Below are 226,063 nucleotides of genomic sequence, written 5' to 3' on the forward strand. Positions count from 1 at the left end.
CGAGCGCTCCTTCCACACGGGCTGGTTCATCGAGAACCTGCTCACCCAGGCCGTCATCATGCTGCTCCTGCGGCCGGTGGTCCCGGTCTCCCCGCCGTTGTGGCTGGCCACGGGCTCGCTCGCGGCGATCGGGCTGCTGCTGCCGCTCTCGCCCCTGGCCGGTCCCGTCGGCCTGACCGCCCTGCCCGTCACGAGCTGCCTGTGGCTGGTGCTCGTGGCCGTTCTGTACGGCGGGGCGCTGGCCGTCCTCAACCGCCGCAGAAGGTTGTAGAGTTGCGCAATGTAGCAACTGTCATGGCCGTCGAACCGCTGGGGCGAACGCATGCGCGCAGGGGAGCGTCAACGAGCCGCCGCACTCGTCGTGTGGGCGCTGGTGTGCATGCTCGACCTCTGCCTGTGGGCCTGGGTCGACTGAGCCGTGTTCCGTCAGGCGGGCTCGTCGCCACCCTCGAACGCCACGGCTGCCCCGTCAGCTCGGGTCTGCGCGGCCGTCGGCCGTGACCGCCTCGCGCGACAGCAGCAGCTGGTCGAGTTTGGCGTTCACCGCCGCCAGCTGCTGCCTCACCTCCGCCAGCTCGGCCTGGGTGCGGGCTTCGGCCGGGGACGGCTCGGCGTCGTTCATGGCGTTGACCACCACCGCGATGAACAGGTTCAGCGCCACGAAGGTGGACATCAGGATGTAGGCGATGAAGAAGACCCACGCCCACGGCTTGTGCTCCATGACCGCCTGGGCGACGTTGCCCCAGTCGTCGCCGGTCATGATCTGGAACAGGGTGAACAGCGAGCGGGGGAGTTCGTCGAACCGTTCGGGCATGATCTCGCCGAACAGCTTGGTCGCGATCACCCCGGCGATGTAGATCATCAGGACGAGCAGGCCGATGATGGAGGCCATCCCGGGCACCGCCGACAACAACGCGCTGACCACCCGGCGCATGCTGGGCACCGCCGAGACCAGGCGCAGCGCCCGCAGGATGCGAAGCGCCCGCAGCACCGAGGCCGGACCGGAAGCCGGGACGAGCGCGATCGCCACGATGACCGTGTCGAACCAGTTCCACGGGTCGGCGAAGAACGCGCGGCGGTAGGCGAACAGCCGGGCGGCGATCTCCACGGTGAAGACGGCCAGGGCGATCCGGTCGACGGCGTGCAGGAAGCCGCCGGCCCGGTCCATCAGGTAGGCGCTGGTCTCGCAGCCGATCGTGGCCGCGTTGAGCACGATGACGCCGATGACGGCCCGCTGGGTGAGCCGGTGCTCGAGCACGGCCCGCACGCGTTCTTGCCCGGACACCACTGGATCGCTCCTCACCGTGAAGATCACAAATCGCTGATCATGGTAGAGGCGACGGGAGGCTCCCACTGCGACCGAACCCGGCTGAGACGCGGATCACATCCGGCACTTACCCTCACCCATACGCGTTGACCTGGGAGAAGACGCCCCGGTCAGGTCCGGCCTGCCCGGGGTGGGTAACGTCCGGCTCAGGAAGCCGCAGCCGGCGCGCTGCGGCGGAGAACACGAAACGGGAAGGATCGGTGGTGGTGTCCGTGTCAGCGGACCCGAGCAGTAGCCCCAGCCCCAGGTACGGCCTTCGTCTGCGGGGTGCACAGCCGCGATGAGCGTCGCACTCGGCCTGGTGGCCATCGTCCTGCTCACCCTCGCCACCGGCTACTTCGTCGCCCAGGAGTTCGCCTACGTCAGCGCCGACCGGCTCGCCCTGTCCCAGCAGGCCGCCGCCGGCGACAAGAAGGCGGCCAAGGCGGTCAAGGTGATGGAACGGCTGTCGTTCATGTTGTCCGGCGCGCAGCTCGGCATCACCGTCACCGCGCTGATCGTGGGTTTCATCGCCAGGCCCGCGCTGGCCGAGCTGATCGCCCCCGCGCTGGAGGCGGCCGGCGTGCCGCAGGCGGCGATCGGCGGCATCGCGCTCGGCATCGGCTTCGCGCTGGCCACCGTGATCCAGATGGTGCTGGGCGAGCTCGCCCCCAAGAACCTGGCGCTGGCCCGCCCGGAGCCGCTGGCCCGCGCGCTGGCCGGCTCCACCCTGGTCTACCTGGCCATCGCCGGACCGGTGATCAAGCTGTTCGACACCGCCGCCAACAAACTGCTGCGCGCCGTCGGCATCGAGCCGGTCGAGGAACTGCACCACGGCGCCACCCTGGAGGAGCTGGGCCACCTCATCGGCGAGTCCGAGGCCCACGGCCACCTGCCCGGCAGCCACGCCGACGTGCTCGAACGGGCCCTGGCCTTCTCCGACCACACCGCCGCGGAAGTGATGGTGCCGCGCGTGGAGGTGGTCGCCGTGACCGGCGCGGCCACCGTGCCCGACCTGGACGAGCTCGTCGCCGCCCACGGCCACACCCACTACCCGGTGCTCGGCGCCACCCTGGACGAGGTGATCGGCGTGGTCAGCCTGGGCGACCTGGCCGCCGTCCCGGTCGAGCAGGCCGCCGCCACCCGTGTCGCCGACCTCGCCCACGACGTGCTGATCGTGCCCTTCTCGATCAACCTGCCGGACCTGGTCGCCCAGATGCACACGCGCGGCCAGGAAGTGGCCTGCGTGGTGGACGAGCACGGCGGCCTGGCCGGACTGGTCACCTGGGAGGACGTCGCCGAGGAGCTGGTCGGCGAGATCGCCGACGAGAACGACGCCGACCCGCCCCGGGCTGTGCGCCAGGGCGAGGCCTGGGAACTGGACGCCGCCCTGCGCATCGACGAGATCGCTCTGGAGACGGACCTGAACCTGCCCGACGAGGACGAGTACGACACCCTGGCCGGGCTCGTCCTGCACCGGCTGGGCCGCTTCGCCGTCCCGGGCGACGTCATCACCGCCGACCTGCCCGCCACCCTCGACCCCCGTGCCCCCACGCACGCCCGCATCGAGGTGCTGACGCTGGACCGGCACGTGCCCGACCGCGTGCGCCTGACCCCCTACCGTGACGAATCGCAGGAGCAGGCATGAACCTGTCCGTCGGGCTGCCGCTCACCCTGCTGCTGCTGATCGGCAACGGCTTCTTCGTCGCCGCCGAGTTCGCCCTGGTCGCCGCCAAGCGACACCGTCTGGAGAAGGCCGCCGCGCAGGGGAGCAAGGCCGCCTCCGCCGCCCTGTCGGGGATCAAGGAGCTGTCGCTCATGCTGGCCGGCGCGCAGCTCGGCATCACGCTGTGCTCGCTCGGGCTCGGCGTGGTGTCCGAACCGCTGATCGCCGGCACCCTCGCCCCGCTCTTCGGCGCCGTCGGCCTGCCCGAGACCGCCGCGCACGCGGTGGCGTTCGTCATCGCGCTGGCGGTCGTGACGTTCCTGCACATGGTGCTCGGCGAGATGGCGCCCAAGTCCTGGGCCATCGCCCACCCCGAGCGCTCGGCCACCCTGCTCGCGCTGCCGTTCCGCGGTTTCACCCTGCTGGTCCGCCCGCTGATCAGCGCGCTGAACGCCGTCACCAACGGCCTGCTGCGGCTGTTCCGCGTCCGTCCGGACGAGGCGGGCGCCAAGGCGCGCACCCCCGACCAGCTCCGGCACCTGGTGGCGGAGTCGCGCCGGCTCGGCCTGATCGAGCCCGACGACCACGTGGTGCTCAGCCAGGCGCTGCAGGCGCCGCAGTCGGGCATCACCGCGCTGATCACCCCGGCCGAGCGGATCGTCGGCGTCCCCGCCACCGCCGCCGCCCAGGACGTCATCGACGCCTGCAACCGGTCCGGGCGCACCCGGCTGATCGTGTGGTCCGGCGCCGAGCCGAGCGGGATCGTGCACCTGCGCGACGCCTACCTGGCCCGCCGGCGCGGCGCCGCCACCACCGCCGCCCAGCTCGCCTACCGGGTGCCGGACCTGCCCCGGGAGATCTCGGTCGCCGACGCGGTCGCCCGGCTGCGCGCCGCCCACAGCCAGATCGCCGTGATCCGCGACGGCGCCGGCGCGGTCGTCGGCCTCGTCACTTTGGACGACCTGCTCACCACCCTGCTGGTGCCCGCCTGACCACCTCGCGAAGGAAGGGCGTTTATTCGGTATATCGGATAAATTCCCATTGACGATGAATGCGCTTGGCTTCTCTCGCCGACGTTTCTTTGCCATTGCTTAACCTGTCGGTGTGTGCTCAAATTATGATTCGATTTACCCATTCCGGCCGGGATGTTAGGCGGCAGAATTGCGACATGGATAGACATGTCCCTTTCGGCGGCCGCAGGATCGACATTTCGCACAATCGACGGAGGAAGATCGCCATGTTCAAGAAACTGCTGCGTTTCCTTCCCGCCGGCCTGGCGGCCGGCTCGCTGCTGGCCGCCGTGGCCCTGCCCGCGCCGGCGTCGGCGTCGGCCTTCCTGGCCGGAAAGCGGCAAAATGTCGTCACCGTCCTCGGCTACAACAGCACCGACTGGAAATACCTCCAGGTGCCGCCCGGGGCCGACGCCCCGCGTTTCTACGAGCCGGACTTCGACGACAGCGACTGGTCGAGCGGACAAGAAGGATTCGGCACAACCAACCGGATCTGCTCGTGGAACAATTCCACCAACGTCAAGACGCCCTGGGCGGTGAACACCGACATCCTGGTACGCCACTGGGTGCACATCCCGCGCAATGCCCGGCTGGTCCGCATCCAGGGAACGATCGACAACGATGCGCGGGTCTACTTCAACGGCCGCCTCGTCCAGGCCGTCAGGAGCGGCGGCTGCGCCGCGGGCGCGATCAACGTCGTCCTGCCCGCCAGGCACCTGGAGCGCTGCAACCTCCTGGCCATCCGCGGCCATGACTACGGCGTCGGGACCTATCTGAACGTCGAGGTCAGCTACGTCAGGGCGACCCCCGCCGCCTGAACGCGCACCCCGGCACCGCCGCGAGCCCCCGGCCCCCTTGAACCGCGAGAGGGCCGGGGGCTCTCCGTGCGGACCGGCCTTCGCCGCGGCGCGGACCCGCCTGGCAGGCGCTGCTCCCGGCCGGGTGTTCAGGGACGGGCCCTTGAAACGACCTTCGACAAGGCGTGGAATCTGGAACTGGGAGGAGAGTGCGGCCCCGACCGGCCAGGTCTTTCCGCACTCGCCTCGCAGCGCTCGGCGTGGGCTTCGCCGCACGACAAGGCGACCCCCGCGCCGTGTCCCGTCAGCCCGCAGAAGCCCCCACCCGCACGGGAGGCCCCGCGTGACCCCCACACCCGTGGTTCTCGACAGCAGCGGACACCGCGTCTATGAGCAGGCCGACTCCCTACGAGCCGCCGGACCGGCCGTGCCCGTCCGGTTGCCCGGCGACCTCACCGCCTGGTCGGTGACCGACGGGGACGTCGTCAAGCACCTGCTGACGCATCCCCACGTCTCCAAGGACGCGCGTAAGTCCTGGCCCGGCTACCGCCCCTACGCGATCGGCTGGCTCACCGCCTGGGTCGATGTGAAGAGCATGTTCACCACCGACGACCCCGACCACCAGCGGTTGAAGAACCTGGTCGGCAAAGCGTTCACGCCCCGCCGCGTGGCGGCGATGCGGCAGCCGATCACTTCCGTCGTCACCACGCTGCTGGACGCCCTGGCCGCCGAGGCCCCGGAAGGCGTGCTGGACCTGCGGGCCCGCTACTCCTACAAGATCCCCACCCAGGTCATCTGCGACCTGTTCGGTGTGCCGCTGGACCAGCGGCCCGCCATGCTGGCCACCATCGACGCCGTGGTGGACACCAGCCTGTCAGCCGGGCAGGCGATCCACGTCCAGCAGGAGATGATCGCCTCGATGCTCCGTCTCATCGAGGCCAAACGGGCCCGGCCCGGCGACGACATGACCAGCCGGCTGATCGCCGCCAGGGACAGCGGACTCGATCAGCTCAGCGACGACGAGCTCGTCAGCACGCTGCTCCTGATGATCGGCGCGGGCAGCGAGACCACCGTGTCCCTGCTCGACCATGCCGTCATCGCCATGCTCAGCCACCCCCAGCAACTGGCTGTCGCCCGCCGCGACCCCGCACGCTGGGACGACGTCATCGAGGAGACCCTGCGCCGGCGCCCGCCCGTCATGCATCTGCCGATGCGCTACGCCACTGCCGACATCCCCCTGGACGGGCAGACCGTCATCCGAGCCGGCGACCTCATCCTCATCGGCTTCGGCGCCCACGGGCGTGATCCCGCCGTCAACGCCGATCCCGACCGCTTCGACATCGACCGGCACGACCGGGCGCACCTGGCCTTCGGCCACGGCATGCACTATTGCCTGGGCGCGCCGCTGGCCCGCCTGGAGGCGCGTATCGCTCTGCCCGCCCTGTTCGAGCGCTTTCCCGATCTGCGGCTGGCCACCGGCCCGCAGGATCTCCAGCCGCTACCCTCCTTCATCGGCACCGACGTGCTCCACCTGCCCGTGACGCTGACCTCCGGCACTTCACAAGCGGCACGATGAACGATGAGCTCCGCGCTGAGCTGCTGGAACGCATGAGGCGCGATCAGGAGGTGCGCCTGAGCCTGCCCAGGAGCGGTCCCGTGCCCGATGACCTGATGGAGCGATGGACGGCCGTGGACGCCGACAACACCGCCTGCGAACCTCGCCTATCTCGTGGACCGGGTCCGTGTCGGTGAGGGGCGGCCGCAGGTGTTCGGCACGCAGTACCACGCTCCTGACGGCGTTCTCCGGCCGCAGCCGATAGAAGATCGCGATCGGCTTGACGAGCGGCGAGCCGAGGTCGGGCTGGGGCCGCACGCCGACTACGACAGCTCCATGCGCCGGCAGTACGGGTGAGCCCGGCCCCAAGCCAGTGCGGCGTCCCTCAGTCGAAGGACGGTCGGACGCCCCGCTCGCGGCTGCGCTTGAGCTCGAAGAAGTCCTCCGTCCCGGCGACCAGGACCAGGCCGTCCCAGAGCCGGCCGGCTGCTTCGCCGCGCGGCGCCCGCCTGATCACCGGGCCGAACAGGGCCATGCCGCCGACGCGGAGAACGGGAGTGCCGACATCGAGCCCCACCTCGTCGAAGGCCTCATTGTGGGAGTCCCTGATGAGCTGATCCAGCTCGTCGCTGTCGGCGGACGCCGCCAACCCAGCGGGCAGGCCCACCTCTGTGAGGGCTTCGGTGATGACTGTGGGGTCGTCGCGACGTCTCTGGTTGTGGAACCGGGTGCCGATCGCGGTGTACAACGGGCCGAGAACGTCACGGCCGGCGTGTTCGGCGGCGGCCGCGCAGACCCGCACCGGCCCCCAGGCGTTCTCCATCTGCTTGCGGTAGTCCTCGCTCATCCCCTCGCCCTTGCGCTGGACGAGGTTCAGGTGGGCCAGAGACATGAGCCGCCAGTCGGCGTGCACCGGCCGTACCTTCTCCACCTCCAACAGCCAGCGCGAGGTGACCCACGCCCAAGGGCACAGCGGATCGAACCAGAACGGGACCTCGACGAGCTCCGACTCTTCCGTGATCGTCATGATGGCTTTCTTCCTCTCAGACCGATCTCGCACGCACCGCGACGGCGGTTCGCGCCAGGACAGCGCAGGGCGCGACCCTAACGCCGCTTCTTCGAGCGCTGGGGAGTGCCGCCCTTCGCGCGTTTCTGTTCGTACGCCTGATCGAGGGTCCAGATGTAGTACCACCTGCCCTCGCGGAGTGTCCGGACACTGTTCTGGCTGATCGCTTGGACCACGCTCCATATTCCACCGGTGGCGCCCAGGACTCCGAGCGCGGCGGTCAGAGCCGGACCGTAGACGGCGGTGAGGGTCGCTCCCGTCGTTCCGAGGACGGCGCCGGTCGCGGCAAGGGCTCTGGTCCGCTGGATCCTGGCCATTTCGGCCTGGCATTCCTGAATCTGCTCCCGGATCTCCAGGCCGATCCGAGTCAGGGCCACTTCGGACTGAACGGCGTCCTGGGCTTCGTCGAGCTGGAGGAACTTCCCGCGCAGGTAGGTGCGGAAACGGTCGTAGGAGCCGAACTCCTCGACAGTGATTCTGCTGAAGTCCCGAAGTCCGACGCCGTCGATGTAGGGCAGCTTGATCTCCAGGATCGGTCGGACGAGCCGGCTCTTGACGGGTTCTTCGCCTGACGCCTCGATCGCACGCCGCCCTCTGAGCAGGAAGTCGACGGCCCGAGCATCACGGATCGACCTGCTTCTTCGGACCGGGCGTCCCTTCTTCACCTGCTGGGTGCGGAGGCAGTAGTCGGGCAGGTACCAGGTCAGCCCGGCTTGCAGGAGGGGGCGGGCGTGGAGGATCCAGGTGCCGAGCTGCGCCAGGTCGAGCGTTCTGATGCCGAAGTAGTCCTCCCGCCAGTTCTCACGAGGCTCGCGGACGGCTGCCATGTGGAGCATCGATGCCGGCAGGTCGGGGGGCGTTCCGGGCGGGAGTCGCGGTTTGTTCCCTGAACGTCTCTCCGGGTCGTTCCAGTGGATTCCGGTCTGCCCGATTTCGTGATACGCCCCGCCCATGCCGTCATGAAGAAGGAGGGTGTCGGAGATGAGCGAGACACGCTTGGTGATGGCGGCGAGGTCGGTTCCTCTGAGGCCGAGGCTCACGTCGAACTCGTGCCTGGTGAGGGATCGTATGTCCCGCAAGGTTTCCGCGTCCCGGTCCCAGAAGTAGGCCGCGTACTTTTTGGCTACTTGTTCCGGTTGCTCATCTTTGCGCAGGCTGCGAAAGAAATTCTGCATATGTCCGGCGATGACCTGATTTTGGGTTGGGTGTCGTCCCCAAAGCCGCATTCGTCCATCATATGTCTTTCGATTTCCTGCCGTTCGAGAGTTGTGGGACGCGTCAGTCCATGTCCACGCCCGGCGGGCAGTCGACGGGCTCGGAGGTGCCGTCGGCGTGCTCGATCCGGCAGCCGTCATCCGCACCGCCGAACGGGCTGAGATGTCCGGAGGAGGCGGCGAAGATGGCCAGGCCGACGGCGGCGGCGATGAGCCCGATGACGATGCCGCCGTAAGCGCCCCCGACACCGGCGTCGCCGGCGGGCACGGCCTTCGTCGGGTCGTCCGGGTCGTAGAGGACGTCGGTCTCCCTGCCGATGCCCAGCTGCGACTCCGTCCAGGACTCGGCGGTCACCTCGCGCCCTTCCAGGGTGGTGAAGGTCAGCACCGGACGCCGGCTCGCCTTGAGATGCTCGCCGCGTCCGGTGAACGTGGTGGCCACGTCGGTGACCACGCCCGGCACTCGCCGCGCCCCGCGGACGAACCGCCTGCCGTGCACGATCCCCCTGACCGACACGAGCACGATCACGGCGCCGAACGCCACGAACAGTAAGGGCAGGTACTCGAAGACTTGCTCCACCGCGGTCCCCCTGGAATCGGCAACACTCGGACAACGATCGGCAGCGTTGCATGGTTCGCGGCCGGCGAAAGGCGAGAGCGGAGGCCATGGCCGGCACCGGCTAGGCAGGGGCGTGCGGGGCCCTGTCGTCAGTGGGAGTGTCGTCTCCGGCTGCGGCGGCTTCTCCGGTGAAGCGGCGCAGCTCCGGGCTGAGCGCGGCCACCGCGGCGGTCAGGACGAGCAGTCCGCCCAGCACGACGAGGGCCGCCGCGCCGCCCAGCGCCGCAGCCAGTGCCCCGCCGAGAACGGGCCCGAGGGGCTTGAGCGCCATCGCGCTCATGCTCAGGACCGCGCCCATCCGGCCGAGCATCGCCTCCGGCACCATGCGTGCGACCACGACGTTCATCACCACGTTCAGCGAGGGCGTGGACAAGGTGATGAACACCAACGGGATCATCGGCCACCACGCGCCCCAGGGCAGTGCCGTGGCCGCCAGCGCGGCGCCGAAGACCGTGACGACGGCCAGCAGGAGCCTTCCGGGAGGCAGGAGCCTGCTGAGGCGGCCCGACAGCAGGGCGCCGGTCAGCCCGCCGATTCCGAGACCGGCCAGGACCGTGCCGGTGACGCGCGCGTCGCCGCCGCGTTCGCCGACGAGCACGATCAGCGGGATGAGGAACGCCCCGCCGAGCAGGTTGAGGACCGTCACCGCCGCGGTGACCTCCCGCAGGCCGTGCCGCCGCCACAACCAGGTGAGGGCCTCGGCCGCTTCCCGGCGCATGCTGCGCCGGATCGGCCGCTGCTCCTCGCCGTCGTCCCGGGCGGAGGGGGGCGGCTCGTCCGCCGGGCGGCGGGGCACCTTGGCCAGAGCGTAGAAGAGCGTGGCGGCGACGAAGGTGGCGGTGTCGACGACGAAGGGCACTGCCCGCCCGAGGCCGTACAGCAGGCCGCCGAGTGGAGGGCCGATCAGTCCGGCCGCGTGGCTGCGGGCCTCCTCCTGCGCGTACGCGCTGTGCAGTTGGCCTGAGGGGACGATGCCGCGCAGCGCCGTGTCCTGGACGGGCCCGATGAACGCGACGCACAGCCCGTCCAGCACGGCCAGTGTGACGAACTGCCAGACCTGTACCCGACCGGTGATGATCAACACCGTCAGCAGCGCGGAGACCACCGCCTGCAGGCCCTGGGCCGTGATGAGCGTACGGCGGCGGTCCCACCGGTCCACCCAGACGCCGGCCGGCATCTGGACCGCCAGGAACGCGACGGTACGCGCTCCGGCGACGACGCCCGCCAGCCCGGGCGAGCCGGTGAGCGCCAGCACCAGAAGCGGCATGGCGAGCGCGGTGAGCTGCGATCCCAGCTCCGAGACCGCGCTGCCGAGCCACAGCAGCTGAAAACGCGCGTTTCTCCGCAGCGGGACGATGTCGGTCACGGCGCGTCTTCCTTGCAGGCGGGGGGCGGGTCAGGTCGGGCGGGACCCAGAGAAACTATCCATCAGGGATGAAGCTGTCCAAGCGGTCACCGGTGGGCGAGACCTTCGCGGGTGCGGCGAAGGAGCTCCAGGACACGGTGTTCGAGCTCGTGACCGGTGCCGAGCAAGCGGTTGCAGTGCAGGTGCACATGGCTGCGGCACACCACGGGGGAGGGGCGCGCGGACGGCAGGCTCCGGCGGCGGACGGCCAGCACGGACGTCAGGGCCCGGTCGAGTGGTGCCGGGACGGCCGAACCGGGATCGCCCAGGAGCCGGCGCAGCTCGCGGGAGCGCCGGCGATGGTCCCGGCCGCCGTCCGGTGAGGGGGAGACGGCGTCGCGGTAGAAGAGCGTGCGCTGCTCGACGTCCAGGCCGAGGCCGTCGAGCAGGTCGTCGACGCTGAGCGCGGCCACGGTGACCGGATCGTAGGGGAATCCGTGGCTTCTGGACAGGGCCAGCAGCTCGGCCACGGCCGGGCTGTCGGCGAGGAAGACGCCCTCGGCGGCCGGCATGTCGTCCAGGCCGCCGTACCGCTCGATCTCGCGTTCGTAGGTGTCGAAGGCGAAGGTCGCGCACGCGCCCGTGGAGATCAGGTCGGCCGCCCACGCGCAGACGTGGCGCATGAGCGGGCCGAGCAGCGTGGCGGGGTCGCCGTGGAAGCGGATGCGCAGGTGCGGGTCGGGATCGGCGTAACGCAGGAAGAACCAGCCGCCGGCCAGCCCCGCTCCGGTGACGAACTGCCCGAAGGGGCGCAGCGAGTCGACGATCAGCTCGTCCTGGAACCGGCGGGGGCCGTACAGCTTGAGGTAGAGCCAGTCGCTGCCGGGCGGGCGCAGGCGGGCGCCGGTAGGCACGGCGCCGGAGGTCCGGCGGCGTGGCGGGACGGTCCGTGGTGGTTCCCTCAGCGCGAGCGGCACCACCACCTCGCTGAGGTGGGCGCCCTCCGGGCCCGGCAGCCAGGCGTGATCCGGGTGGGGCAGGGCCTCCTGCAGCGTGACGGGACGTCCCGGCGGTTCGTCGCGCAGCAGTCCGGCCTGGTCGGGGTCGTCCAGGTCGAGCAGCAGCCGGTTGTCGCCCCCGGCCAGGTACACGTGGCGCGGGACGCCCTGCGCCCGCCGCCAGGCGGCCAGGCCGCCCGGCTCGCGCAGCGCCGCGGGATCGACCCGCCAGCGGGCCAGGGACAGGACGACGCGGCCCCGCTGGATCCGGGGCAGGAACGGAAGACCGGCGGCCGGCCCCCAGTCGAACGAGGTGAACACGCACCGGCCGTCGCGGGCGGCGTCCAGCAGGAAGCGGGCCGCCGGGGGCGCGTGCGACGGGTTGAGCATGTGGCACTGCGTGGCGACGACCTCCACGTCGCGGGCGGGCCACCGTACGGTGAACAGGCCGTCGCGCAGGCCCACGACCAGCTCGTCCACCGGTACGGCCCACTCCGGCGCGAGGCCGGTGGAAGGGCCGAGCCGGATCTCGTGGCGGTGCCCGCACCGGCGTACGGCGACGTTGCCGGAACGGGCCCGCTCCGGCGTGTAGACCACCTCGGCGAGGAGGCGGCCGGGCGCGTGCCGGGATTCGGCCTGCGCCGCCTCCGCCAGCGCGGTGGCCGCCGGGGGGCCGAGCAGGTCGGCGAAGCGTCCGAGGGTGCGCCCGGCCGCGTTCGCGCCCAGGTTCGGGCCCACGACGAGCAGGAAGTCGCCCTTGTCCACGGCCTCGGCGCCGGCGGCCGCCACCAGGACCGCGAGGTCGAGGGTCGGCGGGGCCGGCGCGGCCGCCGGGGTCCAGGTCTGGAGGCGTGCCAGCAGGTCGTCGTCGAGTTCGACGACGGTCACCCGGTCACGATAGGCGTTCACCGCCAGGTCGGTCAGCAGCCGGTGCCGGGCGGCCGGCGCGTGCACCGGCGCGTGCACCGGCGCGTGGACCGGCGCGTGGACCGGCGCGTGGACCGGGGCGTGGACCGGGTTGCCGCCGTCGGTGGGGCGGCCCAGCCCGAAGTCCGGGTCGACCAGCTCCAGCAGCGGGACCTCGCGGCCAGCGCCGTAGCGGCGCTCGAACGCCCGGCGGCAGGCGTCGAGGCGGGGCGGTCCCGCGGGGTGCGGGCTCAACCGGAGCAGCAGCTCGGCCGCGGCCGCCGCCTCCGTCCCGATCCGCCTGTTCAGGCCGGTCCCGGACAGCGGCAGCGCGAGGTCCGTCTGGAGGAGGTTGCGCGGGTCGGTGGGGGACACGATCGTGGTCATCCGGTCCAGCAGGCCCGGCCACGTGCGGGCCCGTTCGCCGAGCGGGCGGGCGTCCCACTCCCGCAGGGCCGCCCGCAACCCGGCGAGGTCGTCCGCGACGGGATGGCCGGCGAGCCGCTCCCGGACGTGGCCGAGGGGGTCGCGGGTGAGCGGCGGACGCAGGTCGTGGTGCAGGAACCCTTGCCGGAGCAGGTCCTCGATCAAGGCGTCCGCCTTCTCCGGCGTGGCGCCGGGCAGCGTGATCAGCGCATCGGCGAGCTCCGCACGCGAGACGGGCGCGCGGGCCAGGGCGAGCGCCCGCCGTACCGCCGAAGTGGCCCGTACGGACGCCGTGCCGCCCGCCGGGAACGCCCGCCCGGCGCGGACCAGCACGGCGGGGTCGGCCACCAGGCGCAGCCGGGCGCGCACCTCGGGATCGGCTTCGAGGCGCGCGACGAGGTCCGTGAGCCAGCCCAGGTCCGGACGGGTGCGGGTGCGCGGCTCCTGCTTGGCGAGGGCCAGGTCGGTGCAGTCTCCCCAGTCGGCCAGGGCGACGCCCGCGAAGAGGCCGAACGGGGTCGGCCGGGTGCTCATGCGGATGAGGTAGCGCAGCAGCTTGCGGCCGATGCGCCGAGCCTTGGGATGGCTGGGCGCCGTTCGCGCCAGAGCGGCGGCCAGATCGCCGCTCGCCACCTGGATGGCCGCCACCACCGCCGGCGCGCCGGGCAGCAGGCGGCCCGGCTCCGCCGGCTTGCCCGCTCGCACGGCGGCGTCCACCGGCAGCAGCGGGGCGCGCACCAGCGCCCAGTCCATCGGCGTGTACAGGCTCCGGGCAGCGCGGGTCATGACAGCAGGAAGAGCCGATCCCAGGCCGGTTCGACGTCCGTCGCCGCGGCCAGCAGCACCAGGACGACGCCCGCCGCGCCGTCCAGGACCCCGGCGCGGTCCACGGCGTTGCCCTGCGGCTCCAGGGAGGCGTACCCGAGCGGCCGTTCCGGCTGGTAGGCGGCCAGCAGCTCGTCCACGAGCCCGGCCGCCTCCCGGCGGAACAGGCCGGTGTCGCAGGTGAAGCGGAGCACGACGTGCAGCAGGCCGCTGACCCCGTGGCAGAACGTCGGCGACGGGATCGCGCGCCGCTCGGCCGGCCGGCGCAGGACGGCGTCCATCGACTCCAGCGCCAGCTCGCCCAGGAGGCCGTCGTCGAGCGCCTGGGCCGCCAGCCACAAGGCGCGGGCGACCCCGGGGGTCCCGTAGCACCACGCGCTCCGTGACGGGGCCGACCGGCCGGGCCGTCCGTCGCCGGTCAGCGGCACGAACGCGGGCCAGTCGTCCCCGGCACGGTGGGCGACCAGCCAGTCGGCGATGCGCCTGACGGCGTCCGCCTGGCCCGGCACCTCGACGCCCGCGCGCAGGGCAAGGGACAGCAGGGCGAGCGGCCCTGGGATGCCGTGCGCGAGACCGCAGTCCAGAGCGCCGTGCGGGTGCAGCCCGGACATCGTCTCGTCGCCCATCAGGCGGGCGGGCGTCATCCAGGCGGGCGGCTCCTGCTCCCGGGCGAGCGTCACCAGCCCGGCGAGGATCGCCGGGAGGATGTGGTGCGGGTCGTGCCGCAGCAGGTGGGCGCCCACGCCGCAGGCTCCGGAGATCAGGTCGAACGCGCTCACCGGGCCCGGCTCGCGGGTCTGGCCGAGCCGGGCGCCGATCGCCGCGGCTCGGGGCGCCAGGGCGTCGTCCAGCGCGGCGAGCATCCGCCGGTAGCGGGTCCCGTCCCGGCTCAGCGACACGGTGGCGAACGCCAGCCCGCTCAACCCGCCGAACAGGCCCGCCGGCGCCGCTTCCACGCCCGCCGCGGCCGCCGTGAGGAACTGGTGGCCCACCGCGTCCCAGCCTTCGCCGGGCCGGCACGCGTCCAGGTAGGCGCAGGTCAGCGCGAGGCCCGCGTCGCCGTCCGCCACAGCGTAGGGCCTGCGGGCCAGGGATCTGGGGAACCGGGTCTGTTCGACGGACGCGGCGAGCGCCGCCGCCACCCGGCCCGGGTCGGTCACCCGCGCGGCGACGTCGCGAGCGACGCGGAGGGCCGCCGCCTGCCGGTCGGGGCCGAGCGGGCTCTGCCAGGCGGCGTCGGTCCTCGGCGCCCCCGTGCCCAGCCGTCGTACGGGTGGCCCGGACGTGACGGCGCTCACCGGTTCTCACCGCACCCGGCGTCGCAGGTCACGCAGCTGGCGCAGTTGGTGGGGCTGACGCAGGTCTCGTAGCAGGATCCGCAGTTGGTCACGCAGGTCTCGCAGCTCGGCTGGCAGGTGCCCGGCGTCACGCAGTCCCCGCCCTCCGCCGCCGTCGGCTCCTCGCAGTCGTGCTCGCGGGTGTCGGTCAGGCCCGGGATGCACTGACCGCTCCCCGACCGGCCGATCCGCACGTCGAGGTCGAACTCGTCGAGGGAGCGGGCCGTACGGGTTCTGGTGAACTCCACCGTCGCGTCGCGGCGCAGGGTCACCTGGGTGGCCTCCTCGCCCCGGAACGGCTCCTCGTGGCGGGCGACCGTGTTCATGTCGATGACGTCGCCGGTGCGGAACTCCGCGTAGTAGTCGAGCCCGCGCGTGAAGTACAGCCGCCGGTGGCCAGGCCGGTCGCTGTCGCCGAGAAAGCCGGTCATGCGCAGGACCGCCGCCGGCGCCTGCGCCGGATCGGGCCGCAACTTCTCCACGATCGGGTCCTGTGGTCTGGCGGCACTCCCCGGTGCCTGCTCGTCCTCGTCGGGCATCGCCTGCGCTCCTTGACGTCCGCGGTTGCCGGGTCGCGGGGACGCGGCCCCGCGACCCCTTGATCAGCGCTCCAGCAGGGCGCCCAGGCGGCGGCCGGACTCCTCGACCATCGCCCGTACCTTCTCGGTGACGGTCTCCTCCGACCGGTCGGGCACGGGGCGCAGGAACGCGGCGGGCGGCACCGGGCCCAGCGCCCGCAGCACCAGGTCCCTCGTCCGCAGGAACGCCTCGGCGCTGTCGCGGAACGACGCTCCGGAGGATTCGAGCTCCGCGAGCGCCCTGTCCTGGCCCTGCAGTTCGTCCCGCTGGTCGCTCGGCTCGCCGGTCGCGGCCAGGACGGCGAGGCAACCGCTGATCTCCTGCCTCGCGGCGCTCCGCAGGGCGGCGGCGTCCTCGTCGGCGTCCTCGTCGGCGTGCCCGGCGTCCGGCCGGGACAGGGCCCGCCGGATCGTGTCCGCTTCACGCTCGTACAGGTCGAGCACGAGGTGCGCGTACGTGCCCGCCGGCGCGGGCGACGGGTCGAACGCCTCGTTGATCCCGCCCAGCCAGCGCAGGAAGAGCCGGCCGCCTGATCCGAGCTGTTCGGTGTGGTGGCCGAGACGGTGAAGGAGGTACTGGGCCCGGTCGAAGGACCGCCTCGCCTGCCGGGCGGGATCCGCGCCGGTGATCGGCCCGTACCGGTCGGCCAGTTCCGCGTGCCTGGCGGCCACGGTGGAGTGGAACAGCGCCAAGGTGGTGTAGACGTGGCTCACGGTGAGGGCACGATCGACCGGCCAGCCCGCGTCCGCCTGCGGCCTGGCCCGGTTCCAGTGGGGACGGATCAGCGGCGACTCCGCCGCGTCGTAGCCCTCCTCCAGCAGGGAGTGGGTGTGTTCGAGGTCGGTGAACTTGACGTGCATCGCCTCGTGCAGAAGATACTCGGCGGCCTGCCACGGGTCGCCCAGCACGGCGGCCGACAGGAAGATCACCCCCGGGATGCGAGGATGGGTGAGCGACGCGAACCCGGGCGACGCCGAGCCGGGCGATGTGATGCCGGGCGACGTGATGCCGGGCGACTCCCTGCCCGCGACGGCGACCAGGTGCACGTGGCTCAGCGCGCTCGGCGCCAGCACGGGGCAGAGCTCGTGCAGCAGCTCCGCGCCCCGCAGGAGCGTCTCGCGCACGCGGCCCTCGGGGCTCGTCAGGGTGAGCCCATGGAAGCTCGCGGAGAAGACGCGGCGGAAGAACTCTCCCAGCGGGTCCACCTCAACCCGGGGCTCGGACCACACCCAGGGCCGGCCGGCCTCGTGCAGCCGCACCAGGTCCGCCGCGCCCTCGGCCAGCGGCGGCACGGCCGCGCGAGGGCTCTGCGCCGCCGCGGTCTCCAGGACGGCGTCCAGCTCCTCCTCGGGCCAGGGCAGCTCACGGCCGCCGAGCACGGCGCTCAGCCAGGTGTCGGTCGCCACCCGGACCGCCGGGTCGCCCAGCACCTGGTGGTGCCGGTCGTCGGAGGCGTCCCGCTGTGCGGCGAGCAGCAGATGCGCGCCCTTGGAGTGCTCCTTGAGCAGGAGCAGGCGGTGACGGTAGTGCAGGCGGACGCGCTGACGGATGTAGTCGCAGTCGCCGAACGGGCGGTCGCCGGAGAGGATCTCCTCCATCTGCCGCCTTGCCTGAGTGGTGTGCACCGGAGGCCTCAGCGCGGGAGGCCGGAGTCGTACATGGCGGCGCAGTACAGGACAGGGCATCTGACCCTGGCTATGGCGGCGGATCCCTCGCTCTTGTCGCTCAACGCTCTCAGATCGTCCTCGGAGAGCTGGCTGTCGACGATCTCGCCCTCGGTGATGCGCAGGACCATCGGCCCCTTGATGCTCTGCCCCATTGGTACTCCCCTCATCGGGCTCATCGGCTCGATGCTGGTCCTGCTCGACGTCGGGCAAGCGAGAACCATCGGCTTCTTCAAGGTTCTTCCGTCCGGACGCCGGCGGTCACCTCGCCCCCGGGCCGGCGCCGCATCATCGGCCGTCAGCCGGCCGCCCTCGAGACGCCTGCGCGAACCGCACGGTGATGGACAGGCCCCCTTCGGGGCGGGCATCGGCGGTGAGGGTGGCGCGGTGCGCCCGGGTGACGGCGTCGACGATGGCGAGGCCGAGGCCGTGGCCGTCGTGGCGGCCGTGACGATCGGGCGCCAGTTTCTGGAAGGGGTGGAACAGGCGCTCGATCTGGTCGTCGGGGATGACCGGCCCGCTGTTGGCGACCGTGAGGGCCGCCTGCGTGCCGGACGTCTGAGTGGTGACCGTCACGTGCCCGTCCGGGTGGTTGTGGCGGACGGCGTTGTCGACGAGGTTGGCGACGAGGCTCTCGACCAGTCTCGGATCCCCGGCCGTCACCGCGGGCGTCAGGCGTTCGACGAGGTCGATGCCGCGTTCCGCGGCTCGGCGGCGGCGGGAGGCGAGCACTCCCTCGACGAGATGGGCCAGGTCGAGGGTGTCCCAGCGGGTGACGCCGCGCTCGCCGGTGGCCAGGGTGAGCAGTGCCTGGACGAGCCGCTCCTGGTCGCCGCCCAGAGCCAGGGCCTCCTGGCAGGCCGCGCGCAGGCTGTCGGCGTCGGCGTCGGGGTCGGCGACGGCGACTTCGAGGAGGGTGCGCAGGCCGGCCAGAGGGGTGCGCAGCTCGTGGGAGGCGTTGGCGACGAAGTGGCGTTGGCTGTCGAAGGAGGCTTGCAGGCGGGCGAACAGGTCGTCGAGGGTGTGGCCGAGCTCGGTCAGCTCGTCCATGGGCTCGCCGAGGTCGAGGCGCCGGTGGAGGCTTCCGGTGGACATGGTCCTGGCGGTGGCGGTGATGGCGCGAAGCGGGCGCAGGAACCGGCCGGAGACCAGCCAGCCGAGCGCCAGGGCGACGGGGATCAGCAGGATCAGGGCGACGGCGGATCCCGTGAGAAGTCGGGGCAGGCCGATCCCGGGCGCGGACTCGGTGATCACTTTCGCCGCGGGCCGGCCCACGGGGGTGGCCGCGTCGATGCCGGCGAGCGGGACGGCGACGAGCACGAGCACGAGCACCCCGGCGGCGTAGAAGCCCGCCGCGTAGGCGAGCGCGAGCCGCGTCTGCAGGGATCTCCTGGCGAGCGTCATGACGGTCCGATGCGGTAGCCGGCTTCGCGGACGGTCTCGATCACGGGCGGGTCGCCGAGCTTGGCCCGTAACCGGTGCATGGTGTGCTTGACGGCGCTGCTGAACGGGTCGGCGGCCTCGTCCCAGGCGCGTTCGAGCAGTTCCTCGGCGGAGACGACCAGGCCGGGTACGGCGAGCAGGCATTCGAGCAGGGCGAACTCCCTGGGGCTCAGCTCGAGGCGGCGCCCGGCCCGGAACGCGGTCCGGCGGGCCGGATCGAGGGTGACGTCCCCGCAGGCCAGGGTCGGCGGCAGCGGCGGGGTGGCGCGCCGGCCCAGGGCGCGGACGCGGGCGACCAGTTCGGCGAACGCGAACGGCTTGGGCAGGTAGTCGTCGGCGCCGAGGCTCAGCCCGTCGACGCGGTCCTCGATCGTGCCGGAGGCGGTGAGCATCAGGACGCGCGTCGCACAGCGGCTGCGGGCGAGCCGCCGGCAGATCTCGTCGCCGTGGACGCCGGGCAGGTCGCGGTCGAGGATCACCACGTCGTAGCGGGTGGCGGCCAGTCGATCGAGGGCGGCGGTGCCGTCGAGGACGACGTCGACGGCCATGCCCTCGCGGTGCAGCCCGGTTCCGACCGAGCGGGCGAGGACCTCGAAGTCCTCGACGACGAGCACCCTCACCGCTCCGCACCGCCGCTCGCCGCGCGAGGAGGGCGGACGTGACGGCCGGACCGGCCGCCGGGACGAGAAGCCATGAGGCAACGATGCCAGATCCCCGGTCGCAGCCAGGTCGCAGCCACGTCGCGGCGGCCGCGACCCGGCCGGAACCGGGCGCCGCGTACAACCGTCGCCATGAGTTCATTCATGCCTCACCGATCCGGCCGATCGGCCGGGCGCGACGGTTTCCCCCGGATGCTGCGCGAGGAGTGGGCCAGGTTCCGCTCCGGGCGGGGGCGGGTGCTCGCCGTGGCGGCCTCCGTGCTGGTGACCGTGTCGATCGGACTGCTGGTCGCCGGAGGCGCCCGCACCACCTGCGTGACGGGGACGGGCGAGGGCCCCTGTCCCGCGCCTCTGGTGGGCCCCGACGGCACGGCGGTGAAGGACAAGTACTTCTTCGTGCACCAGCCGCTCAAGGGGAACGGCAGCATCACCGCCCGCGTGTCGGACATGACCGGGCAGATCCGGCTGCCGGACGTCGTACCCGGGGTGCGCAACGTCCAGGAGGGGGTGGTGCCGTGGGCGAAGGCGGGCCTCCTGCTCAGGCCGAGCCTCAAGCAGGGCACGCCGTACGCCGCCGTCATGCTCACCGGGGGGCACGGCGTGCGGATGCAGCACGACTACGTCCACGACGTGGCCGGCGGCCCGCACAACGGCCCGCAGTGGCTGCGGCTGACCAGGTCGGGCGACACCGTCACCGGCCAGGAGTCGGACGACGGCAAGGCGTGGACCGAGGTCGACACGGTCCGGTTGGCCGGGTTGCCGGAGACGGTCGAGATCGGGCTGTTCGTCACCTCGCCAGGCGTCCTGTGGGACATGGCGAAGGCCTTCGCCCAGGCCACCGCCACCTTCGACCAGATCGAGCTGCAGGGGGCGGACGGTTCCTGGCGGCGCGACGACGTCGGCGTCTCCATGGAGTCGGACGGGAGGACTCCGCACCACCCGGGCGGGGTCGTCGAGTCCGGCGGGAAGCTCGTCGTGACCGGGGGAGGCGACATCGGGCCCGCCACGGTGGAGGGCGGTCTGCGCGCCGACCTCCTGCTGATCGGCGGGGCCGTGGGGCTGATTCCGATCTTCGTGGCGGCGGCCACGTTCCTCACCACCCGAAACCGGCCCGAACCAACGGGCCCCAGCCCGACCGAACACCCGCGCGTACCGGCCGGCAGCGGCCCGTCCGAACGCCCGCGCGAACCGGCCGGCAGCGGCCCGGTCGAACACCCGCGCGTACCGGCCGGCAGCGGCCCGATTGAACGCCTGCGCGAACCCGCCGGCAGCGGTCCGACGCCTGTGTCGCGTCCGGCGCGGCTGCTGGCGGCCAGGGCCGTGGTGGTCGGGGTGGTCGGGTTCGCGGCGGGGCTGGTGGCCGCGGGGGTCGTGATCATTGCCGGGCTGGCGATGCTGCGTGCCCATGAGAACCCGATCCAGCCGATCACCGTGGGCACCGAGCTGCGGATGATCGTCGGCCACGCGGCGCTGACCGCGGCCGCCGCCGTGCTGGCTCTCGGCCTGGCCGCGCTGGTCAGGCGGACCGTCGTCGCCGTCGGACTGGCGATCGTGCTGGTCGTCGTGCCGTACCTGCTGGCGACCGCGGGGCTGGCGCCGTGGCTGCTGACGATCACCCCGGCCGCCGGGTTCGCGATCACGCAGAGCATCCCGACGTTCGCGCATGTGGACGTGGACCCGTCACTGCTGGGGGGCTACTACCCGCTGCCGCCATGGGCGGGTTTGACCGTGACCTGTGGATATGCCGCCGTCGCCTTGGGGGTGGCGATCGCCGTGCACCGCAGACAAGTGCCGTTTGACGGCGAACTCCCGCACTCCCGCTGAGCCCGTGCCCGCCGTCGAGCGGGCACGGGCGGGTCCCCGGCCTCCGAGTCAGAACGTCAGCGCAGCCGTGATCGTGACGGCGCTGGAGGGGCACCGTCAGGCAGGGCTTCTCCACCACCCCGTCGATCACCGCCGCCGGCGGGACGGGCGACCTCAGGCTGACCGTCTCCGGTCTGCCCTCCGGCACGCAGGCGTTCCTGACCCCGCAGACCATCCGACAGGGCGCGACCAGCTCCGCCCTCGTCTTCACCGTCACCAGGTTCGGCTCCTGATCCGGACCCGACGGCAGAGGGCCCCGGCGACCCCGGGGCCCTCGGCCGTTGTGTCCGGCGTGCGTGGACAGTGCCGTTGTGTCCGGCGTGCGTGGACGGGCGCCGAGCCGGAGGCGGGGCACGATGGCGGATGCCAGGGCGAGGGGGTGGGATGGGATGATGGGCCGGTTATGACCGCCTCCCTGCCGTTCCGTCTCGCCCGTGCCGCGGCGTTCGCCGTGGTCTGCGTGGCGCTGGGCGTGCTGGCGCACCTGTTCGGCGGGGGATCGGTCACGGGGCCGGTGGTGGCCGGTGGGCTGCTGCTGGCGTTCGGGGGCGGGGTCGTGGCCTCGGCGCGTGAGCGCACGCTGGCGGTGATCCTGCCGTTGCTGGCGGGCATGCAGGTGGTGCTGCATGTGCTGTTCTCCCTCAGCCATGCCGCCGACGCCTACGCCGCGCTCGTCCACGGCCATTCGGGGCTGGTGCCCGGCGTCGGCATGCTCGTCACGCATGCCGGTGCCACCGGGCTGATCGCCCTGTGGCTGGCCCGGGGCGAGGCTGCTCTGTGGGGGCTGCTGCACCGCCTGGCGGCGCGGCTGTGCCGGGTCCTCCTGGCGCTCCTCCCACGTCCGCTGGGCGAGCCGGTCGTCGTGGTGACGGCGCCCGAGCCGGACCGGCTGCGCTCGGCGGTGCCGGCACACGCCGCGCCCACGCGCGGCCCGCCGTGCACGCAGGTGATCGCTTTCTCCGGCTGACCCCCGTGGCGCCGGAGCACGTCGTCATGCCCGGCTCCGTCCGGGTCCGCGTGGCCGCGGACGTCGCGGCCGCGTCGAGCGCCCCTGCCTGATCCGCCTGCGGCGCGGTGGGAGATCCCGCCGTGCGCCGAGGCCTGCCTGGAAAGGCCCACCATGCACTCTCTCCGTTCGCGTTCCCCGCTTCTTCCCGCCGCGGCGCTGGCCGTGGCCGTGCTCGTGTCCGGCTGCGGCGGCCAGGGCACGACCGCGTCGGCGTCGCCGGCCGCCGCCACCACCGCCGCCACCGCGCCTTCGCCCGCTCTGACCATCACCGACCCCTGGATCAAGACCGGCGGGAAGGGGATGACCGCCGCCTTCGGCACCCTGGTCAACAACACCGACGCGGAGCTGACGGTCGTCTCCGGCACCTCGCCGCTGTCTCCGAAGGTCGAGCTGCACGAAGTGGTGGACTCCGGGGGCAAGATGGTGATGCGCCCCAAGAAGGGCGGGTTCGTGGTCCCTGCTCGCGGTTCCCACCCGCTGGCCCCCGGTGGCGATCACATCATGCTGATGGGCGTCACCGGGAAGGTGGAGCCGGGAGCCGAGGTGCCCTTCACCCTGACCCTCGCCGACGGTTCCACCCTCCGGTTCACCGCGATCGGCAAGGACTTCGCCGGCGGCAAGGAGAACTACCAGCCCGGCGAGGGCAAGCACTGATGGACGCGCACACCGGCAGCAGGTCCCGCCTGACCCGGCGGGGCCTGCTGGCCTCGACCGCCGCCGCCGCGGCCGGCGCGCTCGCGACACAGGCCGCCTCGACGGGCCCTGCCGCGGCGCAGGCCCCTCCGACGGGCTCGGCGGTGGAGCCCTTCCACGGCCCGCACCAGGCCGGGATCGCCACCGTCCCGCAGGCCCACGCCGTCTTCGTCGGACTGGATCTGCGCGGCGGCGTCGGCCGGGAGGCGGTGGCCCGGATGATGCGGCTGCTGACCGACGACGCCCGCCGCCTGACCGCGGGCGGTCCGGCCCTGGCCGACACCGAACCGGAGCTGGCGGTGCTGCCCGCCCGGTTGACCGTCACCTTCGGGTTCGGGCCCGGCCTGTTCGACGCGGTGGGCCTGGCGGACGCGCGCCCGTCCTCGCTGAAGGCGTTGCCCCGCTTCTCCATCGACAGGCTGCAGCCCCGCTGGAACGGCGGCGACGTGCTGGTGCAGATCTGCGCCGACGACCCGCTGACCGTGGCCCACGCCCTCCGCATGATCATCAAGGACGCCCGCGCCTTCACCCGCGTCCGATGGGTCCAGCGCGGGTTCCGGCGGGCCGCCGGGGCGCAGGCGTCCGGGCTGACCCAGCACAACATCATGGGGCAGCTCGACGGGACCGCCAACGCCGTCCCCGGGAGCCCTGTCTTCGACCGGGTGGTGTGGGCCGGCGCGGACGCGCCCGCCTGGCTGCGCGGCGGCACCACGCTGGTGCTGCGCCGGATCCGGGTCGAACTGGAGACGTGGGACGCCGCCGACCGGGTCGCCAAGGAGTTCACGGTAGGACGCCGCCTGGACACCGGCGCCCCGCTGACCGGGACCGCCGAGCACGACCCGCCCGACTTCGCCGAGCTGACGCCCGTGGGGTTCCCGGTCATCTCCGAGTACGCCCACATCAGGCGGGCGCACAGCGCCGACCCGGCCAAGGGGATCTTCCGTCGCCCCTACAACTACGACGAAGGGCTCACGGCGGCCGGACACTCCGACAGCGGCCTGCTCTTCGCCTCCTACCAGGCCGACGTCGGCACGCAGTTCCTGCCCATGCAGCGCCGGCTGGCCGAGGCCGACCTGCTCAACGAGTGGACCACGCCGATCGGGTCGGCCGTGTTCGCCATCCCGCCGGGCTGCCCGCCCGGCGGCTGGATCGGGCAGGGACTGCTGGCATGACGCGAGGAGGCCCGCCGACCCGGCGGCGCCACCTCGGTGTCAGGTCAGCGGTCCTCCGGTGACAGGCGGCGCAGCAGGTACGTGTCCATGATCCAGCCCTTGCGCTCGCGGGCCTCGGCACGCAGTCGCCGGATGCGTTCACCGACCTCGGGCACCGGCCCCGACACCAGGATCTCGTCCGGCGTCCCGAGGTAGGCGCCCCAGTAGATGTGGAAGTCGTCGAGACCGGTGAAGGAGGTGTGGGCGTCGAGCATGACCACCACGTCGTCGGCGGTCGGGCCCTGCTCCGCCAGGCGGCGGCCGGTGGTCAGGTGCGTGGGCCGGCCGACCTGGGTCAGCCCGATGCGGTGGCGGGCGGTGAGGGCGGCCACGCTGCTGATCCCGGGGACGACCTCGACGTCGAAGGCGACGTTCCCGCGTCGCCGGATCTCGTCGAGGATGGCGAGCGTGCTGTCGTAGACGGCCGGGTCGCCCCACACCAGGAACGCGCCGGTCTCGCCGGCGCCCAGTTCGTCGCGGATGAGCGCTTCGCAGGCGAGCGAGCGGCGCGAGCGCCAGTCCTCGACGGCGGCGGTGTAGGCGGGGGTGGTGCGGTCGCGTTCCGGGTCGCGGGCCTCGGCGATCCGGTACGGCCTGCGGCCGTGCTCGGCGATCAGGTCGAGGCGGAGCTGGATCAACTCGTGCTTGATCTCGCCCTTGTCGACGATGAAGAACACGTCCGTGGCGGCGATGGCCTTGACCGCCTGCAGGGTGAGATGGTCCGGATCGCCGGCGCCGATCCCGATGACGAGAAGCCGTTTCACCCGCCAAAGTCTGCCAGATAGGCAGATATACGATATCCCTCGCACTTTGCCATAGAGGAGGATCGTGAACCTGGCCGAGCAGGGCGCCGCCTTCGCCGCTTCCCGTCAGCGGCGGGTCGCCGAGGAGATCCAGCTGACCCGGCGCGACGCGTGATCACGGTCGTCGGGATCGGCGCGGACGGCTGGGACGGCCTGCCCCCGGGCTCGCGCCGCGCGGTGGAGGCCGCCGACGTGCTCATGGGCAGCGTGCGGCAGCTCGACCTGGTGCCCGCGACGGCCGCCGAACGCGTGCCGTGGCCGTCGCCGCTGCTGCCCGTCCTGCCCGCGCTCATGGACCGGTACGCCGGCCGCGAGGTGTGCGTGCTGGCCAGCGGCGATCCGATGTTCCACGGCATCGGCTCGACCCTGGTCCGGCTGCTGGGCGCGGAGCGCGTCCTGGTGCTGCCGCACGTGTCGTCGTTGTCGCTGGCCTGCGCCCGGCTGGGCTGGCCGGCCGAGCGGGTGGACGTCGTCAGCCTGGTGGGCCGTCCGCCCGCGGCGCTGGCCGCCGCCCTCCAGCCGGGCCGCCGGGTCGTCGTGCTCGGCGCGGGGCCCGGCTCGCCCTCGATGGTCGCCGGGTTGCTCGTCCGGCACGGGTACGGGCCGAGCCCGATGACGGTGCTGTCGGACCTGGGCGGCCCGCACGAGTCCGCGCTGCGGGGGACGGCGGAGAGCTGGACGGAGGGCCAGGCGCCCGCGCTCCACGTGATCGCCGTCGAGTGCGTCCTCGCCGGGGACGCCGAGCCCCTGGCCAGGGTGCCGGGGCTGCCCGACGGCGCCTACGAGCACGACGGGCAGCTCACCAAGCGGGACGTCCGCGCCGTCAGCCTGTCCCGCCTGGCCCCGATGCCCGGCGAGCTGCTGTGGGACGTGGGCGCGGGGGCGGGCAGCATCGCCGTCGAGTGGATGCGCAGCCACCCCTCGTGCGCCGCCGTGGCGATCGAGAGCAGGGCCGACCGGGCCGCCGCCGTCCGGCGCAACGCCGAGCGGCTCGGCGTGCCGTCGATGCGCGTGGTCGAGGGCAAGGCCCCCGGGGCGCTGGACGGGCTGCCCGAGCCGGACGCGGTGTTCGTCGGCGGCGGCGCGACCGCCCCCGGCCTGCTGGAACGCTGCTGGACGGCGCTGCGCCCCGGCGGCCGGCTGGTGGTGAACGCCGTGACCCTGGAGTCCGAGGCCGTCCTCGCCCACTGGTACGGCAGGCTCGGGGGCGACCTGGTGCGCCTGAGCGTCCAGCGGGCCTCGCCGGTCGGCGGGTTCACCGGCTGGCGGGCGGCGATGCCGGTGACCGTGTGGTCGATCACAAGGAAGGATCAACGATGACGGAGGGGGACCGGCCGTGACCGTGTACTTCGTCGGAGCCGGTCCCGGCGCCGCCGACCTGATCACGCTGCGCGGCCTGCGGCGGCTGGAGGCGTCGCCGGTCTGCCTGTACGCCGGTTCGCTGGTGCCGCGCGAGCTGCTCGACGCCTGCCCGCCGGGGGCCAGGCTGGTGAACACGGCGGACCTGACGCTCGACGAGATCGTCGCCGAGCTGGCCGCCGCCCACCGCGACGGTCTCGACGTGACGCGGCTGCACTCGGGCGACCCGTCGGTGTTCAGCGCCGTGGCCGAGCAGATGCGCAGGCTGGACGCCCTGGGCGTGCCGTACGAGGTGGTGCCGGGGGTTCCGGCGTTCGCGGCGGCGGCGGCCGCGCTGGGCCGGGAGCTGACCGTGCCCGGCGTCGGCCAGACCGTCATCCTGACGCGCACCTCCGCCCGCGCCACCCCCATGCCGGACGGCGAGGACCTCGCGACGCTCGGCGCGAGCCGGGCCACGATGGTGCTGCACCTGGCCGTGCAGCGGATCGACGCGGTGGTGGCCGAGCTGCTGCCCTCCTACGGCCCGGACTGCCCGGTGGCCGTGGTGGCGCGGGCGAGCCGGGCCGACGAGGTGATCCTGCGCGGGACGCTGGCCGACATCGCCGGACAGGTCCACGACGCGGGCATCCGGCGGACGGCCGTGATCGTCGTGGGCCGGGTGTTGTCGGCGACGCAGTTCCCCGACAGCCATCTCTACAGCGAAGCCAGGGAGCGGGCGTGCGACGGGTCCTGATCCTCGGCGGCACCGCCGAGGCCCGCGCCCTGGCCGCCGAGCTGGCCGCCGACCCCGGGCTGCACGTGGTGTCCTCACTGGCGGGACGGGTGAACAACCCGCGGCTGCCCGTGGGCGAGGTGCGGGAAGGCGGGTTCGGCGGGCCGGCGGGCCTGGCCGCGTGGCTGCTGAAGGAGCGCATCGACGTGCTGGTCGACGCCACGCATCCGTTCGCGGAGCGGATGACCGCCTCGGGGGTCGCGGCCTCGTCGGCGACCGGGGTGCCGCTGCTGGTGCTGCGGCGTCCGGGATGGCGGGAGGGGCCGGGCGACGCGTGGCTGCGGGTCGGCTCCCTCCAGGCGGCGGCCGGGCTGCTGACCGCGAACCGGTGGGGCGCGGCCGGCCGGGAGACCCGGGTCTTCCTCACGACCGGGCGCCGCAGCCTGCCGGTGTTCGCGCCGCTGCCCGGCGTGTGGCTGCTGGCCAGGTCGGTGGACCCGCCGGAGGGGCCCGTGCCGGCGAACGTGCACGTCCTGCTGGACCGGGGGCCGTACACCGTCGAGGGCGAGCGCGCCCTGATCCGGGAGCACCGCCTGGACGTGCTGGTGACCAAGGACAGCGGCGGCGGCATGACCACGGCCAAGCTCGGCGCGGCCCGTGAGCTCGGCCTGCCGGTGATCATGGTGGACCGGCCGCCGCTGCCCGCGGGCGTCCGGGCGACGGACAGCGTGGCGGCGGCGGCAGCCTGGGTTCAGGGGTAGCGGCGCGGGGTGTAGACGACGCCGCCTTCGGTGGCCCGCGTCGTGGACGAGCCGATGATCAGCAGGCAGCGCATGTCCACCTGGCCCGGGTCCAGCTCGCCGAGCGTGGTGACCGTGACGCTCTCCTCCGGGCCGCCGACGTCGCGGCCGATCACCACGGGGGTGTCCGGCGCCCGGTGCTCCAGCAGCAGGTCCCGGGCGGCGGCGACCTGCCACGTACGGCTCCGCGAGGCCGGGTTGTAGATCGCCAGCACCAGGTCAGCCCGCGCGGCGGCGGACAGCCGGTCGGCCACCACCTCCCACGGCTTGAGCAGGTCGGACAGCGACAGCACGCAGTAGTCGTGCCCGAGCGGCGCGCCCGCCCTGGCCGCGACCGCCTGGGCGGCGGTCAGTCCCGGCACGACTCGCACCGGCACGTCCGGGAAGTCGGCGGCGGCTTCCAGCACGGCGCTGGCCATGGCGAACACGCCCGGGTCGCCGGACGACACGACCGCCACGCGGGCCCCGTCCCGGGCCAGCTCAAGGGCGTGCCTGGCGCGTTCGGCCTCCACCCGGTTGTCGGTGCGGTGCCGGCGCTGGCGCGCGTTCGGGGCCACCCGGTCCACGTACGGGCCGTAGCCGACGAGGTCGGTGGCCGCGGCCAGCGCCTCCTGCGCCTCCGGCGTCAGCCACGGCCGTCCCGCCGGGCCCAGGCCGACCACGACCACCTCGCCCCGCCCCTCGTCCACCGGGCGCTCGGGGACGAACGTGCGCTCGGCCGGGCTGGCCAGCAGCGCCAGCGAGAAGTACGGGACCCCGTCCGGGTCCACGTCCTTGAGCGGGGCGACCCGCTCGGCGCCCATGGTGGCCCGCTCGACGTACCAGGCGTCGTCGAGGCGGCCCGCCTCGGCCAGCGCGTCGCGCACCTTCCCGAACGTGCGGCCCAGCTTGAGCACGGCGGCCGAGTCGGTGTCGCGCAGCCGCTCGGCCAGCGCCTGCGCGGGCAGCGTGCCGGGCAGCACGGTCAGCACCTCGTCCCGCTCGACCAGCGGCCGGCCCAGCACGGCGGCGGCGGCGCTGACCGAGGTCACGCCGGGCACCACCTCGGTCGGGTAGCGGTGGGCGAGCCGCTTGTGCATGTGCATGTAGGAGCCGTAGAACAGCGGGTCGCCCTCGGCCAGCACGACCACGGTGCGGCCCGCGTCCAGGTGGGCGGCCAGGCGTTCGGCGCAGTCGGCGTAGAAGTCGTCGAGCGCCCCCTGGTAGCCGCCGGGGTGGTCGGTGGTCTCCGTGGTCAGCGGGTAGAGCAGCAGCTCCTCGATCTGGCCTTCGCGCATGTACGGCAGCGCGATCGAACGGGCGATGCTGCGGCCGTGCCGGGCGGCGTGGTAGGCGATCACGTCGGCCTCGCCGATCAGCCGGGCCGTCCTGACCGTGACCAGCTCGGGGTCGCCGGGGCCCAGGCCGACTCCGTACAGGCGTCCTGACATGGTCCTCACTCCGTCTCGTTCGCGATGGCGTTGATCGCGGCGGCCGTCATCGCACTGCCGCCGCGACGGCCGTGCACCACCAGGTACTCCAGGTCGCTGCCGGCCAGCGCCTGCTTGGACTCGGCCGCGCCGATGAAGCCGACCGGGATGCCGAGCACGGCCGCGGGGCGTCCCGCGCCCTCGGCCACCAGCTCCAGCAGCCGGAACAGCGCGGTCGGCGCGTTCCCGATGGCCACCACCGCCCCCTCCAGGCGGTCGCGCCACAGCTCCAGGGCCGCGGCGCTGCGGGTGGTGCCGAGGCGTTCGGCCAGCTCGGGGACGCGCGGATCGCCCAGCGTGCACAGCACCTCGTTGCCCGCGGGCAGCCTGCGCCGGGTCACGCCGGAGGCGACCATCATGGCGTCGCACAACACCGGCGCGCCGCCGCGCAGCGCCGCCCTGGCCCGCGCGACGACCCGCGGGGACCAGGCCAGGTCGGTCACGAGGTCGGTCATGCCGCACGCGTGGATCATGCGCACCGCCACCTGGGCGACCTCGGGGGGCAGGCCCGTGAGGTCGGTCTCGGCGCGGATGGTCGCGAACGAGCGCCGGTAGATCTCGGCGCCGTCGCGGATGTAGTCGCTCACTCCTGGCGTTCCTCGTATCCGTTGATGGTCGCGATCAGCTGGCGGACCGGGCCGCGCGGCAGGCCGCAGCGCCGCTCGCAACCGGCCCAGTGGACGGGTGTGGCGGGTGCGCGGCCGAGGCTCCGCACCCATTGGCGGGCGTCCGCCCGCACGTCGGCGAGCGCCTTCGCGCAGCCGGGACGGCCGGTGCAGGCGGTGACCCCGGCCCAGGGGGAGTCCGGGTCGGTGACGAGCCCGGCGGCGGCCAGCGTCCGCTCGATCCGGTCCGCCTCGCCGAGGGATTTCGGGGAGCCCGAGGAATCGGGGGAGCCGGGGGAGCCGGGGGAGCCGGGGGAGCCGGGGGAGAGGTCCGGCAGGACGACTGTTCGCCAGGGGGTCAGGCGCACTGGCCGCCCGAGGTCCGCGAGCGCTCTGGCCTGGGCGGACGTCAGACGGCCGAGCGGCACGAGCGCCTCGATCGCCACCCGGCCGTCCCGCTGCGCGATCCTGCCCGCGGACGGGCGGCGCGCGGGTGAGGGCGGGACGTTCGCGGCATCCGCGGCCTGCGGGGCGTCGGCGGTGTGGGGCGCCTGCGGGGCCTTCGGGGCGTCCAGTGCGTTCGGGGCGTTCGTTCGGGCTGGTCGGCCGTCGCGCAGGCGGGTGGCGATCGCGGCGGGGCCGTCCGGCAGGTCGCGGATGCGCCAGGCGCGCGGGCCGTCGGGGGACAGCTCGTCCAGGAACGCCTCGGCGGCGTCGATCATGAGCGGCACGGCCGCGTCCGGGGCGACGGTCAGCCCGGTGTCGGCGCCGGCGAGCAGCAGCCGCCCGGTCGCCACGTAGGTGACGTCCGCGCCGAGCCCGGCGACGTCCCGCGTGCCGTCGTCCAGGGCGAACAGGAACCGTCCCGGCAGCGCGGCCAGCCGGGGCCGCGCGCACAGCGCCCGGTCCAGGGCGTCCGCCATCGCCTGCACGTCCAGCAGCCCGTCAGGACCGCGCCCGCTCAGCGGCGAGGCCAGGATGTTGCGCACCCGCTCGTGCGCGGGCGACGGCAGCAGCCCGGCCGCCGCGATGCGCCCGGCGAAGACCTCGGGCGAGCGCAGCCCCCGCACCTGGACGTTCGCCCGCGACGTCAGCTCGATCACGCCCGCTCCCAGCTCGGCCGCGCACCCGGCGAGCACGCGGAGCTGCGCGGCCGACACCGCGCCGCCGGGCAGGCGCACGCGGGCGAGCGGGCCGTCGGCGGCCTCGTGCACCTGGAGCGCCCCCGGACAGGCATCGGGACGCGTACGTCCGGAAGATTCACCTACGGGCACGAAGGGATCGTAACGCCACTTCTGGGACGGGTCGCTCCTGCCGTAAGCTTCGGCGTAGACGATGGCAATGGGAGGAAGCCGGTGCGAATCCGGCGCGGTCCCGCCACTGTGACCGGGGAGCGAACCCCACCACGAGGCCACTGTCCGGCGACGGACGGGAAGGCCGGGGTGAGCGTCGATCCGGGAGCCAGGAGACTCCTGCCGTCGTGTCACCCGCGACCGGGGCGAGGACCCCGAGGGAGGAATGCGCCGTGCCTGGCGACAGCCGTACCGTTCTGCTGCTCTCCACCTCCGACACCGACCTGCTGAGCGCCCGCGCCTGCGGGGCGGGCTACCGTCTGGGCAATCCCGCCCGGCTGACCGCCGAGGACGTCCCCGGCCTGACGGAGGGCACCGACCTGGTCGTGGTGCGCCTGCTGGGCGGGCGGCGGGCCTGGCCGGAAGGGCTCGACGCGCTGCTGGCCGGGCCCCGCCCGGTGGTGGTGCTGGGCGGGGAGCAGGCGCCCGACGCCGAGCTGATGGAGCTGTCCACCGTCAGCGGCGGGGTGTGCGCCGAGGCGCACGCCTACCTGGCCCATGGCGGTCCGGCCAACCTGGCCGAGCTGCACGCGTTCCTGTCCGACACCGTCCTGCTGACCGGGCACGGGTTCGAGCCGCCCGTCCCGGCCCCCACCTGGGGACGGCTGGACCGCCCCGCCAGGACCACCGGCGGTCCCGTGGTGGGGGTGCTCTACTACCGGGCCCACCACGTGGCGGGCAACACCGCGTTCGTCGAGGCGTTGTGCGACGCCGTCGAGGACGCGGGCGGGCAGGCGCTGCCGGTCTTCTGCTCGTCCCTGCGCGCGGCCGAGCCGGAGCTGCTGGACACGCTGCGCGCGGCGGACGCCCTGGTCGTCACGGTGCTGGCGGCGGGCGGCTCCCGTCCGGCCACCGCGGGGGCGGGCGGCGACGACGAGGCCTGGGACGTCGGCGCGCTGGCCGAGCTCGACGTGCCGATCCTGCAGGGACTCTGCCTGACCACCACCCGCCAGGCCTGGGAGGAGAACGACGACGGGCTGTCGCCGCTGGACGCCGCCTCCCAGGTGGCGATCCCGGAGTTCGACGGGCGCATCATCACGGTGCCGTTCTCGTTCAAGGAGATCGACCCCGACGGGCTGACCGTCTACGTCGCCGACCCCGAGCGGGCCGCCCGGGTGGCGGGCATCGCGGTGCGCCACGGCCTGCTGCGGCACACCCCTCCCGCCGAACGGCGGCTGGTGGTGATGTTGTCGGCGTACCCGACCAAGCACTCCCGCGTCGGCAACGCGGTCGGGCTGGACACCCCGGCGAGCACCGTCCGGCTGCTGGCCCGTCTCGCCGAGGCGGGGTACGACCTGGGCGACGGCTTCCCCGGCGTGGCCGACCAGGACGGCGACGCGCTCGTCCACGCGCTGATCGCCGCCGGCGGCCAGGACCAGGACTGGCTGACCGAGGAGCACCTGGCGGGCAACCCGGTCCGCATCTCCGCCGCCTCCTACGAACAGTGGTACCGGACGCTGCCCGCGGCCCTGCGCGAGGAGATGGAGCGCCACTGGGGGCCGCCGCCCGGAGAGTTGTTCGTGCACGAGGGGGACGACGGGACCGACATCGTGCTGGCCGCGCTGAGGGCCGGGAACCTCGTGGTGATGGTGCAGCCGCCGCGCGGCTTCGGGGAGAACCCGATCGCCATCTACCACGACCCCGACCTGCCGCCCAGCCACCACTACCTGGCCGCCTACCGCTGGCTGTCGGCCGAGTTCGGCGCGCACGCGATGGTGCACGTCGGCAAGCACGGCAACCTGGAGTGGCTGCCCGGCAAGTCGGCGGGGATGTCGGCCGCGTGCGGCACCGACGCCGCCATCGGCGACCTGCCGCTGGTCTACCCCTTCCTGGTCAACGACCCGGGGGAGGGCACGCAGGCCAAGCGGCGCGCGCACGCCGTGCTGGTGGACCACCTGGTGCCGCCGATGGCCCGCGCCGACACCTACGGCGACATCGCCCGGCTGGAGCAGCTCCTGGACGAGCACGCCACGATCGCCGCCATGGACCCCGCCAAGCTGCCCGCGATCCGGGCGCAGATCTGGACGCTGATCCAGGCCGCCCGGCTCGACCACGACCTCGGGCTGGCCGACCGGCCGCACGACAGCGAGTTCGACGACCTCATCCTGCACGTGGACGGCTGGCTGTGCGAGGTGAAGGACGCGCAGATCCGCGACGGCCTGCACGTCCTCGGCCAGGCGCCCACCGGCCAGGTGCGGGTGGACCTGGTGCTGGCCATGCTGCGCGCCCGCCAGATGTGGGCCGGCCGGGAGACGCTGCCCGGCCTGCGCGAGGCGCTCGGCCTGGCCGAGGACGGCACGGCGGGGCTCGGCGACGTGGACCGCGCGGAGACGACCGCCCGCGCCCTGGTCGAGGCCATGGAGCAGCACGCCTGGGCCCCGGAGGCAGCCCCCGCCGTCGCCCGCGCGGTACTGGACGCGACACCCGGCCTCGCTCCCCCCGCATCGGACGGGACGCCCGATGCCGCTCCCACCGCATCGGACGGTACGCCCGGCCTCGCTCCCGCCGCGTCGGACGGTACGCCCGGTGTCGCTCCCGCCGCATCGGTGGGCCGTGTGGCCGAGGAACGGGTGGAGCTGGTGGCGCGGGTGCTGGCGTTCGCCGCCGCCGAGATGGTGCCGCGCCTGGCCCGCACCACCGACGAGCTGGACCACGTCCTGCACGCCCTGGACGGCGGCTACGTGCCCGCCGGCCCCAGCGGCTCCCCGCTGCGCGGCCTGGTCAACGTGCTGCCGACCGGCCGCAACTTCTACTCCGTGGACCCCCGGGCGGTGCCCAGCCGCCTGGCCTGGGAGACCGGCCATGCCATGGCGGAGTCGCTGCTGGAGCGCTACCGCGCCGACACCGGCGAGTGGCCGCGCTCGGTCGGGCTGTCGGTGTGGGGGACCAGCGCCATGCGCACGGCGGGCGACGACGTCGCCGAGGTGCTGGCCCTGCTCGGCGTCCGCCCCGAATGGGACGAGGCGTCGCGTCGCGTCATCCGCCTGGAGCCGATCCCGCTCGCCGAGCTGGGCCGCCCGCGCATCGACGTGACGGTCCGCATCAGCGGCTTCTTCCGCGACGCCTTCCCGCACGTGGTCGGCATGCTCGACGACGCCGTACGGCTGGTCGCGTCGCTGGCGGAGCCGGTCGAGGAGAACTACGTCCGCGCCCACGTGGCCGCGACCGGCGGCGACGAGCGGCTGGCCACCATGCGCGTCTTCGGCTCCGCGCCCGGCGCGTACGGGGCCGGGCTGCTGCCGCTCATCGACAGCCGCAACTGGCGCGACGACGCCGACCTGGCCGAGGTGTACGCCGTGTGGGGCGGCTACGCCTACGGCCGCGACCTCGACGGCGTCGCCGCCCGCCCCCAGATGGAGGACGCCTACCGCCGCATCGCCGTCGCCGCCAAGAACGTCGACACCCGCGAGCACGACATCGTCGACTCCGACGACTACTTCCAGTACCACGGCGGCATGATCGCCACCGTGCGGGCGCTCACCGGCAGGGCCCCGGCCGCCTATGTCGGCGACAGCACCCGCCCCGACGCCGTGCGCACCCGCACCCTGTCGGAGGAGACCTCACGGATCTTCCGCGCCAGGGTCGTCAACCCGCGCTGGCTGGCCGCCATGCGCCGCCACGGCTACAAGGGCGCCTTCGAGCTGGCCGCCACCGTCGACTACCTGTTCGGCTACGACGCCACCACCGGCGTGGTCGCCGACTGGATGTACGACAAGCTCACGGAGACGTACGTGCTCGACCCCGAGAACCAGGCGTTCATGGCCCGCTCGAACCCCTGGGCGCTGCACGGCATCGCCGAACGCCTCCTGGAGGCCGCCGAGCGCGGCATGTGGCAGCACCCCGACCCGGAGGTCCTGCGCGGCCTGCAGGAGGTCTACCTCAAGACCGAGGGCGACCTGGAGGACGACACCAGCCGCTGAGCCAGGCCGGGCGCGCCCGCCCAGTGAAGATGCAGGTAGGACGCGGTCACGCCGGGATCGCCGTACCCGTCGTGGCCGCCGTCCCAGCGGAACAGCGGCTCGCCCGCGTACGTGACGGCCGTCCGGTGGAACTCGTGCCCGCGCAGCCGCTCGCCCGTCCTGGTGAGCGGTGAGCGCCGCAGCGCGACGGCGTCCCGGTAGCCGAGCGTCAGCCGGGACGTCATCCGCGCCCGCCCCGGGACGCGCCCGCACATGCGCTGACCGTCCAGCTCGTCGCACAGGTACAGCAGCCCCGCGCACTCGGCGGCGATCGGGCCGGGGAAGGCGGCGACCTGCTGCCGCAGGGGCTCGTTGGCGGCCAGTTCGGCGGCGTACACCTCCGGGAAGCCGCCGCCGATCACGATCGCGCCGGTCCCGTCCGGCAGCCGCGTGTCGCGCGTCGGGTCGAAGACGGCCACCTCCGCCCCCGCCGCCCGCAACAGCTCGACCTGCTCGGCGTAGCCGAACGTGAACGCCGCCCCGCCGGCCACGGCCACCACCGGCCGCCCACGCGCAGCCCCCGCCACCTCCGGCCGGTCGCCCGCAGCCCCCGCCACCTCCGGCCGGTCGCCCGCAGCCCCCGCCACCTCCGGCCGGTCGCCCGCAACCCCCGCCACCTCCGGCTGGTCGCCCGCCACCTCCGCCACCTGCGGCCGGTCGCCCGTCGCGCCGGGCGCCGGCGGCGTCCAGGCGGGGCCGCCCAGCGGGGGAGCGGAGCGCGCCAGCCGCAGCAACGCGTCCAGGTCGCACGAACGCGCCACCAGCGCGGCCAGCCGGTCCACGGCGGCGACCGCCTCGGTCCGGCGCTCGGCGGCCGGCACCAGCCCCAGATGCCGGGAGGGGGTGGCCACGGCGTCGTCGCGGCGGATCGCCCCCAGCACCGGCACGCCCGCCGCCGCCAGCGCCGACCGGCACAACTCCTCGTGCCGGTCGGAGCCCACCCGGTTGAGCACCACCCCGCCCACCCGCACGTCCGGGTCGAAGGTGGCGAACCCGTGCACCACCGCCGCCACCGACCTGCTCTGCCGGGCCGCGTCCACGACCAGCACCACCGGCGCGTCCAGCAGCGTCGCGACGTGCGCGGTCGAGGCGAACCCGGTGTCCCCCCTGCCGTCGAACAGGCCCATCACGCCCTCGACCACCGCCACGTCGCACCCGGCCGCGCCGTGCAGGAACAGGGGTGCGACCAGTTCCTCCCCGACGAGCCACGGATCCAGGTTGCGGCCGGGACGGCCGGCGGCCAGCGCGTGATAGCCCGGGTCGATGTAGTCCGGCCCCACCTTGTGCGGCGAGACCCGCAGCCCGCGCGCCCGCAACGCCGCCATGAGCCCGGTGGCCACCGTCGTCTTGCCGCTGCCCGACGACGGCGCGGCGATCACCAGGCGCGGAACTACCACTCGATGCCCTTCTGCCCCTTCTGCCCGGCATCCATGGGGTGGCGTACCTTGCCCATCTCCGTCACCAGGTCGGCGACCTCGATCAGCCGTTCGGGCGCGTCCCTGCCGGTGATCACGACGTGCTGGCTGCCCGGCCGGTCCGTCAGCGTCTCCAGCACGTCGTCCAGGTCCAGCCACCCCCACTTCAGCGGGTACGTGAACTCGTCCAGCACGTAGAACCGGTACGTCTGCGCCGCCAGGTCGCGCTTGATCTGCTCCCAGCCCTCACGGGCGTCGGCCGCGTGGTCCTCCTCGGCGCCGGGACGCTGGATCCACGACCAGCCCTCGCCCATCTTGTGCCAGGTCACCGGGCCGCCCTCGCCCGTCTCGCCGAGCACCCTGAGCGCCCGTTCCTCGCCGATGCGCCACTTGGCCGACTTCACGAACTGGAACACCCCGACCGGCCAGCCCTGGTTCCAGGCCCGCAACGCCATCCCGAAGGCGGCCGTGGACTTGCCCTTGCCCGGCCCGGTGTGCACCATCAGCAGCGGACGGGTCCGGCGCTGGCGCGTGGTCAGGCCGTCGTCGGGCACGACAGCCGGTTTTCCCTGAGGCATCCTCAGACCGCCTTCCTGTGGTCACGGACGACCGAACCGAGATCGGCCAGAGAGTCGAGAGGCACGAGCCGCGCGCGCAGCCGGGCGGCCAGCCGGACGGCCAGGCCGAGCCGGACCGGCCCGCCCTCGCAGTCCACGACCACCGACGTCGTGCCGGCCAGCAGCGCGGCGGCCCTGTCCACGTCACCGCCGGCGGTGGCCCGTCCGTCGGTGACCAGCACCAGCAGCGGACGCCTGGCGGGGTCGCGCAGCCGTTCCACCCGCAGCACCTCCGCCGCGCGCACCAGCCCCGCCGCCAGCGGCGTGCGGCCTCCGGTGGGCAGGGAGCGCAGCCGGGCCGCGCCCGCCTCCACCGACGAGGTGGGCGGCAGCGCCACCTCCGCGCCGGCGCCCCGGAACGTGATCAGTCCCACCTTGTCCCGCCGCTGGTAGGCGTCGAGGAGCAGGCTGAGCACGGCCGTCTTGACCGCGGTCATCCGCCTGCGCGCCGCCATCGAGCCGCTCGCGTCCACCACGAAGAGCACGAGGTTGCCCTCCCTGCCTTCGCGCACCACCTCGCGCAGGTCGTCGCCGCGCAGCGCCAGCCCGGGGCCCCGGTGGCCGCGTTCCCGCTGGTGGGGCGCCGCCGCCAGCAGCGTCGCCGGCAGGTGGAGGTCGCGTACGGGGCCGTGCGGGCGGCGCGCGCCGGCGCTCCGGCCGCGCCGGGTCCGGGACCGCGACCGCCGGCCCACCGCCCCCTCGCCGACCCCCGGCACCTCCAGCAGCGGCACCCGGTACGGCGCCGCCACGCCCGCCACCTGCGAGGCCACGTGCGAGGCCGCCTGGGATGCCGCCTCGGAGGCCGCCTGCGTGGCCGCCTGGGGCGCCGACGCTCGGGAGGCCGTCGCGCCTGTGGCGGGTGCCGCGTCCGGAGCGGGGTCCCCGGCCATCGGCGGCGCGTCCGCACCGGCGGCCGCGGACCCCGGCGGGTCGGGGGCCGTCCGGCCGTCCGCCAGGGGTTCGCCGGCCGGATGGTCCGGCGTGCCCGGTCCGGTGCCGTCGCCCGGTGGCGGCGTCCCCCCGGGTCCGCCGGCACCGCCGGGCCCGGAGTCGCCGGGGCCGCCGTCGGGGCTGTCGTCCGGGGTGTCGTCGCCCGACGTGCGTTCCAGCAGCTCGTCGAGCAGCGCCTCGTCCAGCCCCGGGGCGTCGAACGGATCGCGCCGCCTGCGGTGCGGCAGCGACAGCCGGGCCGCGGCCCGCACGTCCTCGGTCGTCACCGTGTCGCGGCCCTGCCAGGCGGCGTGGGCGATCGCCGCGTTCGCCGTCACCAGGTCGGCGCGCAGGCCGTCCACCTCGAAGGCCGCGCACACCGTCGCGATCTGCCGCAGCCGGGCGTCCGGCAACCGCACGTCCGGGACCCGGGACCGCGCGGCGGCGATGCGGGCCGCCAGCGCCGCTTCCTCTGCCGCCCATCGACGCGCGAACGCCGCCGCGTCCGCCTCGAAGGCCAGCCGCCGCCGCACCACCTCGGCGCGCTCCCGCGGGTCGCGGGACGCCCTGACCTCGACCGTCAGCCCGAACCTGTCCAGAAGCTGCGGACGCAGCTCGCCCTCCTCCGGGTTCATGGTGCCCACCAGCAGGAACCGGGCGGCATGGCGCACCGACACCGACTCGCGCTCGACGTAGCACGTGCCCAGCGCGGCCGCGTCGAGCAGCAGGTCCACGAGGTGGTCGTGCAGGAGGTTCACCTCGTCCACGTACAGGACGCCGCGGTGGGCGGCCGCCAGCAGCCCCGGCTCGAACGCCTTCACCCCCTCCGTCAGCGCCCGCTCCACGTCGAGCGAGCCGGCCAGCCGGTCCTCCGACGCGCCGACCGGCAGCTCCACCAGGGCGGCCGGCCGTTCCACCCGCCCGGCGCCCGGCCCGTGCGGCCCGTCCGGGCACTCGGGGTCGGGGACGACGGGATCGCAGGCGAACCGGCACCCGGGCACCACGGCCACCGTCGGCAACTGGGCCGCCAGCGCCCGCACGATCGTTGACTTCGCCGTTCCCTTCTCGCCGCGTACGAGCACGCCGCCCACCCGGGGCGACACCGCGTTCAGCACCAGCGCCAGCTTCAGGTCGCCGAGCCCGACGACGGCGCTGAACGGATAGGTGACGATCAAGACTCAGCCTTCCGGTTGACGTGGACCACCCGCCAGCCGTCCCGCGCGACGGTCAGCTCGGTGGTGGACAGAGGGGCCAGGTCGAAACGGGCCGCGCGCAGCGGATCCAGCCCCAGGGCATGGCCGAGCGCCGCCCTGATGGCGCCCGCGTCGCAGACCACGACGGCCCGCGGCTCGTCCCGCACCGAGTCGAGCCAGCCCGCCACCCTGGCGGCGAGCGCGCTCAACGACTCACCGCCGTGCGGGGCGGCGTGCGGGTCGGCCAGCCAGCTCGCCAGCGCGTCCGGCTCCTCCAGCGCGACCCGCCCGTACGGCAGGCCCCGCCATCGGCCGCAGTCCGCCTCCGCCAGGGCGGGAACCTCGCGGGCCGCCAGCCCCATGGCGGCGGCCGTCTGCCGCGCGGCCCTGCCGGGAGCGGTCCATGCCGCCGGCGCCTCGACGGAACCCCACGCGGCGGCCCTGGTCAGGCTCGCCGCGTCGGCGTCCTCGTCGGCGGGAAAGCACCCGGCCCGCATCCCCGGCGTCGTGGCATGCCGGACGAACAGCACCTTGCTCAGCTCGGCGCCGCGACCAGCGGATGAGCCGCCGCGCGCCGTTCGGCCCGGTCGCTCGCCCAGCCGAACAGCACGCCGAACGCCGCCCAGAAGACGAGCTGCGTGCCGATCGAGGCGAGCCGGAACTCCCACAGCAGCGTGGCGGGGAACCCCTCGGGCACCTCATTGACCGCCGGCAACAACCACCACGCGGCGACGACGGGCACGAGGAACGCGACCGCCGCCGCCGTCCAGCGCGCCCACGGGCCGCCCTCGACGCGGCGGGCCGTCGCCACCGCGATCGCCGTCGCCGCCAGCCCGACGAGGATCATCACCACGTAGAGCAGCGTGCGGCTGTTGATGGCATCCGGATCGCCCACCGCAGGCGGGTTGGCCGGATACTTCACGAAAGGTACGAGGATGATCGCGGCGAACGCCGTGCCGGCCGCGGCCACCGCCAGCCGCCCGTCGGAACGCGGGCCGACCCGCCCGCGCAGCCCGGCGAACACCAGGGCGAACACCCCGCCCACGGCGAGCCCGTAGAGCCCGGTGGCCAGGAACAGCCCCGCCTTCTGCACGGGCCTGCTGACCACGGCGTCCTCGCCGTGACTGTGCCCGGTCGGTTCGGCGTGACCGTGCTCGGCCGCCTCGGCGTGGCCGTGCTCGGCCGTCCCGGCGTCCGGATCGGGCGCCCCGGCCTGGGCGGCGGCCTCCTCCAGGGCGATCGCGTGGTCCACGCGAGGTTCACCGAAGGCGAAGGCGAAGGCGCCCGCGATCAGCCCGGCCAGCAGCCCGATGAGCAGACCTCTGGCCAGGAAGGTGCGTACCATGCCCGGCCCTCAGTGGCAGGGCACGCCGAGCAGGTGACGCCCGTCGTGCATCAGCTCGTGCAGGAAGGTGCCGGTCTGGGAGATGGCGCCGTTGTCCATCAGAACCAGGTAGGCGACCAGCAGCAGCACGGGCACGGCCAGCAGCAGCCAAGGGCGCAGGCGGGGAAAGGGAATCGTCGACGGGGTGGACAGCCCGGTCATGTCAAGCCTCCTCAGGGGTCACGCGTCCCATATCACGAGGTCACGGCTGCCAAGCGACCTGGCTCCCGGGATCTGCGTCCCGGATACAGTGGCGCGTCCGCACCGGCATCTCACCGGATTTCCCTTGGACAACCGTGAAATCTACCGGAACGTATCCTTTCCTCACGTTCGCGTCAACAGGCGCCCGGTGACCCTCCGTCACCTGCCGCTACGCCACGTGCCTTTGTGAAAGGCCCAGAATTCTACCTCGCCGAGTGGACGGATTTAGCCTGCGTTGGCAATTCGACCGCATATCGACAGCCGCGTCGGGCATCGAGCGAAGGAGGAGGATCCGGTGCCATGAATGTTGCCCGCGACGTACGCGACCGCTATACGGATGCGTTCAACGCCCACGACATGAAGGCACTGCTCAGCACTTTCAGCCCGACCGGGGTGTCCATCAGCCCCGAAGGCGTTTCCCAGGGACACGCCGAGCTGGCCTCCTATCTGGAGGAGTTCTGGACGGCGTTCCCCGACGTCCGGGCCGTGATCACGGAGTCCTCCGAGGGCGAGGCCACGACCGTCGACGAGCTGCTCATGGTGGGAACTCACCGAGGGCCGTACGCCATGGCCGACGGTCAGGTGCTGACCGCGACGGGGCGTCCCCTTCGTTTGCGTTGCTGTTATGTCTGCACGGTGGAAGACGGGCTCATAACGAGTCTGCGCCTCTATTTCGATCAATTGGAGTTGCTCACCCAGCTCTCCGCCTCGGTGACTTTGCAGCGCCCTTGACGAATTGCCCGACGCGATCCCGCGCCCGCCCGTCCTGCACCTGACAGAGGTACCTTCAGCAGGGCTCTGGTTGATCTTCGCGGCCGGCCGCACGCTGGCCGCATGACGACCGAAACCCACGACATGACCGCTGCCGGCACGACCCGCGATGGGGGCCGCGCGGCTGGCTCGTCCTCATCACGTTGTGCGGCGCGACGTTGATGACCGGGCTGGACTACTCGATCATCACGGTGGCGCTGCCGGAGATCGGCAGGGACCTCGGCTTCTCCTCCGCCTCGGCGCTGCAGTGGGTGGCCACGGCCTGCCTGCTGCCGACGGCCGCGTTGATGCCCCTGTTCGGACGCGCGTCCGACATGGTGGGCAGGCGCCGGTTGTTCGTCATCGGCGTGGCGGCGTTCTCGGCGTTCTCGTTGCTGGCCGGGCTGGCGCCGACCCCGGGGCTGTTGGTGGCGGCCCGCGCGGGACAGGGCGTGGCCGCGGCCATGATCGGCCCGACCGCGCTGGCGCTGATGACCGGCACGTTCCCGGAAGGGCCGCAGCGCACCAGGGCGCTGGGCGTCAACGGCGCCCTGCTGTCGCTGGGCTTCGTCGTCGGGACGATCGGCGGCGGCCTCATCACCAGCGGCCTGAACTGGCGCTGGACGATGCTCATCCTGTTCGGCATCGGCGTCCTGATCATGGCGGGCGCGGTGACGGTGGTGCGGGAGACGGCCGTACGCGGCCGCGCCAGGCTCGACGCGCCCGGCGCGCTCCTGGCGAGCGGCGGCCTGTTCGCCCTGGTCTACGGCATCTCGACCGGCGGGTCGGCGGGCTGGGGCAGCCTGCCGACGCTGGCGACGCTGACGGCCGCGGTCCTGCTGCTGGGCGGGTTCCTGGCCGTCGAGGCGCGGCACGCGGCCCCGCTCGTACCGCTGCGGCTGCTGCGCCGCAGGACGGTCAAGTGGGGCATGACGGTCGGGCTGGTCACCTTCGGGATGTGCGGCGGCGCGACCCTGCTGCTCAGCATCCACATGCAGGACGTCCTGGGCTACACGCCGCTGCAGACCGGGCTCGGCTTCCTCGGGGAGGGCGTCGCGGCCCTGGTCGCGGGCGGCTTCGCGGCCAGGATGATCAGCACGCGCGGGACGGCGGCGACCATCGTCACCGGCCTGACCGTGCAGGCCGCCGGCACCGCCGCCATGGTGTTCCTGCCGGCCCAGGGCGGCCTGGTCCTGCTGCTGGCGACGTCGGCCACCATGGGGTTCGGGCACGTCCTGACGGTGGTGGCCGCCGTCACGACCATCACGTCCGGGCTGGACGAGGCCGACCAGGGCGTGGCGGGAAGCCTCGCCCAGATGCCCACCTTCGTCGGAGCCGTCGGCGTGGCGGGGCTCACCGCGATCGCCGCCGCCCGTACGGAAGCGCTCGCCTCCGCCGCCACCGAGGCGTCGGCCACCCTCGGCGGCCTGCACGCCGCCTTCCTGGTGGCCGGCGCCGTGGCGCTGACCGGCGCATTCGTCGGCGGGGCCCTGCTGCGCCGCCCCGCCCCGGCCGCGTGACGTGCTCCCGAGGCCCTACGGTGAGACGGCGGCGGCCAGCTCGGCCAGCCGCCGCAACCGTTCCTCCGACGGCGAACCCGCCTCGGCCTGGAAGACCGTCACACCCTGCCCTTCGTCGTCGGGCGTGCGCAGCAGCTCGGCGGTGAGGGTCATGACGCCCACCTCCGGATGCCGGTAGTCGCGCGAGATGGAGGCGCAGTTGCTCACCGGGTGCTCGGTCCACATCGAGCGGAACTCAGGACTGAGCGCCAGCAGCTCCTCGACCAGCGCGGTCAGCCCTTCGTCGGCGGGGAACCGGCTCAGGGAGCCCTCCAGGTAGGCGATGTCGTCGCGGGCCTTCTGCGTCCAGTCGACATACAGCCCGCGGGAGAACTCCAGCTCCAGGAAGTCGAGGCGGACGAAGTTCGGCTTCTCCGCCCCCTCGAAGGGCCAGTGCGGGGCGAGCAGCGCGTGCGCCGGACGGTTCCAGGCCAGGATGTCGCCCCGCCGGCCGACCGCGATCGCGGGCCGGTCGGTGAAGGCGTCGACCATCAGCCTGATGCCGGGACGCAGCTGCTCCGGCTTGGCCTTCGCCCCGGCGCGGGCGGCCCTGGCCAGCCGGTGCAGATGGGCCAGCTCGTCGTCGTCCAGCCGCAGGACGCGGGCCACGGCGTCCAGGACGTCGTCCGAGACGTTGGGGCTCTGCCCCTGCTCCAGGCGGGTGTAGTAGCCGACGCTGACTCCGGCCAGCGGCGCCAGCTCCTCCCTGCGCAGCCCCGCGACGCGCCGATGCCTGACCCCTGAGCTCAGGCCGACGTCCTCAGGCCGCAGCCGGGCCCGTCGAGACCGCAGGAACTCACCAAGCGCAGAAGCGGGATACATAGCACCAAGACTGCCAAACTCCCCACCCTTCCCTGCCGGGTGGGGTCAGACGGCGATCGGGGTTTCGTGTTCGGCGTCCTTCGGCGAGGTCCGCGGGCGGGGAAGGGCGAGGTAGGTGAGGGCCAGTCCGATCAGGCTCAGGGCCGCGCCCGCCAGGCCGGTCCACCGCAGGGCGCCGGCGGCGACGATCGTGCCGCCGATGACCGAGCCGGCTGCGGCCCCGAGGTTGAAGGCGCCGACGTTGGCGGAGACCGCCAGGTTCGGGGCGGCGCCCGCGTGGTGCAGGATCAGTCCCTGCAGCGGGGCGATGGTCGCGGTGGCGAGCAGGCCGAGCATCAGGACCGCGGCCACGGCGGCAGGCTGCCACACCACGGCGAACGGGACCAGCAGGAGCGTCCCCGCCAACCCGCCGAAGACCCCCCGTACGGTGGCGCTCACCGACTTGTCGGTCAGCCTGCCGGCAGTGAGGTTGCCGATGAAACTGCCCGCGCCGTAGGCGAGCAGCAGGCCGGAGACCGCCGCGGCGGAGAAGCCGGAGACGCGGGTCAGCAGCGGGGCGATGTAGGTGAACACCGTGGCGACCCCGGAGAAGCCCACCGCGGTGGTGGCGATGGCGAGCATGACCGGCCGGCGCGTCACCACGCGCAGCTCGTCACGCAGCCGCGTGGACGGCGCCTCCTGCCGGGGCAGGACGGCCGCCAGAAGCACGGTGCCCACCAGGGACAGGACGGTCAGCACGGCGAAGGGCGCCCGCCAACCGGCGCTCTCCCCGAGCAGCGCGCCCAGGGGCACGCCGAGGAGCGTGGCCACGGTGAAGCCGGAGGCCACGGTGGCGATGGCCGAGCCCGTCCGCTCGGCCGGGACCACCCGGGTCGCCGTCACCAGCGCCAGAGCCAGGAAGGCGGCGTGGCTGAGCGAGGACACCACGCGGCCCGCCAGCAGCAGGCCGAACGACGGCGCCGCCGCGCTGATCGCGCTGCCCACCGCGAACAGCAGCATCAGGCCCACGGCGAGCCCCTTGCGCGGCAGACGCGAGGTCAGCAGGGCCATGAGCGGCCCGCCGGCCACCACTCCGAGCGCATAGGCGGTCACGGCTTGCCCGGCGGTGCCCACGGAGACGTCGAGATCAGCTCCGACCTGGGGCAGCAACCCGGCGATCAGGTACTCCGAGGTGCCCACGACGAAGACGCTTGAGCACAATGCCGCGAGCGTCGCGAAACCCTTGTCCATCTTCATGGCGTAGACGCTAAAGTCTCACATCGATATGAGAGTCAAGGCGGGCGGGGTGATGACCGGCTCGCCGTCAGGAGGTCGTCGTGCGCATCGGTGAGCTGTCCCGGCGGACCGGCGTGGCCGTCCACCTGCTGCGCTACTACGGGGAACAGGGGCTGCTGCACCCGCAGCGGCGCCCCAGCGGCTACCGGGAGTACGTCGAGGAGGACGTCGCCGTCGTCCGCCGCATCCGCAGCCTGCTGGCCGCCGGCCTGAACACCTCGACGATCATGACGGTCCTGCCGTGCCTGCGGGACGCCGGCGACCGCCTCGTCCCCACCTGCCCGGACCTGCTCGCCGACCTCCACCAGGAGCGCGACCGCATCGCCCAGGCCATCAGCGACCTCCAGGCCTCCATGGACGCGCTCGACGACGTCATCGCCGCCGCCCCGGCCGACGTCACTCGCCGGGCCCTGGCCTCGCTCGGCGGCTGAATCCTCTGTCGTGCTGACACGGCACGGGGAAGATCGTGAGGATGTGGGCATGAGTTCATCACAGTCCTCCGCCGGCCGCGGGTCCGGGCCGGACACGACCTCAGGCGGGCCGGGGAATACCGCCGGTCCGCCGGACACGACCTCAGGCGGGCCGGGGGATACCGCCGGCGCAGCGTCCCACACCTCCGGGTCTGCCCCGGATCACCGCTACTTGCTGGACAACGCCCGGGCGGAGGCGGGCGAGCGGTTCACCTGGCTGGCCGAGCTGTTCGACGGCGTCACCCGGGGGCACTTCGACCGGCTCGGCCTGACGGCGGGCTGGCGTTGCTGGGAAGTCGGCGCGGGCGGCCCCGGCATTCCCGAGGCGCTCGCCGCGGCCGTCGGGCCGAGCGGTTACGTGCTGGCCACGGACATCGATCCCACCTGGCTGGACCCGCACGCCGGGTACGAGGTGCTCCGGCACGACGTCGTCGCCGACCCGCCGCCGCAGCCGGGCACGTTCGACCTGGTGCACGCCCGGCTCGTGCTCGTCCACGTGCCCGACCGGGCGCGGGCGCTGGCGACGATGGCGGCGGCGCTGCGTCCCGGTGGCCGGCTGCTGATCGAGGACGCCGACACCGAGCTGCAGCCGCTGGCCTGCCTCGACGAGGTCGGCCCGGCACAGCGGCGCGCCAACCGGCTGCGGCGCGCCGTCCGGGAGTTGCTGACCCGTCGCGGCGCCGACCTGCGCTACGGCCGTACGCTGCCGCGGGCGTTGCGGGCGGCCGGCCTGGTCGACGTCGCGGCGGCCGGTTGCTTCCCGGTCGGCGGGGTGGCCTGCGACCGGCTGGAGGCCGCGACGGTGCGCATGGTCCGCGCCGAGTTGCTCGCCGCCGGTCTGGCCGACGACGCCGAGATCGACGCGCACCTGGCCGCCGTCGACGCCGGCGAGCTCGACCTCACCCTCGCGCCGCTGATCTCGGCATGGGGACGCCGCCCGGAACAGCCCGGAGCGCCCGAACCGCGATGAGCCGTGGTGGGACTCGGCTCCCCGGTGGTCGTCAGGGACGGGAAGTTGCTGCGGAAGGCGCCGCGGGGGCCGCCGACCGGCCGGAGCCGGCGGGCCGTCAGCGGATCGCGCACAGGGCCCGGACGGCATTGAGAAATCGTTGAGCCGGGGGACGCACCATTCGCGTCATGAGCTACGTCGAGGTGGGATGCCGGGTTCTGCTGGTCACCGTCTTCGCGCTCGCACTGTGGGGCAAGATCTCCGGGCGTGAGCCGTGGGCGCGGTTCGTCAGGTCGGTCGGGGACATGACGCCGTGGCGCTCGAACGCCGTCCTGGTAGCGGTCGCGGTCGTCGTGGGGGAGGGCGCGGTGATCGTGCTGGTGGCGACGCCCCGCCGGTGGGCGGCGGTGCTGGGGTTCGCGCTGGCGGCGGCGCTGCTCGCCTCCTTCGCCGTCGCCACCGCCCTCGTCGTACGGCGGGGCGCGGCCGTACCGTGTCGCTGCTTCGGCGGCGACTCGCGGACGCCCATGGGGTGGACGCACGTCGTCCGCGACCTCGTCCTCATGGCGCCGGCCGTACTCGGTCTCGCGGCGTCGTCGTCCGCCGGGGTCGCCGACGTGGGGATGGCATTGATCGCGGGCGTCTCCGGCGCCGCCTTCGGCCTGCTGATCACCCGTACGGACGATAACCTCATCGACGCGTGGCCAAGGCGACCAGGAAAAGGGACCGGTGAAGTACGCAATGTGTGAGCCGAAGCACGAACAGCCGCTCACCGCCCTCGAAAAGGTCGATGCGCCAGGAGCGACGATTTCGATTCTGTCCCGCATCGATTACCGCATCGAAGACATCGGCCGACTTCTCGAAGAGGGACGCAAGGCTTACCGGCGGACACAGCCTGACGCAGGCCCGGAAGAAGTCCATGAGGCCGTACCGGACGTGCAGAGCGCCATTTACGAGATCATGCACGCGAACGGCGATCGAATCCCCTTCCCCTTCCCTTCCGGGGTGCCGATCGCGGGCGTCACCTGGTTTCTGGAAGTGGATGAGGCGTTGGGGAAAGACGTGCACAGTCCACCGGAGGAGCCGTTCGGGGTCGCCTGCAAAACGGAAGACGGCGAGCTCATTTATCAGCACCGCGACATTTATCACCTGACGGCAGAGGCGCTGGAGTCAGCGAGCGAGCCCGGCCTCCACCTCGGAGAGTGAGTCCGCCGCGCGCCGACCGCCTTTACGGCATGACCCCGGACGGTGACGGCGGCTACCGCCGAAGTTGCAGCCGGACAAGCCGCCGTACGGCGGTTGATAGACGAAAAATCTCTATTTTTCGCCGTATTTCACGAGCTCAGGGCCATTGATAGCGTCAGCCGCGCAACACGGAGCGATCCTGGAGGCCAGTGTGGTCATGCGATGGTTGTCAGCACTCATGCTGGTCTTCTCCGGGATCCTCGTGGTGGCGGGGGCGCCCCCGGCCGCCGCCGCGTCGGTTCAGCCGGGACCGGGCCAGTTCTACGGAGTCCGGGCCCGGGTGCTGAGCAACGTGTCGGTCGCGGCGGGGGCCACCACCACGGTCAAGGTGGCGGGGGTGGGCGCGGTGCCCGCGAGCGGGGTCGCGAGCGTCGCGGTGAACTTCGCGGCCAAGGGCGCGAGCGCGGCGGGCGGCCTCATCGTCTTCCCCTCCGACCTGGCCGCGGCGCCCGCGGTGACGGGCACCCGCTACCGGTCCGGCGTGTGGGACGACCAGCTCGTGACGGTCAAGCTCGGCCCGGACGGCGCGCTCAAGGTCAAGAACACCGGCACGGCCGCCGTCAACGTCTACGCCGACGTGCACGGGTACTACACCGCGACGGCCGCCGCGACGGCGGGAGCCCGGTACGTGCCGCTGGACACCGGCCGGGTCATCGGCAACCAGACCGTCGCGGCCAACTCGACCGCCACGTTCGCGGTGGCGGGGGTGGGCGGCGTGCCGGCCTCCGGGGTGGCGTACGTGGCGCTGACGTTCGCGGTGAAGAGCACCGGGTCCGGCAAGATGATCGCCTACCCGTCCGGCGGCACGCTGCCCGTCGGGTCGAACATCGACTACCGGCCCTCCTACTTCCAGTCGAACCTGGTCATCGCGGCCCTCGGCACGGACGGCAAGATCGCCGTCAACAACAACGGGGCCGCCGCGCTGACGGTGTACGCCGACGTGGCGGGCTACTTCGCGACCCCCGCCGCCACGGTCGCCTCCTCGGTCTTGGCGCCCGTCGCCCCGTCACGGACCCTCACCTCCGTGACGGTGGCGGCGGGCGCCTCGTACACGGTCGCCCCGCTGGGCAAGGGCGGTGTGCCGGCCTCCGGGGTGAGCGCGGTCGGCGTGAACATCACCGCCAAGGGCACGGCGAACGGCCTGCTGCGCGTCCACCCCACGGGCCAGTCGAGCATCCCGGGCGGCGGCTCGATCGCGTACCAGCCGAACGACTTCTGGTCGAGCCTGGTGCCGGTGAAGGTCGGCGCCGGCGGCACGTTCGTGATCCTGAACACCGGCACCGCGAGCGTGAGCGTGACCGTCGACACCTTCGACTACTACGCGTCGGCGTCCGTGCCGTCCGCCCCGGCCGGCGTGAGCGCGTCGGCGGGCGACGCGTCGGCGACCGTCTCCTGGCAGCGTCCCGCGGACGGCGGCGCGCCGATCACCGGGTACACGGTCACCGCCGCCCCCGGTGGCAGGGCCGCGACGGTCTCCGGCGACCTGCTGAAGGCCACGGTCACCGGCCTGGCCAACGGCACCGCGTACACCTTCACCGTGACCGCCGCCAACGCGGTGGGCAGTTCGGCGAAGTCGGCCGCGTCCGCGCCGGTGACGCCGGCCGGGGCGGTCACCCGTCCCTCGCCGCCGCTCGGGGTGTCCGCGACGCCGGGCGACCGTACGGCGAAGGTCACCTGGCGCGCGCCCGCCTCCGACGGCGGCTCGGCGATCACCGGGTACGTCGTGACGGCCTCACCCGGCGGCGCCACCGTGAACACGACGGACACGCAGGCCACGGTCACCGGCCTGACCAACGGCACCGCGTACACCTTCACCGTCACGGCGGCCAACGCGAGCGGGGTCTCCGACGCCTCCGCGCCCGCCGACCCGGTCACCCCCGGCGTCGCCGGCCGGCCCGGCCGCCCGTTCGTCACCGGCGTGTACGGCAGGGACGGCGCGGTACGCGTCACCTGGGCCCCGCCCGAGACCGGCGCCGCGGGCGTGACCGGCTACGTCGTGACGGCCTCACCCGGCGGCGCCACCGTGAACACGACGGACACGCAGGCCACGGTCACCGGCCTGACCAACGGCACCGACTACTCCTTCACCGTCACCGCGGTCGGCGCGGCGGGCGCGGGAGACCCGTCGCCGCCCTCGGACGCGGTGCGCCCGGCGCCCGCCGAGGTGCCCATGTCCCCGCCCGCGCTGCTGGTGACCCCCCTCGACCAGCGCGTGGACGTGCAGTGGGCGCCCGCGGTGGACGGCGGCTCGCCGATCACCGGGTACACGGTGACCGTCCAGCCCGGCGGCCGGACCGTCGACACGCCGCCCGACACGACGGTCGCCTCGGTGACCGGGCTGGCCAACGGCACCGCGTACACGGTCTCGGTCGTCGCCAGGAACGCGGTGGGCGCGAGCGTCCCGAGCACCGCGGCGGCGGTCACCCCGGCGGCGAGCCGGCCGCCCGGCGCGCCGACGCACCTGCGGGCCGGGCTCCCGGCCTCCGGCAGCGTCCAGGTCAGCTGGGACGCGCCCGCCGACGTCGGCACCGGCCCCGTCACCGGCTACACGGTGACGGCCAGCCCCGGCGGGAAGACCGCGACGGTCACCGCCACCACCGCCACGATCTCGGGGCTGGACCCCGCCACGGCCTACACCTTCACCGTGCGCGCCGCCAACGCCGCGGGCACCGGCACGGCCAGCGCCCCGACCGAGGCGATCACGCCGAAGCTCACGGTCAAGAGCGAGCCGCGGGTGTTGTCCCCGCAGGCGGCGGCCACGCTGCGGGCCGTACGGGGGCGGGTCCTGGAGTTCGAGAACCCGCCGGCGGAGGTCACCGGGCTCACCGCGGGCACGCTGCTCGTCATCGGCCAGACCGAACGCACCCCCGAAGGGTTCTTCGGCAAGGTGTCCGGCACCGCGCTGCAGAACGGGCGGTTCGTCGTCTCGACCACGGCCGCGTCGCTGAGCGACGCCTTCACCGACGCCAACTTCGCCACCGACGGCCGCGTGGACTCCGGCGACCAGGTGGAGTTCGTGCCGTCGGTGCCGGGGGCGCGGCTCGTCAAACCCGTCGAGAACACCAGTAACCGGGCGGCCGGGCCGCGGATCGGCCTGCGGGACGGGAACCTGGTCATCGAGTTCGAGGAGTCGTTCGAGCAGAAGGGCCGCTCGGTCACGAAGGTCGAGGGCTGGGCGGTGATCGACCAGGACACCAAGATGGGCGCCAGCACCGACTCCGCCGGCCGGGGCGTGGACATCAGCAACACCACGAAGATCAGCTCCGAGGTGCGGGTGAAGCAGGGCCTCGGGTTCGCCTTCGACAAGCGGGTGCACCTCGGGCACGTCAACGGGCCGTGCTTCTCGTTCATGGTGGGCAAGGTGCCGGTCGTGGTGTGCGTGCGCTTCTCGGTCGCGCTGTCGGTCGAGGCGTCCGCGACGGTCGGGCTGAGCTTCGCCGTCCACTGGGACAAGCAGTTCGGCACGCGCTGCCACACCGGCAAGAGCGGCACGTCCTGCACCCCGAACGACGGCGGCCCGGGCTTCTACAGCGACGGCGGCGTGGGGGCCTACGGCGACGGCACGGTCACCGCCGCCGTCTCCACCGACGTCGAGCTCCTGCTGTACGGCCTGGCGGGCCCCGCCCTGGTGGTGGACGTGCCGGGCGTGCAGCTCAAGGCCGACACCACGCAGAACCCGTGGTGGGAACTGCGGGTGCTGGCCCGGCTCGGGGCCGCCATCGACCTGGGCGCGATCGGCAAGGACTACTCGGTCTGGCGCAAGGACGACATCATCAGCTCGTTCTGGACGGTCACCCACGCCGCGGGCGCGTTCCAGGGCATCAAGGTCACCCCTCAGCTCGGCGGGGTGGGACCGGGCCAGAACTACCAGTTCAAGGTCAGCGTCTCCGGCTATCCCGACGACGTCGTCACCCAGTGGAAGCTGATCAGCGGCCCCGGCACGCTGACCGCGGACGGCCTGTACAACTCCGCGAAGGAGGGCGTGGCCGAGGTCGAGGTGACCAGCCCCGCGACCGGCGGGCACCCGCAGCTGCAGGCCCGCGGCGGGGTCGAGGTCGGCACCAAGTACGGCACACCCGGACCGCCCAAGCTCGACACCTACACCGCGCCGACGCTGCGCGGGGCCACCGTGAGCTGGTCGCCGCCCGCCGACACCGGCATGAGCGACATCTCCGGCTACGTGGTGACCGCGACGGCCGAGGACGGCAGCGGGACCGCGCGTGCGTTCGCCTATGGCGGCGACGCGACGCACCAGCTCGTCCAGGGGCTCACGCCCGGGGTGACGTACAGCGTCACCGTGATCGCGCAGAACGCCCAGGGCAGCGGCGAGCCGTCCGCGCCGCTGAAGCTGACGCCGACGGACGTGATCTTCCTCGGCCCGCCCTCCACGCTCGGCGCGGACCTCGCGGGCAGCACCGAGACGCAGGGCCGCCCCGACTCCTCCGGGACGGCCGGCGGCACCACCGGCGCCGCGGCCTCCGGCGACGGCCGCTACATCTTCTTCCTGACCAAGGCGCGCAGCAACCTCATGCCGGACGACCGGCGCGCGCCCTCCAGCACGGCGCCGTTCATCCTGCGCAAGGACACGCAGGGCGGCGGCACGCAGGTCGTGTCCATGGGCGCCGACGGCGTCACCCCGGTCACCGGCTTCGTCGGCGGCCCGCTGGCCGGCCGGAACGGCAACGTGGTCGCCTTCACCTCGCTGGAGTGGACCGGTGTGCTGACCCCGAGGTCGGTCGTGCACGACATCGCCGCCAGGACCTCCTGGACGCTGGAGGAGTACGGCTACGTCTCCGCCGTCAGCGACGACGGGCACGCGGTCGTGTACTGGAAGAAGCTGGACGTGCACTCGGCCACCTCCCGGTGGAACCTGTACCGGCAGGTCAAGGGCGGCGCGGCGCAGAAGCTGACCTCGTGCGACTCCCAGACCGACGGCGACTGCCCGACCTCGACGGGCGAGGGCGTCCTGTCCGGCGACGGCAACCGGGTGACCTGGTCCACCTACGACGCCACCGCCCAGAAGTACCGCACCTGGCTGTACGACGCCGCCGCCGGCGGCACGACGGAGATCTTCCCGGGCGCCGACGTCGGCGACCCGATCATCTCCGGCGACGGGCAGGTGGTGGCGCTGCGGTTCACCGCGCATCCGTCCCAGACCTCGTGCCTGATGGTCGCCAGGATCGGCGGCGCCACGCCGGGCGCGGGCAACTGCCTGGTCCCCGAGGACGTCAACGGTCACGGCAAGGCGCTGTTCCTCAGTCAGAAGGGCACCGCGCTGGCCTACGAGTACACCGACGACGACTCGGTGCGCAGCCTGCGCAGCTACCGGGGCGGCGTCACCCATCTGGCGGGCGGCGCGCCGGGGCAGTCGTGGCCGGTGACGGCGTTCATCACCGACGACGACCAGCGCCTCATCTACACCCTCGGCTACGACGGCGGCACGGCCACCGCCGACACCGTCGTCGCCCACGAGGTGCCGGGCGTGTGGTGGGACTTCACGACGGGCGGGATGCCCGGTGGCGCCCCGGCGCCCGCCGCCGCGTCCGACACGGCGTCCGACCGGCGCGCGCCGGCTCGCGATCTACGGGTGCGCATGCCCGACAAGCCGGTCACGCTCGGCTCGACGCGGCCACATCCGGACGTTTCCTCCTCCCGCGATTGACGCCGGCGGGGGATCGGAGAACTGTCGGCGACAGCTACTGGGCGCGGTCGGGCCAGACGGGGCCCTGGTCGGTCCAGACGACACCCTTGTTGCGGCACAGGCAGAAGGGGTGGCCGACGGGGTCGGTGTAGACGCGCCACCCGTAGCCGTTGGGCCCGATGAACTCCTGCCGCAGGGACGCGCCGAGGGCCAGGACGCGGCTCTGCTCGGCCTCGACGTCGTCGACTTCGAAGTCGAGGTGGAACTGCTTGGGGTGCTCGCTGTCGGGCCACTGCGGGGCGCGGTAGTGCTCCACCGGGTTGAAGGCCAGCTCGATCTCGCCGAACTGGATGCCGGCCCAGTTCTCGTGGCTGCCCTCCTTGACCGGGCGACCCGTCACCGCGGAGTAGAAGGCCGCCAGTTTCAGCGCATCCGGGCAGTCGATGATGAAGTCGGTGAGTCGCAGCATCCCGCGATCCTGCCACAAGATCCAGTACGTCGGCCGTGAAGCAGGGCGGCCGCAACAGTGTGAGCGCATCCGCTATCCGGAGGAAGAAACCAGGTTCACCGTATAGGTCACGCGCAGGTTGGCCGTGACATTCTGGTATATGGCTTCGTAGTCAAGCGTGATTGCCTGGAATCCGTCGATCTCGTCGTAGCGTACCTTGCGATTGTAGCTGCCTTGATATGGCTCCTCGTGGACCTGGCCGGTCACCACTATGTATTCCGTCAGGTCCCGATAGAAGATCAGCATTTGATTGACCGAGCTGGCCAGCCCGTAGTAAGAGACGTCGAGCCGTCTGGTCACGTTGTAAGTGAGGCTCTGGCCTGCCGGAACATATGTGGCGCCACTCGGGTGCATCGGCTCTTCGCGGTCCAGGCGCGAATATAGAACCTCATTCTGATAGATTTGCTCGTCGTCCACGGCGCGGACGGTTCTCACGCATATGGTGCCGGTCGGCGACACACCGAAAGGGCTTTTGTTCTGGATGGACGCCAATGTGACGTCGACCGTTTTGGTGGCCATGATCGGCTTCTACCCCTCGGCTCGACGTCTGCATCTGGGGCTGGCACGTCTTACCCAACTCATTAACGTCTGGATCGCCTCGGCATAGGCCCTCGCAAAAGGAGCTGCGGGGAGGAGGGCCTTCCCCGCCCGCCGCAAGGGTGCCGTCATGGAGAGGCCGGTGCCACCGTGCCGGACGTCAGGGCCGCCTGCACGATGCGGAGTGCTTCGGCCGCGTCGAGGCCGACGCTGGCGATCACGGCGGCGTAGTCGGCAGCCGCCCGGCGGGCCCGTTCCCGGCCCTCCTCGCCGGCGGCCGACACGAACGAGCCCGCCCGCCCGCGCGTCTCGATCAGCCCCGCCTCCTCCAGCTCCCGGTACGCCCGGCCGACCGTGTTGACGGCCAGGCCGAGGTCGGCCGCCAGGTGGCGGATGGTCGGCAGCCGGGCGCCCACGGCGAGCGTGCGGTTCTGGATCTGCCGGGCGAGCTGGGCCCGCAACTGCTCGAACGGCGGCACCGGCGAGCCCGCATCGATGACGATCATCGCAGGCCCACCGCGCGCCGCGCCGTGGCCGCGTACGACGGCGTCCTGACATGGACGGCGACCAGGGCGAGCACCCCCAGCACCAGGAAACCCACCGCGGCGGCGCTCCACCACCCGGGCGCGAACCCGGACAGCAGCACCACCGGCAGCGTCCACAACACGGGCGGCGCGTAGCTCTCGCGGGCGTCCTCGATCCGCATGACGACGTCGGCCGTCAGGGAGATCTCGTCCTCGGCCACGACGGGCCGGGCCAGCGTCTCGCGCAGTTGCAGGACGGCGACGAGGGCGACTCCGGTCACGGCGACCAGCAGCACCACGGCGGCGTACCGTGCGGTGCCCTCGGTGACGGCCAGCGCGCTCACCCCCAGCGCGAACGCGCAGGCGAAGGTGGCGCCCGCCACGACGGCGTAGGGCCGTCCGAGCAGGGCGGCCCAGCCGAGCCGCACCGGATGGGCCACCCGTCGCGGCAGCGTGGCCCCGGCGCGCCGGTCGACGCGCCGCACCCAGGCGTCCAGCAGGGTCTGGGTCAGCAGCAGCGCGACGATCGACCCGCTCAGCGCCAGCATCGGCGCCGGCCGGCCCGGCCCGGCGCCGCCGGAGGCTCCCGGCAGGGCGGCGACCTGCGCCAGGGAGGCCGCGATGATCAGCGCGGCCAGCAGGACGCTGCCCAGCAGCCGCACCCGCCGCCGCACCGCCAGGCGCGTGGCCAGCAACGGCGTCGGCGTGCCGTCGCCCAGGCCGTGCCGCCGCAGCCAGGTCTCGGCGGACCGGACGTCGGCCGGCGGCGGTCCGGCGTCGGACGTGGAAGCGTTCGTCATGCCTCCTCCTTTTGTCGCAAGCTTTGTAGCAATATGGTGCGTCATTCCTTGCGACAAAGTCAACGCCCGGGACGCTCGCCCTCGCGAGGACGCGCAGACCTGACGGACACGTTTGCGGCATTCGCCGGGACTGTTCGACAGGGCGGCCGTAGGGTGCGGTCATGGACTGGCAGACCTGGCATGACGAGTACGACCTTGACGACTCCGTCCTGGCGCGGCGGCTGCAGGTCGTCCAGGACCAGCTTCGGCCGGCACTGGACGCTCGCCCGCCTGGTCCGCTGAAGGTGATCAGCTTGTGCTCGGGGCAAGGCCGTGACCTTCTCGGCGTGATGGCCGATCATCCCCGTCGTGGCGACGTCCGGGCGCGCCTGGTCGAACTGGATCCAGGCAACGCCGCGATCGCCCGGGCCGCGGCCGCGGCCGCAGGGCTGGACCAGGTCGAGGTGGTGACGGCTGACGCCGCGCTCACCGACCACTACCAGGCCCTGGTGCCGGCCGACATCGTGCTGGCCTGCGGGATGTTCGGCAACATCACCGACGAGGACATCGAGCGCACGATCGGGTTCTGCCCACAGCTGTGCGCCACCGGCGCCACCGTCATCTGGACGCGGCACCGCCGCGCGCCGGACCGGGTTCCGCTGATCTGCGCCTGGTTCGAGGAGCGAGGATTCGACCGGACGTGGCTGTCCGACCCCCAGGCGGGTTTCGGCGTGGGGGTGCATCGCTACACGGGCCGGCCGCAGCCGCTGGCTCTCGGCGAGCGCATGTTCCACTTCGTCGGCTACGACGTCCTCGAGGACACCAGCCCGCAGGCTTGAACCCTGGCGCGACCGCCCGTGATCCGGCGCTGCGCGGGGTGCCGGCTACCCGGCGGAGACGGTGATGTCTCCGGAACCCGTGGTCAGTGACATCTTGCGCGGCGAGGAGCCGTCCTTCTTGACCGAGATGCCGGCGTCGCCGGAGGCCGTACTGGCCTTCACGTCGTAGGTCTCGTCGGGGACGGTGAGCACGACGTCGCCCGAACCGGCCGACAGCTCGACGCTCTCCGGCGCGACCGCGTACTTCAGGGTGATCTTGCCGGATCCCGCCTTGACCAGCAGCTTCTTGCCGCCCAGGCCGTCACCCTTGATGTCGCCGGAGCCGGCCTCCAGGTCCAGAGGGCCGGTGAGCGACCGCAGGGTGAGATCGCCCGAACCGGCGTCCAGGTCGACCGGCACCCCCTTGGGGACCTCCACCTGGTACTCGACCCCGCAGGTGCCCCACGACTTCGCGCAGTCGTAGGAGACGGACAGCGTGCCGCCCTCCACCTTGTGCGCGGCCCGCGGCTTGTCGTTGCTCCAGTAGAGCCTCTCGGTCACGCTGACATGGGCGGCGTCCGACTCGGTGACGGTCACGTTCCCGCTGCCGCTTCTGAGGTGAAGCCGCTGCACCTTCTCCTTGACCTGGTACGTGCTGGTCTCCTCGTTCTTCGGTTTGCCGATGGCGTCCAGGCCGCACCCGGTCAGGAGCACCGCGGAGGCCAGCAGGCCGCCCGCGATCGCAGTGATCTTCATGCCGTCCATCCTGTCCGGCCTCGCCGCGGCCTGCATCAGGGATGCCCCCGACAGGTCCCCGGGAGAACCCTCACCTCGGACGACCCTGTCCCTAGCGGGGGCGGAACGGGCATGGGATCTCAGGGGGTTTCCACGAAGCGCGCGCCCGGTCCGGGAGTGCGGCAGACGTCTTCCGGGGCGAGGTGGCGGTGCCCCGCGGCGCACTCCAGGACGATCTTGACCGGCTCGTCGCAGGAGCTCGCGTCATCGACGGGCCGGTGCCGGACGATGACGGACGGGCCCTGGGGGTCGGCGAGGTACGTGTCGCCCCATTCCAGGAGCGCCACGAGCGTGGGCCGCAACGCCCGGCCCTGCTCGGTGAGCTCGTAGGCGAAGCGCTGCCGGTCCCCGGGCTCCTGGTAGGGCACGCGGCGCATCACTCCCGCGGTCACCAGGGTCTCGAGCCGGGTGGCCAGGAGATTCTTGGCGATCCCGAGGCGGGAGTGGAACTCGCCGAACCGGCGCGCGCCGTCCAGCGCCTCACGGACGATCAGCAGCGACCAGCGTTCCCCCACCACCGAGAGGGCGCGCGCCACCGAGCAGTTCACCGGGTCGATTCGCCGCGTCTCCATGGGAGGAGTGTACCCATCTGGGTTTACAAGCTGTACTCAGCCCTCGTAGACTCCCGGCCTGAGTTGAAGAACTAAACTCACAGAGGAGATCGGCCATGCCCATGCTCGACGTGTACATCCCCGACGGAGCGCTCCAGCCGGACGCCGAGGCGGCCCTGCTGAACCGCATCACCGAGATCCTCATCCGCAACGAGGGATTCGACCCCGCCGACCCGGTGAGCCGTTCCGTCTCCTGGCTCTGGCTGCACCGGCCGGCCGGCGTCTACGTCGGCGGACAACCCGCGGACGCGCCTCGCTACAAGGTCGTCCCGTCCGTCCCCGAGGGCCAGCTCGACGAGCGGAAGCGCGCGAGCGTCATCGCCGAGGTCACCGAGGCCATCCTCGACGCGGAGAACGGCGCCTGGCCCCGTGACGCCGGCCGGATCTGGGTCTTCCCCACCGAGATCCCCGAGGGGCACTGGGGCGGCAGGGGCCAGGTCAGCCCGCTCGCGACGATCCTCGCCCGGCTCACCGGCGACGACACCGACCGGGCCCGTACGCTCGCGCGTGAGCGGATCGCCGCCACCCGAGCCGAACACGCCCGCCTGCCCTGATCGGCGGCGGACGACGGGGGATCGAGGCGGCCGACTTCGCGCCGCCCGGACCGGCATGCGAACGGCGCGTCACGTCACCACGGGGCGAAGGTTCTCCGACGCGACACCCGCTACGGGCGCGACGGTGAACCGGCCGGGCTCCGGTCGATCCAGGCCGGGTCCGCGACGAGGGCCTGGAGCTCGTTCACGAGCCGGGCGGAGTGGAACCCGTCGGCGGCGGCGTGGTGCACCTGGAGGGCGAGGGGGAGCAGGACCCGGCCGTCGCGCTCGGTGTACCGGCCGAGGGTGAAGATGGGGGCCAGGTGGTCCCAGTTGTCGCCGATGTTGAGGTTGAACCCGGTGAAGGACGCCCACGGCAGGCTCGACACGTCGAACGTGTTGGACGGCGGCGGCCCCTGCGGGAAGAACTCGGTGGCGCGGCCGTGCTCGGCGAGCAGGGGAGCGGCGACGTCGTGGAAGGCGGCGAAGTCGGGGTCGTAGGGCGCCCACACGCACGCGAACGTCTCGCGTTCGGGGTTGAAGACCGTGAAGGCCGGATGCACGACGGGCCAGACGGCCGGCTCGCCCGAGGCGGTGAGGCACATCCTGAACTCGTCGTGCCGGTTGACGACCGTGGCGATCGCCCACACCTGCGCGAGGTAGGACTTGCGCCGCGACCGGCCGAGCGCCGCCGTGAACGCGGTGACGTCGATCTCCACCGTGATCGAGTACGTGCACGGGACGGCCCGGCGGTAGTGCTCGAAGTGCTGCCGGCGCGGCCAGGCATCGGTGTCGATCGGGATGGGGGTGTCCATGCCCCCATCATCCCAACCGTCATCCGGCCGCCGGACCGGACGGAATGTCGGCCGCGACGGATACGGTCACCTGCCATGAACACCCAGTACGGCTGGTCCGCCCTCTTCGCGGCGAAGGGCCTGACCCCCCGGAGCCCCGACGGCCCGCCGCCCGCGCCGGGCAACGCCCTGCACCCTCCGGCCGGCGAGGCGGAGGTCAGCCGGCTCGAAGACCGGCTGGGCACGGCCCTGCCGCCGAGCTACCGGCAGTTCCTGCTGTTCGCCGACGGCTGGGGCGACGACGAGTCCGGCCATACCGTGTTGCCGGCCGCGCGGGTCGGCTGGTATCGCGACCTTGAGCCCGAGGCCGCCGGGCTGTGGCCGTCGCCCGGAGAACCGGTCTCCTACAGCGTTCCCGACGAGCTCTACTTCGTCTACGGGGCCGAGCAGGACTGTGTCAACCTGCGGGAGGAGTACGTACGCGACACCCTGCTGGTCGGCTACGGGGATGACGGCGAGTACCTGCTCAACCCGCACGTCAGGACCGCCGACGGCGAGTGGGAGGCCTGGTTCCTCGCGCCCTGGCTGGCGGGCGCCGACCGCCACCGGTCCTTCTGGGATCTGATGAGGACGCAGTAGCGTCCGTCCAGGGGCGCCGCCTTACCGCGGCGCGGGCGCGCCCGGCTCTCCGCGGACGGGCAGCAGGCGGGCCGGCAGGGCCGTGGCCAGCGCGGCGATCAGCGCGGCCGCCAGCATACGCTCCAGGATGATCATGTGGATGGGCCACGGCAGCGCCGTCCGCAGGGGCAGCCACACCAGCTCCAGCGCGAGGGCGTAGAGCACCGCCGCGGCCAGAGCCGTCAGCATGCCCTTCGCGACCGGCGACGTCCCGGACAGCGCGGCCACGCAGGCCGCCAGGGCGGCGCCCGCGGCGGCTCCGGTCGCGATGACGCTCGAGAACGGGCCGGAGCTGTGGAAGACATAGCCGTTGACCGTGCCCGACACCATCGCCGTGACCAGCGCCGCGGCGGCCGCGCAGCCCACCGCCAGGGGGACGCGGCCGGTGCGCCGGGGCGCGGGCGGGCGGCGTTCGCCGAGGGTGACCAAACGTATCGCCATCGGGATCAGCATGAGCAGGACGACCGCGAGCAGCAGCAGGACGCCCCCCGACAGGTGGAAGTCCAGCATGATCTGCGCGCTGATCAGGACCTGGGCCAGCGGGTCGGAGACGGCGGGATATCTCTGCACGTGGGCGATGATGATGTCGGCCTGGATGTCGTAGAACGCCCGCGCGACCAGCGTCACGACCACCGCGATCAGCAGCAGCGGCCCGAGCGCCGACCGCAGCCCGTGCACCCGCGGCGCCCACACCCGCGCCACCCACCGCACCCACACCCCCAGCAGCAGGCCCGCCACCGCCAGCACCACCAGCCCGGCGAGCTGCACCGACACGGGGAACGGCGCCAGCGCATGGTCCGTCATCCTGCTCGGGGCCAGCAGCCAGCCGCCCGCCAGCCCCACGGCCAGGCCCAGCGGCACGTGCACCGCGTCGCCGCGCGCCCCCACGGCCCGCAACGCCCGCAACCCCAGCGCGACGGCCAGCAGCAGGGCGAACACCTCCGCCGGCCACGGCAGCGTGTTGGTGCGTCCCTGCGCGGTCAGCGACGTGGCCGGATCCATGGTCAGGGAGAAACAGCCGCCCAGCGCCAGCGGGAAGACGAAGCCCTGGCGCACCAGCGGCTCCTCGTCCTCCAGCGCGGCCCGCCGGACGGCGAGATGCGGATGGGTGCGCACCCGCAGCGACACCGGCCACCGGCGCGGCGCCGGCGCCTGTTCGAACACGCGGCGCAGCGGCGCCGCGTCCCGCTCCCACGACAACACGCGGGCGTCGGCCATCAGCTCACGCGACTGCAGCACCACCGAACGGGTCAGCCACGACAACACCGCCAGCCCGGCGATCTGGGCGGCGAACAACCACGACAGCGCCGCGCGCGCCCCGAACGGCATCAGCTCCGACCGCAGGAACGGCGCCTGCCCCGACAACACCCCGTTCACGGCGGCGAGCAGACCCGGCACGAGGATCACCGCGGCGTAGGACCGCCACATCGCCAGTGTCACCGCCGTGATGGTCAGGTCCCTGTTGCGCACGTGCGCCAGCTCGTGCAGCACCACCGCACGGAACAGCGGCCGGTCGCGCTCGAACGACATCCAGGTGCCCCGGCTGATCACCACGTACCGGCGCCCGGCCCGGCCGAAGGCCAGCCCGGCCACCGCGGGGTCGAGCACGTCGAGCAGGAAGACGACCCGGCGGCCGCCGAGCACCTCCGCCGCCATCCGCCGCAGCTCCTCGCCCACCTCGCCGCCGACCGGACGCAGCCGCCGGCGGCGGATCCGCCAGGCCGGGCCGAACCAGTACTGCAGCTCGGTGAGCAGGACGAGCGTCGCGAAACAGAGCAACACGCCGAGCCGGAGATCCTGGTGGGCCCCGCGGCTCATCACCTCGCACGCGGGATCGTCCAGGCCCTTCAGCGCCGCGAGCTGGCACGCCTCCCTGACCTTCGCCGGGACCTCCGCCCCCTGCGCCGACAGCAGGTCGAAGATGCCCGGCCGGTAGATCGCGGTCGTCGCGAACGCCAGGCTGATCAGCAGGACGAACGCGGACGTGGTGGCCGACGGGAGACGGCCGCTCATGACGGGTTGCGGGCCAGCTCGCTCACCACCGCGTCGGCCAGCGCGTCGGCCTGCGCCTGCGACATGCCCATCCGGCGCGCCTTGTGGTAGGCGACCTTGCGGATCTCCGTCAGCCGGGCCGGCGGCAACGGCGGCGGGCCCGCCGGCTGGGCCTCGGGCAGCTCCCGCGGACGGCGGCGCAACCGGCCGATCAGCCGGCCCGTCCACGAGCCGACGTCCTTGCCCACGTCCGCGAGCACCGTGGTCACCACGCCGGAGACGATCGCCGTCACCAGCAGCTGGTCCACCCCCGGCAACCCGAAGCCGAGCGGATCCCGATGCGACCTCGGCCTGGTCCTGCCGCCGAGCGCGTCCCAGGTCTGGTCGAACAGCGGCAGTTCGGCGGGAGCGATCCTGGTCACGACCCGGCGGCTGAGATCCTTGGCGAACGCATCGGACACCTGGGCCTCCAACAGGAGAATTCCGTTGCCTGAAATATAGGCAGCCCCGAGGCCTGATGTCCTGGGATATCCACGGCCCGGCCCGTCTCGCGCCGCGTTTCCTCCGTGGCCCCGCCCGACGACTAGTCGCCGTGGAGGCCGTCGGGATCGCAGTAGTCGACCTCGTTCGTCGGCTTGAAGTCGGCCACGATGATCTCGCGCCGGAACGGGCCGCCGCGCTCCATCTCCTCGGCGGACGCCTCGAAGGTGAAGCGCTGCATGGGCCGCAGCAGCGTGCCGGCGATGACCACCGGCCTGCGCACCGAGTAGATGGCGGGGAACGGGCAGCAGTAGTAGCTCCCGAGCGGCTTGCCCGCCGCGTCGACGGCGTAGGCGATGGCGCCGTCCCGGAAGGCGGCGTCGATCTGCGCCTGGATGTGCAGCGTGGCGGCCGGGTCGGGGTCGTACTCCCACATCTCCTTGACGGCCTGCCGGGCCTTCGGGTCGGCCTGCCAGAAGTCCCGCCGCTGCGGGTCGGTCAGGCACCAGGGGTCGAGGTCGCGCAGGTTCGCCTCAAGGGACCGGTACGTCGCCGCGGGCCTGGCGGCGGCGCTCTGGTAGGTGGCGATGTGCCTGGGCATGGCGATGAGCTGGCCCACGTGGTAGTAGAGCTCCAGTGACCGCTGCAGCCGTTGCTCGATCGCCTCGTGCAGGCTCGGCTGCGGATCGGCCTTGAGCAGCCCCTCGGCGTAGTCGGCGGCGGTGGCGGCCTCGGCCACGAGCTGGCGCAGCCGCTGCAGGTCGGCCTGGTGGTCGTGGTCGTCGGCGACGGTCTGCTCGAACACGCCGAAGGCCACCTCCGCGTGCCGGCGGATCGCGCGGGTGGCGGCCAGCATGCCGTGCAGGTGGGGCAGCGGGCACGGGTCCGCCTCAGCCCATTCGGGCAGGTCGGCGGGCAGCTGGAGCTCTGTCTCGACCAGATAGCGGGGGTTGCCGGCCGCCTGCCGGGCACGCGACACCCAGCCTTCCACCTGGGCGAAGCAGGCGGCCACCTGCCGGCTGGTGACCGGCGGCACGTAGCCCGCGGTGCGCGGGTCGGCGCTGTAGTCGGAGTCGAGCAGCTGCTCGCCGATGGTCTGCAGCACGAACGCGTTCCAGGTGCACAGCAGCTGCCCGGAGGCGGACTGCGGGCCGTGCCAGAGGTTGACGCCGTCCTGGACCAGGCGTAAGCGCAGCTCCTCGGCACGCTCCAGCTCGGTGTAGACCAGGCCCCCCGCCCGCCGGTACGCCTCCAGTTCGTCCGCGCGCACCTCGCCCTTGTACGCCGCGACCATCCGCGTCATCAGCGTCGGCCGCGCCGGATCATTGGCCATCATGTACGTCCCCGTCCTCTTCCCCCGTGACAATTGGTGATCCGTACCCTAAGCCGCCATCCCCTCGGCGGGCCATCCGCGGCGAGCTCCGGAATCAGCCCGCGCGGCACGGAGGCGACGCCCTACGATCGGGGGATGGCCGTCCCCGAGCTGATCCGCATCGTGACGCGTTCCTCTCCCATGGCCCTCGCCCAGGTCGAGCGCGTACGGCGGGAGCTGGCCGACCGGCATCCCGGCATCCGCACCGAGGTCGTCCCGGTCACCACGTCCGGCGACCGGTGGCAGGGGGCCCTGTCGGCGCTGGGCGGCAAGGGCGCCTTCACCAAAGAGGTCGACGAGGCGCTCCTGGCCGGCCGGGCCGACCTGGCGGTCCACTGCATGAAGGACGTGCCCGCCGACCGTCCGCTGCCGGCCGGCACGGTGTTCGCGGCCTTCCTCAAGCGCGACGACCTGCGCGACGCGCTCGTCCACCCCGGCGGCCTGAAGCTGGACGCGCTGCCCGAGGGCACCCGGATCGGCACGTCGTCGGTGCGGCGCGTGGCCCAGCTCGCCGCCTCGCACCCGCAGCTGCGCTGCGTGCCGATGCGCGGCAACGCCAACCGGCGCCTGGAGAAGCTGGACGCGGGCGAGGCCGACGCGCTGCTGCTGGCGGTGGCCGGGCTGGAGCGCATCGGCCGGCCGGACCGCATCACCGAGGCGCTGTCGCTGGAGACGATGTGCCCGCCGATCGGCGCGGGCGTGCTGGCCCTGCAGTGCCGGGAGGACGACCCGGCGACCGTCGAGGCGGTCGCCGGGCTCGGGCATGCCGACACCTGGCGGGAGATCACGGCCGAGCGCATGCTGCTGCACGTGCTCCAGGGCCACTGCAACTCGCCCATCGCCGGGTACGCCCGCGCCGAGCGCGACGGCCGGTTGTCGTTGCGCGCCCGGGTCTTCTCTCCCGACGGCAAGCGCGTGCTCGACGCGCACGAGTGGGCCGGCCCACTCGACCCGGCGACGCTCGGCACCTCCGTCGCGGTCGCGCTGCTCCGCCAGGGCGCCCGGGAACTGATCGACGCCATCCCCCACTGACGGCGGGCCGCCTCACGTCGTGACGGCCGCCACCGCGTCCTTCTCGCCGAGGGGTTCGTCGCCGTGCAGCAGCCACTCCAGCGTGGCGGGGGTGGCGTCGAAGTGGCCGGCGTGTCCGGCGTCGGGCTGGACGGTGAGGGTGGCGGCGGGGATGCGGGCGGCTAGCCAGCGGGCGTGCGCGACCGGCACGACCCCGTCCAGTTCGCCGTGCCACAGCCGGACCGGGACGGTGATGGAGGCCGGGTCCACCCCCCAGGGGCTGCCGAACAGGGCGATGACGTCGTCGGCCCAGCCGCCGAGGCCGGGACGGACCGCCTCGGCGTAGGCGGCCGCCAACATGGCGCTGACCTCGGGACGCGTCAGGACGGCGGCCTCGAACGGCGGCAACTGCGGCGGCCCGGACGAGTCCGCCCTCAGGTGGGCGATCATGGCGTCGCGATCCTGGAGCGCGACGGCGGCGCTGCGCCGGTTGCCCTCCATCATGCCGGCCGTCCAGTCCAGCCCTTCGGCGTCGCGCGGGGCCGGCGCCGCCAGCGTGGCGACCCGGACCGCCCGGCCGGGGTGGCGGGCGGCGAACGCCAGCGCGTGCGGCCCGCCGCCGGAGACCCCGTAGACGGCGAACTCGTCGAGGCCGAGCGCGTCGGCCACGGCGGCGACGTCGTCCGCGCCGTCCACGACGCGCCGCCCCGGCAGCGGCGTCGAAGCGCCGAGGCCGGGGCGGTCGAAGGTGATCAGCCGGATGCCGAGCCTGGTGTACAAGGAGTCGTCGGGGTGGCGGGCCAGGCGTCCCACGGGGGTGCCGTGCAGGTAGAAGACGGGGGTCCCGTCGGGGACGCCCCACTGCTCCACGGCAAGGGTGCGGCCGTCTCGTGTGATCACTGTGTGCACTCCGCCACGCTAGCCAGGACGACACCTGTGCACCGTAGGTTTCATTTCCGGCGAAACAGACGCGGCTGCGTACCGGGCGGGCGGGCCTGGCGGAGACGGTGAGCTTCGTCGGAGTGTGACGCCGGGCGGTCAGGCTCGGCGGGCGCGGCACGCGAGGCGGCCGGCGACGGCGAGGACGAGGTCGCGCAGTTCGGCTGGACGCTCGATGACGAACGGGCGGTCAAGGGCGGCGAGCACGGCGGGCAGCCAGTCGAGCCGTTCGACCCGCAGCTCGACCCGCCACCAGCGCCCACCCGCCGGCCGGGGCTCCCCAGCGGCCTCCCCAGCGGCCTCCCCAGCGGGGTCGAGAGCGGGGTCGTCGGTGATCTCCTCCATGGTGGCGACGGCGGCGGGCAGGCGGGCGCGGATCTGCTCGGCCGTCCCGTGGATCCGCAGGGTCACCTCGTGCCGGTAGGACGCGGTGGCGAACCCCGACAGGACGCGCTGCGCCGGATCCGGGCCGGCCGGCGCCTCGAACGAGCCCGGCAGGGTCCGGGCGTCCGCGACGCGGTCGAGGCGGAAGGTCCGGTTCTCGCCGAGGCCGGGGTCCTCGCCGGTGACGTACCAGCGGCCCGCGTGGCTGACGATCCCGTACGGGTGCAGCGTGCGGTCACTGCGCCGGCCGGCGCGGTCGGCGTACCGGATCGAGACGGGCCGGCGGTGACGTACGGCGTCGGCGATCGTGAGCAGGACGGCGGCGTCCGGCCCGGCGGGCCCGCCGGGCGGGCCGGTGAAGGCGAGGGATTCCAGGAGCGCGTCGAGCCGGCGGACGAGCCGTTCGGGCAGCACCCGGCGGATCTTCGCGGCCGCCGTCACGCTCGCGGTGTCGCTTGCCGTGCCGCCGGCGGTGTCGCTCGTGATGTCGCTGGTGGGGTCGCCTGCGGCGCCGGCCGCGCGCCGGTTGGCGAGCAGGCCGAGCAGCACGGCCAGCGCCTCGTCGTCGTCGAGCATGAGCGGCGGCAGGCGGTAGCCGCGGGCGAGGCGGTAGCCGCCGTAGCGACCGCGCACCGACTCGACCGGCAGCCCGAGGTCGACGAGCTGACCGACGTACCGCCGCACGGTACGGCCGTCGACGCCGAGCCGGTCGGCCAGTTCGGCCATCGTCCGGACGCCGCCCGACTGCAACAACTCCAGGAGCGTGAGCACACGACCGGTGGGTGGCGACATGAGAACGAGCCTACGGCGAATAGTGGACCGAACCCGTCCAGTATCAGTCGTACCGTACGGGGTGCCAAGAGCTGCACGAACACCGGAGAAACGTCATGAACTTCGTCTCGATCCGCATCATCACCGGCGACGTCGCCCGCCTCGCCGCGTTCTACGAGCAGGCCACCGGGACGCCGGCGACCTGGTCCACCGAGGACTTCGCCGAGATCAGGACCGGCACCGCCACGCTGGCGATCGCCGGCACCCGCACCGTCCCGCTGTTCGCCCCGGGATCGTCCCGCCCGGCCGACAACCACAGCGTGATCGTCGAGTTCCTGGTGGACGACGTGGACCGCGTGTACGAGAACCTGGCCGGCCTCGTCACGGACTTCGTCAACGAGCCCACCACGATGCCCTGGGGCAACCGGTCGCTGCTGTTCCGCGACCCTGACGGCAACCTCGTCAACTTCTTCACCCCGGTCACCCCGGCCGCCGTGGCCAGATTCGCCCGGTGATCAGCAGGCCGGCAGGCGAGGTCAGGCGGCGGGGGTGCGGCGGCGGGACTGCCAGGCCAGGTGGGCGTCGCGGACCTTGGTCCACAGGGCCTCGCGCTCGGCGCCGTTGACGTCGTCGAGGCGCAGCCCGAACACCTCCTCCAGGGCCTCGAACCACTCCCGCCGGGTGGACAGCTCCCGTTCGGTCCTGCCGTCCGCGCCGATCCGGCGCAGCATGCAGCCCACCAGGCAGTCGGCGCCCGTCGCGTCGCGCCGCAGCACGACGGCGGCCCGCACCAGCCGGGACTCGGGCGAGGTGCACAGGTACGGATGCCACTCCACGAAGTCCCCGGGCTCGGCGGGCGCCCGCTCGACGTCCAGCCCGGCGATCGACCCGCGGGGGTCGTGGTCGAACCGCCAGCCGCCGAGCTCCACGTCCGAGGCGGACAGCCGGAACTCGAACGGCCCCTGCCGGTACGTCCCCGCCCGCAACGGCAGCGGCTCGTGCAGCCCGTCGCCGAGCCCGATGTCCACCAGCCAGTCCTGCCCGTCGAGGGCGACGGTGAGCGCGAGGTGCGGCGCGAACGACGCCGGCGAGGCGGACGCCCGGACAGCGGCCTGCACCCCGGCCCGATGCCAGGTGACGTCGTAGCCGAGCGCGGTCAGCAGCGTGGCGAACGCCCCGTTGAGCTGCACGCAGTAGCCGCCGCGCCCGCGCAGCACCCGCTCGACCGACTCGCGCGGGTCCACGGTGATCCGCCGGCCGAGCTGCACCTCCAACGTCTCGTACGGCACCCGCTCCACGTGCGCGCGGTGCAGGGCGCGCAGCGCCGGGAGCGACGGCTCGCCGGGGTCGCCGACGTCCAGCCGGTCGAGGTAGGCGTTCAGGTCACGGTCACGAGTTCGCCGCATGGGCCCTCCCTTCGGTCGCCGCGTCCATCGTGGTCCGCCGCGCGGCCGTCCCGCACCTCGCGGATTGCTCCTCAGGTGACGCTGCGAGGCGGGGATCGGACGGCGGGCGGCCGTACCGCGCAATCCACGAGATGCGGCGGCGCGCGGCCGCGACCGACGATGACCACGATGACGCTGCCCTGAGCGGTTCACCGGGAGGAGACGACCAGATGCGCAACCAGACTGTCGCACCGGAGCGGGTGAGCGCCCGATGGGAGGATCACCTGCCCGACCTGCTGGACAAGCTGGGATTGCCGGCCGAAGGGGCGATCCAGGTGGGCGCGCACCGGGGCCAGGAGGTGGAGGCGCTCACCAGGTGCGGTTTCCGCCGCCTGGTCATGATGGAGCCCAACGGCGACCACCTGCCCGCGCTGCGCGAGCAGCTCCGGCTGCACCACCTGGCCGCCGGGCTGCCCGAGCCCGAGCACGGCCACCCGGCCCGCGAGGTCGTGGCGGCGTGCGCCGGCCGGGAACGCGGCCAGGCCACCCTCAACGTCACCCCCTACGACAAGCAGTCCAGCATGCTGCCGCCGCTGCTGCCCATGGCCGTCGTCCGGCAGGACGTCGTCCCGGTGATCCCCGTCAGCGAGGTGCAGCACGGCTGCAACGTGCTGGTGGTGGACGCCCAGGGCGCCGAGCTGGAGGTGCTGGCCGGGACCGACCTGAGCCGGCTGCGGCTCGCCGTCGTCGAGGGCAGCGTGACGGCCCGCTACAGCGGCGGCTCGACCCTCGACAGCATCGCCGAGCACATGACGGCGCACGGCTGGCGCGAGGTGGCCGCCTGGCCGCACCTGCGTCCCGGCGTGGTGGACGTCGCCTGGCTGGCCCCCTGGCCCACCCCGTTCTGATGGACCGGCCGTCGGACGGGGGCCTGACGTGCGAGCGCCGCGGGGCGGTGGCCGTCCTGCGGCTCGACCGGCCCCGCGTGCGCAACGCGCTCGGGTCCGGGCTGGTCGCGGCGCTCGGCTGCGCGCTGGCCGAGCTGGACGACGACCCCGGGGTGCGCGCCGCCGTGCTGACGGGCGCGCCGCCGGGGTTCTGCGCGGGTTCGGACCTGAAGGAGCTGTCCGGGATGACGCGTGAGGGCATGGTGCGGCACGAGGCCGACACCGGGCGCGTGGCCAGGGCCGTCCAGCACCTCGGCATCCCCGTGGTGGCCGCCGTCGAGGGCTTCGCGCTCGGCGGCGGCTTCCTGCTGGCCACCGGCTGCGACGTGGTGGTCACCGCCGAGGACGCCCGCTGGCACCTGCCGGAGGTGCGGCTCGGCTGGGTGCCGCCCTGGGGCATCCAGAGCCTGGCCGCCCGGGTCGGGCCGGTCGCCGCGCGGCGGCTGGTCTGGGGCGACCGCCCGCTGACCGGCCGCGAGCTGCACGGGATCGGCGGCGCCGACGAGCTCACGGCGCCGGGCCAGGCCCTGGCGTGCGCGCTGGAGGTGGCGGCGGGGCTCGCCGCGCTGCCCCCGCACGCGGTCGCCTCCGCCAAGCGGGCGCTGGCCGACGCGGTGAGCGGGCCCGCCGAGACGCTCGACGCGCGTACGGCCTGGATGTTCGGCGCCGACTGCGCCTCCGCCGCGGCCCGCGAGAGCCTGGCCCGCTTCGGAGCCCGCCCATGACCGGCCAGGACCAGGACCAGGCCCCGGACCAGGTCCCGGCCCCGGCCCCGGACCAGGTCCCGGCCCCGGCCCCGGACCAGGTCCCGGACCAGGTCCCGGACCAGGTCCCGGATCAGGCCGCGGACCAGGCCCCGGAGCCGGCGGCGGCCGGCCGGACGGGCAAGGTGTGCGAGGCGGCCGAGGCCGTCGCGCTCATCGAGGACCACCAGGCCGTCGCCAGCACCGGCGTGATCGGCTGGCTGACCCCCGACGCGCTGCTGGCCGCGCTCGGCGAGCGCTTCGCCGCCACCGGCGCCCCCCGCGAGCTGACCTTCTACTTCCCCTGCGCCACCGGGGACGCCGTCGGCATCGGCGGCATGGACCACGTGGCCAGGAAGGGCCTGATGCGCCGCATCGTGTCCGCCTCGTTCATCAACCCCCGCCACCCGGTGACCGGCGCCCGCCCGGCCCTGACCGAGCTGATCCAGAACGACCTCGTCGAGGCGTACAGCTGGCCGATGGGCGCGGCCATGCACTGGCTGCGCGAGGTGGCCCGGCGCGGCCCCGGCTACCTGACCCGCGTCGGACTCGGCACGTACGCCGACCCCCGGCACGGCGGCGGCAGGTTCACCCGCCTGGCCCAGGAGGACCTGGTGGAGCTGGTCGAGCTGGGCGGCGAGGAGTACCTGTTCTACCCGTCCTGGCCGCTGCACGCCGGACTGGTCCGGGCGAGCGCCGCCGACCCCGACGGCAACCTGTCCTTCGAGGACCAGCCGCTGTTCTCCAGCGCGCTGGCCATCGCCCTCGCGGTGAAGGCGTGCGGCGGCACCGTGATCGCGCAGGTGTCGCGGATCGTGCCCGCCGGCTCGTCGCCCGCGCGGGAGATGCGCGTGCCCGGGGCGCTGGTCGACCGGGTCGTCGTGGTCCCGGACGCGCCCATGACCACCGGAGTACGGCACGACCCCGGCTATCTGCGGCACGTGCCCGACGCCGTCGCGCGGGTGCCGCGGCTGCCGTCCGGGCCGGACAAGGTGATCGCCCGCCGGGTCGCCAGGGAGGTCAGGCCGGGGGAGACCTCGATCTTCGGGTTCGGCGCCTCCTCCGACGCCGTCCTGGCCATGGCCGAGGACGGCCTGCTGGACGACGGCCGCCTGGACGAGCACCTGTTCACCACCGAGCACGGCTCGTTCGGCGGCATCGTGATGAGCGGCTGGCAGTTCTCGGCGAACTACTCGCCGCGGGCGCTGCTCGACGGGCCCTCGCAGTTCGACTTCATCGACGGCGGCGGCTGCCCGTTCGCCGCGCTCGCCTTCGCCCAGATCGACGCCGAGGGCAACGTGAACGTCAGCCGGTTCGGCGCGGCCAACCCCGGCGCCGGCGGGTTCGTGGACATCGCGCACAACGCCACGCGGCTGGTCTTCGCCGGCACGCTGACCACCGACGGCCTCCGGGTGAGCTGCGCCGACGGCGGGCTGCGGATCCTGGCCGAAGGGCGGGTGCGCAAGCTGGTGCCGCGGGCCGGGCACGTCACGTACCGGCTGGGCGAGGGCGTGCGGCGCGGGCAGTGGGCCCGCGTCGTCACCGAGCGGGCCGTCTTCGACGTCACCGCCGGCGGCCTGGAGCTCGTGGAGCTCGCGCCCGGGGTGGACCTGCACCGCGACGTGCTCGACCAGATCGGCTTCCCGGTCCGCGTCTCGCCGTCGCTCGCCCCCATGGACCCGGCCCTCTTCCGCCCCTGACCGTCGGCGGGTGCAAGGCCGGGCCGGGGCCGGGGGCAGGTGCCCGGCTGTGGGCCGCCGCCCCCTCCGGTTCACGCCGCCCGCCTCGCCCCGGCCGTCGCGCCGGTCGCCGTGCCGGCCGTCGCGCCGGTCGCCGCGCCGGTCGTCAGGGAGCGGACCTCCGCGGCCAGGTGGTCCATGGCCGCGTGCAGCAGCGCGTCCGACAGGTACGGCGCCGGCCCGAGCCGCAGGTGGTCGCCCCGGCTGTCGGCCTGCACCCCCCGCGCCGCCAGCCCCGCCCGCAGCCGCCCCGCGTACGGCGAGCGCAGCGCCAGGAACCCGCCGAACTCCTCGGGCGCGGCGTCCAGGTCCCGGCCGACCACGTGCGGGGGCGCGCCGATCTCGTCGAAGCGCGCCGCCAGCAGCCCGCGCTGCCGCAGCGACACCGCCCGCAGCACCTGCGGCGTCAGCCCCTGCGCGGCGAAGAAGTCGAACACCCGGGCCGCCCGGTAGTGGCTCACCGGATCGTAGGTCGCCCCCGCGAACCGGGCCGCCCCCGCCGGGTAGCCGACCCGGCCGCCCGCCCGCGGGTCCTCGGCCAGCTCGGCGAACTCCGCGTACCACCCGGTCACCACCGGCCGCAGCCGGTCGGCGTGCGCCGGCAGCCGCAGCACGCAGTTGCCCTCCCCGAGCTGCAGGTACTTGTACCCGCCCGCCACCACCCAGGCCGACTCCAGGCCCGCCGTCGAGAACGGCACCACGCCCAGCGCGTGGTAGGCGTCCACCAGCAGCTCGGCCCCCCGCAGGCGGCAGGCGGCGGCCAGCGCGTCCAGCTCCGGCACGATCCTGGCCGTCTCGAACAGCACCGCCGAGACCAGGACGGCGGCCGTGCGCCCGTCGGCCGCGTCCGCCAGCCGCGCGGCCAGCGTGCCCACCGGCTCCGGCGGGACGACGACCACCTCCACCCCCTCCTCGGCCAGGCGGGCGAGCTGGCGGCGCAGCGTGTGGAACTCGCCGCCGGAGGTGACCAGCCGGGGCCGGCCGCGCAGGTCCAGCGCCGACAGGAAGCGCAGCACCAGCTCGTGCGTGCTGGACCCGAGGGCCAGCTCGGCGTACGGGTCGCCGAGGAAGAGACGGAACCCCTCCCTGACCCGGTCGGCCTTCTTGAACGCGGCGGCCCACTTGTCGTCCACGTCCCGGGCGGCGTCGTCGAACGCCTCGATCTGCCCGGCCAGCGCCACGTCCGGCCAGGCCTGGTGGGAGTGGCCGGTGAGCAGCAGCCGGTCCGCCGCGCGGAAGGCCGAGTAGTGCGGCGCCAGGCGTCCCGAGATGTCGTTCATGCCATGCTCCTGACGGCCCACAGGTCGGGGAACGCCGGCGTCAGCGAGGCCCGCAGGTACGCCCCGCCGCTGGAGCCGCCGGTGCCCGGCCGGGCACCGATGGTGCGCTCGACCATCTTCAGGTGCCGGTACCGCCACTCCTGGAGGCATTCGTCCAGGTCCACCAGGCGCTCGCAGAGCTGGGCCGCGCCGGTGTCGTCCCGGTAGACCCGCAGCAGCAGGTCCTGCACCGGCTCCGACGGCTCCAGCGGCAGCCGTACGTCGCGGTGCAGCCGGTCCTGCGGCACCTCGTAGCCGCGCAGGTACAGGTACGTCAGCAGCGAGTCGTACAGCGTGGGCCTGGCCATCGCCGCCTCGATCCGGGCGCGGGCCGGGCTGCCCTCGGCCTGGCCGAGCAGCATGCGCTCGTCGCGCCGGCCCAGCACCGCCTCGATCTCGCGGAACTGCGCCGACTGGAAGCCGCTGCTGGTGCCCAGCTTGCCGCGGAAGGCGGCGAACTGGAACGGCGTCATCGTCTCCATGACGTCCATCTGGGAGACCGCCAGCCGCATCAGCTTCAAGGACCGGTGCAAAGTCCGCATGGCGTGCGCGGTGAATCCGCCGGCGAGTTCGAGTTGCAGCTCGGCGAATTCGTGCAGCAATTGTTTGAACCACAGCTCGTACACCTGGTGGACGATGATGAACAGGGTCTCGTCATGGCTCTCGGAAACCGGTCGCTGCGCCGTGAGGATCTCCTCCAGCGCCAGGTAGGACGAGTACGTCAGCACGGTGTCTTCTCTCATGGCCCCAACGATGCGCCCCCCGGGGGACGGGCGACAGGGCATTCCCGGGCAGCTACCTGCCCCGCCGGGACCGCTTCCTGCAATTCGCCGGAAACGCATTCCGGAAGATGTGGAAAAGGCCGTCCGGCGGCACGGGGAATTCAGCACGACACGAGATGCGGCCGCCCGCGGCCCCGCGTGACGATGGCGCCGAGGGGGTGCCGAGCCCCATCAGCGAGCGAACTGCGAGGAAACATGCCATGACCTCACCGGAGATCATCAAGAGGGGCGGCCCCGGCAAACGTGCCCCTCGGCTCGACGGGCTGCGCGGATATCTGGCACTGGGCGTGATCGTGGTGCACGTCGCCTTCGCCGCCGGCGTCATCGGCTTCTACGACAAACCGTCCGTCGGCATCTGGCCCGTGCTGATCCAGGGGCTCAACGTGCTGCTGCCGCCCTTCTTCGTGATGTCCGGCCTGCTGCTGTACCGGCCGTTCGCCAGGGCGACGATCGTCGGCACGCCGCGTCCTGAGCTCAAGGGCTACCTGATCAAGCGCATGCTGCGGATCCTGCCCGCGTACTGGCTGGTGGCCGTGGCGGCGCTGCTGCTGCTCAACCTCAAGAGCGTCGACGGCCTGTGGTACGTGCTCAGCCCCCTGCTGCTCATGCACTACTACGTGCCGGGCCCCGAGGCGGGCTACGCCGGGCTGGAGCCCACCTGGACCGTGCCCGCCGAGGTCACGTTCTACCTGGCGCTGCCCATCCTGGCCTGGATCTTCGACCGGTACGCCAGGAAGGCCGCCGACCCCGGCGCCAAGGCCCGCCGCCTGCTGGTCCCGCTGGGCGTCTTCGTGCTCGTCGGCCTGGCCTGGACGGCGTACACGCACCTGGAGTCGATGGGCCCCTTCCCGTACGAGTACTTCTGGGTGATCGGCTTCACCGGCTTCCTGGCCATCGGCATGGGCCTGGCGATCCTGTCGGCGTACGCGGAGGCCAAGGACACCACGCCCGCCTTCTACCGGCTGGTGGCCCGCCGTCCGCTGCTGTTCTGGCTGGGCGCGGCCGTCGTCTACGTGATCAACTGCATCCGGCCGTTCGGCAAGCCCGGCATGGCCGACTACGCCACCGTGCCCGAGGCGATGGCCGAGATGGTGCTGTTCCTGATCTTCGCGCTGCTGATCATCGCCCCGGTGGTGGTGCCCGGCGTGCACTCGAAGGTCATCGACGCCGTGCTCACCAACCGGCCGATGCGCTTCTTCGGCCGCATCTCCTACGGCGTCTACCTGTGGCACTTCATCCTGCAGTACCTCTGGTTGCAGAACGGCAGCGTCTTCGGCGCGCCGCCGGTGCCGATGCCGATGGTGATGGGCAAGTCCGGCTTCTGGGAGCTGCTGGCGGTCGTGCTCGTGGGCACGGTCGCGGTCGCGACGGTCAGCTACTACCTGGTCGAGCTGCCCGCGATGCGGCTGCGCGAACGCCTGGTGGCCCGGCGCGCCGAGGCCGAGCCACGCCGGGCGGCCGAGAGCCCGCGCGTCCCGGTCTAGGAGTGCTCAGAAGGGGTGCGGTCCGAAGCGCCCCCAGGCGACGAACGCGGCCAGCAGGAACAGGATCGCGTTGACGGCGATCGCGCCGGGCTCCTTGCGGCGGACGTGCACGAGCGCGGCCGGCACCATCACCACGGCCAGGCCGGCCGCGGCCAGCGGGGTCAGGAGGGGCGCGACGCCGGTGACCGCGGGCAGGATCAGCCCGAGCGCGCCGGCCAGCTCGGTGAGGCCGATGAGGCGGACGGCGCCGGCGGAGAAGTCCTCGGCCCAGGGCAGTCTGGGCTCCAGCTTCTCCTTGGGTTGCGTGGACTTGGTGAGTCCGGCGAGCCCGAACAGGAGGGCGAGCACGGCCTGCACGATCCACAGGGCGATGTTCATCACGGGTTCCTTCGCGAAAGCGGGGGTGGCCGGGGCGATGCGCCCCGGCGTGGCCGGTCGAGGGGTGAGGACGGTCCCGGGCCTTCAGGCCGGGGACGTCAGGAGCAGGTGACGGCGATCTTGCCGAGCGTGCCCGCGCGGAAGGCGGCGAACGCCTCGGGGGCCTGCTCCAGCCGGTAGGTGGCGGTGACCGGCACGCGAAGCGCGCCCGCCGCGACCCGGGTGGCCAGCTCGGTCAGGGTCCGCGGGTTCGGGTCGGCCATGACGGTGTGCACGGTGACCGCGCCACCCTGGACGGCGTCCTGGGTCAGGCCGAGGGTCGAGGCGAGCCGGCCGCCGTCGCGCAGCAGCCCCGCCAGCTCGGCGCCGTCGCCCGCCAGGTGCAGCACGGCGTCCACGCCCGCCGGGGCCAGCGCGCGGACCTGCGCGGCCAGGTCGCCGCCGTGGTCGACGAGCTCGACCTTGGCGTCGGTGAGCCCGGTGACGAAGTCGGCCTCGGCGCCGGGACGGGCGGTGGCGATCACCCGGGCGCCGCGGGCGGCGGCCAGCTGCACGGCCAGCGCGCCCACGCCGCCGGTGGCGCCGGAGATCAGCACCGTCTCACCGTCGGCCGGGGCGACGGCGTCGAGGCTGTCCAGCGCCGCGGTGCCGGCCAGACCCAGCGCGCCCGCCTCGGCGGCGGTCAGCCCCTGGGGGAGCGGGGCGATGCCGTAACCGGCGGACACGGTGACGTACTCGGCCATCGAGCCGGGGCCGAGGAACGGCTTCATCACCACGCCGAAGACCGGCTGCCCGACGGTGAAGCCCTCGGCGCCCTCGCCGAGCGCCTCGACGGTGCCGGCGAAGTCCTTGCCCACGACCAGCGGGAACCGGTGCTCCATCGCCTGCTGCAGATAGCCGGCGGCCACGGCCACGTCGAAGCCGTTGACCGAGGAGCCCGCGACCTTCACCAGCACCTCGCCGGGCGCCGGCCGCGGGACGGGCAGATCGGCCAGGGCCGGGTCGGCGGGGACGGAGTTCATCATGACAGCACGCATGAGCTGCACCTCTCAGAAAAGTGGAACGGGCTACCCGTTTCGTGCCGTCAGCGTAGCAAGAAAAACGGGTAGGTCGTTCCACTTGGGTAGGATGGGCGCATGGATCATCCCGCCGACACCTCAGGTGAGCAGCCCGGCCCGGGCTTTCGCGCCGATGCCTCCGGTGAGCAGCCCGGCCCGGGCCTTCGCGCCGACGCCGAGCGCAACCGCGAACGCATCGTGGCCACCGCCCGCCGCCTGTACGCCAGCCACGGCCTCGGCGTCTCCATGGCCTGCATCGCCCGTGCCGCCGGCGTCGGCAAGGCCACCCTGTCGCGCCGCTTCGCCACCCGCGAGGAGCTCATCAACGCCGTCTTCGCCGACCGCATGGACGCCTACGCCGCCGCCGTCGCCGAGGCGCTGGCCGACCCCGACCCCTGGCACGGCTTCGTCGGCTACGTCCGGTCCGTGTGCGCCATGCAGGCTGCCGACCGGGGCTTCGCTGACGTGCTGGCCATGACCTTCCCCGCGGCCAAGGCGCTGGAGAAGCGCCGGGCCGCGGCCTACCAGGGCTTCCTCGACCTCATCGAGCGCGCCAAGGCCACCGGCCGGCTGCGGGCGGACTTCACCGACCAGGACATGGTCATCCTGCTGATGGCCAACGCCGGTGTCATCGCCGCCACCGGGGACGCCGCCCCGGACACCTGGCGCCGCCTCGTCGGCCAGATGCTGCGCGCCTACGCCGCCCCCGGCGCCGACCTGCCCCCGCTGGAGCCGACCCCCGCGCCCACCGCCCTGTACCGGGCCATGGTCCGCCTCACCCGCCCCGCCGCCGGCCCCGGCGACGGCCGGGAGTGAGCACCGGGCGGCGACGGCCTGGAGTGAGCAGCCGGGCGGGGCCGCCTGGAGTGAGCAGCCGGCCGGGACGGGGGGCGGTGGCCGGGCCGTGGGGGCCGGTCCCGGCCGTCACGAGATCGGTCCGGCTAACCCGCCCGGGTCATGGTGGCCTCGTAGCCGCCGCCCGGCCACTCCCACCGGCCGCTGATGGTCCGGCCGTCCTCGCTGAAGGCGCCGGTGAACCCGGCAGGCGAGCCCTCCGCGCCGAACCAGATGTTGAGGTCGCGCCCGTCGAGCTTCCACACGTAGACGAAGTTGTTGCCGGTGCTGTCGAAGTAGTGCGAGCGCAGCGCGCCGCTCTCGGGGTCGTGGCCGATGTACTCCACGCCGGTCATCGTGCCGCCGCCGTGGCTCATCTCGACGCGCTGGACGAGGAAGAAGCCGCCGTCCATCCACTCGAAGACGAGCCGGCCGCCGGTCGCCTCGCCGGTGCCGAAGTCCTTGCCCGTCATCTCCCACGTGCCGACCAGCGGCTGCAGGGTCTGCAGCGAGGGGTCGGGGGTGGGGAGCTGGTTCTGCGGGTTGGCCGTCTCTGTCATGTTCCCTCCACGGGACAGGTCGATGCCCGGTACGCCGATCGCGTACCGGGCGGGGGTTGGCTCACTTGGCGCCGAAGAACGCCTTGACCCGGGACCAGCGGCCCCAGACGACCAGCGCCAGGACGACCAGCAGGACAGCCTCGATCACGGGGACGCCGCCCAGCACGATCGCGTTGGTGCCGGCCGCGCCGATCATCAGGCCGATCAGCGCCAGCGCGGCCACGCCGCTCAGCCGCGGGATCAGCAGCCCGATCGCGCCGGCGATCTCCAGCACGCCGACCACGTAGCGGAACCACTGGCCGGCGCCGATGTCCTCGAACATGGTGACCATGGTCGGGTCGCCGGCGAGCTTGAGCACGCCGCCCAGGCCGACCTGGAACGCCAGAAGGACCTGGGCGACCCAGAGGGCGATGTTGACGCCGCGGCCGGTGGACCGGCCGACGGCGGACGTGCTGTTCGTGGTGCTCATGCAGTCCTCCCTGAGGAACTAGTTGACGATCTCCATCTGGCCCATCATCCCGATGGCCGAGTGCTCCAACATGTGACAGTGGTAGACGTATCGCCCCAGGTAGTCGCCGAAGCTGGCCTGGAAGCGCACGGTCTCGCCCGGCTGGATGAGCACCGTGTCCTTCCATCCCGCCTCACCCGGCTGCGGCGGCGTGCCGTCGCGGTCCAGGATCCGGAACTGGGCGAGGTGGGTGTGGAAGTTGTGCGGGACGCCGAAGCCGGAGCCCCCGACGTTGGTGTCGGAGTTGGTGACCTCCCAGACCTCGCTGGTTCCCCGCTTGACCTGCATGTCCACCCGGTTGGCGTCGAACGCCCGATTGTTGATCAGGGCCTGGATGTTGACGGGGTCCAGGCTGAGGGTGAGCTGCCGGGTCTGCGTGGCCGCGGCCAGCGGGACCATCGCGCGCAACTGGCTGGGCACGCGGCTGCGGTCGAGGGCCCGCCGTACGACGTCGAAGCGGAGCACGGAGCCGCTCACGTCCTCCAGCGTGATCTGCGTGCCCAGCGGGAACGCGCCGAAGTCGATCACGACCTCGGCCCGCTCGCCCGAGGAGAGCACCAGCTTGGACGTCGGCACCGGCGCCGCCAGCAGCCCGCAGTCGGTGGCGATCTGCGTCATCTGGGCGCCGTTGCTCAGCGACAGCTCGAAGATCCGGTGCGTGGAGCCGTTGAGCAGGCGCAGCCGGTACTTGCGGGCCGCGACCTGGAAGTACGGCTGGGCCTTGCCGTTGGCGATCAGCGTCGGCCGGTTGTAGGGGTCGGCCGGGTCGAAGACGAGCCCGCCCTGGTCGTCGAAGAGCGCGTCGCGCAGCAGGATGGGCACGTCGTAGGCCCCGGACGGCAGGCCGAGCTGCTGCTCGTCGGCGCCCTCGACCAGGTAGAAGCCGTGCATGCCGCGGTAGACGTGCTCGGCCTCCATGTGGTGGGTGTGGTCGTGGTACCACAGGGTGGCGCCGGCCTGCGCGTTCGGGTAGTCGTAGGTCTTCGACTTGCCGTCGGCGATCAGGTCCATCGGGTACCCGTCGCTGGCCGCCGGCACGCGGCCGCCGTGCAGGTGCACGTTCGCCTCGTGGCCGAGCCGGTTGTCGAAGGTGACCAGCGCCCTGCGGCCCTGCCGGGCGCGGATGGTGGGGGCGGTGAACTGGCCGCCGTACGTCAGCACGGGCGTGCTCACGCCCGGCAGGATCTGGGTGGTCGACTGCTGGATGGACAGCCGGTAGAAGTCGATGCCCGGCAGGGTGGCCACGGGGGCCAGCACCGGGGGCACCGGCATCGCGACGCTGAAGGGCGCCGCGGTGGCGCCGGTGCGGACCGCGGGGACCCGGCCGCCGTGGTCGTGCATGCGCATCATGTGCTGCTGCTGCGCCTGCTGTTCCGGCTCGCCGAACAGCCCGCGGGACACCGGGGTGAGCGCGGCGCCTCCTGCCAGGCCACCGAGAACGATCAAGCGCCGTCGGCTTAACATACGGGAACTCCCATCGCCATGTCCGAGCGTGGCATCGCCCGCCGGCACGGTCTTCTTCTGAAGTGCTCACTTCACGGGCGGATGCCGTGGGAGCGGTGCCGCCGCCCGGAAGGCGGCGGTGGTTCAGCCCACGGACAGGCGGCGCGGGGTGCGCCCGTCCAGGCAGTCGGCGTTGTAGGCGTCGAGCAGGTCCTGAGCCCGCCGCGACGCCTCGGCGAAGCAGTCGTCGGGGTCGGCGCCGTCCAGCACCCGGGCCATGGCCTGCGTCATCAGGTCCTGGATCCCGGCGAAGTCCCCGAGCACCGCGCCCAGCGCGGCGGGGGAGCCGTCGGCCGCGCGCAGCTGGGCGGTCGCGGCCCGGTGCACCGGGTGCCGGGCGAACCAGCCCTCCTCCTCCAGCAGGCCGGCCGCGGCCCTGGTGACCGGCAGGAAACCGGCCTCCCGGTGCCACCGCGCCGCGTTGCCCGCGCTCAGCAGGTGCTGGACGAACGCCAGCGCGCCGTCCCGCCGCTCCGGCGGCAGCCCGTCGGTCAGCCAGAGCGCCTGGCCGGAGACCAGGTGCCCGGCGCGCGGCAGGCTCTCGTTGTGCGGCAGCGGGCTCGCCGTCACCTCGAACCCGGCCTCCCGCCCGCGCTCGGCGATCATGCCGGCCACCACCGAGGACGCGATCGTGAACGCCACCCGCCGCTCCAGGAACGCCCCCAGCGCCGGGCCCCAGTCACCGGGCTCGCCGGCGCGCAGGTAGTGGCCCTCGGCGTGCAGGCGCCGCCACCAGGCGACGTAGGCCAGCAGCTCCTTGGAGGCCAGGTCCACCCGTCCGGCGCGGCCGGCGCGGCCGTTGTCGTGGTCGGCCAGCAGGCCGCCCTGCCCGGCGACGGCCTGCTGGAACAGCCAGCCGTGGTTGGCCCAGGAGACGCCGTGCGGCGGGCCGCTGGGCAGCGCCCGTACGGCGGCGCAGGCGCGCTCCAGCTCCTCCCAGGTGCGCGGCGGCGTGTCGATCCCGGCCGCGCGGAGCAGGGTGGCGTTGCTGAGCAGCACCGCCGTGGTCGCCGTCGCGGGCGCGGCGACGAGCTCGCCGCGGTAGGTGTAGTGGCCGCGGACGGCCGGTTCTAGGTCGGCGAGCACGACCGGCTCGCCGAGGATCTCCGCGCGCCCCCCGACGGCGCGCTCGATCGGCGTGAACAGCGGTGCGCCGGAACGCGACCGGGTGTCCAGCGCGAGCCGGGTGGCCGTGGCGTAGTACTCCGCCAGGTCCGGCGGCTCGCCCCGGCCGGCCGCGGCGGCCACCGCGGCGGGCAGCTCGCGGAAGCCGTGCCCGGTGATCTCGATCCGGAGGTCCGGGTGCGCGGCCTCGAAGTCGGCGGCCATCCTCCTGATCGGGCCCAGGTAGTCCGGCAGGGGATGCTCGGCGATCCAGACGCTGATGACCGTTCTCATTCGCCTCATGATGAACGCGGCCACCCCGCCGCACATCTTGTGAAATGCGGTGTTTCGTGAGCTCAGACAGCAATTCAAAGGATGTGGGCCCCGCGACGTGAATGTGACCCTGACTGCGAGTCGCAGAGCGGCGAAACGGAGGAGCACGGTGATCAATACTCATGACGAGTTCGACGTTGTCGTGATCGGCGGAGGCCCTGGCGGCTCGGGTACGGCGGGACTGCTGGCCCAGCGCGGGCACCGGGTTCTGGTGCTGGAGCGGGAGAAGTTCCCGCGTTATCACATCGGCGAGTCGCTGATCACGGGGTCCATGCCCACGCTGGAGGAACTGGGCCTGAAGGACCGGCTGGACCAGATGGGGTTCGTCAAGAAGTACGGCGGCACCCTGTTGTGGGGCAGGAACCAGGGCACCTGGGACTTCCGCTTCGCCGAGGCGTCCAACTACGAGTACGCCTACCAGGTGCGCCGCGCCGATTTCGACGCCCTTCTGCTGGCCAGGGCCAGGGAGCTGGGCGCGACGGTGTTCGAGGAGGCCACGGTCAAGGACCTGGTGTTCGACGGCGACCGCGTCACCGGCGTCACGTACGCGGTGAAGGGCGACGACGAGCAGCGCACCGCCCGCTGCCGCCTGCTGATCGACGCCACCGGGCAGCAGCACCTGCTGGCCCGCCGCTTCGACCTCATCGAGTACCACGACGACCTGCGCAACATCGCCGTCTGGTCGTACTGGCAGGGGTGCAAGCGCTACGGCGGCACGCGCTTCGGCGACACCGTCACCGAGAACCGCCCCGCCGGCTGGTTCTGGTTCATCCCCCTGCACGACGGCACGGTGAGCGTCGGCTACGTCACCCCCATCGAGGAGTACAAGAAGTCCGGCAAGAGCCTGGAGGACCTGTACGCCTCGGAGCTGGCCGCCGCCGAGGAGGTGCGGGCCCTGACCGAGGGCGCCACCCGGGTCAGCGGCTTCCGCAGCATCCGCGACTGGTCCTACACCTGCACCCGTTTCCACGGCCCCGGCTGGGCCCTGGTGGGCGACGCGGCGGCCTTCATCGACCCGCTGCTGTCCACCGGCGTCGGCCTGGCGCTGCGCGGCGCCCACGGGCTGGCCGGCGCGGTGGACGAGATCCTCGCCGACCCGGCCTCGGAGGAGGCCGTGCTGGCCCGCTACGAGAAGGACTACCGCGAGTTCCTGAACTCCCTGCTGGACTTCGTGCGCTTCTTCTACGACCGCACCAGGCACAAGGAGGAGTACTGGGACAGGGCGCAGAAGACCCTCGACCCCAGCAAGCTCCGCCCCCGCAAGATCGACTTCGCCACGATGCTCTCGGGCGTCTCCGGCATCCACGCCATCTTCCACGACGACTGAGGAACCCGCTGATGTCGCCTACAACTGTGCACGGACACGTCGCCGAGCAGGCCAGGCGCACGCCCGACGCGGTCGCGGTGTCGGCGGGCCCGGTGCGGCTGACCTACCGGGAGCTCGACGAGCGGGCCAACCGCCTCGCCCACCGCCTGCGCGGGCTCGGCGCCGGCCCCGAGACGCCGGTCGCGGTGCTGATGGAGCGCTCGGCCGAGCTGGTCGTCACGCTCCTCGCGATCCTCAAGACGGGCGGCTGCTACCTGCCCGTCCACAGCGCCTACCCGGCCGACCGCCGGCAGTGGATCGTCGACTCCTCCGGGACGCCCGTCCTGGTCGCCGACCGGGCCAAGGCCGCCGCCGGCCTGCCGGCCGCCCCCGCGACCCTGCTGGCCGACGACGACCCCGCCACCGCCGCACAGCCGTCCACGGACCCTGACGCCGCCACCGGCCCCGACGACCTGGCCTACGTCATCTACACCTCGGGCTCGACCGGGCACCCCAAGGGCGTCGCGGTCACCCACTGGGACGTGCTCGGCCTGGCCCTCGACCCCTGCTGGGACACCGGCGCCCACGAGCGCGTCCTGATGGTCGCGCCGTACGCGTTCAACGTCTCGACGTACGAGCTGTGGGTGCCGCTGCTGCACGGCGGCACGATCGTCGTGGCGCCGCCCGGCGAGCCGGACCTCGACACCCTGCGCCGGCTGATCCGCGAGGAGCGCATCACCGGGCTGCACCTGACCGCCGGGCTGTTCCGGGTCGTGGCCGAGGAGGGCGCGGACTGCCTGGCCGGCGTCCGCGAGGTGCTGACCGGCGGCGACGTGATCGTGCCCGCCGCCGTCCGCCAGGTGCTGGCCGCCTGCCCGGGGACGACCGTGCGGGCCATGTACGGCGCGACCGAGGTCACCCTGTTCTCCACCCACGCCCCCCTGACCGCCGGGACCGAGCTGGGCACGACCGTGCCGGTCGGCGGCCCGATGCGGGACGTGCGGCTCTACGTGCTCGACGACCGCCTCAGCCCGGTCCCCGGCGACCTGGAGGGCGAGCTGTACATCGGGGGCAGGGGAGTGGCCCGGGGCTACTACGGCCGCCCCGACCTGACCGCCGAGCGCTTCGTCGCCGACCCGTTCGGCGGGCCCGGCGAGCGCATGTACCGCACCGGCGACCTGGTCCGGCGCAACGACGACGGGCAGATCGAGTTCATCGGGCGGGCCGGCGACCAGGTCAAGATCCTGGGCTTCCGGGTCGAGCTGGCCGAGGTGGAGGCCGTGCTGGCCGGCTATCCCGGGCTGGCGCACGTCGCCGTCGTGGCCGGGCAGTCGCGGCAGGGCGACAAACGCCTGGTCGCCTACGTCGTGCCGGCCGCCGAGGCCCCCGACCCCGCCGCGCTGCGCGCCCACGTGCGCGCCTCGCTGCCGGACTACATGGTGCCCACGGCGTTCGTCGTGCTGGACGCGCTGCCCCTGACCGCCAACGGCAAGGTGGACCGCGCGGCCCTGCCCGACCCCGACACCGAGCCCGGCTCGGCCTACCGCGCGCCGCAGAACCCCCGCCAGGAGGTCCTGTGCACCGTGTTCGCCGAGGTGTTCGGCGTCGAGCGGGTCGGCGTGGACGACAGCATCTTCGACCTGGACGTCCAGTCGCTGCTGGCGATGCGGCTGGTCAGCCGGATCCGCGCGGCGCTGGGCGTGAACCTGTCCATCGGCGACCTGTTCGACGCGGCGACCGTGGCCGGCCTGGACGAGTGGCTAGAGGCCGGCGCGCGCACCCAGTGAGAGGGACGAGATGAGCAACCCATTCGACGACCGGGACGCGGCCTTCCGCGTGCTGGTGAACCACGAGGGCCGGCACTGCCTGTGGCCCGCCTTCGCCGACGTGCCCGCGGGATGGGAGGTCGCCTTCGGCCCCGCCGTCCGCGACGCCTGCACCGAGTACGTCACCACCCACTGGACGGACCTGCGCCCGCGCGGTCTGGCCGCCCGGACGGACGCCGGATAGCCCATGACCACCACGACGATCTTCGACGACCTGCGCCTGGACCACATCGGCTTCTACGTCGGCGACCTGGACGGCGAGACCGAACGGCTGACCGGCTCCCTGGGCCTGACGGCCCACGCCACGGCCCGGGACGACCGGGCCCGCGCGGCCGCCCTGGGCGCGAACCGGATCAGGTTCGTGCTCACCCAGCCGCTGGCCGCCGACCACCCCGGCGCCGGCTACCTCGACCGGCACGGCGACGGCGTGTCCGACATCGCGCTGGGCGTGCCCGACGCCGCGGCCGCATACCACGAGGCGGTGCGGCGCGGCGCCCGTCCGGTCGCGGCCCCCGCCGGGCGCGACGGCTTCGTCACGGCCGCCGTCCACGGCTTCGGCGACGTGCTGCACACGTTCGTGCAGCGCCCGGCCGGGGCGGCGGAGCGGGCGCTGCCCGGCTTCCGCGACACCGGGCCGCGGCCGGCCGATTCCGCCCTCGGGCTGCAGAAGGTGGACCACCTGGCCGTGTGCGTCCCGGCCGGGGAGCTCGACGCCACCGTCGAGTGGTACCGGCGGGTGCTCGGCTTCGAGCTCACCTTCGCCGAGCGCATCGCCGTCGGCTCGCAGGCCATGACCACCAAGGTCGTCCGCAGCCGCGGCCGCGGCGAGGTGACGTTCACGCTGATCGAGCCGGACGTCACCAGGACGCCCGGCCACATCGACGAGTTCCTGCGCGACCACGGCGGCGCGGGCGTGCAGCACCTGGCGCTGGCCGCCGCCGACATCGTGGCCGCGGTGGAGGGCACCGCGGCCCGCGGGGTGGAGTTCCTGACCGCCCCCGACGTCTACTACAGCCTGCTGGCCGAACGGGTCCGGCCGGTGAAGTACCGGCTGGAGGACCTGGCCCGGCTCGACATCCTCGTCGACGAGGACCACGACGGGCAGCTCTACCAGATCTTCGCCCGCTCCACCCACCCCCGCGACACCTTCTTCTTCGAACTCATCGAGCGACTGGGCGCGCGCAGCTTCGGCAGCGGCAACATCAGCGCCCTCTACCGGGCCGTGGAGCTCCAGCGCAGCGGCCGACGCGATGCCCGCACGGAGGCGGCAGCATGACCATTTCCCCGCCGGCGATCCGGTACCCCCTGTCCTACACCCAGCACTTCCTGCGCCTGTTCGACCAGGGCGACGCCCAGGGGCCCTTCAGCGCCCGCTACAACATCGTCGTCGGCTGGCGCCTGCGCGGCCGCATCGACGTCGACACCCTCCAGCTCGCCATGGACGACGTCGCCGACCGGCACGACGCGCTCAACATGACGATCACCCGGGGGGAGGGGGAGGCGTACCAGGTGCGGCAGCCGTCCGCGCCGGCCCGGCTGCTGGTGGTCGACCTGCCGGCCGCCGCCCCCGAGGAGCGCGCGCTGCGGGCCGAGGAGCTGCTCACCGAGGTCGAGGCCGGCTCCTACAGCCTCCAGGAACTGCCGCACCTGCGCGCCATCCTCGGCCGGTTCGACGACGAGGACGCGGTGCTCGCGCTGATCGTGCACCACACCGCGGGCGACGGCTGGTCCATGCAGCTGCTCATCCGCGACATCGTCACCCGCTACGCCGAGCGCCGCGGCCACGCCGTGCCGCCGCTGCCCGAGCCCCGGCCCTACCACGAGTACGCCGGACGGCAGCAGGAGCAGGCCGGCAGCGCCGAGACCCAGGCCGCCCGCGACTTCTGGGCCGAGCGGCTGCGCGGGGCGCGCATGCTGGCCGTCCCCACCGACCACGCCAGGTCGGCCGGGCTGGCCAAGGTCTGCCCGGTCCACCGGTTCTCGCTGCCCAAGGACGTCTCCGCCCAGGTGATCGGCTACGCCAGGACGATGCGCAGCTCGCCGTTCATGGTGCTGCTGGCCGCCTACAACGTGCTGCTCAGCCGGATCACCGGGGCCACCGACCTGGTCGTCCCGGTGATCAGCTCCGGACGCGGGCAGCCGGAGTTCCAGGAGACCGTGGGCCCGTTCTTCAACTTCCTGCCGCTGCGCACCGGCCTGGACGGCTGCGCCACCTTCCGGCAGGTCGTCGAGCGCTCCCGCCGGACCTGCATGGACTCCTACGCCAACGAGATCCCGTTCCTGCAGATCGTGGCCGAGGCGCCCGAGCTGATGGCCGACGCCGCGCTGGAGAGCAAGGCGCTGTGCGCGCTCCAGGTCTGGCAGTTCGCCACCGGCATGGACGGCGAGCGCGTCGGCGACCTGGAGATCGCCGAGGTCCGCGAACGCCTGCTGGACCAGCCCAACGGCACCGACATCCCCGACGGCGCGCTGCTCACCTTCGACATCGCCCCCTCCGGCGAGGTCTTCGGCAACTTCGCCTACAACAGCAACCTGTTCACCGAGAGCACGATCGTGACGATGGTGGCCGACTTCGGCGAGATCCTGCGCGCCGGCCTGGCCGCCCCCGACTCGCCTCTGGAGTGATCGCCATGCGCGTGATGTTCACCGTCTTCCCCGCGACGGCGCACTTCCTGCCGATCGTGCCCTACGCCTGGGCGTTGCAGGCGGCCGGGCACCAGGTGGTGGTGGCGGCCCCGCCGGGCGTCGACACCGGGGTCTCGGTGCCCGACTTCCACCGGTCGGTGAACGCGGCCGGGCTGACCGCGGTCTCCTGCGGCGCGCCCGAGCCGCTGTCGGTGCACGACCGCGGCTACCCCGGGTTCGCCGATCTGATCCCGACGATCGAGGAGTCGGAGCGCCTGGTCGCCGCGCTCGGCATCACCGAGGCGGAACGCCCGCCCTGGGATGTCTTCTACCACTTCGCGCTGCTCACCATGCGCAACTACCATCCGCCGGAGCCGCGCCAGGACGTGCGGGCCGTCGTCGAGTTCGCCCGCGAGTGGCGGCCCGACCTCGTCCTGTGGGACCCGTGGTTCCCGTGCGGCGCGGTGGCGGCCCGGGTCTGCGGCGCCGCCCACGCCCGTACGCTGCTGGCCCCCGACTACACCGCCTGGGCCGCGGACAGGTTCGCCGGCAGCGGCGAGCGCAACCCCATGACCGGGGTGATCGGCCCGCTGGCCGACGCGTACGGCGTGACCGTCGACGACAACCTGCTGCTCGGCGACTGGACGGTGGACCCGTTCCCGCCCGGGATGAGCCTGCCCACCCCCGGCGTGCGCCGCCTGCCCGTCCGGTACGTCCCCTACACCGGGGCGAGCGTCGTGCCCGAGTGGCTGCGGCGGCCGCCGGAGCGGCCACGGGTGGCGATCTCGCTGGGCGTGTCGATGCGCACGTTCTTCAAGGGCGACTGGGGCCGCACCGCCAAGCTGATGGAGGCCGTGGACGGCCTGGACGCCGAGGTCGTCGCCACCCTGGACGCCAACCAGCTGCTCGACCTGGACCGCCCGCTGCCCGCCAACGTGCGCGTGTTCGACTACGTGCCGCTCGACCAGCTCCTGCCGACCTGCTCGGCGATCATCCACCACGGCTCGATCGGCACCTTCGCGGCCGCCTCGGCCATGAACGTCCCGCAGATCGTCTGCGACACCGACGAGCACAACCGGCTCGTCGGCACCCCCGTCGAGGGCGGCATCGACTGGCAGCTCCAGTGCCAGAAACAGCTCACCTCGACCCGGACCTCCCGGTACGTCACCACGCGCGGCGCCGGCGTGCGGATCAACCACCAGACGCAGTCCGCGGCCGAGATCCGCGACGAGCTGCTGCGCGTGCTGAAGGACCCCTCGTTCACCAAGGGCGCGGCCGCCATCCACCAGGACTGGCTGGCCACGCCGAGCCCGACCGACATCGTCGCGGAGCTGGAGCGGCTGACCGCCGCCGCCCGGTAGCCGTCGACCCCTCAGACAGGAGGCGGACAGTTGCGGATCCTGGTCACCGGCGGCGCCGGTTTCATCGGCTCGGAGTTCGTCAGAGCCACGTTGCGCGACTCGCCGGGCACGCGGGTCACCGTCCTGGACAAGCTCACCTATTCCGGCAACCTGGAGAACCTCGACCCGGTGGCCGGCCACCCGGGGCTGCGCTTCGTGCAGGGCGACACCGCCGACCCGCTCGTGGCCGACGAGGTGGTGGCCGGGCAGGACGCGATCGTGCACTTCGCCGCCGAGACGCACGTCGACCGGTCGATCGTCAGCGCGACCGGCTTCGTGCGCTCCAACGTGCTGGGCACCCAGACCCTGCTGGAGGCGGCCCTGCGGCACGGCGTCGGCCGTTTCGTGCACGTCTCCACCGACGAGGTGTACGGCTCCATCGCCGAGGGCTCGTGGACCGAGGAGACGCCGCTCGCGCCGAACGTGCCGTACGCGGCCTCCAAGGCCGGCTCGGACCTGCTCGCGCTGGCCTTCCACCGCACGCTCGGCCTGGACGTCGTGATCACCCGCTGCACCAACAACTACGGCCACTACCAGTTCCCCGAGAAGGTCATCCCGCTGTTCGTCACCAACCTGCTCGAAGGCCGCCGGGTGCCCCTGTACGGCGACGGCGGCAACCGGCGCGACTGGCTGCACGTCTCCGACCACTGCCGGGCCATCCGCATGGTCCTCGACCGCGGCCGGGCCGGCGAGGTCTACCACATCGGCGGCGGCAGCGAGCTGAGCAACCTGGAGCTGACCGCCCGCCTGCTGGAGGCGTGCGGGGCGGGCTGGGACATGGTCGAGCACGTCCCCGACCGGCCGGGGCACGACCTGCGCTACTCCCTCGACATCTCCAAGATCGAGCGGGAGCTGGGCTACGCGCCGTCGGTCGACTTCGAGACCGGGCTGGCCGCGACCGTCGCGTGGTACCGGGACAACCGGTCCTGGTGGGAACCGCTCAAGCACCGCGAGCTCGCCGTGGCCGCCCACTGAAGATCATGAGGAGAAGCCATGCAGGACATTGTCCGACGTCTTGACACGTGCCGGGTCTGCGGGCGCGACGACTGGCTGGAGGTCACCTCCTTCGGGTCCGTGCCGCTGGCCAACGGCTTCCTCGACCCCGCCGACCTCCCGGCCGAGGAGCCCGCCTACCCCGTGGACGTCATCGTGTGCCGCAACTGCCGGCTGATGGCCATCCGGCACGTGATCAGGCCCGACGTGCTGTTCCGGCACTACGTGTACGTCACCTCCGAGTCCGACCAGATGACCGCCCACATGCGGCGCATCGTCGGCTGGTGCACCCGCCGGGCCGGGCTCGCGCCCGGCGAGCTGGTCGTCGAGCTGGGCAGCAACGTCGGCCTGCAGCTCGCGCTCTTCCAGGAGCAGGGGCAGCGGGTCGTCGGCGTGGACCCGGCCGAGAACCTGGCCGAGATCGCCAACGCCCGCGGCGTACGCACGCTGCCCGAGTTCTTCGGCGCCGACCAGGGCCGCCGCATCCACGCCGAGCAGGGCGAGGCCAAGCTGGTGCTCGGCCGCCAGTGCTTCGCCCACATCGACGACGTGCACAACGTGCTGGACGGCGCCACCGCCGTGCTGGCCCCCGACGGGCTGGTCGCGATCGAGGTCCCGTACCTGCTGGACCTGCTGGAGGAGAACCAGTTCGACACGATCTACCACGAGCACCTGTCGTACTACTCGGTCACCACCCTCGCCCACCTGTTCGCCCGGCACGGCCTGCGCATCGTGGACGTCGAGCGGGCGGCCGTGCACGGCGGCTCGATCGTCGTCTTCGCCGCCAGGGAGGGCTCGGCCCACCCCACCCGGCCCTCGGTGAACCGGCTGCTGTCGCTGGAGCGGCAGAGCGGCCTCGACTCCGACGACGCCTACCTTGCCTTCGCCGAGCGCGCCCACCAGGTGATCAGGCAGATCGGCGACCTCGTGCGCGACCTGGCCGGCCGCGGCCTGACCGTCGCCGGGTACGGCGCGCCCTCCAAGGGCACCACCCTGCTGCAGTTCTGCGAGCTCGGCCCGGCCGAGGTGCGCTTCTGCAGCGACACCACCAGCCTCAAGCACGGCAGGCTGCTGCCCGGCACCCGCATCCCGTGCCGCTCGCCCGAGCAGGCCCGCGACCAGCAGCCCGACTACTACCTGCTGCTCGCCTGGAACTACGCCGACGAGATCATCTCCAAGGAGCAGGACTTCCTGCGCCGCGGCGGCAAGTTCATCATCCCCATCCCGCAGCCGAGGGTCGTGACGGCCGAGCCCGTCCCGGCGGTGGCCTGAAGGAGATCTGCATGGAATACGGATCCGACCACGCCGAGTACTACGACCGCGTCTTCCGCAGCCGCGGCAAGAGCTTCGAGGGCGAGGCCCGGGAGCTCGACCGGATCATCAGGGAACGGTCGCCGCAGGCGGCCTCGCTGCTCGACGTCGCCTGCGGCACCGGCGCGCACCTGGAGACCTTCGCCAAGCTCTTCGACCACGTCGAGGGGGTCGAGCTGTCGCCCGACATGCGGGAGGTCGCCGGACGGCGGCTGCCCGGCGTGCCGCTGCACGCCGGCGACATGCGCACCTTCGACCTCGGACGCACCTTCGACGCCGTGACCTGCATGGGCAACGCCGTCGGCGAGCTGGGCTCCTACGAGGAGCTGGTGGAGGCCGTCGGCCGCATGGCGGCCCACCTGGAGCCCGGCGGCGTCCTCGTCGTCGAGCCCTGGTACTTCCCGGAGAACTTCCTCGACGGGCACGTCGGCGGCCACACGCTGGTGGAGGAGGGGCTCGTCATCTCCCGCATGACGCACTCGCGCAGGGAGGGCGGCAAGAGCCGGCTGGAGGTGCGGTTCAGGGTCGCCGACGCCTCGGGCTTCAAGGAGTTCGCCGAGGTCCTCTACTCCAGCCTGTTCACCTGCGACCAGTACCTGGAGGCGTTCGCCAAGGCGGGCTGCCGGGCCGATTTCCGGCCCGCGTTCAAGCTGGCCGACGGCCGGCCCAACAGCCCCGGGCTGTTCGTCGGCGTGCGCGAGGAGGCCGGCGATGGCCTTCGGTGAGCCCCTCGTCGTCGGCCGACCCAACGCGGGGGAGCGGGCGCGCCTGCTGGAACGGCTCGGCGGCGTGCTCGACCGGCTCTGGCTGACCAACAACGGCCCGCTGGTGCGCGAGTTCGAGGCCCGTCTGGCCGACCTGACCGGCGCCCGGAACGCCGTGGCGACCTGCAACGCCACCACCGGCATCCAGATCGCGGCCAGGGCCGCCGGGCTGCGGCCGGGCGACGAGGTGATCGTCCCCTCCTTCACCTGGGTGGCCACCGCCCACGCGCTGGAGTGGATCGGCATCGTCCCGGTCTTCTGCGACTCCGACGAGATCACCGGCAACGCCGACCCCGACCACGTCGAGCGCTTGATCGGCCCGCGCACCCGCGGCATACTCGGCGTGCACGTCTTCGGCTACCCGTGCGACGTGGACGCCCTGGAGCGCCTGGCCCGCGAGCACGGGCTCGTCCTGCTGTTCGACGCGGCGCACGCGCTCGGCTGCACCTACCGGGGCAGGCCGATCGGCACGTCCGGGGACGCCGAGATCTTCAGCTTCCACGCCACCAAGTTCGTCAACAGCGTCGAGGGCGGCGCGATCGTCACCGACGACGACGACCTGGCCGCGCGCGTCAGGGAACTGCGCAACCAGGGCATCGACGCGGCCGGGCAGATCTCCGGGGCCGGCACGGTGGCCAGGATGAGCGAGTTCCACGCGGCCATGGGGCTGACCTCGCTGGAGGCCATCGACACGATCGTCGAGGCCAACCGGCGCAACCAGCGGGTCTACGAGGAACTGCTCGCCGGGCTGCCGGGCGTCGTGGTGCGCGGCCAGGCGCCCGGCGAACGGGCCAACTTCCAGTACCTGGTCATCGAGGTGGACGAGGCCGTCGCCGGCGTGTCGCGGGACGCGGTGCTGGCGGCGCTGCTGGAGGAGAACGTGCACGCGCGGCGCTACTTCTCCCCGATCTGCCACCAGGTCGAGCCGTACCGGTCGGACCCGGGCAGGCACTTCCCGCTGCCCCTGCCCCGCGCCGAGGGTCTGGCGGCGCGCGTCCTGTCCCTGCCGACCGGGCCCACGGTGGACGCGGGGCACATCGCCGGCATCTGCCGCGTGGTCCGGGAGACCGTCAGGGCGGCCGACCGCCGGCTGGTCGCCTGACCCGCGACGAGGGCGCTCCTCGACGGGGCGCCCTCGTCCGTCAGGCCGCCGGCACCGTGCCCTGGACGGCCTCGGGGACGGGGGTCACCCGGCGGCGCACGGCCAGGCCGAACAGGGCGACCAGCAGGCCGCACGCGCCCGCCAGCGCGAAGGGGGCCGCGGGCCGCCACAGGTCGTAGAGCCAGCCGCCGACGCCGGAGATGACGAAGATGCCGATCGCGCCGCAGAGCGTCTGGACGCCGAAGCTGGAGCCCCGGTAGCGGGCCGGCACCTGCTGGGCCAGCAGCGGGCCCGCCGTGGTGATGACGCCGATCTCGCCCAGCCCGACGGCCGCCGCCACCAGCATCATCCCCGGCCCGAGCGGGTCGCTGACCAGCAGCGTCGACAGGTACGCGGCCCCGGCCAGCGCCTGGGCCAGGATCACCACGTCCTGCCGCCGCATCCGGTCGCCGAGCCAGCCGAACAGCGGCGCGCCCACCACGATCACCATGTACGCGATGCCCACGATCGCGCCGCTCTTGGCCAGGGCCTCGGTGGCGGACATGCCGCGCACGGCCTTGGCATGGTCCACGATCCACAACGACAGGAAGCTCGCCACCAGCGCCAGGTCGGCCCTGGCCACGAAGGACGCCGCGTACGACAGCGCCACGCCGGGGTCGCGGGCCAGCCGCACGCCCTCGACGACCAGCCGCCCCAGCCCGGCCCGCTCACCGGCCTGCTGCCCGGCGGAGGGCCCGGCGGAGGGCCCGGCGGCCGGCTCGACGGACGTGGCCAGGCCGGGGGCCAGCGTGCCGCGCAGAGCCAGCGCGCCCAGCAGCACCAGCCCGGCGACCACCAGGAAGCCCACCTTGGCCGCCGTGGCCGGGGCCATGCCGCCGCCCTCCAGCATGTTCGGCAGGCGTACCAGCACCAGCACCGCGACCACCGCGCCGATGCCGCTGAACAGGCCGAGCCAGCCGTAGGCCTTGCCGCGCGCGCGGTCGCGCACGTAGTCGGCGGTGATCGCGGACATGGTGACGTTCAGCGCGGCGATCCCCAGGGCGAACACGACGCGCAGGGCGACCAGGACGGCGACGTTGCCCGCGAACGGGTAGAGCGCAGCGCCCAGGGCGCAAAGCAGCAGCCCCGCCACGGCGACCGGCCGCCGGCCGATCCGGTCGGCGAGCGCGCCGTACCAGGCCAGGCTCAGGATGAGCGCCGCCTCCGCGGCGACCTGGAGGTAGCCGGTCGTGCGGCCCAGGTCGTCGCCGGACAGCCCCAGCGCGTCGGTGAGCAGGTACGGCTGGGCGGCCGGCAGGAACGTGATGACCGCCGTGCCGAGGAGCCCGAGCCCCATGCATGCCCAGAGGTTGGTCCTGCTGATGCCCGCCGCGGGGTCGAGACCTAACATGGCAGAGATCATCCCAACGTCAGCCCTAGATCGTCTAGGTTTGGCACATGATGAGTGACCGAGTCCCGCCGGGCGTCAGCGCCGCGGTGCCCAACGTGGCGCGGATGTACGACTACTACCTCGGCGGGAAGGACAACTTCGCGTCCGACCGGGCCGCCGCGGAGAAGGTGCTGTCGATCATCCCCGAGATCAGGGGCGACGCCCGCAACAGCCGGGCCTTCCTGCAGCGCGCCGTGCGCCACCTGCGGCAGGCGGGCGTCGACCAGTTCCTCGACATCGGGTCGGGGCTGCCGACCGCGGGCCACGTGCACGAGGTGATCGACGGCGCCAAGATCGTCTACGTGGACAACGACTCGGTCGTGCTCACCCACTCCCGCGCCCTGCTCGGCCACTCGCCCGACGTCACCGTCCAGGAGGGCGACCTGCGGCGGCCGGAGGCCGTCATGGAACGGGCGGCGGAGGTGCTGGACTTCTCCCGGCCGATCGCGCTGCTGGTGGTCTCGCTGCTGCACTTCGTCACCGACGACGAGGACCCGGTGGGCGTCGTCCACCGCTACCGCGACCTGCTGCCCGCCGGCAGCCACATCGTGCTGACGCACGTCGCCCCCGACACCATGCCGAGCAAGGCCGACGACGTCAGCGCCGTCTACCGCAACGCGACCTCGCCGTTCACGGCCCGCAGGCGGTCGGTGTTCGCCTCCATGCTGGACGGCTTCGACCTCCTGGAGCCGGGCATCGTCAACACCCGCGAGTGGCGTCCCGACGCCGACACCGACCCGTCCCCGATCGACGGCGACTACCACTTGTGCGCGGTGGGCCGCAAGCGCTCCTGACCCGCGCGGCTCCGCTCCGGCCTGGCCCATCACCCTCCGGGTGGTGGGCCGTACGTGTGCCGGTCGCCACACCGTTTAGAACATGTGATCCAAAACTTGTGGGCTTCCGTCGCCGGTCGTGCTTACGATCTTGGTGTTCGCCGGCCGGGTCGTCCGGCCGGCCCTACCGGACGGAGAGATGTCCTTGAGGCGTGCAATGATCACGTCGGCCGCCGCGCTGAGCCTGCTGGCCCCCGTCGTCGTGGCCGGGCCCGCACGGGCGGCCACCGTCGCGACGGTCCCGCTGGCCACCGTCGTGGACAAGGCCAGGGAGGTGGCCGGGTTCTGGCTCGCCGACGACGCGGCCAACCTGCGGGCCGCCACGCCGTACACCGTGCCGGCCGCGGCGACGGGGGGCGAACGCCTGTCCAGCGGCGTCGTCCCGGACGGGCCCGCGGTCAGCATTCCGCCGATCGGGGCCGAGAACCCGCCGCCCGGCGACGAGGTCGTGACGTCCGGCAAGGTGTTCTTCATCGGCAGCGACGGCCTGCCCCACTGGTGCACCGGCACCTCGGTGCAGTCGGCCTACCGCAACCTGGTGGCCACCGCAGGCCACTGCGTGTTCGACATAGAGGCCCCGATGGGCGCGCTCGGCAAGTGGGTCTTCGTCCCGGCCTACTCCGACGGCGCCGCCCCCTACGGCCTGTACGTCGGCAAGCAGGGCGTCACCCACTACGACTTCGAGGACCTGCACGACTTCGACCGGGACTACGCCTTCGCCACCGTCCACAGCGGCGTCGTCCTGTCCGCCCCGGGCACGCTGACCACGGTCGGCCGCCTCGGCGACAACGTCGGCGGCCTCGGGATCGCGGCCAACCAGCCGCTCCCGCCCGCGGCCGACGTCTTCGGCCACCCCTCCGGGCCGCACCCCGACGGCTCGAGCCCGTACGGGGGCGGGAGCCTCGAACGCTCGACCGGGCCGACGTTCGCGGTGAAGCCCTCCGGCCTGCGGGTGGACCGGCCCGTCGGCGTGGACTCGCCGTTCACGGCCTCGCCCGGGGCGGCGTGGGTGACCGGCTACGACGCCGGGACCCGGGCCGGCTACCTGAACGGCCTGACGATCAGCGTCGCCGACACCGACGCCGACGGGCGGTACGACACCGGCGTCTCCCCGTACTTCGACACCGGGCTGTTCCAGGTCTACCGGGACGCGGCCAGCCGCTGGACCGGCTCCATCACCTACGTCTCCGGCTGACGGGAGCCGCCGGGCCGGCTGGTCGGGCGTCAGGAGCTCGCGGCCGGGACCGCGACGGCGTCCGGCAGGCCGTGGGCCTCGGCGGACAGGTCCTGCCAGTCGTCCCACATCTTGAGCCGGTCGGCGTACGCCTTCTGGACCATCGGGTAGAAGCCCTGGCCGAACAGCACGCGCAGGGGCGGGTTCTCGGCGTCGACGAGCTTGAGCAGGGCCCGGGCGGCGGCCTTGGGGTCGCCGGCCGGCTGCTTGCCCGTCATCGCGGCCAGGCGCCCGCGCAGGTCGTCGTAGGCCGGGTCCGGCGTGGCCAGGTGGCCGTTGGCGAGCGGGTCGGGGTTCTTGCCGTTCCGGGTGGCGAAGCCGCCGGGCTCGACGATGGTCACCTTGACGCCGAACTCGGCGACCTCGCCGGCGAGCGCCTCGTTCAGCCCTTCCAGGGCCCACTTGGAGGCGTGGTAGGCGCCGCCGAGGGGCACCGCGATGAGCCCGGCGGCCGAGGACAGCTGGATGATGTGGCCGCTGCCCTGGGCGCGCAGGTGGGGCAGGACGGCCTGGATCACCCACACCGCGCCGAACAGGTTGGTCTCCAGCTGGTCGCGCAGGTCCTGCTCGGTCAGCTCCTCGACCGCGCCGACCTGGGCGTAACCGGCGTTGTTGACGACGACGTCCAGGCGGCCGAAGTGGCCGACGGCCCGCCGCACCGCCTCGGCGACGGCGGCCCTGTCCGTGACGTCCACCGCCAGCGGGAGTATCGCCTCGCCGTGGGCGGCCACCAGGTCCTGGAGGTCGTCGGCGCGGCGCGCGGTGGCGGCCACCCTGTCGCCGCGGGAGAGCGCGGCCTCGACGAACTCGCGGCCCAGGCCGCGGGACGAACCGGTGACGAACCAGATCTTGCTCATGGTGACCTTCTGTCCTTCCGTTGCTGGGTGCCGGGCACGGGACATCGATTTCTCGGTTGTGCATTGATTGCACTCCCGTGCAGCGACTGCACATAGATATACTCAGCTCGCGAGTGGTCGTCAACACGGCCGCGCACCGAACAGACCGGCGGCCCAAAGGAGTGACAGACGGCATCATGACCAGTGACGATCCGGTCCGCGGCGGCGGACGAGAAGCGCAGCGCCGCCGCACCCGCAAGGCGATCATCGACGCGGCGATCCGGCTGAGCGCCGGGGGCGCCACCCCGTCCATCGACGAGGTGGCGGCCGCCGCCGACGTGTCCCGCCGCACGGTCTACACGTACTTCCCGACGCTGGACCACCTGCTGATCGACGCGACCGCGGGGGCGATCAACGATCCGCCGGTCGAGCAGGCGCTGGCCGACCCCGCGCTGGCCGGCGACCCCGCCGCCCGCGTCGACGCCCTCATCAGGACCCTGCTGGAGCACTCCCCGCAGTCGCTGCCCCTCGGGCGCCGGCTGATCCGCCTGACCGTCGACCCGCCGATGGGCGGCTCGCCAGGGGCGACCGGCCCGCGCCGCACCCAGCGGCGGGTGGGCTGGCTGGAGCAGGCCTGCGCGCCGCTGCGCGACACCCTGAGCGAGGAGGCGTTCCAGCGGCTGATCTCGGCGCTGACCGTCGTGGTCGGCTGGGAGGCGCAGATCGCCCTGCGTGACGTCCGCGGCCTGGACGCCGAGGCCGAACGGGAGACCGTCCGCTGGGCCGCGCGTGCCCTGGTGAACGCGGCCATCAGCGAGAACGGCCGCGGTCCCGGCGCGACCGCCTGAGCCCGCGCCGGCCGTCCCGGGGACGGCCGGCGCCGGGCCCTCGTCCTCCGCCTGGTGGCGGCCGTGCGAAGATCAGGCTCCCTTGTGTGTGCGGGTCATGGAGGCGACGCGGTGCTGAACGAGCGGGAGCGGACGCGAGGCGGCCGGACGGCGTTACGTCCGAGGCTGGTGGCGGCCGGCTGGGACTACCTCGTGATCGCCGCGTGGCTGACGGTGCTGGCCGGGGTGTTCGTCCCGCTGAGCCGCGCGGGAGCGGGGTTCGGCGGGCTCGGCGCCCTGGGCACCGACCTGCTGATCACCGCGCTGAGCGTGCTGCCCCTCGGGGCGTACCTGGTCATCGGGGAGGCGGGGCGGCGGCGGGCCACGTGGGGCAAGCGGCGGGCGGGGCTCGTCGTGGCACTGGCCGGCGGGGGGCGGCCCGGCGTGGCGCGGATCGCGGCGCGCGCCCTGGTGAAGCTGCTTCCGTGGCAGTGCGCGCACATGGCGGTCTCCCGGCTGGTCCGCGACCCGGACTCGGCGATCGCCATGCCGCTTCTCGTCGCGGCGTACGCCCTGGCCGGGGCCTCGGTCGTGCTGGTGCTGACCCGCCGCGACCGGGCCGCCCTGCACGACCTCGTGACGGCCACGCGGGTGGTGCCGTCGCCCTGATCACACCTCCGGCAGGGAGGGGTCGGGCCGCCAGGGGCTCGGCGCGGTGATGGACCAGCGTTCGTGGTCGCGCCAGGCGCCGTCGATGTAGAGGTAGTCCGGTGACAGCCCCTCGTACCGGAAGCCCAGGCGCCGGGCCAGGGCCAGGGACGCCTTGTTCGCCGGCTGGATGTTGGCCTCCAGGCGGTGGAGCCGCAGGTCGTCGAACGCGTGCCGCAGGGCGAGGGTCAGCCCGTCGGTCATGTAGCCGCGCCCGGCCGACGGGGCGAAGGCCGCGTAGCCGAGGGACGCTCCCTGGTAGCGGCCCCGGATGATCGAGTTGATGTTGACCATGCCCGCGGCGGCGCCGGTCTCCCGGACGCGGATCAGGAAGCCCAGGTTGCTGCCGTCGTCGAAGCGGCGCATCCAGGTCCGGAACTCCTCGGCGGTCGAGGGCAGTTGCATCCACGGCCCGTGCAGTTCGGCGCTGGCCCGGACGAGCGAGCAGAACTCGTCCTGGTCGGAGAGGGTGAGCGGGTGCAGCTCCACCCGTGACGGCATGTCGGACATGGGGCAACCTTAGGGCGTGCCGCGCGCGGCGTCGTCCCCGTCAGCTCGCCGTGGTGGTCCAGGAGCGGTGGGCCGTCTCGCGGATCTCCTCGTCGGCCGTCTGCTCCACCCGGGCCATCGCCGCGCGCAGGATGGGCGGCGTCATCAGCGAGGTGACGATCGCGACCAGCACCACCAGCGTGTACGCCTCGACGCTGAGGATGCCCAGCCGCAGGCCGACCATGGCCACCACGACCTCGATCACGCCGCGCGCGTTGAGCCCGGCGCCCAGGGCCAGCGCCTCCCAGCGGTTGAGCCGGCTCAACCGGGCGCCGGCGTACGCGCCGGCGAACTTGCCGACGATCGCGACGGCCAGCACCGCGAGCCCGGCCAGCAGCACCGGCGGGCGGGTCAGCGCGGTCAGGTCCATCCGCAGCCCGGCGGTGGCGAAGAAGACGGGGGCGAAGCCGGACAGCGTCACGGTGCGCAGCGGCGCCAGCCGGGCCGGGTCCACCCGTCCGGCGCCGCCGATGAGCATGCCCATCACGAACGCGCCGAAGACCGACTCCAGGCCGAGCGCGTGCGTCCCGGCCGAGGCCAGCGCGATCAGCATGATCGCCATGCCGACCGTCGGGCCCGCCTCCGGCGACCGGGCCGCCAGCCGCATCGCGCCGCGCACCAGCGGACGCCCGACGGTCAGGGCCGCCACGACGATGGCCACGAGGTAGGCCAGCGAGGTGAGCACGGTGCCGGTGCTGACCGCGTTGACGGCCATGGCGCTGACGATCGAGAGCATGAACCAGCCGAACGCGTCGTCGATCATCCCGGCGGTGAGCGTCAGCTGGCCGATGTTGCGGTGCAGCAGCCGCATGTCCATCAGCGTCTTGGCCAGCACGGGGATCGCGCTCACGCACATCGCCACGCCCATGAACAGCGCGAACACCGTCGCGTCGGTGCCGTCGGGCACGATCGTCCGGGGCAGCAGGAACCCGGTGGCGATGCCGAGCCCGAGCGGGATGACCAGGCCGCCCACGCTGATCCCGGCCGCGGTGGCCGCCCTCCGGCGCACCAGGTTCAGGTCCATATGGATGCCGGTCAGGCCGACCAGCAGCAGCACGCCGACCTGCCCGACGGCGTCCAGGAGGTGGAACTGGCCGGGGTCGGCGGGGAAGAGCCAGCGCTGGAGGCCCGGCGCGACGTGCGCCAGGATCGACGGCCCGAGCACGACGCCGGCGAACAGCTCGCCCACCACGGCGGGCAGCCGGAACCGGGCCGCCAGCGCCCCGAGCCCCAGGGCCAGGCCGAGCAGCACTCCGATCTGCAACAGGAACACGAGCATGCCGTGCGCGCCGATGGGGGCGATGGGCGTCTGCATGAATACCCCTGGAGGTCGATCCTGGTTTCCGAACCTGGATATTCAGCAAAGAACGCCCGGCGCGGGCGCCGCAACGGACCCGTTCACATGCGGCAATCTCCGAGAAAGCAGCCCATGAAGATCCGCAATCACGGAGAAACCGGCAGAGCTCAGCCGGCGGAGCTCAGCCGGTGGCGCGCGGGCCGAGCAGCACCGGCAGGGCGCGCACGCCGTTGTCCAGCAGCGAGGTGAGCCGGGGCAGGTCGTCCAGCGGCCCGGCGGCCCGGATGCCGGGGAACGTCGCGAACAGGGCCGGCAGCGCCACCTCGGCCTGCAGCCGGGCCAGCGGCGCGCCCAGGCAGAAGTGCGGCCCGTGCCCGAACGCCAGATGCGGCACGGCCGGCCTGGTCACGTCGAAGTCGTCGGCGTTCTCGCCGAACCGCTCGGGGTCGCGCCCGGCGGCGGAGAAGCAGGCCAGCACCGCCTCGCCCGCCCGCAGCCGGACGCCCTCGATCTCCAGGTCCTCCATGGCGTAGCGCATCGGGAAGTAGGCGTTGGGCGACTCCCAGCGCAGCGCCTCCTCCACCGCCGCGCTCCACGGCACGGCCCCCGAGCGCAGCAGTTCGAGCTGCTCGGGCCGTTCGAGCAGGGCGCGCACGGCGTGCGCGATGAGGTTGATCGTCGTGACGTGGCCGGCGATCAGCAGCACCTGCACGGTGTCCCGCAGCTCGGCGTCGTCCAGCCGGCCCTGGGCGTGCAGCGCGATCAGCTCGCTCGTCAGGTCCTCGCCGGGCGTGCCGCGCCGCACCTCGATGATCTCGCCGACCAGCTCGAACAGCGCCCTGCGCCCCTCCGGGCTGTCCGGCGGGCTCTGGTCGAGCTGCACCACCTCGTCGGTGAGCGCGCGCAGGCGCTCGCGGTGGGACTCGGGCACGCCCAGCATCTCGACGATGACGCGCAACGGCAGCGGGTAGGCGTACTCGGCGCGCAGGTCGACCGGCTCGCCCGGCGGCCGGGCCGCCAGGTCCTCCAGCAGGTCGCCGACGATGGAGGTGATCCACGGCTCCATCCGCTGCACCTGCCGCGCGCTGAACAGCTTGACCAGCGGGCCGCGCAGCCGCCGGTGGTCCTCGCCGTCGGCGTTGAGCATGGACGCGTCGGTGACGAGCCGCATCAGCGACGTGCCCTGCGGGGCCGCGGCGCGGGCCGCCGGGTCCCAGTACCGGATGTCGCGCGTCATCGCCGGGTGCGACAGCACCGCCTCCAGCGTCGCGTGGCTGGTGGCGGCCCAGGCCAGCACCCCCTCGACCCGTACCGGGACGAGCGGGCCGGCCCGGCGCAGCCGCTCGTCGCTGTCGTGCAGGTCGAGGGTGGCCGGGTCGAGGACGAACTCGGGTTCCATGGTCATCCTGTCTGTCTGGTGCGGTCGGGCGGTCATCGGCTCGACGTCGCCCCGCTGTAGCGGCGGGGGAGGACCATGACCGGGTTGTCGTCGAGGATCACGTCCGGCGGCCCGAAGCGTTCGGCCACCCGGCGGATCTCGGGGTCGTCGAGCAGCAGCAGCCGCCCGTCGAGGACGAGCGGCTCGTCGTCGGCGTACAGGGTGGGCCGGTCGACCTGGCAGTCGCAGTGGGCGAAACCGGGCGCGGTGGTGACGGCCACGCCGTCGGTGAGCGCGTCGAGCCCGCAGTAGAACGCGCCGGCGTGCTTCTCCCGCTCGAACTGGCTGCCGCCCGCCACCCGCACCTTCGGGTTCAGCCCGATCAGGGCGTGCCGCAGGTAGAAGCCGCCGGGGGAGAAGCGGCGCAGCCGGTCGGCGTCCGCCCCGCCCTCGATCTTCTGCACGACGTTGCCGGCCAGGTGGACGCTCAGCGGCTCCGCGGGCACGCCGGTCACCGTGCAGTCCTCGACGACGAGCACGCCCTCGGTGTCGGCGGGCCAGAAGTTGACGCCCCCGTACGGGAAGGGCCGCCACTGGCCGGGGCCCGGCGGCTCGGCGTCCGGCATGAGGGTCAGCCCGGACAGCGTCAGGTCCGTGCCGGCCGTCGAGGTGACCCGGATCCTGCTGGTCGCGGCCAGCTTCTCCAGCGTGCGGTGCGCCAGGGCGTAGAAGACCTCGTTGGGCAGGCGCGCGCCGGTGAGCAACGCGCCGGCCGTGGCGCTCATGTGCAGGGACGCGAACCTGACCGGCAGGGCGGCGATCTCGTCGAAGAACAGCGGCGCGGTGTGCACCTCGCCCCACCAGGTGCAGGCGATGACGACGTCGGACGCCCCGACGGCGGCCCGCTCGACGTGGTGCCCGGCCCCGCTGTCCCAGCCGCCCGGGCTGAACGGCGCCACCGACAGGATGTGCACGTCGGCGTCCCGGTAGGCCGCCGCGGCCGCGATGGCCTGGACGACCACCGGGTCGACGGTGTGCTCGGCCAGCACCAGCACCCGCTCGCCCGGCGCCACCCGCAGGTAGTGCACCAGGTTGCGGGCGCCGGGCATGAGCTCGACGATCGAGTACGGCGCGGCCGTCGGCTCGGCCGCGTAGCCGAAGGGCGCAGTGGCGTACGGATTCGTGGTCATCGTTGTCTCCCCCGGTGCCGGTCGTACCCGCTGCCGTGCCAACCCGCGGCAACGCCACGCCTCGATCACGGAAAGGATGCGGCGTCGGCGCGGGCGGCACGACTGCGGGCGCGGTGTCAGCGCGAGCGTCGCCGCGACCCGGCCGACAGCTCGATCGGGTCGAAGCCGAACGCGTCCGCCGGGTCGTGGCCCAGGTACAGGTCGCGGACCAGCTCGCCGGCAGCCGGGGCGTTGCACAGCCCGTGGCCGGAGAACCCGGTGGCGTACAGGAACGCCGGCGATCCGGGCAGCCGGCCGATGAAGGCCGACCGGTCGGGGCTGGCGTCCCTGGGGCCGCGCACCGCCGTCTCCAGCCCGGACAGGTCCAGGCCGGGGTAGGTGGTGGCGAGCTGCGCCCTGGCCTTGACGAACCAGGCGTCCCGGTCGGTGCCGGGATTGCCCATGCCGATCAGGACCCGGTCGCCGCGCCGGCGGATCAGCAGCCCGCTGGCGGCGTGCAGGGTGACCGGGATGTCCGGCACCTCGGGCAGCGGGCCGGTGGTGAGCAGCTCCTGCACCGCCGGGCCGGTCAGCGGCAGGTCCACGCCCGCCGCCGAGGCGATCCAGCCCGACCAGGCCCCGGCCGCGCACACGATCGCCTGCGCGGTGAGCGTGCCGTCCGCGGTCTCGACCCGCCCGGTGGCCGGATCGACGGCGGTGACCGGGCAGCCGGTGCGCAGCGAGGCCCCCGCCCGCGCCGCCCCCTCCGCGTACGCCTCCACGATGGCGGCCGTGTCGCTCACGAACGCCTGCGGCGACCACGCGGCCGCCAGCAGCGACGGCTCCTCGACCAGTGGGTTGAGCCGCCGGGCCTCCTCTGCGCCGATCAGCGACACGTCCACGCCCGCGGCCCGCTGCGCCGGCAGCTCGTCCTCGAACCTGTTCACCTGCTCCCGTTCGGTGAACAGCACGAGGTAGCCGACCTGCCGCATCGGCAGCTCCACGCCGGGCCAGCGCGGGAACGACTGGTACGCCGACAGGCTGCGCACCGCCATCGCGGAGCTGACCGGGTCGCCGGAGAAGTAGGCGCGCAGCACGTCCGCGGTGGCCCGCGAGGCGCCGGAGGCCAGGTCGTCGCGTTCCAGGACGACGGTCTCCACCCCCGCCTCGGCCAGGTGGGCCGCGATCGACAGGCCGATCACGCCGCCGCCGATGACCACCACCTCGGCCCGGTCGGCCTGGCTCATGCCGGCGCCACCGTCCCGCCCTCGAAGGGAGTCAGCATCGAGCCGGAGATCGGGGCCACCGAGCCGTCCGCGCGCAGGTGCTCGTCGACCTGCCACGGGAAGAGCTGGAGGTTCCAGGCGCCCAGGCAGTTGACGTACAGGGCCATGTGGCTCATGAGCGCGACGAAGTCCTCGCGGTCCTGGAGCTGGTCGGCGACCTCCAGGGCGCGCTCGGTGAACTGGTGCAGCTTGTTCAGCCCGCAGTAGCCGAGGAACTCGGCCGGGGTGGCGGCCATGATGCGCGCCATCTGCTGCAGGAACTCCAGCGGGAGCTGCTGCTGCTGGGCGGCCCTGACCAGGCCGGAGTAGCAGCAGTAGCCCAGCGGGCGGGTCTCGCCGTTGACGAACAGCATCGTGGTCAGCGTGGTGCCGAAGCTGCCCGCGCCCGAGGCGATCCGGCCCTCGTGCAGGTCGACCAGCTCCTGGGGCGGGTCGAGCCAGATGCGCTCGATCTCCTCGTGCAGCTCGGCGAGGAGCTGCTCGGCCTCGGCGTGCCGGGCCGTCGGGCGTCGCAGCCGGTGTCCGCCGCCGTCGCCGGCCCTGCGCACCTCGACGATCACGGGCTCGCCGCCGGAGTACACCGACTGCCACACCGCCTGCCCGGCCTCGGCGAGCGCGTCGAGGTCCTCCTCGCGGACGGTGCCGATGGGCGTGGCGGGCATGGGCTCGCTCAGCGGGCCGTACTTGATGCCGAGGTGCTGGAGGCGGGAGCAGAACACCGATCCGTCGGGCGCGATCCGCCGGTCGATCTTGTGGACGCCCGGCACGTGCAGCAACTCCGGCATCGGGGCCAGGTGGTAGAGATGGTGGCCCGCCACGAGGGCGTGGCCTTGCAGGCTGCGGTAGGGCAGGGTCCGCCACAACGCGTCGGCGAGGTCGCGGTTGCGTCCGTCAAGGTCTGCTGTGACCGATACGCCGATGGTGGGCCAGAGAATTTCGATCTGCCGCTCAGTGGCCGATTTGTTCATAACGCGGACAGTAACACAGCCGTTACGACACGTAATTGAGGGGGGCGGGCGGCACCCCGCAGGGGAATTATCCGAAAATGGGGCCCTAGGGGCGGCCGGTGCGCACGCCGGCGGAAGAAGTTTGGCGCCCCAGTCGCTTCCGACTGGGGCGATGCCCACATTAGGGCGTTTTGTCTGTTTTGTATAGGTTCTTTTACGCGAACGTGCGGGCCGCGCCTGGACGCGGCCCGCACGCGGATCGGCTCACCCGCCGTCAGCGGCCGATCAGAAGACGTTCACCCCGTAGGCGCTCAGCGCCTCGGTGACCGGCTGGAAGAACGTCGTCCCGCCGCTGGAGCAGTTGCCGCTGCCGCCGGAGGTCAGGCCGAGCGCGACGCCGCCGGAGAACAGCGCGCCGCCGCTGTCGCCGCCCTCGGCGCAGACGTTGGTCTTGATCATCTGGCGTACGGTGCCCTCGGCGTAGTTCACGGTGGCGTTGAGCGCCGTCACCGAGCCGCTGTGCACGTGCGTCGTGCTGCCGCTGCGCTGCACGGACTGGCCGACGTAGGCGTTGCCCGCGCTGGTGATGTCGCGCGAGCCGCTGTAGAGGTCCACGCCGCCCGGGTGGGCGATGCTGGTGTTGGTGTACTTGACGATCGCGTAGTCGTTGCCGGGGAAGCTGGACCCCGTGGTGTTGCCCAGGGTCGTGGTCTTCGCGGAGTTGGCGTACCACGTGGAGGCGATGTTGCCGCAGTGACCGGCGGTCAGGAAGTAGTAGGTCGAACCGCTGACCACGTTGAAGCCCAGCGAGCAGCGGTACTGGCCGCCGTAGATCGCGTCGCCGCCCTGGATGAAGAGGCTGAACCTGCCGGGCTCGTTCTCGACGCGCACCGCGGGCGTGGCCGCCTCGGCGCTCTGGCCCTGCGCCGCGGCCGCCTGGGTGTTGGCCTGCTGGACCGCGATCTGGACCTTGGTGCGCGCGCTGCTCGCGACGGTGCTGTCCACCCAGACGACGACCTGGTTGGAGGCCGGGTCGACGGCCCACGCGGTGCCGGGGACGGCGGCCGTGCGGTCGAGGAAGGACATGATGGCCTCGAGTGCGGGGCCGCTGCGGGACACGACCCGCGGCACGGCGCCCGAGGCGGTGATGGCCTCGGCGTCGGCCGGATCGGTGGTGGTGACCACCATCTTGCCCTGTGCCTGGTCGAAGTAGGAGCCGGCGGTGCGGGCGCCGAGCTGCCCCTCCAGCCTGGCCGCGGCGGCGGCCGGGTCGGCGGCGGGCTGGGCCGGCGCGGGCGATGCCTGGGCCGGTACGCCCGTGACCGCGCCGGTGAGGAGTCCGGCGGTGGCGACGATCAGTGCGGCGCGCCGGATCCGTAAGCCGTGGATGCTCACTGGAGCCTCCTGAGGGTGGGGTGACTTGCCCGCAAATATGAACAAAATCCCTAAGGAGGGCAAGGGGCTGTCATACTGATTTTTTGACCGGGAGTAATAGATCAAGGAAGGGGCGTCGCCGCTTCAGGTGCGCCGTTGACCTGGCCTTACGTCCCGGGGAATGAGATCGCATCGGCTCGAGCAGGACTCATGAAAAGTTCGACCCGGCAGTTTCGGCGATGTCAAGAAAGTTGTTTGTGCCGTGCAGGAACGTCTCGGCGAAGGCGTCCCGGCCCAGCACGGCGACGGCGGACGCGGTGATCCGCTCCACGTCGCCGCGTTCGGCGGCCGACTCGTGATCGCCGCGCAGCTCGGCCACGAACCCCAGCTCGGCGTGGACCAGGTGCGCGCCCGCGGGTGAGGAGGGATAGACGTCGCGCAGCCGGGCCAGGACGGACTCGGCGGCGTCGAGATCCCCGGACCGCCGCGCGCCCAGGGCCAGGCCCATCACCGCGTGCACCTCGCCGTAGAGGTGGCCCTGCCGCGCGGCCAGGTCCCGCGCGCGCTCGTGCAGGTCGCGGGCCGGCCCTGGCCCGGCCCGCTGCCCGCCGACGGCGGCCGGCGCGAGGGGGAACGGCTGCTCGACGCGGGTGCCGACCTGGTGTCGCTGGGACGCGCCTTCCTGGCAAACCCGACCTGCCCGACAGGCTGGCCGTCGGGGCCCCGCTGAACCTCGTCCGCATCGAGCACTGGTACGGCGGCGACCACACCGGCTACACCGACTACCCGGCCCTGCGCCGGCTTGTCTGGCCTGAGACCACCTGCTCGCACCGGCGGCGTGGCCGCGGCTCCCGGCCGCGGCCACGGCGCCTTTTCGCGTCTCCGACCTGCGGTGACATCCCCGATCTCGCTCCTCACGCGGCCTTCCGGACGGTTCTCCCCGGGTCCGGACGGCGGTCTTGACAGACGGTCTCTTTGCCTTCAAATTAGGCAAGGCTTACCTAACTTAACCATTCGGGGAGGACGTGCCGCAATGGACGGGATCGACGGCGGGATCGCCTTGGTGACCGGCGCGGCCCGCGGCATCGGGGCGGCCGTCTGCGCCGCCCTGGACGGGGCCGGAGCCGTGGTCGCCGCGGCCGACCTGCGACCAGTGACCGGCGGCCACGGGCGGCCGTACCGCGTGGACGTGCGCGACCCCCACGACGTCGAGCACGTCGTCGCGGCGGTCGAGCGGGACCTCGGCCCGATCGCGATCCTCGTCAACACCGCCGGCGTGCTGCTGCCCGGCGAGGTGGACGGCACCGGCGACGACCACTGGAGGCAGAGCTTCGCCGTCAACGCCGACGGCGTCTTCCACGTCTCGCGCGCCGTCGCCCGGCGCATGACGCCGCGGCGGCGGGGCGTGATCGTCACCGTCGGCTCCAACGCGGCCGGCGTGCCGCGCGTCGGCATGGCCGCCTACGCCGCCTCCAAGGCGGCGGCCCGGATGTTCACCCGCTGCCTCGGCCTGGAGGTCGCCAGGCACGGCATCAGGTGCAACGTCGTCTCACCCGGCTCCACCGACACCGCCATGCTGCGCGCCCTGTGGGACGGCGCCGACCCCGACGAGGCGCTGTCGGCCACCCTGCACGGCGACCCGGCCGCCTTCCGCGTCGGCATCCCGCTCGGCCGGGTGGCCGACCCGGCCGACGTGGCCGACGCGGTGCTGTTCCTGTGCTCGGAACGCGCCAGGCACATCACCATGCACGACCTCCTCGTGGACGGCGGCGCCACCCTCCGCGCCTGACCCGTCCCTCCTGCCCGCGGCCTCCCGACCCGGACGGCCCGGCGTCGGGCCTAACCAGATGGACCGACCGAGATTGGACCGATCGAGATTGGACCTCCCTTGCATCTGCTGACAACCGCGGCGGATCCGCTCGCGGGCTACGACCGCGCGGAGTCGGTGCTGTTCGCCTCCGCCCGCGGCACGCTGCTCACCCGCGGGGTGCGCGGCGTCGCCGCCGGCGACCTGGCCACGCTGGCCGGCAGGGTGGACGGCCCGGCAGCCGGGGCCATCGGCTTCGACGGCACGGCCCACCTGATCCTGCCCGAGTCCGAGACCTGGTCGCCGCCGCTGCCGCCGGGCGCCGCCCCCCTGGTCAGCGGCGGCTGGTGGAGCAGGCGGGTGCCCGAGCCGGCCGCGTACGCCGCCGCGGTGCGCCGGGCCCTGGCCGAGCTGGAGCGCGGCGGCCTGGCCAAGGTGGTGCTCGCCAGGACCGTGGAGCTGCGCTCGGACGAGCCGATCGACCTGCCGGGGCTGCTGCGTCCGCTGCTCGGGCACGGCTACTCCTTCGCCGCGCCGCTGCCCGGCGGCCGCACGCTCACCGGCGCCAGCCCCGAGCTGCTGGTCTCCCGGCACGGACGGGCCGTGGTCAGCAACCCGCTGGCCGGCTCGGCGGCCCGCTGCGCCGACCCCGCCGAGGACCGGCGCAGGGCCGCCGCGCTGACCGCCTCCGCCAAGGACCTGCGCGAGCACCGGCTGGTCGTGGAGGCCGTCGCCGACGCGCTCGCGCCGTACTGCGCGGGCCTGGAGGTGCCCGGCACGCCCGAGCTGACCTCCACCGAGACCATGTGGCACCTGTCCACCCGCGTCACCGGCACGCTGCGCGACCCCGACACCCGCGTGCTCGCGCTGGCCGCCGCGCTGCATCCGACGCCCGCCGTCTGCGGCACGCCCGAGGCGGGGGCGCGGCGGATGATCGAGGAGCTGGAGCCGTTCGACCGCGGCTTCTACGCCGGGCTGGCCGGCTGGACCGACGCCGCGGGCGACGGCGAGTGGGCCGTGGCGATCCGCTGCGCCGAGGTGGCCGAGCACACCCTGCGCCTGTACGCCGGCGCCGGCATCGTCACCGGCTCCGACCCCGAGGCCGAGCTGGCCGAGACCGCCGCCAAGTTCCGCACCATGCTGCGCGCCCTGGGGGTCTCCGATGCACTGGCCTGAGCAGGAGGCCGCGCGCTACCGGGCGGCCGGTTACTGGCGCGGCGAGACGTTCGGCGGCCTGCTGCGCGACCTGGCCGCCGCGCACGGCCCCCGCCCCGCCCTGATCTCGCCCACCGCCCGCTGGACCTTCCGCGACCTGGACGAGCGCGCCGACCGCCTGGCCGCCGGGCTGCGGGCGAGCGGCATCCGCCGCGGCGACCGCGTCGTGGTGCAGCTCCCCAACGTGCCCGAGTTCCACCAGGTGTGCTTCGCGCTGTTCCGGATCGGCGCCTGGCCGGTCTTCGCGCTGCCCGCCCACCGCTCGGCCGAGATCTCCTACTTCTGCTCCTTCACCGAGGCCGCCGCCTACATCTGCCCCGACGACGAGCACCGGGCCTTCGCCCCCGGCACGCCCGCGCACGTCCTCGGCGAGCTCCCCGAGGCCGACCCGGACGAGGACGGCCCGGACGAGGACGGCCCGGACGAGGACGGCCCGGACGAGGACGGCCCGGACGAGGACGGCCCGGACGGGGAAGATCCCGGCGGCCCGCACCGTCCCGCGCCCGGCGACGTCGCGTTCCTGCAGCTCTCCGGCGGCAGCACCGGCCTGCCCAAGCTCATCCCGCGCACCCACGACGACTACATCTACAGCTTCCGCGCCAGCGCCGAGATCTGCGCGCTGCGGCCGGACAGCGTCTACCTGTGCGCGCTGCCCGCCGCGCACAACTTCCCGATGAGCTCGCCCGGCGTGTTCGGGGCGCTGAGCGCCGGGGCCGCGTCCGTGCTGGCCCCCGATCCCAGCCCCGGCACCTGCTTCCCGCTCGTCGAGCGGGAGCGCGTCACGATCGCGGCCCTCGTCCCGCCGCTCGCCCTGGTCTGGCTGGACGCCGCCGCCACCACCGGCCACGACCTGTCCAGCCTGGAGGTGCTCCAGGTCGGCGGCGCCAAGTTCAGCCGGGAGGCGGCCAGACGCGTGCGGCCCGAGCTCGGCTGCACGCTCCAGCAGGTGTTCGGCATGGCCGAGGGCCTGGTCAACTACACCCGCCTGGACGACGACGAGGAGACCATCGTCACCACCCAGGGACGTCCCATCTCGCCCGACGACGAGATCCGCGTCCTGGACGACGACGGCCGCGACAGCGACCACGGCCACCTGCTGACCCGCGGCCCGTACACCATCCGCGGCTACTGGCGGGCCGAGGAGCACAACAGGACCGCCTTCACCGACGACGGCTTCTACCGCACCGGCGACATCGTCCGCCGCACCCCCACCGGCCACCTGATCGTCGAGGGACGCGCCAAGGACCAGATCAACCGGGGCGGCGAGAAGATCGCGGGCGAGGAGGTCGAGAATCACCTGCTGGCCCACCCGGCGGTCCACGACGCCAGCGTGGTCGCCGTGCCCGACCCCTACCTGGGGGAGCGGGCCTGCGCCTACGTCATCTGCCGCGGCGACCCGCCCAGCAGGGCCGAGCTGCGCGCGTTCCTGCGCGGGCGCGGCATCGCCGTCTTCAAGATCCCTGACCGGTTCGAGTTCGTCGACGCCTTCCCGCAGACCGCGGTCGGCAAGGTCAGCAAGCGCCACCTCCGCGAAAGGACATGACATGCCGATCCCCAGGATCGAACCGTACGCCATGCCGTCCGAGCTCCCGGCCAACCGGGTCGACTGGCGGCCCGATCCGCGCCGGGCCGTGCTGCTCGTGCACGACATGCAGAACTACTTCCTGCGCGCCTTCGCCCCCGGCAGCTCGCCGATGGTCGAGCTGATGGCCAACGTGCTGGCGCTGCGCGAGCGCTGCGCCGAGCTGGGCGTGCCCGTCGTCTACTCCGCCCAGCCCGGCGCCCAGAGCGCCGAGCAGCGCGGCCTGCTGCTGGACTTCTGGGGCGCCGGCATCGGCGCCGACCCGCGCGAGGCCGCGATCGCCGACGAGCTGACGCCCGGCGACGGCGACGTGCTGCTCACCAAGTGGCGCTACAGCGCCTACCAGCGCACCGGGCTCGCCGAGCTGATGGCCGGGCAGGGCCGCGACCAGCTCGTCATCTGCGGCGTGTACGCCCACATCGGCGTGCTGATGACCGCCTGCGAGGCGTTCATGCGGGACGTGCAGGCGTTCGTGGTCGCCGACGCCGTCGCCGACTTCTCCCGGCAGCACCACGAGATGGCCCTCACCTACGCCGCCGAGCGGTGCGCCGTCACCACCACGACCACGCGCGTCAGCCGCGCCCTGTCGGGGGCGGTGGCCGGTGTCTGAGGCCGAGGAGCGCCTGCGCGCCCAGATCGCCGGCCTGCTGTACGTCGAGCCCGCCGAGCTCGGCCCGCACGACGACCTGCTGGACGCCGGCCTGGACTCCATCAGGATGATGACGCTCATCGAGGCGTGGAGGCGGGAGGGCCGCGACATCGGCTTCCCCGACCTCGTGGACCGGCCCACCATCGCGGCCTGGGCGGAGCTGCTCACGTGACCGTGCAGACCAGGCCGCTCACGGGCGCCCAGGCCGGGATCTGGCTCGCCCAGCGCCTGGACCCCGAGAACCCCGTCTACAACGCCGCGGACCGCATCGACCTGCGCGGCCCGCTCGACCCCGCCCTCTTCGCGCGGGCGCTGGAACGCTGCCTGGCCGAGGCCGAGCCGCTGCGCCTGCGCTTCACCGCGGAACCCGCCCAGTACCTGCCGGACTACGACTCGCTGCGCGGCTGCCTCACCGTGCTGGACCTGCGCGGCGAGCCCGACCCCGAGGCCGCGGCCGACGCCTGGATGCGGGCCGACCTGGCCGCGCCCGTGGACGTCGTCACCGGCCCCCTGTCGCGGCACGCGCTGCTGCGCCTGGCCGGCGACCACCACGTCTGGTACCTGCGGGCCCACCACATCCTCATCGACGCCTACGCCCTGTCGATGCTGGTCGGCCGGACCGCCGACATCTACACGGCGCTGGCCGACGGGCTGGCGCCAGGGGCGGGGCCGTTCGGGTCGATGGCGGCGGTGCTGGCCGAGGAGGAGGCGTACCTGGCCTCGGAACGGCGGGCCGGCGACCGGGCGTACTGGCTGGAGCGGCTGGCCGGCGCCCCCGAGCCCGCCGGGCTCGCCGGGACGCCCGCGCTGCCGGCCCGCGAGGTCGTACGGCGCCGCGCCGCCCTGCCGCCCCTGCCCCGGTGGGACGACCTGGCCCGCGCCGCCCGCGCCACCTGGGCCGACGTCGCCGCCGCCGGCCTGGCCTGCTACGTCGGACGGCTCACCGGCAGCACCGACGTGCTGGTCGGGCTGCCGCTGATGAACCGCATCGGAGCCGCCGTCCGGGTGCCGTGCCTGACGGTCAACGTGCTGCCGGTCCGGCTGGACGTCCGGCCCGGCCGGACGGTCGGCGACCTGGTGGGCCAGGCCGCCCGCCGGATCGCCGAGGCCCGCCGCCACGGCCGCTACCGCATCGAGGACCTGCGCCGCGACCTGGGACTCGGCGGGACGTCACGGGCCCTGTTCGGCCCGCTGCTCAACATCAAGCCGTTCCCGGCGGAGACGAAGTTCGGCAACGCGACCGGCACCGTCACCAACCTGGCCGCCGGCCCGGTGGACGACCTGGCCGTGGCACTCCTGCCCGACGGCGACCGCCTCACCCTGGAACTCGACGGCAACGCCGCCCACTACGACCCGCCCGCCCTGGCCGCCCACACCCGGCGCCTGGCCGGCTTCCTCACCACCCTGACCGGCGCCTCCCCGGACACCCCCCTCGGCCGCCTCCCCCTCCTCACCGATGAGGACCGCGCGGCCCTCCCCACCTGGCCCGCCCCGCAGACCGGCCGCGCCACCGGACAGACCGACGGGCGGACGGACGGGCGGACCACCGAGCGGACCGAGAGGCGGACCGGCGGGCGGACAGTGGTGGACGCCTTCCTGGAACGGGTCCGGCTGACGCCCGCCGAGACGGCCCTGGTGTGCGACGGCGACAGGCTCACCTACGAGGAGCTGGGCGCCCGGGTGGACCGGCTGGCCCGGCGGCTGGCCGCCGGCGGCGCGGGCCGGGAGCGGGTCGTGGCCGTCGTTCTGCCGCGCTCGGCCGAGCTGGTGGTGGCGCTGCTGGCGGTGCTGCGCAGCGGCGCGGCCTTCCTGCCGGTGGACCCCTCCTACCCGGCGGAGCGGCGCGCCCTCATGCTGGCCGACGCCGCCCCGTCCGTGGTGCTCACCCCCGACTGGGCCGGGGACGCGCCCGGCACGCCGGACCCGCCGCCCCTCCCCGGGCCGGGCGACGCCGCGTACGTGATCTACACCTCCGGCTCCACCGGCCGGCCCAAGGGCGTCGTGGGCACCCACGGCGGGCTCGCCGCCCTCCTGGACTCCCACCGCGAGCGCCTGTTCCCGGACGGTGGTCGGCTGCGCGTCGCGCACACCGCGTCGTTCTCGTTCGACGCCTCCCTGGACCCGCTGCTGTGGATGATCGGCGGCCACGAGCTGCACCTGCTGGGCGAGGACCGCTACCGCGACCCGGAGGCCCTGACCGCCTACGTCCGCGAGCACGGCGTCGACTACCTGGACCTGACGCCGTCCCACCTGAAGGAGCTGCCCGGCCTGCTGGCCGAGCCGCCGCGCGTCGTCGTGGTCGGCGGCGAGGCCGTGCCCGGCCCGCTGTGGCGGACCCTGCGCGAGCGTACGTTCGCCGTCAACCACTACGGCCCCACCGAGGCCACCGTCGACGCCTACACCTGGCTCGGCGACGGCTCGGAAGGGCCCACCGCGGGCTCGTCGGCGCACGTGCTCGACGACGCGCTGCAACCGGCGCCGCCGGGCGCCGCCGGCGAGCTGTACCTGGCGGGGGAGGGGCTGGCCCGCGGCTACCTCGGGCGTCCCGACCTGACGGCCGAACGGTTCGTCGCCGGCCCCGGCGGGTCGCGGCTGTACCGGACGGGCGACCGCGCCCGCTGGGCCGCACCCGGACGGCTGGAGCTGCTGGGCCGGGCCGACGACCAGGTCAAGGTGCGCGGCGTGCGGATCGAGCCGGCCGAGGTGGAGGCGGTGCTGGAGGAGCACCCGTCGGTGGCCGCGGCCGCGGTCGCCGCCCACACCGGCCGCCTGGTCGCCTACATCGTCCCCACCCGGCCCGGCGACGCCGCGCCCGGCGACGGCATGCCTGGCGACGGAATGCCCGACGACGGCCTGCATGGCGATGAGCCGCCCGGTGGCGAGCCGCCCGGTGGCGACCTGCGGACCGGTGGGGAGGTGCTGCGGTTCGCCGCCGCGCGGCTGCCCGCCGGGATGACGCCCGCCCAGGTCGTCACCCTGGAGGCGCTGCCCCGCACGCCCAACGGCAAGCTCGACCGCGCCGCGCTCCCCGCCCCCGAGGCCGGGCCCGCCACCGGCCGGGCGCCCGCGAACGCCGCCGAGGAGAGCATGTGCGCCCTGTTCGCCGAGGTCCTGAACCTCCCGGCGGCGGGCCCCGAGGACGGCTTCTTCGACCTGGGCGGCCACTCGCTGCTGGCCGCCCGCCTCACCGTGCGGATCAGGGAGACCTTCGGCGCCGCCGTGCCGATCAGGGCCGTGTTCGACGCCCCCACCCCGGCCGGGCTCGCGGCCCGGCTCGGCGTCACCGCCGCCCCCCGGCCGCCCCTGCTCCCGTCCCTGAAGGGCGGGCCGCGGCCCGACCCGGTGCCGCTGTCGTCCGCGCAGGCCAGGCTCTGGTTCCTGTACCGGATGGAGGGGCCCGATCCGACGTACAACATCCCGCTGGCGCTGCGGCTCGGCGGCGACGTGGACCGCGCCGCCCTGCGGGCCGCGCTCGACGACGTCGTGGCCCGGCACGAGATCCTGCGCACGGTCTTCCCCGACCGCGACGGCGTCCCCTGCCAGCGGATCCTGGACCGGTACAGCGTCCCGATGCCCGTCTGGCAGCCGGCCGAGCCCGCCGCGGCCATGCGGCGGATCGCCCGCCGCGGCTTCGACCTGGCCGCCGAGCCGCCCTTCCGCGCCCACCTGCTGCGGCTCGGCCGCGACGAGCACGTGCTGATGCTCGTCCTGCACCACATCGCGGGCGACGGCTGGTCGGCGGGGCCGCTGGTCGGGGACCTGAGGGTGGCCTACGAGGCCCGCCGGAGCGGGCAGACGCCGGCGTTCGGGCCGCCGCCCGTCCAGTACGCCGACTACACCCTGTGGCAGCGCGACCTGCCACTGACCGGGCTGGAACACTGGCGGGCCACGCTGGCCGGCCTGCCCGACCGGCTCGACCTGCCCCTCGACCGGCCACGGCCCGCCGTGCTCGGCGGCGATGGCGGCACGGTCCCCGTGGCGTTCCCGCCCGCCCTCATGGCCGAGGTCGAGGCGCTCGCCCGCCGCGCCCGCGCCAGCGTCTTCATGGTGCTGCACGCCGCCCTCGCCGCCCTGCTCACCCGGCTCGGCGCGGGCACCGACATCCCGATCGGCACGCCCGTCGCGGGCCGCGGCCACAGCGCCCTGGACGGCAGCGTCGGCTTCTACGTCAACACCCTCGTGCTGCGCGCCGACACCTCGGGCGACCCGTCGTTCGCCGAGCTGCTGGACCGGGTCAAGGCCGCCGACCTGACCGCGTTCGACCACGCCGAGCTGCCCTTCGACCGGCTCGTCGAGGCGCTCAACCCGCCCAGGTCGCGCGACCGGCACCCGCTGTTCCAGGTCATGCTCGTCCACCAGGACGCCGCCGAGCCGCCCGGCGTCGAGGTCATCCACACCGGGACGGCGAAGTTCGACCTCACCCTGAACGTCGGCCCGTCCGGCGCCGGCTTCCTGGAGTACAACAGCGACCTGTTCGACCGGGCCACCGCCCGCGCCCTCGCCGGCCGGCTGACCCGGCTGCTGGAACAGGCCGTGGCCGACCCGGACCGGCCGCTCGGCGGGTACGACCTGCTCGACGCCGCCGAACGCCGCACCCTGATCGAGGAGTGGAACGGCGACCTGGTCAGCGAGCCCGGCGGCACCCTGCCCGGCCTGTTCGAGGCCCAGGCCCGCCGCACCCCGGACGCCGTCGCCGTGGACGCCTGGACCTACGCCGAGCTGAACGCGCGCGCCAACCGGCTGGCGCACCGGCTCATCGCCCACGGCGCGCGGCCCGGCGCCGTCGTCGCGCTGTCGCTGCCCCGCTCGCCCGACCTGGTGGCGGCGCTGCTCGCGGTGGTCAAGACGGGCGCGGCCTACCTGCCGCTCGACCCGTCCCACCCGGCCGCCAGGACCGACCACATGATCGCCGACGCCGGGCCGGTGTGCGTCGTGGACGCGTCCTGGCTGGGCGACCTCGGCGACTGGCCGGACCACGACCCGGAGCGCGACCTGCGTCCCGGCGACGCCGCGTACGTCATCTACACCAGCGGCTCCACCGGACGGCCCAAGGGCGTGGTCGTCACCCACCACAACGTCGTCCGGCTGCTGTCGGCCACCGACGCCTGGTTCGGGTTCGGCCCCGGCGACGTGTGGACGCTGTTCCACTCCTACGCCTTCGACTTCTCGGTGTGGGAGCTGTGGGGCGCCCTGCTGTACGGCGGCCGCCTGGTCGTGGTGCCGTACGAGACCAGCAGGTCCCCGGGCGACCTGCTCGCCCTGCTGGAACGCGAGCGCGTCACCGTGCTCAACCAGACGCCGTCGGCGTTCTACCAGCTCATCGCCGCCGACGACGGCCGCGACCTGGCCCTGCGGTACGTGATCTTCGGCGGCGAGGCGCTGGAGCCGGCCCGGCTGGCGTCCTGGCGGGCCCGCCGCCCGGACCTGCCGCGCCTGGTCAACATGTACGGCATCACCGAGACGACCGTGCACGTCACCCACCACGTGCTGCCGCCCGGCGAGCAGCACGGCAGTCCGATCGGGCGCGGCATCCCCGACCTGCGGGTCTACGTCCTGGACGACCGCCTGCGGCCGGTGCCGCCCGGCGTGGTCGGCGAGCTGTACGTCGCCGGGGACGGCCTGGCCCGCGGCTACCTCGGCCGGCCCGGCCTGACCGCCGAACGGTTCGTCGCCGACCCCTTCGGACGGCCCGGCACCCGCATGTACCGCTCCGGCGACCTGGCCAGGTGGCGCGCCGACAGCACGCTCGACTACGCGGGCCGCGCCGACCAGCAGGTCAAGGTGCGCGGCTTCCGCATCGAGCCGGGCGAGGTCGAGGCGGCCCTGCTGCGACACCCGTCGGTCGCCCAGGCCGCCGTGATCGTCCGCGAGGACCGGCCCGGCGACCAGCGCCTCACCGCCTACGTCGTCCCACCCGCCTCCGCCGGGACTGCCTCCGTCGGGACTGCCTCCGCTGGGACTGCCTCCGACAGGGCCGCCTCCGTCGGGACCGCCTCCGACAGGGCCGCCTCCGACAGGGCCGCCTCCGTCGGGACCGCCTCCGTCGGGACCGCCTCCGTCGGGACCGCCTCCGACGGGGGCGCCTCCGGAGGCGGCCACTCCGACACGGAGGTCGACGTGGGGGAGGTGCGGGCGTTCGTGGCGCGGGCGCTGCCCGGCTACATGGTGCCGGCCGCCGTCGTCCGGGTGCCCGCGCTGCCGCTCACCGTGAACGGCAAGCTCGACCGCGCCGCCCTGCCCGCCCCCGAGGTCCCCACCGGCGGCGGCCGGCTGCCGGACGGGCCGCGCGAGGAGGCGATGTGCGCGCTGTTCGCCGAGGTGCTCGGCCTGCCCCGGGTCGGCGTGGACGACGGCTTCTTCGACCTCGGCGGCCACTCGCTGCTCGCGGTCCGGCTGGTGGCCAGGGTCAAGGAGGTGTTCGGCGCCGAGGTGTCCGTCGGCGCGCTGTTCGAGGCGCCGACCGCCGCCGCGCTCACCGCCCTGGCGCAGGACGGCGCGCGCACCGACCCGCTGCGCACGCTGCTGCCGCTGCGCGAGTCCGGCTCCCGGCCGCCGCTGTTCTGCGTGCACCCGGCTGGCGGGCTGAGCTGGTGCTACGGCGGCCTCCTCCGGCACGTCCAGGACCGCCCGATCTACGGGCTGCAGGCCCGCCGCGACCACCTGCCCACCTCGCTGCGCCGCCTGGCCGCCGACTACGTGGCCCAGCTCAGGCTGGTGCGCCCGCGCGGGCCCTACCACCTGCTGGGCTGGTCCACCGGCGGGATCATCGCCCAGGAGATGGCGGTGCAGCTCCGGCTGGCCGGGCAGGAGGTCGCGCTGCTGGCCGTCCTGGACGCCTACCCCGCCGAGGGCATGCGCGACCTGCCGCCCTCGGACGAGGCCGAGGCGCTGGAGGCGCTGCTCACGATGGCCGGCTTCGCCCCCGACGCCGCCCTCACGCTGGAGCGGGTGGCGGAGATCCTGCGCCGCGAGTCCAGCCCGCTGGCCGGGCTGCCCGCCGGGACGCTGGCCGAGCTGAAGGACCTCTACCTCAACACCAACCGCCTCGTACGCGCCCTCGACACCCGCCGCTTCGACGGCGACGTGCTGTTCTTCCGCGCCACCGTCGACACGGTGGACGACACCCTGACCGCGGACGCCTGGCGCCCGCACGTCGGCGGCACGATCGAGACGCACGACGTGGCCTGCAGCCACAAGGACATGACCCAGCCGGGCCCGATCGCCGAGATCGCCGCGATCGTCGCCGCCCGCCTCGACCATCTCGACGGAATCGACCACCTCGACCACCTCGACCACCTCGACGGAATCGACCGGCCCGGCGGCCCCGGCCCCCTCGGCGCCGTCGCCAAGACCCAGGAGCACACCCCGTGAACCCCTTCGACGACCCGGACGGCCAGTTCCTCGTCCTGGCCAACGACGAGGACCAGCACTCCCTGTGGCCCTCCTTCGCCGCCGTCCCGGACGGCTGGTCGGTGCGCTTCGGGCCGGACGGCCGGGCCGCCTGCCTGGCCTACGTCCAGGCGTCCTGGACCGACCTGCGCCCCCGCAGCCTGCGCCGGTGAGGGGCCGCGTACTGGCCGCCTACGTCACGGCGATGTGCGTGAGCGGCCTGGACGCGACGATCGTCAATCCGGCGCTGTTCGCCATCGCCGCCGACCTGGGCGTGCCGCCCGCCGCGGCGAACGCCGTGGAGTCGGCGTTCCTGGCCAGCCTCGCGATCGCCATGCCGGTCGCCGGATGGTTGTGCGACCGGTACGGCGCGTCCCGCGTCTTCCTGGCCGCGCTCGCCGCGTTCACGGCGGCCTCCGGGCTGTGCGCGCTGTCGTGGGACCTGGGGGCGCTGGTGTGCTTCCGGGTGCTGCAGGGCGCGGCGGGCGGCGTGCTGACGCCCGCCGGGATGGCCATGTTGTTCGCCGCCTACGCCCCCGAGGAGCGCATGCGGCTGTCCCGGCACATCGTGGTGCCCACCGCGCTCGCGCCCGCGCTCGGCCCGGTGCTCGGCGGCCTGCTGGCCGACACGCTCTCGTGGCGCTGGGCGTTCCTGGTCAACCTGCCGCTCGGCGCGGCGGCCCTGCTCGCCGGCGCCGCCGCCCCACGGCCCGCCCCCGCCCCCGCCCCCGTCACGGGCGGCGGGACGGGCAGGGGCGGGGGCACGGGCGGCGGGACGGGCAGGGGCACCGGGACCGGCGGGGGCACGGGCAGGGGCGGGGGCCGGTTGGACGTGCGCGGCCTGCTGCTGGCCGGCGCCGGGTCCGGTCTGCTGATGTACGGGCTGAACCAGGCCGCCGCCGGCATGTCGCCGCTCGCCTGGGCGGCGCTGCCCGCCGGAGCCGCCCTGGTGTGGGCGCTGGCCAGGTCGGCGCGCGGCACCGAGCTGCCGCTGCTGGACCTCGGGCTGCTGGCCGACCGCGGTTTCCTGCGCGGCGCAACCACCGCCACGCTGTCGGCCGCCGGCCTGCTCGGCATGCTGTTCGCCTTCCCCGTGATGTACCAGGACGCGCTGGCGGCCACGGCCACCGACGCCGGTCTCGTCGTCTTCCCCGAGGCGCTGGGGCTCATGGCCGCCGGGTTCCTGGTGGACCGCGCCTGCGCCCGCTGGGGCGAGCGGCGGGTGGTGGCGGCCGGGCTGCTCGGCGGCGCGGCGCTGTTCGCGTTCCTCGCGCTGGCCGAGCCGGGGCCCTGGACGCTGCGGGCCGTCATGTTCGCGGTGGGCCTGGTGCTCGGGCAGGCCGTGACGGCGGTGCAGGTGTCGGCGTTCACGACGGTCGGGCCGCAGGTGATGGGCCGGGCCATGACCCTGTTCCAGTCGCTGCGCATGCTCGGCGGCGGCCTCGGCGTGGGCGTGTGCGCCGCGGCGGCGGCCCTGGCCGGGTACCGCGCCGCACTGCTGGCCGCGGCGGCGTTCCTGCTGGCCGCCTACGGAACCGCGACACTGCTCCGCCCCACCCCGGCCACCACGCGGGAGGCCGGGGCTACCGGGTGAGTGCCAGGTCGGCGGCCGTCAGGGCGAGCAGGGCGGCTGCCTGCGCCAGCGCGTGGTCGGCCGCCGGGGCCGCCGCGGCGGCCGCGAACGCCGGCTCGTGCGGCGCGGCCCCGCCCGCCCCGATGTCCAGCATGGGATGGACGGCCGGCACGACGTGCGACACGTTCCCCATGTCCGTCACCGCGAACGGCTCACGCTCCACCGGCGTCGGACGGCCCAGCGCGGCGGCGTTGGCCGCGTACAGACCGGCCAGCGCGGCGTCGTCGCGGAAGTCCAGGTAGTCGGGCTCCGGCCGGGTCAGGTGCAGTTCGCAGCCGGTCGCCGTCGCCGCGCCGCGGAAGCAGGACTCCACCCGCGCCCGCAGCTCGACCAGGTCCCGCGCGGCGGCGGCCCTGAGCTCGTAGGAGGCCGTGGACCTGGCCGGGATGACGTTGGGGGCCTCGCCCGCCGAGGTGACCACGCCGTGCACGCGCAGGTCACGCGGGAGCTGCTGGCGCAGCAGGCCGATCGCCACCTGGGCCAGTGTCACCGCGTCGGCCGCGTTGCGGCCCTCGTGCGGGGCGAGGGTGGCGTGCGCGGCCCGTCCGGTGTACTCGGCGTCCAGGGTGCCGAGGGCGAACGAGCGGAACCGGACGGTCTCGAACGGCCCCGGGTGCACCATCATGGCGGCGTCCACGCCGTCGAACACCCCCGCCTCCAGCAGCAGCGCCTTGCCGCCGCCGCGTTCCTCGGCCGGGGTGCCGACGACCCTCACGGTCAGCCCCAGCTCGTCGGCGAACGGGGCCAGCGCCAGGGCCGCGCCGGTCGAGGCGGCGGCGATCACGTTGTGGCCGCAGGCGTGGCCGAGGCCGGGCAGCGCGTCGTACTCGGCGCAGAAGGCCACGGTCAGCGGGCCGCCGCCGAGGGAGGCGGAGAAGGCCGTCGGCAGGCCGCCCGCGCCCGCCGTCACGTCGAAGCCGCCCGCTTCGAGCAGGCCCGCGGTCCAGGCGGCCGCCCGGTGCTCCTCGAACGCGGTCTCGGGATGGGCATGGATCCGGTGGCTGAGCGCGACCAGCTCGGGGGCGAGCGCCTCGGCGCGGCGGCGGATCGCGTCCCTGACGTTCACAGCCAGCCGGCCGCGAGGTCGGTGAGGCCGTCGGCCAGGCCGCCGAGCCAGCAGGCCGGGTCGTGGCCGCCGTTGTACTCGGTGTAGCTCACCTCGTACCCCTGGGCGGCCAGGGTGCGGGCGAAGCGGCGGTTCTCCTCCAGCAGCATCCACTCCAGCCGGCCGGCCTCGACGTGGAAGCGCACCGGCAGCCTCGGGACGGCGGCGTACCGCCGGGTCAGCCGTTCCGGATCCTCGTCGGGCCACCAGTACGACCCCGACTGCGACAGGACGTTGCCGAACCGTCCCGGCGCGAGGAGCGCGGCGTAGGACGCGGTCAGCCCGCCGAGGCTCTGCCCCGCGATCACGGTCAGCCCCGGATCGCCCGTCGCCCCGTACGTACGCCCGGCCCACGGCAGCAGGTCGTCGGCCAGGTAGCGGACGAACGGCTCGTGGCAGGCCAGCTCTCGCAGCCGGGTCGGCCGGTCCACCGAGTCGGGCATCAGCACGACGAGCGGCGGCAGGCGGCCCTCGTTCACCAGGTTGTCCAGGGTGGGCGCGACGCGCCCGGCCCACACCTCGCCGTCCAGCAGCACCACGACGGGAAGGGGACCGGCGGCCGGGCCAGGCGGCGTGTAGACCCACACCCGCCGCCCGCCCGACCGCGCCTGGCCGACCCGGCCGCGCGGCACGCCCGGCCGGCGCTCCCGGTACGGCTGTGGCGGCGCCTGCGGCAGCTCCAGCAGCGAGGACGCACGCCGGTCCGGCGGGCCGGGCACGGTGAGCGGGTTGCCCGGATCCGGCACGGCCGCGCGCATGACCTGGAGCCAGGAGTCCCGGTCCGTGCCCGGTAGCCGGTCGCAGGGCAGGATCTGGTAGCCGGCCCGCAGGTCGGCGTCGAGCTCGTAGGTCAGGTGAAGCAGGTCGCTGCCCGGACGGCGGGTCATGACATGTCGGCTGATGTCGCCCGCGTGCCGGTCGCGGTCGGTCATCGTGTTGATCAGCACGACCGCCTGCTCGCCGCGCGACCTCGGCCGCCACAGGAACGTCACCTTGCACCGGCCGGGCGTGCCGGCGGGCTCGACGATCGGGGTGGTCACGGGTGTCATGTCACGGCCTCCGGTCCGACAGCAGGGTCCACAGCAGGAAGGGGCCGCCCAGGATGCTGGTCACGACGCCCACGGGGATCTCGGCGCCGTCGGCGGCCACGCGGCCGGCCGTGTCGGCGATCACGACCAGCGCCGCGCCGGTGAGCGGCGCGCCGACCAGGGGCAGCCGGGCCGGTCCCGCCAGCCGGGCGGCGACGACGGGCGCGGCCAGGGCCACGAACGCGACCGGCCCCGCCACCCCTGCCGCCAGCCCGGCCAGCACGACGGCCAGCCCCAGCAGGGCGATCCTGGTCCGGCCTGGATCGACGCCGAGCCCGGCGCTGACGTCCTCGTCGAAGCGCAGCACGGCCACCCGGCGGGCCAGCGCGAGCGCGGCCGGGACCAGCACCGCCAGCCCGGCGGCCACGGGCAGGGCGACGGGGTAGCCGCGCCCGGCCAGGCTGCCCACGCTCCAGGAGTGCACGGCCGTGGCCGAGCCGAGCCCCTGCCAGGCCAGCAGCGACTGGGTGAGCGCGCCGGCCAGCGTGGTCAGCGCCAGCCCCGTCACGATGAACCGGTAACCCTGCCGGCCGACGCCGCCCGAGACGGCGAACACCGCCACGGCGGCGGCCAGCGCGCCCACGGGGCCGATCCACCAGTGGGCGAACAGCGTGCCCGAGGCGGACAGCGTCCCGGCGACCATGATGGCGATCACCGCGCCCTGGTTGATGCCCAGCATGTCGGGGGTGGCCAGCCGGTTGCGCGCCAGCGCCTGGGTCAGGCAGCCGGACAGCCCGAGCGCCGCCCCGGCCACCAGCCCCGCCACCACCCGCGGCAGCCTGATCTCCTGGACGAGCAGCACGTGCCCGCCCTCGCCCGCGCCCGCCAGGGCACTCAGCGCCTGCCCGGCCGTCATGCCCGACTGCCCGGCCGCGACCGCCGCCACGACGGCCACCGCGGTGACCGCCAGCAGCGCCGCCGCCGCCACGGACGACCGTACGGGCACCAGCACCGACCAGCCCCGCCCCCGCAGCACCCGCGCGCCGGAGGGCGACAACCCGCCCGCCCGCGCGGTCCTGCGGGCGGGCCACCGCGACGGCCGCGGCGCGCCGGACGGGACGAGGTCGCCGGGCCCGGCGGCCACCGCCCGCGACCGGGCCACCACGACCAGCACCGGCGCCCCCAGGACGGCGACCAGCAGCGCCACGGGCGCCTCGTACGGCCGCACGACCATCCGGGCCAGCACGTCGGCCCCCAGCAGCACCACCGCCCCGGCCAGCCCGGACAACACGATCCGCGACCCCACCCGCCCCCCGCCCAGGGACCTGGACAGGTAACCGGCCAGCAGGCCGAGGAAGCCGATCGGGCCGGCCACCGCGACCGCCGCGGCGCTGAGCAGCGTCACCGCCACCGTCACCCACAGCCGCGTGCGCCCCGGCCGGTGCCCGAGCGCGACGGCCAGGTCGTCGCCGAGCGCCAGCGCCGCCAGCGGCCGGGCCGCGACCGCCGCCATGACCAGCCCCGCCGCGACCGCCGGCGCGATCGCCAGCACCCGGTCCATGGGGATCCCGGCCAGCGAGCCGAGGATCCAGTACCGGTACTGGTCGAACGTCACCGGGTCGGCCACCAGCACGGCCGTGGTGATCCCGGTGAGCGTGGCCGACAGGGCGGCCCCGGCCAGCACCAGCTTCAGCGGCGAGAGCCGGGCCCCGATCGCGAGCACGACCCCGGTGGCCGGCAGCGCGCCGCCGAGCGCCCAGCCCAGGTATGCGCCGCCGGTCTGCGCGCCGGCGGTGACGATCCCGGTCACGACGCCGAGCGCGGCGCCCGCGTTCACGCCGAGCAGCCCGGTCTCGGCCAGCGGGTTGCGGGTGACCGACTGCAGCAGCATGCCCGAGACCCCGAGCGCGGCGCCGACGACGAGGGCGGCCAGCGTCCGGGGCAGCCGCAGCGTGTCCACCACCATGCGCAGGTGGCCGTCACCGCCGCCGCCGAGCAGGTAGTCGAGGACCTGTCCGGGGGCGACCCGGCCCGCGCCGGTGAGCATGGACGCCGCGCACAGGGCCAGCAGCGCGGCGGTGCCGAGTCCGAAGGCCCGGGCTTGCGTAAACATAAGGTAAGGCTAACCTAAAAAAGGTAAGGCTTTCCTAATTTCTCAGCCCGGGAGCTCGAATGGTCCCTCTCCGCAGGCTCGGCGGACTGCTCGTCGCCGCCGCCGCCGTCCTGACCGCCGTGGCGTGCGGCGCGTCCTCCGCACCCGCCGCGCCGGGCGCGTCCGCCGCCGCGCCGGCCGTCCGGGAGGTCAAGGACGCCACCGGCGCCCTGATCAAGGTGCCGGTCGAGCCCAAGCGCGTGGTCACCCTCACCCAGGAGGACCTGGACGCCGTCCTCGCCCTCGGCGTGACCCCGGTGGGCATCACCAACGGCCAGGGCATCGACACGCCGCCCGCCTACCTGGCCGACAAGGTCAAGGGCGTCCCGGTCGTCGGCAACCTGCTGCAGCCGGTCATCGACAAGGTCGTCGAGGCCCGGCCGGACCTCGTCCTCGCCGGCGACCTGCAGGACCAGCAGGTGCTCGACCAGCTCCGCAAGGTCACCCCGGCCACCGTGGTGACGATGGCCCCGACCGACGACTGGAAACTGTCCTTCATGGGCGTCGGCAACGCGCTCAACAAACTGGACGCCGCCAGGAAGGTCATGGCGGACTACGACGCCCGCGTCGCCGCGGCCAAGGCCAGGATCAAGCCGGCCGAGGTGAGCATCGTACGCTGGAACCCGCAGGGCCCGAGCTGGATGGAGAAGCGGCAGTTCGCCGGCTTCGTCGCCACCGACCTCGGCCTGACCCGTCCCGCCGCCCAGGACAAGGACGGCACCGCCCACTCCATGCCGCTCAGCCTGGAGGCGCTGTCGGACATCGACGGCGAATGGCTGTTCGTCTCCACGCTGACCGCCGACGGCGAGAAGACGCTGGAGGAGGTGCGGCGGACGCCCGCGTTCAAGGAACTGAAAGCGGTCAAGGCGGGGCACGTGGTGCCGGTGAACGGCTCGGTCTGGAGCACCCGCGGCGCCCCGCTGGCCGCCGGCGTCGTCCTCGACGACCTGGTCAAGGCCCTCAGCGCGGCCTGAACGAGCCCGGAAGGGGAATTTACCGGCCGCGGCGCGGGTTGGCGGGGATGATCGTCGGCACCTGATGAGGAGAACCCATGAACGACCACCCCGACGCCCCGGCCGTCCGACAGCTCCGGCTGGTCGTCGAGGCGGAGGACTACGAGGCGGCGCTGGCCTTCTACCGCGACGTGCTCGGCCTGCCCGAGGAGGCCGCCTACTCCTCCGGCGACGGCGCCCGCGTGGCCATCCTCGACGCGGGCCGGGCCACCCTGGAGATCGCCAACCCGGCCCAGAAGAAGATGATCGACGACGTCGAGGTGGGGCGGCAGGTGGCGCCCAAGCTCCGGGTCGCCTTCGAGGTGGACGACTCCCGTGCGACCACCGCCCGCCTGGTGGCGGCCGGCGCGGACGAGGTGGCCCCGCCCACGCTCACCCCCTGGCAGTCGCTCAACGCCCGCCTCGACGCGCCCGGCGGCCTGCACATCACCGTCTTCCAGGAGCTCGCCACCCCGGAGGAGCGCGAGAAGCTGGACGGCTTCGGCACCTCCTGACCGGCGCCTCCCAGGCTGCGGCTCATCGGGCTGCGGTTCATCGGGCTGCGGTTCATCGGGTGGTGGGGCGGGCGCGCACGTGCAGGCGCTCGCCCTGCGGGCCGAACAGGGCGAGCACCTCCGTGAGCTCGGGGCCGGGATTGGCGAACGCGTGCGGCACGCGGGTGTCGAACTCGGCCACCTCGCCCGCCGTCAGCACCACGTCGTGCTCGCCGAGCAGCAGGCGCAGCCGCCCGGACAGGACGTAGAGCCACTCGTAGCCCTCGTGGGCCCGCTGCTCGTACTCGCCGTGCGGCCAGCCCGGCGGGTAGATGTGCTTGTACGCCTGGATCCCGCCCGGGCGCCGGCTCAGCGGGATGTACGTCATGCCGTGCCGCGACACCGGCCGCAGGTGCACCCGCGGATCGCCGGTCGGGGGCACGTCGATCAGCTCGTCCAGCGGCACCTGGTGGGCGCGCGCCAGCGACAGCAGCAACTCCAGCGTGGGCCGGCGGCCGCCCGACTCCAGCCGCGACAGCGTGCTGACCGAGATGCCCGTGACCTCGGCGAGCTGGGTCAGCGTCACGCCCCGCCGCTGCCGCAACGCCCGCAGCCGCGGCCCCACCGCCCGCAGGACCTCGTCGAGATCCGGTGTCTCGTCCATGCGGCCCAGCTTGCCATTTCGGCAACGACATTTGTCAACCTGGCCGCGCGGGACGCACAGTGTGCCATCGGCACATCTCTGGAGGAACACGATGGACGACAAGTACGACGTTGTGGTCGTCGGCGGCGGAGCCGCCGGGCTCAGCGGCGCCCTGACCCTGAGCAGGGCCCGCCGCCGCGTGCTGGTGATCGACGAGGGCCGGCCGCGCAACGCGCCGGCCGACGGCGTGCACACCTACCTGGGCCGGGAGGGCACCCCGCCGCTCGACCTCTTGGCCGCCGGCCGCGAGGAGGTGACCGGGTACGGCGGCGAGCTCGTCACCGGCTCGGCCGTGGCCGCCGAACGCCTGGACGCCGGCGGTTTCCGCGTGCGGCTGGCCGACGGGTCCGCGGTCGTGGCGGACCGGCTGCTGGTCACCACGGGCCTGGTGGACGAGCTGCCCGACCTGCCCGGCGTGGCCGAACGGTGGGGCCGGGAGGTGCTGCACTGCCCGTACTGCCACGGGTGGGAGGTGCGCGACCAGCCGATCGGCGTGCTGGCCGCCGGCTCGATCGCCGCCCACCAGGCGCTGTTGTGGCGGCAGTGGAGCGACGACGTGACGCTCTTCACGCACACCGCCCCGCCGCTCGGCGAGGAGGACCGGGCCAGGCTGGCCGCGCGCGGCGTCACCGTCGTCGAAGGGCGGGTCGCCGGTCTGTCGCCGGACTCCGGCCCGCTCACCGGCGTCACCCTGGAGAACGGCGACGTCGTCCCGTGCCGGGCCCTCGTGGTCGCCCCGCGCTTCACCGCCCGCTCGGCCCTGCTGGCCGGGCTCGGCGTCGAGACGGCCGAGCAGCTCATGAACGGGCACGTCATGGGCGTGCACGTGCCCGCCGACCCGGCCGGCGCGACCGGCGTCCCCGGTGTGTGGGTGGCCGGGAACGTGGCCAACCTGGGCGAGAACGTCATCGGCGCCGCCGCCGCCGGGGTCAGGGCGGCCGCGGCGATCAACGCCGACCTGATCGAGGAGGAGACCCGCCGCGCGGTGGCGGCCGCCGCGGGCCCGCCGCTCTCCGGCGAACAGTTCTGGGACGGCCGCTACGGGCAGGCCGACCGGATCTGGAGCGGCAACCCCAACGCGCGCCTGGTCGAGGAGGTCGCCGACCTGGCACCTGGCACCGCGCTGGAACTGGGCTGCGGCGAGGGCGCCGACGCCGTGTGGCTGGCCCGCCGCGGCTGGCGGGTCACCGCCGCCGACATCTCCGGCGTGGCCCTGGCCCGCGCCGCCGCCCACGCCGCGGACGCGGGCGTGGCCGACCGCATCGAGTGGCAGCGCCACGACCTGGCCGAGTCCTTCCCCGAGGGCGAGTACGACCTGGTCACCGCGAGCTACCTGCACTCGCCCGCCGAACTGTCGCGCGAGAAGGTCCTGCGCGCCGCCGCCGCGGCCGTCGCGCCCGGCGGCCAGCTCCTGGTGCTCGGGCACGCCGGCCCCCCGCCGTGGGAGCCCGAGGCCCGCGTCGAGCTGCCCACCCCGCAGCAGGTGCTGGACGCTCTGGAGCTGGCCGAGGGGGAGTGGGAGGTGCTGCGGGCCGAGGAGTTCGACCGCGCCCAGACCGCCCCGGGCGGCACGCCGGCCGTCCGCGTCGACAACGTGCTGAGGATCCGGCGGCGCGGCTGATCCGGGCGCTCAGCGGCGGCGCTCGCGCAGGGCGACGGCCACGTTGATCACGGTGAGGGCGACCAGCATGACGATCGCGGCGATCAGCCCGTCCGGCCGACCCACCAGCGCGATCGTCCCGCCCACACCGAAGATCACCGAGAAGTAGGCCAGGCCCGCGGACATCCCCCGGTGACTGCTGTCCTGGGGGGCGCGCTGGGCGAGCCGCTCCTCGACCTTCCGGTCGATCTCGTGGCCGACCCGTTCCAGGAACGAGTCCACCAGGGCCTGCTCGTAGTCGGGACCCAGCTCCCGGCGCGCGGCGACGGCGGCGCGCAGCTCGTCGTTCGGCAGTTCCGAGGCGCTCATACCCTCGGCTCTACGCCACCCCGGCCGTCGTGTCCAGAGGCCGGGAGGCGTCAGTCGAGGGCCGTCGTCAGCGGGCCGCGGGCGGCCTGCTCCAGCAGGGCGACGGTGCCGGCCAGGTCGGGGAAGGCGTCGATGAAGGCGTCGACCGGGTGCGGGGCGAAGTCGGCGGGCCTGCGCAGCCCGCTCTGCATGCAGGCGACGAACCGCAGGCCCGCGCCGGTGGCCGCCGCCGCGTCGGTGGGGGAGTCGCCCACGTAGAGGCATTCATCGGGGGCCAGGCCGGTGGCGGCCAGCAGCTCGTCGAAGGCGCGCGGGTCGGGCTTGCCGAAGCGGGTGTTGCCGGCGTGGTAGACGGCCGCGATCCGGCCGTCGAGCGCGTGGCCCGGCGCCATCAGGTGCTCCATCTCGGCCTCGTCGCGCGAGGTCAGCAGCATGACCGCGCGCCCGGCCGCGTTGAGCTCGTCGATCGCGCGCAGGTTCTCCGCCGGGACGACGTCAACCAGCCCGGCCGCCACGTACTCGCGCAGCACCGCGTGATGCAGGGGCAGGTAGGCGGCCAGGTCGAGGCCGGGCGAGCGCAGCGGCATGGCCTCGTGCAGCGACCGGCCCCAGGTCGCCACGTGCACCGCCCTGGACATGGGCCCGTGGCCGAGCCGCCCCAGGACCTCGTTCTCCAGCTCGAAGCACGCGGCCTCGGTGAGGCACAGGGTGTCGTCGACATCAACCACCACGGCACGGATCACGGGCCACACCATAACCGGTGGCCGCCTCAGGAGCCGACGGCGGCGGCGCGCAGCGCGCCCGCCAGGTCCGCGACCGGCCCGGGGAGAGGGCCGGGGAGGCGGGCCAGCAGCAGCCGCCGCTGCTCGCGCGGCCCGCCCCGCACCGGCAGCACCCGTACGCCCTCCGGCACGGCCGCGCCCATCGACGCCGGCACCGTGGTCAGCCCGCAGCCGGCCGCCACGAGGGCGAGCTTGGCCAGCCAGTCGCGGACGACGAACACGGTCTCCGGCCGCTCGTCCAGGCCCGGCCACACGCCCAGGGTGGGGCTCTCGCCCGCCGGGGCGGCCGGGCCGGCGATCCAGGGGCGGCCGTGCAGGTCGGCGACGTCCACGTACTCGCCCCTGGCCAGCGGGTGCCCGGCGGGGACGGCCACGCGCAGGCCGCGCTCGGTGAGGATCTCGATCTCCAGCGGCGGCGTCTCGGCGTCCGGGGCGCGGAACGGCGGGGCCGAGCTGAGCAGGGCCACGTCCAGCGTGCCGGCCCGCAACGCGCGCACCAGCGCCGAGCTGCCGTCCTCCCGCCCGGTGACCGCGATGGACGGACGCGTGCGGCGCAGCTCGGCCAGCGCGCGGGGCACCAGCGCGGCCCCCGCGGAGGCGAACCAGCCGAACCGCACGGTCGCCGGCTCGCCGGGCAGCCCGGCCAGCTCCCTGGCCGCGGCGTCGACCTCGTCCACGACGGCCGCGGCGCGGCGCAGCACGAGCCGTCCTGCGGCGGTCAGGCGCACGCCGTCGTGCCGCCGCTCCAGCAGGCGGGCCCCGGCGGCGCGTTCGAGCGCGGCGACCTGCCGGGACACGGCGGACTGCGTGTAGCCGAGTGCGGTGGCCGCCGCGGTGAGCGTGCCCCGCTCGGCGACCTCGCGGAAGACCCGCAGGGCGGTGAGCGACGCGTCGGTGAAGGCCATGACGATCACGCATACCGGACTTGAGGAACTTTCGCTACCCGAATGCCCTCGGCCGCTCCTAACGTGACCGGTGCCGGGAGCGCGCACCGGCCCGCAGAACCACTCCCCGAAGGAGCACCCATGAGCACCACCCCGAAGGTCGCCCTGGTGACCGGCGCGACGCAGGGGCTCGGACTGGCCCTCGTCGAAGGGCTGGCCCGCCGGATGACGCCGGACGACACCGTCTACCTCACCGGGCGCGACGCCGCCCGCGTGGCCGCGGCCGTGGCGGCGATGCCGGCGACCGGCGCCCGCGTCCGCGGCGAGCTGCTCGACGTGGCCGACCCGCGGGCCGCCGCCGAGCTCGCCGGCCTGCTGCGCGAGCGGCACGGCGGCGTGGACGTCGTCGCCGGCAACGCCGTCATGCGCGTCGGCCCGGACGACGACATGCGCGCCCTCATCGACGCCTACACCGAGGTGAACAACTTCGGCACCACCCGGCTCCTGCGCGCCTTCGCCCCGCTGGTCCGGGACGGCGGCAGGATCCTGGTGGTCGGCAGCTCGCTGGGCACGCTGCACCACCTGGCGCCCGTCCTGCACGACCGGTTCGACGGGCTGACCACCCTGGCGGAGGTGGACGCGCAGGTGGCCGCCTGGCGCGACGCGGTCAAGGACGGCAGCGCCCGCGCCCAGTCCTGGCCGGGGTTCGTCAACATCCCGTCCAAGGTCTGGCAGGTCGCCGCGGTGCGGGCGCTGGCCGGACAACGGCGGGACGACGACGCCCGCCGCGGGATCCTGCTGGCGGCCGTCTGCCCCGGGATGATCAACACGCCGACGTCCGGCCTGTGGTGGGACGTCAGCGGCGCGCCTTCGCCGGAGCAGGCCGCCGTCCCGCTGCTCGACCTGGCCCTCGGCCCGGTGGACCCCGGCCACTACGGGGAACTCGTCCGGTTCGGGCGGGTTCTCCCGTGGCGGCCGGAGCGGCGGGCGGCTAGTTGATCGTGACGATCGTCCCGGCGCCGTTGGGGTACTCGACGTAGCCGGTGTTGACGCGCTGGGTCGCGCCCGTCCAGGACGCGGTCAGCGTGAACGGCGTGCCGGCGGTCGCCTTCGGGCGGGCCGGCGTCACGGTGAGCGCGCCACGCGCGTGGCCCGCCTCCACGATGTCGGCCTGGGTGGTGAACGCCGTGGACGTGGTCCCCGGCAGGTCACCGAGGCTGAGCACGATCAGGGTGTGCCTGCCGGGCCGCGGGCGGGAGAGCGCGGCGCGGTGGTCGCCGTCCGGGCTGGACAGCCAGGCCTCGAACTCGCGCCCGCCGGCGCCCTCGTAGACGAGCAGGCCGCCCACCTGGGCCTCCGGGTTCGCCGCCTTGATGCGGAACGCGGCGGCCCTGGCGCCCTCGGGCACCGTGATCGGGATCTCGCGGCCCCACACCTCGTCCTGGCTCACCGTGCCGGGCGTCTCGGCTCCCGAGACCGGCCCGTACGGGGTGACCTGGAACTTCTTCAGCCCCGGCGTCACCTCGAAGGAGAGCGAGCCGGCCGCGCCCGAGCCGCGCACCTCGGCGGGCGCCCTGGCGCTCAGCGGCGTGGCCACGATCGCGCTGCGCACGCTGATGCCCGCCCCGGTCCAGGTGAGCCGCCCGGCGGCGGTCCCGCCGGTGGCCTCGGGCAGCGTCTCCAGCGTGACGGTGAACTCCCTGGCCTGGCCGGCCTCCTTGAACACCAGCGTGGACGGCTTGACCTTCGCCCTGAACCCGGGCACCTCGATCGAGGCGTGGTAGACGCCCGGCGTGAGCGCCGTCACCCGGCGGGTGACCGTGCGCGAGCCGAACAGCTCGGCCACCGCGATCGTCGGGTAGTTCAGGTCGGAGGCGGCCAGCGGCGCGACGCCGGTGCCGGTGGCCACGCCGAGGCCCTCCAGGAACCCGTACCAGTCCTTCGGCCCGGCGTCGTAGACCAGGCCGGGGGTGAACATGCGGGACGGGTCCACGTGCCCGGCGCCCTGGGCGAAGACGTCCGGGGTCCTGGTGTCGTAGGCGGTGGTCATCATGGCCGACTTGATCGCCATCGGCGACAGCTGGGGATGCCGGCCGAGGTAGAGGGCGGCCAGGCCGGCGATGTGCGGGGTGGCCATCGAGGTGCCGGAGTAGAAGTCGAAGTCCTTGCCGTCGTTGCCGGGCGGCGCCACGGCGGCCAGGATCGCCGCGCCGGGGGCGGTGACGTCCGGCTTGAGCAGGTCGCCCTTGGCGGACAGGGCGGGGCCGCGCGAGGAGAAGCTGGTCACCTCGGGGTAGGCCACGCCGTCGGCGGGGGCCGGGAGCAGCGTGGCCGTCGCGCCCGGCGTGGCCGCGTACGCCGCGATCCTCCCGGCGTCGGGGGCGTCCACGTGCACGGTCGGCACGGCGTGCAGGTCGGCGTCGGTGGACTGCGGGGTCGGGTTGCCCAGCACCATGCCCACGCCGCCGGCCCGCCTGACCTCGGCCGACTTGTCCACGCGGGCCGTCGTCCCGCGCGCGCAGTAGACGATCTTCCCGGCGGCCCTGGCCGGGTCGAGCGAGCCGGCCGCGCACACCTCGGCGTCGGCGTCGGCCGCCTGGCCGGCCTTCACCGACACGGCGGTGACCAGCGGCACGGGGCCGAGCGGCGCGACGACCGAGGTGCTGATGCCCCGGTAGGCGGCGCCGTCGCCGAGCCGGACCTCGCCCCGGCGGGGCGCGATCGTGCCGGCGGCGACGGTCGTCGTCCAGGGCGCGGTGTTGTCCAGCGTGGAGGCGTCGGGGCCGGAGTTGCCGCCGGCGGTCGCGACGAAGACGCCGGCCTGGGCGGCGGCCAGGAAGGCGAGCTGGATCGGGTCGTCGGCGGGCGATTCCGACATCGCGCTGCCGATCGAGTAGTTGATCACGTCCACGCCGTCGGCCACCGCCTGGTCGATGGCCGCGATGAGGTCGGAGCTGAAGCCGCCCGTCGTGCCGCCGTCCTTGCCCTGCCACAGCGCCTTGTAGACGGCGATCGCCGCGCCCGGCGCGACGCCGGACACCGTGCCGAAGTCGATGCCGTTCGCGGCGGCCGGGACGCCGTGGTTCCCGGCCGCGGTCCCGGCGGTGTGCGAGCCGTGGCCCTGGGCGTCGCGCGGTGAGGCGAAGTCGTCGCGCTGCTGCGGCGGGGTCTGCCGCAGCCACTGCTCGCCGAAGTAGCGGGCGCTGACCAGCTTGCCGTTGCACAGGTCGGCGGTGAAGCGCTCCCCGGTCTGGCAGCTGCCGGTGAACGTTCCGCCGTCGGCCTTCTCCATGACCGTGGCGCCGTCCTTGAGATAGGGACGGTACGGGTCGGCGCCGCCGGGCGGCTCGGTGCCGAGGGCCGGGCCGGCGAAGGACGGGTTCTCCGGCCAGATGCCGGTGTCGACGACGCCGACGACCACGCCCTTGCCCGCCTTGCCGGTGCCGCCGAGGGCGGCCCACAGGCCGCGGTCGCCGGACAGGCGCAGGAAGTCGGTGGAGTTCCGATCGTCCAGGGCCTTGTGCAGGACGTCCGGGGTGACCGAGAGCACGCCCCGGGTGGCGTGCAGCCGCAGGGCCTGGGCCGGGGTGAGGTCGGCGGTGAAGCTGTTGGAGGCGACCACGTGGTGGGCGGTGGCGGACGCGCCGACGCTGCGGGCCACCTCGTCCTGCCGGGTGGTCAGGCGGTCGCGGTAGCGCCTGGCGTGGGGGCTGGTGGTGTCCACCTTCCTGCCCTTGCCGCCCTTGGTGGGCGCGATGCCGGTGACGCCGCCGTCGTAGGTGGCCAAAGGCGACTCGGTCAGGGTGACGACGTAGGGGGACGGGCCGGGAGAGGGGGCGGCGGGCGGGGCGGCTGCCGCTGCGGGCCCGGCCACGGCCGGGACGGCGGCGGTGACCGCCAGCGCGGCGGCCAGTGCCAGTGCGCGGTGAACGCGGGTGTTGCGGGACATTGCTCCTCAAGGGGGACGAGCCTGGTCACCCGTCCGGGGAGGATCACCGGAGGGCCGCCTTGGAGTCAAGCGTCCAGTGGAGATCAGTGTCGAGATATAGTGCTGACATTTTCGGCCACGTGACCAAAAACGACATTTTCGGAAGGTGCTTTGTGGCGGACGGCTCTGTGCTCGGCGCGGTGGGCCTGTCGGACTTCGACGAGCGGCTCTACCGGCTGCTGCTGCGCGGGCCCGGCCTGCGCACGTCCCAGGCCGCGGCCGCGCTGGAGACCGGCCCCGCCCGGGTGCGCGCCGGGCTGGCCCGTCTGGCCGACGCCGGGCTGTTGCGCCGCACCGGACCCGGCCGGTACGAGGCCGTGCCGCCGGAGGCGGCGATCGAGTGGCTGGTGGACCGCCGGCGCCTGGAGACCGAGGCGCGCCTCGCGGCGGTCCGGACGGTCGTGTCGGACTTCGCCCAGCTCTACCACTCCGGCCGGATGGGCTCCGGGCCCGCCGGGGTCGTGGAGGTGCTGGCCGGCGAGGAGGCCGTCAAGCGGGTGATCACCGAGTTGCAGCGGACGGTCGGCGTGGAACTGCTCGGCTTCGACCGTCCGCCCTATGTGGGCCGCCCCGACGACTCCCACGACACCAACGAGTCGGAGCTGGCCGGCACCCGGCAGCTGCTGGCGCGCGGCGTGGACATCCGGGTGGTCTACTGCGCCGAGTCCCTGGACCGGCCCGGCCGTCTGGAGACGCTGATCCGGCTGGCCGAGGAGGGCGAGCGGTCCCGGTTCGTCGCGCACCTGCCGTTCAAGCTGCGCATCGCCGACCGCAGGATCGGCCTGTTCCCGCTGGTGGACGGCGTCTACGACAACATCGCCCTGCTGCACCCCTCGCGGCTGCTGGACGCCCTGGTCGAGCTGTTCGACGTCTACTGGGAGCGCGGCCGGCCGCTGGCCGGGCTGCCGCAGGCGGCGCAGGAACGCCCGGCGGAGGCGGACCTGCTCGTGCTGCGTCTGCTCAACGCCGGGCTCAAGGACGAGGCCATCGGCCGTCATCTCGGCGTCAGCCCCAGGACGGCCACCCGCAAGATCGCCGCCGTGGTGGAGAGCCTCGGCGTGACCAGCCGCTTCCAGGCGGGCGCGGAGGCGGCCGCCCGCGGCTGGCTCTGATTCCCTACCGCCTTCCATATCGCCGCACTTCGCTCGATCTTCGCTTACTGTGCATCTCGGGGGGTGCGCTGCGGGAGAATGATCCTCGCCGCGCGCCGGTGCACGGCCGGCGGGAAGCAACGGGGGAACACGGAGGATGACGTCGAGGATGAGTGCTCAGACGCAGGAGCATCTCGGCCCTTACCGGGTGATCAGGAAGATCGGCGAAGGCGGCATGGGGGTCGCCCACCTCGGTCTCGACGGCGCGGGCCGCCAGGTCGCGATCAAGGTGCTGCATCCGCACGTCGCCGCCGACCTCAAGGCGCGTGACCGCCTGGTGCGCGAGGTGGAGACCATGCGCCGGGTGCGCAGCCGGTACGTCGCCGAGGTCGTCGACGCGGAGTTCGACGCCCACCGGCCCTACGTCGTGACGCGCTTCGCCGACGGGCGCACGCTGGAGCAGGCCGTCCTGACCGACGGCCCCCTGGAGCCCCACGCGGTCGTCAGGCTCGCGCGCGGGCTGTGCCAGGCCCTGGTCGACATCCACGCGGCCGGCGTGATCCACCGCGACCTCAAACCGGCCAACGTCATGCTGGTCGGCGGCGAGCCGCTGGTCATCGACTTCGGCATCGCCCACCTGGTCGACGCGGCCCGGCTGACGCAGTCGGGCATGTTCGTCGGCACGCCCGGCTACCTGGCGCCGGAGATCATCCGGGCCTCGCAGGTCACCCCGGCGGCCGACGTGCACGCGCTGGCCTCGACCGTGTTCTTCGCCGCCACGGGGCTGCCGCCGTTCGGCACCGGCTCGTTCGAGGCCGTCTGCTTCAACACCATGGAGGGACGGGCGCGGCTCGACGAGGCGCCCGCGTGGCTGCGCGGCTGGCTGGCCGGCGCGCTGCGCGTCGACCCGGCGGCCCGGCCCGTCGCCCGGGAGCTGCTGCGGCAGGCCGGGGCGCTCGACCCCGGCGGCCGCCCGCTCGCGCCCGAACCGCCCGCCGCGAGCACGCTCACCATGGACGCCGTCTCCGCCCTGCTGCCGCCGGTCGAGTACGCGCCGCGCGGCCACCACGAGCAGCCGGCGCCGCCCGCACCCACCGTCCACGCCGACCGGCAGTGGGAACGCCCGCGGCCCGCCCCCGAGCCCGCCGCCCCCGCCGAGCCGTTCGACCTGCGGCGGTTCGTGACCAGCAGCGCGTTCGTCGGCGTGCTGGCGCTGGTGACGCTGTCGGCCACGACCGTCGTCACGCCGGTCGTCGGCGGCCTGCTGGCGGTGGCGCTCTCGCTGGCGCTGCGCGTCGCCGACCACTTCCTGTCCGAGGAGCGGCCCACGCCGTCCCGCGCCGCGCTCGTGGGCATGGGGAGCCTGCTGCTGTCGCTGGCCTGCGGCCTGGGCGTGGCCGGCCTGCTGGAGGCGGCCGGATCGAGCACCAGCCACGCCGAGGCCCTGGCGGCGGGCGCGTTCACGCTGGGGCTGTTCGTGCTGCCCGGCGCGGGACCCGCGCGGCGCAGGGCCGCCCGCGTGCTGGCCCGCCTGCTGCCCGGCCGCAGCGCGACCGTGGTGACGGTGGCCGTCATGGGCCCGATCGCGCTGCTGGCGACGATCGCCGCGCTCCTCCAGAGCTGACCGGCCCGGCTGACCGGCCTCAGCCGCCGGTGGCTCCGGGCAGGCCCCTGAGCAGCGCCAGGTCGTGCAGGTCGCGTGCCCTCGGCTCGTACCCCTGGTGGAAGGCGAGCTGCTGGGACGCCGACAGGCACGGCACGCGCCGCCCGGCGACCGTGCCCGAGGCGAAGGCGGCCGCCGGGTAGAAGAGCGCGCCGCCCCGGTCGTCGAGGTCCTGCACGGCCGAGCCGTCCGCGGCGAAGCGGAGCGGATGCAGGTCGAGCTCGCGACCGAGGTCGTCGGCCATGACGAAACGGGCCGGCCGGCCGGGCACGGCGCCGGCCCGCTCGGTGTAGCCGAGCGCCTCCAGCGCCCCGATCACGCGCGGCTCCTGCTCGGCCCGGTGCAGCAGGTCGAGGTCGTGGTGGTCGCGGGTGGCCCGGCCGACGAGGGCGTCGACGCCCCAGCCGCCGGCGATCCACACCTCGCAGCCGGCCGCGCGCAGCGCCGCGCGCACCCGCAGCAGCTCCCCGGCATCGAAGATCATTCGGGGTAGCGTACGGCTGGACACCGCGCCGGTCAACGTGCTCAGAATGGGCCTCGTGACGCCTTCGACCGGGCACGTCGTCAGGAACCCGCGCACCGGGCGCGCCGAGCGGCCGCTCGCGCCCGTCGGCCCCGGCCGGCTGGCGGAGATCGCGGCCGGGCTGCGGGCGATGGCCCCCGCCTGGCGGGCCCCCGACCGGGCCGCCGACCGGGGCGAGGTGCTGGCCGCGTTCGGCCGCGCGCTGGCGGCCGACGACGAGCTGCTGGCCGCGCTGGTGGCCGACACGGGCCGGGAGGCCGAGTCCAGGCTGGAACGGCAGCTCACCGCCGGGCTCGCCGAACGCTGGGCGCGCCAGGCCCCCGCCCTGCTCGCACCCCCGCCCGAACGGCCGGCCGCGCTGCCGGGCATCGCCGTGGGCGGCGACGCGGTGCCGTACGAGCTGGCCGGGGTGATCAGCCCCTGGAACTTCCCGCTGCTGCTCGCCCTGATCGACGCGCTGCCCGCGCTGGCGGCCGGCTGCGCGGTGCTGGTCAAGCCGAGCGAGGTGACGCCGCGCTTCATCGAGCCGCTGATGCGGCTGGTCCCGGCCGGGCTGCCGCTGCGGCTGGTCGAGGGGGCCGCCGAGACCGGCGAACGGCTCGTCGGGCTGGTGGACACCGTCGTGTTCACCGGCAGCGTGCCGACCGGCCGCCGGGTGGCCGAGGCCGCGGCGCGCGCGTTCGTCCCCGCCCACCTGGAGCTGGGCGGCAAGGACCCGGCGATCGTGCTGGCGGGCGCCGACCTGGAACGGGCGGCCGAGGCCGTCCTGTGGGGCGGCACGGCCAACGCCGGGCAGTCCTGCCAGTCGATCGAACGCGTCTACGTCGAGCGCGACGCCTGCGACGCCTTCCTCGGCCTGCTCGCCGACAGGGCCGCGCGGACCCGGCTGACCTGCGAGGGCGGCCCCATCGGGCCGATCATCGACCCCGCGCAGGCCGGCGTGATCGCGGCCCACCTGGCCGACGCCGCCGCCAAGGGCGCGCTGACCCACACGGGCGGCGCGATCGAGCGGCACGGCGGCGGGTTGTGGTGCCGTCCCACCGTGTTGTCGCGGGTGCGGCACGACATGCTGGTCATGACCGAGGAGACGTTCGGGCCGGTGCTGCCGGTCATGGCCGTGTCCGGGGCGGAGGAGGCGGTGGAGCTGGCCAACGACAGCGCGTACGGGCTGTCGGCCGCCGTGTTCGCCGCCACCGAGAAGGAGGCGCTGGCCGTCGCGGCCCGGCTCAACGCCGGCGCGGTCAGCGTCAACGACGCCGCGCTGACCGCGCTCGTCCACGAGGGCGAGAAGAACTCCTTCGGCCTGTCGGGGCTCGGCGGCTCGCGCATGGGCGCCGCCTCGATCGGCCGGTTCCTGCGCCGCAGGGCGTACCTGATCAACCGGTCCGGGGCCGCCGACCCGTGGTGGCACCCCAGGGAGGGATAGAGCATGGGACTGCGTGCCGAGATGCCGCTGCTGGCCCGCCACGAGGGCGAGTGGGCCGGCGAGTACGTGCACGTCGACAAGGACGGCGCCGTGATCGACCGCCACCACGTCGAGATGACCTGCGCGATCGTCGACGACACCGGCTACCACCAGACCAACCGCTACCGCTGGGACGACGGCCGCACCGAGGTGCACGAGTTCCCCGGCAGGTACCTGGGCGGCGGCCGGTGCGCGTTCGACACCGACCGGCTGACCGGCCAGTTCTGGGAGCTCGACGACAACACCATCTACCTGACCTGGCGCTTCAAGGCCGAGGGCGACGACCTGCGGCTGTTCGAGCTGATCGTGCTGAGCCCGGACGGCGACTCCCGCAGCCGCACCTGGCAGTGGATCAGGAACGGCGAGTGCGTGCGGCGCACCCTGATCGACGAGCACAGGACCGCCTGACATGACCGCCTGCACCGCGTTGGCGCTCCAGATCGCGGCCAGGGCCGTCACCGACCGCGCCGACCTGGCCGCCGCCGTCGGGCGGGTGGCGGAGCGCGTCGGCGGCAGCAAGGCGTGGCTCGGCCCCGCCCTGCGGCTGGTGGTGCTGCCGGAGTACGTCCTGACCGGCTTCCCTGCCGGGCAGGGCCCGGCCGAGTGGCGCGAGAAGGCCGCACTCGACGTGGACGGGCCCGAGTACCGGGCGCTGGCCGCGATCGCCGCCGACAACGACGTGTTCCTGTGCGTCAACGCCTACGAGCGCGACGAGCACTTCCCCGGCCTGTACTTCCAGGCGTGCGTGATCCTCTCCCCGGCGGGGGAGGCGGTGTTGCGCTACCGGCGGCTGCACTCGCTGTTCACGCCCACGCCGTACGACGTGTGGGAACGCTACCTCGACCGGTACGGCCTCGACGGCGTGCTGCCGGTCGCGCGCACCGAGATCGGCAACCTGGCCGCGCTCGCCTCGGAGGAGATCCTGGTGCCCGAGCTGGCCAGGGCGCTGGCGCTGCGCGGCGCGGAGGTGTTCTGCAACCCGACCTCCGAGGCGTACTCGCCCGCCCTGACGCCCAAGGCCGTCGCCCGCCGCGCCCGCGCAGTGGAGAACCTGGCCTTCGTCGTCTCGGCCAACACCGCCGGGTTGTCCGGCATCGCGATCCCGGGCGACTCGGTCAACGGCGGCTCGGAGGTGATCGACCACGAGGGCCGCGCGCTGGCCCAGGCCGGGCCGGGGGAGACGCTGGTCGCCGCCGCCGAGCTGGACCTGGCCGCGCTGCGCCGCGCCCGCCGCCGGCCCGGCATGGCGAACCTGCCCAGCCGGGTCAAGACCGGGCTGTGGGCGCGCGAGTACGCCGCGCACGACGTCGAACGGCCCGCCGACCTGGACACCCCCCCGGACCGCGGCTTCCGCCTCGCCCGGCAGCGCGAGGTCATCGAACGCCTGCACGGCCGGGGCTGAGCGTCAGGCGCGGGCGTAGCGGCGCAGCAGCCCCCGCTCGGCCGCCAGGAAGATCGAGTTGAGCGCCACGCCGAGCACGCCCAGCAGCACGATGCCGGCCCACATGGCCGGGATGTCGAACTGGCTCTGCGCCTCCAGCAGCCGGTGGCCGATGCCCTCGCTGCTGCCGTACAGCTCGGAGATCACCATCATGATCAGCGCCAGCGACACGCTGAGCCGCAGCCCGGCCAGGATCTTCGGCGCGGCGGCGGGCAGGACGACGTGGAACAGGCGGGTGGCCGCCGACAGGCGGAAGACCCGGCCGGTGTCGAGGTAGCCGCGGTCGACGTGGCGGCCGCCGTCCATTGAGTTGATCAGTACGGGCCACACGACCCCGTACACGATCGAGGCGAGCTGCATCGGAGTGCCGATCTTGAACAGCAGCAGGAACACCGGCAGCAGCGCCGCGGGCGGCACCGAGCGGCCGAGGTGCAGCAGCGGCTCGGCCAGCGCGGCCAGCCACTCCAGGCGGCCCAGGGCCAGGCCCAGCGCCACCCCCGCCAGCGCGGCCAGCGCCCAGCCCGCCACCAGCCGCCCGAGGCTGGGCAGCAGGTCGGCGACCGCCTCGTCGGTCAGGAACAGCCGGCCCGGCGAGCCGGAGAACCACATCTCGCGCAGCCGCGCCAGGATCGTGCTGGGCGGCGGGAAGTAGACGGCCGCCGCCTGCCGGGCGGCCAGCTCCCACGACACCGCCACCACGGGCAGCAGCCAGTGGCGGCGCGCCCACCGCCAGACGGTCGCCACGGCCCCGCCCGGCCCCGGCCGGGTCACGCCGCGCCCTGCGCGCGGGCGTGGTGCCAGCGGAACAGCCGCCGCTCGGCCGTGGTGACCAGCAGGTTGGCCGCCAGCCCGAGCAGGCCCGCCCACAGCGTGCCGGCCAGCACCCGGTCGACGTGGTTGGCGCTGCCGGCCTGGAGCAGGAACGTGCCGATGCCGTCGCCGCCCGCGATGAGCTCCACGCTGACAGCGACGATGAGGGTGACCCCGACGGAGATGCGCACGCCGGTGGCGACGAACGGCGCGGCGCTCGGCAGGCAGACCCGCAGCACGACCGCCAGCGGGCCGAAGCCGAAGCTGCGCAGCGTCTCCTTGGCCTGCGGGTCGACGTCGGACAGGCCGTACATGGTGTTGACCAGCAGCGGCCAGCAGCAGGTGTAGACGATCAGCGAGGTCTTGGCGTCGGCGCTGTCGGGGAACAGGAACATGGCCAGCGGGATCAGCGACACCGACGGGATCGGCCGCAGGAACTCCACCAGCGGCCGCGCCGAGCGCTCCACCACCGGCACCGTGCCGAGCAGCAGCCCGGCCGGCACCGCCACCGCGATCGCGATCAGCAGGCCGGCCGCGCACGCGCCGAGCGTGGCCAGCACCTGCGCGTGGAAGGCGCCGTCGGCCGCCAGCCCGGCCGCGGCGGCCAGGACGTCGGAGGCGTACGGCAGCACCCCGGGGTCGATGAGCCCGGCCCGGCCCGCGGCCTCGGTCAGGACCAGCGCCCCGGCGACCCCCGCCGCCCCCAGGACCAGCCGCCCGCCCCCCGTGATCATTCCAGGCCGGTCGCGATCTGCGTGCCGACGTCGGGCCTGCTCTTCAGGTAGCCGTAGCCGACGAGCAGGTCGGCCAGCTTCTGGAAGCCCTCCCGGGGCGGCTCCATCGAGAAGACGCCGAGCTTCATGGCCGCCGCGCTCGCCGCGTCGATCTGCGTGTACGTCGGGATGACCTCGTCGATCGCCTTGCGGTCGGCGGCGGCGACGCCCTGGGCCTTGGCCAGGGCGCGGTGGAAGGCGGCGGCGGTGCGGGGGTTGGCGGCCAGCCAGGACTCGGACACGCCCCAGCCGTCGATCGGGATGCCCGCGGTCGGGCCCGACATGGTGTCGATCACCTCGGTGCCGCCCGCCTTCTTGGCGGCGGTCAGGAACGGCTCGACCAGCCAGGCGGCGTCGACCTTGCCCGAGGCCAGCGCGCCCAGCTGCTCGTTGAACGGCATCGCCACGTACTTGACGTCGTCGGGGGCGAGCCCGGCCTGCTGGAGGTGGGCGTTGGTGACCGTCTGGCCCAGCGCCTTGAGCACGTTGACCGCGACCGTCTTGCCCTTCAGGTCGGTGGCGGATCTGACCGGCGACCCCTTGGGCACGACGACGGACGCGACTCCGGGGGCCGACTCCTGGCTGTGCTGGAACAGTTTGAGCTTGGCCGCGCCGGAATCGTTGATGGACAGCAGCGAGACGTAGGAGGTCAGGAACGCGTCCATGCTGCCGTTGAGAATTTTCGGCATGACCGCCTGAGGGGCCTGGATGATCTCGGTCTTGACCGTCAGCCCCTCGGCTTTGAAGAATCCGCGTTTCTCGGCGATGAACAGCGGCGCCGCCGACGGCACCGGCACCACGCCGACGAGGAGCTGGGTCTTCTCCAGCCCGCCGGAACTCCCCGAGCCGCTGGTGGGGGGAGGGGCCGGGGCGCCGCCGCAGGCCGCGAGGCCCGTGACGAGGGCCAGCGCGGCGGCGGCGTGTGCGATCTTCACGATGCTCTCTCCTGACGGCCGGCGCGATTTCTGGCCGGGCAAGGGGACGATCGCGGCGCGCACGGACGGCGTGGGCCCGAATCGCCCGAACCCCCGACACATTCGGCGCCACCGGAAAGCCCCGCTGCCACGAATGGTGATCGTACAGCAGGATCCGCGGCGGCCGCCATGAAACAAACCGGGCATTTGTATTGACGACCCTGACGGTCGGTATAAGTCACGGTAAATCGGTTATTCGTGTATATCCCTTGCCATTGCGGGATCAATTGCTGAACTGTGCAGCGCCGCCGACGAGGTCATTGCCGCTCCTTGGGCGTGCCATGAGAGCCGGGTTGAGAGCATGTGGGCGGCAGAAGTCCCGGGCGAGACCGGTGAGGGGGTGGGGGCCCTGCGGCCGCTCCGGCTCTCGGTCCAGGCGCGTCTCATCCTGGCGACCGCCGTGTTGTCGCTCGTCGTCTGCGCGGCGATCGGCGTCGCCCTCGACCTGCTGATCCGCGACAGGATCCGGCAGGACGTCTTCGCCGACACCCAGCGGGCCACCACCGAGTGGATCGGCTCGATGGGCACCACCTTCCCGCCCCCGGTCACCACGTCCTACGTCGACCTCATCCAGCTCGTGGACGCCCGCGGCCAGGTGGTCGCGGCCAGCCGCGCCGCTCGGAGCAGGCCGCCCATCAGCACACTCTGGCCGCCCTCCGACGAACGCATCCGGCACGGCGTGGCCTGCAGGGGGGACGAGTGCCTGATGTTCACCGCCACCCGGCCCTCGCCGCAGGAGGAGCGGTTCCTGTGGCGTGGCGCGCCCCACGTCGTCTACGCCGCCCGGGTGGAGCCGCCGCTGCTGTCCACCCACCGCCTGGAGCTGATCATCGTCGCCGGGGGCCTGGCCGTCAGCGCGTTGATCACCTGGATCGCCGCGTTCCTGATCGGGCGTACGCTGCGGCCGGTCGAGGCGATGCGGGCCAGGATGGCCGAGATCACCGTCACCGACCTGAGCAAGCGGGTGCCCGAGCCGCCCGGCGGCGACGCGGTGGCCGAGCTCGCGCGTACCGCCAACAGGACGCTGGCCCGCCTGGAGGAGGCGGTCGAGCAGCAGCGCAACTTCTCCTCCATGGTCTCCCACGAGCTGCGCACGCCGCTGACCGGCCTGCGCACCCGGCTGGAGGAGGCGCTGACCTACCCCGACGTGGACCCCCGCGCCGCCCTGAGCGACGCGCTGTCCACCGCCGACCGGTTCCAGGTGATCATCGAGGAGATGCTGCTGCTGGCCCGCGTCCGCACGGCCTCCCCGCACGACCGGGAGCCGGTGCGGCTCGGCGAGCTGGTCCGGGAGGAGGTCGCCGGCCGGCGGGCGGGGCTGCTGATCCGGGTGCACGTCGAGGAGGACCTCCAGGTGCTCGGCAACCGCGTCCAGCTCGGCGAGGTGCTGACGAACCTGCTGGTCAACGCCCAGCGGCACACCCGCACGGTGGTCGAGGTCCGGGTGGAGCGCCGCGACGGCCAGGCGGTGGTCTCGGTCCGCGACGACGGCGCGGGCGTCGCGCCCGACGACCGCGAGCGGGTGTTCGACCCCTTCGTCCGCCTGTCGGAGGGACGCCGGCGCGACCCCGGAGGCAGCGGGCTGGGCCTGGCCATCTCCCGTGCCATCGCCCGCGCCCACCAGGGCGACCTGGAGATCGAGGACACCCCGGACGGCCCCTGCTTCGCCCTGCGCCTCCCGCTGCCCGCCCCCGGCCCGGACGGCCGGCCGCGCTAGCGACCGGTTTCGGCGGCCGGGCGGCGGGCAGTCGGGCGGGACCCCGAGACGAGGAGGAACACCGTGCCGACCGCACGAGAGATCATGACCCCGCACGCGGAGTGCGTCAGCGCCGAGGATTCCGTGCTGGTGGCCGCCGAGAAGATGGCCCGCATGGACGTCGGCTCGCTGCCCATCTGCGGCTCCGACGACCGCCTCAAGGGCATGCTCACCGACCGCGACATCGTGGTGAAGGTGCTGGCCGCGGGCAAGGACCCGGCCCAGTGCCGGGCGGGCGAGCTGGCCCAGGGCGAGGCCGTCACCATCGGCGCCGACGACGACGCCCGCGAGATCCTGCGCACCATGGCCGGCCACCGCGTGCGGCGCCTGCCGGTCATCGACGGGCACCGGCTCGTCGGGATCGTCGCGCTCGCCGAAGTGGCCAAGTCCGTGCCCGACGCCAAGGTGGGCGACCTGCTCGACGCCCTCACCACGGACTGACCCGGCGCCACGAAGCGCCCGGGGCGGCGCGGGCGGCGGAATCGTCCCTCAGGGGCGCACCTGAGGGCTTTTCGTCTCGTCTGCTCGACCAGCGTCTCTGAAACGGTCCGAAACCAACCTTGCCGACCATGGTTTCGGGACGAGGTCAGTTTCCGAAGTCGTCTGCACGAATGCGCGAAGCGGTCTGCACGCCCGCAGCGTGCAGACCACCCGGGCCAGCAGCACCGGCCGTGCTTCGACCCGTGCGCTGAGCACGGCGTCGAAGTCGGTCACGCACAGTAGTTGCCCGTCCGGGGCGCCGATGAACACCTCGATCGGATCGCCGTCCTCGTCACGGCGAAGCACAAAATTGCACACCCGTACGCGCGATTCCACGGACTGGCCGGGAGCCTGAGCCACCACTTCCCGCAGCTCCGCGCCATCCAGAAAGATCTCCACCAACTCGGCCACGCTGCACTGCGCGATGCCCTCGGCGTCGAAGACCGCGGCACCCGCAGGCAAGGGAATGGTCTGACTCTCCCCAGCCCGGCTGATCTGGCCGGAGATGCAGATCAGAGTTCTCGAATCAGGCCACGAAACTCCAGGCGCGGTTGCCCCAGCCCACCAAGAGGCCCGTCCGGGGATCGGTCTTTCCGGCGTCACCAGCTCAATGGCGTAGTAACGGGCTTTGGCGACCGCGCCCGCGGTGGAACCGCTGGAGGAGACCATGACCATGTGATCCAGCTCCAGGTCCGCCTGCTTGGTGAATACCCGCTCGACCCAGGTCATGTCCGGCTTCTGGCCGTGATCACGGCACTCGACCCGATTCGCACCTGCCTGCCATCACGAGCACGGCTGGTGATGAGGACGTCGACTTCACGCAGGCCCGACCCTGTACGGTCGGGCAGCATCACCGACTTGGTGACCACGGCGTCGGCATCAACTTGTGACCGGATGAAGTAGACGACCGCCTGGAAGTCATTGGAACGTGCGGGCATGCGGACACGGTAGCGATGGGGCCGACGGTTTCTGGTCGCCTCGGTACGCGCGGCCGCGGAGTTGAGGATGGTCGCCGTGGTCAGTGCCCGGCCCAGCCGGCCGTCCCGCAGACGATCGATTTGTAGAGGCTGGGAGGGCTGGTAACGCCTTCGCTGATTCAGGTCCCCAACTCCCGATTCGGGGGCACCCTGGAGACATGTCGAAGACGTCGTCTGGGGCGGGACGCGCGACGGGGTCGCGGTTGTGGCGGGTCGTGGCGATCGTCGCGGTCGTCGTGCTGGCGGTCTGTCTGGCGGCCGGGGTGTTGTGGTTCTTCGCTGATCAGCAGGCCACGCCGCCCACGGTGTCGGCCTCGGGCGAAGGGGCGGTCGCCGTTGGCGGCGACAGCTCCGGCATCATCTCGACCGGTGACGGCGCGCGGAACGTGCAGATGCGGGCTGAGGCCTCCGGGCAGGGTCGGGTGTACCAGGCAGGCGGCGACCAGACCATCAACGAGCGATGACCACCCCTCCAGCCGATCCCCGAAAGCAGCCGCTCATTCAGATGGACGGCAGCGCTCGTGAGCATGGCCGCACGTACCAGGCCGCGCACGACCAGATCATCAACGAGATCATTCAGCAGAGCCCACGGCGGCCACTGCCCCAAGTCGGTGCCGTGCAGGTTCCGTCCGGGCTGTCTGGGCTACCGCGCCGTCCTGCGGCGACCTTCGTCGGCCGGGATACAGCCCTGACCGCCCTACGCCAGACACTACGGGACACGACGGGGACTGGTGTGATCAGTCAGGCCGTGCTCGGACTGGGTGGCGTCGGAAAGAGCGAACTGGCCCTGCAATACGCCCACCACCATCGCGAGAAGTACCAGCTCGTGTGGTGGATCGACGCCAACAGCCCCGACCAGATCCGCGTCGAGCTGGCCGCCCTGGCCCGGACACTGACATGCGGCATCGACTCGGTGGCCGCCGAGCAGGCCACCGTCGAGGAAGCCGCCGCCTGGGCACTGAGCTGGCTGGCCGCCCACCCCGCTTGGCTGGTCATCTTCGACAATGTCGAAGATGTCGCCGATGTCGAGCCGTACTTGGCTCGCCTCGCTCACGGTCATGTGCTGATCACCACTCGACGTGACATCGGCTGGCAGCACCTGAACATCACCCCGCTCCGGCTGGAACTGTTGCCCCGCCAGGCCGCGATCGACCTGCTGGCCGGCCTGATCGGCCCGCCGGACTCCGCCAACAGCAACGGGCTGAGGGAACTGGCCGAACAGCTGGGGGATCTTCCGCTGGCCTTGACCCAGGCCGGCGCATACATCGCTCGAACCCCCCGCATGACCCTCACTGGGTATCTGGAGCTGCTGAAGAGCGCCCCCGCCCGCATGTACGCCACCGCCGCAACGGCCGGAGGCGACGCCGAACGCGTGGTGGCCAAGGTACTGACCCTCAGCCACACCCGCATCCAGGCCATCAACCCGTTGGCCATCGATGTGCTGAACCTGCTGGCCTGTTTCGCTCCCGACAATCTGCCCTGCTCCGTGCTGGACGGCCTTCCGACGACCGACCCCTTGCAGGTCGGCGAGGCGCTGGCGCTCCTGGAGTCCTACAGCTTGATCACCCTCACCCCAAGCCCTGTCGAGCTTGTGCCCGGCCAGCCGGAGGACCTGGTCAGCGTGCACCGTCTTGTCCAGGCCGTCACCTTGCATCAGCTCATGCCCGACCAGCGTGATCAGGCTCGCAACAGCGCGGCGGAACTGATCCAGGCCGCGCTCCCTGACCAGCCAAGGGCGATCGGTACCTGGCCTGCCTTTCAAGCACTCGTGCCACACGCACGCGCCGTGTTGCCGGCAGACTCCCCTGGCCTGCATCAGTTGATTGACTATCTCGATGCCAGCGGCGACTACACCACCGCCGTCCAACTGCAGCAAGCCATCTACAGTCACGCTCTGGCCACGCTGGGCGCCGAACATCCCGCCACCCTGATTGCCCGGCATAACCTGGCCTGGTGGACAGGGGAGGCGGGGGACGCGCTCACTGGTCGCGACCAGTACACGGCTTTGCTCCCCGTACTCGAACGCGTCCTGGGCGCCGAGCATCCCGAAACCCTGGCTACCCGGAACAACCTCGCCATCTTGACGGGTGAGTCGGGGGACGTGGTCACCGCGCGCGACCAATACACAGCTCTGCTCCCCGTACTCGAACGCGTCCTGGGCACCGAGCACCCCAACACCCTGGCCGCCCGCCACAACCTGGCCATCTGGACAGGTGGGGCGGGGGAGGCGGTCGTCGCCCGCGACCAGTTCGCCGCCCTGCTGCCCATCCTTGAACGCGTCCTGGGTGTTGAACACCCCAGAACTTTGGCCGCCCGGCACAACCTCGCCCGAGAGACGGGGGAGGCAGGGGACGCAGCAACCGCCCGCGACCAGTACACAGCCCTCCTGCCGATCCTCGAACGCGTTCGGGGCGCTGAACACCGCAACACCCTGATCGCCCGGCATTACCTCGCCCGGTGGACAGGAGAGGCGGGGGACGCAGCAACCGCCCGCGACCAGTTCGCCGCCCTACTTCTCATACTTCGACGTGTTGAAGGCGCCGAGCACCCCTCAACCCTGGCTGCGCGGAGCAACCTCGCCCGGTGGACGGCAGAGGCGGGGGACGCAGCAACCGCCCGCGACCAGTTCGCCGCCCTACTTCCCGTACACGACCGCGTTTTGGGCGCCGAGCACCCTGACACCCTGATCGCCCGGCATAACCTCGCCTGGTGGACAGGGCAGGCGGGGGACGCAGCAACCGCCCGCGACCAGCACACAGCCCTGCTGCCCATCCTCGAACGCGTCCTGGGCGCCGAGCACCCCACGACCCTGGCTACTCGGAACAACCTCGCCCAATGGACAGGTGGAGTAGGGGAGGCGGCCGCCGCCCGTGACGAGTTCGCCGCCCTGCTGCCCATCCTCGAACGCGTCTTGGGTGCTGAACACCCCAACACTCTGGCTGTCCGCCACAACCTGGCTTCCTGGACGGGCGAGGGGGGAGACGCAGCCACCGCCCGCGACCAGTTCGCCGCCCTGCTGCCCATCTTCGAACGCGTCCAAGGCCCCGAACATCCCAACACCCAGAACACCCGGACACAACTGGCCTACTGGACAGAGCGGGCAGCAGAGGGGACAGAGCTGAGCGGTGGGTGATGGTCCATTCAACGATCGTTTTATGAAAATGATCATTTCCTGGGTGTCGACCTGGGGCGGGGATCTTCAAAAACTTCACGCCCTCAACAACTCCGGAGACCGTTTGTTGGGAGAACCCGGCGGTGACGACCGCGCCGCTGGGTCTGCCCGACGACATCCTCGCCGTCTTCCCCGCGATCCGGTACGAGATCCGCGTCGGCTACGCCCGCGTTTCGACCCGCGGTCAAAGCCGCCTCGATCGTCAGATCGACGCCCTGCGGGTGGCCGCTGCCGCAAGGTCTTCGCGGACAAGAAGTCCGGTAAGAACGCGCTCCGGCCGGAACTGCAGGCCTGCCACGCGTTCCTCTCCGTGGGCGACACCCTCGTGGTACTCGAACTTGCTCGCTACGGCCGCAGCCTGCACGATCTCATCACCATGGTCGGTCACCTCCGGCTACAACCACATCCCCGACCTGGACGAACTACGCGCAGCGCGCCCGAAGGCGATCGAAACCCGGGCCCCGTAAGTCGTCCTGACGGCAGCGTATAAGCCCATCAGGCCTGGCCGCCGCCGCCCTCGACTGCCGCGCGACTACCAAGATCAATCTCACCAGTATCAACCCCGATCTCTCCTTCCCGACCGGCTGCCCGGGCCGGTGAACCGTGAACCACAAGCGGCAATCGTGATCCAGCTCATCGCTCCTTCGGGGCTGGGGACGCCTTCGGGAGCGGAGGGCCACGAAGGCATGGCCGCACCGCCGACCCCGAAATGCTCAACCCCACCTACGACAGCGGCGACCACCTGCACGCCAACGACGCCGGCTACGCCGCCATGGCCCGTCTCGTCGCCGACCCGCTGATGCCCAAGGCGAGGTAATGCTCTGACGAGAGCCGCTCAGCGCATTCCGGCATCGGAACCATGGGCTGCTCGATGGCTGGAGCCCGTCACTCCGCCATGAGGTCGTACGGGCTGGAGCGGGCGAGGCCGGCGAGGGTGGCCAGGGCGTGGGACAGCGTTGGGACGGAGGGGGAGGCGAGGCCGAGGCGGATGGCGTTGGACGCGTTGGTGCCACTGACGGCGAAGGCGGCGGCGGGGGTGACGGCGATGCCGTGCCTGGCGGCGGCTGCCACGAACGTGTCGGTTCGCCACGGCGGCGGGAGCTCCCACCAGCAGTAGTAGGAGCACGGGTCGCTCTGTATCGCGAAGCCGTCGAGGTGACGGGCGGCCAGCGCTTGGCGCGTGGCGGCATCCTGCCGCTTGGCCTGGGCGATCGACCGCACCGTGTCGTCGGTCAGCCACCGGGTGGCCGACTCCAGCGCGAACCGCATCGGCGTCCACCCACCGGAGCGCAGGGCCGCCGCCACGCCCGCGACGGCGGGGCCGGGCATGTGGGCGAAGCCGAGCGACAGGCCGGCTGCGAGCCGTTTGGACAGGCTGTCCACGAGGATCGTCCGCTCGGGTGCGAAAGCGGCCAGGGGCGGTAGGTCCTCGCGGAGGAAGGACCAGATCGAGTCTTCGATCGCGGGTAGGTCCAGGCGCGCGAGGACAGCCGCGAGCTCGGCCCTGCGCTCCACGGGCATGCTGAACGACAGCGGGTTGTGCAACGTCGGCTGCAGGTAGACGGCCTTGAGCGGCCCCGCGGCCTCGACGGCCGCCGGGTCGAGGCCGGCCCCGTCGATGCGCAGCGGGACGAGCGTGACGCCGAGGCGGGCGGCGATCGCCTTGAGCACGGGGTAGGTGAGCTCTTCCACGCCGAGCCGCCCGCCCGGAGGGACGATCGCGGCGATGGCGGCGGCGATCGCCTGGCGGCCGTTGCCCGCGAACAGCACCCGATCCGGATCAGGACGCCATTCCGCCCGGGTGAGCAGCTCGGCGACGGCGCCGCGCGCCTGCGGGGTGCCCGCGGCGCCGACCGGCCGCATGGCCGACTCCAGCACGTCGGGCCGCAACAACGGGCCGATGCCGTCGGCGAGCAGCTTCGCCTGCCCGGGCACGACGGGGTAGTTGAGTTCGAGGTCGATCCTGCTGGTCGCAGGCTCGGTCAGGGCCAGTCCCTGCTGCGGCGTCGCGGCCCGTACGAACGTGCCGCGGCCGACCTCTCCGACGGTGAGGCCGCGGCGCGTGAGTTCCTGGTAGACGCGGGCGGCGGTGGAGTTGGCGATGCCGTGCCGGCGCGCGAAGACCCGTTGCGGCGGCAACCGGTCGCCCGGGCGCAGTCTCCCGGTCTCGATCTCGGTGGCGATGGCGTCGGCGACCTGCCGGAAGTCCTCCATATCGGTCATCCAATCAAAAAATCGCTCCGAGTACAATTTTTCCTATTGTACCGATATTGCCGCACGGATAGCTTCATGCCCGTGATTGAACAGAGTGCGGTGCTCGGCGTGGTGTCCGTGGCGCTCGGAATGGTGCTGTCCCCGGGCCCCAACATGATGTATCTCGTCTCCAGGAGCACCAGTCAGGGCCGGTCGGCCGGGATCATCTCCCTGGCCGGCGTCGCGACGGGCTTCCTCGTCTACCTGCTGGGGGCGAATCTCGGATTGTCGGTGTTGTTCGCCGCGGTCCCCGAACTGTTGACCGCCATCAGGATCGCGGGAGCCGCCTACCTGCTGTGGCTGGCCTGGAAGACGCTCAAACCGGGCGGCGTCTCCGTCTTCGCGGTGGGCCGCGTGCTGCCGGACTCCCCGCGGCGGCTCTTCATGATGGGCCTGATGACCAACCTGCTCAACCCGAAGATCGCCATCCTCTACGTGTCGATCATCCCGCAGTTCATCGATCTCGATCAGGGGAACGTCCTGCTCCAGGGCGTCATCCTCGGCTGCATCCAGATCGCCGTCGCGCTCCTGGTCAACCTGACGATCGTGCTGGCCGCCGGAAGCATCGCCGGCTTCCTGGCCGCCCATCCCTCCTGGCTGCGTACGCAACGTCTCGCCATGGGCTCACTGCTCGCCGTGCTGGCCGTCACCCTGGCCGTCACCTGAGCCTCCGGTCACAACGGGTGAACCACTCCACAGTCGTTTGTGTGAGCCTCTGCCCGGGCGCCATGAACACCAAGGTGGGAACGTTCCATGTGCGAGGCCTGCCGGACCTGTCCTACCGTCTTCGGCAGCGGGCCCGCACCCATCGTCGGTATCCACAGAGAGGTTCTCCATGACCATCCTTGTGACCGGAGCGACCGGCACCGTGGGCAGGCACGTGGTCGATCGGCTCGTCGCGGCCGGACGGCCCGTCCGGGCACTCAGCCGCAACCCCGAGAACGCCGGGCTGCCCGACGGGGTCGACGTCGTGCAGGGCGACCTGAACCGTCCAGGCGACCTGTCGTTCGACGGGGTGCAGGGCGTGTTCCTCGTCGCCGGCCTCTTCGACCCGGAGCATGCGACCGTCCTGGCGCGAGTCTTCGTCAACCGCGCCGTGGCGGCCGGGGTGACCCGGATCGTGTGCATGTCCGGCGCTGCCGTCACGGTACAGCGGGCCGGGAGCTTCGAGATGCTGCACGCCGTGGAACAGATCGTCGAGGACTCCGGGGCGACCTCGACCCACATACGGCCCGGCGAGTTCGCCGTCAACAAGCTCGACGTCTGGGGTGAGTCCATCCGCAAGGAGGACGTGGTCCGCAACGCCTACCCCGACGGCGTCGGCGTCCCCGTCCATGAAGAGGACATCGCCGAGGTCGCGGCGATCGCCCTGCTGCAGGACGGCCACGCGGGCCGGGCCTACGACCTGACCGGGCCCGAGGCGCTCACTCACCGGCAGCAGGCAGCGGCGATCAGCGCCGGGCTCGGCCGCCCGATCGCGTTCGAAGGGCTGACGTTCGGGCAGGCCCGCCAGGCCTGCATCAAGGCCGGGCTCCCCATGGAGATCGCCGAGTACGTCCTGTGCTACCAGGCCGAGTACGCCGACGAGCCACCGTCCGTCTCACCCGCCTTCGAGCAGGTCACCGGCAGGAAGGGTCGCACGCTCGCGCAGTGGGCGGCCGACCATGCCGACGAACTCGCCCCAGCCACCTGACGTCCTACGACATGCGGCGGGCGATGTCGCCAGGCCCCGCCTGCCGCATGTCGTAGGCACCACCCGCCAGTCCTGCCCGTGATCCCCGGCACTCTTGTCCCGGGCGCTGTCGCTCCCCAACCAGCCGTGAACTTCGGAGAAGGTCCTGGCGGGCGCGGGTGATGCGCATGCACCCCCTCCGACGAAAGGCACTTTCGAGGCTCGACGCTGACCTCATCGGCCCGTGGCGCCCTGGCTCACAAACGACACGGGGCCGGCGTGACGGTCTCCATGTCGCAGGTTGAGCGGGAAACGATCCACATGAGTTCGGGAAGCGATCTTGCGACGGCTCCTTCCGCTCCTGGTCGGCCGCACTCGTGAACGCCCCGACGATCAGAAGGCACAAGGGCGGCGCCCATGCCGGAACGGCCTGGACATCCCGTGGCCGTTTCGGGTCGCCGGTCTGCGTGCAGGACTCACCCGGGGTGGCCGTGGGCGCCGGTCAGCTGGCCATGTCGGTGAACATGCCGGGCTGGTAGGAACCCCCGGGCTTGCGCACGATCACGTTGAGCCGGTTGTTGGCGTTGATCATGGCGACCAGCGAGACCAGCGCGACGGTCTGGTCGTCGTCGTAGTGCTTGCGCACCTCGGCCCAGGTCTCATCCGAGACGCCGTGGTGGCCGTCGGCGATCCGGGTGCCCTCCTCGGCGAGCGCCAATGCGGCCCGCTCGGCGTCGGTGAACACCGTCGACTCGCGCCAGGCGGCGACCAGGTGGAGGCGGGTCGCGCTCTCGCCCGCCACCGCGGCGTCCTTGGTGTGGTAGTCGACGCAGAAGCCGCAGCCGTTGATCTGGCTGGCGCGTAGCATCACCAGATCCTGAGTCGCCTTGGGCAGCGGCGACTTCTCGATCAGTACGGCGACGTTGTAGATCCGCTTGGCGATCTTGGCGCCCAGCTCGTTGGTCAGCAGGTCGAAGCGCTCCATGGTGAAGTCCTCACTCGCGGGGTGGTGTGTCGTTCGGTCGGTGCTGCGGATCGTCACTGGGCGGGCTGGTACGCCCCGCCTCGCTGCCGGTTGATGACGGCGAAGCGGTTGGTGGCGTTGATGAGGGCGATGAACGCCACCAGGGCGGCGAGCTGGTCGTCGTCGTAGTGCTCGGCGGCGTTCGCCCAGGCCTCGTCGGTGATGCCGCCGGCGTCGTCGGCGATGCGGGTGCCCTGCTCGGTCAGCTCCAGGGCGGCGCGCTCGGCGTCGGTGAACACCGTCGCCCCGCGCCACGTGGCGACCAGGTTCAGGCGCGCGATGGTCTCGCCGGCGTGCGCGGCGTTCTTGCCGTGGACGTCGGTGGCGTAGGCGTCGCCGTTGATCTGGCTCGCGCGCAGCATCACCAGGTTCTGGGTCGTGGCCGGCAACGCCGACTCCTGGATGAGCACCGGGGCCGCCGCGCCGTAGTGCCCGAGGGCCTTGGCGACGGCGGGGCTGGCGAAGAGGTTCAGGCGGCTTTCCATGGACGTGCTCCTTGCTGTTGTTGTCGGCTCGGTCATGAGATGCCGGAGGTCGGGGTTCTGTGACAGAGCCACTCAGGTGACGTGCGTCATACAGGCCCCGGAGAAATCGTTGAACTCGACGCCGGACGCGACGGCAAGGAGGTGCTGTGTCGAGGCGATCGTGACGGTGTCTCCCGCATCCTCGGCCTGGAGCCGACGTCAGCGCGGGTGAAGGGCGTAGCGGCCCAGGACGTTGATGTGCCGGCGGATGAAGGGCGATGGCCGGGCGACGTCTTCCTCGGCCAGCGGATGGCCCTCGGCTTCGAGCTGATCGAAAGCGCGGTCCATGGAGAAGGTTTCCACGACGTGACGCAGTTGAGCACCGCTGTCCGGCACCTGCGCCGTGTTGCAGGGCCCGTCCCGGTGCGGAATCGTGACCATCGCCGGCTACGGCGCAAAGCGAGCGTCCCCGCGGCGATCGCCATGCTGGGCGTCAGGCTGGTCGGCGTGACCATGGACCCGGCGACGGCCGTACGCGTCCAGCGCGTCGGCAACCCGGGGCCGCTGGTCAATTCCCGGTCGCGGAGACGGCGATCGAGGGGTCCGCGATGGGCCCGGCGTTCGGTTCGGTCCAGGCCGGGGAACATCGCGAAGCGCCCCGACGATCTACGTGCCCAGGCTGGAGCGGCAGCTACCGGCCGGGGGCTGGTTCATCGCGAAGGCGACCTACCTGGACATCAAGGGCCTGGCGCCCGATGATCTCAGCCCCGCTGATGCCGCCGCCCGGCCCTCGCCCGCGCCCTCAGGACGCGGTCACTGGCACCTGCCCTTCAGCCACGCGCTGAACTCCGGCGTGTAGTCGGTGGCCACCCGCCTGGCCCCGCTCGCCAGCGCCGACTTCCACGCGTTCTCGTTCAGGGTCCAGGAGGGCGGCGGCTCCTCCCACTTGGTCACCTCCGGCCAGATCGGGCCGCCGGTCAGCACCTGGCTCAGGCCGGCGGCGGTCACGCGGCTCCTGAGCTCGGCGGCGATCGCGCTGTCGTGGGAGTACAGGATGATCTCCTGCGACCGGTAGTTCTCCTTGACCGGCCCGAGCACCTCGTTCCACGCCTGCGCCTTGATCGTGGCGTTCGAGCTGAGCAACGACTGGCGGGCCTCGGTCTTGATCTCGACCAGCCCGATCATGCCGGCCGACCTCATCGCGGCCAGCCACTCGCGGAAGGTGTAGACGGTCTCGCCCTTGAACAGGCCGCGCACGATGGTCCGGCCCTTGAGCGCGGTGTCGCCCGCCGCCCACCAGATCTCGGTGATGTTCTTCTTCGTGCCCGACAGGCCCCAGGTCGAGGTGTTGTGCCACATGACGGCCTTGGTGCCGTCCTTGGTGAGCTGGAGGTCGGCCTCGACGCCGGAGGCGCCCCAGCCCTTGTAACGCTTGACGGCGGTGGGGTTGTTGGGCTGGCGCACCTGGTCCCGCTCCCAGGCGTCGGCGCCGGTCGGGTAGCCGCCGTGCCCGAAGATCTGCGGGCAGGCGGGCAGCGCGGCGGGCCGGGCGGCGGGCAGCGCGGCGGACGGCGAGGTGAGCGAGGAGGCCAGCGTCAGGGCGGCGAGGGAGGCGGCGAGGGGGACAGCCAAGGCACGCACCTTTCGATCTTGTCGTTGCCCGCACTCTGCCACATTCATGGACGTTCCGTCCTGGGGGAGCGGCTCGGCGGGCGAGGGGTGCGCAGGCGTGACCCGGGTCGCCGGTACAGTCGTCGGTACCGTGACGGCTTGTGGCAGGCTGCCACGGGAACCGGCGCTCGAACCCTGTGGCGGGGTCTGTTTTTGTGGGATCCACACAAAGCAGAAGCCCCGGCGTGCACTATGCGGACATTGGTGCACGCGGTGGTCATCGAGCACGGTAGAGACAGTGACAGGCGAGGCCCGGGGGACCACCCCGGACTTCGCCTACTTGTACGGGGTACGTGGGAGGCTCAACCGGTGTTCAATCGTGTCGCCATCGTCAACCGCGGAGAGGCCGCGATGCGGCTCATCCACGCCGTCCGGGATCTTTCGGCGGAGACCGGCAAGCGGATCGAGACGATCGCGCTCTACACCGACGCCGACCGCGACGCGACCTTCGTCCGCGAGGCCGACGTCGCCTACCCGCTGGGGCCCGCCTCCGCGCGCCCGTACCTCGACCACGCCGTGCTGGAGCGGGCGCTGATCGAGACCGGGGCCGACGCCGCGTGGGTCGGCTGGGGGTTCGTCGCCGAGGACCCGTCCTTCGCCGAGCTGTGCGAGAAGATCGGCGTCACCTTCGTCGGGCCGAGCGCGGAGGCGATGCGCCGGCTCGGCGACAAGATCGGCGCCAAGCTCATCGCCGAGGAGGTCGGCGTCCCCGTCGCGCCGTGGAGCCGCGGCGAGGTGGCCACGCTGGCCGACGCCCTGCGCGCCGGCGACGAGATCGGCTACCCCCTGATGCTCAAGGCGACCGCGGGCGGCGGCGGCCGCGGCATCCGCATGGTCGCCTCGGCCGACGAGCTGGCCGACGCCTACGAGCGCACCAGCCAGGAGGCCGAGCGCGCGTTCGGCTCGGGCGTGGTCTTCCTGGAGCGCCTGGTCACCGGCGCCCGCCACGTCGAGGTGCAGGTCATCGCCGACGGCCAGGGCACCGCGTGGGCGCTGGGCGTGCGCGACTGCTCGGTGCAGCGGCGCAACCAGAAGATCATCGAGGAGTCCGCCTCCCCGGTCCTGACCGGCGACCAGGCCGACGAGCTGAAGGCGTCGGCCGCGCGGCTCGCCGTGGCGGTCGGCTACCGCGGCGCCTGCACCGTCGAGTTCCTCTACCACCCGGGCGACAAGATGTTCGCCTTCCTGGAGGTCAACACCAGGCTCCAGGTCGAGCACCCGATCACCGAGCTGACCACCGGCACCGACCTGGTCCGGCTGCAGCTGCACGTCGCCGCCGGCGGGCGCCTGGAGGGTCCCCAGCCGGCCGAGAGCGGCCACGCCGTGGAGGCCCGGCTCAACGCCGAGGACCCCGACCGCGACTTCGCCCCCGCGCCGGGCCGCATCGCCCGCCTGGTGCTGCCCGCCGGGCCCGGCATCCGCGTCGACACCGGCGTCAGCGAGGGCGACACCATCCCCGCCGACTTCGACTCCATGATCGCCAAGATCATCGCCTACGGCCGCGACCGCGAGCAGGCCCTGGCCCGCCTGCGCCGCGCGATGGCCGCCACCACCGTGATCATCGAGGGCGGCGCCACCAACAAGAGCTTCGTGCTCGACCTGCTCGACCAGCCCGAGGTCGTCGACGCCGTCGCCGACACCGGCTGGATCGACCGCGTCCGCGCCGAGGGCCGCCTGGTCAGCCACCGCCACTCCGCGGTCGCCCTGGCCGCCGCCGCGATCGAGGCCTACCAGGACGAGGAGGAGGTCAGCCGCAACCGGCTGCTGGCCACCGCCCACGGCGGGCGCCCGCAGGTGCAGCACGAGACCGGCCGCCCGCTGACCCTCAAGCTCCGCGGCGCCGGCTACCGGCTCACGGTGGCCAGGGCCGGGCAGCGGCGCTTCCGCGTCGGCATCTCCGACGGCGACCGCTCCCACCCGCTCGACGTCGAGATCGACCGCTTCGACGAGCACGCCGGCCGCATCACCGTCAACGGCCGCCGCTTCCGCCTGATGTCGGCCACCCACGGCCCGATCCACCTCGTCGAGGTCGACGGCGTCACCCACCGCATCAGCCGCGACGAGGGCGGCGTCGTCCGCTCGCCCGCGCCCGCGCTGGTGGTGGCGACGCCCCTGTCGGCCGGCGACGAGGTCGAGGCCGGCGCGCCCATCCTGGTGCTGGAGAGCATGAAGATGGAGACGGTGCTGCGCGCGCCGTTCCGCGCCCGCGTCCGCGAGTGCGGCGTCTCGGTCGGCAGCCAGGTCGAGGCCGGCGCGCCGCTGATGCGCCTGGAACCCCTCGCCGGCGCCGAGGCCGCGCAGGCCGCCGCCGCGACGGGCGCCCCCGAGATCGACCTGCCCGCCGCCCCGCCGCGGGCCTCCGCCGCCGAACAGGCCGAGCGCGGCGTCCAGGACCTGCGCGAGCTGCTGCTCGGCTTCGACGCCGACCGCCACGAGCGCACCCGCATGTTGTCGGGCTACCTGGCCGCGCGCGCCGAGCTCGACGACCGCGTGATCGAGGGCGAGCTCGACCTGCTCACCGTCTTCGCCGACCTGTCCGAGCTGAGCCGCAACAAGCCGGGCGGCGAGCTCGACGTCGAGCCGGGCAGCCCGGTGCACAGCCCGCGCGAGTACTTCCACAGCTACCTGCAGAGCCTCGACGTCGAGCGCGCCGGCCTGCCCGAGGCGTTCCAGGCCAAGCTGCGGCGCATGCTCAGGCACTACGGCGTCGAGGAGCTCGACCGCACCCCGGAGCTGGAGGCCGCGGTCTTCCGGATCTTCCTGGCCCAGCAGCGGATGACCGCCGGCGTCGCCGTCGTGTCGGAGCTGCTGCGCGCCTGGCTGGCCGGGGCGCCGCCGCGCGAGCCGCTCGGCGAGCGGGCCGGGCTCGCCCTGGAACACCTGGTCGAGGCCACGCAGGTGCGTTTCCCCGTGGTCGCCGACCTGGCCCGCGGCGTCGTGTTCCGCTGGTTCGCCCAGCCGCTGCTGCGCCGCAACCGCGCCAAGGTCTACGCCGCCGTCCGCGACGAGCTGCGTCACCTCGACCGCGACCCCGACGCGCCCGACCGCGCCGAGCGCATCCAGGCCATGGTGGCCAGCTCCGAGCCGCTCGTCCGGCTGCTCGGCCAGCGCATCGGCCGGCCGGAACGCGACCTCGCGCCGCTGCTGGAGGTCCTGACCCGCCGCTACTACGGCAACCGCGGGCTGTCGCAGGTCGCCACCCTCGACAGGGCGGGCTGCCGGTTCGTCACCGCCGAGCACTCCGGCCCGCGCGGCGTGACCCGCCTGGTCACCACCGCCGTCGACATCGCCGCCCTGCCCGACGCCATCGACGCCGTCGGCGCGCTGGCCGAGGGGGTGGGCGGGCGCGGGCTCGTCGCCGACCTCTACCTCACCTGGGACGACCAGCCCGACGCCGAGGAGATGGCCGTACGGCTCGGGCAGGTCCTGGCCGGGCGCCCGCAGATCGCGGGCGTACGGCGGATCACCACCACCGTCCTGGGCGCCAGCGGCGCGGTCATGCACCACCACTTCACCTTCCGCCCCGACGGCGCCGGCTTCGCCGAGGACCGCCTGATCCGCGGCCTGCACCCGCAGATCGCCCAGCGCCTGCAACTGCACCGGCTCCAGGAGTTCGACCTCACCCGGCTGCCCTCGGTCGACGAGGAGCTCTACCTGTTCAAGGCCGTCGCCAAGAGCAACCCGGCCGACGAGCGGCTCATCGCCATGGGCCAGGTCCGCGACCTGACGCCGCTGCGCGAGGCCGACGGCCGCCTGGTCGCGCTGCCCGCCGTCGAGGACGCACTCAACGCCGGCCTCGACGCGATCCGCAACATCCAGGCCCAGCGCCCCCAGAACAAGCGCTTCGACACCAACCGCATCATGATGTATGTCTGGCCCTCGACCGAGCTGACCACCGACGAGCTCAACATGCTGGTCCAGCGCATCCTGCCGACCACGGCGGGCGCCGGGCTGGAGGAGGTCCAGTTCGTGGCCCGCCAGCGCACCCCCTCGGGCGAGCTGAGCGAGGTCGCGGTGCGCATCACCCTCGGCCCCGGCCACGGCGCCAGCCTGCACGTCGGCAAGCCGTCCGACGAGCCGGTCCAGCCGCTCGACGACTACCGCCAGAAGGTGCTGCGCGCCGCCCGGCGCGGCAACGCCTACCCCTACGAGCTGACCGGCCTGCTCGCCGGCCCGCAGGGCAGCTTCGTCGAGCACGACCTCGACGCCGACGGCGTGCTCGTCCCGGTCGACCGGCCCAAGGGCAACAACTCCGCGGCGATCGTGGCGGGCGTGGTCACCACGCCGACCGCCCGCCACCCCGAAGGCGTCACCCGGGTGGTGCTGCTCGGCGACCCGACCAAGGCGCTGGGCGCGCTGTCGGAGCCGGAGTGCTCGCGGGTGATCGCCGCGCTCGACCTGGCCGAGCGCATGCGCGTACCACTGGAGTGGTTCGCGCTGTCGGCCGGCGCCCGGATCTCGATGACCTCGGGCACCGAGAACATGGACTGGGTGGCGGCGGCGCTCAAGCGCATCGTCACCTTCACCCAGGCCGGCGGCGAGATCAACATCGTGGTCGCGGGGATCACCGTGGGGGCGCAGCCGTACTGGAACGCCGAGGCCACGATGCTCATGCACACCAAGGGCATCCTGGTGATGACCCCCGACTCGGCGATGGTGCTCACCGGCAAGCAGTCCCTCGACTTCTCCGGCGGCGTGTCGGCCGAGGACAACTTCGGCATCGGCGGCTACGACCGCGTCATGGGGCCCAACGGCCAGGCCCAGTACTGGGCGCCCGACCTGCCGGCCGCCCGCGACGTGCTGATGGCCCACTACGACCACACCTACGTCGTCCCCGGCGAGAGCGGCCCCCGGCGGGCCCCGACCGCCGACCCGGCCGACCGGGACGTCCGCGACTACCCGCACGCCGTGGCGGGCAGCGACTTCACCACCGTCGGCCAGATCTTCTCCGCCGAGCACAACCCCGACCGCAAGAAGCCCTTCGACATCCGCACCGTGATGCGCGCCCTGTCCGACCAGGACCACCCGGTGCTGGAACGCTGGGCGGGCATGGCCGACGCCGACACCTCGGCCGTCCAGGACGTGCACATCGGCGGCCGGCCGGTCTGCCTGATCGGCATCGAGTCACGGCCGGTGCCGCGGCGCGGCTTCCCGCCCGCCGACGGGCCCGACTCCTACACGGCCGGCACGTTGTTCCCGCGCTCGTCGAAGAAGACCGCGCGGGCGATCAACGCGGCCTCCGGCAACCGGCCGCTGGTGGTGCTGGCGAACCTGTCCGGCTTCGACGGCTCGCCCGAGTCGATGCGCAAGCTGCAGCTGGAGTACGGCGCGGAGATCGGCCGGGCGATCGTCAACTTCGACGGGCCGATCGTGTTCTGCGTCATCTCCCGCTACCACGGCGGCGCGTTCGTGGTGTTCTCCAAGGCGCTCAACCCGAACATGACCGTGCTGGCGCTGGAGGGCTCGTTCGCCTCGGTGCTCGGCGGCGCCCCGGCCGCGGCGGTGGTGTTCTCCGGCGAGGTGAACAACCGCACCGCGAACGACCCGCGCGTGAGCGAGCTGCAGCGGCAGGTCGCGGCGGCCAGCGGCGCCGAGCGGGCCGCGCTCAACGCCCGCCTGGCCGAGGTCCAGCCGGCCGTACGGGCGGAGAAGCTGGGCGAGGTGGCCGCGGAGTTCGACCGGGTGCACAACATCCAGCGCGCGGTCGAGGTCGGCTCGGTCGACGCGATCATCAGCGCCGCCGAGCTGCGTCCGCGGATCATCGAGGCCATCGAACGCGGCATCGCCCGCCTGCACCAGGGCTCCTGACCCCGCCCCGCCCGGCCCCTCCCCGGGGCCGGGCGCGCTCGTGCGGCCGGCCGAGGAGAACGAGGTCAAGCGGCTCCTCACCGAGCTGGACGAGGGCGGCGCCGACGCACCCGCACACGGTCCTTCCGCTCACGGCGGCGCGGGCGGACGCCGGTCCTCAGTCGCGCGGCTCGACGACCAGGAACACGGGGATGGTGGTCGTGAGCAGTGTGCCGGGGGACGGCGCCTGGGCGGTCACCACCCATCCGCCCGTCTCGGGACCGCCGTCGGGGTTGACCCGCTGCACCCGCGCGGTGATCCCCAGCGCGGCGAGCTGCCCGTTCGCCGCGCCCAGCTCCCTGCCCCACAGCTCGGGCATGGAGCCGAGGTAGGTGGGGGAGGGCGCGGCCGTCGCCGCCGGGAGGGGCGTCCGAGGGGGAGGGGCGGCCTGGTCGCCGGTTCCCTCCAGCAGCAGGGCGGTGAACGTCCCGCTCAGCGCGAGCCCCATGACGACGAACGTGGCGATCAGGCGTGCCTCCGGCCGGTTCACGCTTCCTTTGTACGCCATCGGGATCACGCCGTGGGCCTGCCCGGCGTGGCGTGCTTCCGCGCTGGGGCGAAGTAGCCAGAATGGGAACCATCTGGTCACTCAGCGTGAGGGGGAAAGATGCGGTCGATCACATGGGCGGCGGCGGTCGCCGTCGCGGTCGTCGCCGCGGGACCCGCCGCCCTCGCCGCGGCGGCCACCGGGCCGGACGGGGACACGTCCTGGAAGAAGCTCACGTCCTTCCGGGTCTCGCCGGCGGCGCCGCACCAGAACGACGCCATCCGGCTGCTCATTCACTGCCCCACCCAGGCCAACCACGCCGTCGTCGGGTCCACGGCGTTCCCCGTCAAGGGGTCGTGGCGGATGTTCCGCGAGGTGGGGATCGGGCTGGGTGGCATGGGGTTCGGCAAGAAGGGCGTCGTCATCTCCCGGTACGCGCCGCCGGGGGAGCACGAGGTGCAGCTGAAATGCGTCAAGGTGACGGCCGACTGGCTGACCGGCCTCAGGAAGGTCAAGGTCATCAGCCGGTCGGAGGTCCCGCTCGTGGTACGCCCGTTCCGCCTCGGCCAGTTCTTCTGACACCCTGAGCTCCCCGCCGGCATCCATACCCGTACCGGGTGCAGGTTGCCGGAGATGGGCGGCTGCCGTATCCTGCACGTTCGGAAGAGCCGGAGCGACGGGGGAGGGCCGGTGGGGAGCCTGCGACAGGGTGCGCGTGCACTCCTGCTCGTCGTCCTTGCCCTCGGCGTGTGCGGGATGCACACGCTCGGCCATGTGAACGCCCGGCACGACACGGCGACCGCGCGGCACGGCCTGGCGGTCGTTCACGAGCTGCCCGTCGGCCCCGTCGCCCCCGTCGCCGCCCTGGCGGGGCTCGCGCCCGGCCACGAGATGCCGGGGCTCGATCCGGCCGGGGTGTGCCTGGCCGTCCTGACGTCGCTGCTCGTCGTGGTGCTGCTGGCCCTCTGGGTCGGGGTGCGGCGGCGGGCCGTCGGCGGCGCCGATCCGGGCCCGGCCTTCCGGCCCGTCGCGCGGCCGCCGCCGCGACCCACGTCCCTGAGGCTGGCTCGTCTCTCGATCCTGCGCATATAGGCCGCCCCTTCGCCCGGACGCCCTCGACGGCGATCCGCGTGCATCGGCCTACCCGCAGTTCCAGCGAACGAGAGAGCACATCAGCATGTCCACCAACCGTAAGATCGGCCTCGCCGCCGCCGCAGGCGCGCTCGTCCTGCTCACCGCGTGCGGCGCGAACGACACCGCCTCCACGGCCGCGCCCGGGGGCACCACCGCGAGCGCCACCCAGAGCGCCACCGAGACCGCCACCGCCGGCGCGGCGCCGTCGCAGCAGTCGTTCAACGACGCCGACGTCATGTTCGCCCAGATGATGATCCCGCATCACCAGCAGGCGGTCGAGATGGCCGGCCTGGCTCCGCAGCGGGCGAAGGACCCCGAGATCAAGAAGCTCGCGGCTGACATCAAGGCCGCCCAGGATCCGGAGATCCAGACCATGAAGGGCTGGCTGGCCGAGTGGGGCAAGCCCGTCCCGTCCGGGGGCATGGGGCATGACATGCCCGGGATCATGTCCGCCGAGGACATGAAGAAGCTCGACGGGGCCAAGGGGGCCGCCTTCGACCGGCTCTTCGCCGAGCAGATGATCGCCCATCACGAGGGAGCGATCGAGATGGCCCGTACCGAGCAGGCGAGCGGGGTGAACCCGCAGGCCAAGGAGCTGGCCAAGGCCATCGAGAGCACGCAGCAGGCCGAGGTGGCCCAGCTCCGCAAGCTCCTCGAACGCCTCTGACCCACCCACCGCCCGGACGCATCGGCCGTCCGGGCAAGGGGTGCGTCTTGCCCGCCGCCTGGGCGCTTGTGGCGTTCGGGTGGTGGGTGCGCCCTGCCTGGTCATGGCCACCGGGCGGACCGTACCGGCCCGCTCCCGGTCACGGTCGCCCCGCGGACCTGTGCCGGCCCGCTGCCCGGTCACGGCTGCCGGGCGAACGGTTCGGCCCGCCCGCCGCCCCTTGGACGACGGTCGTTCCGGAGGGGAGGCCGACGCTGGCGACGAGGCATGCGGGGGCGTAGATCCGTGCGGGGCAGCGGGCGGATGCCTGGAGGCCGGCTGACCCGGCAGAGCCTCGCCGAGGGGGCAGAGGAAGGGGCGGAGGAAGGGGGGCGAGGGAAAGGGGCGGGGGAAGGGGGCGGCCACGCCGGGATCGTTGCCCGTCCGGGTGGGGCGTCTCCGCCGTCCATGCGTGGATCCGGGAGGCGGGCCCTGCGGGGCGCGGCCCGTCCAGGTGTGGGGTTTGTCTGGTTTTTGGTGGTGTGTTCGTGTCGGGGAGGTGAACTGCGGGGTTGGTTTGAGGGCAAGGGTTGCGGATGAGGGTGTTCTTGTTTACCGTCCGCTATGAGCGTTAGGAAAGTTTCCTAACGCCGTGCATCGATCACGGTCCACCTGCGGATGGCCCCATGGCACCCCCTATCCGAAGGATCAACGCATGATCAGACGTCCTGAGCGGCGCCCCCGGCGGTCGTCGCTACTCGTCACGGCCCTGGTCGCGGCCCTGATGGCGGCCGCGCCCCTGGCGCCGCCGGCCACCGCCGCGGCCGGTTCCAGCGCCGACACGCTCCTGTCAGGCGGCAAACCGGTCACCTCGTCCTCCGTCGAGGGCAGCGGCTTCGAAGCGGCCAAGGCGGTGGACGGCAACGCCTCCACCCGCTGGGCCAGCGTCGAGGGCCACGACCCCGAATGGATCAGGGTCGACCTCGGCGACACGTACAACGTCTCCAGGGTGAAGCTGTCCTGGGAGGCGGCCTACGGCAAGTCGTACAAGATCCAGACCTCGCCGGACGGCGCCACCTGGACCGACGTCTACTCCACCACCTCCGGCAACGGCGCGACCGACGACCTGACGGTCAGCGGCAGCGGCCGGTACGTGCGCATGTACGGCACCGCCCGCGGCACGACGTACGGCTACTCGCTCTACGAGCTGGAGGTCTACGGCAGCGGCGGCGGCGGCGGGACCGACACCACCCCGCCCTCCGTCCCGGGCAACCTGCGCGCGACCGGCACCACCTCCACCAGCGTCTCCCTGGCCTGGGACGCCGCCACCGACAACGTGGGCGTCACCGGCTACCTCGTCTACCGGGGCTCGACCCTGGTGACCACCGTGACGGGCACCACGTACACCGACACCGGCCTGACCGCCGCCACCGCCTACAGCTACACGGTCAAGGCGCGCGACGCGGCGGGCAACCAGTCGGCGGCCGGCGGCCCCGTCACGGCGACCACCCAGCCCGGCGGCGGGGGCGGTCCCGCGGTGCCCTTCGGCAGCCACACCATCCCGTACGCGGCGGGCATGCTGCGTCCCTCCGGCGACCAGGCCACGCTGGACGCGCGGGTGGTCGACTACTACAAGCGGTGGAAGGCCGCCTTCGTCCGGCAGAACTGCGGCAACGGCTGGTACGAGGTCATCTCCCCGGACGCCGACCACCCGTACGTGGCCGAGGCCCAGGGCTACGGCATGGTGGTGGTCGCGACCATGGCCGGGGCCGACCCCGACGCCAAGAAGATCTTCGACGGCATGGTCAAGTGGATGCTCGCCCACCCGTCGTCCGTCAACCCCGACCTGCTGGCCGCCGAGCAGGACACCGCCTGCAAGAGCGTCGACGGCGGCGACGGCGCCACCGACGGCGACATGGACGTCGCCTACGGCCTGCTCCTGGCCCACCGGCAGTGGGGCAGCGCGGGCACGTACAACTACCTCGACCTGGCGATCAAGCACATCAACGCCATCAAGAAGGACGAGATCAACCCGTCCACGAACCTGCTCAAGCTGGGCGACTGGAGCAGCTCGGGCGACCAGTACTACTACATCACCCGTACCTCCGACTGGATGGTCGACCACTTCAGGGCCTTCAGGAAGGCCACGGGCAACAGCGCCTGGGACACGATCAGGACCGCCCACCAGAACCTGATCACCACCCTGCAGAACACCTACGCCTCCGCCACCGGCCTGCTGCCGGACTTCGTGGTCAACACCAACACCACCGCCAAGCCGGCCCCCGGCCAGGTGCTGGAGGACCCGAACGACGGCCAGTACTGGTGGAACGCCTGCCGCACCCCGTGGCGCATCGCCGACGACGCCGTGACCAGCGGCGACGCCAAGTCGCTCGCCTCGGCCAGGAAGCTCAACTCCTGGATCAAGAGCAAGACCGGCGGCGACCCCAGCAAGATCGCCATCGGCTACAAGCTGAACGGCACGCAGATCTCCAGCGGCAGCGAGGCCGCCTTCTTCGCCCCGTTCGCGGTGGCGGCGATGACGGACTCCGGCAGCCAGGCCTGGCTCGACGCGCTCTGGAACAAGATGCTCGGCACCCCGATCGACGCGAGCAGCTACTACTCCTCCAGCATCCAGCTCCAGGTCATGATCACGGTGACCGGCAACCACTGGGTGCCCTGACCGGCGGCGGAACCCGAGCCGTGGGCGCGGGCGGGGGGCGCGGGGCCGGCCCCCCCCCCGGCGGGGCGACCCAGGGCGGGGCCCGCGGGGCGGGGCCCGGCCCCCCCCGCGCCCCCCCCCCCCCCCCCCGGTTTCTTATCCGGGGCCCCGCAAACCCGTGGGTCCCCGCCCGGGGGGAGAACCCCGCGCGGGGCCCGGGGACGGGGGCCGGGGCCACGGCCCCCCGAAGGGAGGAACTCCATGAGACGGGCCCTGCTGACCGGGCTCCTGCCCCTCCTGCTCTCCACCCCGGCCGCCGCCCTGCCGGCCGCCGGAGAGACCGGTGCCGGGGTGGCCGGGGTGGCAAAGGCGGCTGAGGCGGTCGAGGCGGTCGAGGCGGTCAAGGTGGCCGAGGCGGTCGAGGTGGTCGAGGTGGCCACGGCGGCCCAGCTCGCCGGCGCGCTGGCCGCGGCGGTTCCCGGGCAGACCATCAGGCTCGCACCCGGCGAGTACCACGGCGCCTTCGTCGCCCGGCGACCCGGGACGTCCGCCGCCCCGATCACGCTGACCGGACCGGCGGACGCCGTCCTGGTCAACGACGGCCCCTCCGGCGTCGCGCCGTCCTGCCCCGCGCCGGGCGGCGGCTGGGACTCCGGGTACGGGCTGTGGCTGTACGAGGCGCCGTACTGGCGGCTCGCCGGGTTCACCGTCAAGGACTCCAAGAAGGGCGTCGTCCTGGACGCCTCCCCGCACGTGGTGATCGACGGCGTGTACGTGCACCACGTCGAGGACGAAGGCGTGCACTTCCGGCGCAGCTCGTCCGACGGCGTGCTGCGGAACTCCCGCATCACCCACACCGGCCTCCTCCAGCCCGGCTACGGCGAGGGCGTCTACCTCGGCTCGGCCGGCTCCAACTGGGGCTGCCACGGCAACACCGGCGGCGCGGACCGTTCGGACCGCGTCCAGGTCGTCGGGAACACGATCGGCCCGTACGTCGCCGCCGAGCACATCGACGTCAAGGAGGGCACCAGCGGCGGCCTGATCAGCGGCAACACCTTCGACGGCACCGGCGTCAGCGGCCAGAACTCCGCCGACTCCTGGGTGGACGTCAAGGGCTCCGGCTACACGATCGAGAACAACACCGGCACGTTCGCCCCGCCCGGCACCTTCGCCAACGGCTACGAGACGCACAATCCGGTCACGACGCCGTCCTTCCTCAACGGCTGCGGGAACGTCTGGCGCGGCAACCGGTCCGATCTCGGCGGCGTCGGCGCGTACGCCATCAAGATCACCTCGACGTCGAAGTGCGCGGCCGATCCCAACGTCGTGCGCTCCTCCAACACCGTCACCGGCGCCACCCGCGGGCTGACGAACGTCCCCGTGACCCCGGGCTGACGGCCCGCTCGGGAGCAGCCGCCCGGCCTCCGGGCGGCGCCCTCGCCGTGCCGTGCGCCGCCCGGGTGAACCCCGCCCAACGGGGTTAAGAAACCTTCCTAACTTCATTGACAGCCCTCAGCGCCCTGCGCCACGATCCCGGTAAGCGGCTCGGCGCGGCTTCCTCTCCCAGGATGTGACGCGCTCAGCGAAAGACCTCCTGCCCCGGCCGCCCACCGGACCGTGCTCCGATCTCTCACCCCCAGGAGAATCGCCATGTCCAGAGTCCGCCTGACCGCCACGGCCGTCATGGCCGTGATCGGCCTGGTGGCCGGCCTGCTCGTGGCCGCCAACGCCTCGGCCGGCACCGCCGAGACGCTGCTGTCACAGGGCAAGCCCGCCACCTCCTCCTCCAAGGAAGCCACCTCCTACGCCGCCGCCAAGGCCTTCGACGGCGACCTCACCGGCACCCGGTGGGCCTCGGCCGAAGGCCACGACCCCGAATGGCTGCGCGTCGACCTCGGCGCGTCCCAGCAGATCACCCGGGTCAAGCTGACCTGGGAGGACGCCTACGCCACGTCGTACAAGATCCAGACCTCCCCGGACGGGAGCACCTGGACCGACGTCTACTCCACCACCGCCGGCGACGGCGGCGTGGACGACCTCACCGTGACCGGCACCGGCCGCTACGTCCGCATGTACGGGACCGCGCGCGGCACCGACTACGGCTACTCCCTGTGGGAGATGCAGGTCTACGGCGGCGGCACCCAGCCGACCGACCCGCCGGGCGACACGTTCGTGGTGGCCGCCGCCGGTGACATCGCCGAGCAGTGCACCGCCAGCTCCTCCTCCTGCGTGCACCCGAAGACGGCCGCCCTGGTCGAGTCGATGAACCCCGAGTTCGTCATCACCATGGGCGACAACCAGTACGACGACGCCCTGCTGTCGGACTTCCGCAACTACTACGACAAGACGTGGGGCAGGTTCAAGGCCAAGACCCGCCCGGTCCCCGGCAACCACGAGACCTACGACCCGGCCGGGTCCGAGGCCGGCTACAAGTCCTACTTCGGCGCCATCGCCTTCCCGCAGGGCAAGAGCTACTACAGCTACGACCGGGGCAACTGGCACTTCGTCGCGCTCGACTCCAACCACTTCGACCAGTCCGCCCAGCTCACCTGGCTCAAGAGCGACCTGGCCGCGACCACCAAGCCGTGCGTGGCCGCGTACTGGCACCACCCGCTGTTCAGCTCCGGCGAGCACGGCAACGACCCCGTCTCCAAGCCCGTGTGGCAGGCCCTGTACGCGGCCGGCGCCGAGTTCGTGCTCAACGGGCACGACCACCACTACGAGCGGTTCGGGCCGCAGAACCCCAGCGCCCAGGCCGACACCGCGAAGGGCATCGTCGAGGTGCTCGGCGGGATGGGCGGCGCGTCGCCGTACCAGATCGAGAACGTGCAGCCCAACAGCCAGAAGCGGCTGAGCGGCACGTTCGGCGTGCTGAAGCTGACCTTCACCGGCAGCACGTTCGGCTGGCAGCTGATCGGGACCGACGGCTCGGTCAAGGACACCAGCCCGACCTACTCCTGCCACTAGATGTACATCTCGCTTCTCGGCACCCGGCTGACCAGGGCGGTGCCCGCCAACGTGGTGGCGCTCGGCCTGGTCAGCCTGGTCACGGACGTCTCGTCGGAGATGGTCACCGCGGTGCTGCCGCTGTACCTGGTGGGCGCGCTCGGGCTCAGCCTGGTGCAGTTCGGGCTGCTGGACGGCCTGTACTTCGGCGTCACCGCGCTGGTCAGGCTGGCCGGCGGGCACGCCGCCGACCGGTGGAGCCGCCGCAAGCTGGTCGCCGGGCTCGGGTACGGCCTCTCGGCCGTGTGCAAGCTGGGCCTGCTCGCGGCCGGCGGGTCGGCCGCCGCACTCGGCCTGGTGCTGGCCGCCGACCGCACCGGCAAGGGGCTGCGCACCGCGCCCCGGGACGCCCTCATCACCCTGAGCGCCCCGCCCGACCGGCTGGGCGGCGCGTTCGGGGTGCACCGGGCGATGGACACCGTGGGCGCCTTCCTCGGGCCGCTGGCCGCCTTCGCGGTGCTGACGGCGACGGCCGGCGCCTACGACGCGGTGTTCGTGACCAGCTTCTGCGTGGCCGCGCTGGCCGTGCTGCTGCTGGTCCTGTACGTACGGGACCGGCGCGGGCCGCTGACCGCCCGCGTCCGGCTGCGGGCGGCGGTGACACGGGAGCCCGGGTTCCGCCGGGCCTGCCTGGTGGCGGTGGCGCTCGGCCTGGTCACGGTCAGCGACTCGTTCGTCTACCTCGTGCTGCAGCGGCGGCTGGCGATCGCGCCCGAGCTGTTCCCGCTGCTGCCGCTCGGCACGGCGGGCGCGTACCTGCTGCTGGCGGTGCCGCTCGGCAGGCTGGCGGACCGGTTCGGGCGCGCGACGGTGTTCGTCGCCGGGCACGTGGCGCTGCTCGCGGTCTACCTGGTGCTGATGGGCCCGGCCTGGCTGCTGCCCGCGCTGCTGCTGCACGGCCTGTTCTACGCCGCCACCGACGGCGTGCTGATGGCCCTGACCGGGCCGATGTTGCCGGAGAGCGCGCGCACCGGCGGGCTGGCGCTGCTGCAGACCGGGCAGGCCACGGCCCGGATGGTGTCGTCCATCCTGTTCGGCCTGCTGTGGGCCGGGACGGGGGAGGGGCCGGCGCTGGCGGTGATGGCCGCGGGGCTGGTGACGGCGTCCGCGATCGCCTGGCGGGCGCTGCGATCACAAGGAGGTCGTCCATGAGACGGGTGCTCGTACTCCTCGCCGCGGTGGTCCTGCTGGCGGGCGGCGCGACCGCGTACGCCACCTGGGCGGCGTCCTCGCGGCAGGCCGGGCCCGCCGTCGCGGGGTTCGACACCGGCGAGCCGGGCCGGGTGCTGGTGCGCAGCGGCGGACGCGTCGCCTCCGTGCCGCTCGCCGACCCGGGCGCGCCGCCGCAGGTCAGCTCCCGGGCCTGCGACCGCTTCTACACGGCGAACGGCACCACCCTCTGCCTGGTCACCCGGCCCGGCCCGCTGCCGAAGACCGAGGCGCTCGTCCTGGACCGGTCGCTCAAGGAGACCCGCCGGATCAACCTGGCCGGCGTCCCGAGCCGGGCCCGCGTGTCGGCCAGCGGCCGGATGGCCTCCTGGACGGTGTTCGTCACCGGCGACTCCTACAGCACCGGCGGCTTCTCCACCTGGACCGGCATCCTCGACACCCGGACCGGCTACCTCGTCACCAACATGGAGGACATCCCGCTCTACCTCGACGGCCGCCGCTACCACTCGGCCGACGTCAACTACTGGGGGGTCACGTTCGCCGCCGACGACAACCGCTTCTACGCCACCGTCGCGACCAAGGGCAAAACGTACCTGGTGGAGGGCGACTTCGGGGCCTGGCGGGCGCGGGCGCTCAGGGAGAACGCCGAGTGCCCGTCCCTGTCGCCGGACGGGACGCGGCTGGTGTTCAAGAAACGTGTCTCGCCGGGCCCGTGGCGGCTGCACCTGCTGGACCTGGCCACCATGCGGGAGAGCCCGCTGGGGGAGCGGGCCAGCATCGACGACCAGGCCGCCTGGCTGGACGACCGCACGGTCATGTACGCCAAGGACGGCGACGTGTGGGCGGCCGACGTCGGCGGCGGCCCGCCCCGCCGGCTGATCCCCGGCGCGAGCTCCCCCGCGGCCGTCCGCTGACGCGACCGCCTGCCTCCGGGGGCGGTCAGGGGAGCCGGATGAGACGCCGCTCTACCGCGGCCGTGACCGCGGCCGTGCGCGTGTCCACGCCGAGCTTGTCGTAGATGTGCACCAGGTGGGTCTTGACCGTCGCCTCGGTGATGTAGAGCCGCCGGGCGATCTCCCGGTTGCTCGCCCCGCTGGCCAGCAGCTCCAGCAGCTCGACCTCGCGGGCGCTCAGCGCCGGGCCCGGCTCGCGCATGCGCCGCATCATCCGGGTCGCCACCTTGGCCGACAACACGCTCTCGCCCCTGGCCGCGGCGCGGATGCCCTGGAACAGCTCCTCCGGCGGGCACGCCTTGAGCAGGTAGCCGATGGCCCCCGCGTCGACGGCCCGCATGATGTCGGCGTCGCTCTCGTACGTCGTCAGCACCAGCACCTGCGGCGGCGTGGGCAGCCCGCGGACCCGCCGGGTGACCTCCACGCCGTCGACGCCCTCGCCGAGCTGCAGGTCCATGAGGACGACGTCGGGGGAGCGGGCGGCGATGCCGCGCAACGCCTCGGCCCCGTCGGCCGCCTCGCCGACGATCTCCATGTCGGGCTCGCCGCCGAGCAGCGCCACCAGCCCGGCCCGGACCACCGGATGGTCGTCGACCAGGAACAACCTCATGCCCCACCGCCGTCCAGGGCCCGCGGCGGCCACCCGGCGGGCACCCGGGCCGCGACCGCCGTGCCCTCGCCGGGCGCGCTCTCCACCACCAGGACGCCGTGCACCTCCGCCAGCCGGTCGCGCATCGCCCGCAACCCGTAGCCGCGGCCGGGAGCGGGGGCCGGCTCGGCGAATCCGACGCCGTCGTCGAACACGTCGAGCGTCACCTCGCCGTCGAGGTAGGACAGCGTCACCGTGACCGTCACCCCGGCCGCCGGGTCCGCCGCCGGGGCGGCGTGGTCGCGTACGTTGGCCAGCGCCGCCTGCGCCACCCGCAGCAGCGCCGTCTGCACCTCCGGCGCCAGCGGGTACTCCTCGCCCGCCAGCCGGAAGCGCACCTGCGGTCCGGTCTGGCCGGCGTCCGCGCAGAGCCGGGCGAGGGCCTCGGGCAGCGTGACGTCCACCAGGCCGGGCGGCTGGAGGTCGCGGACGAACCGCCGCGCCTCGGCCAGGTTGTCGGCGGCGGCCGCGGCGGCCCGCCGTACGTGGGCGCGGGCCTGGGCCGGGTCGGTGGCCCACATGCGGTCGGCGGCCTGGAGCAGCAGGCCCATGCTGGTCAGGCCCTGGGCGAGGGTGTCGTGGATCTCCCTGGCCAGCCGTTCGCGCTCCTCCAGGACGCCGGTGCGGTGGCGGGAGTCGGCCAGCGTGCCCCGGGTGCTGATCAGGTCGTCGATGAGCAGCTGCCGGGCCGCGCTCTCACGTTGCAGCTCCCCGAAGATCACCGCCGTCATGGCCGCGATGCCGACCGGCGCGAGGATCAGGCTGACGTCGAGCTCGCGGGCGATCTCCAGCTGGGCCACGATCACCACCAGGGTCAGCGCCGCGGCGGCCACCGCGAAGCCGTGCGCGTTGAGCAGCCGCAGGCACAGGAAGAGCAGGGGGACCGCGCACCAGCTGAACGACGGCGCCAGCACCACCAGCGCCAGCCACACCGCCGCCACGCCGCCCAGCCAGACCAGCCGCCCCTGCCGGCCCAGCCGGTTCCACCAGACGATCCCGGCCGCGTACGCCAGCGCGAGCAGGCCGCAGACGGCCAGCGACGTCACCGTCTGGGCGCTCATGCCGTGACGGGACACCAGCCGCAGGGCCGAGGCGGCGAGCAGCAGGTAGAAGCCGACGTGCATGGCCCAGTTGAGCCAGGTGCGCTCCCTCATGGCCCTCCCCGTCGCCGCGCCCTTCGACACTATCCCCTGCCCGACAATGGCCCCCACCAGGGCGGCGGCGCATCAACCGATCGGTTGACCCGGCCCTCGACCGCTCGGCGCGCGGGGATCGCCCGTGCTCCCGATGGCCCGCGGCGGTCCGCCCGGAAACCTGGAGGTGTCCGACGAGGTGTCCGACTTCGCCCTGACGAACTGGAGAAACCATGAACATCCGTACTCGCCTGGTCGCCGGCTCGCTGTCGGGGCTGGCCGTGCTGGCCGGCGCCGTCGCCGCCACCTCGCCCGCCCAGGCCGCCGACGCCGCCCACAGCGCTCGCGTCGCCCGGGTCGCCGCGGCCGAGCCCGTCGTGCAGACCGGCGTGCTCTCCGCCGACGCCGCGCTGAAGATCGCCGACGCGGCCCTGAAGGAGGCCGTCAAGCAGAAGCAGCGCGTCACCGTCGTGATCGTCGACCGGTCCGGCGCGACCCGGCTGGTGCTCAAGGGCGACGGCGCGGGCCCGCAGACCGAGGAGTCGGCCCGGCGCAAGGCGTTCACCGCGGTCTCCTTCGGCCGGACGACGTCCGAGCTGGGCAAGGGCGTCAACGGCGGCGGGCCGTCCATCGCCGACATCCCGGGCACCCTCTTCCTCGGCGGCGGCGTGCCGGTCGCCTCGGGCGGCGCCCCGGTCGCGGGCATCGGCGTCGGCGGCGCCCCCAGCGGCGACATCGACGAGTCCATCGCCCAGGCGGGCCTCAAGGCGGTGGCCGGGCAGCTTCGCTGACCGGCTGGACCGGCCCCCGGCGCGCCGCCGGGGGCGGGCGGACGGAAGGATGAGGGGATGAACCGCCGAGCCATCCTGACCTGGGGACTCGGTCTGATGCTCGCCGCCTGCGGCGGGCGCGAGGTGAAGGGAGCGGGAATGGCCGACGAGGAACTGCTGGCGGGGGCCGCGCGCGGGGACGCCGCCGCCGTCCGGGACGCGCTCGGCGCCGGGGCCGACGTCGAGGCCCGCGACGGGCAACGCCGTACGGCCCTGCTGCTGGCGGCGGCGGCCGACCACGTCGAGGTGGCCAAGGTGCTCGTCGCGGCGGGCGCCGACCCCGACGCCCAGGACGCCAGGAAGGACACCCCCTGGCTGGTCACCGGCGTCACCGGGAGCGTGGCGATGCTCAAGGCGCTGCTGCCCGCCGGCCCCGACCTGACCAGGCGCAACCGGTACGGAGGCGTCTCCCTCATCCCGGCCTGCGAGCGCGGGCACGTCGAGTACGTGCGCGAGGTGCTGAAGACCGGCATCGACGTCGACCACGTCAACGACCTGGGCTGGACGGGCCTGCTGGAGGCGGTCATCCTGGGCGACGGCGGCGAGCGCCACCAGGAGGTCGTGCGGCTGCTCATCGCCGCGGGCGCCGACGTCGACCTGGCCGACCGCGACGGCGTCACGCCGCTCGCCCACGCCGTGGCCAAGGGCCAGCGGCAAGTGGCCGCGCTGCTCCGCGAGGCCGGAGCCCACTGACACACGGCGGGGGTGCGGCCTCGGTGGCCGTGCGGGAGGCAGGCGTTCGGAGCACGGTGGGCGCCTGCTATGGTGTGAAATGCTTGTGATCCTCAGCTAGGAGACCAGACATGGCAGGTGACGACGACATCTCCGGGTGATACCGGAGGTTGATCGGCCCCGGCGTGAGCGCGTGAGCGCCGCCGGTGCGGCCGCGTTCGTCGTTTCCCGAATCCCTGTCCTTTCACCGGGCGGCTTCGGCATGCCCGCGTTCTCCGTCGAGGTCTTCTTCACATGTCCGACGCGTTCATCGTCTGCTCCAACCTGTCCTTCTCCTGGCCTGACGACACCCCCGTCTTCAGCGACCTGTCCTTCAGCGTGCCCGGCGGCCGTACCGGCCTGGTCGCGCCCAACGGCGCCGGCAAGAGCACGCTGCTCAAGCTGATCGCCGGGGAGTACCGGCCGCGCTCGGGCGGCGTGTCCGTCAACGGCGTGCTCGGCTACCTGCCGCAGAGCCTGCCGCTGGCCGGCGACCTGACCGTGGCCGAGGTCCTGGGCATCGCCCCGGTCATCGCCGCGCTCAACGCCATCGAGGCGGGCGACACCGCCGAGGAGCACTTCACCACCATCGGCAACGACTGGGACATCGAGGAACGCACCCGTGCCCAGCTCGACCGGCTCGGGCTCGGCCACCTCGGCTTCGCCCGCACCCTGCGCACGCTGAGCGGCGGGCAGATCGTCTCGCTCGGCCTGGCCGCGCAGCTGCTCCGGCGGCCCGACGTGCTGCTGCTCGACGAGCCCACCAACAACCTCGACCTCGACGCCCGACACCGGCTGCACGCCGTGCTCGGCGACTGGAAGGGCTGCCTGCTCGTGGTCAGCCACGACCGTGCCCTGCTCGACCGCATGGACCGCATCGCCGAGCTCGACCGGGGCGAGGTGCGCTTCTACGGCGGCGACTTCACCGCCTACGAGGAGGCCGTACGCACCGAGCAGGAGGCCGCCGAGCGCAACGTGCGCACGGCCGAGCAGGAGCTCAAGCGCGAGAAGCGGGAGATGCAGCAGGCCCGCGAGCGCGCCGAGCGCAGGGCCGGCAACGCCGCCCGCAACCTGAAGAACGCCGGCCTGCCGCGCATCTTCGCCGGGAACATGAAGCGCGGCGCCCAGGAGTCGGCCGGCCGGGCGGGCCAGACGCACGCCGCCCGCGTCAGCGACGCCAAGGCCCGGCTCGACGAGGCGGGCCGCGCCCTGCGCGACGACCAGCGCATCTCCCTACAACTGCCGGGCACCAACGTGCCCGCCGGGCGCACGGTCTTCCAGGGCGAGCACCTCATGGCCCGCGGCCTGTTCGCCGAGCCCGGCATCGACCTGGTCGTGCGCGGGCCCGAGCGCATCGCGCTGACCGGCCCCAACGGCGCCGGCAAGTCCACCCTGCTGCGCCTGATCACCGGCGACCTGGAGCCCGACGGCGGCTCCGCCAGGCGGGCCGACGGCCGGGTGGCCTACCTGTCGCAGCGGCTCGACCTGCTCGACGACGAGCTCACCGTCGCCGAGAGCCTGGCCGCCTTCGCCCCCGCGATGCCGGCCGCCGAGCGGATGAACCTGCTGGCCCGCTTCCTGTTCCGGGGAGCGCGGGCCCATCTGCGGGTAGGTGTGCTGTCGGGCGGCGAACGGCTGCGCGCCACGCTGGCCTGCGTGTTGTGCGCGGAGCCGGCGCCCCAGCTGCTGCTGCTGGACGAGCCGACCAACAACCTCGACCTGGTCAGCGTGGGCCAGCTGGAGAGCGCGCTCGGCGCGTACGAGGGGGCGTTCGTGGTGGTCAGCCACGACGAGCGGTTCCTGGCGGAGATCCGGGTGGACCGCAGGCTGGAGCTGTCCGGCGGGCGGCTGCTGGAGGGCGGCGGGCCGGACGCGGGGTGACGCCGCCCCTGGGGGCTATTTCCGGACATATTACTAAACTTGGATGGTTCGTTCTCTTGTGTCATTCAGGTTTGTATAGGTAGGTTTGGCGGCTATGACCGCATCGAAGGCTCCGACGACCGCCGAGGAGCTGCGCGGCGCCGGGCTGCGGGTGACCGCCGCCCGGGTCGCGCTGCTCGAGACCGTCCGGGAGGGCGACCACCTCGGGGTCGAGGCGATCGCCTCCGGGGTGCGCGAGCGCGTGGGTCATATCTCGTTGCAGGCCGTGTACGACGCCCTCCACGCGCTCGCCGCCGCGGGGCTCGTCCGCCGTCTCGACCCCCCGGGCAGCTCGGCCCTGTACGAGGGCCGCGTCGGGGACAACCACCACCATCTCGTGTGCCGGTCCTGCGGCGCCGTGGCCGACGTCGACTGCGCCGTCGGCCACGCCCCCTGCCTGACCGCCTCCGACGACCGCGGCTTCGCCATCGACGAGGCCGAGGTCATCTATTGGGGCCTGTGCCCCGCCTGCTCCACCGGCAGCAGTTCCTGAGCACCCAGATTCCGCCTCGTCCGGAAGGATTCCCATGTCTGAGAACCATGATGCGATCGTCACAGACGCCAAGTCGGAGGACTCGGGCGGCTGTCCGGTCGCGCACGAGCGCGCCCCGCACCCGACCCAGGGCGGCGGCAACCGCCAGTGGTGGCCGGAGCGGCTCAACGTCAAGATCCTGGCCAAGAACCCGGCCGTGGCCAACCCGTTCGGCGAGGGCTTCGACTACGCCGCGGAGTTCAAGACCCTCGACCTCGCGGCCGTCAAGCGCGACATCGCCGAGGTGCTGACGACCTCGCAGGACTGGTGGCCGGCCGACTTCGGCCACTACGGCCCGTTCATGATCCGGATGGCCTGGCACAGCGCGGGCACGTACCGCATCAGCGACGGACGCGGCGGCGCCGGGTCCGGGCAGCAGCGCTTCGCGCCGCTCAACAGCTGGCCGGACAACGGCAACCTGGACAAGGCCCGCCGCCTGCTCTGGCCGGTCAAGAAGAAGTACGGCCGCAAGATCTCCTGGGCCGACCTGCTGATCCTCACCGGCAACGTGGCCCTGGAGTCGATGGGCTTCAAGACCTTCGGCTACGCCGGCGGCCGCGTGGACGCCTGGGAGCCCGACGAGGACGTCTACTGGGGCCCGGAGTCCACCTGGCTCGACGACCAGCGCTACACCGGTGACCGCGAGCTGGAGAACCCGCTGGCCGCGGTCCAGATGGGCCTCATCTACGTCAACCCCGAGGGCCCCAACGGCAACCCCGACCCGCTGGCGGCGGCCCGCGACATCCGCGAGACCTTCCGCCGCATGGCGATGAACGACGAGGAGACCGCCGCCCTGATCGTGGGCGGTCACACCTTCGGCAAGACCCACGGCGCGGGCCCGGCCGACCACGTCGGCCCCGACCCCGAGGCCGCCCCGATCGAGCAGATGGGCCTCGGCTGGCGCAACAGCTTCGGCACCGGCAAGGGCGGCGACGCCATCACCAGCGGCCTTGAGGGCATCTGGACGAACACCCCCACGACCTGGGACAACAGCTTCCTGGAGATCCTCTACGGCTACGAGTGGGAGCTGTTCAAGAGCCCCGCGGGCGCCAACCAGTGGCGGCCGAAGGACGGCGCCGGCGCCGGCACCGTGCCCGACGCCCACGACCCGGCCAAGCGGCACGCCCCGACGATGCTGACGACCGACCTGGCCCTGCGCGTGGACCCGATCTACGAGCAGATCACCCGCCGCTGGCTGGAGCACCCCGACGAGCTCGCCGACGCCTTCGCCCGCGCCTGGTACAAGCTCACCCACCGCGACATGGGCCCGCGCGCCCGCTACCTCGGCCCGGAGGTCCCGGCCGAGACGCTGCTGTGGCAGGACCCGCTGCCCCCGGTGACGCACGAGCTCGTCGACGCGGCCGACGTCGCCGCCCTCAAGGAGCAGATCCTGGCCACGGGGCTGTCGGTGTCCGAGCTGGTGTCCACCGCGTGGGCCTCGGCCTCCTCCTTCCGCGGCAGCGACAAGCGCGGCGGCGCCGACGGCGCGCGCATCCGGCTGCAGCCGCAGAGCGCGTGGGAGGTCAACGACCCCGACCGGCTGGCGACCGTGCTGGGCACCCTGGAGGGCGTCCAGAAGGCGTTCAACGGCGCCCAGACCGGCGGCAAGCAGGTCTCGCTGGCCGACCTGATCGTGCTGGCCGGGTGCGCGGGCGTCGAGCGGGCCGCCAAGGAGGCCGGCTTCGACGTCCAGGTGCCCTTCACGCCGGGACGCGCGGACGCCACGCAGGAGCAGACCGACGTGGAGTCGTTCGCCGCGCTGGAGCCGGTCGCCGACGGGTTCCGCAACTACCTCGGCAAGGGCAACCGCCTGCCGGCCGAGTACCTGCTGCTCGACCGGGCCAACCTGCTGACGCTGAGCGCGCCGGAGATGACCGTCCTGGTGGGCGGCCTGCGGGTGCTGGGCGCCAACCACCGGCAGTCGACGCTCGGCGTCCTCACCACGACCCCGGGGAGGCTGACCAACGACTTCTTCGTCAACCTGCTCGACCTGGGCACGACGTGGCACTCGACCGAGGACGCCAACGTCTTCGAGGGGCGCGACGCCGCCACCGGCGAGGTGCGGTGGACCGGCACCCGCGCCGACCTCGTGTTCGGGGCGAACTCCGAGCTGCGCGCGGTCGCCGAGGTCTACGCCAGCGACGACGCCAAGGAGAAGTTCGTCCGTGACTTCGTCGCGGCGTGGGACAAGGTCATGAACCTCGACCGGTTCGACCTGGCCTGAGCCTGACCGGAACGCCCGGGGCGGCCGCCCCGGGCGTTCCGCGTGCCCGGAGACTTGCGCGGTGGTGGGGGATCCCTTACCGTTTTCATACTAAACAAGTCGCTTTTACGGGATAAGTCGCTTTTGAGGAGCCCTGATGCGTTTCCACTGGTTCCTGCCGACGACCGGTGACGGCCATGACGTGCGCTCGGCCATCACCACCACCGACGCCTTCCGTCCGGCCGCCCGCCCCGCCACGCTCGGCTACCTGACGCAGGTCGCCAGGGCCGCCGAGCAGGCCGGGTTCGAGGGCGCGCTCACCCCCGTCGGCGCCGGCTGCCCCGACCCGTGGATCGTGTGCGCGGCCCTGGCCCAGCACACCGACCGGCTCAGGACGCTGGTCGCCTTCCGCACCGGCTACGCGCTGCCCACCCTGCTGGCCCAGCAGGCCGCGGCCTTCCAGGAGATCTCCGGCGGCCGGCTGCTGCTCAACGTCGTCACCGGCGGCGACCCCGTCGAGCAGCGCGCCTACGGCGACTTCCTGGACCACGACGCCCGCTACGCCAGGACCGCCGAGTTCCTGCACGTGCTCCGCCGCTCCTGGGACGGCGTGCCGTTCGACCACCACGGCGAGCACTACCGGGTCGAGGGCGGCGGGCTGGCCGGGCCGCTCGACCCGAGGCCGCCGCTCTACTTCGGCGGCGCCTCCCCGGCCGCCGAGCAGGTCGCCGCCCGCCACGCCGACGTCGTGCTCATGTGGGGCGAGCCGCCCGCGGCGGTCGCCGAACGCGTCGCCCGGCTGCGCGCCCTGGCCGCGCCCCTGGGCCGCGAGCTCCGGTACGGCCTGCGCGTGCACGTCATCGCCCGCGACACGAACGAAGCCGCCTGGGCCGAGGCCGACCGGCTGCTCGCGGGCATGGACCCGGGCCGCATCGCCGAGGCCCAGCGGCGTTTCGCCCGCTACGACTCCGTCGGCCAGCGCCGCATGGTGGACCTGCACGCCGGCGGCACCCGCGACCTGGAGATCCATCCGGGCCTGTGGGCCGGGGTCGGGCTGGTGCGCGAGGGCGCGGGCACCGCCCTGGTCGGCTCGTACGACGAGGTCGTCACCCTGCTGCGGGAGTACGCCGCCACGGGGGTGACGGAGTTCGTCCTGTCGGGCTGGCCGCACCTGGAGGAGGCCTACCGGGTGGGCGAGTACGTGCTGCCCCGCCTGACCCCCGAACCGGCCCGCGAACCGGCGCCGGCCCTCGCCTCCGGACATTAGGCGGTGAGCAGGGCCTGGGCGGTGACGCGCAGGTCGGCGACGGCCGCCGTCGCCCGCGCGGCGTCGAAGGCGGGATCGCCCAGGCGCTGCTCCAGGTCGGCCAGCACCACGACGACGTGCAGGTTGAGCACCCGCAGGCGCTCGCGCGTCAGGCCGGGCAGCCGCCGCCGCAGCAGGGCGGCCAGCTCGGCGACCCCGGGATGGTGGTCGCTGGAGTAGGGCCAGGAACGGTAGCCGCCGGACAACACGTAACGGCTGGTGAAGCGCAGGTACCAGCTCGTGCCCGGGTGGCCGAGCACGTGCTCGGCCAGCGGGGCCAGATACGCCTCGACCAGGGCGGGAAGGTCCTCCTCCAGGCCGCGGGCGCGCAGGTCGCCGATCAGCTCGCGGCGGCGCTCGTTGAGGGGGGTCATGCGGTGGGCGTACAGGGCGTCGATCAGGCCGGCCTTGCCGTCGAAGTGGTACTGGACGGCCGAATGGTTGCCCTGCCCGGCCGCGACGGCGATCTCCCGGAGCGAGACGTCGAGGCCGCGCTCGGCGAAGAGCCGTTCGGCCGCCAGGAGAATCTTCTCTTTGGCCTGCATTCCCACCTTTTCCGGATCACCGAGGTATCGTCGCGGATTAAGACACTCTGTCTTACTCTCGTGCCGTCTGCTGTCCAAGACCGTACGCCTCTCCTGGCAGGAGCCTCGCCGTGACCGCAGAACCGATCTTCCGCCGGGCCGGCCGCCCGCCGGAGCACGCTCCGAACGTCCTCGCCGTCGTCCTGGACGACACCGGCTTCGCCCAGCTCGGCTGCTTCGGCTCCGGCATCGCCACGCCGCACATCGACCGGCTCGCGGCCGGCGGCCTGCGCTACAACCGGTTCCACGTGACGGCCCTGTGCTCGCCGTCGCGCGCCTGCTTCCTCACCGGGCGCAACCACCACGCCGTCGGCATGGGCTTCCTCGCCGACCTCCCGCTCGACCACCCCGGCTACACCGCCCGCATCCCGCGCTCGGCCGCGACCCTGCCGCGGATCCTGCGCGACCACGGCTACTCCACCATCGCCATCGGCAAGTGGCACCTCACGCCGCGCTACGAGCGCTCGGCGGCAGGCCCGTTCGGCCACTGGCCGCTCGGCCAGGGCTTCGAGCGCTACTACGGCTTCCTGCAGGGCGACACCAACCACTACGCGCCCAACCTCGTCCGGGACAACCACTACGTGGAGCCGCCCGCCACCCCCGAGGAGGGCTACCACCTCACCGAGGACCTCGTCACGCAGGCCGTCCGGCACCTCGACGACCAGCGCCACGCCGCCCCCGGCAAACCGTTCTTCCTCTACCTCGGCCTCGGCGCCACGCACTCCCCGCACCACGTCGCGCCCGAGTGGAGCCGGCCCTACCGGGGCCGCTTCGACCAGGGGTGGGACGCCTGGCGGGAGAAGATCTTCCGGCGCCAGACCGGGACGGGCGTCGTCCCGCCCGGCACCGTGCTCACCCCGCGCCCGGACTGGGTGCCCGCATGGGCCGGCCTCACCGCCGACCGCCGCCGCCTGTACGCCCGCCAGCAGGAGGTCTTCGCGGGCTTCCTCACCCACGCCGACGCCCAGCTCGGCCGGCTGATCGCGCACCTGGAGGAGACCGGGCGGCTCGACGACACCATCGTCGTGATCTTCTCCGACAACGGCGCCAGCGCCGAGGGCGGCGTGGACGGCAGCGTCAACGAGCACCGCTTCTCCGCCGGCATCCGCGAGTCCCCGCGGGACAACCTGGCCCACCACGACGACTGGGGCGGGCCGCGCACCTACAACCACTACGCGTGGGGCTGGGCGTGGGCCGGGAACACGCCGTTCCGGCTGTGGAAGCGCTACACCTGGCTCGGCGGCACCCGTACGCCGCTCATCGTCCACTGGCCGGCCGGGATCGGCGGCGGCGGCGCGGTGCGCGACCAGATCGTGCACGTCAACGACCTGTTCCCGACCCTGCTGGACGCGATCGGCATCCGGGCGCCCGACGTCGTGGACGGGATCGAGCAGCAGCCGGTCGACGGGGCCAGCTTCCTGGCCACCTTCGGCGACCCCGGGGCGCCGGCGCCGCGCACCACCCAGTACTTCGAGATGCTGGGCTCGCGCTCCCTCATCCACGGCCGCTGGAAGGTCACCACCGACCACGTGTCCACGGGCGTCCTGGACGAGGAGGACCTGCTCACCGGCAGCCGCGACCTCGACGCCGACCACTGGGCGCTGTTCGACCTGGCGGCCGACTTCTCCGAGGCGGCCGACGTGTCCGCCGGGCATCCGGAGGTGGTCGCCGAGCTGCGGCGGTTGTGGGACCGGGAGGCCGGGCGCAACAACGTCCTGCCGCTGTACGACGACCTCGTGGCCCGCTTCGGCGCGCTCATCGGGCCGGCCTGGCCCCCCGGCGACGACCGCACGTTCCGGCCCGGGGCCTCGCCCGTGTGCGACGAGTCGCTGCCGCTGCTGTTCGGCGGCTTCCGCTGGACGGCCGAGATCGAGGCGGCCCGGGAGCCCGAGGGCGTGCTGTTCGCGCTGGGCGACTGGAACGGCGGCTTCGCCCTGTACGTCACCGGCGGCCGCCTGGCCTTCACCTTCTCCCGCGCCGGGGAGCCGCTGGAGCTCACCGCCGACCGCCCTCTGCCCGCCGGCCGCCAGGCCGTGGACGTCGTCCACACGACGGGCCCCGCGGGTTCGGCGTTCCACCTGTCGCAGGGCGGGGTCGTGGTGGGCACCCTGGCGTTCGACGGCCTGCTGCCGGTCGCGCTCCAGCACGGCGGGGCCGGGCTGCGGCTCGGCCACGACCTCGGGCTGCCCGTCTCCGGCCGGTACCGCGTCCCGGCCCGGTGGAACGGGCGGCTGTTCTCGGTCCGGCTCAGGACGCCGGGCGCCGCGACCCCCGACCTGCTCGCCGGCCTGCGCACCGCGCTGCACGCCGACTGACGGCGCGGCCGGGGGCGCGGTCGACGGGCGTGGCCCGGGCGCGGATGACGGCGTCATCCGGGGCGTCGGTTGACGGGTGTGGTCCCGGGCGCGGTTGACGGTGTGGTCCGAAATCGGCCGGTGCCGGGGACGTCGTGGCTGGTTGGCTGGTTCGCCGTAGATCAACCCCTGTCCTGGAAACGGAACCATGGCCACCACCACCCTCGCCCCGCCGCGCCCGCCGCTCATCTCCTGGCTCGCGGTCGCCTCGATCACCCTCGGCATCTTCGCCATCGTCACCAGCGAGATCCTGCCCATCGGCCTGCTGACGACCATCGGCGCCGACTTCCGCGTCACCGACGGCACCGCGGGGCTGACCATGACGCTGCCGGGCTTCGTGGCCGCCGTCGCGGCGCCCGTCCTGACCGTGGCCACCGCCCGGCTGGACCGCCGGGTGATGCTCTGCGTCCTGATGGCGGTGCTGGCCGCCGCCGACGTGCTGGCGGCCGTGGCCGGGGCCTACTGGGTGGTGCTGGCCTCGCGGGTGCTCGTCGGCCTCACCATCGGCGGCTTCTGGTCGATCGCGGCGGGGCTGGCGTCCCGGCTGGTGCCGCCGGCCGCCGTGGGCACCGCGACGGCGGTGATCTTCTCGGCCGTGCCGCTGGGCTCGGTGCTCGGCGTGCCGGCCGGGACCTTCATCGGGCACCTGGCGGGCTGGCGGACGGCGTTCCTCGTCCTGGCCGCGCTCTCGGTCCTCGTGCTGGTCGCGCTGCTGCGCGTGCTGCCGCCGCTGCCGGCCCGTCAGGTCACCGGCGCGCGCGTCCTGCTGGACCTGCTGCGGGTGCGCGGCACCGGGATCGCCCTGCTGGGCACGTTCCTCGTCGTGCTGGCGCACTTCGGCACCTACACCTACGTCACGCCGTTCCTGGAGCACGTCACCCGCCTGCCCCCGGCCGCCGTCAGCGCCGTCCTGCTGGCCTACGGCGCTGCGGGCATCGCGGGCAACTTCCTGGCCGGCCGGATGGTGGCCACGGCCCCCCGGCTGGCCTTCGCCGTCTGCGGCGGTCTGATCGCGGCGGCCACCGCGCTGCTGCCCCTGGCCGGCACCTCGCCGGCGGGCGCGGTCGTGCTGCTGGTGGTGTGGGGGCTGGCCTACGGGGGCGTGCCGGTCTGCTCCCAGACGTGGTTCCTGCGGGCCGCGCCCGGCGCGCCGGAGGCGGCGACCGTCGTGTTCACCTCGTCGTTCCAGGCGACCTTCGCCCTCGGCGCGCTGCTGGGCGGCACGGTCGTCGACGCCTTCTCGGTCTCGGCCGCGATGGTCGCGGGCGGGCTGGTCGCGCTGGTGATGGCCGGGTCGTTCTCCTGGCTCACCCGTCCCCGCCGGGCCGCGTGAGCGGGGGAGGGGACGGGCGGTCAGCCGTCGAGGTGGTCGCGCAGGGCGTCGAGGCGGCCGTCCCAGTCGCTGGCCAGCGCGGCCAGGAACTGCTGGGCCACCCGCATCGGAGCCGAGCGCAGCCGGTAGCGGACGCGACGGCGCTCACCGGGCTCGGCCGTCACCAGACCGGCCTCGCCCAGCAGCGTCAGGTGCTTGGCGATGGCCTGCCGGGTGATCGGCAGGCGGGCGGCCAGGTCGGTCGCCGTGGCCGGGCCCCGGGCGGCCAGCTCGGCCAGGACGGCGCGCCGGCTCGGGTCGGCCAGGGCGACGAAGACCTGCTCGGCCACCGCCTCGATGTCAGGCGGCGGCAAGGTGCCCGACCAGCTCGCCCAGCTCGCTCGCCCACCCCTCGGAGTGGGCGTCGTACGCCTTGCGGTGGTGGTCGTCCGGCAACTGGGCGAAGCCGGTCTCGACGACGGTCAGCCGGGTGCCCGTGCCGGCCGGTTCGAGGGTGAACTCGACGTACGTGCGGCGCGGATCGCCCTCCGGCATGCCGAAGACCGGCCACGTGAAGCCGAACACCGACGGCTCCTCCACGCGCTCCACGCGCAGGTCGACGGTGTGCCCGTGGCTCCAGCTCAGCCGCGCCGGCCCGCCGGGACGCAGCTCGATCGCCGCCTCCTGGCCGAACCAGGCGGCCAGCCCCTCGGGGGTGGTGAGCGCCGCCCACACCTTGGCCGGCGGCTGGGCGAGCTCGAGGGTCCGCTCGACCCGATCGGGGAATCCCATGACAACCTCCATATGCAGCAGGGAAAAGGGTGCCACACCTTGTGGCGGCAGGTGGACGGTCACCGCTCCGGCCGCGGGTGCCGGCGCAGGCCGTAGGAGACGAGGACGACGGCGGCCAGCGTCACCGCGACGTCCACGAGCAGGGCCAGGCGGATGCCGGCCAGTTCCCCGGCGCGCGTGGCGGCGACCGCGCCGAGCAGCGGGATGCCGACGGTGACGGCCACCTGCTGCGTCATCGACGTCAGCCCGGTCGCCAGCCCCTGCTCCTCGTCCGGCAGGCCCGAGGTGCCGGTGACGGTGTAGGCGACGATCGCGGTGACGTGCCCGAAGAAGCCGACGAACAGCGCGGGGACGAGGATCGCCCAAACCGTCCAGCCGGTCCCGAGGAAGACGGCGGGAAGCGTCGCCAGCGCCTGGACCGTCATGCCGGCGACCAGCACGCGGCGGCTGCCGTGGCGTCCGACGAACCGCCCGGCGATCACCCCGGCGACCACCGAGGCCAGCCCGGGGATGCCGAACACCAGGCCGGTGACCAGCGGCGACAGGCCCAGCACCCGCTGCAGGTACACCGTCACCAGGAAGATCATGGCCGGCTCCATCGTGAAGATCACGAACCCGGCGAAGTTGCCCCACTTCACCGTGGGCCGCCGCAGGATGCGCACCGGCGCGAGCGGGGCGGGCGTGCGCAGCTCGATCAGCCAGAACGCGCCCAGCAGCAGCACGCCCGCGACGGCCGCCAGGAGGTTCGTCTCGACGGCCGCGTAGATCACCGCCAGCAGGCCGCCGGTCACCGTGACCGCGCCGGGCAGGTCGAGCCGCACCCGCTCCGGCAGCACGCTCTCCCGGATCAGGAACGGCGCCAGCACCACGATCGCCACCGCCACCGGCACGTTGAACAGGAACGCCGCCCGCCAGCTCAGCAGGCTGACCAGGGCGCCCCCGAGCAGCGCGCCGACGGTGAAACCGCCGGACAGCAGGGCGCCGTTCAGCCCGAGGACGCGGGCGCGCAGCGGGCCCTCCTGGAAGGTGGTGGTGAGCAGCGACAACGCGGCGGGGACCGTCATCGCCGTGGCCAGGCCCTGCAGCACGCGGGCGGTCAGGAGCGTCGCGGGCCCGCCGGCGAAGCCGCCGAGCAGGGAGGCGCCGGCCAGCACCACCATGCCGGCCAGGAACAGCCTCCGCCGGCCGAACAGGTCGGCCGTGCGGCCGAACACCAGGGTGAACCCGGCCGCCGGCAGCGCGTACGCCGAGGTGATCCAGGGCCACTGGGCCGGGCTCAGCCCGACGCCCGCGCCGGTCTGGGGAAGGGCGACGTTCAGGATCGAGAAGTCGACCGCCAGCATGAAACCGGCGCCGAGCAGGACGAACGCGATCAACCGCTGTCTGCCGTCGAGGCGCGGCGGGGCGGCCTCGACGGTCGCGACGGGAACACTCATGGCGGCCTCTCATTAGTAGCAACCGAACGGTTGCCACATTATGGCAACCAATTGGTTGCGTCAACGCCGGGCCCGATCGCGGCAAACTTCCGTTTTCCGGAACGGTGGTCTAACCTTCGGAACATGTCCGACGGTGACGCCAAGCTGGTGGGGGCCGACCGCGTGCTGGCCGTGCTGGCCGAGCTCGCCCGGCACCCCGACGGGATCGGCCTGGAGGAGATGGCCCGCGCCGTGTCCAGCCCGAAGCCGACCGCCCACCGCGCCCTGGCCGCGCTGCGCCGCGCCGGGCTCGCCGTCCAGAACGGCCACGGCCGGTACGTGCTCGGCGACGAGTTCCTGCGCATGGCCTTCGCCCACCACGAGGCCCGGCCCGACCACGTCCGGGTCACCCCGATGCTCAAGGCGCTGTGCGACCGCTACGGCGAGACCGTGCACTACGCGGTGCTGGAGGGCACGTCGGTGGTCTACCGGTCCAAGCTCGACCCGCCGTCCGGCGCGGTCCGGCTCACCTCGGTCGTCGGCGGGCGCAACCCGGCCCACTGCACCGCCGTCGGCAAGATGCTGCTGGCGCAGACGCTGACGGACGAGGCCGCGGTGCGCGCCTGGGTGGGCGACCGGCGGCTGGAGCGGCCCACCGAACGCTCGATCGGCACCGCGGAGGAGCTGCACGCCGAGCTGGTACGCGTCCGCGAGCAGGGCTACGCGGCCGACGACCAGGAGAACGAGCCGGGCGTCAACTGCGTGGCGGTCCCGGCGTACCTGACCTCGCCCACCGTGCCGAGCGGCGCGGTCAGCATCAGCGGCCTGGCCTACCGCACCCCCCTGAGCGTGCTCGTCGAGGACGTGCCGGCCATCCGCGCCGTCGTCGCCGGGCGCCACCTTCCCTGACCCGCACAGAACCGGAGAGAACCCCTTGTACCTCATGCGCATCGGCGCGCCCGGCGCCGAGAAGCCGGTCGTCCGCGTGGACGACGACCACTACGTCGACGTCTCCGACCTCACCCCCGACTTCGACGAGCGCTTCTTCGCCGCGGGCGGCCCCGCCCTGCTCGCCGAGCGGGTGGCCGCCGGCCCGCGGCAGGCGTTCGCCGGCGAGCGCGTCGGCGCGCCGATCGCCCGCCCGCACCAGATCCTGTGCATCGGCCTGAACTACAGCGACCACGCCGCCGAGACCGGCCAGGCCGTGCCCGCCGAGCCGATCCTGTTCACCAAGTCGCCCAACACCCTCGTCGGCCCGTACGACGACGTGCGCATCCCGCGCGGCGCCACCAAGACCGACTGGGAGGTGGAGCTCGGCATCGTGATCGGCCGCCGCACCTCCTACCTCGACTCGCCCGAGGAGGCCGCGGCCGCGATCGCCGGCTACTGCGTGGTCAACGACGTCAGCGAGCGGGCCTTCCAGATGGAACGCGGCGGCCAGTGGAGCAAGGGCAAGTCGGCCGAGACGTTCAACCCGGCCGGCCCCTGGCTGGTCACCCCCGACGAGCTGGCCGACGTCCGGAACCTGGGCATGTGGCTGGACGTCAACGGCGTGCGCCGCCAGACCGGCAGCACCAAGACGATGATCTTCGACCCGTACGTCATCGTGCACCACCTGAGCCAGTTCATGGTGCTGGAGCCCGGCGACCTGATCAACACCGGCACCCCGCCCGGCGTCGGCATGGGCCACGACCCGCAGATCTGGCTGCGGCCGGGCGACGTCATGGAGCTCGGCATCGACGGGCTCGGCAGCCAGCGCCAGCGGGTCGTGGAGCCCCGGTAGTGCGGGCGCTCGTCCTGACCGGGCCGGGCGCGGCCGAGGTCCAGGAGGTCGAGCCCCCCTCGGCGGGGCCCGGCCAGGTGGTCGTGGACGTCGAGCGCGCCGGCGTGTGCGGCACCGACATGGAGCTGTTCAACGGCGAGATGAGCTACCTGCGCACCGGCCGCTCCCGCTACCCGCTGCGCCCCGGCCACGAGTGGTGCGGGCGCGTCGCGGAGCTGGGCGCGGGCGTGGACCCGTCGTGGCTGGGTCGGCGGGTCGTCGGCGACACCATGCTCGGCTGCGGGCGCTGCGACCGCTGCCGCCAGGGCCGCCACCACGTGTGCCCCGACCTGGCCGAGCTCGGCATCAGCCGGGGCGCCGCGGGAGCGCTGGCCGAGCGGCTCGCCGTCCCGGTCGCGGCGCTCCACCGGCTGCCCGATACGGTGGACGCTACCTCGGGCGCGCTGGTCGAGCCCGGTGGCAACGCCTTACGCGCCGTCCGCGCGGCGGCGCTGGAGGCGGGGGAGCGGTTGCTGGTTCTGGGCACGGGCACGATCGGCCTGCTGGCCGCGCTGTTCGCGCGCGCCGGCGGCGCCGAGGTGCACCTCATGGGCCGCGCCGAACCCGACCTGCGCCTGGCCGCGGGCCTCGGGTTCCGGCACGCCTGGACCCGCGCGACGCTGCCCGGCCTGCCCTGGCACGCCGTCATCGACGCCACCAACGCCGCCGCGATGCCCGCGCTCGCCCTCGGCCTGGCCGAACCCGCCCGCCGCGTCGTCTACATCGGCCTGGCCGGCACGCCGTCCACGCTCGACACCCGCGAGCTGGTGCTCAAGGACGTCACCGCGGTCGGCGTCCTGGGCGGCTCGGCGGGGCTGGCCGGGGCCATCGACGCCTACGCCGGCGGCTCGGTGGACGCCCGTCCGCTGGTGGCCGCCACGGTCGGGCTCGCCGAGACGGCCGGCGTGCTGGCCGGACGGCGACCGCCCGGCGCCGGCCCGGGGCCCAAGATCCACATCGATCCCCGGCAATGAACCTGGAAGAGAGCACGAGCATGACCCACCGTGAACCGCGACGGCTGAACGCGCCGGACGCCGCCGTCCTGGCGGCGGTCGAGACGGCCGTCCCGGGGATCACCCGCGCCCGCGCCAGCGACCGGCTCGGCATGGCCCACGACGCCTCCCACTACCTGCTGACCCCGCAGGCCGTGCTGGTGGCCGAGAGCGCCGGCCAGGTCGCCGCGCTGCTGCGCACCGGCCTGCCGCTGACCTTCCGCTCCGGCGGCACCAGCCTCAGCGGCCAGGGCGTCAGCGAGCACCTGCTCGTGGACACCCGCCGGCACTTCCGCTCGATCGAGGTGCTCGACGACGGCGCCCGGGTACGGGTCCAGCCCGGCGCGGTGCTGCGGCAGGTCAACGCCCGCCTGGCCCCCTACGGACGCAAGCTCGGCCCCGACCCGGCCAGCGAGTCGGCCTGCACGATCGGCGGCGTCGTGGCCAACAACTCCAGCGGCATGACCTGCGGCACGCACGCCAACACCTACCGGACGCTGGAGTCGATGACGCTGGTGCTGCCGAGCGGCACCGTCCTCGACACCGGCGCCCCCGACGCCGACGAGCGGCTGCGCGCCCTGGAACCCGACCTCGCGGCCGGCCTGGAACGGCTGCGCGACCGCGTCCGCGGCAACCCCGGCTCGGTGCGGCGCGTCCAGGACCAGTTCTCGCTGAAGAACACCATGGGCTACGGCCTGAACAGCTTCCTCGACCACGACGGCCCGGCGCAGATCCTCGCGCACCTGGTCATCGGCAGCGAGGGCACCCTCGGCTTCGTCGCCGAGGCCGTCTTCCGCACCGTCCCCGCCCACCGCCTGGCCGCCACCGGCCTGCTCGTCTTCCCGACGCTGCGCGAGGCGATGGCCACGGTGCCGGAGCTGGTCGCGGCCGGTCCCGCCGCCGTCGAGCTGCTGGACGCCGAGTCCCTGCGCGTCGCCCAGACCGACCCGAAGGCCGACGAGACGCTGCGCGCGATGGCCGTCGCCGAGCACGCCGCGCTGCTGGTCGAATGGCAGGAGTCCGACGCCGAGGTGCTCACCGAGCGGGAGCGGGCCGCCGAGCGCGTCTTCGCCGGGCTGCGCCTGGCCGCCCCCGCCCGGCTGAGCAGGGAGGCCGGCGGCCGGGCCGCGCTGTGGCACATCCGCAAGGGCCTGTACGCCACCGTCGCCGGCGCCCGCCCCAGCGGCACCACCGCCCTGCTGGAGGACGTCGCCGTCCCCGTGCCCGCGCTGGCCGACCTGTGCGACGACCTGACCCGGCTGTTCGCCGAGCACCGTTACGAGCGCAGCGTCGTCTTCGGTCACGCCAAGGACGGCAACCTGCACTTCATGCTCAACGAGCGGTTCGCCACCGAGCTCGACCGCTACGCCGAGTTCACCGAGGACATGGTGGAGGCCGTCCTGGCCAGGGGCGGCACGCTGAAGGCCGAGCACGGCACCGGCCGCGTCATGGCCCCGTTCGTGCGCCGCCAGTACGGCGACGAGCTGTACGAGGTGATGCGCGAGGTCAAACGCCTGTGCGACCCGGCCGGCACGCTCAACCCCGGCGTCGTCCTCACCGACGACCCCGAGGCCCACCTGCGCGACCTCAAGACCGTCGTGACCGTCGAGCCCGAGGTCGACCGCTGCGTCGAGTGCGGCTACTGCGAGCCCGTCTGCCCCAGCCGCGACCTGACCACCACGCCGCGCCAGCGCATCGTGCTGCGCCGCGAGCTGGCCGCGGCCCAGGCGGCCGGCGACCACGCCCTGGCCCGCGAGCTGGCGGACGCCTACGCCTACGACGCCGTGGACACCTGCGCCGTGGACGGCATGTGCGCCACCGCCTGCCCCGTCCTCATCAACACCGGCGACCTGACCAAACGCCTGCGCGCCGAGCGCCACGGCCGCGCCGCCGAGCGCGCCTGGACGAGCGCCGCCCGCCACTGGGACGGCGTCACCCGCGCGATGAACCTGGCCCTCGACGCCGCCGCCGCGGTCCCGCCCGCGCTCCCCGAGGCCGCCTCGCGCGCCGCCCGCGCCCTGGCCGGGGCCGACGACGTCCCGCGGTGGAGCCGCGACCTGCCGCGCGGCGGCGCCAGGCGGCGCCCGTCCCCGGCGGACGACGCCGACGCCGTCTACCTGCCGTCCTGCCTGAACACGCTGTTCGCCCCCGCGGACGGCGGTCCCGGCGTGATGACCGCCTTTCAGCGCCTGGCCGCCCGCGCCGGGCTGAGGCTGCACGTCCCGGAGAAGATCGCGAGCCTGTGCTGCGGCACCCCGTGGTCGTCCAAGGGCTTCGCCGGCGGCCACGAGGCCATGGGCGAGCGCGTCCGTGACGTGCTCGCGCGGGCCACCGACGGCGGCCGGCTGCCCGTGGTGAGCGACGCGGCCTCCTGCACCGAGGGCTACGCCCACCTGGTGCCCGGCCTCCAGGTGGTCGACGCGGTCGCCTTCACCGCCGAGCACGTCCTGCCCCGCCTGCCGCGGGCGCGCCGCCTGCCGTCGCTGGCGCTCCACCCGACCTGCTCCTCCACCCGGCTCGGCCTGGACGCCGCCGTCGCCCGCGTCGCCGAGGCGGTCGCCGAGCAGGTCGTGATCCCGGACGGCTGGCAGTGCTGCGGCTTCGCCGGCGACCGCGGCCTGCTGCACCCCGAGCTGACCGCCTCGGCCACCCGCGCCGAAGCCGCCTCCGTGGCCGAGGCGGGCTGCGCCGCGCACGCCTCGGTCAACCGCACCTGCGAGCTGGGCCTGACCCGCGCCACCGGTCAGACCTACCGGCATCTCCTGGAGCTCCTCGACGAGGCGACCGCCTGAGGGGGGCGCGCTTTACACCGATGTGTCAATAAGATCGTCGCTGTTGCGAAGATCCGGCGATCGGGAGCACGATGAGCGACCCCGGCGGCTTCGGCCCCCTGGAGATGGACGAACGCGAGCGCATCGGTCCCTACCGGATCGTGGGCCGCATGGGCGCGGGCGGCATGGGCGTGGTCTACGCCGGGGTCGCGCCCGACGGCGGGCGGGTCGCGGTCAAGGTCATCCATCCGGGTCTGGCCGCCGACCCGCACTTCCACGACCGGTTCGTGCGCGAGGTCGAGGTGTTGTCGCGGGTGCGCGGGCGGTGCACGGTCGCGGTCCTGTCCGCCGACACCGCCGCCTCGCCGCCGTGGCTGGCCACCGAGTTCGTGCCCGGCCCCACGCTGACCGAGCACGTACGCGACCACGGGCCGCTGCCGCCGGACGACCTGGTCGCGTTCGGGGCGGACATCGCCGAGGCGCTCACCGACATCCACGGGGCCGGGATCGTCCACCGCGACCTCAAGCCGGGCAACGTGATCCTGGCCGGGTCCGGGGCGAAGGTGCTCGACTTCGGGATCGCCCGCGCCCTCGACGAGAGCGGCCTGACCGGCACCGGCGCGCTCATCGGCTCGCCCGGCTGGATCAGCCCCGAGCAGTACCGGGGCGACCAGGCCGACGCCGCCGCCGACGTCTTCGCCTGGGGCGCGCTGATGGTCTACGCCGCGACCGGGCGGCCGCCGTTCGGCATGGGCGCGCCCGACGTGCTCGCCTACCGGGTCATGAGCGTCGATCCCGACCTGTCCGGGGTGCCCGAGGACGTGCGCGACCTGGTCCGCGCGGCGCTCGCCAAGGACAGGGCGGCGCGTCCGGGGTCGGCGGAGCTGCTCGGCGCGCTCCGGTCGGGCACGCTCCTCCTGCCGCGGCCCCCGTCCGGCACGCTCCCTCTGACACCCCCGCCGCCTCCGCCCGGCACCCTGCCCCTGACCCCGCCGCCCCCGTCCGGCGGGGAAGGTCCGCTGAGGCCGCCTTCGTCCGGTGGGCAGGGGGCGCTGAGGCCGCCTTCGTCCGGGGGGCGGGCGCGGTCGTGGCCGGTGGCGGCCGCCGTGGTCGCGGTCGTCGCCGTCGTGGGGGTCGGCGCGGCGTTCGCGCTCAACGCGGCCGGCACGCCGCAGGCGCTGCCGTCCCCGGACGACGGGCCCACCTCCTCCGCCACCGGCCCGCCCGCCACCTCCGCGGACCCGGACCCGACGGACACCCCGCAGGAGAGCGAGACCCCCGAGGAGAGCCACACCCCGGAGGACACCCCGACCGAGACCGACACCCCCGAGGAGACGCCCGAGGAGACGCCCGAGGAGACGCCCACCAAGAGCAGGCCCCGCACGTTCCCGTGCGCCTCCTCGGGCTCGATCCTGCGCGAGGCCGCCGCGCTCAACGGCGGCAGCCTCCCACAGGACGCCGTGGTCGCGCGCAAGCGCTGCGCCGGCTCCTGGGTCGCCGCCGAGCTGTCCTCCCCGAGCGTCGGCGCCATCGACCTGATCGCCCGGCGGAACGCCTCCCGGTTCCTCGATGGGAACATCGGCAGCAACTTCTGCTCCCTGGAGGGCCGCCCGGCGCTGGTGGCGAGCGCGCCCGCCTCGATCAAGAGCTTCCTGTGCCCGCGGGGCTTCAGCTGACCCCCGCCCGCGTGCCTTCCGCCCGCCCATCGGCTAAAGGCACGCGCCCCCCACCGGCTAAAGGCACGCGCCCCCGGTCAGACGGCGTCCGTGCAGACCGGGGAGCCCGTCGCCGCGGCGCGGCGCACGCGTGCCGGCTCGACGCAGGCCCGCGCCGGGACCTCGGGCGCGTAGACCTGGTCGGAGTAGATGACCCCGGTGCCCTCGTCGCCGCCCGAATACTGGGTGAGGCTCTTGTCGTCGTAGCCGGCCGAGCGGCCGACCGGCCTGCGCTCCACCCACACGTTGTAGTCCGCGCCCTGCCCCCGCTTGGTGAACCTGGCCCAGTTGACCTGGCAGGTGCCGTCCTTGCCAGGGCCGTACCGCAGTTCGAGGTAGCCGCCGAAGGCCCGGACCCACCTGGACGCCACGGTGGAGGAGCCCGCCGTGCAGCCCGTCAGCGCCGGGTCCTTGCCGTCGCAGGCCGTGCCGGAGCAGCTCCGGGCGGCCGGACGGCCGTTCGCGGGGCCGTCGTCCGCGGCCGCCGCCGTGACCGGGAACAGGGCCAGGGCCGCCACCGCCAGCACGGCCGCCGTCCGGTGTGATCGCATGCCGCCACCTCCAGGGAGAGATCGGGTTCGTCGGCACGATTGTGGACCGGCCGGCCCGCCCGGATCTGTCATGCGGCCTGTGGTGCGTTGGCGGGACGTCATTCGCCCGACGGCAGCGGGATGCGCACCGACACCAGCGTGCCCTCGCCGGGAGCGGCCTCGACGTCGGCGCTGCCGCCCACCGCGCGGGCGCTCTCCCGGATGGAACGGGCGATGCCGAGGCCGGTCGTGGGCGCGTCCGGGTCGAAGCCGCTGCCGTGGTCGAGCACGCTCAGCGCCAGCGTCCCGGACCGGCATTCGGCCCGCACCACGGCGTGCCGGACGCCCGCGTGCTTGCGCACGTTCGTCAGCGCCTCGCGCAGGATGCCGCTCAGCGCCTCGACGACCTCGGCCGGCATGCCCTCGCGTTCCGGCGCCGAACGCAGCCGGCCCGCGTTGAACTCCACCCGCAGCCCGCTGCCGACCGCCTGCCGCACGACCTCCTCCAGGGCGGCCACGACGTCCTCGGCCGGGTCGCCGTCGTCGCCGCGCAGGAACGCGCGCAGCCACTGCGACTCCTCCGCCACCCGCGCCCTGACCGAGTCGTCGGCGATCCAGCCGTCGCGGGTCAGCGCCTCCATGGTCTGCAGGATCCGGTCGTGCAGCACGCGGGCCGTCCTGCCGCGCTCGCGCTCCTGCGACAGCTGCGCCGAGCGGCGCAGCTCCTCGGCCCTGGCCCGGTCCAGGTCGCCGGCGGTCCTGAACAGGATGCGCATGACGTACGCGGCCATCGTGGCGTTCGTCGTCAGCCCGGCGACGTGCGGCAACCCGGCCCACCACGGCAGGTCCGCCTGCACGTACCCGAGGACCAGCGCGCCGCCCAGCGCCGCCGTCCACGCCAGCACGACGGGGAACGTGCGGAAGGAGATGCCGGCCATGATGCCGACGAGCAGCACGTACGGCAGGACCGTGCCCGGCCAGCCGTCGGTCACCCGCGAACCGGCGTAGTGACCGGCGGCCAGCACCGCCGCCGTCACCAGGCCGAGGTCCGCGCAGAGCAGCGCGCGCGGCGCGAGCGCGGCGCGGGCCGCCGTGACCACGCACACCAGCAGGCTGACCGCGCCCATCGCCCCCAGCAGGTACGGCAACGGCCCGAGCGTCAGCCACCGCCCATCGCCCAGCACCTCCAGCGACCCGCACAACACCAGCGCGCCCACCCGGACGACCACCATGGTGAGGGCCCGGCTGCGCTCCATGCCGGCGACCGCCGTCCCGGGCGGGCGCGGCGGGCGCGGCGGGCGGCTCACGGCCGGTCGCGGCGTTCGAGCCGGTTGAGCGCCGCGCGCGTGAGCTCGGCCTTGTTGCCGACCTGCAGCTTGGCCCTGATGCGCTCGACGTAGGTGTCCACCGTGGCCTTGCTGACGCCCATCCGGCGGCCCACCTGGGCGTGGGTGAAGCCCTGGGCGATGTAGGAGAGGGTCTCCTCCTCCCGGGCCGACAGCCGGGGCCGGGCGTCGCCGCCGCCGTCCCCGCCTTCCTCCGAGCCGTCGGCCCCGGCGGGCGGGCGGGTGTTCTCGTCCAGCTCGCTCTGCAGGATGTCGGCCAGGCCCGCCGACAGGTAGAAGCCGCCCGCGGCGACCGTGCGCACGGCGGCGACGATGAGCTCGGAGGGGGCGTCCTTGGTGACGTACCCGTTGGCGCCGCAGCGGATCGCCGCCAGCACGTCGGCGGGCCGTCCGGAGGCCGACACGATGAGGACCCGCGTGACGGCCGACAGCTCCTTGACCGCGGCCAGGCACGGCCGGTCCTCGGCCAGGTAGAGGTCGAGGATCAGCACGTCGTATCCGGCGTCGAAGCCGCGCAGGTCCGCGACGGACGAGCCGCGCAGCACCACCTGCAGGTCCTCGTGCCGGTGCAGGAGGTACTCCAGCCCATGGCGGATCAGCTCGTGGTCGTCGATCACGGCGATCCGGATCACGTCTTGCTCCGCGGCGGGCTGCGAACGAGGTGACATGTCAACAACGGTGAGCAGAGGTGTGCAAGACCAGCAAGTCCCGCAAAACCACTACAAATTCGTATTGTAGATCATGAATCCTGTGGTGCACGGGCCTTCGGACGGTAGCCGTCGGTGGCCCTGACGAGCTCGTGCAGCGTGCCGGGTTCGGCGCCGCCGTGGCCGGCGTCCTCGACGATCCGCAGCTCGGCCTCGGGCCAGGCGCGGTGCAGTTCCCAGGCGGCGTCGGGCGGCGTCTTCATGTCGTAGCGGCCGTTGACGATGACGCAGGGGACGTCCCTGATCGCCGCCACGTCGAGCAGCTCGCCCTCCCGCAGGAAACAGCGCCGGGTGAAGTAGTGCGCCTCGATCCGGGCGAAGCCCAGCACCTCCCGGTCCGTCAGCGGAGGGGGAGGCGCGGGCAGCAGCGTGTTGGCCGCCAGCTCCCACGCCGCCCACGCCCGCGCCGCCGGCAGGTGCACCTCCGGGTCCGGGTCGAACAGGCGGCGGTGGTAGGCGCCGAGCAGGTCGTCCCGCTCGGCCGGCGGGATCGCGTCGCGGAAGGCCGCCCACTCCGCCGGGAACAGCCGGGCCGCCCCTGAACCGGTGAACGCCCACGCCTCGTCGGCCGCGCTCGCCAGGTAGACGCCGCGCAGCACCAGCTCGGTCACCCGGCTCGGGTGGCGGCGCGCGTACGCCAGGGCCAGGGTCGCGCCCCACGAACCGCCGAACACCTGCCAGCGGTCGATCCCGAGCCGCTGCCTGAGCAGCTCCATGTCCGCGACCAGGTGCCAGGTGGTGTTGGCGGCCAGCGACACCCCGGGATCGGCGGCGTGCGGGCGGCTGCGCCCGCAGTTGCGCTGGTCGAACAGGACGATCCGGTAGGCGCCGGGGTCGAAGAACCGGCGCTGCACCGGCAGCAGCCCGCCGCCGGGGCCGCCGTGGAGGAGGACGACCGGTTTGCCGCCGGGGTCGCCGCAGGTCTCCCAGTAGATCTCCTGGCCGTCGCCGACGTCGAGCAGGCCGCTCTCGTAGGGCTCCACGGGCGGGTAGAACGTCATCAGCGTCATGGCTACCAGACCTACTCGCCCCGGCCGCCCGGCGCGCGGCCAATTCACACCAGTGCGGCTGGTTCGCGCGAGTGCGGGCGCGGGTGGGGGCGTTTCATGACGGGCGCGCGAGTTCGGTGAGCGTGCGGCGCAGCAGCCGGGCGGCCAGGACCGGCTTGAAGGCGTTGTGCCGCAGCGGGCGGGCCTCGGCCAGCGCCACGCCGGCGGCCCGCGCGAAGGCGGACGCGTCCGGGACGGCGCCGGTCAGCAGGTCCTCGGCGGCGTGGGCGCGCCACGGCTTGTGCGCCACCCCGCCGAGCGCGACCCGCGCGAACACGATCCGGCCGTCCTCGACGTGCAGCAGCACGGCCGTGCTCACCAGCGCGAAGGCGAACCCGGCCCGGTCCCTGACCTTCGCGTACGCCCCGCGCCCCGGCGGCGCGGGCGGCAGGTCCACGCTCGTGACCAGTTCGCCGTCCCGCAACACGGTCTCCACCTGCGGCGTCCGGCCGGGCAGGACGTGGAAGCCGGTGAACGGCACGCTGCGCGACCCCCGCGTCCCCGTCAGGTTGACGGTCGCGTCGAGGGCGGCCAGGGCCACGCACAGGTCCGAGGGGTGGACGGCGACGCAGCTCGGGCTCGCCCCCAGGACGGCGTGCGCGCGGTTGAACCCCTCCAGCGCGTCGCACCCCGCGCCGGGCACGCGCTTGTTGCAGGCGGCGGCGGTGTCGTAGAAGTAGCGGCAGCGCGTACGCTGCAGCAGGTTGCCGCCCACGGTCGCGCGGTTGCGCAGCTGCGGCGAGGCGCCCGCCAGGATGGCGCGGGCGAGCACCGGATAGCGCCGCCGCACCCGCGGGTCGGCCGCGACCTCGGTGTTGCCGGTCAGCGCGCCGAGCCGCAGCCCGCCGCCGGGCAGGTCCTCGACGGCCGACAGCGGCAGGCGCGAGATGTCCACCACCCGGCCCGGCCGCTCGACCTCCTCCCGCATCAGGTCGACGAGGTTCGTCCCGCCGGCCAGGTAGCGGGCCGGGCCGCCGTCCGGCGGCGTCGCGGCCATCATGGCGACGGCCTCCGCCACACTGGACGCCCGCAGGTAGGCGAACTCCCTCACCTCGCGGCGACCTCCCGGACGGCGGCGGCGATGTGGTGGTACGCCCCGCACCGGCACAGATTGCCCGCCATGCGTTCGCCGAGCTCGGCGTCGGTCAGCTCGCGCGGGGGAGCGGTCAGGTCGGGCGTCGCCGCGCTGGGCACGCCGTCCCGCAGCTCGGCCAGCAGGCCGGTGACCGAGCAGACCTGGCCGGGCGTGCAGTATCCGCACTGCAGGGCGTCGTACCGGACGAACGCCTCCTGCACCCGCGCCCCCACCTCGTCGTCCGCCAGCCCCTCGACGGTGACGATCTCCATCCCCTCGCACTGGACGGCCAGCAGCAGGCACGCGTAGACCCGCAGGCCGTCGGCCAGGACGGTGCAGGTGCCGCAGGCCCCCTGGTCGCAGCCCTTCTTCGTGCCGGTCAGCCGGAGGTGGTCGCGCAGGAAGTCGAGCAGGGACACGCGCGGGTCCGTCGGCGGCTCGTGCGGCCGGCCGTTGACGCGCAGGGGGAGCGGGGCGCGGCCGTCCATCCCATCCCTCCGGCCGTACGGACTGTGGCGATCACCGTAACCCGGGGCGGGCGGGGCGGCGTGGTCCGTGCGCCGGTCGAGGGGAAAAACGGTGGCGGGCATTGCCGAATGCGGATCATCGGGCGAGGATCCCGCCGTCGGCCGCGCGCCCTTCCTACGGGCTCATCCTGTGGCGGTCATGGCCGCCGCGACCGTCAGGCTGTCCTCGTAGATGTGGTTGCGCGTGATCAGCCCGTCCTCGACGGTCAGGTGCAGCGCGAACGGCGTGGTGTAGGAGACGCCGGTCGCCCGCACGGTCTGCACGATCTGCCCCAGCACCACGGCGTCCGGCCCGTCGACCAGGATCTGCCGCACCGTGGTGCCGTTCAGCTCCGGCACGTGATGCGCCCCCAGCGAACGGTAGTGCTCGGCCACCTCGGCCCGCCCGGACCGGGGCCGGATCCACGGCACCGCCGGATGCCCCTCGACCGGCCAGCTGAGCCGCCAGTCGACCGGCTCGGCGAACAACTCCGCCACCCGCTCCGGATCGCCCTCGCCGATCCGCCGCAACAACTCCTGCACGATGCCCCGCGTGTCCCTCTCCATGCCCCCAGTCTTCCGGCCCGCCTGAACGCCGTCGATTACCCCGGAGGTAACCGCCGGTGGTATCCCGGCGGCATGCCGGCGTCGTGTACATGGTGATCACGGGGTTGGGCGAGGGGATCTTCGCCACGCTCGCCGCCCCCTTCGTGGCCGACGTGCTGGGCGGCCGGGGCGACGCCTACGGGCTGTTCCTGTCGGTGCAGGCGGTCGGCGGGCTGGCCGGCGCGCTGGCCGTGGCCCTGCACCGGCGCGACCCCGCGCCCCGGGCGCTTCTCGGCTGGGGCACGGTCGCCTTCGGCCTGCTCGACCTGGCGCTGTTCGCCTACCCCCTCGTTGTTGACGCGTTGTGGCCGGCCCTCGTGCTGATCGCGCTGGCCGGGCTGCCGGCGGCCGTGGCGACGGCCGGGTTCGCGACGCTGGCCCAGACGGCCACCACCGACGAGCGCCGGGGCGGCCTGATCGGGCTGCTCGCGAGCGCCCAGGCCGTCACCTCGCTGCTCGGCATGGCGGCCGCCGGGGTGCTCGGCGAGGTCGTCGGCGTCGTGCCCGCGTTGTGCCTGCACGCGGCAGGGCTCGTCGGCGCGGGCGTGCTCGTGCTGACGAACCGCACACCCCACCCGCACCCTCGGCGCGCGGTTTCCCCACCGAGTGCGCCATGACGTTTGTCATGGAGGCGTCTCTGACGGTCGGCACTACACCCGGCGGCACCTCTCCCAGCAGGCTGGTCCCATGCTGAGACTCAAGGACAGCGCCTCCCGACGGTCGCCGCGCCGGCCGCCGGGCGTTACCGTCGGGCCCTGTGACGGGTGACGCGGCGATGCGGGAGGTGGAGTTCGGCCGGGGCCGGACGGCGGCGCGCGCCGGGTCGTGCGTGTGGCTGCTGCTGGTGGGCTGGCCGCTGTGGTCGTTCTTCGCCGCGCGTCCCGGCGTGCTCGCCGTGGTGTGGGTGGTCGCGGCGGTCGCGGTCTTCGCGGCGTGCTGGTTGCGGATCATGTGGCGGGCGCTCAGCGCCCTGGGCGCGGCGGCGCTGACCTGGACGCCGGTGGGGCTGGTGGCCGCCGCGCTGGCGCTGCTGCCGGTGTTGCGGGCGCCATGGGCCTACGTCGGGTTCGTGTTCGTGGTCAGCGCCCTGTCGGCCTGCCTTTCGCGGGTCGCCTTCGTCGTGTCGGCGGCGGTGACGACGGTCGTGGTGGTGGCCGCGCTGACGGCGTACGGGCGGCCGTTCGAGCAGGTCTGGTGGGTGCCGCTGGTGATCCTGGTCGAGGCGGTGACGGTGGGCAGCCTGAAGCACCTGGGCGAGATGGTGGCCCGGCTCGACGCCGCCCGCGCCCACGTCGCCCGGCTCGCCGTGGACAACGAACGGCTGCGCTTCGCCCGCGACCTGCACGACACGCTCGGCCACACGCTCACCTCGATCACCATCAGGAGCCAGCTCGCCGCCCGGCTGGCCCGTACCGACCCGGATCGGGCCGCCCGCGAGATGGCCGACGTGGAACGCGCCGCCCGCCAGGCGCTCGACGAGGTCCGTCACGCCGTCGCCGGCTACCGCGCCCCCTCGTTGTCGGGCGAGCTGCGCACGGCGGCCCACAGCCTGGACCTGGCGGGGATCCGGCTGGCGGTCTCGCCCGCCGGCGGGCCCGTCCCGGCCGCCGCCGAGACCCTGCTGGCCTGGACCGTACGGGAGGCCGCCACGAACGTCGTACGCCACAGCCGCGCCCGTCACTGCCGCATCGACCTCGCCGTCGACGCCCGCACCGCCACCGTCGAGGTCCGCGACGACGGCCCCGACCCAGGATCCGCCGAAGACGCCCCCGCCCCCGGAGCCGAAGCGGCCGCGGATTCCGGGGGTGTGGGAGGGAACGGGCTGACCGGGCTGGCCGAGCGGATCGCCGCCGCCGGTGGACGTCTGGAGGCCGGTCCGCTGCCCGGCGGCGGCTACCGGCTGCACGCCCGAGTGCCCCTGGAGCTGCCATGATCCGCGTCCTCATCGCCGACGACCAGGACCTCGTCCGGGGCGGCCTGGCCGCGCTGCTCGCCCTGGAGGACGGCATCGAGGTGGTGGCCGAGGTCGGCCGGGGTGACCTGGTCGAGCCCGCGGTGGCCGAGCACCGCCCCGACGTGGTCCTGCTCGACATCGAGATGCCCGGAATGTCGGGCCTGGAGGTCGCCGAACGCCTGCGCGGCCACCGGGTGGTCATCGTCACCACGTTCGGCCGGCCCGGCTACCTCAGCCGCGCCCTCGACGCCGGCGTGTCCGGGTTCGTGGTGAAGGACGCGCCGGTGGCCGAGCTGACCGCGGCCGTGCGGCGGGTGATGGCCGGCGAGACGGTGATCGACCCGAAGCTGGCGGTGTCCGCCCTGACCGTCGGGCCGAGCCCGCTCACCCAGCGCGAGGCCGAGGTGCTGCGGACCGCCTCCGGCGGCGCGACCGTCGCCGACATCGCCCGCACCCTGTTCCTGACCGAGGGCACCGTACGCAACTACCTGTCCTCGGCCATCACCAAGACGGGGGCGCGCAACCGCGCCGAGGCCGTCCGCGCGGCCGAGACCCGCGGCTGGCTCTGACCCCCGCCCATCCCGCGACCCCACGCAGCCCCGCACCACCCGCAACCCCCACCCCCTCCAAGAGGAGCTTCGCCATGCCCTCCGACGACTTCCGCCCGCCCGGACCGGAGTTGTTCGACTACCCCGCCCTGTGGGACGGCGCGCCGCTCTGGCTCACCAAGCCGGTGCTGCTGGCCGCCGCCGGCGTGCTCGTGGTGTGCACGCTGGCCTGGGGCGCCTTCTCCCGGCCCAGGCTGGTGCCGCGCGGCCTGCAGAACGCGGGCGAGTACGCCTACCTGTTCGTCCGCGACCAGATCGCCCGCCCGTCGCTGGGCGCCGACGCCGACCGCTGGATGCCGCTGCTGCTCACGCTCTTCCTGCTGATCCTGCTCTGGAACGTGATGGGCGTGATCCCGCTGCTCCAGTTCCCGGTCACCGCCCACGTCGCCTTCCCCTGGGTGCTGGCCGGGGTGGTCTACCTGCTCAAGCTCTACCTCGGCTTCAGGCACCAGGGCCTGGCCGGCTACCTCAGGAACGCGATGTTCCCCGAGGGACTGCCCAAGGCCCTGGCGATCACCCTGTACGCGCCGCTCGAACTGTTCTACATCTTCGTCACCGCGCCGTTCACCCATGCCGTGCGGCTGTTCGCGAACATGTTCGCCGGGCACACGCTGCTGGCCTTCTTCAGCGCGGTCGGCTACTGGTTCCTGGTGGAGCGGCCGACCGTGGGCGGCGTGGCGGTGGGCGTGCTGGGCGTGTTCATGACGTGCGTGCTGACCGCGTTCGAGATCTTCGTCATGTTCCTGCAGGCGTACCTGTTCACCATGCTCACCGCCATGTACCTGGGCCAGTCCCTGCACCCGGAGCACTGACCGGTCAGGACGCGGGCGGCGCCAGAACCCGCCAGGCGGCCGGCCGCACGATCCAGGTACGCCGCTCCGCCACCTGCTCCAGCTCGCCGTCCACGCTGGCCGGGACGGGCCCGCCCGCCACGGTGATCCGCCTGCCCCGGAAGGTCTGCACGTCGGGACGGGCGGGGTGCCGGCCGCGGCGCAGCCCGGTGGCGAAGGCCAGCCGCGCCAGCGGTCCGGTGGCGTAGGAGACCACCACCTCGGCCAGCCCGTCGTCGGGCCGGGCCGCGGGGGCCAGCGGGGTGCCGCCGCCGATCGTGGCGCCGTTCCCCACGCCGGCCATCAGCACCCGGCGGCGGCCGGTGCACACCTGGGCGCCGTCCACCCTGATCCGCAGCCGCCATCCGCCCGTCCCCGCGCCCGCCAGCACCGCGCCCACCGCGTACGCGGCCCGGCTGAGCAGCGGCTTCAGCGGCGCGGCCCGCTCGGCGGCGTGCGCGCCCACGCCGAGGTGCGCGGCGTTGACCACGATGCCGCCGTCGTCGTCGATCAGCAGGTCCACGGGCCGCTCGTGCCCCGCCAGCACGACGCGGGCCGCCTCGGCCGGGTCGAGCGGGATGCCCAGCGTGCGGGCCAGGTCGTTGCCGGTGCCCATGGGGATCAGCCCGACCGGGCCGGCGTCCAGGCGGCCGTGCTCCAGCAGTGCGGCGACCAGCGCGTGCACGCTCCCGTCGCCGCCCAGCACCACCGGGACCCGGTCGTCGTGCGACCGCGCGGCCTCCCGCGCGTCGCCGTCGCAGACCCGCACGTCGGCCTCCGCCCGCAGCAGCCGCAGCACCTCCCGCGTGCTGTCGTCGCCGACGCCGCCGGCCTGCCGGTTGCAGATCACCAGAAGTCTCACGGGTCCTCGCCTTCCCTTCCGCTGGGCGGATCGGTCTCTTCCCCGGGCGCCTGCCACAATGCCCCGCCGCCGGAACCCGTTCCCGGGGCGGCGGCGCGGGCGCGCGGGACGCGGCGGCGCGCTTGTCCGGCGTACCTGAAGGTGCCCGACGGCTTCTATGGCGTTCCTAAGGTTCCCCGACGGTGGGGTGAAGGTGGCCGCGGTTGAGTGGCCGCAGCGGGCCGGGCCACTGGGGACCGGCCGCCAGAAGGGCAACCGACATGAACCCACGAAAGACCGCGCTGGCCCTCGGGGCGGCGGCGGCCCTGACGCTGGCCGCCTCCGGGGCGGTGCCGGCCGCGGCGGCCGGCCCGTGCGCCCAGGTCTCCTCGACCTGCTCGCCCGCCGACGTGGCCAAGGACCACGCGGGCGAGAAGACCGCCGACGGCAAGGCCGGCGTACGGACCGACGTGCGGACCGACGTGCGGAAGGACCCCGGCGGCGGGAAGCCGCGCGACGGCGGGCCCGGCTGCGGCCCAGAGAAGACGGACCAGCGCGGAAAGCCCGGTGAACCGGACAAGAAGGACCACGGCCTCTCCCGGGAGGCGTTCGCCAAGGCGCTCGCGGCCGAGCTTGGCGTCGGGTACGACCGCGCCCTGCGCGCCGTCAAGGAACTGGACGCCCTGACGGAGAAGGGCCGCGTGGACCCGGACTCGGCCGGGTTCGGCGCGGTGGCCGGGCGTCTCGGCGTCACGCCGGACCGCCTGGAGCAGGCGCTGCGGAACGTCAAGCGCGCACTGGCCGGCACCGAGCCCGCATAGAGACCGGCACCGACCTTCCTCATCCGGGGTGCGGAGGGGAGAGTGGCACCATGCACGTCCTTGTTGCCGACGACGACGAGGCGGTCCGCCGCTCCCTGACCCACGCGCTCACCCGCGAGGGCTACGACGTCAGCGTCGCCGCCGACGGCCTGCGCGCCCTGGAGGCGGCCGGCGGCGGACGTCAGGACGCGGTGGTGCTGGACATCATGATGCCCGGCCTGGACGGCCTGGAGGTGTGCCGCCGCCTGCGGGCCGCGGGCGACCGCACCCCGATCCTGATGCTCACCGCCCGCGACCTGGTCGGCGACCGGGTCGCGGGCCTGGACGCGGGCGCCGACGACTACCTGGTCAAGCCGTTCGCGCTGGAGGAGCTGCGGGCCAGGCTGCGCGCGCTGCTGCGCCGCAGCGCGCCCGCGCAGGGGCTGCTCCGCCACGCCGACCTGGAGCTGGACCCGGCCGCCTGCCGGGCCAGCCGCGGCGGCCGGCCGCTCGACCTGACCAGGACCGAGTACACCCTGCTCAAGGTGTTCCTGCGCAACCCGGGCCGGGTGCTCAGCCGCGAGGTCATCTTCGACTCGGTCTGGGGGTACGACTTCGGGCCGTCCTCCAACGCGTTGTGGGTCTACATCAGCTACCTGCGGGCCAAGCTGGAGGCCGGGGGAGAGCCGCGGCTGATCCAGACCGTCCGCGGCCTGGGCTACGTGCTGCGGGAGGAGCCGTGAGGCTGCGTACGAGGGTCGCGCTGACGGTCGCCGCCGTGGTGGCCGCCGCGCTGCTGGCGGTCTCGCTGGTGGTCTACCCGGCGGCCGCGGCGGGGCTGGCCGGCCAGCACGACGGGGAACTGGTGCGGGCCGCCGGGCAGGCGCCGCGGCTGCTGGAATCGCTGAAGACCGCCGACTCGCCGCTGCCGGCCACGCCCCTCCCGGTGGGCAACACGCTGCTGCAGTTCTGCCCCGACCCGCTGCTCACTGGCCCGACCGACGGGTTCGTGCCGCTCGCCGAGCAGGACGAGGCCGTCGCCTACGGCAAGCTGCCCCCCTACTTCCGGGACGTCACCTACGACGGCGTGCCTTACCGGCTCTACACGGCCCCGCTCAACCTGGGCAAGGGCATCCTGGTGCGCACGGCGTTCCCGCTGAACCGCGACGAGGAGACGCTGAACGCGCTGAAGCTGCTGCTGGCCGCGCTGACCCTGGGGGGCGCGCTGGTCGCGGCGGCGGGCGCGCGGCTGCTCGCCGGCCGGGCGCTGCGGCCCGTCGCCCGGCTGACCGCCGTGGTGGAGCGGGTCACCGCCACCGGCACCCTCACCGCCGACGGGCTGGAGGACATGGGCGCCGGACGGGACGAGGTGGCCCGCCTGGCCGGCTCGTTCACCACGATGACGCACGCGCTGCGCGAATCGGTGCTGGCCCAGCGGCGCCTGGTCGCCGACGCCTCCCACGAGCTGCGCACGCCGCTGACCAGCCTCACCACGAACCTGGAGCTGCTGGAGGAGGGGCGCGGCACGGCCGACCCGCAGGCCCCGGCCCTGGTGCACGAGGCCCGCGTCCAGGCCGAGGAGCTGCGGGTGCTGGTCAACGACCTGGTCGAGCTGGCCAGGCACGGCGACGTCGAGCTGCACCTGGAGGACGTGCGGCTCGACCTGGTGGCCGGACGCGTGCTGGCCAGGGCCGCGGCCCGCGCCCCGCACGTACGGCTGCGCGGCGAGCTGGCCGAGTGCCTGGTGACGGCCGACGCCGACGCGGTCGAACGGGCGGTCGCCAACCTGGTCGACAACGCGATCAAGTGGAGCCCGCCCGGTGGCGTGGTGCTGGTCCGGGTGGACGCGGCGGGCACGTTGTCGGTGGCCGACCAGGGCCCCGGCATCGCGGCCCACGACCTGCCGTTCGTGTTCGACCGGTTCTACCGCGCCGAGTCGGCCCGTTCCCTGCCGGGGTCGGGGCTCGGCCTGGCCATCGTCCGCCAGATCGCCGAGGCGCACGCCGGAGCGGTGCGCGCCGAGCCGCTGCGACCCGGCGTACGGCTGGTCCTCGCGCTGCCCCCGGCCACCTGACCCGCCAACGATGAGGGCGCGACCACGGGCGCGGACCCCCGCACCCGCGGCCGCGCCGGTCCAGAGGGCCGGCCCCGGGGGCCGGTCCAGGGGCCGGTCCAGGGGCCGATGGCCGGTCCGGTGTTCAGTGAGCCCCGGCGACGGGCACCGACGGCGCGGCGGGCGCGGCGGGCCGGGGCATCGGGCGCGGCGGCAGCGCCATCAGCACCAGGCCGAGCACCGCCCACAGCCCGAGCACCGTCAGCGGGACGGCCACGGCGGCGCCGTCGAAGTAGACCACGCTGCGCACCAGTTCGAGCGCCGACCGGGTGGGCAGCACGTAGCCGAGCGCCGCGTACCAGGGCTCGATGAACGCGGCGCCGAACGGGCCGCCGCTGGCCGGCAGGCCGATCGGGATGAACAGCACGGCCGCCGCGATCACGCCGCGCGGCCCGAAGCGGCGCATCAGCCCGTTCACCGCCACCGACACCAGGAAGATCACCGCGGCGGAGACGGCCAGCAGCCCGAGCGGCGCGCCGGTGAGCGCGCCGAGCAGGCCGTCGACGACCCAGGTGAGCGCCAGGCCGCCGGTCACCGCGCCGAGCGCGAGCACCGCGAGGCGCAGCCCCCGGTGCATCATCGGCTGCATGCGCATGGTCAGCACGGTCGTCGCCAGCGCGGTCAGCAGCAGGCCCAGCACGTAGAACATGCCGGACACGCCGGAGGAGTCGCCCTCGGCCAGCGGGCGCACGTCCTCGACGGCGAGCTGCCGTCCGGCGGCGCGCTGCATCAGGGCGGTGAAGTGCGGGGCCGCCGTGTCACCGCCCGCGCCGGCCACCAGCAGCCGGCCCTCGCCCGCCAGATAGGCGGCCTCGACCTCGCGCCGGAGCACCGCCGCCCGCGCGCCGGCCGCGTCGGCGTACGGGCGGGCGTCCACGGCCCCGCCCGCGGCCTGCTCCAGCCGGGCGGCGTCGGGGCCCACCACGGCGAGCGGCACCCCGTGCGGAACCGGGTGGTGCAGCGCTCCGACGAACGAACCGATGATCACTGCGCCGACGACCGCGGACACCAGGTAGGCGACCGCGACTCGAACAGCGGGATTCTTCATGACGCTCCTCAGTTGTCCACCCGGTTCATGTCCTGGAGGCGGCCCGCACGACCGGCGCCGCCGCCCTCACCTTGCCGGTTAGAGCGCGCGCTAAGTCAAGGCGTCGGACTCGGATCTGGCCCGCGAATGTTCCAGGAAGTTGAACGTCATCACCACGAGCACCAGGCAGGCCACGGACAGCAGCGCCGGCGCCTGCAGCGAGATCGGGATGATCGCCAGGATGGCCACCGGCATGGCGAGCTGCGGCCCCGACCACTTGCCGAAGATGTGCCAGCGGGCGTAGCAGAACGTCGCGAAGTACAGGGCGCAGCCGCCGAACAGCAGCGCGGTCACGGGGGCGGCGAAGACCTGGCCCGGATGGGAGACGACCTCGGCCATGCCCACCGCCATCGCCATGATCGACCCGATGAAGGCCAGGTGGCCGTAGGAGAAGACGCGCCGGATCAGGTCGGTGCGGATCACGGCCTCGTCCAGGGCCTTGGGCAGCGACTCGGCGGCGAAGATGAAGTACACCCACCACAGCGCGCAGGCCAGCACGAACGCCGCGGCGACCGCGCCGATCGAGCCCACCGCGAGCGGGCGCGCCGACGACGCCTGCGCGCCGATGGCCAGGATCGGCTCGCCCATCGCGATGATCAGCAACAGGCCGAACCGCTCGGGTAAGTGATGGGGGTGGAAGGTGATCCGCACCAGGTGGCTGCGGGTCAGCACCGGCGCGGCCAGGTCGATGGCGGCGGCCGCGGCCCAGACCCACACCCGGGTGCCGCTGTCCAGCAGGCCCCCGGCCAGCAGCAGCGGCCCGGTCACGCACACCGAGAGCGTGAACGGGTTGACCAGCTCGAACGGCCGGCCGCGGAAGTACAGGGCGGCCAGCAGCGAGCGCTGGGCGAAGTAGGCGGCGCCGAACATCAGCCCGCGCTCCTCGTAGGCCAGGGGGGTGGCCAGCGCCATGAACAGGCCGCACAGGCTGAGCGCCAGGATGCCCAGCCGGTCGGGGGTGTTGTTGACGTCGCGGGTGTTGGCGTGCACCGCCATGCCCACCCAGGCCCAGTACGTCGGCACCAGCACGACGACGGCCTGCCCCACGCTGCCCCAGCCGTGGCCGTGGTGGAGCAGGTCGGACAGCTGGGTGACGGCGAACACGAAGACCAGGTCGAAGAAGAGCTCGACCCAGGTGACTTGCTTGTCTGCTTTCGGCTTCATCGAGCGGTGTGACTCCTCGTACGTCGTGCGGGTGCTCACGCGGGCAGCAGCGCGGGCTCGGCGCCGGCGGCCAGCCGCCAGCGCACGTCGAAGGCGTAGGCGGCCGAGGCCAGCGTGACGTGGTGGTGCCAGCCGTGGAAGGAACGGCCCTCGTAGTCGAACAACCCGAAGCCCCCGGCCAGCTCGCCGATGGCGTGGGCGGCCCGCCAGCGGGACTTGGCCAGCGCGACCAGCTCCTGCGCCGGCACGGACATGTTGGTCAGCCAGAACGCGCGCGGCCGCGGCCGGCCGAGCGGCCACTCCACCAGCAGCCTGCGCGAACGCGCCTGGTCGTCGGAGACCGGCAGGAGGACGAACTGCGAACGCAGCGACCGCCCCCGCGGCCCCTCCCACCAGGCCACCGTGCGCCGCTCCATCCCGGCCGCGGCCTGCGCCGCCTCGGCCAGCGCGACGCGGGCCCGCGAGCCGCCCCCGCGCACCACGCTCATCGAGGCCCGGACCCGGTGGCGGGCGTCGACCTCGACGACGTAGTCGAGGCCGCGGTCCTCCAGGCCGCGCAGCAGGTCGGCGACGCCCCGGACGTGGGTGAGGTCGGCCACCAGCGGCGCGACGGGCGTGCCCCAGTCGAGCGTCAGGTCGTCGACCAGGTCGATCACGTGCTCGCCGAAGGGCCGGTGCCGCTCCTGGTCGGGCACGTGCGCGCGGGCCCGCCGGTCGTGGTCGGCCTCCCACGACTGCGGCAGGCACAGCCGCCAGTTGACCGGCACGGCCGCCTCGCCGGAGCTCATCAGCACGGCCGCGCCCACCTGGCAGTTGACCGTGCGGCCGAGGCCGCGCACGTACTGGCGCTCGACGCCCGCCGACCAGCGGCCGTGCTTGGCGAAGGCCACCTCCTCCACCAGCCAGGCGGCCGGGGGCGCGCCGGCCGCCAGCACGTCGGCGACGGTGCGGCGGACCGGGCGCGGGTCCCAGCGGCTCTGGTTGACGAACTGCTGCAGCGACTGGCCGTTGTGCGGGCCGCCCACCTCGTCGGCGATGCGCTGGATGGACTTGCGCCCGCCCGCGTGCAGCAGCCCCAGCACGTACGACTCCGCCGCGCTACGCTGGTCGGAGCGCGGCAGCGAACCGAATATCGTACCGAAGAATTCTGCGAACTCTTCCCGCTCGTTCACCGCGAGTTCTCTCATGACCGCCCCTCACCTGCATTAGAGAAGATCCGTAATGGCGAACGCGGTCAGGATCGCAGTTAAGTTTTGGTTCGCACAAGAGAGTAACACCAAGGTGGCAGCGGAGCTGTCCGGGAGTATTAAAGGGAGTACTCCCGGAGGCAGCTGCCGGGTGCTCATGGATAACCCGGTATTACATCACACGCGGCGTCAGTCAGGTGTGCGGGTAATGGACTTGCCGCCCGATGAGTCTGGAGTGCACTCTTGCATCCGCCGGAATCATGTGATCATATGATGCGGGGATCTGCGCCGGTGACTGAGTAAGGCGACACACACTACGGGGGATGACCAGTGCAGTGCAACATCCAGCCCACGGTTGTGATAGCCGAGCGGATCGAGGCCCATAAGGCTGCGATCTTGGCACAGCTGTGCGGCGAAATTGAAGAATCAACTTCCGGGGCCGCTCCGGGCGAGTGCGCGGAGTTGGCGGAGGAGCTCCTCGACCTGATGGTGGCCCGGCTCAAGGCCAGTACGGACCGTTCTTCAGGAGCCCTGGCCGGACCACTGGACGGCGACCGCGGCGACGCCCGGGAATGGCGGCGAATTTCCCGCGACCTGCACGACCGGGTGGGCCACGAGATCAGCGTGGCGAGCCGGCAGCTGGAGCTCGCCGAAATCGGTCACGCACGTGGTACGGACGGTTTCCCGGTGCATGTGAAGGAAGCGAAGGCCGCCCTGCTGCGAGCCCACCAGGAAATCCGGGACGTCATATCCGACCTGCGCGTTCACGCCCATTGGCCGGGAATGGAGCAAGCGCTCGTGCGGCTCATGACAACCATTGTGGACCCCCGGCTGGAGCATCGAATCACCCTTATCGGCGATGTCGAGGGCCTGCCTCCGCGCATTCGGGACGAGTTATTCCTGATATTACGCGAAGCCATTACCAACAGCATCTCCCACGCGGGCGCCGACCTGCTCGAAGTGTGCGTCAAGATTGTGCACGACCGGATCACAGCAATTGTGCGGGACAATGGCCGGGGTTTCTCGGGGTGGCGTGCGAAACATGGGAACGGCCTGACCTCCATGCGTGAGCGAGGGGTCGCTCTGGGCGGCCTGGTGACCATAGAGAGCACCCCCGGGAAGGGCACCGAGGTCGTCTTCCGTGCCCCTGTCCGGGCTGTCCGGGACGAGCGGCCGAAGGAAACATCGGATGCAAAGAGAAGGCAGCATTGACGTCCTCATCGCCGACGACCACACGATCCTGCGGGAGACGCTCAAGCAGACGCTGGAGCTCGAACCCGACCTTCGTGTCGTCGCCACCGCGGGGGACGCGCGCGCGGCGGTGAAGTCGGCCGAGGCGCTGCGGCCGGACGTCGTGGTGCTCGACGTGGAGATGCCCGGCGACGGCGTCGTGCGCACCACCACCCACATCCACCGGGTCTCGCCCCGGTCCCGCGTCATCGTGCTGAGCATGTACGACGACCCGGTGCTGGTGCAGGAGCTCATCGCCCAGGGCGTGCGCGGCTACCTGCTCAAGAGCGTCGGCCGGGAGGAGCTGGTGCAGGCCATCCGCGGCGTCTGCGCGGACGCCGAGCGCGTGGTGCTGTCGGTGTCGCGGGAGAGCCTGATGATGTCCGGCCGGCCGCGTACGGGCAAGCTGTCCGAGCGGGAGCTGAGCGTGCTGTCCCTGGCCGCACAGGGCCTCAGCAACGCCCAGATCGCCACCCGGCTGATGATCGCCGAAGGGACGGTCAAGCGTCACCTGCGCAACATCTTCACCAAGCTCGACGCCACCTCCCGCCTCGACGCGGTGAACAAGGCCATGGCCGCCTCACTGCTGACGCCCTGACGCCCCCTCCGCCAGGGCCGCCTCACTGCCGGCGCTCCGGCGCCTCCTCTCCGGGGACCAGCCAGAGCGTCGCCAGCGGCGGCAGCAGCACCTCGGCGACCGCACCCCCCTCCGGGCACGTGACCGAGCCCAGGTTGCCGAGGTTCCCGCCGCCGTAACAGGCGGCGTCGGTGTTGAGCACCTCGTGCCAGCGCCCGCCGGAGGGAAGCGCCAGCCGGTGCCCGTGCCGCGGCACCGGCGACAGGTTGCTCACGCACACCAGCGGCGCCCCCCACCGGTCCCAGCGCACGAAGGAGTAGACGCTGGAACCGGCGTCGTCGGCGTCGATCCAGGTGAAGCCGCCGGGGGAGCAGTCCAGCCGCCACAGCGCGGGGGTGGCGGCGTAGCGCCGGTTGAGGTCCCTGACCAGGTCGCGCACGCCCTTGTGCCGCGGGTCGCGCAGCAGCGCCCAGTCCAGCTCGCGGTCGTGGGACCACTCGCTGCGCTGCGCGAACTCCTGGCCCATGAACAGCAGCTTCTTGCCCGGATGCGCCCACATGAAGGCCAGGTACGCGCGCAGGTTCGCCAGCCGCTGCCACTCGTCGCCCGGCATCTTCCCGGCCAGCGAGCCCTTGCCGTGCACCAGCTCGTCGTGACTGAGCGGCAGCACGAAGTCCTCCGCGTACGCGTACGTCAGCCCGAACGTCAGCGCGTGATGGTGGTACGGCCGGTGCACCGGGTCGCGCCGCATGTAGCCGAGCGTGTCGTGCATCCAGCCCATGTTCCACTTGAAGTCGAACCCCAGCCCGCCGGCGGACGTCGGCCGGGTCACCCCCTCCCACGCCGTGGACTCCTCGGCGATCGTCAGCACCCCGGGACAGCGCCGGTGGACGGTGTCGTTCAGCTCGCGCAGGAACGCGATCGCCTCCAGGTGCTCCCTGCCGCCGTGCGCGTTGGGCCGCCAGGCGCCGTCCGGGCGGGAGTAGTCCAGGTAGAGCATCGAGGCGACGGCGTCCACGCGCAGGGCGTCGACGTGGAACTCCGCGCACCAGTACAGGGCGTTGGCGATGAGGAAGTTGCGCACCTGCGGGCGGCCCAGGTCGAAGGTGAGCGTGCCCCAGTCGGGATGCTCGCCGCGCAGCGGGTCGGGGTGCTCGTACAGGGGGCCGCCGTCGAAGCGGGCCAGCGCCCAGTCGTCGCGCGGGAAGTGCGCGGGCACCCAGTCGAGTATCACCCCGATCCCGGCCAGGTGCAGCGCCTCGACCAGGGCGCGGAAGTCGTCCGGGGTGCCGTAGCGGGAGCTCGGCGCGTAGTAGGAGGAGATCTGGTAGCCCCACGAGCCGCCGAAGGGGTGCTCGGCCACCGGCATGAGCTCCACGTGGGTGAAGCCCATGCCGCGCAGGTACCCGGGCAGCTGCTCGGCCAGGTCGCGGTAGGTCAGGCCGCGCCGCCAGGAGCCCAGGTGCAGCTCGTACACGCTCATGGGCGCCTCGCGGGCCGGGCCGTCGCCGCGGGCAGCCAGCCACGCGCCGTCGCGCCAGCGGTGCCGCGAGGTGAACACCACCGACGCGGTGCGCGGCGGGTGCTCGGCCGCCAGGGCCAGCGGGTCGGCCTTGCGCCGGGTACGGCCGTCCGCGCCGGTGATCTCGTACATGTACCGGCAGCCGTCGCCGGCCCCGGGCACGAACAGCTCCCACAGGCCGCCGCCGGGCGCCCGGCGCAGCGCGTGCCCGGCGCCGTCCCAGCCGTTGAGGTCACCCACCAGCCGCACCTCGCGCGCGCCCGGCGCCCACACGGCGAACGAGACGCCCGCCACGCCGCCCACCGTCCGGGTGCGCCCGCCCAGCGCCCGCCACAGCTCCTCGTGCCTGCCCTCGCCGATGAGGTGCAGGTCCAGCTCGCCCAGCACGGACGGGCCCCCGCCGGTCAGGACGTCCGTCACCGCTCCACCGCCAGGATGTGCGCCGGCTGCCTGGACGGGTCCAGCCGCACGAAGTTGCGCGCCCCCCACTGGTAGACCTCGCCGGTCAGCTCGTCGCGCACCCGGAAGGACGGCCCGAGGTCGGGCAGGTCCAGCGTCACCGTGGCCTGCCGCACGTGGTGCGGGTCGAGGTTGACCACGACGATCACGGTGTCCTCGCCCGCCTGCTTGGCGAAGCAGAGCACGGCGTCGTCGTCGGCGTGCTGGAAACGCAGGTTGCGCAGCAGGCGCAGGGCCGGATGGCGGCGGCGGACCCGGTTCAGCACGGCCAGGAAGGGCGCCAGCGAGCCGGCGGCCGACCAGTCGCGCGGCCGGTACTGGTACTTCTCCGAGTCCTTGTACTCCTCGCTGCCCGGCGCGGCCGGCTCGTGCTCGCACAGCTCGAACCCGGCGTACACGCCCCAGGTGGGGGAGGCCGTCGCGGCCAGCGCGGCCCGCACCCGGAACGCGGCGGGACCGCCCTCCTGCAGGTAGGCGTGCAGGATGTCCGGCGTGTTGACGAACAGGTTCGGCCGCATGTACGCCGCCGCCTCCCCGGCCAGCTCGCCCAGGTAGCTCTCCAGCTCCGGCTTGGCGTTGCGCCAGGTGAAGTAGGTGTAGGACTGTTGGAAGCCGACCGCGGCCAGCGTGTGCATGATCGCCGGACGGGTGAACGCCTCGGCCAGGAAGACGACGTCCGGGTCGGTGCGGTTGATCTCGGCGATCAGGCGTTCCCAGAAGAACACCGGCTTGGTGTGCGGGTTGTCCACCCGGAAGATCCGCACCCCGTGGCCCATCCAGTGCCGCAGCACCCGCAGCGACTCGGCCAGGATGCCGCCGGGGTCGGCGTCGAAGCAGATCGGGTAGATGTCCTGGTACTTCTTGGGCGGGTTCTCGGCGTAGGCGATGCTGCCGTCGGGCCGGTGCTCGAACCACCGCGGGTGCTCCCGTACCCACGGGTGGTCGGGCGAGCACTGCAACGCGAAGTCCAGCGCCACCTCCAGGCCCAGCTCGGCGGCCCTGGCCACGAAGAAGTCGAAGTCGTCGATCGTGCCCAGGTCGGGGTGGACGGCGTCGTGGCCGCCCGCCGCCGAGCCGATCGCCCACGGCGAGCCGGGGTCGTGCGGCCCGGCGATCGGCGAGTTGCCCGGCCCCTTGCGGTTGGTGCGGCCGATCGGATGGATCGGCGGCAGGTACACCACGTCGAAGCCCATCGCCGCGACGGCGGGCAGCCGCTCGGCCGCGGTCCGGAAGGTGCCCGAGCGCGGCGGGTGACAGCCCGTGGGGTCCACCACGGCGCCCTCGGAGCGGGGGAAGAACTCGTACCAGGCCCCGTACAGCGCCCGTTCGCGCTCCACCAGCAGCGGCAGCTCCTCCCCGGCCGTCACGTGGTCGCGCAGCGGCCGGCGGGCCAGCGTCCGCAGCACCGGCTCGGCCAGCGCGATCGCCAGCCGCGCCTCGGGGTCCAGCTCGCCGTCGCGCAGCGTCGCGGCGGCCACGCGCAGCAGCCGGGCGTCGGCGGGCGGCACCTCGGGCTGGGCGGCGGCCCTGGTCAGCAGCCGGGCGCCGGCCTCCATCGTGACGGCCACGTCGATCGCGGCGGGGATCTTCACCTCGGCCACGTGCAGCCAGGTCGCCACCGGGTCGCTCCACGCCTCCACCCGGAACGTCCACTCGCCCTCCCGGTGGGCCGACACCTCGGCCGCGTACCGGTCGGAGCCCTCCGACACGGCCGCCATCGGGATCCAGGCGGCCTGCTTGCCGTCGGGGTCGGTGAGCACGACGTTCGCGCCCACCACGCCGTGCCCCTCCCGGAACAGCGTCGCCGACACCTCGAACGGCTCGCCCGGCACCGCGCGCGCGGGCCGGCACCCGCCCGCCACGACGGGCCGGACCCCCACGATGGGCACGCGGCCCGCGGCGATCTCGGAGATCTCGGTCAACACCAGCGTCTCAGTCATGTCTCACGCGTCCTGCAGGTCGGCGATGGTCTCGAACGAGGTGCCGGCGGCGGCCTCGCAGTGCGCCGGCACGGTCAGCCCCGGGTACACCGTCACCCCGGACAGCCGCACGCCGGCCTGAACCGTCACTCCGTTGCCCAGCGCGCTGTAGCCGCTCAGCACGGTCACGCAGTCCACGAACGACTCGACCTTGGCCATCGTCCCCACGTGCGTGTCGGTGAGCCGCGCCCAGGGGCCGATGATCGCGCCGTCCAGGCAGGCCACCCGCTGCAGCCGGCACCCGGTGTGCAGGTCGACGCCGTCGCCGATCGCGGAGTCGGAGACGACCACGCCGGGGCCGATCTCGACGTCCCGGCCGATGTGCACGTTCGGCCCGATCCTGACCAGGCCCGCGCTGATCTTCTCGGCCAGCGTCATGCCCGACGTCGCGTCCCGCTGGCGCAGCGAGGACTCGTGGATGCGCACGTTGCCCGGGTAGGCCCGCAGCATGCCCTTGAGCACGTGCGGGTAGCCGCCGCTCAGCGCGTCGGTCAGCGTGCCGAGATAGTCGCGCAGGTTGCCCAGGTCGCCCAGCTTGGCGATGGGCGCGATGCCGACCCGGTGCCCGGCCTCCACCAGCCACGGGAGCAGGTCGTGCCCCCAGTCGAGCCGGTGGCGGGCCAGCTCGGCGAGCGACGGCTCCCCAGCCAGTTTCCGCAGCCGCCCGCAGTCGACCAGGTAGAGCCCGGCGTTGACGGGCACCCGGGCCGGGTCGGCGGCCAGGGCGTGCACCTCGGCCAGCGGTGGTTTCTCCACGAAACGCCGGATCTGCCCGGAGGCGTCCGTGACCATCGTGCCGTACTTGCCCGCGACCTCCTCGGCCGGCCGCTCGACCACGGCCACGGTGACCACCGCGTCGCTGTCGCGGTGGCGGCGGACCAGCTCGTCCAGGTCGAACTCGAACAGCGAGTCGGTCGGGAACACCAGCGCCAGGCCGTCGAGCTGCCAGTAGTCCAGGCTGCTCAGCGTCGCCTCGCCGGAACCGGTGTTGGTCCAGTCCATCCGGGGCCGTGAGTAGCGCACGCGCACGCCCAGCCCCTCGCCGTGGCCGAGCACGTCCTTGGCCTGGTAGCGGTTCTCCCGGCCGTTGGCGATCAGGTAGAAGTCGCTGACCCCCTGGTCGCGCAGGGCCATGATCTGCCATTCGATGACCGGCCGTCCGGCGAAGCAGACCGTGGCCTTGCTCCGCAGGTGGCCGGGGGCCTCCAGGGTGAGCGGCCGGGCCCTGAGACCCTGTCCGCCCGCCAATGCGATTCCGGCGATCTCGTTCATTGTCCGTACTTCCCCGTGGGTGTCCTACGTAGAGCGATCATGGTGATGTCGTCGAACTGCTCGGCGGACCCGATGTGCGCGCTGATCTCCCGTTCGAGCCTGTCCAGCAGGTCCTCCGCGCCGGTGGCGGGCTGCGAGACGAGGGTCAGCATGAGCTCCTCGCTGAAGAAGCGGCCGGATTCGTCCCTGGCCTCGGGCACGCCGTCGGTGTAGGCGAACAGCAGGTCCCCCTGGTCCAGGTGGGCCCTGCCGACCTCGAAGACGGAGTCGGGCACCAGCCCCAGCGCCGGCCCGGTGGGACGCAGCAGGGTGTGGCCGCCGCCCGCGTGGCGGATGATGGGCGGGTTGTGCCCGCAGTTGATGTAGACCAGCGCGCCGGTGACCGGGTCGAGCACGCCGAAGAACAGCGTGGCGAAGTAGCCCTGGCGCAGGTGGTTGGCGGTCAGGTAGTCGTTGGTCGCGATCACCGCGCGCAGCAGCGGCGTGGTGTCGTCCTGGACGGCGGCGGCCGGGCCGGTCTCCACGTGGGCGGCCGTGTGCCGCAGCAGGGTCCTGATCAGGGCCATGAACAGGGCGGCGCCGACGCCCTTGTCGCACACGTCGGCCACCACCAGCCCGATCCGCGAGCCGCCCAGCAGCTCCAGGGCGTCGTAGAAGTCCCCCGCGACCTCCCTGGCCGGCTGGAACCGGACGGTCAGCTGCCAGCCGGCGCGGGCGGGCAGCGCGTCGGGCAGGAATCCCGCCTGGATCTCCCGCCCGATCTGCAGCTCGCGCTCGTACTTCAGCAGCGCCTCCCCCTCGGCGCCCGGGAAGCGGCCGAACACCTGGCCCGCCCGCAGCCTGCGGTGCAGCAGCTCCGGCACGAACGGCGGGACGATGTAGTCCAGCCCGGCCAGCACGTGCGGTGCGAGCTGACGCAGGTCGCCGTCGGTGAACGCGACCACGACGGGCGGCCGCGCGCCGGCCTGGACGACCCGCGTCACCTCGCGCACGACCTCCACGTCGAGGCTCGCGTTCACCAGCAGCAGACCGGTGGGCGGAGGCGCCTCGGCCAGCAGTTGCTCGGGGGTGCGCCTGGCCACGGGAGCGCCGTCGGCGGCCAGCAGCAGGCACAGCTCTTCCGCTGCTGGTGATGGGCCACTGACGACGAGGGTCACCTCCGCATCCATCGGCACCTCCTAGACGCGGTTCATGATGATGGTCGTCTGGTTACGACCCGAGCTGTACTCGTAGCGGACCTGGTCGGCGACCGTACGGGCCAGGTAGACGCCCAGCCCGCCCGGCCGGCGCTCGCCCAGCGGCCGGTCCAGGTCGGGAACGGCCTCGTAGGCGGTCGGGTCGAACGGCGGCGCCGAGTCGGTCAGGCGCAGCCACACCCGGCCCGGCTCCACCCCGCCCGTCACCTCCAGCTCGCCCGGCCGGTCGCGGTGGCCGTGGGTGATGATGTTGACGATCAGCTCCTCGGCGGCCAGCCGCAGCCAGTGGGCGCGCGTGCGGGTCAGCCCGCCGAGCGCGCTCAGCGTCTGCACGTAGGCCATCAGCTCCTCCAGCGACTCGGGCTCGGCGGGCAGCCTGAGCCGCTCCATCGCCTGCCTACTCGGGGATCGCATCGCTGAAGTCCACACTGTGGTGGAAGCCGACCAGCCGGATGGTCTGCTCGATGGCGTCGTTGGCGCCGACCAGCACGATGCGCACGTCGTCGGCCAGCTTCTGCCGGGCGAACACCAGCCCGCGCAGCCCCGCCGAGGACATGTAGCTGAGCTGCGACATCTCCAGCACCAGCAGCTCGGCCGCGGCCTCGGCCGCGCGCTCCACCTCCCTCCTGAAGGTCTCGGCGGTCAGGGCGTCCAGCTCGCCCTCCAGCGTGATCAGTGCGGTGCTGCCGTCGTGGGTCAGGATCGCGTTGAACGACATGGGATCTCCTCCATGGGATTTCACGGATGGGCGCGGCCGACCAGCGCGACCGCGGCCCGCGGGCCGACGACGATCCGCCGCTGGTCGGCCAGCGGCGGCTCCTGGCCCGGTGAGTGGACGTCGCCGGGGGCGGCGGCCGCGGTGTCGGCGAACAGGTGCCACACCGCGCCGTCCGGCAGGGCGGGCAGCTCCAGCTCCCGCGCCTGCCAGTGGGTGTTGGCGGCCAGGTACAGGTGCTCCGCGCCGCCGCCGGCCGCCGGGCCGCTGCGCAGCATCGCCACCAGCGTGCTGTCCGGCGACCAGTCCGGCTCGCCGGCCCGCTCGCCGTGCCAGGACACCTGCGGCAGCCCGCCGGCGCCCTCGTCGCCGCACGGGTGGCGGCGGTCGCGCACCATCGGGTGGGCGGCGCGGAAGGCGACGCACTCGCGCACGAACCGCAGCAGGTCGCCGTTGCGCTCGGTCAGGCCCCAGTCGAACCACGACAGCGGGCCGTCGTGGCAGTAGGCGTTGTTGTTGCCCTGCTGGGTGCGGCCGACCTCGTCGCCGGCCAGGATCATCGGGATGCCCTGGCTGAGCAGCAGCAACAGCAGCGCGTTCCTGGCCTGCCGCCCGCGCAGCGCCAGCACCTCGGCGTCCTGGGTGGGGCCCTCGGCGCCGCAGTTCCAGCTCTGGTTGTCGTCGTTGCCGTCGCGGTTGTCCTCGCCGTTGGCCTCGTTGTGCTTGCCGTTGTAGGCGAACAGGTCCGCCAGCGTGAAGCCGTCGTGGCAGGTGACGAAGTTGACCGAGGCGAGCGTGCCGCGGGAGGCGTACAGGTCGGGCGAGCCGACCAGCCGGGTGGCCAGCTCCCCGGCCGAGCCGGGATCGGCCTTCAGGAAACGGCGCAGCGCGTCGCGGTAGCGGCCGTTCCACTCCGACCAGCGCTGGTAGCCGGGGAAGGAGCCCACCTGGTACAGGCCGCCGGCGTCCCACGCCTCGGCGATCAGCAGGCAGTCGCGCAGCAGCGGGTCGTGGGCCAGCGTCTCGATCAGCGGCGGGTTCGCCAGCGGCGCGCCGTCCTGGCCGCGGTCCAGGATCGCGGCCAGGTCGAAGCGGAAGCCGTCGATGTGGTACTCGCCGGCCCAGTAGCGCAGGCAGTCGAGCACGTAGTCGCGCACCACCGGGTGGTTGCAGTTGAAGGTGTTCCCGGTGCCGCTGAAGTTGTAGTAGTAACCCTCCGGCGTGAGCATGTAGTACGTGCCGTTGTCCAGGCCGCGGAAGTGGATGGTCGGGCCGTTCTCGTTGCCCTCGGCCGTGTGGTTGAAGACCACGTCCAGCACCACCGCGATCCCGGCCCGGTGCAGCTCCTTGACCAGGTTCTTGAACTCGTCGGACTGCATGCCGTACCGGCCGGTGGCCGCGTAGCCGGCCTTGGGCGCGAAGAAGCCGAGCGTCGAGTAGCCCCAGTAGTTGTACAGGCGCTCACCGGTGACCGGGTTGACGCGGCTCATGTCGAACTCGTCGAACTCGAAGACCGGCATCAGCTCCACGCAGTTGACGCCGAGCGCCTTCAGGTAGGGGATCTTCTCGATCAGCCCCGCGTACGTGCCCGGCGCCGACACCCCCGAGGACGGGTCCGCCGTGAAGCCGCGCACGTGCAGCTCGTAGACGACCAGGTCCTCCGGCGCGACGCGCAGCGGCCGGTCCTCCTCCCAGTCGAAGTCGTCGGAGACCAGCACCGACCGGTAGGGGTAGGGGTCGTCCCAGTCCACCTCGGCGCCCCACACGTCCCGGCCCGACATGACCCTGGCGTACGGGTCGGCCAGGATTTTGGCCGGGTCGAACCGGTCGCCGGGGGCCGGCGTCTCCGGGCCGGTGACGCGGTAGCCGTACTCGACGCCCTCGTGGTCCAGGCCGAACACGGTCATGGCCCACACGCCGCCGATCCGGTACTCGCCGGGGAAGGGCAGCTCGGCGAACGGCTCCCGCTCGCCGCGCCGGAACAGCACCAGCGAGACCGCGCTCGCGCCGCTGGAGTAGACCGAGAAGTTCACCCCGCCGGGCACCAGCGTGGCGCCGAACGGCATCGGATGGCCCGCCCGCACCCCGAACCCGGCCAGCTCGGCCGTCGGGAAGGAGTCGATCCGGCCCGGCACCCCCTGCGTCTCCACACTCATGTGGCCTCCTCCCTCGGCTCGGCGACCCGGACGATCTCCAGCGCGTCCGCCACGCAGTCGGCGACGACGAAGAAGCGCAGGAACCCGGTCGCCGCCATCACCCCGCGCAGCTCGGCCGACAGGCCCACCAGGGCGATGAAGCTGTCCATGGTCCGCGCCCGCCGGTAGACCAGCAGCATCGTGCGCAGGCCCGCGCTGGACAGGTAGCTGACGCCGGTCAGGTCGAGCAGCACCGGGCGGCTGTCCGGCAGCAGCGACAGGATGCGCTCCTGCGCGGCCGGGGCCGACCTGCTGTCGAGCTGGCCGGTGAGCCCGATCACGGTGACCGGGCCGACGGTGTCCGTCGTGATCTCCATGGCCGGCACGCTCACTCCTGCACCGGGGTCAGCGTCACCTTGACGCGCAGCGCCTCGGCCGAGACCGGCAGCTCCACGGTCATCGCCACCGGGTCCAGCACCTCGTACGGCTTGCCGTCCACCTCGGCCTCGGTGAGCAGCACCCGCCCGGCCGGCAGCAGGTCGGGCGCGACGCGCAGGATGCGCTCGGCGTCCGGGCCCGGCTTGAAGTGCAGGGTGAGCGGCTGCCGCGTGACCAGCAGCCGCGTGTAGACGGTCGCCAGATAGCACAGCTCGGAGGAGTGGTACATGCTCATCGAGTGGCTGCCCTTGAACCGCTCGGTCCCGAGCAGGTACGGCAGGCCGTTGGCCAGCACGTTGAAGTAGACCGCGCCCTCGTCGTGGTCCAGGAAGAAGGCGTTGTAGAAGCCCGCCGCCTGGCGCGCCTGCTCCAGGTGGTCCTCGCCGCCCAGCTCGCCGGCGACGATCAGGTACGCCAGGATCGCCTGCTCCTGCTGCCACCACGCCTTGCGGTCGTGCCAGGCGAAGCGGTGCCACCGCTGGCCCTCGGCCCGATGCCGCTCGACGACGTCGTACCAGCCGCCGCGCTGCTGGTCGCTGCCGACCGCCGGCATGGTGCGGGCCAGGTGCTCGGCCAGGTCCCGGTAGGCGTCCTTGGGGCGGGCGCCGTGCATGCGCATGAGGTTCCAGGCGATCTTCAGGTTGTGCCCGACGACCGCGCGGTCCTGCTGCCAGCCGTGCGTCAGGTCGTGGCTCCAGTCGTCGTGGAAGCGCTCGTTGACGAACGGGCTCGACGGCTCGGGGAAGTGCTCGACGATCGTGTCGAAGGTGCGCTCCAGCATCTCCAGGTGGCGCTCGTCGCCGGTGGCCAGGTAGTAGTTGATCAGATAGGCCGGGGCGTGGTCGCCGATGGAGTTCCAGTTCTTGCGCGACTGGTTCGGCCCGAGCGAGTCGTGGTGCGGGCTGAGCAGGATCGGGTCGACGTGCGAGTAGTAGCCGCCGCGCCGGTGGTCGCGGAAGAACTTCTCGAACAGCCGCAGCGTGGCGTCGACGTCGGAGGCGATGCGCTTGTCGCCGGTGACCCGGTAGGTCTGCGTCGGGCCGGCCAGGGCGTAGATCTGCTCGTACATCGGGATGGCGTCGTAGTCGTCGCCGAACTCCGAGGTGAACAGCTTCTTCTCGTGCTCGCCGTCCACCTTGATGCCGTGGTACCAGTACACGACGTCGTTCTCGGGGTCCACGAAGCGCATGTGCTCGCGCAGGTAGCGGGTGCCGCGCTCGGCGACCTCCAGGTAGGCGTCGTCGCCGGTCAGCAGGTACGCCGAGGCCATGCCGTACACCAGGCGCGAGATCGTGTCGGTCTCCTGCACGTGGCTGGCGGTCTTGTCGCCGCCCAGGCGCAGGATCGTCCGGTAGTCGCGGAAGTCGACCGGCCCCTGCCCGAACTGGGCGCGGCGGTAGAACGCGGCGATCTCGTCGAGCTGGTTGATCCACCAGTCGGGCTGCTCGAACCGGTACTCGCCGGAGCCGCGGCCCAGGAAGATCAGCCGCTTGGCCGAGAAGACCGGCTCCCCGC

200 protein-coding genes, 4 pseudogenes and 2 riboswitches (2 of these 206 running past the window's edge) are annotated in these 226,063 nt (G+C 73.5%); of the genes and pseudogenes, 103 read left to right on the forward strand and 101 right to left on the reverse strand.

The annotated features are described in order from the left end of the window. On the forward strand, positions 1-271 hold the 3' end of the coding sequence (mgtA, locus tag ACFYYW_RS16470; protein WP_387649460.1) for a magnesium-translocating P-type ATPase. The gene continues 2,204 nt to the left of window position 1, outside the view; only the last 271 of its 2,475 coding nucleotides appear in the window; its start codon lies off the left edge, out of view; its stop codon occupies positions 269-271. Between the two features lie 198 nt (positions 272-469). Here mgtA and ACFYYW_RS16475 read toward each other — a convergent pair whose 3' ends face one another. After that, the gene (locus ACFYYW_RS16475; protein WP_387649463.1) at positions 470-1,288 is read right to left on the reverse strand and encodes an ion transporter; all 819 of its coding nucleotides are present in this window, start codon (positions 1,286-1,288) and stop codon (positions 470-472) included. A gap of 319 nt (positions 1,289-1,607) precedes the next feature. On the opposite strand from ACFYYW_RS16475, the gene ACFYYW_RS16480 reads away from it, so the two are divergent. The 5 genes and pseudogenes from ACFYYW_RS16480 to ACFYYW_RS16500 form a co-directional block, all read left to right on the forward strand. After that, positions 1,608-2,954 carry a hemolysin family protein gene (locus ACFYYW_RS16480; RefSeq protein WP_387649466.1) on the forward strand — a complete coding sequence of 449 codons (1,347 nt, stop codon included), beginning with the start codon at positions 1,608-1,610 and terminating at the stop codon, positions 2,952-2,954. After that, positions 2,951-3,964: a hemolysin family protein gene (locus ACFYYW_RS16485; protein ID WP_387649469.1), complete on the forward strand. Its 1,014-nt coding sequence runs from the start codon at positions 2,951-2,953 to the stop codon at positions 3,962-3,964. Before ACFYYW_RS16480 ends, ACFYYW_RS16485 begins: the two co-directional genes overlap by 4 nt. A gap of 245 nt (positions 3,965-4,209) precedes the next feature. Beyond that, positions 4,210-4,800 (forward strand): hypothetical protein, encoded by a 591-nt coding sequence (locus tag ACFYYW_RS16490; protein ID WP_387649470.1) that lies wholly within the window; start codon positions 4,210-4,212, stop codon positions 4,798-4,800. A 322-nt stretch (positions 4,801-5,122) separates the two neighbouring features. Next, entirely contained in the window at positions 5,123-6,355 is a 1,233-nt protein-coding gene (locus ACFYYW_RS16495) for a cytochrome P450 (protein ID WP_387649473.1), read from the forward strand. Between the two features lie 150 nt (positions 6,356-6,505). Continuing rightward, positions 6,506-6,691, forward strand: a pseudogene (locus ACFYYW_RS16500) (DUF6624 domain-containing protein); the annotation flags it as partial. A gap of 28 nt (positions 6,692-6,719) precedes the next feature. Here the strand turns inward: ACFYYW_RS16500 and ACFYYW_RS16505 are convergent. The 11 genes from ACFYYW_RS16505 to ACFYYW_RS16555 form a co-directional block, all read right to left on the reverse strand. Further along, positions 6,720-7,361: a DsbA family protein gene (locus ACFYYW_RS16505; RefSeq protein ID WP_387649476.1), complete on the reverse strand. Its 642-nt coding sequence runs from the start codon at positions 7,359-7,361 to the stop codon at positions 6,720-6,722. 77 nt (positions 7,362-7,438) lie between these two features. Continuing rightward, positions 7,439-8,626 (reverse strand): hypothetical protein, encoded by a 1,188-nt coding sequence (locus ACFYYW_RS16510; protein WP_387649479.1) that lies wholly within the window; start codon positions 8,624-8,626, stop codon positions 7,439-7,441. Between the two features lie 52 nt (positions 8,627-8,678). Next, positions 8,679-9,194 (reverse strand): DUF3592 domain-containing protein, encoded by a 516-nt coding sequence (locus ACFYYW_RS16515; RefSeq protein ID WP_387649482.1) that lies wholly within the window; start codon positions 9,192-9,194, stop codon positions 8,679-8,681. A 100-nt stretch (positions 9,195-9,294) separates the two neighbouring features. After that, positions 9,295-10,599 carry an MFS transporter gene (locus ACFYYW_RS16520; RefSeq protein WP_387649484.1) on the reverse strand — a complete coding sequence of 435 codons (1,305 nt, stop codon included), beginning with the start codon at positions 10,597-10,599 and terminating at the stop codon, positions 9,295-9,297. An 86-nt stretch (positions 10,600-10,685) separates the two neighbouring features. Then, positions 10,686-13,694, reverse strand: coding sequence for a lantibiotic dehydratase (locus ACFYYW_RS16525; protein WP_387649487.1), 3,009 nt, complete (start codon positions 13,692-13,694; stop codon positions 10,686-10,688). After that, positions 13,691-15,031, reverse strand: a complete 1,341-nt coding sequence (locus tag ACFYYW_RS16530) for a lanthionine synthetase C family protein (RefSeq protein WP_387649489.1) — start codon at positions 15,029-15,031, stop codon at positions 13,691-13,693. The genes ACFYYW_RS16525 and ACFYYW_RS16530 overlap by 4 nt, the downstream gene beginning before the upstream one ends. Continuing rightward, positions 15,028-15,609, reverse strand: coding sequence for a hypothetical protein (locus ACFYYW_RS16535; RefSeq protein WP_387649491.1), 582 nt, complete (start codon positions 15,607-15,609; stop codon positions 15,028-15,030). The genes ACFYYW_RS16530 and ACFYYW_RS16535 overlap by 4 nt, the downstream gene beginning before the upstream one ends. 63 nt (positions 15,610-15,672) lie before the next feature. Next, entirely contained in the window at positions 15,673-17,247 is a 1,575-nt protein-coding gene (locus ACFYYW_RS16540; RefSeq protein ID WP_387649494.1) for a hypothetical protein, read from the reverse strand. A 35-nt stretch (positions 17,248-17,282) separates the two neighbouring features. Beyond that, entirely contained in the window at positions 17,283-17,468 is a 186-nt protein-coding gene (locus tag ACFYYW_RS16545; protein WP_387649497.1) for a hypothetical protein, read from the reverse strand. A gap of 133 nt (positions 17,469-17,601) precedes the next feature. Next, positions 17,602-18,717 carry a sensor histidine kinase gene (locus ACFYYW_RS16550; protein WP_387649500.1) on the reverse strand — a complete coding sequence of 372 codons (1,116 nt, stop codon included), beginning with the start codon at positions 18,715-18,717 and terminating at the stop codon, positions 17,602-17,604. Continuing rightward, on the reverse strand, positions 18,714-19,376 hold the full coding sequence (locus ACFYYW_RS16555) for a response regulator transcription factor (RefSeq protein ID WP_387649503.1): 663 nt from the start codon (positions 19,374-19,376) through the stop codon (positions 18,714-18,716). The genes ACFYYW_RS16550 and ACFYYW_RS16555 overlap by 4 nt, the downstream gene beginning before the upstream one ends. A 183-nt stretch (positions 19,377-19,559) precedes the next feature. On the opposite strand from ACFYYW_RS16555, the gene ACFYYW_RS16560 reads away from it, so the two are divergent. The 4 genes from ACFYYW_RS16560 to ACFYYW_RS16575 all read left to right on the forward strand — a co-directional run bounded on the left by ACFYYW_RS16560 (position 19,560) and on the right by ACFYYW_RS16575 (position 24,152). Further along, on the forward strand, positions 19,560-21,239 hold the full coding sequence (locus ACFYYW_RS16560) for a hypothetical protein (RefSeq protein ID WP_387649506.1): 1,680 nt from the start codon (positions 19,560-19,562) through the stop codon (positions 21,237-21,239). Positions 21,240-21,681: 442 nt separating this feature from the next. Beyond that, complete coding sequence (locus ACFYYW_RS16565) at positions 21,682-22,245, forward strand: MFS transporter (protein WP_387649508.1); 564 nt, start codon at positions 21,682-21,684, stop codon at positions 22,243-22,245. A gap of 153 nt (positions 22,246-22,398) precedes the next feature. After that, the gene (locus ACFYYW_RS16570; RefSeq protein ID WP_387649511.1) at positions 22,399-22,941 is read left to right on the forward strand and encodes a copper chaperone PCu(A)C; all 543 of its coding nucleotides are present in this window, start codon (positions 22,399-22,401) and stop codon (positions 22,939-22,941) included. Next, positions 22,941-24,152 (forward strand): Dyp-type peroxidase, encoded by a 1,212-nt coding sequence (locus tag ACFYYW_RS16575; RefSeq protein WP_387649514.1) that lies wholly within the window; start codon positions 22,941-22,943, stop codon positions 24,150-24,152. The genes ACFYYW_RS16570 and ACFYYW_RS16575 overlap by 1 nt, the downstream gene beginning before the upstream one ends. 44 nt (positions 24,153-24,196) lie before the next feature. Here the strand turns inward: ACFYYW_RS16575 and cobF are convergent, their stop codons facing one another. Continuing rightward, positions 24,197-24,955 carry a precorrin-6A synthase (deacetylating) gene (gene cobF, locus ACFYYW_RS16580; RefSeq protein ID WP_387649516.1) on the reverse strand — a complete coding sequence of 253 codons (759 nt, stop codon included), beginning with the start codon at positions 24,953-24,955 and terminating at the stop codon, positions 24,197-24,199. Positions 24,956-25,105: 150 nt separating this feature from the next. Here cobF and cbiE point away from each other — a divergent pair, with 150 nt between their 5' ends. From cbiE to ACFYYW_RS16595, 3 genes are read left to right on the forward strand one after another with little or no spacing between them, the layout of a single operon-like run. Then, on the forward strand, positions 25,106-26,314 hold the full coding sequence (gene cbiE / locus ACFYYW_RS16585; protein WP_387649519.1) for a precorrin-6y C5,15-methyltransferase (decarboxylating) subunit CbiE: 1,209 nt from the start codon (positions 25,106-25,108) through the stop codon (positions 26,312-26,314). A 16-nt stretch (positions 26,315-26,330) separates the two neighbouring features. Beyond that, complete coding sequence (cobM, locus tag ACFYYW_RS16590) at positions 26,331-27,086, forward strand: precorrin-4 C(11)-methyltransferase (RefSeq protein ID WP_387649522.1); 756 nt, start codon at positions 26,331-26,333, stop codon at positions 27,084-27,086. Next, positions 27,071-27,826, forward strand: a complete 756-nt coding sequence (locus tag ACFYYW_RS16595) for a cobalt-precorrin-6A reductase (RefSeq protein WP_387649525.1) — start codon at positions 27,071-27,073, stop codon at positions 27,824-27,826. The genes cobM and ACFYYW_RS16595 overlap by 16 nt, the downstream gene beginning before the upstream one ends. On the opposite strand, the gene ACFYYW_RS16600 is transcribed toward ACFYYW_RS16595, so the two are convergent. From ACFYYW_RS16600 to ACFYYW_RS16610, 3 genes are read right to left on the reverse strand one after another with little or no spacing between them, the layout of a single operon-like run. After that, on the reverse strand, positions 27,817-29,295 hold the full coding sequence (locus tag ACFYYW_RS16600) for a precorrin-2 C(20)-methyltransferase (RefSeq protein WP_387649528.1): 1,479 nt from the start codon (positions 29,293-29,295) through the stop codon (positions 27,817-27,819). The genes ACFYYW_RS16595 and ACFYYW_RS16600 overlap by 10 nt on opposite strands. A 5-nt stretch (positions 29,296-29,300) precedes the next feature. Continuing rightward, entirely contained in the window at positions 29,301-29,921 is a 621-nt protein-coding gene (locus ACFYYW_RS16605; RefSeq protein ID WP_352327284.1) for a precorrin-8X methylmutase, read from the reverse strand. Then, positions 29,918-31,213, reverse strand: a complete 1,296-nt coding sequence (locus tag ACFYYW_RS16610; protein ID WP_387649531.1) for a precorrin-3B synthase — start codon at positions 31,211-31,213, stop codon at positions 29,918-29,920. Before ACFYYW_RS16610 ends, ACFYYW_RS16605 begins: the two co-directional genes overlap by 4 nt. Before the next feature lie 71 nt (positions 31,214-31,284). Further along, positions 31,285-31,411, forward strand: a riboswitch (cobalamin riboswitch). 53 nt (positions 31,412-31,464) lie between these two features. Between ACFYYW_RS16610 and cobN the strand changes: the two genes are divergently transcribed. Further along, entirely contained in the window at positions 31,465-35,211 is a 3,747-nt protein-coding gene (gene cobN, locus ACFYYW_RS16615) for a cobaltochelatase subunit CobN (protein WP_387649533.1), read from the forward strand. Here cobN and ACFYYW_RS16620 read toward each other — a convergent pair. Genes ACFYYW_RS16620 through ACFYYW_RS16645 form a run of 6 tightly spaced genes read right to left on the reverse strand, consistent with a single transcriptional unit; the run spans position 35,166 to position 40,951 of the window. After that, entirely contained in the window at positions 35,166-36,632 is a 1,467-nt protein-coding gene (locus ACFYYW_RS16620; protein ID WP_387650031.1) for a cobyrinate a,c-diamide synthase, read from the reverse strand. The genes cobN and ACFYYW_RS16620 overlap by 46 nt on opposite strands. 8 nt (positions 36,633-36,640) lie before the next feature. Next, a complete protein-coding gene (gene cobO, locus ACFYYW_RS16625; RefSeq protein ID WP_352330740.1) occupies positions 36,641-37,243 on the reverse strand; it encodes a cob(I)yrinic acid a,c-diamide adenosyltransferase in 603 nt (200 codons plus the stop codon). Between the two features lie 2 nt (positions 37,244-37,245). Beyond that, the gene (locus ACFYYW_RS16630) at positions 37,246-39,387 is read right to left on the reverse strand and encodes a VWA domain-containing protein (protein WP_387649537.1); all 2,142 of its coding nucleotides are present in this window, start codon (positions 39,385-39,387) and stop codon (positions 37,246-37,248) included. Then, a complete protein-coding gene (locus ACFYYW_RS16635; protein WP_387649539.1) occupies positions 39,384-39,935 on the reverse strand; it encodes a histidine phosphatase family protein in 552 nt (183 codons plus the stop codon). Before ACFYYW_RS16635 ends, ACFYYW_RS16630 begins: the two co-directional genes overlap by 4 nt. 5 nt (positions 39,936-39,940) lie before the next feature. Then, positions 39,941-40,750, reverse strand: a complete 810-nt coding sequence (locus tag ACFYYW_RS16640) for a CbtA family protein (RefSeq protein WP_387649542.1) — start codon at positions 40,748-40,750, stop codon at positions 39,941-39,943. A gap of 9 nt (positions 40,751-40,759) precedes the next feature. Further along, the gene (locus tag ACFYYW_RS16645; protein WP_352320001.1) at positions 40,760-40,951 is read right to left on the reverse strand and encodes a CbtB domain-containing protein; all 192 of its coding nucleotides are present in this window, start codon (positions 40,949-40,951) and stop codon (positions 40,760-40,762) included. A gap of 34 nt (positions 40,952-40,985) precedes the next feature. Further along, positions 40,986-41,115, reverse strand: a riboswitch (cobalamin riboswitch). Positions 41,116-41,290: 175 nt separating this feature from the next. On the opposite strand from ACFYYW_RS16645, the gene ACFYYW_RS16650 reads away from it, so the two are divergent. Together ACFYYW_RS16650 and ACFYYW_RS16655 are read left to right on the forward strand one after the other, a co-directional pair. Further along, complete coding sequence (locus ACFYYW_RS16650) at positions 41,291-41,722, forward strand: nuclear transport factor 2 family protein (RefSeq protein ID WP_364418969.1); 432 nt, start codon at positions 41,291-41,293, stop codon at positions 41,720-41,722. A 182-nt stretch (positions 41,723-41,904) separates the two neighbouring features. Then, the gene (locus ACFYYW_RS16655) at positions 41,905-43,260 is read left to right on the forward strand and encodes an MFS transporter (RefSeq protein WP_387649546.1); all 1,356 of its coding nucleotides are present in this window, start codon (positions 41,905-41,907) and stop codon (positions 43,258-43,260) included. Between the two features lie 15 nt (positions 43,261-43,275). On the opposite strand, the gene ACFYYW_RS16660 is transcribed toward ACFYYW_RS16655, so the two are convergent. Both ACFYYW_RS16660 and ACFYYW_RS16665 read right to left on the reverse strand, forming a co-directional pair. Beyond that, complete coding sequence (locus ACFYYW_RS16660; RefSeq protein ID WP_387649549.1) at positions 43,276-44,121, reverse strand: helix-turn-helix transcriptional regulator; 846 nt, start codon at positions 44,119-44,121, stop codon at positions 43,276-43,278. Between the two features lie 45 nt (positions 44,122-44,166). Then, positions 44,167-45,357 (reverse strand): MFS transporter, encoded by a 1,191-nt coding sequence (locus tag ACFYYW_RS16665; protein ID WP_387649552.1) that lies wholly within the window; start codon positions 45,355-45,357, stop codon positions 44,167-44,169. Positions 45,358-45,437: 80 nt separating this feature from the next. Between ACFYYW_RS16665 and ACFYYW_RS16670 the strand changes: the two genes are divergently transcribed. From ACFYYW_RS16670 to ACFYYW_RS16690, 5 genes are all read left to right on the forward strand, one after another. Beyond that, entirely contained in the window at positions 45,438-45,827 is a 390-nt protein-coding gene (locus ACFYYW_RS16670; RefSeq protein ID WP_387649554.1) for a MerR family transcriptional regulator, read from the forward strand. A 211-nt stretch (positions 45,828-46,038) separates the two neighbouring features. Next, positions 46,039-46,836 (forward strand): methyltransferase domain-containing protein, encoded by a 798-nt coding sequence (locus tag ACFYYW_RS16675; RefSeq protein WP_387649557.1) that lies wholly within the window; start codon positions 46,039-46,041, stop codon positions 46,834-46,836. 167 nt (positions 46,837-47,003) lie between these two features. Beyond that, the gene (locus ACFYYW_RS16680) at positions 47,004-47,564 is read left to right on the forward strand and encodes a MauE/DoxX family redox-associated membrane protein (protein ID WP_387649559.1); all 561 of its coding nucleotides are present in this window, start codon (positions 47,004-47,006) and stop codon (positions 47,562-47,564) included. After that, positions 47,545-48,021, forward strand: a complete 477-nt coding sequence (locus ACFYYW_RS16685; RefSeq protein ID WP_387649561.1) for a hypothetical protein — start codon at positions 47,545-47,547, stop codon at positions 48,019-48,021. Before ACFYYW_RS16680 ends, ACFYYW_RS16685 begins: the two co-directional genes overlap by 20 nt. Before the next feature lie 205 nt (positions 48,022-48,226). Beyond that, positions 48,227-53,722 (forward strand): fibronectin type III domain-containing protein, encoded by a 5,496-nt coding sequence (locus ACFYYW_RS16690; RefSeq protein WP_387649563.1) that lies wholly within the window; start codon positions 48,227-48,229, stop codon positions 53,720-53,722. Positions 53,723-53,756: 34 nt separating this feature from the next. Here the strand turns inward: ACFYYW_RS16690 and ACFYYW_RS16695 are convergent, their stop codons facing one another. The 4 genes from ACFYYW_RS16695 to ACFYYW_RS16710 all read right to left on the reverse strand — a co-directional run bounded on the left by ACFYYW_RS16695 (position 53,757) and on the right by ACFYYW_RS16710 (position 56,070). Beyond that, a complete protein-coding gene (locus ACFYYW_RS16695) occupies positions 53,757-54,170 on the reverse strand; it encodes a VOC family protein (RefSeq protein WP_352330919.1) in 414 nt (137 codons plus the stop codon). Between the two features lie 72 nt (positions 54,171-54,242). Further along, complete coding sequence (locus tag ACFYYW_RS16700) at positions 54,243-54,728, reverse strand: hypothetical protein (protein ID WP_387649566.1); 486 nt, start codon at positions 54,726-54,728, stop codon at positions 54,243-54,245. Between the two features lie 146 nt (positions 54,729-54,874). After that, positions 54,875-55,252: a GntR family transcriptional regulator gene (locus tag ACFYYW_RS16705; RefSeq protein ID WP_352330917.1), complete on the reverse strand. Its 378-nt coding sequence runs from the start codon at positions 55,250-55,252 to the stop codon at positions 54,875-54,877. Beyond that, positions 55,249-56,070 (reverse strand): hypothetical protein, encoded by an 822-nt coding sequence (locus ACFYYW_RS16710; RefSeq protein ID WP_387649569.1) that lies wholly within the window; start codon positions 56,068-56,070, stop codon positions 55,249-55,251. The genes ACFYYW_RS16705 and ACFYYW_RS16710 overlap by 4 nt, the downstream gene beginning before the upstream one ends. A 161-nt stretch (positions 56,071-56,231) precedes the next feature. Between ACFYYW_RS16710 and ACFYYW_RS16715 the strand changes: the two genes are divergently transcribed. Further along, positions 56,232-56,888 carry an SAM-dependent methyltransferase gene (locus ACFYYW_RS16715; RefSeq protein WP_387649571.1) on the forward strand — a complete coding sequence of 219 codons (657 nt, stop codon included), beginning with the start codon at positions 56,232-56,234 and terminating at the stop codon, positions 56,886-56,888. Between the two features lie 45 nt (positions 56,889-56,933). On the opposite strand, the gene ACFYYW_RS16720 is transcribed toward ACFYYW_RS16715, so the two are convergent. Then, positions 56,934-57,623 (reverse strand): DUF4097 domain-containing protein, encoded by a 690-nt coding sequence (locus ACFYYW_RS16720; RefSeq protein ID WP_387649574.1) that lies wholly within the window; start codon positions 57,621-57,623, stop codon positions 56,934-56,936. Between the two features lie 119 nt (positions 57,624-57,742). Next, entirely contained in the window at positions 57,743-58,234 is a 492-nt protein-coding gene (locus tag ACFYYW_RS16725; RefSeq protein WP_387649576.1) for a winged helix-turn-helix transcriptional regulator, read from the reverse strand. A 95-nt stretch (positions 58,235-58,329) separates the two neighbouring features. Here ACFYYW_RS16725 and ACFYYW_RS16730 point away from each other — a divergent pair, with 95 nt between their 5' ends. Beyond that, positions 58,330-58,827, forward strand: a complete 498-nt coding sequence (locus ACFYYW_RS16730; RefSeq protein WP_387649579.1) for a hypothetical protein — start codon at positions 58,330-58,332, stop codon at positions 58,825-58,827. A gap of 110 nt (positions 58,828-58,937) precedes the next feature. Here the strand turns inward: ACFYYW_RS16730 and catA are convergent, their stop codons facing one another. After that, positions 58,938-59,621: a type A chloramphenicol O-acetyltransferase gene (gene catA, locus ACFYYW_RS16735; RefSeq protein ID WP_387649582.1), complete on the reverse strand. Its 684-nt coding sequence runs from the start codon at positions 59,619-59,621 to the stop codon at positions 58,938-58,940. 75 nt (positions 59,622-59,696) lie between these two features. Here catA and ACFYYW_RS16740 point away from each other — a divergent pair, with 75 nt between their 5' ends. Continuing rightward, entirely contained in the window at positions 59,697-60,239 is a 543-nt protein-coding gene (locus ACFYYW_RS16740; RefSeq protein ID WP_387649584.1) for an SMI1/KNR4 family protein, read from the forward strand. A 21-nt stretch (positions 60,240-60,260) separates the two neighbouring features. On the opposite strand, the gene ACFYYW_RS16745 is transcribed toward ACFYYW_RS16740, so the two are convergent. The 3 genes from ACFYYW_RS16745 to ACFYYW_RS16755 all read right to left on the reverse strand — a co-directional run bounded on the left by ACFYYW_RS16745 (position 60,261) and on the right by ACFYYW_RS16755 (position 64,086). Next, positions 60,261-62,291: a M48 family metalloprotease gene (locus ACFYYW_RS16745; protein ID WP_387649587.1), complete on the reverse strand. Its 2,031-nt coding sequence runs from the start codon at positions 62,289-62,291 to the stop codon at positions 60,261-60,263. After that, entirely contained in the window at positions 62,288-62,731 is a 444-nt protein-coding gene (locus tag ACFYYW_RS16750) for a hypothetical protein (RefSeq protein ID WP_387649590.1), read from the reverse strand. The genes ACFYYW_RS16745 and ACFYYW_RS16750 overlap by 4 nt, the downstream gene beginning before the upstream one ends. A 122-nt stretch (positions 62,732-62,853) precedes the next feature. Then, positions 62,854-64,086: a hypothetical protein gene (locus ACFYYW_RS16755; protein ID WP_387649592.1), complete on the reverse strand. Its 1,233-nt coding sequence runs from the start codon at positions 64,084-64,086 to the stop codon at positions 62,854-62,856. 132 nt (positions 64,087-64,218) lie between these two features. On the opposite strand from ACFYYW_RS16755, the gene hemC reads away from it, so the two are divergent. Then, positions 64,219-65,154 carry a hydroxymethylbilane synthase gene (hemC, locus tag ACFYYW_RS16760; protein ID WP_387649595.1) on the forward strand — a complete coding sequence of 312 codons (936 nt, stop codon included), beginning with the start codon at positions 64,219-64,221 and terminating at the stop codon, positions 65,152-65,154. A 12-nt stretch (positions 65,155-65,166) separates the two neighbouring features. Here the strand turns inward: hemC and ACFYYW_RS16765 are convergent, their stop codons facing one another. Next, a complete protein-coding gene (locus tag ACFYYW_RS16765) occupies positions 65,167-66,033 on the reverse strand; it encodes an alpha/beta fold hydrolase (protein ID WP_387649598.1) in 867 nt (288 codons plus the stop codon). 138 nt (positions 66,034-66,171) lie between these two features. Further along, positions 66,172-67,248 carry a helix-turn-helix transcriptional regulator gene (locus ACFYYW_RS16770; RefSeq protein ID WP_387649600.1) on the reverse strand — a complete coding sequence of 359 codons (1,077 nt, stop codon included), beginning with the start codon at positions 67,246-67,248 and terminating at the stop codon, positions 66,172-66,174. Positions 67,249-67,343: 95 nt separating this feature from the next. Here ACFYYW_RS16770 and ACFYYW_RS16775 point away from each other — a divergent pair, with 95 nt between their 5' ends. Next, entirely contained in the window at positions 67,344-67,742 is a 399-nt protein-coding gene (locus ACFYYW_RS16775; protein WP_387649603.1) for a VOC family protein, read from the forward strand. A gap of 21 nt (positions 67,743-67,763) precedes the next feature. On the opposite strand, the gene ACFYYW_RS16780 is transcribed toward ACFYYW_RS16775, so the two are convergent. Continuing rightward, positions 67,764-68,633, reverse strand: coding sequence for an arylamine N-acetyltransferase (locus tag ACFYYW_RS16780; RefSeq protein ID WP_387649606.1), 870 nt, complete (start codon positions 68,631-68,633; stop codon positions 67,764-67,766). Between the two features lie 209 nt (positions 68,634-68,842). Here ACFYYW_RS16780 and ACFYYW_RS16785 point away from each other — a divergent pair, with 209 nt between their 5' ends. Genes ACFYYW_RS16785 through ACFYYW_RS16795 form a run of 3 tightly spaced genes read left to right on the forward strand, consistent with a single transcriptional unit; the run spans position 68,843 to position 72,002 of the window. Further along, the gene (locus tag ACFYYW_RS16785) at positions 68,843-69,520 is read left to right on the forward strand and encodes an FkbM family methyltransferase (protein WP_352359882.1); all 678 of its coding nucleotides are present in this window, start codon (positions 68,843-68,845) and stop codon (positions 69,518-69,520) included. Continuing rightward, positions 69,520-70,284 (forward strand): enoyl-CoA hydratase/isomerase family protein, encoded by a 765-nt coding sequence (locus ACFYYW_RS16790; RefSeq protein ID WP_387649609.1) that lies wholly within the window; start codon positions 69,520-69,522, stop codon positions 70,282-70,284. The genes ACFYYW_RS16785 and ACFYYW_RS16790 overlap by 1 nt, the downstream gene beginning before the upstream one ends. Beyond that, positions 70,281-72,002, forward strand: a complete 1,722-nt coding sequence (locus tag ACFYYW_RS16795) for a CoA-transferase (protein ID WP_387649611.1) — start codon at positions 70,281-70,283, stop codon at positions 72,000-72,002. Before ACFYYW_RS16790 ends, ACFYYW_RS16795 begins: the two co-directional genes overlap by 4 nt. A gap of 71 nt (positions 72,003-72,073) precedes the next feature. Here ACFYYW_RS16795 and ACFYYW_RS16800 read toward each other — a convergent pair whose 3' ends face one another. Both ACFYYW_RS16800 and ACFYYW_RS16805 read right to left on the reverse strand, forming a co-directional pair. Further along, the gene (locus ACFYYW_RS16800) at positions 72,074-73,321 is read right to left on the reverse strand and encodes a kynureninase (RefSeq protein ID WP_387649614.1); all 1,248 of its coding nucleotides are present in this window, start codon (positions 73,319-73,321) and stop codon (positions 72,074-72,076) included. After that, positions 73,318-74,103 carry a tryptophan 2,3-dioxygenase family protein gene (locus tag ACFYYW_RS16805; RefSeq protein ID WP_352326511.1) on the reverse strand — a complete coding sequence of 262 codons (786 nt, stop codon included), beginning with the start codon at positions 74,101-74,103 and terminating at the stop codon, positions 73,318-73,320. The genes ACFYYW_RS16800 and ACFYYW_RS16805 overlap by 4 nt, the downstream gene beginning before the upstream one ends. Positions 74,104-74,342: 239 nt before the next feature. Here ACFYYW_RS16805 and ACFYYW_RS16810 point away from each other — a divergent pair, with 239 nt between their 5' ends. Then, positions 74,343-75,626: an acyltransferase family protein gene (locus ACFYYW_RS16810; RefSeq protein ID WP_387649617.1), complete on the forward strand. Its 1,284-nt coding sequence runs from the start codon at positions 74,343-74,345 to the stop codon at positions 75,624-75,626. A 6-nt stretch (positions 75,627-75,632) separates the two neighbouring features. Here ACFYYW_RS16810 and ACFYYW_RS16815 read toward each other — a convergent pair whose 3' ends face one another. Then, positions 75,633-76,004 (reverse strand): DoxX family protein, encoded by a 372-nt coding sequence (locus ACFYYW_RS16815; RefSeq protein ID WP_352326514.1) that lies wholly within the window; start codon positions 76,002-76,004, stop codon positions 75,633-75,635. 98 nt (positions 76,005-76,102) lie between these two features. After that, on the reverse strand, positions 76,103-77,041 hold the full coding sequence (locus ACFYYW_RS16820; RefSeq protein ID WP_387649620.1) for an NADP-dependent oxidoreductase: 939 nt from the start codon (positions 77,039-77,041) through the stop codon (positions 76,103-76,105). A 99-nt stretch (positions 77,042-77,140) separates the two neighbouring features. Between ACFYYW_RS16820 and ACFYYW_RS16825 the strand changes: the two genes are divergently transcribed. Continuing rightward, the gene (locus tag ACFYYW_RS16825) at positions 77,141-77,878 is read left to right on the forward strand and encodes a helix-turn-helix domain-containing protein (protein ID WP_352326517.1); all 738 of its coding nucleotides are present in this window, start codon (positions 77,141-77,143) and stop codon (positions 77,876-77,878) included. Between the two features lie 125 nt (positions 77,879-78,003). Here ACFYYW_RS16825 and ACFYYW_RS16830 read toward each other — a convergent pair whose 3' ends face one another. The 4 genes from ACFYYW_RS16830 to ACFYYW_RS16845 all read right to left on the reverse strand — a co-directional run bounded on the left by ACFYYW_RS16830 (position 78,004) and on the right by ACFYYW_RS16845 (position 81,865). After that, positions 78,004-78,456, reverse strand: coding sequence for a DUF1579 family protein (locus ACFYYW_RS16830; protein ID WP_364418292.1), 453 nt, complete (start codon positions 78,454-78,456; stop codon positions 78,004-78,006). 61 nt (positions 78,457-78,517) lie between these two features. Then, positions 78,518-78,925, reverse strand: a complete 408-nt coding sequence (locus tag ACFYYW_RS16835; protein ID WP_352359902.1) for a DoxX family protein — start codon at positions 78,923-78,925, stop codon at positions 78,518-78,520. A gap of 18 nt (positions 78,926-78,943) precedes the next feature. After that, entirely contained in the window at positions 78,944-80,410 is a 1,467-nt protein-coding gene (locus ACFYYW_RS16840) for a multicopper oxidase family protein (RefSeq protein WP_387649624.1), read from the reverse strand. Positions 80,411-80,551: 141 nt separating this feature from the next. Further along, complete coding sequence (locus ACFYYW_RS16845) at positions 80,552-81,865, reverse strand: extracellular solute-binding protein (RefSeq protein WP_387649626.1); 1,314 nt, start codon at positions 81,863-81,865, stop codon at positions 80,552-80,554. Positions 81,866-82,013: 148 nt separating this feature from the next. Between ACFYYW_RS16845 and ACFYYW_RS16850 the strand changes: the two genes are divergently transcribed. From ACFYYW_RS16850 to ACFYYW_RS16895, 10 genes are read left to right on the forward strand one after another with little or no spacing between them, the layout of a single operon-like run. Further along, a complete protein-coding gene (locus ACFYYW_RS16850; RefSeq protein WP_364418288.1) occupies positions 82,014-83,231 on the forward strand; it encodes an NAD(P)/FAD-dependent oxidoreductase in 1,218 nt (405 codons plus the stop codon). An 11-nt stretch (positions 83,232-83,242) separates the two neighbouring features. After that, a complete protein-coding gene (locus ACFYYW_RS16855) occupies positions 83,243-84,997 on the forward strand; it encodes an amino acid adenylation domain-containing protein (protein WP_387649628.1) in 1,755 nt (584 codons plus the stop codon). Between the two features lie 10 nt (positions 84,998-85,007). After that, on the forward strand, positions 85,008-85,220 hold the full coding sequence (locus tag ACFYYW_RS16860) for an MbtH family protein (protein WP_352330095.1): 213 nt from the start codon (positions 85,008-85,010) through the stop codon (positions 85,218-85,220). A gap of 3 nt (positions 85,221-85,223) precedes the next feature. After that, positions 85,224-86,312, forward strand: a complete 1,089-nt coding sequence (gene hppD, locus ACFYYW_RS16865; RefSeq protein ID WP_387649633.1) for a 4-hydroxyphenylpyruvate dioxygenase — start codon at positions 85,224-85,226, stop codon at positions 86,310-86,312. Continuing rightward, a complete protein-coding gene (locus ACFYYW_RS16870) occupies positions 86,309-87,661 on the forward strand; it encodes a condensation domain-containing protein (RefSeq protein ID WP_387649635.1) in 1,353 nt (450 codons plus the stop codon). The genes hppD and ACFYYW_RS16870 overlap by 4 nt, the downstream gene beginning before the upstream one ends. 5 nt (positions 87,662-87,666) lie before the next feature. Then, a complete protein-coding gene (locus tag ACFYYW_RS16875) occupies positions 87,667-89,022 on the forward strand; it encodes a nucleotide disphospho-sugar-binding domain-containing protein (RefSeq protein ID WP_352327800.1) in 1,356 nt (451 codons plus the stop codon). A 30-nt stretch (positions 89,023-89,052) separates the two neighbouring features. Beyond that, the gene (gene rfbB / locus ACFYYW_RS16880; protein ID WP_352327799.1) at positions 89,053-90,036 is read left to right on the forward strand and encodes a dTDP-glucose 4,6-dehydratase; all 984 of its coding nucleotides are present in this window, start codon (positions 89,053-89,055) and stop codon (positions 90,034-90,036) included. 18 nt (positions 90,037-90,054) lie between these two features. Then, positions 90,055-91,326: a class I SAM-dependent methyltransferase gene (locus ACFYYW_RS16885; protein ID WP_387649638.1), complete on the forward strand. Its 1,272-nt coding sequence runs from the start codon at positions 90,055-90,057 to the stop codon at positions 91,324-91,326. A gap of 11 nt (positions 91,327-91,337) precedes the next feature. Then, on the forward strand, positions 91,338-92,090 hold the full coding sequence (locus ACFYYW_RS16890) for a class I SAM-dependent DNA methyltransferase (protein ID WP_387649641.1): 753 nt from the start codon (positions 91,338-91,340) through the stop codon (positions 92,088-92,090). After that, positions 92,077-93,231, forward strand: a complete 1,155-nt coding sequence (locus ACFYYW_RS16895; protein WP_352327796.1) for an aminotransferase class I/II-fold pyridoxal phosphate-dependent enzyme — start codon at positions 92,077-92,079, stop codon at positions 93,229-93,231. Before ACFYYW_RS16890 ends, ACFYYW_RS16895 begins: the two co-directional genes overlap by 14 nt. 40 nt (positions 93,232-93,271) lie before the next feature. On the opposite strand, the gene ACFYYW_RS16900 is transcribed toward ACFYYW_RS16895, so the two are convergent. After that, on the reverse strand, positions 93,272-94,621 hold the full coding sequence (locus tag ACFYYW_RS16900; protein ID WP_387649645.1) for an MFS transporter: 1,350 nt from the start codon (positions 94,619-94,621) through the stop codon (positions 93,272-93,274). Between the two features lie 47 nt (positions 94,622-94,668). Between ACFYYW_RS16900 and ACFYYW_RS16905 the strand changes: the two genes are divergently transcribed. Then, positions 94,669-95,454, forward strand: a complete 786-nt coding sequence (locus ACFYYW_RS16905; protein ID WP_364418280.1) for an SAM-dependent methyltransferase — start codon at positions 94,669-94,671, stop codon at positions 95,452-95,454. 178 nt (positions 95,455-95,632) lie between these two features. Next, positions 95,633-96,688, forward strand: a complete 1,056-nt coding sequence (locus ACFYYW_RS16910) for a trypsin-like serine peptidase (protein WP_387649648.1) — start codon at positions 95,633-95,635, stop codon at positions 96,686-96,688. Between the two features lie 29 nt (positions 96,689-96,717). On the opposite strand, the gene ACFYYW_RS16915 is transcribed toward ACFYYW_RS16910, so the two are convergent. Continuing rightward, the gene (locus ACFYYW_RS16915) at positions 96,718-97,584 is read right to left on the reverse strand and encodes an SDR family NAD(P)-dependent oxidoreductase (protein ID WP_387649650.1); all 867 of its coding nucleotides are present in this window, start codon (positions 97,582-97,584) and stop codon (positions 96,718-96,720) included. Positions 97,585-97,760: 176 nt separating this feature from the next. On the opposite strand from ACFYYW_RS16915, the gene ACFYYW_RS16920 reads away from it, so the two are divergent. Both ACFYYW_RS16920 and ACFYYW_RS16925 read left to right on the forward strand, forming a co-directional pair. Then, positions 97,761-98,411, forward strand: coding sequence for a TetR/AcrR family transcriptional regulator (locus ACFYYW_RS16920; protein ID WP_387649653.1), 651 nt, complete (start codon positions 97,761-97,763; stop codon positions 98,409-98,411). 111 nt (positions 98,412-98,522) lie between these two features. Continuing rightward, positions 98,523-99,059: an RDD family protein gene (locus tag ACFYYW_RS16925; protein ID WP_387649656.1), complete on the forward strand. Its 537-nt coding sequence runs from the start codon at positions 98,523-98,525 to the stop codon at positions 99,057-99,059. Here ACFYYW_RS16925 and ACFYYW_RS16930 read toward each other — a convergent pair whose 3' ends face one another. From ACFYYW_RS16930 to ACFYYW_RS16965, 8 genes are all read right to left on the reverse strand, one after another. Then, positions 99,060-99,608, reverse strand: a complete 549-nt coding sequence (locus tag ACFYYW_RS16930; protein WP_387649658.1) for a GNAT family N-acetyltransferase — start codon at positions 99,606-99,608, stop codon at positions 99,060-99,062. It lies immediately after the preceding gene. 40 nt (positions 99,609-99,648) lie between these two features. Further along, complete coding sequence (locus tag ACFYYW_RS16935; RefSeq protein WP_387649660.1) at positions 99,649-100,962, reverse strand: cation:proton antiporter; 1,314 nt, start codon at positions 100,960-100,962, stop codon at positions 99,649-99,651. 163 nt (positions 100,963-101,125) lie between these two features. Next, positions 101,126-102,349: a cytochrome P450 gene (locus ACFYYW_RS16940; RefSeq protein ID WP_387649663.1), complete on the reverse strand. Its 1,224-nt coding sequence runs from the start codon at positions 102,347-102,349 to the stop codon at positions 101,126-101,128. A 26-nt stretch (positions 102,350-102,375) separates the two neighbouring features. Further along, positions 102,376-103,512 carry a hypothetical protein gene (locus tag ACFYYW_RS16945; RefSeq protein ID WP_387649664.1) on the reverse strand — a complete coding sequence of 379 codons (1,137 nt, stop codon included), beginning with the start codon at positions 103,510-103,512 and terminating at the stop codon, positions 102,376-102,378. A 116-nt stretch (positions 103,513-103,628) separates the two neighbouring features. Next, positions 103,629-104,738, reverse strand: a complete 1,110-nt coding sequence (locus ACFYYW_RS16950) for an FAD-dependent oxidoreductase (protein ID WP_352328974.1) — start codon at positions 104,736-104,738, stop codon at positions 103,629-103,631. Continuing rightward, on the reverse strand, positions 104,735-105,745 hold the full coding sequence (locus tag ACFYYW_RS16955) for a hypothetical protein (protein ID WP_387649666.1): 1,011 nt from the start codon (positions 105,743-105,745) through the stop codon (positions 104,735-104,737). Before ACFYYW_RS16955 ends, ACFYYW_RS16950 begins: the two co-directional genes overlap by 4 nt. 264 nt (positions 105,746-106,009) lie before the next feature. Continuing rightward, positions 106,010-107,119 (reverse strand): S1 family peptidase, encoded by a 1,110-nt coding sequence (locus ACFYYW_RS16960; protein WP_352330681.1) that lies wholly within the window; start codon positions 107,117-107,119, stop codon positions 106,010-106,012. Positions 107,120-107,306: 187 nt separating this feature from the next. Continuing rightward, positions 107,307-107,609, reverse strand: a complete 303-nt coding sequence (locus ACFYYW_RS16965; protein WP_387649669.1) for a hypothetical protein — start codon at positions 107,607-107,609, stop codon at positions 107,307-107,309. 3 nt (positions 107,610-107,612) lie between these two features. Between ACFYYW_RS16965 and ACFYYW_RS16970 the strand changes: the two genes are divergently transcribed. From ACFYYW_RS16970 to ACFYYW_RS17020, 11 genes and pseudogenes are all read left to right on the forward strand, one after another. Further along, positions 107,613-107,828 carry a hypothetical protein gene (locus ACFYYW_RS16970; RefSeq protein WP_387649672.1) on the forward strand — a complete coding sequence of 72 codons (216 nt, stop codon included), beginning with the start codon at positions 107,613-107,615 and terminating at the stop codon, positions 107,826-107,828. 303 nt (positions 107,829-108,131) lie between these two features. Next, on the forward strand, positions 108,132-108,887 hold the full coding sequence (locus tag ACFYYW_RS16975) for a 2,3-dihydro-2,3-dihydroxybenzoate dehydrogenase (protein ID WP_387649675.1): 756 nt from the start codon (positions 108,132-108,134) through the stop codon (positions 108,885-108,887). A 99-nt stretch (positions 108,888-108,986) separates the two neighbouring features. Beyond that, a complete protein-coding gene (locus ACFYYW_RS16980) occupies positions 108,987-110,081 on the forward strand; it encodes an isochorismate synthase (protein WP_387649678.1) in 1,095 nt (364 codons plus the stop codon). Further along, positions 110,068-111,663, forward strand: a complete 1,596-nt coding sequence (locus tag ACFYYW_RS16985) for a (2,3-dihydroxybenzoyl)adenylate synthase (protein ID WP_387649681.1) — start codon at positions 110,068-110,070, stop codon at positions 111,661-111,663. The genes ACFYYW_RS16980 and ACFYYW_RS16985 overlap by 14 nt, the downstream gene beginning before the upstream one ends. 1 nt (position 111,664) lies before the next feature. Beyond that, positions 111,665-112,312 (forward strand): isochorismatase family protein, encoded by a 648-nt coding sequence (locus tag ACFYYW_RS16990; protein WP_387649683.1) that lies wholly within the window; start codon positions 111,665-111,667, stop codon positions 112,310-112,312. Next, positions 112,305-112,523, forward strand: a complete 219-nt coding sequence (locus ACFYYW_RS16995) for a phosphopantetheine-binding protein (protein WP_387649685.1) — start codon at positions 112,305-112,307, stop codon at positions 112,521-112,523. Before ACFYYW_RS16990 ends, ACFYYW_RS16995 begins: the two co-directional genes overlap by 8 nt. 2 nt (positions 112,524-112,525) lie before the next feature. Next, positions 112,526-115,090, forward strand: a pseudogene (locus ACFYYW_RS17000) (amino acid adenylation domain-containing protein); the annotation flags it as partial. 174 nt (positions 115,091-115,264) lie between these two features. Beyond that, positions 115,265-118,600 (forward strand): annotated as a pseudogene (locus tag ACFYYW_RS17005) (amino acid adenylation domain-containing protein); the annotation flags it as partial. A 57-nt stretch (positions 118,601-118,657) separates the two neighbouring features. Further along, positions 118,658-119,722: pseudogene (locus ACFYYW_RS17010) on the forward strand (thioesterase domain-containing protein); the annotation flags it as partial. Next, positions 119,719-119,913: an MbtH family protein gene (locus ACFYYW_RS17015; RefSeq protein WP_358297748.1), complete on the forward strand. Its 195-nt coding sequence runs from the start codon at positions 119,719-119,721 to the stop codon at positions 119,911-119,913. The pseudogene ACFYYW_RS17010 and the gene ACFYYW_RS17015, both read left to right, overlap by 4 nt. Then, positions 119,910-121,334 carry an MFS transporter gene (locus ACFYYW_RS17020; protein ID WP_387649688.1) on the forward strand — a complete coding sequence of 475 codons (1,425 nt, stop codon included), beginning with the start codon at positions 119,910-119,912 and terminating at the stop codon, positions 121,332-121,334. The genes ACFYYW_RS17015 and ACFYYW_RS17020 overlap by 4 nt, the downstream gene beginning before the upstream one ends. On the opposite strand, the gene ACFYYW_RS17025 is transcribed toward ACFYYW_RS17020, so the two are convergent. The 3 genes from ACFYYW_RS17025 to ACFYYW_RS17035 are packed head-to-tail and all read right to left on the reverse strand — an operon-like array spanning position 121,324 to position 125,619. Then, positions 121,324-122,439, reverse strand: coding sequence for an amidohydrolase (locus ACFYYW_RS17025; RefSeq protein ID WP_387649691.1), 1,116 nt, complete (start codon positions 122,437-122,439; stop codon positions 121,324-121,326). The genes ACFYYW_RS17020 and ACFYYW_RS17025 overlap by 11 nt on opposite strands. Continuing rightward, positions 122,436-123,518 carry an enterochelin esterase gene (fes, locus tag ACFYYW_RS17030; protein ID WP_364418251.1) on the reverse strand — a complete coding sequence of 361 codons (1,083 nt, stop codon included), beginning with the start codon at positions 123,516-123,518 and terminating at the stop codon, positions 122,436-122,438. The genes ACFYYW_RS17025 and fes overlap by 4 nt, the downstream gene beginning before the upstream one ends. Before the next feature lie 10 nt (positions 123,519-123,528). Next, the gene (locus ACFYYW_RS17035) at positions 123,529-125,619 is read right to left on the reverse strand and encodes an iron chelate uptake ABC transporter family permease subunit (protein ID WP_387649694.1); all 2,091 of its coding nucleotides are present in this window, start codon (positions 125,617-125,619) and stop codon (positions 123,529-123,531) included. A gap of 59 nt (positions 125,620-125,678) precedes the next feature. Here ACFYYW_RS17035 and ACFYYW_RS17040 point away from each other — a divergent pair, with 59 nt between their 5' ends. Further along, positions 125,679-126,632: an ABC transporter substrate-binding protein gene (locus tag ACFYYW_RS17040; RefSeq protein ID WP_387649697.1), complete on the forward strand. Its 954-nt coding sequence runs from the start codon at positions 125,679-125,681 to the stop codon at positions 126,630-126,632. A gap of 77 nt (positions 126,633-126,709) precedes the next feature. Continuing rightward, complete coding sequence (locus ACFYYW_RS17045; protein ID WP_364418245.1) at positions 126,710-127,165, forward strand: VOC family protein; 456 nt, start codon at positions 126,710-126,712, stop codon at positions 127,163-127,165. A 52-nt stretch (positions 127,166-127,217) separates the two neighbouring features. Here the strand turns inward: ACFYYW_RS17045 and ACFYYW_RS17050 are convergent, their stop codons facing one another. After that, on the reverse strand, positions 127,218-127,808 hold the full coding sequence (locus ACFYYW_RS17050; RefSeq protein ID WP_387649700.1) for a helix-turn-helix domain-containing protein: 591 nt from the start codon (positions 127,806-127,808) through the stop codon (positions 127,218-127,220). Positions 127,809-127,899: 91 nt separating this feature from the next. On the opposite strand from ACFYYW_RS17050, the gene ACFYYW_RS17055 reads away from it, so the two are divergent. Next, positions 127,900-129,468, forward strand: coding sequence for an FAD-dependent oxidoreductase (locus ACFYYW_RS17055; RefSeq protein WP_387649703.1), 1,569 nt, complete (start codon positions 127,900-127,902; stop codon positions 129,466-129,468). Between the two features lie 9 nt (positions 129,469-129,477). Here the strand turns inward: ACFYYW_RS17055 and ACFYYW_RS17060 are convergent, their stop codons facing one another. The 3 genes from ACFYYW_RS17060 to ACFYYW_RS17070 are packed head-to-tail and all read right to left on the reverse strand — an operon-like array spanning position 129,478 to position 131,503. Beyond that, the gene (locus ACFYYW_RS17060) at positions 129,478-129,816 is read right to left on the reverse strand and encodes a hypothetical protein (RefSeq protein WP_387649706.1); all 339 of its coding nucleotides are present in this window, start codon (positions 129,814-129,816) and stop codon (positions 129,478-129,480) included. Between the two features lie 50 nt (positions 129,817-129,866). Next, on the reverse strand, positions 129,867-130,559 hold the full coding sequence (locus tag ACFYYW_RS17065) for an HAD family hydrolase (RefSeq protein ID WP_387649709.1): 693 nt from the start codon (positions 130,557-130,559) through the stop codon (positions 129,867-129,869). A 26-nt stretch (positions 130,560-130,585) separates the two neighbouring features. Further along, on the reverse strand, positions 130,586-131,503 hold the full coding sequence (locus tag ACFYYW_RS17070) for a LysR family transcriptional regulator (RefSeq protein WP_387649711.1): 918 nt from the start codon (positions 131,501-131,503) through the stop codon (positions 130,586-130,588). A gap of 120 nt (positions 131,504-131,623) precedes the next feature. Between ACFYYW_RS17070 and ACFYYW_RS17075 the strand changes: the two genes are divergently transcribed. Beyond that, positions 131,624-132,481: an SDR family NAD(P)-dependent oxidoreductase gene (locus ACFYYW_RS17075; RefSeq protein WP_387649714.1), complete on the forward strand. Its 858-nt coding sequence runs from the start codon at positions 131,624-131,626 to the stop codon at positions 132,479-132,481. Here ACFYYW_RS17075 and ACFYYW_RS17080 read toward each other — a convergent pair. Then, positions 132,474-135,431, reverse strand: a complete 2,958-nt coding sequence (locus ACFYYW_RS17080) for a S8 family serine peptidase (protein ID WP_387649716.1) — start codon at positions 135,429-135,431, stop codon at positions 132,474-132,476. The two genes, ACFYYW_RS17075 and ACFYYW_RS17080, sit on opposite strands and share 8 nt — an antisense overlap. Before the next feature lie 152 nt (positions 135,432-135,583). On the opposite strand from ACFYYW_RS17080, the gene ACFYYW_RS17085 reads away from it, so the two are divergent. Continuing rightward, positions 135,584-136,582, forward strand: coding sequence for a hypothetical protein (locus tag ACFYYW_RS17085; protein ID WP_352326451.1), 999 nt, complete (start codon positions 135,584-135,586; stop codon positions 136,580-136,582). Positions 136,583-136,730: 148 nt separating this feature from the next. Next, positions 136,731-138,185 (forward strand): serine/threonine-protein kinase, encoded by a 1,455-nt coding sequence (locus ACFYYW_RS17090; protein WP_387649719.1) that lies wholly within the window; start codon positions 136,731-136,733, stop codon positions 138,183-138,185. 19 nt (positions 138,186-138,204) lie between these two features. Here the strand turns inward: ACFYYW_RS17090 and ACFYYW_RS17095 are convergent, their stop codons facing one another. Then, positions 138,205-138,708: a nucleotidyltransferase domain-containing protein gene (locus ACFYYW_RS17095; protein ID WP_387649722.1), complete on the reverse strand. Its 504-nt coding sequence runs from the start codon at positions 138,706-138,708 to the stop codon at positions 138,205-138,207. A gap of 55 nt (positions 138,709-138,763) precedes the next feature. Between ACFYYW_RS17095 and ACFYYW_RS17100 the strand changes: the two genes are divergently transcribed. From ACFYYW_RS17100 to ACFYYW_RS17110, 3 genes are read left to right on the forward strand one after another with little or no spacing between them, the layout of a single operon-like run. Further along, positions 138,764-140,173 carry an aldehyde dehydrogenase family protein gene (locus tag ACFYYW_RS17100; RefSeq protein WP_387649725.1) on the forward strand — a complete coding sequence of 470 codons (1,410 nt, stop codon included), beginning with the start codon at positions 138,764-138,766 and terminating at the stop codon, positions 140,171-140,173. Positions 140,174-140,176: 3 nt separating this feature from the next. Next, complete coding sequence (locus tag ACFYYW_RS17105) at positions 140,177-140,620, forward strand: hypothetical protein (RefSeq protein ID WP_387649728.1); 444 nt, start codon at positions 140,177-140,179, stop codon at positions 140,618-140,620. Position 140,621: 1 nt separating this feature from the next. Continuing rightward, positions 140,622-141,614, forward strand: coding sequence for a nitrilase-related carbon-nitrogen hydrolase (locus tag ACFYYW_RS17110; RefSeq protein WP_387649730.1), 993 nt, complete (start codon positions 140,622-140,624; stop codon positions 141,612-141,614). A 3-nt stretch (positions 141,615-141,617) separates the two neighbouring features. Here the strand turns inward: ACFYYW_RS17110 and ACFYYW_RS17115 are convergent, their stop codons facing one another. The 3 genes from ACFYYW_RS17115 to ACFYYW_RS17125 are packed head-to-tail and all read right to left on the reverse strand — an operon-like array spanning position 141,618 to position 144,171. Further along, positions 141,618-142,424, reverse strand: coding sequence for an ABC transporter permease (locus ACFYYW_RS17115; protein ID WP_387649733.1), 807 nt, complete (start codon positions 142,422-142,424; stop codon positions 141,618-141,620). Then, a complete protein-coding gene (locus ACFYYW_RS17120) occupies positions 142,421-143,197 on the reverse strand; it encodes an ABC transporter permease (protein WP_387649736.1) in 777 nt (258 codons plus the stop codon). Before ACFYYW_RS17120 ends, ACFYYW_RS17115 begins: the two co-directional genes overlap by 4 nt. Further along, positions 143,194-144,171 carry an ABC transporter substrate-binding protein gene (locus ACFYYW_RS17125; protein ID WP_352327405.1) on the reverse strand — a complete coding sequence of 326 codons (978 nt, stop codon included), beginning with the start codon at positions 144,169-144,171 and terminating at the stop codon, positions 143,194-143,196. The genes ACFYYW_RS17120 and ACFYYW_RS17125 overlap by 4 nt, the downstream gene beginning before the upstream one ends. A gap of 340 nt (positions 144,172-144,511) precedes the next feature. Here ACFYYW_RS17125 and ACFYYW_RS17130 point away from each other — a divergent pair, with 340 nt between their 5' ends. Then, entirely contained in the window at positions 144,512-145,927 is a 1,416-nt protein-coding gene (locus tag ACFYYW_RS17130; protein WP_387649739.1) for a sensor histidine kinase, read from the forward strand. Between the two features lie 63 nt (positions 145,928-145,990). Then, on the forward strand, positions 145,991-146,407 hold the full coding sequence (locus ACFYYW_RS17135) for a CBS domain-containing protein (RefSeq protein ID WP_387649742.1): 417 nt from the start codon (positions 145,991-145,993) through the stop codon (positions 146,405-146,407). A gap of 48 nt (positions 146,408-146,455) precedes the next feature. Here the strand turns inward: ACFYYW_RS17135 and ACFYYW_RS17140 are convergent, their stop codons facing one another. Then, positions 146,456-147,175 carry a hypothetical protein gene (locus ACFYYW_RS17140; protein ID WP_387649744.1) on the reverse strand — a complete coding sequence of 240 codons (720 nt, stop codon included), beginning with the start codon at positions 147,173-147,175 and terminating at the stop codon, positions 146,456-146,458. Further along, a complete protein-coding gene (locus ACFYYW_RS17145) occupies positions 147,172-147,384 on the reverse strand; it encodes a hypothetical protein (RefSeq protein ID WP_387649747.1) in 213 nt (70 codons plus the stop codon). Before ACFYYW_RS17145 ends, ACFYYW_RS17140 begins: the two co-directional genes overlap by 4 nt. A 254-nt stretch (positions 147,385-147,638) precedes the next feature. On the opposite strand from ACFYYW_RS17145, the gene ACFYYW_RS17150 reads away from it, so the two are divergent. From ACFYYW_RS17150 to ACFYYW_RS17160, 3 genes are read left to right on the forward strand one after another with little or no spacing between them, the layout of a single operon-like run. Continuing rightward, a complete protein-coding gene (locus ACFYYW_RS17150) occupies positions 147,639-147,887 on the forward strand; it encodes a hypothetical protein (protein ID WP_387649750.1) in 249 nt (82 codons plus the stop codon). Continuing rightward, positions 147,884-150,556, forward strand: a complete 2,673-nt coding sequence (gene fxsT, locus ACFYYW_RS17155) for an FxSxx-COOH system tetratricopeptide repeat protein (RefSeq protein ID WP_387649753.1) — start codon at positions 147,884-147,886, stop codon at positions 150,554-150,556. Before ACFYYW_RS17150 ends, fxsT begins: the two co-directional genes overlap by 4 nt. A 28-nt stretch (positions 150,557-150,584) precedes the next feature. Beyond that, a complete protein-coding gene (locus tag ACFYYW_RS17160; RefSeq protein WP_387650033.1) occupies positions 150,585-151,085 on the forward strand; it encodes a recombinase family protein in 501 nt (166 codons plus the stop codon). 395 nt (positions 151,086-151,480) lie between these two features. On the opposite strand, the gene ACFYYW_RS17165 is transcribed toward ACFYYW_RS17160, so the two are convergent. Next, on the reverse strand, positions 151,481-152,818 hold the full coding sequence (locus ACFYYW_RS17165; protein ID WP_387649756.1) for a PLP-dependent aminotransferase family protein: 1,338 nt from the start codon (positions 152,816-152,818) through the stop codon (positions 151,481-151,483). A gap of 72 nt (positions 152,819-152,890) precedes the next feature. Here ACFYYW_RS17165 and ACFYYW_RS17170 point away from each other — a divergent pair, with 72 nt between their 5' ends. Then, positions 152,891-153,514 (forward strand): LysE family translocator, encoded by a 624-nt coding sequence (locus ACFYYW_RS17170; protein WP_387649759.1) that lies wholly within the window; start codon positions 152,891-152,893, stop codon positions 153,512-153,514. Between the two features lie 169 nt (positions 153,515-153,683). Further along, entirely contained in the window at positions 153,684-154,541 is an 858-nt protein-coding gene (locus ACFYYW_RS17175; RefSeq protein WP_387649762.1) for an NmrA family NAD(P)-binding protein, read from the forward strand. Positions 154,542-155,022: 481 nt separating this feature from the next. Here the strand turns inward: ACFYYW_RS17175 and ACFYYW_RS17180 are convergent, their stop codons facing one another. The 4 genes from ACFYYW_RS17180 to ACFYYW_RS17195 all read right to left on the reverse strand — a co-directional run bounded on the left by ACFYYW_RS17180 (position 155,023) and on the right by ACFYYW_RS17195 (position 157,640). Further along, complete coding sequence (locus ACFYYW_RS17180) at positions 155,023-155,505, reverse strand: carboxymuconolactone decarboxylase family protein (RefSeq protein WP_387649765.1); 483 nt, start codon at positions 155,503-155,505, stop codon at positions 155,023-155,025. Between the two features lie 53 nt (positions 155,506-155,558). Next, positions 155,559-156,029, reverse strand: coding sequence for a carboxymuconolactone decarboxylase family protein (locus tag ACFYYW_RS17185; RefSeq protein ID WP_387649767.1), 471 nt, complete (start codon positions 156,027-156,029; stop codon positions 155,559-155,561). A gap of 198 nt (positions 156,030-156,227) precedes the next feature. Then, a complete protein-coding gene (locus ACFYYW_RS17190; protein ID WP_387649770.1) occupies positions 156,228-156,449 on the reverse strand; it encodes a Tn3 family transposase in 222 nt (73 codons plus the stop codon). Between the two features lie 372 nt (positions 156,450-156,821). Then, a complete protein-coding gene (locus ACFYYW_RS17195) occupies positions 156,822-157,640 on the reverse strand; it encodes a hypothetical protein (RefSeq protein WP_387649773.1) in 819 nt (272 codons plus the stop codon). A gap of 348 nt (positions 157,641-157,988) precedes the next feature. Between ACFYYW_RS17195 and ACFYYW_RS17200 the strand changes: the two genes are divergently transcribed. Continuing rightward, a complete protein-coding gene (locus tag ACFYYW_RS17200; RefSeq protein WP_387649776.1) occupies positions 157,989-163,487 on the forward strand; it encodes a carboxyl transferase domain-containing protein in 5,499 nt (1,832 codons plus the stop codon). Positions 163,488-163,644: 157 nt separating this feature from the next. On the opposite strand, the gene ACFYYW_RS17205 is transcribed toward ACFYYW_RS17200, so the two are convergent. Beyond that, positions 163,645-164,016: a hypothetical protein gene (locus tag ACFYYW_RS17205; RefSeq protein ID WP_387649779.1), complete on the reverse strand. Its 372-nt coding sequence runs from the start codon at positions 164,014-164,016 to the stop codon at positions 163,645-163,647. Positions 164,017-164,133: 117 nt separating this feature from the next. Between ACFYYW_RS17205 and ACFYYW_RS17210 the strand changes: the two genes are divergently transcribed. The 8 genes from ACFYYW_RS17210 (at position 164,134) to ACFYYW_RS17245 (ending at position 173,542) form a co-directional block, all read left to right on the forward strand. Then, positions 164,134-164,592 carry a hypothetical protein gene (locus tag ACFYYW_RS17210; RefSeq protein WP_387649782.1) on the forward strand — a complete coding sequence of 153 codons (459 nt, stop codon included), beginning with the start codon at positions 164,134-164,136 and terminating at the stop codon, positions 164,590-164,592. Positions 164,593-164,703: 111 nt separating this feature from the next. Next, positions 164,704-165,105, forward strand: a complete 402-nt coding sequence (locus ACFYYW_RS17215; protein WP_387649784.1) for a hypothetical protein — start codon at positions 164,704-164,706, stop codon at positions 165,103-165,105. An 85-nt stretch (positions 165,106-165,190) separates the two neighbouring features. After that, positions 165,191-165,814 (forward strand): DUF305 domain-containing protein, encoded by a 624-nt coding sequence (locus tag ACFYYW_RS17220; protein ID WP_387649787.1) that lies wholly within the window; start codon positions 165,191-165,193, stop codon positions 165,812-165,814. 694 nt (positions 165,815-166,508) lie between these two features. Continuing rightward, positions 166,509-168,473, forward strand: coding sequence for a glycosyl hydrolase family 8 (locus ACFYYW_RS17225; protein ID WP_387649790.1), 1,965 nt, complete (start codon positions 166,509-166,511; stop codon positions 168,471-168,473). Positions 168,474-168,713: 240 nt separating this feature from the next. Beyond that, on the forward strand, positions 168,714-169,847 hold the full coding sequence (locus tag ACFYYW_RS17230; RefSeq protein ID WP_387649793.1) for a hypothetical protein: 1,134 nt from the start codon (positions 168,714-168,716) through the stop codon (positions 169,845-169,847). Between the two features lie 255 nt (positions 169,848-170,102). Then, a complete protein-coding gene (locus ACFYYW_RS17235; RefSeq protein ID WP_387649796.1) occupies positions 170,103-171,419 on the forward strand; it encodes a discoidin domain-containing protein in 1,317 nt (438 codons plus the stop codon). Further along, positions 171,420-172,610 (forward strand): MFS transporter, encoded by a 1,191-nt coding sequence (locus ACFYYW_RS17240; protein WP_352365181.1) that lies wholly within the window; start codon positions 171,420-171,422, stop codon positions 172,608-172,610. Beyond that, a complete protein-coding gene (locus ACFYYW_RS17245) occupies positions 172,607-173,542 on the forward strand; it encodes a TolB family protein (protein WP_387649799.1) in 936 nt (311 codons plus the stop codon). Before ACFYYW_RS17240 ends, ACFYYW_RS17245 begins: the two co-directional genes overlap by 4 nt. A 25-nt stretch (positions 173,543-173,567) precedes the next feature. On the opposite strand, the gene ACFYYW_RS17250 is transcribed toward ACFYYW_RS17245, so the two are convergent. Then, the gene (locus tag ACFYYW_RS17250) at positions 173,568-174,191 is read right to left on the reverse strand and encodes a response regulator (protein WP_387649801.1); all 624 of its coding nucleotides are present in this window, start codon (positions 174,189-174,191) and stop codon (positions 173,568-173,570) included. Continuing rightward, on the reverse strand, positions 174,188-175,384 hold the full coding sequence (locus tag ACFYYW_RS17255; protein WP_387649803.1) for a sensor histidine kinase: 1,197 nt from the start codon (positions 175,382-175,384) through the stop codon (positions 174,188-174,190). The genes ACFYYW_RS17250 and ACFYYW_RS17255 overlap by 4 nt, the downstream gene beginning before the upstream one ends. Positions 175,385-175,596: 212 nt before the next feature. On the opposite strand from ACFYYW_RS17255, the gene ACFYYW_RS17260 reads away from it, so the two are divergent. The 6 genes from ACFYYW_RS17260 (at position 175,597) to ACFYYW_RS17285 (ending at position 182,826) form a co-directional block, all read left to right on the forward strand. After that, positions 175,597-176,154: a heme-binding protein gene (locus ACFYYW_RS17260; protein WP_387649806.1), complete on the forward strand. Its 558-nt coding sequence runs from the start codon at positions 175,597-175,599 to the stop codon at positions 176,152-176,154. A gap of 57 nt (positions 176,155-176,211) precedes the next feature. Continuing rightward, a complete protein-coding gene (locus ACFYYW_RS17265) occupies positions 176,212-176,886 on the forward strand; it encodes an ankyrin repeat domain-containing protein (RefSeq protein WP_387649809.1) in 675 nt (224 codons plus the stop codon). 273 nt (positions 176,887-177,159) lie between these two features. Next, positions 177,160-178,785, forward strand: a complete 1,626-nt coding sequence (locus ACFYYW_RS17270) for an ABC-F family ATP-binding cassette domain-containing protein (protein ID WP_387649811.1) — start codon at positions 177,160-177,162, stop codon at positions 178,783-178,785. Positions 178,786-178,879: 94 nt separating this feature from the next. Next, on the forward strand, positions 178,880-179,317 hold the full coding sequence (locus ACFYYW_RS17275; protein ID WP_352327424.1) for a Fur family transcriptional regulator: 438 nt from the start codon (positions 178,880-178,882) through the stop codon (positions 179,315-179,317). A gap of 34 nt (positions 179,318-179,351) precedes the next feature. Beyond that, positions 179,352-181,580, forward strand: coding sequence for a catalase/peroxidase HPI (katG, locus tag ACFYYW_RS17280; RefSeq protein ID WP_387649814.1), 2,229 nt, complete (start codon positions 179,352-179,354; stop codon positions 181,578-181,580). 136 nt (positions 181,581-181,716) lie between these two features. Then, positions 181,717-182,826, forward strand: coding sequence for an LLM class flavin-dependent oxidoreductase (locus ACFYYW_RS17285; RefSeq protein ID WP_387649817.1), 1,110 nt, complete (start codon positions 181,717-181,719; stop codon positions 182,824-182,826). Here the strand turns inward: ACFYYW_RS17285 and ACFYYW_RS17290 are convergent. Next, positions 182,823-183,410, reverse strand: a complete 588-nt coding sequence (locus ACFYYW_RS17290) for a TetR family transcriptional regulator (RefSeq protein ID WP_364391868.1) — start codon at positions 183,408-183,410, stop codon at positions 182,823-182,825. The genes ACFYYW_RS17285 and ACFYYW_RS17290 overlap by 4 nt on opposite strands. Before the next feature lie 110 nt (positions 183,411-183,520). Here ACFYYW_RS17290 and ACFYYW_RS17295 point away from each other — a divergent pair, with 110 nt between their 5' ends. Together ACFYYW_RS17295 and ACFYYW_RS17300 are read left to right on the forward strand one after the other, a co-directional pair. Continuing rightward, the gene (locus tag ACFYYW_RS17295; RefSeq protein WP_387649820.1) at positions 183,521-185,764 is read left to right on the forward strand and encodes an arylsulfatase; all 2,244 of its coding nucleotides are present in this window, start codon (positions 183,521-183,523) and stop codon (positions 185,762-185,764) included. 187 nt (positions 185,765-185,951) lie between these two features. After that, entirely contained in the window at positions 185,952-187,136 is a 1,185-nt protein-coding gene (locus tag ACFYYW_RS17300; protein WP_387649822.1) for an MFS transporter, read from the forward strand. Between the two features lie 20 nt (positions 187,137-187,156). On the opposite strand, the gene ACFYYW_RS17305 is transcribed toward ACFYYW_RS17300, so the two are convergent. Genes ACFYYW_RS17305 through ACFYYW_RS17315 form a run of 3 tightly spaced genes read right to left on the reverse strand, consistent with a single transcriptional unit; the run spans position 187,157 to position 189,343 of the window. After that, on the reverse strand, positions 187,157-187,489 hold the full coding sequence (locus ACFYYW_RS17305; RefSeq protein ID WP_387649824.1) for an ArsR/SmtB family transcription factor: 333 nt from the start codon (positions 187,487-187,489) through the stop codon (positions 187,157-187,159). Next, positions 187,476-187,907: an SRPBCC domain-containing protein gene (locus tag ACFYYW_RS17310; RefSeq protein WP_352329087.1), complete on the reverse strand. Its 432-nt coding sequence runs from the start codon at positions 187,905-187,907 to the stop codon at positions 187,476-187,478. The genes ACFYYW_RS17305 and ACFYYW_RS17310 overlap by 14 nt, the downstream gene beginning before the upstream one ends. 59 nt (positions 187,908-187,966) lie before the next feature. Next, positions 187,967-189,343: an MFS transporter gene (locus ACFYYW_RS17315; RefSeq protein WP_387649828.1), complete on the reverse strand. Its 1,377-nt coding sequence runs from the start codon at positions 189,341-189,343 to the stop codon at positions 187,967-187,969. A gap of 123 nt (positions 189,344-189,466) precedes the next feature. Between ACFYYW_RS17315 and ACFYYW_RS17320 the strand changes: the two genes are divergently transcribed. From ACFYYW_RS17320 to ACFYYW_RS17340, 5 genes are all read left to right on the forward strand, one after another. Continuing rightward, positions 189,467-190,231 (forward strand): IclR family transcriptional regulator, encoded by a 765-nt coding sequence (locus ACFYYW_RS17320; protein ID WP_387649832.1) that lies wholly within the window; start codon positions 189,467-189,469, stop codon positions 190,229-190,231. Between the two features lie 25 nt (positions 190,232-190,256). Next, positions 190,257-191,105 (forward strand): fumarylacetoacetate hydrolase family protein, encoded by an 849-nt coding sequence (locus ACFYYW_RS17325; RefSeq protein ID WP_387649834.1) that lies wholly within the window; start codon positions 190,257-190,259, stop codon positions 191,103-191,105. Continuing rightward, positions 191,105-192,118, forward strand: coding sequence for a zinc-binding dehydrogenase (locus ACFYYW_RS17330; protein ID WP_387649837.1), 1,014 nt, complete (start codon positions 191,105-191,107; stop codon positions 192,116-192,118). Before ACFYYW_RS17325 ends, ACFYYW_RS17330 begins: the two co-directional genes overlap by 1 nt. A gap of 20 nt (positions 192,119-192,138) precedes the next feature. Next, positions 192,139-194,928 carry an FAD-binding and (Fe-S)-binding domain-containing protein gene (locus ACFYYW_RS17335; protein WP_387649839.1) on the forward strand — a complete coding sequence of 930 codons (2,790 nt, stop codon included), beginning with the start codon at positions 192,139-192,141 and terminating at the stop codon, positions 194,926-194,928. 71 nt (positions 194,929-194,999) lie between these two features. Beyond that, entirely contained in the window at positions 195,000-196,583 is a 1,584-nt protein-coding gene (locus tag ACFYYW_RS17340; RefSeq protein ID WP_387649842.1) for a serine/threonine-protein kinase, read from the forward strand. Positions 196,584-196,660: 77 nt separating this feature from the next. Here ACFYYW_RS17340 and ACFYYW_RS17345 read toward each other — a convergent pair whose 3' ends face one another. The 7 genes from ACFYYW_RS17345 to ACFYYW_RS17375 form a co-directional block, all read right to left on the reverse strand. Beyond that, the gene (locus tag ACFYYW_RS17345; protein ID WP_387649844.1) at positions 196,661-197,173 is read right to left on the reverse strand and encodes a DUF2690 domain-containing protein; all 513 of its coding nucleotides are present in this window, start codon (positions 197,171-197,173) and stop codon (positions 196,661-196,663) included. A 98-nt stretch (positions 197,174-197,271) separates the two neighbouring features. Beyond that, positions 197,272-198,408, reverse strand: coding sequence for a sensor histidine kinase (locus ACFYYW_RS17350; RefSeq protein ID WP_387649847.1), 1,137 nt, complete (start codon positions 198,406-198,408; stop codon positions 197,272-197,274). A 47-nt stretch (positions 198,409-198,455) separates the two neighbouring features. Beyond that, on the reverse strand, positions 198,456-199,166 hold the full coding sequence (locus ACFYYW_RS17355) for a LuxR C-terminal-related transcriptional regulator (RefSeq protein WP_387649849.1): 711 nt from the start codon (positions 199,164-199,166) through the stop codon (positions 198,456-198,458). Positions 199,167-199,237: 71 nt separating this feature from the next. Beyond that, a complete protein-coding gene (pip, locus tag ACFYYW_RS17360) occupies positions 199,238-200,209 on the reverse strand; it encodes a prolyl aminopeptidase (RefSeq protein ID WP_387650034.1) in 972 nt (323 codons plus the stop codon). Positions 200,210-200,309: 100 nt separating this feature from the next. Continuing rightward, on the reverse strand, positions 200,310-201,305 hold the full coding sequence (locus ACFYYW_RS17365) for an FAD binding domain-containing protein (protein ID WP_387649851.1): 996 nt from the start codon (positions 201,303-201,305) through the stop codon (positions 200,310-200,312). Next, the gene (locus ACFYYW_RS17370; RefSeq protein WP_387649853.1) at positions 201,302-201,817 is read right to left on the reverse strand and encodes a (2Fe-2S)-binding protein; all 516 of its coding nucleotides are present in this window, start codon (positions 201,815-201,817) and stop codon (positions 201,302-201,304) included. Before ACFYYW_RS17370 ends, ACFYYW_RS17365 begins: the two co-directional genes overlap by 4 nt. A gap of 162 nt (positions 201,818-201,979) precedes the next feature. Beyond that, entirely contained in the window at positions 201,980-202,402 is a 423-nt protein-coding gene (locus tag ACFYYW_RS17375; protein ID WP_352330171.1) for a nuclear transport factor 2 family protein, read from the reverse strand. Positions 202,403-202,491: 89 nt separating this feature from the next. On the opposite strand from ACFYYW_RS17375, the gene ACFYYW_RS17380 reads away from it, so the two are divergent. From ACFYYW_RS17380 to atpB, 4 genes are all read left to right on the forward strand, one after another. Then, positions 202,492-203,058: an MFS transporter gene (locus tag ACFYYW_RS17380; protein ID WP_387650036.1), complete on the forward strand. Its 567-nt coding sequence runs from the start codon at positions 202,492-202,494 to the stop codon at positions 203,056-203,058. A gap of 140 nt (positions 203,059-203,198) precedes the next feature. Continuing rightward, complete coding sequence (locus ACFYYW_RS17385) at positions 203,199-204,374, forward strand: sensor histidine kinase (RefSeq protein ID WP_387649857.1); 1,176 nt, start codon at positions 203,199-203,201, stop codon at positions 204,372-204,374. Beyond that, on the forward strand, positions 204,371-204,964 hold the full coding sequence (locus ACFYYW_RS17390; RefSeq protein WP_352330292.1) for a response regulator transcription factor: 594 nt from the start codon (positions 204,371-204,373) through the stop codon (positions 204,962-204,964). The genes ACFYYW_RS17385 and ACFYYW_RS17390 overlap by 4 nt, the downstream gene beginning before the upstream one ends. A gap of 74 nt (positions 204,965-205,038) precedes the next feature. Further along, a complete protein-coding gene (gene atpB / locus ACFYYW_RS17395) occupies positions 205,039-205,815 on the forward strand; it encodes a F0F1 ATP synthase subunit A (RefSeq protein WP_387649860.1) in 777 nt (258 codons plus the stop codon). A gap of 4 nt (positions 205,816-205,819) precedes the next feature. On the opposite strand, the gene ACFYYW_RS17400 is transcribed toward atpB, so the two are convergent. Then, positions 205,820-206,695, reverse strand: a complete 876-nt coding sequence (locus ACFYYW_RS17400) for a diacylglycerol kinase family protein (protein WP_352330296.1) — start codon at positions 206,693-206,695, stop codon at positions 205,820-205,822. A gap of 260 nt (positions 206,696-206,955) precedes the next feature. Between ACFYYW_RS17400 and ACFYYW_RS17405 the strand changes: the two genes are divergently transcribed. Genes ACFYYW_RS17405 through ACFYYW_RS17415 form a run of 3 tightly spaced genes read left to right on the forward strand, consistent with a single transcriptional unit; the run spans position 206,956 to position 209,548 of the window. Beyond that, positions 206,956-207,495: a hypothetical protein gene (locus tag ACFYYW_RS17405; RefSeq protein WP_387649863.1), complete on the forward strand. Its 540-nt coding sequence runs from the start codon at positions 206,956-206,958 to the stop codon at positions 207,493-207,495. 50 nt (positions 207,496-207,545) lie between these two features. Beyond that, on the forward strand, positions 207,546-208,217 hold the full coding sequence (locus ACFYYW_RS17410) for a response regulator transcription factor (protein ID WP_358297590.1): 672 nt from the start codon (positions 207,546-207,548) through the stop codon (positions 208,215-208,217). After that, complete coding sequence (locus ACFYYW_RS17415) at positions 208,214-209,548, forward strand: sensor histidine kinase (protein WP_387649866.1); 1,335 nt, start codon at positions 208,214-208,216, stop codon at positions 209,546-209,548. Before ACFYYW_RS17410 ends, ACFYYW_RS17415 begins: the two co-directional genes overlap by 4 nt. A gap of 124 nt (positions 209,549-209,672) precedes the next feature. Here ACFYYW_RS17415 and ACFYYW_RS17420 read toward each other — a convergent pair whose 3' ends face one another. The 3 genes from ACFYYW_RS17420 to ACFYYW_RS17430 form a co-directional block, all read right to left on the reverse strand. Beyond that, positions 209,673-210,635, reverse strand: coding sequence for a hypothetical protein (locus tag ACFYYW_RS17420; RefSeq protein ID WP_387649868.1), 963 nt, complete (start codon positions 210,633-210,635; stop codon positions 209,673-209,675). Between the two features lie 90 nt (positions 210,636-210,725). Further along, complete coding sequence (locus ACFYYW_RS17425) at positions 210,726-211,838, reverse strand: low temperature requirement protein A (RefSeq protein WP_387649871.1); 1,113 nt, start codon at positions 211,836-211,838, stop codon at positions 210,726-210,728. A gap of 35 nt (positions 211,839-211,873) precedes the next feature. Next, positions 211,874-213,025, reverse strand: coding sequence for an IS701 family transposase (locus ACFYYW_RS17430; RefSeq protein WP_387649873.1), 1,152 nt, complete (start codon positions 213,023-213,025; stop codon positions 211,874-211,876). 330 nt (positions 213,026-213,355) lie between these two features. Here ACFYYW_RS17430 and ACFYYW_RS17435 point away from each other — a divergent pair, with 330 nt between their 5' ends. Continuing rightward, positions 213,356-214,237 (forward strand): sensor histidine kinase, encoded by an 882-nt coding sequence (locus tag ACFYYW_RS17435; RefSeq protein WP_387649875.1) that lies wholly within the window; start codon positions 213,356-213,358, stop codon positions 214,235-214,237. Further along, positions 214,215-214,853: a response regulator transcription factor gene (locus tag ACFYYW_RS17440; protein WP_352329471.1), complete on the forward strand. Its 639-nt coding sequence runs from the start codon at positions 214,215-214,217 to the stop codon at positions 214,851-214,853. The genes ACFYYW_RS17435 and ACFYYW_RS17440 overlap by 23 nt, the downstream gene beginning before the upstream one ends. A 22-nt stretch (positions 214,854-214,875) precedes the next feature. Here ACFYYW_RS17440 and glgB read toward each other — a convergent pair whose 3' ends face one another. The 9 genes in view from glgB to ACFYYW_RS17485 are tightly spaced (at most 20 nt apart) and all read right to left on the reverse strand, a layout consistent with a single transcriptional unit that may run on beyond the window. After that, complete coding sequence (glgB, locus tag ACFYYW_RS17445) at positions 214,876-216,774, reverse strand: 1,4-alpha-glucan branching protein GlgB (RefSeq protein ID WP_364391835.1); 1,899 nt, start codon at positions 216,772-216,774, stop codon at positions 214,876-214,878. Continuing rightward, positions 216,771-218,753, reverse strand: a complete 1,983-nt coding sequence (locus tag ACFYYW_RS17450) for an alpha-1,4-glucan--maltose-1-phosphate maltosyltransferase (RefSeq protein WP_387649879.1) — start codon at positions 218,751-218,753, stop codon at positions 216,771-216,773. The genes glgB and ACFYYW_RS17450 overlap by 4 nt, the downstream gene beginning before the upstream one ends. A gap of 3 nt (positions 218,754-218,756) precedes the next feature. Beyond that, positions 218,757-220,064 (reverse strand): sugar phosphate nucleotidyltransferase, encoded by a 1,308-nt coding sequence (locus tag ACFYYW_RS17455; protein ID WP_387649881.1) that lies wholly within the window; start codon positions 220,062-220,064, stop codon positions 218,757-218,759. Continuing rightward, positions 220,061-221,233 carry a PP2C family protein-serine/threonine phosphatase gene (locus ACFYYW_RS17460; RefSeq protein ID WP_387649884.1) on the reverse strand — a complete coding sequence of 391 codons (1,173 nt, stop codon included), beginning with the start codon at positions 221,231-221,233 and terminating at the stop codon, positions 220,061-220,063. The genes ACFYYW_RS17455 and ACFYYW_RS17460 overlap by 4 nt, the downstream gene beginning before the upstream one ends. Before the next feature lie 9 nt (positions 221,234-221,242). After that, the gene (locus tag ACFYYW_RS17465; RefSeq protein ID WP_352329003.1) at positions 221,243-221,674 is read right to left on the reverse strand and encodes an ATP-binding protein; all 432 of its coding nucleotides are present in this window, start codon (positions 221,672-221,674) and stop codon (positions 221,243-221,245) included. Next, complete coding sequence (locus ACFYYW_RS17470) at positions 221,658-221,978, reverse strand: anti-sigma factor antagonist (protein WP_352329001.1); 321 nt, start codon at positions 221,976-221,978, stop codon at positions 221,658-221,660. The genes ACFYYW_RS17465 and ACFYYW_RS17470 overlap by 17 nt, the downstream gene beginning before the upstream one ends. A 20-nt stretch (positions 221,979-221,998) precedes the next feature. After that, complete coding sequence (glgX, locus tag ACFYYW_RS17475) at positions 221,999-224,131, reverse strand: glycogen debranching protein GlgX (protein WP_387649888.1); 2,133 nt, start codon at positions 224,129-224,131, stop codon at positions 221,999-222,001. Beyond that, on the reverse strand, positions 224,128-224,487 hold the full coding sequence (locus ACFYYW_RS17480; protein WP_352327037.1) for an STAS domain-containing protein: 360 nt from the start codon (positions 224,485-224,487) through the stop codon (positions 224,128-224,130). The genes glgX and ACFYYW_RS17480 overlap by 4 nt, the downstream gene beginning before the upstream one ends. 11 nt (positions 224,488-224,498) lie before the next feature. After that, on the reverse strand, positions 224,499-226,063 hold the 3' portion of the coding sequence (locus tag ACFYYW_RS17485) for an AGE family epimerase/isomerase (RefSeq protein WP_352327036.1). Its footprint extends 238 nt past the window's final position; 1,565 of the gene's 1,803 nt are visible here — the last part of the coding sequence; its start codon lies off the right edge, out of view; the stop codon is at positions 224,499-224,501.

This window comes from Nonomuraea sp. NPDC001831, from assembly GCF_042892035.1.
Lineage (GTDB): Bacteria > Actinomycetota > Actinomycetes > Streptosporangiales > Streptosporangiaceae > Nonomuraea.

Excerpts from the sequence above, each read along its gene's own strand:
- ACFYYW_RS16480 (WP_387649466.1), top strand. The coding sequence starts at position 1,608 with ATGAGCGTCGCACTCGGCCTGGTGGCCATCGTCCTGCTCACCCTCGCC.
- ACFYYW_RS16485 (WP_387649469.1), top strand. The coding sequence starts at position 2,951 with ATGAACCTGTCCGTCGGGCTGCCGCTCACCCTGCTGCTGCTGATCGGC.
- ACFYYW_RS16490 (WP_387649470.1), top strand. The coding sequence starts at position 4,210 with ATGTTCAAGAAACTGCTGCGTTTCCTTCCCGCCGGCCTGGCGGCCGGC.
- ACFYYW_RS16505 (WP_387649476.1), bottom strand. The coding sequence starts at position 7,361 with ATGACGATCACGGAAGAGTCGGAGCTCGTCGAGGTCCCGTTCTGGTTC.
- ACFYYW_RS16510 (WP_387649479.1), bottom strand. The coding sequence starts at position 8,626 with ATGCGGCTTTGGGGACGACACCCAACCCAAAATCAGGTCATCGCCGGA.
- ACFYYW_RS16525 (WP_387649487.1), bottom strand. The coding sequence starts at position 13,694 with ATGACCCGCGCTGCCCGGAGCCTGTACACGCCGATGGACTGGGCGCTG.
- ACFYYW_RS16535 (WP_387649491.1), bottom strand. The coding sequence starts at position 15,609 with ATGCCCGACGAGGACGAGCAGGCACCGGGGAGTGCCGCCAGACCACAG.
- ACFYYW_RS16540 (WP_387649494.1), bottom strand. The coding sequence starts at position 17,247 with ATGGAGGAGATCCTCTCCGGCGACCGCCCGTTCGGCGACTGCGACTAC.
- ACFYYW_RS16545 (WP_387649497.1), bottom strand. The coding sequence starts at position 17,468 with ATGGGGCAGAGCATCAAGGGGCCGATGGTCCTGCGCATCACCGAGGGC.
- ACFYYW_RS16550 (WP_387649500.1), bottom strand. The coding sequence starts at position 18,717 with ATGACGCTCGCCAGGAGATCCCTGCAGACGCGGCTCGCGCTCGCCTAC.
- ACFYYW_RS16560 (WP_387649506.1), top strand. The coding sequence starts at position 19,560 with ATGCCTCACCGATCCGGCCGATCGGCCGGGCGCGACGGTTTCCCCCGG.
- ACFYYW_RS16565 (WP_387649508.1), top strand. The coding sequence starts at position 21,682 with ATGACCGCCTCCCTGCCGTTCCGTCTCGCCCGTGCCGCGGCGTTCGCC.
- ACFYYW_RS16570 (WP_387649511.1), top strand. The coding sequence starts at position 22,399 with ATGCACTCTCTCCGTTCGCGTTCCCCGCTTCTTCCCGCCGCGGCGCTG.
- ACFYYW_RS16575 (WP_387649514.1), top strand. The coding sequence starts at position 22,941 with ATGGACGCGCACACCGGCAGCAGGTCCCGCCTGACCCGGCGGGGCCTG.
- ACFYYW_RS16600 (WP_387649528.1), bottom strand. The coding sequence starts at position 29,295 with ATGTCAGGACGCCTGTACGGAGTCGGCCTGGGCCCCGGCGACCCCGAG.
- cobO (WP_352330740.1), bottom strand. The coding sequence starts at position 37,243 with ATGCCTCAGGGAAAACCGGCTGTCGTGCCCGACGACGGCCTGACCACG.
- ACFYYW_RS16640 (WP_387649542.1), bottom strand. The coding sequence starts at position 40,750 with ATGGTACGCACCTTCCTGGCCAGAGGTCTGCTCATCGGGCTGCTGGCC.
- ACFYYW_RS16645 (WP_352320001.1), bottom strand. The coding sequence starts at position 40,951 with ATGACCGGGCTGTCCACCCCGTCGACGATTCCCTTTCCCCGCCTGCGC.
- ACFYYW_RS16650 (WP_364418969.1), top strand. The coding sequence starts at position 41,291 with ATGAATGTTGCCCGCGACGTACGCGACCGCTATACGGATGCGTTCAAC.
- ACFYYW_RS16660 (WP_387649549.1), bottom strand. The coding sequence starts at position 44,121 with ATGTATCCCGCTTCTGCGCTTGGTGAGTTCCTGCGGTCTCGACGGGCC.
- ACFYYW_RS16665 (WP_387649552.1), bottom strand. The coding sequence starts at position 45,357 with ATGAAGATGGACAAGGGTTTCGCGACGCTCGCGGCATTGTGCTCAAGC.
- ACFYYW_RS16680 (WP_387649559.1), top strand. The coding sequence starts at position 47,004 with ATGAGCTACGTCGAGGTGGGATGCCGGGTTCTGCTGGTCACCGTCTTC.
- ACFYYW_RS16695 (WP_352330919.1), bottom strand. The coding sequence starts at position 54,170 with ATGCTGCGACTCACCGACTTCATCATCGACTGCCCGGATGCGCTGAAA.
- ACFYYW_RS16700 (WP_387649566.1), bottom strand. The coding sequence starts at position 54,728 with ATGGCCACCAAAACGGTCGACGTCACATTGGCGTCCATCCAGAACAAA.
- ACFYYW_RS16705 (WP_352330917.1), bottom strand. The coding sequence starts at position 55,252 with ATGATCGTCATCGATGCGGGCTCGCCGGTGCCGCCGTTCGAGCAGTTG.
- ACFYYW_RS16710 (WP_387649569.1), bottom strand. The coding sequence starts at position 56,070 with ATGACGAACGCTTCCACGTCCGACGCCGGACCGCCGCCGGCCGACGTC.
- ACFYYW_RS16715 (WP_387649571.1), top strand. The coding sequence starts at position 56,232 with ATGGACTGGCAGACCTGGCATGACGAGTACGACCTTGACGACTCCGTC.
- ACFYYW_RS16720 (WP_387649574.1), bottom strand. The coding sequence starts at position 57,623 with ATGAAGATCACTGCGATCGCGGGCGGCCTGCTGGCCTCCGCGGTGCTC.
- ACFYYW_RS16725 (WP_387649576.1), bottom strand. The coding sequence starts at position 58,234 with ATGGAGACGCGGCGAATCGACCCGGTGAACTGCTCGGTGGCGCGCGCC.
- ACFYYW_RS16730 (WP_387649579.1), top strand. The coding sequence starts at position 58,330 with ATGCCCATGCTCGACGTGTACATCCCCGACGGAGCGCTCCAGCCGGAC.
- catA (WP_387649582.1), bottom strand. The coding sequence starts at position 59,621 with ATGGACACCCCCATCCCGATCGACACCGATGCCTGGCCGCGCCGGCAG.
- ACFYYW_RS16740 (WP_387649584.1), top strand. The coding sequence starts at position 59,697 with ATGAACACCCAGTACGGCTGGTCCGCCCTCTTCGCGGCGAAGGGCCTG.
- ACFYYW_RS16745 (WP_387649587.1), bottom strand. The coding sequence starts at position 62,291 with ATGAGCGGCCGTCTCCCGTCGGCCACCACGTCCGCGTTCGTCCTGCTG.
- ACFYYW_RS16755 (WP_387649592.1), bottom strand. The coding sequence starts at position 64,086 with ATGATGGCCAATGATCCGGCGCGGCCGACGCTGATGACGCGGATGGTC.
- hemC (WP_387649595.1), top strand. The coding sequence starts at position 64,219 with ATGGCCGTCCCCGAGCTGATCCGCATCGTGACGCGTTCCTCTCCCATG.
- ACFYYW_RS16770 (WP_387649600.1), bottom strand. The coding sequence starts at position 67,248 with ATGTCGCCACCCACCGGTCGTGTGCTCACGCTCCTGGAGTTGTTGCAG.
- ACFYYW_RS16775 (WP_387649603.1), top strand. The coding sequence starts at position 67,344 with ATGAACTTCGTCTCGATCCGCATCATCACCGGCGACGTCGCCCGCCTC.
- ACFYYW_RS16780 (WP_387649606.1), bottom strand. The coding sequence starts at position 68,633 with ATGCGGCGAACTCGTGACCGTGACCTGAACGCCTACCTCGACCGGCTG.
- ACFYYW_RS16785 (WP_352359882.1), top strand. The coding sequence starts at position 68,843 with ATGCGCAACCAGACTGTCGCACCGGAGCGGGTGAGCGCCCGATGGGAG.
- ACFYYW_RS16790 (WP_387649609.1), top strand. The coding sequence starts at position 69,520 with ATGGACCGGCCGTCGGACGGGGGCCTGACGTGCGAGCGCCGCGGGGCG.
- ACFYYW_RS16795 (WP_387649611.1), top strand. The coding sequence starts at position 70,281 with ATGACCGGCCAGGACCAGGACCAGGCCCCGGACCAGGTCCCGGCCCCG.
- ACFYYW_RS16800 (WP_387649614.1), bottom strand. The coding sequence starts at position 73,321 with ATGAACGACATCTCGGGACGCCTGGCGCCGCACTACTCGGCCTTCCGC.
- ACFYYW_RS16805 (WP_352326511.1), bottom strand. The coding sequence starts at position 74,103 with ATGAGAGAAGACACCGTGCTGACGTACTCGTCCTACCTGGCGCTGGAG.
- ACFYYW_RS16810 (WP_387649617.1), top strand. The coding sequence starts at position 74,343 with ATGACCTCACCGGAGATCATCAAGAGGGGCGGCCCCGGCAAACGTGCC.
- ACFYYW_RS16815 (WP_352326514.1), bottom strand. The coding sequence starts at position 76,004 with ATGAACATCGCCCTGTGGATCGTGCAGGCCGTGCTCGCCCTCCTGTTC.
- ACFYYW_RS16820 (WP_387649620.1), bottom strand. The coding sequence starts at position 77,041 with ATGCGTGCTGTCATGATGAACTCCGTCCCCGCCGACCCGGCCCTGGCC.
- ACFYYW_RS16825 (WP_352326517.1), top strand. The coding sequence starts at position 77,141 with ATGGATCATCCCGCCGACACCTCAGGTGAGCAGCCCGGCCCGGGCTTT.
- ACFYYW_RS16830 (WP_364418292.1), bottom strand. The coding sequence starts at position 78,456 with ATGACAGAGACGGCCAACCCGCAGAACCAGCTCCCCACCCCCGACCCC.
- ACFYYW_RS16835 (WP_352359902.1), bottom strand. The coding sequence starts at position 78,925 with ATGAGCACCACGAACAGCACGTCCGCCGTCGGCCGGTCCACCGGCCGC.
- ACFYYW_RS16845 (WP_387649626.1), bottom strand. The coding sequence starts at position 81,865 with ATGAGAACGGTCATCAGCGTCTGGATCGCCGAGCATCCCCTGCCGGAC.
- ACFYYW_RS16855 (WP_387649628.1), top strand. The coding sequence starts at position 83,243 with ATGTCGCCTACAACTGTGCACGGACACGTCGCCGAGCAGGCCAGGCGC.
- ACFYYW_RS16860 (WP_352330095.1), top strand. The coding sequence starts at position 85,008 with ATGAGCAACCCATTCGACGACCGGGACGCGGCCTTCCGCGTGCTGGTG.
- hppD (WP_387649633.1), top strand. The coding sequence starts at position 85,224 with ATGACCACCACGACGATCTTCGACGACCTGCGCCTGGACCACATCGGC.
- ACFYYW_RS16870 (WP_387649635.1), top strand. The coding sequence starts at position 86,309 with ATGACCATTTCCCCGCCGGCGATCCGGTACCCCCTGTCCTACACCCAG.
- ACFYYW_RS16875 (WP_352327800.1), top strand. The coding sequence starts at position 87,667 with ATGCGCGTGATGTTCACCGTCTTCCCCGCGACGGCGCACTTCCTGCCG.
- ACFYYW_RS16885 (WP_387649638.1), top strand. The coding sequence starts at position 90,055 with ATGCAGGACATTGTCCGACGTCTTGACACGTGCCGGGTCTGCGGGCGC.
- ACFYYW_RS16890 (WP_387649641.1), top strand. The coding sequence starts at position 91,338 with ATGGAATACGGATCCGACCACGCCGAGTACTACGACCGCGTCTTCCGC.
- ACFYYW_RS16895 (WP_352327796.1), top strand. The coding sequence starts at position 92,077 with ATGGCCTTCGGTGAGCCCCTCGTCGTCGGCCGACCCAACGCGGGGGAG.
- ACFYYW_RS16900 (WP_387649645.1), bottom strand. The coding sequence starts at position 94,621 with ATGTTAGGTCTCGACCCCGCGGCGGGCATCAGCAGGACCAACCTCTGG.
- ACFYYW_RS16905 (WP_364418280.1), top strand. The coding sequence starts at position 94,669 with ATGATGAGTGACCGAGTCCCGCCGGGCGTCAGCGCCGCGGTGCCCAAC.
- ACFYYW_RS16910 (WP_387649648.1), top strand. The coding sequence starts at position 95,633 with ATGTCCTTGAGGCGTGCAATGATCACGTCGGCCGCCGCGCTGAGCCTG.
- ACFYYW_RS16915 (WP_387649650.1), bottom strand. The coding sequence starts at position 97,584 with ATGAGCAAGATCTGGTTCGTCACCGGTTCGTCCCGCGGCCTGGGCCGC.
- ACFYYW_RS16920 (WP_387649653.1), top strand. The coding sequence starts at position 97,761 with ATGACCAGTGACGATCCGGTCCGCGGCGGCGGACGAGAAGCGCAGCGC.
- ACFYYW_RS16930 (WP_387649658.1), bottom strand. The coding sequence starts at position 99,608 with ATGTCCGACATGCCGTCACGGGTGGAGCTGCACCCGCTCACCCTCTCC.
- ACFYYW_RS16935 (WP_387649660.1), bottom strand. The coding sequence starts at position 100,962 with ATGCAGACGCCCATCGCCCCCATCGGCGCGCACGGCATGCTCGTGTTC.
- ACFYYW_RS16940 (WP_387649663.1), bottom strand. The coding sequence starts at position 102,349 with ATGACCATGGAACCCGAGTTCGTCCTCGACCCGGCCACCCTCGACCTG.
- ACFYYW_RS16945 (WP_387649664.1), bottom strand. The coding sequence starts at position 103,512 with ATGACCACGAATCCGTACGCCACTGCGCCCTTCGGCTACGCGGCCGAG.
- ACFYYW_RS16950 (WP_352328974.1), bottom strand. The coding sequence starts at position 104,738 with ATGAGCCAGGCCGACCGGGCCGAGGTGGTGGTCATCGGCGGCGGCGTG.
- ACFYYW_RS16955 (WP_387649666.1), bottom strand. The coding sequence starts at position 105,745 with ATGAACAAATCGGCCACTGAGCGGCAGATCGAAATTCTCTGGCCCACC.
- ACFYYW_RS16975 (WP_387649675.1), top strand. The coding sequence starts at position 108,132 with ATGGACGGGATCGACGGCGGGATCGCCTTGGTGACCGGCGCGGCCCGC.
- ACFYYW_RS16985 (WP_387649681.1), top strand. The coding sequence starts at position 110,068 with ATGCACTGGCCTGAGCAGGAGGCCGCGCGCTACCGGGCGGCCGGTTAC.
- ACFYYW_RS16990 (WP_387649683.1), top strand. The coding sequence starts at position 111,665 with ATGCCGATCCCCAGGATCGAACCGTACGCCATGCCGTCCGAGCTCCCG.
- ACFYYW_RS17035 (WP_387649694.1), bottom strand. The coding sequence starts at position 125,619 with ATGTTTACGCAAGCCCGGGCCTTCGGACTCGGCACCGCCGCGCTGCTG.
- ACFYYW_RS17040 (WP_387649697.1), top strand. The coding sequence starts at position 125,679 with ATGGTCCCTCTCCGCAGGCTCGGCGGACTGCTCGTCGCCGCCGCCGCC.
- ACFYYW_RS17045 (WP_364418245.1), top strand. The coding sequence starts at position 126,710 with ATGAACGACCACCCCGACGCCCCGGCCGTCCGACAGCTCCGGCTGGTC.
- ACFYYW_RS17050 (WP_387649700.1), bottom strand. The coding sequence starts at position 127,808 with ATGGACGAGACACCGGATCTCGACGAGGTCCTGCGGGCGGTGGGGCCG.
- ACFYYW_RS17055 (WP_387649703.1), top strand. The coding sequence starts at position 127,900 with ATGGACGACAAGTACGACGTTGTGGTCGTCGGCGGCGGAGCCGCCGGG.
- ACFYYW_RS17060 (WP_387649706.1), bottom strand. The coding sequence starts at position 129,816 with ATGAGCGCCTCGGAACTGCCGAACGACGAGCTGCGCGCCGCCGTCGCC.
- ACFYYW_RS17070 (WP_387649711.1), bottom strand. The coding sequence starts at position 131,503 with ATGGCCTTCACCGACGCGTCGCTCACCGCCCTGCGGGTCTTCCGCGAG.
- ACFYYW_RS17075 (WP_387649714.1), top strand. The coding sequence starts at position 131,624 with ATGAGCACCACCCCGAAGGTCGCCCTGGTGACCGGCGCGACGCAGGGG.
- ACFYYW_RS17080 (WP_387649716.1), bottom strand. The coding sequence starts at position 135,431 with ATGTCCCGCAACACCCGCGTTCACCGCGCACTGGCACTGGCCGCCGCG.
- ACFYYW_RS17090 (WP_387649719.1), top strand. The coding sequence starts at position 136,731 with ATGAGTGCTCAGACGCAGGAGCATCTCGGCCCTTACCGGGTGATCAGG.
- ACFYYW_RS17095 (WP_387649722.1), bottom strand. The coding sequence starts at position 138,708 with ATGATCTTCGATGCCGGGGAGCTGCTGCGGGTGCGCGCGGCGCTGCGC.
- ACFYYW_RS17105 (WP_387649728.1), top strand. The coding sequence starts at position 140,177 with ATGGGACTGCGTGCCGAGATGCCGCTGCTGGCCCGCCACGAGGGCGAG.
- ACFYYW_RS17110 (WP_387649730.1), top strand. The coding sequence starts at position 140,622 with ATGACCGCCTGCACCGCGTTGGCGCTCCAGATCGCGGCCAGGGCCGTC.
- ACFYYW_RS17120 (WP_387649736.1), bottom strand. The coding sequence starts at position 143,197 with ATGATCACGGGGGGCGGGCGGCTGGTCCTGGGGGCGGCGGGGGTCGCC.
- ACFYYW_RS17130 (WP_387649739.1), top strand. The coding sequence starts at position 144,512 with ATGTGGGCGGCAGAAGTCCCGGGCGAGACCGGTGAGGGGGTGGGGGCC.
- ACFYYW_RS17140 (WP_387649744.1), bottom strand. The coding sequence starts at position 147,175 with ATGACCTGGGTCGAGCGGGTATTCACCAAGCAGGCGGACCTGGAGCTG.
- ACFYYW_RS17145 (WP_387649747.1), bottom strand. The coding sequence starts at position 147,384 with ATGCCCGCACGTTCCAATGACTTCCAGGCGGTCGTCTACTTCATCCGG.
- fxsT (WP_387649753.1), top strand. The coding sequence starts at position 147,884 with ATGACCACCCCTCCAGCCGATCCCCGAAAGCAGCCGCTCATTCAGATG.
- ACFYYW_RS17160 (WP_387650033.1), top strand. The coding sequence starts at position 150,585 with ATGATCATTTCCTGGGTGTCGACCTGGGGCGGGGATCTTCAAAAACTT.
- ACFYYW_RS17165 (WP_387649756.1), bottom strand. The coding sequence starts at position 152,818 with ATGACCGATATGGAGGACTTCCGGCAGGTCGCCGACGCCATCGCCACC.
- ACFYYW_RS17175 (WP_387649762.1), top strand. The coding sequence starts at position 153,684 with ATGACCATCCTTGTGACCGGAGCGACCGGCACCGTGGGCAGGCACGTG.
- ACFYYW_RS17180 (WP_387649765.1), bottom strand. The coding sequence starts at position 155,505 with ATGGAGCGCTTCGACCTGCTGACCAACGAGCTGGGCGCCAAGATCGCC.
- ACFYYW_RS17185 (WP_387649767.1), bottom strand. The coding sequence starts at position 156,029 with ATGGAAAGCCGCCTGAACCTCTTCGCCAGCCCCGCCGTCGCCAAGGCC.
- ACFYYW_RS17190 (WP_387649770.1), bottom strand. The coding sequence starts at position 156,449 with ATGGTCACGATTCCGCACCGGGACGGGCCCTGCAACACGGCGCAGGTG.
- ACFYYW_RS17210 (WP_387649782.1), top strand. The coding sequence starts at position 164,134 with ATGCGGTCGATCACATGGGCGGCGGCGGTCGCCGTCGCGGTCGTCGCC.
- ACFYYW_RS17220 (WP_387649787.1), top strand. The coding sequence starts at position 165,191 with ATGTCCACCAACCGTAAGATCGGCCTCGCCGCCGCCGCAGGCGCGCTC.
- ACFYYW_RS17225 (WP_387649790.1), top strand. The coding sequence starts at position 166,509 with ATGATCAGACGTCCTGAGCGGCGCCCCCGGCGGTCGTCGCTACTCGTC.
- ACFYYW_RS17230 (WP_387649793.1), top strand. The coding sequence starts at position 168,714 with ATGAGACGGGCCCTGCTGACCGGGCTCCTGCCCCTCCTGCTCTCCACC.
- ACFYYW_RS17235 (WP_387649796.1), top strand. The coding sequence starts at position 170,103 with ATGTCCAGAGTCCGCCTGACCGCCACGGCCGTCATGGCCGTGATCGGC.
- ACFYYW_RS17240 (WP_352365181.1), top strand. The coding sequence starts at position 171,420 with ATGTACATCTCGCTTCTCGGCACCCGGCTGACCAGGGCGGTGCCCGCC.
- ACFYYW_RS17245 (WP_387649799.1), top strand. The coding sequence starts at position 172,607 with ATGAGACGGGTGCTCGTACTCCTCGCCGCGGTGGTCCTGCTGGCGGGC.
- ACFYYW_RS17250 (WP_387649801.1), bottom strand. The coding sequence starts at position 174,191 with ATGAGGTTGTTCCTGGTCGACGACCATCCGGTGGTCCGGGCCGGGCTG.
- ACFYYW_RS17255 (WP_387649803.1), bottom strand. The coding sequence starts at position 175,384 with ATGAGGGAGCGCACCTGGCTCAACTGGGCCATGCACGTCGGCTTCTAC.
- ACFYYW_RS17260 (WP_387649806.1), top strand. The coding sequence starts at position 175,597 with ATGAACATCCGTACTCGCCTGGTCGCCGGCTCGCTGTCGGGGCTGGCC.
- ACFYYW_RS17265 (WP_387649809.1), top strand. The coding sequence starts at position 176,212 with ATGAACCGCCGAGCCATCCTGACCTGGGGACTCGGTCTGATGCTCGCC.
- ACFYYW_RS17270 (WP_387649811.1), top strand. The coding sequence starts at position 177,160 with ATGTCCGACGCGTTCATCGTCTGCTCCAACCTGTCCTTCTCCTGGCCT.
- ACFYYW_RS17275 (WP_352327424.1), top strand. The coding sequence starts at position 178,880 with ATGACCGCATCGAAGGCTCCGACGACCGCCGAGGAGCTGCGCGGCGCC.
- katG (WP_387649814.1), top strand. The coding sequence starts at position 179,352 with ATGTCTGAGAACCATGATGCGATCGTCACAGACGCCAAGTCGGAGGAC.
- ACFYYW_RS17285 (WP_387649817.1), top strand. The coding sequence starts at position 181,717 with ATGCGTTTCCACTGGTTCCTGCCGACGACCGGTGACGGCCATGACGTG.
- ACFYYW_RS17290 (WP_364391868.1), bottom strand. The coding sequence starts at position 183,410 with ATGCAGGCCAAAGAGAAGATTCTCCTGGCGGCCGAACGGCTCTTCGCC.
- ACFYYW_RS17300 (WP_387649822.1), top strand. The coding sequence starts at position 185,952 with ATGGCCACCACCACCCTCGCCCCGCCGCGCCCGCCGCTCATCTCCTGG.
- ACFYYW_RS17310 (WP_352329087.1), bottom strand. The coding sequence starts at position 187,907 with ATGGGATTCCCCGATCGGGTCGAGCGGACCCTCGAGCTCGCCCAGCCG.
- ACFYYW_RS17315 (WP_387649828.1), bottom strand. The coding sequence starts at position 189,343 with ATGAGTGTTCCCGTCGCGACCGTCGAGGCCGCCCCGCCGCGCCTCGAC.
- ACFYYW_RS17320 (WP_387649832.1), top strand. The coding sequence starts at position 189,467 with ATGTCCGACGGTGACGCCAAGCTGGTGGGGGCCGACCGCGTGCTGGCC.
- ACFYYW_RS17335 (WP_387649839.1), top strand. The coding sequence starts at position 192,139 with ATGACCCACCGTGAACCGCGACGGCTGAACGCGCCGGACGCCGCCGTC.
- ACFYYW_RS17340 (WP_387649842.1), top strand. The coding sequence starts at position 195,000 with ATGAGCGACCCCGGCGGCTTCGGCCCCCTGGAGATGGACGAACGCGAG.
- ACFYYW_RS17345 (WP_387649844.1), bottom strand. The coding sequence starts at position 197,173 with ATGCGATCACACCGGACGGCGGCCGTGCTGGCGGTGGCGGCCCTGGCC.
- ACFYYW_RS17350 (WP_387649847.1), bottom strand. The coding sequence starts at position 198,408 with ATGGAGCGCAGCCGGGCCCTCACCATGGTGGTCGTCCGGGTGGGCGCG.
- ACFYYW_RS17355 (WP_387649849.1), bottom strand. The coding sequence starts at position 199,166 with ATGTCACCTCGTTCGCAGCCCGCCGCGGAGCAAGACGTGATCCGGATC.
- ACFYYW_RS17370 (WP_387649853.1), bottom strand. The coding sequence starts at position 201,817 with ATGGACGGCCGCGCCCCGCTCCCCCTGCGCGTCAACGGCCGGCCGCAC.
- ACFYYW_RS17375 (WP_352330171.1), bottom strand. The coding sequence starts at position 202,402 with ATGGAGAGGGACACGCGGGGCATCGTGCAGGAGTTGTTGCGGCGGATC.
- ACFYYW_RS17380 (WP_387650036.1), top strand. The coding sequence starts at position 202,492 with ATGGTGATCACGGGGTTGGGCGAGGGGATCTTCGCCACGCTCGCCGCC.
- ACFYYW_RS17390 (WP_352330292.1), top strand. The coding sequence starts at position 204,371 with ATGATCCGCGTCCTCATCGCCGACGACCAGGACCTCGTCCGGGGCGGC.
- atpB (WP_387649860.1), top strand. The coding sequence starts at position 205,039 with ATGCCCTCCGACGACTTCCGCCCGCCCGGACCGGAGTTGTTCGACTAC.
- ACFYYW_RS17405 (WP_387649863.1), top strand. The coding sequence starts at position 206,956 with ATGAACCCACGAAAGACCGCGCTGGCCCTCGGGGCGGCGGCGGCCCTG.
- ACFYYW_RS17410 (WP_358297590.1), top strand. The coding sequence starts at position 207,546 with ATGCACGTCCTTGTTGCCGACGACGACGAGGCGGTCCGCCGCTCCCTG.
- ACFYYW_RS17420 (WP_387649868.1), bottom strand. The coding sequence starts at position 210,635 with ATGAAGAATCCCGCTGTTCGAGTCGCGGTCGCCTACCTGGTGTCCGCG.
- ACFYYW_RS17425 (WP_387649871.1), bottom strand. The coding sequence starts at position 211,838 with ATGAAGCCGAAAGCAGACAAGCAAGTCACCTGGGTCGAGCTCTTCTTC.
- ACFYYW_RS17430 (WP_387649873.1), bottom strand. The coding sequence starts at position 213,025 with ATGAGAGAACTCGCGGTGAACGAGCGGGAAGAGTTCGCAGAATTCTTC.
- ACFYYW_RS17440 (WP_352329471.1), top strand. The coding sequence starts at position 214,215 with ATGCAAAGAGAAGGCAGCATTGACGTCCTCATCGCCGACGACCACACG.
- ACFYYW_RS17450 (WP_387649879.1), bottom strand. The coding sequence starts at position 218,753 with ATGACTGAGACGCTGGTGTTGACCGAGATCTCCGAGATCGCCGCGGGC.
- ACFYYW_RS17455 (WP_387649881.1), bottom strand. The coding sequence starts at position 220,064 with ATGAACGAGATCGCCGGAATCGCATTGGCGGGCGGACAGGGTCTCAGG.
- ACFYYW_RS17460 (WP_387649884.1), bottom strand. The coding sequence starts at position 221,233 with ATGGATGCGGAGGTGACCCTCGTCGTCAGTGGCCCATCACCAGCAGCG.
- ACFYYW_RS17465 (WP_352329003.1), bottom strand. The coding sequence starts at position 221,674 with ATGCGATCCCCGAGTAGGCAGGCGATGGAGCGGCTCAGGCTGCCCGCC.
- ACFYYW_RS17470 (WP_352329001.1), bottom strand. The coding sequence starts at position 221,978 with ATGTCGTTCAACGCGATCCTGACCCACGACGGCAGCACCGCACTGATC.
- glgX (WP_387649888.1), bottom strand. The coding sequence starts at position 224,131 with ATGAGTGTGGAGACGCAGGGGGTGCCGGGCCGGATCGACTCCTTCCCG.
- ACFYYW_RS17480 (WP_352327037.1), bottom strand. The coding sequence starts at position 224,487 with ATGGAGATCACGACGGACACCGTCGGCCCGGTCACCGTGATCGGGCTC.